The sequence below is a fragment of the Mixta mediterraneensis genome, from assembly GCF_014946725.1.
In the GTDB taxonomy this organism is placed as follows: domain Bacteria; phylum Pseudomonadota; class Gammaproteobacteria; order Enterobacterales; family Enterobacteriaceae; genus Pantoea; species Pantoea mediterraneensis.
The window spans coordinates 1-230,686 of the sequence record NZ_JACFXY010000003.1 but is presented as its reverse complement, the minus strand read 5'-3'; the positions used below and the strand labels follow the sequence as shown (position 1 = coordinate 230,686).

Genomic DNA, 230,686 nt, shown 5'->3' with positions numbered 1-230,686 from the left:
TATCAACGTCCCGCCACGAAGCAACGGACAATGATCGGTTTAGGTGCCTTCCCCGCCCTTACACTTGCCAATGCCCGCAGCTTGAGAGCGGATTAACTTGCCCTGTTAACTAATGGGATCGATCCGCAAGTACAGGCAGAGGTTGCTGAGGAGCAACAACAGATTGCTCTGGAAAGCGTTTTCTCAACTGTGGCTGCTAACTGGTTCAAACTTAAAAGCAAAAGCGTTACACCTGATTACGGCAAAGATATTTGGCGCTCATTAGAGAAAGACGTGTTTCCAGCCGTTGGTGGAATTCCCGTTCAACAAATTAAGGCTAGATCATTAGTCGAGGCCCTTGAGCCGATTAAAGCTCGTGGGGCATTAGAGACTGTCCGCAGATTGGTTCAACGTATTAACGAGATAATGATTTACGCGGTTAACACCGGCTTGATTGATGCAAACCCAGCATCAGGGATTGGCATGGCTTTTGAGAAGCCAAAAAAACAAAATATGCCGACGTTACGACCAGAAGAACTGCCAAATTTAATGCGCTCCTTGGTTATGTCGAATTTGTCTTTAACCACACGTTGCTTAATAGAATGGCAGCTTTTAACTCTAGTACGCCCTGCCGAGGCTTCTGGAACAAAGTGGTCAGAGATAAACCTCGATGAAAAGCTTTGGACGATTCCGGCAGAACGGATGAAGGCAAAAAGAGAGCACATTGTTCCTTTATCGCCTCAAGCTTTAGGCATTCTTGAACTAATGAAATCTATAAGTTCACATCGAGAGCACGTATTCCCAAGTAGAAATGATCCAAAACAATCCATGAATAGTCAGACTGCTAATGCCGCTTTGAAACGAATTGGATATGGCGGAAAACTTGTTGCACATGGGCTGCGTTCCATTGCCAGTACAGCTTTAAATGAAGCTGGTTTCAATCCTGATGTTATTGAAGCAGCTCTTGCACACAGTGATAAAAATGAAGTTCGAAGAGCATATAATCGTTCAACTTATCTTGAACAACGCATAGGATTGATGAAGTGGTGGGGAGAGTTTACGGTTAACGCTGACAAAGTTATTCGCATAGCCTAATAATTTAGCATAATAGTAAGAAGGAGTCTTGAATGCCAAATAATTACCCTCAATATGTTGAAGATGTCAGTGATGACATAAAAACATGCCTTGAAGGAATGGGATGCCAACCTATACTTTTTGTAGGTTCAGGATTAACAAAACGTTATCTTTCAGGTCCAAACTGGGAAGAGTTGCTCCAACAGCTATCTGCTGAGTGCCCAAATATAGATAAGAGATTCGCTTACTACAAACAAAAATACCCTGAGTTAATTGATATTGGAAGTGTTTTTTCTGATTCGTATAATGAATGGGCTTGGGGGGCTGGAGAGAATGAGTTTCCACCTGAATTATTTGAAGCAGGGAACGATCCTAGCATTTATTTCAAACATAAGGTCTCAGCCCTCTTTGACTCGTTACTTAAAGAAAGACCTATTTCAGATAGTGATGAGATTGAACTCTTAAGACAAATACATCCACACTCAATTATCACAACTAACTACGACAAGCTACTGGAATCAATATACACCGATTTCACACCTATTATTGGTCAAAAAATCCTTTATGCTAATCATGGCAGTGTGGGTGAAATACTCAAGATTCATGGTTGTTGTTCCGATCCAGAAAGTATTATTATCAACCGCAACGACTATGATGACTTCATAAAAAAGAAAAAGTATCTAAGCGCGAAGCTTCTCACATTCTTTGCCGAGCACCCTCTATTATTTATTGGTTACAGTGCTGAAGATATAAATATTAAAAACATTGAACCGCCCCGGTTTTCCGGGAGAGTATTTTAGTTGGGAACTCAGGCTGCCAGATCCTTATTCCCGATGGAAGCATAATATGCCCGTTCGGCTTCTGCCGGTGGGATATGCCCCAGCCTTTCCAGCAGCCGGCGATTGTTGTACCAGTCCACCCACGCCAGCGTCGCCAGCTCCACTTCGCCGCGGTTTTTCCAGCTTTGCCTGTGTATCACCTCCGCTTTGTACAGGCCGTTGATGCTTTCGGCCATCGCGTTATCATAAGAGTCACCCGTGCTTCCCGTTGAAGCCAGAAGCTCCGCCTCCTGCAACCGCTGTGTGTAGGCCAGCGACACGTACTGTGAACCTTTGTCGCTGTGATGGATGGTTCCTGATGGCCGACGGGCCCACAGCGCCTGCTCCAGCGCATCCAGCACGAACGTCGTCTCCATCGACGATGACACCCGCCAGCCCACGATGCGACCGGCGAACACGTCGATAATGAACGCTACGTATGCGAAGCCCTGCCAGGTGCTGGCGTACGTGAAGTCTGCCACCCACAGCTGGTCAGGGCGTTCAGCCACGAACTGACGGTTCACCCGGTCATGCGCGGCAGGGGTCTTACGGCTGACGGTGGTTCGCACCTTTTTACCTCGCAGTACGCCGGTTAGGCCCATGGACTTCATCAGCCTCGCGATGGTGCATCGGGCCACGCTGAAGCCCTCCCGTAGCAGCTGGCGCCAGACCTTGCGAACACCATAGACGCCGTAGTTTTCGTCGTACACGCGCTGTATCTCCTGCTTCAGTTTCTCATCACGCTGGTCGCGATGGCTACGTCTGTCAGGATGCAGCTGATATTCACGGTAGCGGTAGTATGACGACGGGGCGATATCCAGCTCATGGCATACCGGTCCGACCCCGTATTCATCGCTCAGGGTATCCACCAGGAGGGCTATTTTTTCCAGAGGCGGTCGAACTCCGCCTTCGCAAAATAAGCTGAGGCCTGCCGCAGGATATCATTGCTGCGCCGCAGCTCGCGGTTCTCACGCTCCAGCTCTTTCAGGCGCTGGCGCTCAGTGGTGGAGAGACCACCATCACCGCCACCGGCATCACGTTCATACTGACGCAGCCAGATACGCAGGGTCTCCGGCGTGCAGCCGATTTTAGGGGCGATGGAACTCAGGGCTGCCCACTGTGAGTCATATCCGTCCTGGCATTCCAGAACCATGCGGACGACGCGCTGCCGTATCTCGGGGGAAAAACGTGTATTTTTAGTCATCCTGTTTACCTCTCTCTCAGGGAGTTTAGTCTCCAGGATTCCCGGGGCGGTTCACATACTATCTGATATTGATGAATTACTATCTGAAAATGGCGACGTGATACCAAATATTTACATATTGGAATGGGTTGAAAAACAAAGCGAAAATGAGTACCCACGCAGAGAAAGGTTAATCCAAGTCTCTACCAACAAAAGCATAAGAATAAAAAGCATTGTTGCGAATGATTTCTCTTGGGTATTTTCTGCTTTTGGTGCTAACAGAGCTCTTGATAATATAAATCCAAAGCTCTTACGTGCATTGTTAGCACTCACTTATGACCTCGTTAGAACTGACATTCCTAGAAACCCTGTTCAGGTTGATTATCGTGTTCTTTCTAACATCAGCGAGTCTGAAGGTGAGCTTGCTAAGCTTTACGGAATTGCGACATCGTCAGACGGAATGGCATTTAACGCGAGCTATCCTTTCACGCTAACAACTCTCGGCCAAGCTCTAGGCTACAAGGGGTGGCACGACGCTAATAAGCTTCTTGAAACAGTAAAAAACATAACTGGAGTAGACATTAAAACCTTCGATAACAAATATCATTACGCAATTATGAATGGTGAGGAAATACAATCCCATAGATATTCAAATTATCTTAGAGAGTTACTTGAAAAAGTGAGAGATGGAGATGAATTTGAATTGGGTATAAAAACACCATAATAACTACTTGCTATCATTTGGCTGCCAAACTGGCGGCCATTTTTTATTATTGATTATGTTTGTTGTATTCATTTTCGCTAAGCACCTTTACCCCGTTGCGCGCGCTCGTACCCCCGCCACGCCTGCCCGCTTTATGTAGTGATTTTCATGCACCTGCATGACTTGTCTCAGAACGCGCCCGGTATGGGCTGCGGATGGATAGTCAGGGTGCAATCATTCATGCGTTTTCATGCAGCATAGACATGCACTCTCGTAAAAGCTGGCTCGCCAGAGAAAGGGCATTAAAAACCCGGCGCTATGGCCGGGTGTCGGGGGGAATATCAGACGGGTGATTGCTGCCGGTTTGAGAGCTTACTCGCCGAACCATAACGGTTAAGGCTTTGTGGCGTTCTCAGTGGCTTATCTTCTGCTACTTCCGGCTCAACGGTAGCTTTCAGCGGCTTCATAATGATCTTCTCGACGCTTTCCAGTGCGGTAAAGGTGCAGGAGCAATCCAGATTCCGACACTGATACCATGTGCGCTTTACGCTCGGTGCTTCATAGGCGCTGGTGCGCGTATGGGCAATGCAGCCACATTCAGGACATTTCAGAGCCATGATGCACCTCCTCGCTGAGCTTCAAACCTGCTCAGGCGCTGCTGGTAGCGCAGATGTTGCGCTGGCGTATAACCTTGCTGACATTCTCTGAGCATTTCCTCTACTGGCGTCAGCCCGGTTTCACTGAGCACGTCGCGATAAGTTTCTCCGACTTCCGGGCGTGCCGCCTGTAACTGATGAGCTAAGGCGCTGCGCATCATGCGGGCCGCAACGTCCATCCCGCCGGTGCCATTCAGGAACGGAGCCAGCGCGGAAGCCAGTGCCGGGCCTTGCGTTGCCATGAAAATATTCAGCGCCTCTCCGGTACACGCCTCAAGCACTATGCGTTGAGCGTAAACACCCTCACGGGCTGCACAGTTAATCTGCCAGTCCAGCACCTCAAGATGCTCGCGCAGCTGCGAAACACGCTCGCTGAAACCAGCAGGTCCTTCACCGGCGGCCAGCAGCCCTTTCAGCTCGCTTTGCGCCTCACTGCGTGAAGTAAGAAGACGCTGCCACTGACTGTGTGCAGCGCGATACTGCTCCAGCGCCTGAGAAGGAGTTGTTGCAATTGTCATTGTGCATCACCCTTTGTAGCCATTTCGCGACGAACAAGCATTTTATGGCGGGCAGCCGGGCTTGATGCCTTACTAAAGTCAACATGGGCGGCATAATCCGGGCTGATACCTGCCAGCTTAAATACCGGGTCTTCTTCTGGCAGCGCATCGCGTGACAGCGCGGGTTGAGTAATCTTTCTGCTGATGAAATCCTTCAGCACCGATTCAGGATCGTTTACGGTGTGCACAACGCCGACTACAGAGCTGGATGCACGTCCGAGCGTTATTTTGAGCAGGCTTAGAGTCTCAATGAGCTGCTTACCATGCCCCTGCATGAACTCCTGCCAGATTTGCATAGCCCGAAGCTCAACAAGTCTGTTATGGGCATGAATGTATTCCTTTGCGCGATCAGCGGTCTCCCACGGAAGAAACTCATTTTCCTTTTTGTGCACTTCCAGCAACGCATCAAACTCTTCCAGCGTTTCACGATCCAGTGCAATTTCAGTACGAAGCTTTTTCATTTCCGGCGTCATAACGCCGTTACTTTCCCTGAATAAGGTGCGCCACTCTTCATTCTGAGCATTGACCGTTTTTTCTGTTTCAGTGCGGCGCTGGCGGATGGTTTCAACCCGGTCTGATGCCTAGCGCTGCTTATGGTGCGCGTCAAGCCACGCTGATTTAGCGGTGTTGAGCGTGTCTAAAGCTGCCTGAGTAGTAGCGGGGAGCGTGGTTGTCACGTCTTCAGTTTTAATGTCGGTCATATCGGTTCCTGTCTGGCTGGTTTGGGTAAGTCAATTGTGCCGGGGCTGGCACAAGGGAACTACCGAAGGGCGTTGTGCCACGAACCAGACAAAAAGACCTTCTTCTGGCCAGCCAGGAAAAGGTCTCGTCAACCTTCACCTAACTTTATATTTCTGCATATATCCTTCACTACTCTTCACCGTTAATAAAAAGATAACAAATACAGTAAATTAAAGCATGAACAATCGTTGAATAATCATTCACCCTCTGTTCACCACTCTTCACCAATCCAAAGTAAGGAACTGTAAATTAACAGTATTGGAAACTTTTAATAATTCAAAATTTATAGATTTAACCTATCGTTATTTCTTACCGAAAAGCAAATAAAGACTAATAAGCACCAATAAGACTGAGAGGTTAAAAAGCAAGCTAAAGGTGTCATCCTCCACACAATTTCACCTTGTTGCTTTGGTGGTAAATATGCTGAAAATAAAGAGCTACCCGACACCGGACGTGCCTGTCCGGCTCATTACGGAAACACAAGAGGTAGCTCATGCACACCACAGTTTCAGCACAACAATCCGCTCCGGCGGCCCCGGTTTTACCTGCACACCCTGCACTAAATGACCGCTTCCTGCGCCTGCCAGAAGTCATTCATATAACCGGCCTGTCGCGTTCCACCATCTATGACCTCATAAGTCGCAGCACCTTCCCGGCGCAGATCACGCTGGGCGGTAAAAACGTCGCGTGGCTCGCCAGTGAAATCAGCGTCTGGATGAATGAACGTATCGCCGCGCGCGGTCAGGAGCGTGCAGCATGATCCTGCTCACCCTTGGCGGTAAATCACACGAACTGTCCGTAGCGGACGCGAAGCAGCTGGCGCTGGCAATCGCCTGTGAGGTTGATAAGCCCGGACAGCCGCAGCGCTTCAACGGTAAAGAGACAAGCTTCAGCGTTCAGAGCACAACGTCGTCAGCCATAGACGCCGATACGCTGACATTTTCCCACGTGGGCATTATCCTCACCGACTGCTGAGGCAAATCAAATAATGCTGCTTAACCTTTTCCCCGGCTTGCGCGCCGGGGCTATTCCCTGGTACAGTATTTTCGCTGTCGCAAAATCGGCAGCCGGGATTGGCGTCCTGAATATCTCAATGGCGACACCAGACGCGCCATGCGTCTTTTTTTGTGTCCATGCCTCAGTGCACCCATTTTTCGGGCTGCGGTTTACTAGCCGTAGTGCCGTCTGCGTAATGGTGGCTCGGGCGGGGGCTTCTCACGAAGCGCCGGTATCCATTGAGGCCGGTTACGCCAACCCCGTTCGGGCTACCACCAGTGAAATTGGCGTTTCCGGTGGTGGCGATAACCGCTACTCGATGGAGACTGCCTCTATGGCTACGGTCCTTATTTCCCCATACCCTCAGTTTGTTTTCGTCTTTGCCGCCGTGCGCCGCTCCGAGCGCCAGCAGCGAATTCACATGCTCCGCACAGTTGCCGCCGATGAACGCGCCGCCCGCCTGACGCTGGCCCGCGACTACGTGCTGTCCTTTGCCGCACGCCTGCCGGTCCGCGAGGTGCTCGCATGAATCACGTCACCATTTCCCACGCCGACCTGGTACGCCTTGAGCACCTGCGCAACGCCGGGCGCTTCGTAAGCGACATGACCGCCTTTCAGGAATGCCACGAACTGCCGCAGCCAGCACAGCGCGCGCAGCTGGCCTCGCTGGTCTTCCTTATCACCGAACAGCTCGACGACGTGGTGACGCGCTGCCAGAACAGCTGGATGAACGCGGAGGTTAAACCATGAAAGAACGCACCCTTACACCGGAGCTGCGCGCGGCGCTGTCCCGTCGCGCCGTCGCCTGCGCCTGGCTGAGCGCCTGCACTGAGCAGCAGCGTTACCCCGGCATGACGCTGGCGCGCCTTGAGCACATTATTGAAACCGAGCTGGAGGGCTTTTATCTGCGCCAGCACGGACGCCAGCGCGGTCAGGAAATTGCCTGCGCGCTGCTGGATGACCTGCTGGCCGTCGGGCCGCTGAAGTCGGCCCCACGCGGCTTTGTTGAATAAATCGAACTTTTGCTGAGTTGAAGGATCAGATCACGCATCCTCCCGACAACACAGACCGTTCCGTGGCAAAGCAAAAGTTCAAAATCACCAACTGGCCCACCTACAACAAAGCCCTCATCAACCGTGGCTCCCTCACTTTCTGGCTGGACGATGAAGCGACTCATGCCTGGTATGAGTCGGCAACGCCTTCATCACGGGGAAGACCTCAGCGCTATTCTGACCTTGCCATCACCACCGTCCTGATGATTAAACGCCTGTTCCGGCTGACCCTGCGGGCTGCGCAGGGTTTTATTGATTCCATTTTTGCCCTGATGAACGTTCCGTTGCGCTGCCCGGATTACAGCAGTGTCAGCAAGCGGGCAAAGTCGGTTAATGTCTGTTTCAAAACACCCACCCGGGGTGAAATCGCACACCTGGTGATTGATTCCACCGGGCTGAAGGTTTTTGGTGAAGGCGAATGGAAAGTCAAAAATCACGGCAAAGAGCGCCGTCGTACCTGGCGGAAGCTGCATCTGGCCGTTGACAGCAGAACACATGAAGTCATCTGCGCGGACCTGTCTCTGAACAACGTCACGGACTCAGAAGCTTTCCCGGGTCTTATCCGGCAGACACACAGAAAAATCAGGGCAGCCGCAGCAGACGGCGCTTACGACACCCGACTCTGTCACGATGAACTGCGGCGCAAGAAAATCAGTGCCCTCATCCCGCCCCGAAAAGGAGCGGGTTACTGGCCCGTAGAGTACGCAGACCGTAACCGTGCAGTAGCGAATCAGCGGCTGACCGGGAGTAATGCCCGGTGGAAATGGACAACAGATTACAACCGTCGCTCGATAGCGGAGACGGCCATGTACAGGGTAAAGCAACTGTTCGGAGGTTCACTGACGCTGCGTGATTACGATGGTCAGGTAGCAGAGGCTTTGGGCATGGTGCGTGCGCTGAATAAAATAACGAAGGCTGGTATGCCAGAAAGCGTGCGTATTGCCTGAAAACCCGGTCAGCTACAGAGTCACTCGTCCTGAAGCTGATTTATTCAACAAAGCCAAAAGGGCAATACGCTCTCCCGTTTAATTACACGCATTTCCCCTCCTTAAAACCATTGACCAAATCGTTTGATATACAACGTTTTCATGCCTTGTGCCAGCACGCCATAACTCAACAACGTCAGCGCTAACCAGGGAAAATATTGCCATGGTAACGGCACCAATCCGACCATCGTGCCCAGCGGCGAAAATGGAATAAAAATACCGACCGCCACAATAAATAAAGTCATAATCAACACGGGCCAGGCCGCACGGCTCTGGATAAAGGGCAATTTCTGCGTCCGCAACATATGCACCACCAACGTCTGCGACAACAACCCTTCGATAAACCAGCCTGACTGAAACAGCGCCTGCACTTCCACATGGTTGGCGGCGAACACAAACCACATCAGCGCAAACGTCGTAATATCGAAAATGGAAGATGTCGGCCCCATCCACAGCATGAAGCGTTTAATATTTTTCGCCTCCCATTTCCGTGGGTTACGCAAGAATTCGCTATCCACTTTGTCCCATGGCAGAGCCAGCTGTGAGATGTCATACATCAGGTTTTGAATCAGCAGATGAATAGACAGCATCGGTAGAAACGGAATAAAAGCGCTGGCGACCAGCAGCGAAAAGACGTTGCCGAAGTTCGAGCTGGCGGTCATGTTGAGATATTTGATGATATTGCCAAACGTCTCGCGCCCTTTCATCACACCGTCGCCGAGTACCCGCAAATCTTTTTCCAGCAAAATAATGTCTGAAGATTCTTTGGCGATGTCCGCCGCGCTGTCCACTGAAATGCCAACATCAGCATCGCGTAGCGCTGGTGCGTCGTTAATGCCGTCGCCAAGAAAGCCCACCGTATGACCATTTTGCTGAAGCAGCCGCAGAATGCGTGCTTTCTGCAACGGCGTCAGTTTGGCAAAAATCGTGCAGCGCTCGGCTTTCTGACGTAGCACATCATCGCTCATTGCTTCAATTTCATCGCCGGTTAGCGTTACTGGCGACGACAAGCCTACTTCCTGACAGACGCGCATCGTGACCAGCGGGTTGTCTCCCGTCAGCACCTTCACCGCTACGCCACTGTCGCGCAGCGCCTGGATGGCTTTTCCCGCACTCTCTTTCGGAGGATCGAGAAAGGTCAGCACACCTTCAAGGGTTAATTCGCGCTCATCACCGCTGCACAGCGGCAGCCGCACGCTATTCTGACGTGTCGCCACCAGCAAAACGCGAAAACCTCGTTGGTTATAGCGTTGCGTCATTGCCAGTAGTTCAGCCCGACGCGCCTCACACAGCGGGATAATCACATTGCCCTGACGCAGCGTCGTCGCGGCAGCCAGCATCTCCTCCACCGCGCCTTTGCAGATCAACAATGGTGAATGGTATTCGAGATCCTCCACCAGCACCGATACCCGACGGCGAACAAAATCGAACGGCAACTCATCCATTTTGTGAAACTGACCTCGCAGTGCAGGCGAAATCGCCGTTTTACCAACTTCCAGCACTGCGCGATCCATCAAATTTTTAGCCCCGCTCTGGCTGTTACTGTTTAACCATGCCAGTAACAGCACTCGCTCATCGTCTTCCCCCGCGCAATTTAGGTATTGTGACAGCAAAATATGGTCCTGAGTCAGCGTGCCGGTTTTGTCGGTACACAGCACATCCATTGCCCCCAGGTTTTGAATGGCGTTGAGACGCTTAACGATCACTTTACGCCGTGACAGGGCAATCGCCCCTTTTGCCAGATTCGAGCTGACAATCATCGGCAGCATTTCAGGCGTCAGACCCACCGCGACAGCTAAGGCAAACAGCGCAGCGTCCATCCAGTTGCCTTTACTGTACCCATTGATCAACAAGACAACCGGGACCATAACCAGCATAAAACGAATCAATAATTTGCTAACGCTGTTCACACCGCGGTCAAAGGCAGTTTGTGGGCGTTTACCAGCCAGTGATTTAACTAACGATCCAAAATAGGTCTGCGCGCCAGTAGCGACGACCATAGCGCTGGCCGTTCCGCTGGCAACATTGGTCCCCATCAGGCAAATATTGTCCCGCTCAAATAAACCTTTCTCCTCGCTTTCAATCTGCTGCACAACCGGTGACCTGCCGCTGGCATCGAGGGACAAATCTCTTTTTTCTACCGGCAGTGATTCACCCGTCAGCGCTGCCTGACTGATAAACAGGTCGCGCGACGTGAGTAACCGCACATCGGCAGGGACTAAATCTCCGGCGCTAAGCCAGATAACATCGCCTGGAACCAGCGTATTTATATCTGTATCCTGGCGTTCTGATCTTCCATTAACACGGCGCAGTACCGTAACCTGGGTAGTCACTATATTTTTAAGTGCCTGCACCGCCCGGTTGGTTCGAAATTCCTGCCAGAAACGCAGCAAACCGCTTAACGTAACCATGGTGAAAATGATGATCACACCCGAAAGTTCGGTTTCCTCTCCGGCACGTAGCGGCAACCAGTAATCGGTAAAGAAACTGATCAGCGCCAGTGCTAACAGAACATAGATAAAAGGGTTATTAAATGCCATCAGCAACTGAATCAGCGCAGGTGGCGCTTTCTCGTGCATCACTTCATTTCGTCCAAAGCGCGCCAACCGCGCATCGGCTTCTTGCTGCGTTAATCCTTCTGGCTGGCTTTGCAAATTAGCGAAGGTGGTATTGAGGTGATTACGCGCTTCGCGTTCAATGGCATAACTATTTTTCGCTTTTTTAACGGTGCGATCTTCGCTGGTTTTACTCACCAGCGTATCTAATTTCATGTCGCTCATTTCGACATCCCTTGTTTTAAGGCAATAACTTTCTTGCACGCGGGGACGCATGCATATTTCACTGGCGTGACTGAATAGGAATAAAATAGCCTCAGCCAAATAACAGATTATTTGCTGCAGAAATTTTAGCGTAAATCCAGTATCACTCAGCCCATCAATGGTCAGGCGTATAATAGCCGGGAAGTGTCGCGTAGCCTGATGCTACGCCTGTCGAGGCGGAGGAAAAAGTGCAAAGATAAACGTCAACATAACGATCACACTTATTGACAGAGAAATAAACTGGGAAAGCAATCGTACTTAAACAAAGGGATTGTTGCCCGCCGAGTGGCAAGCAGCGAAGAGAATTCAGCTTGCCAAATTAGTGCAAATATCTAAGGTAACTGTCCAATTTAATCCTCCAGTAAAATTTCCGCTATTATAGGCAGAGCGTAAAATGGGTAAAGAAAATAAATCGGCTAATAACGTTTCGTTGATGTTCTGTTTCTGAATCGATTGTCTATTCTTTAACAATGCGATTTTTTATCGCCCTATTCCTGTAATTAGATCTTCTTTGCATAGGGGCGTCCGTATTTGACTATTACAATCCTCTCAGAGACGCGCATGACTTTTTAGATAAGGGAACTTCATGAAAAAATACTGCTCTCCCTACAGGCAATAACCCTGGCCGCCGCCTACAGCGTGCAAGCAGCAACGCCAAAAGATGATGCTGGTAGCTTTGACCCGCCAAAAGTTTTGAGCTGACGTCGATCCTGCTGCTGGATGAGCCAACCCCGGCGCTGGATATGTCGGTGCAGGCGGAGATCATCAACCTGTTGAACGAGCTGAAACAGCAGGATGGCTTAAACATGATTTTGGGGAGCCACGATCCTGATCATAGGTGCGATCGTGCCGTACGCAGGGCTTATGGGACGCATCATCAAACAGCGCGATGCTTAACCGCTTGTTTTACTTGATGCGCGCTCCCGTTTTGTCGTAGGGTAAAATACCCTAAACAGAATGCTGAGGACCGCGTGTTTTCGATTCAACAGGAACCTTTCTCGCCTTGTGCTGCGCAGCTCATTGCCGCATTAGACGACTGGCAAAATGCCCTTTATCCTCCCGAAAGCCAACATTGCACCGATCTCACCGCTCTCGCTGATGACGAATTAATTCTGCTGATGGCGCGCAATAAGCAAGGCCATGCTGTGGGATGTGTATCGCTGATGATTCAGCCAAAGGGGTTCGGGGAGCTCAAGCGGCTGTTTGTGGCGCCCGAAATGCGGGGGCAAGGCGTAGCAGAACAATTAATGGTTGAGATTGAAATGCAGGCGCGTAATAACGGTTTGCAGCACATCAGGCTGGAAACGGGTCTTCATCATCACGCCGCGCTGCGATTCTATCAGCGACTGGGCTATCAGCACTGCGAAGCCTTTCCACCCTACGGCGACGATCCCTTTGGCGTTTATCTCAGCAAAACGCTTTAACGCGCCACTGAGTGACGTTTCGCTGACAATTGACGACGCTTGCGGCAGATACGCGACAAAAGGAATAAACAATGACCGTTAAATTACGCCCGCTGGAAAGAGAAGATCTGCATTTTGTCCATCAACTGGATAACAACGCCAGCGTGATGCGTTACTGGTTTGAAGAGCCTTATGAAGCTTTTGTAGAGCTTTCGGACCTGTATAACAAACATATTCACGATCAGACCGAGCGACGCTTTGTCGTCGAGCATAATGGGCAAAAAGCTGGGCTGGTGGAGCTGGTCGAGATTAATCATGTGCATCGCCGCGCGGAGTTTCAGATCATTATTGATCCCACACACCAAGGTAAAGGGCTTGCCAGCCAGGCGGCAAAGTTGGCAATGGATTACGGCTTTTCAGTATTAAATCTCTATAAGCTGTATTTGATTGTCGATCAGGAAAACGAAAAAGCGATCCACATCTACACTAAACTGGGCTTTGAGATCGAAGGCGTGTTAAAGCATGAATTTTTTATCAATGGCGAGTACCGCAACACCATCCGCATGTGTATTTTCCAGCATCAGTATCTGGAAAAACACAAAACTTCTGGCGGCATGGTGAAGCCAACGGCGCAGTAATTAGCCGCGTGCGCCAACCGGATTCATAAACGGCCGTGGATGTTCCGGCTTCAGATTGTACATTCCGCCATAGAATGGATCGACCAGCAGCCAGCCGGGGAATCCGCCCAGCGGAATATTACCCAGCAGATACCAAAGATTAGCGCAGGCTTCGATCGGCATTGTCACCGGTACATAGCCGGGGCTTTGCAGCATCAGCAAATAGCGTTTTTTACCGAAATAATGGCCGGTGGATTTCTCCAGTTCGACAGTTTGCGGCGTGAAACCCTGGGCGACGGCGCGACCATTTTCATCCTGCACGGTAAATTGCGCGCCCTGCGGCAGAGAGTCGATGCGCACCAACTGAGTTTCATTGCCAACAAGGCTGGCACAGCCACTAAGTAGCAGCGCGGCGGCCAGAGCCAGTATTCGCTGTTTCATGAAGGGATCCGCAAAAAGGTCAGAACGCACAGTGTAAACTGCCCGCCCCGCCTTTTCACGCGCCTCAATCAGACTATCATCGCTCGTTTCTGACGCCTTTTTGCCGTTGACAACGTACACGATAGCGTCACAGCTGGCGTACTTTTAGCACATCCTGGCGAGATGTCAGGGCGTTTTTCCTGCCCGCGCGTATGTTTGCCGTACAGACCTCCATGGCGGCTCTGTCGGACCGCGTTATAACCGCCATAGAAGTGGATTGCAGCAGGGTGAGGGGTAAGGATTCGGTGAAAGTTCTTTCAGCGCCCCGTCGCAGCGGGGCCTGATGCGTTAACCAAAAACGCTTTGCAGATAGCGCTCAAGCGCCATACGTGAACTGAAGCCGTGTGGAATACCATAATGTTCCTGTGAGTCACCCGCCAGGTAGAGAGGGAATTGGGTGTAGTGATCGCAGGTTTTCATTTCTGATGCAGGTTCAGCGAACGGTTGGCTTTTCTCTTTTAGCGTCGGATGAATGACCAGCGCCGTGCGCCCCATTCGCGCTTCGCGATTAACATAAACGTAGTTGTCACCACGACGATACCCATAGGCACGTGGCGTAATTTCATCCATTTCAAAACCCGCTTTTTCCAGTACGCGCGCTACCTCATCTGGTCTTAAATACATGCTTGATCCTCTCCTCTTCAAAAGCCTCGCAACCTTACAACAGCATGACAGTATCTGGCGTTCGGAATTTTCCCTAAAGGCCGCGCTCACCGTCTCGTTTGCTGAAAGGCCGTCTACACTTAGTATTACGTTTTAAATTAAAGGGAGCCAAAAAATGTTTAATCGAACTGACAAAAACGATGACATTGATCTTAATCAGGATGTGAACGAACTGGCAGATTCGCTTGAAGCGCTGCTGAAATCTTATGGCAGCGATGCAAAAGAGGAAGTGACGGCTGCACGCAGCCAGGCCGAGACATTACTTAAGCAAACCCGCTCCAGACTCAGCGGCGGAGGGAATCGCGTCACGCAGGCTGCACGTGACGCGGGTTGCCAGGTTGATGCATATGTGCGTGATAAACCGTGGCACGGGGTCGGTATCGGCGCTGCGGTCGGTATTGTCTTAGGTGCGCTGCTGGTTTCACGCCGCTAATCCCCGCTTCACCTAAGCCCTGCTTCCTGCGGGGCTTTTTTACGCCTGTTTTTTAAGCAACTCTCTTTACAAAATTAATTCCTGTTAATTTCCAGCCGGGAAAGCCGCATGTTTACTGACATTTGCCACGTTCTGCAAGTCAACAGCGCAAATCCCTATATATAGTGCGCTTGATCTGATTAACCACTACATCTAGTATTTATCTCATCAACACGACACAAGATGTCAGCAAGGACGACGCCACAGCGAAGGGGATTTACTTCGTATCTGGTGTCCTGAACCGCTCACAAAGAGGAATACGAATCATGCGCATTATTATTTACACCAAAAACAATTGTGTCCAGTGTAACGCGACTAAAAATGCCTTGGATCGTAACGGCATTGATTATCAATTGATCAATCTCGATTCTCAGCCGGAAGCTATCACCAATTTGAAATCCCTCGGCTATCGCCAGGTCCCGGTGGTCATGACTGATGACGATCACTGGAGCGGTTTCCGCCCAGACAAAATCGCCAACCTGCGTCAGCTTGCCGCTGTTGAGGGGTAATCCCATGTTTCCACTGGTCTACTTTTCCAGCCAGTCGGAAAATACCCATCGATTCATCATCCGACTGGGCTTGGCCGCCCGCCGTATACCGCTCGACGCGAAGCAGCAGTTGCACGTCAACCAGCCTTATATTCTGGTCGTGCCGAGCTATGGCGGTGGCAGCAGCCGCGGTGCCGTACCCAGACAGGTGATTCAGTTTCTCAATGATGAAAACAACCGGCGCGGCATTCGCGGCGTAATTGCCGCCGGTAACCGCAACTTCGGTGAAGGTTATTGTCTGGCAGGCAACATTATTGCCAGGAAATGCCAGGTTCCCTGTCTCTACCGCTTTGAATTGATGGGAACCCCTGATGATATTGCTCATGTAAAAGCGGGAGTAACCCAATTTTGGCAACAACAGACACCCTCAATAATCTGACGCTGGATTACCACGCGCTCAACGCCATGCTAAATCTTTACGATGCCGATGGCCGTATCCAGTTTGACAAGGATAGTGAAGCAACGCGTCAGTTTTTCCTTCAACACGTCCAGCCCAATACCGTTGCCTTTGACTCGGCTGCTGAGCGTTTACGCTATCTGGTGGCAGAAGGCTATTACGAAGCGGACGTGCTTAATCAGTACAATTTCAGTTTCCTGTGCAGATTCCACGACGAGGCTGCGGCCTGGGGTTTTGAATTCAAAACTTTTCTGGGTGCATGGAAGTACTACACCAGCTACACGCTGAAAAGCTTTGACGGCAAACGCTATCTGGAAACCTTCGAGCAGCGCGCCTGTATGGTTGCGCTGACGCTGGCACAGGGCGATGAAAAGCAGGCACGTGCGCTGTTAGAAGAGATCCTCAGCGGTCGTTTCCAGCCTGCCACGCCAACTTTTTTAAACTGTGGTAAACAACAGCGCGGTGAACTGGTTTCCTGCTTTCTGCTGCGTATTGAAGACAATATGGAGTCGATTGGTCGTGCGGTGAACTCGGCGCTGCAATTGTCGAAACGCGGCGGCGGCGTGGCATTTCTGCTGTCAAACCTGCGTGAAGCTGGCGCACCGATTAAGCGTATCGAAAATCAGTCTGCCGGCGTCATTCCGGTGATGAAGATGCTGGAAGATGCTTTCTCCTATGCTAACCAGCTTGGCGCACGTCAGGGCGCAGGCGCGGTATGGCTGAATGCGCACCATCCCGACATTCTCCGTTTCCTTGATACTAAACGTGAAAACGCCGACGAAAAAATCCGCATTAAAACCTTATCACTTGGCGTGGTGATCCCAGATATTACTTTCCAGCTGGCAAAAGAGAACCAGCCGATGGCGCTGTTTTCACCGTATGACGTAGAGCGTATATACGGCCAGGCATTTGGCGATACTGCCATCAGCGAGAAGTATCACGAGATGCTGGCAGACGATCGCATCCGCAAAACCTATATTCAGCCACGGGATTTTTTCCAGACGCTGGCGGAAATCCAGTTTGAGTCAGGGTATCCGTACATCATGTACGAAGACAGCGTGAACCGTAGCAATCCCATTGCCGGTCGTATCAATATGAGCAACCTGTGTTCAGAGATTTTACAGGTTAACAGCGCCAGTGAATTTAATGACGATCTCGGCTACCGCCGTGTTGGCAAAGATATCTCCTGTAACCTGGGTTCACTGAATATTGCGCATGCGATGGATTCACGCGATTTGGCGCGTACCGTGGAGGTAGCGGTACGCGCGCTGACATCGGTGTCGGTGATGAGCCAGATCGATTCGGTGCCGTCAGTAGCAGAAGGTAATCGCCGCTCGCACGCCATTGGATTAGGCCAAATGAATCTGCATGGGTATCTGGCGCGTGAAGGAATTGCTTACGGCTCAGCAGAAGCCCTGGATTTCACTAATCTCTACTTTTATTGCGTGACCTATTACGCGCTGCGTACTTCAAATCATTTAGCCAAAGAGCATCAGCAAACTTTTGACGGCTTTGCGCAATCGCAATACGCCAGCGGTGCCTATTTTGACAAATATTTGCAGCGTGAATGGTTGCCGCGCACCGAACGCGTGACACAGCTGTTTGCCGATGCGGGGCTTACGCTGCCGACGCACGCCGACTGGCTGGCGCTGCGTGACGCGGTAATGAAACACGGTTTGTACAATCAGAATTTACAGGCCATTCCCCCCACGGGGTCGATTTCATATATCAACCATGCGACCTCCAGCATTCATCCGATTGTGTCGCGTATTGAGATTCGCAAAGAGGGTAAAACCGGTCGCGTATATTATCCGGCGCCGTTTATGACCAATGACAATCTCGATCTTTATCAGGATGCCTATCAAATCGGTCCGGAAGCGATTATTGATACCTACGCTGAAGCAACGCAACATGTCGATCAGGGACTGTCGCTGACGCTGTTTTTCCGCGATGACGTCACGACACGTGACATCAACAAAGCGCAGATCTATGCATGGAAGAAAGGCATCAAAACGCTTTATTACATTCGACTCCGCCAAATGGCGCTTCAAGGCACAGAGGTTCAGGGCTGCGTATCCTGCGCGCTGTGATGAAAACTATGCAACTAAATCAAATTCAGGCCATCAACTGGAACCGCATTCAGGACGAGAAAGATCTCGAAGTATGGAATCGTCTGACCAGCAACTTCTGGCTGCCGGAAAAAGTGCCGTTGTCCAACGATCTGCCTGCCTGGCAAACGCTGAATAAGCAACAACAGCAGTTAACAATTCGCGTATTTACCGGCCTGACGCTGCTCGACACCATTCAAAATGTGACTGGCGCACCGGGATTAATGGCTGATGCGATTACGCCGCATGAAGAAGCGGTGCTGTCGAATATCAGCTTTATGGAAGCGGTACATGCGCGATCTTACAGCTCCATTTTTTCGACGCTGTGTAATACCAGTGATGTGGATGCGGCTTATGCATGGAGCGAAGAGAATGTACCGCTGCAAAATAAGGCGCGCATCATACTTGAACATTATCACGCCGACGATCCGTTGAAAAAGAAAATCGCCAGCGTGTTTCTGGAATCGTTCCTGTTCTATTCTGGCTTCTGGCTGCCCATGTATTGGTCCAGCCGCGGCAAGCTAACCAATACTGCCGATCTGATTCGTTTAATCATCCGCGACGAAGCCGTACATGGCTATTATATTGGCTATAAATACCAAAAAGCCCTGGAAAAGGTGGATGCAGGCCGCCGCGAAACATTGCAACAGTTCGCTTATGATCTGCTGCTGGCGCTTTATGAAAATGAGCTGGCTTATACTGACGCCTTGTACGCCGATGTTGGCTGGGCAGAAGAGGTAAAAACCTTCCTGCACTATAACGCTAACAAGGCGTTGATGAACCTTGGCTATGAAGCTCTGTTCCCGGCAGAACTAGCCACGGTAAACCCAGCGATTCTCTCTGCCTTGTCACCGAATGCGGACGAAAATCATGACTTTTTCTCCGGCTCAGGGTCATCGTATGTGATGGGAAAAGCCGTGGAAACCCAGGACGAGGACTGGAATTTCTAAATAGGGCGATTCGGGCCATTTTTGGCTCGATTATTTCTCTTTGGTAGCCTGCATTCTGACGCCAGAATTTACTGTTTCTTAATTTTCTGTTTCGCCCTGTTTAACCTTTCGCTTTACGCTAAATATTCGCCTTTTTCAGAGTAATTTTCAGCGGCTTTCGACAAAAAACCTGCTGAAACACGGATAAATCACTTTCAGGATCACAAAAAATTAATCTGGCCGTATCCCTTGTGGACACTAGGAATAATCGCGTTCAACCGCCTGTCAAGGCCCGCCTGTATTCCTCTTCAGGGTTGTCAGATATTCTGAGTATGCTACGGTATGGCCTGCTTAAAATTCATTAGGAAGTAGTTTTATATTAAATATTTTAACCGGGATTTTATTAGTGCATGGCAATTAAACTCGAAGTAAAAAATCTATATAAGATATTTGGCGACAATCCAGATCGCGCTTTTAAATACATTGAAAAAGGGGAAGGAAAAGACGCCATTCTCGAAAAGACAGGTTTGTCTCTCGGCGTCAAAGATGCCAGTCTGGCCATTGAAGAAGGCGAGATATTTGTCATCATGGGATCATCCGGTTCAGGAAAATCGACCATGGTTCGCCTTCTCAATCGTCTGATAGAGCCGACACGCGGCCAGGTCATCATTGATGGTGTCGATATTGCGAAAATATCTGACAGCGAACTGCGTGAAGTGCGCAGAAATAAAATCAGCATGGTATTCCAGTCATTTGCGTTAATGCCGCACATGAATGTACTCAATAATACTGCCTTTGGCATGGAATTAGCCGGTGTTGACGTGGCTGAACGTCAGGAAAAAGCACTGGATGCCCTGCGTCAGGTCGGGCTGGAAAATTATGCCCAGGCTTACCCTGATGAACTCTCTGGGGGGATGCGACAGCGCGTTGGATTAGCCCGCGCATTAGCCATTAATCCAGATATTTTATTAATGGATGAAGCTTTTTCCGCACTTGATCCGCTTATTCGCACCGAGATGCAGGATGAGCTGGTAAAATTACAGGCTAAACATCAGCGTACCATTGTGTTTATTTCTCACGATCTTGACGAAGCGATGCGTATTGGCGATCGCATTGCCATTATGCAAGGTGGTGAAGTCGTACAGGTGGGCACGCCGGATGAAATTCTCAATAATCCAGCCAATGATTATGTTCGTACTTTCTTCCGCGGTGTGGATATAAGCCATGTCTTTAGCGCCAAAGATATTGCCCGTCGCAGCGCGGGGGCATTAATTCGTAAAGCCGCCGGTTTCGGCCCACGTTCTGCGATTAAATTACTGCAAGATGAAGATCGCGAATATGGTTACGTATTGGAAAAACAGAAGTTTATTGGTGTGGTTTCAACGGATTCACTGAAAGCGGCGTTAGCGGCTGGCGAAGGGCTCGACAGCGCCCTGCTGGATATTCCTGCCGCGGTTCCTGCGGATACCTCGTTAAACGATTTGCTCTCCCACGTCGCACAGGCGCCTTGCGCCGTGCCGGTCGTCGGAGAAGAGAATCAGTACGTCGGTATCATTTCAAAGAGCATGTTATTACGCGCTTTAGATCGTGAAGGAGCCCAGCAATGAGTAAAGATGCAAGCAATCCGTGGGACGCCACTAGCGCGCCTGCACCCACTTCCCCTGCCCCAGCCGATCAAAGCAGCGATCCGTGGTCTGGCGCCGGTAATACGCCTACTGACAGCAGCAATGCAGTCCCCTCCAGCGATGGCGGTGGTGCCGATGCGTGGGGTTCTGCAGGCAGCAGCGGTGGTCACGATGCAGCAGCCAGCAGTGCCGGCAGCAGTGACTGGCTGAGCAGCACGCCCGCACCGCAACCTGAACATTTTAATATGATGGATCCGTTCCATAAAACCTGGATACCGCTCGATCATTGGGTCACGGAGGGAATTGACTGGGTCGTCAATCATTTTCGTCCGCTGTTCCAGGGCATTCGCGTGCCGGTGGACTACATCCTTAGCGCCTTCCAGCAGATGCTGATGGGCATGCCTGCGCCCGTCGCGATAGTGCTGTTTGCTTTGATTGCCTGGCAGATTGCCAGCCCGGCAATGGGCGTTGCGACGCTGATTTCACTGATCCTGATTGGCGCGATTGGCGCATGGTCACAGGCGATGGTGACGCTGGCGCTGGTACTTACCGCCCTGCTGTTTTGTATCGTCATCGGCTTGCCGCTGGGAATTTGGCTAGCCCGTAGCGAGCGTGCGGCGCGTATTATACGCCCGCTGCTGGATGCGATGCAGACCACGCCCGCCTTTGTCTATCTGGTGCCGATTGTGATGCTGTTTGGTATCGGTAACGTGCCTGGCGTAGTGGTGACAATAATCTTCGCCCTGCCTCCGATTGTGCGTCTGACTATCCTTGGCATTAAGCAGGTGCCTGCCGATTTGATCGAAGCGAGTGAATCTTTTGGTGCCAGCCCGCGTCAGATGCTGTTCAAGGTGCAACTGCCGTTGGCGATGCCCACCATTATGGCGGGTGTGAACCAAACGCTGATGCTGGCGCTGTCCATGGTCGTGATCGCTTCCATGATCGCGGTGGGCGGCCTTGGTCAAATGGTCCTGCGCGGCATTGGTCGTCTTGATATGGGCCTTGCTACCGTAGGCGGCGTTGGAATCGTGATTCTCGCCATTATCCTTGATCGCCTGACGCAATCCATGGGCCGTGACAGCCGTAGCCGGGGTAATCGCCACTGGTATCACTCTGGCCCTGTAGGCCTGCTGTTATCCCCTTTCCGTAAGAAATAATTTTTCGGGCGGCTTCTACGTGCCGCCCGTCCCGTAGCGACATCTAAAAATAAGGAATGACTATGCGCAAGACAGCTCCTCTGCTCGCCGCCGTGTTAACGACGTTTGCCGTTTCACATGTCTCCGCTGCCGATCTGCCTGGTAAAGGCATTACGGTCAAACCTATTCAAAGCACCATTTCCGAAGAAACCTTTCAGACGCTGCTGGTCAGCCGCGCGCTGGAGAAACTGGGTTATACCGTTGAGAAGCCGAGTGAAGTCGATTACAACGTCGGCTACACCACTATCGCCGCAGGCGATGGCACATTTATAGCAACCAACTGGAAGCCGTTGCATGACGATATGTATACAGCGGCCGGTGGCGACAATAAATTCTATCGTCAGGGTACGTATGTCAGCGGTGCTGCGCAGGGGTATCTGATTGATAAGAAAACGGCTGAGAAATACCACATCACCAATATTGCCCAGCTGAAAGATCCAAAAATCGCCAAACTGTTCGATACCAATGATGACGGTAAAGCAGACCTGACAGGTTGCACCCCAGGCTGGGGCTGTGAAGCGGTGATTAATCATCAGATTAAAGCGTTTGATCTGAGCAATACCGTTGAGCACAACCAGGGGAATTACTCTGCAATGATTGCAGACACCATTACTCGCTTTAAGCAGGGTAAACCCATTCTGTATTACACCTGGACGCCTTATTGGGTAAGCGATACGCTGAAGCCAGGTCGCGATGTCGTCTGGTTGCAGGTTCCGTTCTCATCGCTGCCAGGTGAGCAGAAAGGTGTCGATACCAAACTGCCAAATGGCGCAAACTACGGCTTCCCGGTCAACACCATGCATATCGTGGCCAATAAAGCCTGGGCTGAGAAAAACCCGGCAGCAGCAAAACTGTTTGCTGAAATGAAGCTGCCTCTCTCTGACATCAATGCAGAGAACGCGGCAATGCATAACGGTCAGTCTTCCGAAGACGCGATTAACGCTCACGTTGATGGCTGGATCAAAGGACATCAGGCTGAATTCGACAAATGGGTAAGCGACGCTCAGGCTGCAGCTAAATAATCGTTAACACACCGATCAAGGGCGGAATTATTTCCGCCCTTTTTTATTGTTGTGTGTCACTGGTATGTCCTGTTAATTAACGCAACATTGAAATAGTTTTTTGAGTTACTATTAATCTAATATGATTATTACTTCCCCTCTCACTCAATGAATACATCGCGCCAGGAGTTAACGCCCGCGTTGGTATTGCTGATGTCGATCGCTACCGGTTTGTCGGTCGCCAGTAATTACTATGTGCAGCCTCTGCTTCATACCATTGCTCAACAATTTAGCCTTTCTGTGAATCTGGCTGGATTTATTGTCACCACAGCCCAACTCGGTTATGCCTGCGGCTTACTGCTGCTGGTGCCTTTAGGCGACATGCTGGAACGGCGAGGGCTGATTGTTAGCATGACCTTACTGGCGGCGGGCGGCATGGTCATCACCGCCCTTTCTTCATCTTTTGTCTTTCTGTTACTCGGCACTATCATTACTGGCCTGTTTTCCGTGGTCGCGCAAATACTGGTGCCGCTGGTTGCTACGCTGGCGGCGCCTGAACGGCGCGGCAAAATTGTTGGCACGGTCATGAGCGGCCTGCTGCTGGGCATTTTGCTGGCGCGCACTGTCGCCGGTTTACTGGCTCAGCTCGGCGGCTGGCGTACCGTTTACTGGACGGCCAGCGTTTTAATGGTGCTGATGGCGCTGGCGTTATGGCGTTTCCTGCCGCGCACGAAGCAATCCGTTCCGCTGAATTATCCCCAGTTGCTGGTATCTATTTTCCGCTTATATGCCGGGAAACGGGTGATTCGCACCCGCGCTTACACCGGTTGCCTCTCCTTCGCCAATTTCAGCGTGATGTGGACTTCCATGGCATTTCTTCTTTCTTCGCCGCCTTACCATTTTTCAGAAGGACAGATAGGTTTGCTTGGCTTGGTCGGCGCGGCGGGAGCCTTAGCGGCACGTCAGGCCGGTTCGCTGGCGGATAAGGGCAAAGCGAAACTCACCACCAGCGGCGGTTTGCTGATTATGCTTGTGTCGTGGGCGGCGATTGCGCTGGGAGCACACAATCTTGCGGCCCTGATTATTGGCATTTTGCTGCTCGATCTGGCCGTGCAGGCGGTACACATCACCAATCAAAGCGTGATTTACGCGCAAAAACCGGAGGCACGTAACCGCCTGAATGCCGGTTATATGACCAGCTATTTTATTGGTGGTGCGTTCGGCTCCCTGCTGTCAGCTAATGCTTATCATCTGGCAGGCTGGTACGGCGTATGCGCAGCGGGTGCGATCATGACATTAATTAACTTATTGATTTGGTGGCGAGGCCACCGTTTCGAGCAGAGTCAGAAAATGTAAAGCCACCGCCAGCGTGCTGATTAAGTCTGGTTACGTTTGGTTGAGTTTGTTATGGTTGTCAGCAGACTTATTAACATTAGTTATTTTTTCCGGTGAAATTATTTCCTTTCACACATTTTTGATGCCGCCTGCTGCCTGCGTTTGCCGCAGCAAGCGAGGGTTTCGCGCCCAGGGTTACGGATTGACCTGGAATCGCCTGACGTTGACAGAGTGATAGTGTGAACAGTCACGAGCGGAAAATCTGCCTACGCTTAACCTGTCACAATGGTTATTATACTAGTTGCAATTAGTGAGGTTTTTTAAATGGAAAGTTCGTTTACTCCCATTGAACAGATGTTAAACATCCGTGCTAACCGCCATAAAGATTTCCCGTTGCAGGAGATCATTCTGACGCGCCTGTGCATGCATATGCAGGGCAAATTGTTAGATAACCGCAACAAGATGCTCAAGGCGGAGGGAATTAACGAAACCTTGTTTATGGCTCTGATTACGCTGGATGCACAGGAAAACCAGAGCATTCAACCCTCTGAGTTGAGTGCAGCGCTGGGTTCATCTCGCACCAATGCAACGCGCATTGCCGATGAGCTGGAGAAACGCGGCTGGATTGAACGCCGTGAAAGCGAGCACGATCGCCGCTGTCTGCATCTACACCTGACCGAAAAAGGTAACGATTTTCTGCGTCAGGTGTTGCCGCCCCAGCATCAGAGTCTGCAATATTTATGGTCCTCTTTGTCAGTGGATGAAAAATCGCAGCTGGAAGGAATAACCCGTAAGTTGCTTAACCGCTTAGATAAAATGGACGAAGAACAACTTATCGCCTCGCTGTCGCGTTAATAGCAAGAAGTGCGACACAATCACCTTTCGAAACCGTTACCTTAATTTCCTTTTTGTCCGGCCAGCGCTCAGTCGCTGGCCTTTTTTGACTCGGGCATTTGCGAGAATGGATCTCCGCACCCCGATAAAATGGAAAACGTGGAGAATGACATGAGTGCAACAGCAGAAGCACAAAGTCCGCAACAGACTGGTAATAAAAAGAAAAAGCGCAAAGGGGTGTTAATTGGGCTGATGGTGATATTCGTGCTGCTCGGTATTGCCTGGCTGGTTTATTGGTTCCTGGTGCTGCGTCATTATCAGGAAACGGATGACGCTTACGTTGCGGGTAATCAGGTGCAGGTCATGGCACAGGTTTCAGGTAGCGTAAACAAGGTGTGGTTCGATGACACTGATTTCGTCAAAAAAGGCGATGTGCTGGTTTCACTGGACAAAACCGATGCCGAGCAAGCATTTGAGAAAGCGCAAACCGCATTAGCCACCAGCGTGCGTCAAACACATCAGCTTATGATTAACGGTAAGCAATATCAGGCCAGTATTAAACTGCAGCAAACCGCACTGGAACAGGCAGAGGCCGATCTGAAACGCCGTGAGCCGCTAGGTGCCTCTAACCTGATTGGTCGTGAAGAACTGCAACATTCGCGTGACGCAGTGGCTACGGCCAAAGCTCAGCTTGATGTAGCCGAACAGCAATACAATGCTAATCAGGCAATGATTCTGAAGACCTCGCTGGAAAATCAGCCGGCGGTAAAACAGAGCGCTGCGGAATTGCGTGATGCCTGGCTGGCACTGCAACGCACTGATATTCGTAGCCCAATGGAGGGTTATGTTTCTCGCCGTAGCGTGCAGGTTGGCTCGCAGATCGACACCAGTACGCCGCTGATGGCGATAGTGCCTGCAACTCACTTGTGGGTAGACGCCAATTTTAAAGAAACGCAGCTGGCAGGCGTGCGCATCGGCCAACCCGCAACGGTAGTGGCGGATATTTACGGTGACGATGTGGTTTATCACGGCAAAGTGGTTGGCCTTGATATGAATACCGGCAGCGCCTTCTCTCTGCTGCCTGCGCAAAATGCGACCGGGAACTGGATCAAAGGGGTTCAGCGCCTGCCGGTGCGTATTGAACTGGAGCAGCAAGACATTGCTCAACATCCGCTGCGTATTGGCCTTTCAACCTTAGTGAAAATCGATACCAGCGTCGCAGACGGCAGTGCTCTGGCTACCAGCGTGCGTCAGCAGGCGGCTTATAGCAGCAATGCGCTGGCGATTGATCTTACGCCGGTTAATCAGCTGATCACCGATATTGTCCGCGCCAACGCCGGATAAAGGAGCGAAGGCTGTAATGGCACACAAACCGCTTGAAGGGATGCCGCTGGTCTTAATGACCGTCGCATTATCACTGGCGACGTTCATGCAGGTTCTGGACTCGACCATTGCTAACGTGGCAATTCCCACTATCGCCGGTAATCTCGGCGCATCGAACTCGCAAGGCACCTGGGTTATTACCTCATTCGGGGTGGCGAACGCCATTTCGATTCCGATCACCGGCTGGCTGGCAAAACGCATTGGTGAAGTCAAACTGTTTACCTGGGCGACGATTCTGTTTGCTATCGCCTCTTGGGCGTGCGGCATGTCCAAAAGCCTGGAAATGCTTATTTTCTTTCGCGTTATCCAGGGCATTGTTGCAGGTCCGCTGATCCCGCTGTCACAAAGTTTGCTGCTGAGCAATTATCCTCCGGCAAAGCGTAGCGTTGCCTTGTCGCTGTGGGCGATGACCGTGATCGTTGCGCCTATTTGCGGCCCGATACTCGGTGGCTGGATCAGTGATAACTATCACTGGGGCTGGATTTTCTTCATCAACGTGCCTATTGGCGCCGTGGTCGTGATGCTGACGCTACAAACCTTGCGTGGCCGCGAGACCAAAACAGAAATCCGTCCCATCGACATCGTCGGACTGGTGCTGCTGGTGGTGGGTATCGGCTGTTTGCAGGTCATGCTTGACCGCGGCAAAGAGCTGGACTGGTTTAGCTCGACGGAAATTATCGTCCTGACTATCATCGCGGTGGTTGCGGTGGCGATATTGCTGGTATGGGAGCTAACCGATGACCATCCGATAGTCGATCTGTCGCTGTTTAAATCGCGTAACTTTACGATTGGCTGCCTGTCGATTAGCCTGGCCTATATGCTCTACTTTGGCTCTATTGTCTTATTGCCGCAGCTCTTGCAGGAAGTCTACGGCTACACGGCAACCTGGGCGGGGCTGGCATCGGCGCCGGTCGGGATACTTCCGGTTATTCTGTCGCCCATTATTGGCCGCTTCGCCAATAAGCTGGATATGCGCCATCTGGTCACGTTCAGTTTTATTATGTATGCCGTCTGTTTTTACTGGCGCGCTTACACCTTTGAGCCTGGCATGGATTTCGGCGCGTCGGCATGGCCGCAATTTATTCAGGGCTTCGCGGTGGCATGTTTCTTTATGCCGCTGACTACCATTACCTTGTCAGGTCTGACACCGGACAGGCTGGCGGCGGCATCAAGCTTATCCAATTTTGTGCGAACGCTGGCTGGCTCCATTGGCACCTCGATCACCACTACGATGTGGACCGATCGCGAATCAATGCATCACAGCTATTTGTCGGAATCGGTGACGCCCTATAGTACCAATTCACAGCAAATGTACACTCAGCTGGAAGGGATGGGTATGACGCATCAACAAGCGTCGGCCTATATTGCACAGCAGATTACTAATCAGGGATTGATCATCTCGGCTAATGAGATCTTTTGGGCCTCGGCGGGGGTATTTTTGGTCTTGCTGGTGCTGATCTGGTTCGCCCGCCCGCCATTTGGTGCGGGCGGCGGCGGTGGTGCGCACTAAATATAAAAGCGAAACGGGCCATTCAGGCCCGTTTTTTATGCATTCTGACGCCACCATTCGGCGAGCAATACGCCGGTAGCAACCGAAACATTGAGGCTTTCCACGTTGCCCGTTCCACCAATCGAGACGCTCATATCGCCCTGCTGGAAAGTGCTATCAGACAGACCTTCGCGCTCCTGACCTAACACCAGCACCATTTTGGTGGGCAGTTTTGCTTTCGCCAGTGGCGAACCTTCATGGCTTGAAGTGGTGACAATGGTATAACCGGCTTTGCGGAATGCTTCGAGCCCCTCGTTGAAAGAGTAAGCACTGATAGCCTGCACGTGCTCAGCCCCGCCTTCAGCGGTACGTACAGCAGCACCTGATTCCAGCAGCGACGCGTCATTCACCAGCAACCCTTTTACGCCAAAGTGGGCGCAGCTACGCATAATGCCGCCGAGGTTGTGCGGATTGCTGACATCTTCCAGCGCTAATACACAATCTCTCGCGTCGGCCTGATGTAGCCATTCTGAAACCGCCATACCCATGCGCTTTTTGATCAGGAAACAGACGCCGCCATGATGCTCCGTACCCGAGGCTTTGGTGATCTCTGCATCATCTACCACATGGTAGGCTTTGCGGTTTGCCGCCAGCCAGCGCAGCGCTTCACGGAAGCGCGGCGTTACGCTCTGAATAAACCATGCGCGCACAATCGCATCCGGGCGGCTCTGAAACAGCGCCTGGCAGGCATTTTCACCGTAAACGCGGGTCTCTTCTAAACGCTGGCGGCGAATCTGTGCCGGATCAACGAAGCTTTTGCCGCTGATACCGCCGTGATCGGGCTTGTTATCATCCGCTTCAACTGGCGGACGCGAAACGGTACGCCATGGTGAATCGCTGTTACCGCCTGATTTGCGGCTGTCATCAAAGCGCTCATTACGACGGCCACCTTCGTCATTACGATCGCTGCGACGACCCGCATTGCGAGTTTCTTCATTACGCTCAGTGCGAGGGCCAGAAGTACGACGATTATCTTGCTGGCGGGCAGCGGGACGGCCACCTTTGCCGGTACGAGGGTTTGGCGCACGCGCACTTTTATCATCCTCGCCACGCACATACATCACTTTGACCTTACCGCTTTTGCCTTTAAATTCGTCGTTCATTTCTTCCTCCTGCATTGAGAGCGCGAAGATTACCTGATGTGCAAGCGCTTAGCTATCAACTATTGAACCTATTGGGAAATCCAAATTGAGCGGTATTGCTCCCTCTTTCATAATGGACAATATTTACCAGACTGACATGTTTCAACATCAGAGGTTCCTATGAATACGGTATGCGCTTCCTGTCAGGCAACTAATCGCGTTCCACAAGAACGACTTGCCGACGGAGCAAAATGTGGCCGTTGTGGCAATGAGCTGTTTAACGGCGAAGTGATCAGTGCCACCGCAGCGACCCTGGACAAATATCTGCAGGACGATTTGCCAGTAGTTGTGGATTTTTGGGCGCCGTGGTGCGGTCCTTGCGTAAACTTCGCGCCGGTCTTTAAAGAGATTGCTGGCGAACGCAGCGGCCAGGTACGCTTTATTAAAGTGAATACTGAAGCCGAACCGTCTTTAAGCACACGCTTTCGCATTCGCAGCATTCCAACCATTATGCTGTTCAGGAACGGCGAAATGGTCGATATGCTGAACGGTGCGATGCCGAAAGCACCCTTTAACGAGTGGCTTGACGAGTCGCTCTAATGCTTTAAGGCCAGCCACGCTGGCCTTTTCCTTTTTTCTGCGCTTCGATTACACTGTCGTTTTCCCTGCTCCGAAAAATCATGTCTGAAAATGCCGTCTTGCGTCTGCGCGCGCACCGCCTGGCTCGTGCCACACGCCCTTTTCTTGCCCGCGGTAACCGCGTGTTGCGCTGTCAGGGATGTTTACTGCCTGAAAAGCTTTGCCTGTGCGCCTCCATTGAGCCGCAATCAGCACGTAGCCGTTTTTGCCTGGTGATGTTTGATACAGAACCGATGAAACCCAGTAATACTGGACGCCTGATTGCCGATATTCTGCCGGAAACTCAGGCATTCGGCTGGTCAAGAACCGAACCGGATGCTTTGTTATTGCAGGCCGTCGCCCCCCCTGATTATTAGCCGCTGGTGGTGTTTCCTGCCAGCTACGCCGAGCCGGACCGCGAGGTGATAACTGCGCCGCCACTTAGCGGTAAACCGCCGTTGTTTATTATGCTGGATGGAACCTGGAGCGAGGCTCGTAAGATGTTTCGCAAAAGCCCGTGGCTGGATGCGTTGCCAGTGATGTCGCTGAATGTTAATACGCCCTCGCGCTATAGCCTGCGTGAGGCACATGGCGAAGGTCAGCACTGTACCGCTGAAGTGGCGGCGGCGTTATTAGAGCAAGCTGGCGATCATCAGGCAGCAGAGGCGCTGCTTAATCACTTCGAAAAATTCCGCGCCGCTTACCTGGCGGGCAAACCGCATCATCCCTGCCATCAAACAGAAAGTTGATTGTGTTACGCAGCCTGCGATCTGCCAGGCGGCAAGCTGACTAAAAAGCGTTTACACTCACGCAAAACCTCAGCTCTGGAGAGCACGATGAGCCAACGCGGACTGGAAGCACTGTTACGACCTAAATCGATTGCGGTGATTGGCGCCTCAGTAAAGCCCGGACGTGCCGGGTATATTATGCTGCGCAACTTACTCGCGGGCGGCTTCAGCGGCCCGGTGTTGCCGGTCACACCAAAATACAAAGCGGTCAGCGGCGTTCTCGCCTGGCCCACTATCGCAAGTTTGCCTTTCGCCCCCGATCTTGCGGTAATCTGCACCCATGCCCGGCGCAATCTGGCGCTGCTGCAACAGCTCGGTGAAAAAGGCTGCAAAGCCTGCATTATTCTCTCCGCGCCAGCCAGCCAGCAGGCAGAACTCAAGGCTTGCGCCAGCCGTTGGCAGATCCGTCTGCTGGGTCCAAATAGCTTAGGCCTGCTGGCGCCCTGGCAAGGGCTGAACGCCAGCTTCTCGCCAGTGCCAATCGGGAAAGGCCGCATCGCGTTTATTTCGCAGTCTGCAGCCGTCTCCAATACCATTCTGGACTGGGCGCAACAGCGTAACCTGGGATTCTCATGGTTTATCGCTTTAGGCGACAGCCTGGATACCGACGTTGACGATCTGCTCGATTTTCTTGCGCGCGACGGTAAAACCAGCGCCATTTTGCTTTATCTTGAACATCTCAGCGATGCGCGTCGCTTCGTCTCGGCTTCACGCAGCGCGTCGCGTAACAAACCCATTTTGGTGATCAAAAGCGGTCGCAGCCATCAGGCGCAAGCCTTACTTGGTACGCACAGTGGTCTGGATGCAGCCTGGGATGCAGCGATTCAACGCGCCGGGTTGTTGCGCGTGCAGGACACGCATGAGCTATTTACGGCCGTAGAATCATTGAGCCATATGCGCCCGCTGCGTGGGGAGCGGTTAATGATTGTCAGCAATGGCGCGGCACCGGCTGCGCTGGCGCTTGATGAACTGTATGCGCGCAATGGCAAGCTGGCGACCCTCAGCGTAGAACCCCTGGCGCAGCTGGCAGAAGTGCTGCCAGAAGGCACGGGGCACGGTAATCCGCTCGACTTAAAAGATGATGCGACGCCGGAACGTTACGTAGCCTGCATTAATATTCTGCTGAATAGTCATGAAATGGATGCGTTGATGATTATTCACGCTCCCAGCGCGGTCGCACCCGCCACGGAATCGGCGGAGCGATTGATTAGCGCGATTGCGCAGCATCCCCGTGGTAAGTTGGTTACGCTGTTAACCAACTGGAGCGGCGAGTTTTCATCACTGGCCGCCCGCCGTGCTTTTACGCAGGCAGGCATTCCAACCTGGCGCACCCCGGAAGGTACGGTAACGGCGTTTATGCATCAGGTTGAATATCGTCGTAACCAAAAGCAACTGCGCGAAACGCCTGCCTTGCCCGCCAGCCTGACGCAAGATACTGAGCAAGCGCATCTGCTGTTATCACAGGCGCTGGAAAAGGGCATTACGTCGCTGGATACACATGAAGTGCATCCGATACTGGAAGCCTATGGTTTAGCAACATTGCCAACATGGATTGCCAGCGATAGCGCCGCGGCAGTCGTCATTGCCGAACAAATTGGCTATCCAGTGGCGCTGAAGCTGCGTTCGCCAGACATTACCCATAAATCAGATGTACAAGGCGTAATGCTCTACTTACGTAACGCCACAGAAGTGCAAGCCGCAGCGGATGCTATTTTTGATCGCGTGAAACAAAACGTCCCACAGGCGAGCATCGAAGGTTTACTGGTACAAAGCATGGCGAACCGCGCGGGAGCACAAGAGTTACGTATAGTGGTGGAACATGACCCGCTTTTCGGTCCCGTTATTATGCTGGGAGAAGGTGGCGTTGAATGGCAAGCGGATAAACAAGCCACCGTCGCGCTGCCACCGTTAAATATGACGCTGGCACGTTATCAGGTTATTCAGGCGATTAAAAATGGCAAATTACGCAGCCGTAGCGCCCTGAATCCTCTTGATATTGCGGGCTTGAGCCAGCTACTGGTGCAGGTATCCAACCTGGTGGTGGATTGCCCGGAAATTCAACGGCTCGACATCCATCCGTTACTGGCATCCGGCCATGATTTCACTCTACTCGACGTCACGCTTAATCTTGCGCCTTTCAGCGGCGATAACGAAGCACGACTGGCGATTCGGCCTTATCCACAACATCTCGAGGAACAGGTTGAGCTGAAAGATGGTCAGGCTTGCCTGTTTCGGCCAATTTTGCCTGAAGATGAACCGCTGCTGCGTGAATTTATTAGTCAGGTTACAAAGGAGGATCTTTATTACCGGTATTTCAGCGAGATCAATGAATTCACTCACGAGGATCTCGCCAATATGACTCAAATTGATTATGACCGGGAAATGGCCATTATTGCGTTACGGCAACATCACGGACAGCCTGAAATCATTGGTGTCACGCGGGCTATTTCAGACGCGGATAATATTGATGCGGAGTTTTCGGTGCTGGTTCGTTCCGATCTGAAAGGCCTGGGAATGGGACGACGTTTGCTGGAAAAGATGATTCGCTATACTCGCGATCATGGCCTGCAACAATTGAACGGTATCACTATGCCACATAATCGCGGCATGATTACCCTGGCGAGGAAATTGGGTTTTCATGTTGATATTCAACTGGATGAAGGTATTGTCAGCCTGAAATTGTCGCTACAGGATGGCATCAGCTAACCTTGTAGAGAAAGGTAAAAATCACCCGGATCGGCGTGGTTGATGTTATTATGTATCGTTATGACCATGATTTGATGGCAAAAGGCCATGCAATAAACAGAGAAGAAGTGCACTGCGATGTTGTCTAAATTTAAACGCAATAAACACCAACAACACCTCGCACAGCTGCCGAAACTGTCACAATCCGTTTCGGATATGTCGACCCTTTACTCGCCTGCCGAATTCCGCCAGTCGCTACTGGAAATGATCGCGACAGCACATTCCCGCATTTGTATCGTTGCGCTCTATCTGGAAAATGATGATGGCGGTCGCGCCATTATGGATGCATTGTATGCAGCGAAACAAGCACGCCCACAATTAACTATTAGCATCCTGGTTGACTGGCATCGTGCACAGCGTGGGCGGATTGGTGCAGCGCGTGGACTGACTAATGCTGACTGGTATTGCGAAATGGCTACACAGCATGCGGACATTGCTATTCCGGTTTATGGCATTCCGGTGAATACCCGTGAGGCGCTGGGCGTACTGCATCTGAAAGGCTTTATTATTGATGATACGTTGCTTTATAGCGGTGCCAGCCTGAACGATGTTTATCTGCATCAGCATGATAAATACCGCTACGATCGCTATCAGGTGATTCGTAATCCAGCGCTGGCCGACACCTTGTATGAATGGATAAACGTCCATTTAAAACAGGCGGAAGCAGTAAATCGTCTGGATTATGCCGAACGCCCTTCCAGCCCGGAAATTAAAAATGAAACGCGACAGTTCCGCCAGGATCTGCGGGGTTTTAACTACCAGTTTGAAGGTAACGGTCACAATGAAGAGTTAACTGTGACGCCGCTGGTTGGCCTTGGCAAACGCAGTCTGTTAAACAAAACCATCTTTCATTTAATGCCGTGTGCCGAACAAAAGCTGACTATCTGCACGCCTTACTTTAACCTGCCGGCAATTTTGGTGCGCAATATCATTCATCTGCTGCGTCAGGGAAGGCAGGTTGAGATCATCGTAGGTGATAAAACGGCTAATGATTTTTATATCCCGCAAGATCAGCCATTCAAGATTATCGGCGCTCTGCCCTATCTCTACGAAATTAATCTACGCCGTTTTTTGAGCCGTCTGCAATATTACGTCAGTAATGATCAGTTAGTGGTGCGCTTGTGGAAGGATGGTGAAAACAGTTATCACCTGAAAGGCATATGGGTGGACGATGAATGGCAGCTCATTACCGGCAATAACCTTAACCCACGCGCCTGGCGACTCGATCTCGAAAATGCGGTTCTGATTCATGATCCTTTGCAACAACTTGCAGAGCAACGTGAAAAAGAGCTCGCGCTGATTCGTCAACATACAACCATTGTGAAGCATTTTCGCGAGCTGGAGAGTATTGCTGATTACCCCGCCAAGGTACGTAAACTTATTCGTCGCCTTCGCCGCATTCGTATTGATCGCCTGATTAGTCGTATTCTTTGATTCAAGCCCACTGTGGGCTTTTTCAGGAAAATGTATGCGTATTTTGTTATTAACTGTGTTGCTTTGTAGCGGCTGCGCACATGTCGCTGATGACCGCTGGACAGGTCAGGATAAAGCTGAACACTTTTTTGCTTCCGCCGCTTTAGCAGCGGCTGGCAGTGAATATGGCGATCGTCAGCACCTTTCTGCTCGTCAAAGCAGCAGTGTTGGCATGATGTTTTCTCTGAGTTTCGGCGTCGGCAAAGAGTGGTTTGACAGCCGCGCCAATGGCAGCGGCTGGAGTTGGAAGGACTTAGCCTGGGATGTCGCAGGCGCGACAGGCGGCATCGCCTTATGGAATCTGAGCCAGTAATATCAGAGTTGCATCCCTTTACCGCGTTTGTGAAGCATTAAAGCCACCAAAAACGCCAGCGCGCCCATCGCCGAAACATACCAAAAGAAAGTGGTTTCAATCCCCTGTTGTTTCATCAATAGCGCCACGTATTCTGCTGAGCCACCAAAAATGGCATTCGCAACCGCGTAAGATAGTCCTACGCCTAATGCTCTGACCTGTGAGGGAAACATCTCAGCTTTGAGGATGCCGCTGATAGCGGTATAAAAGCTGGTGATAAATAAGGCCAGCATGATAAGCAGAAAAGCGATCCACGGGCTTTGCACATTTTGCAGTAGCGTCAGGACCGGAACAGTGCAAATCGCCGCGCCCGCGCCAAAAATCATCATTGAGCCACGTCGACCAATTTTGTCCGACAAAGCGCCAATAACGGGCTGTAGCAGCATAAAGACCAGCAAGGCGCCCGTCATTAAACCGCTGGCCGTTTTCGCATCCATACCTGCCGTGTTCACCAGATATTTTTGCATATAGGTAGTGAAAGTATAGAAACTGAGTGAGCCGCCAGCGGTAAAACCTAACACCATCAGAAAGGCTCGGGTGTGATTACGTAGCAAGCCACGAACGCTCCCCGCGTCTCTGTGTTCCCGGCTTTGTTTATCTGAAGTTTCGTCAAGCGATCGACGCAGCCATAACGCAATAATGGCTAATGCAGCCCCAAAGAAGAATGGAATTCGCCACCCCCAGCTGTGTAGTTGCTCATCGCTCAGAACAAACTGCAATACGACTACTGTCAGCACCGCCATCAGTTGCCCCCCGATCAGCGTGACGTACTGAAAGGAGGCGTAAAAGCCTTTACGTCCTTCGAGCGCGACTTCGCTCATATAAGTTGCGCTGGTGCCATATTCTCCACCAACCGATAATCCCTGAAACATACGCGCCAGTAACAAAATGGCTGGGGCAGCAATACCAATGCTTTCGTAACCCGGCAAACATGCAATAACCAGCGAGCCAAAGCACATCATGCATACAGAGGTGAGCATCGATTTTTTCCGTCCATGGCGATCGGCGATATAACCAAATAGCCATCCCCCGATTGGGCGCATCAAAAAACCCGCAGCAAATACGCCCGCCGTTTGCAGCAACTGTGTGGTGGTATCGCCTTTGGGGAAGAAAATGTGCGCGAAATACAAAGAGAAGAAGGAATATACGTAAAAATCAAACCACTCAACTAAGTTGCCTGATGAGGCAGCAACAATGGCCCAAATGCGTTTTTTAGTAGAAGCAGGATGCGGATTTTCGCCGCTTTGGCTTTTAATTGTGTCTGTCATGCTTTGCCTCTTTTCCTTACTGATAAGCAGCGTCAAGGAATTGAGTAGAGCATTTGTTAAGGGTGACCGGAAAGAAAATTAGCTCTCATATTTCAAATTGTGACATGACCGGTTATTTGCTTGTAATACATGCAATTTATAGCAAATTAAAAACCTTACTTTCGCGCAATTGTATTTTGCAGGAAACCGACAGAGCTGGCTTTTATCGCGTTAAAACGGTCCGGGAACCGGACGTAAAAAAGCCCTTTGCATATGCAAAGGGCTTTCTCTTATTTGATGCCTGGCAGTTCCCTACTCTCGCATGGGGAGACCCCACACTACCATCGGCGCTACGGCGTTTCACTTCTGAGTTCGGCATGGGATCAGGTGGGACCACCGCGCTACGGCCGCCAGGCAAATTCTGTTTTATTCACGCCGTCACCCTCAGGCAACCACGTGAACCAGTCCGTGAACCAAGCTGAAAACCGGGTCTCTCTAAAACGCCTCTGGCGTTGTAAGGTTAAGCCTCACGGGTCATTAGTACCGGTCAGCTCAACGCATCGCTGCGCTTACACATCCGGCCTATCAACGTCGTCGTCTTCAACGTCCCTTCAGGACCCTTAAAGGGTCAGGGAAAACTCATCTCGGGGCAAGTTTCGTGCTTAGATGCTTTCAGCACTTATCTTTTCCGCACTTAGCTACCGGGCAGTGCCACTGGCGTGACAACCCGGACACCAGCGGTGCGTTCACTCCGGTCCTCTCGTACTAGGAGCAACCCCCCTCAGTTTTCCAGCGCCCACGGCAGATAGGGACCGAACTGTCTCACGACGTTCTAAACCCAGCTCGCGTACCACTTTAAACGGCGAACAGCCGTACCCTTGGGACCTACTTCAGCCCCAGGATGTGATGAGCCGACATCGAGGTGCCAAACACCGCCGTCGATATGAACTCTTGGGCGGTATCAGCCTGTTATCCCCGGAGTACCTTTTATCCGTTGAGCGATGGCCCTTCCATTCAGAACCACCGGATCACTATGACCTGCTTTCGCACCTGCTCGCGCCGTCACGCTCGCAGTCAAGCCAGCTTATGCCATTGCACTAACCTCACGATGTCCGACCGTGATTAGCTGACCTTCGTGCTCCTCCGTTACGCTTTAGGAGGAGACCGCCCCAGTCAAACTACCCACCAGACACTGTCCGCAGCCCGGATCACGGGCCTACGTTAGAACATCAAACATTAAAGGGTGGTATTTCAAGGATGGCTCCACGCAGACTGGCGTCCACGCTTCAAAGCCTCCCACCTATCCTACACATCAAGGCTCAAGGTTCAGTGTCAAGCTGTAGTAAAGGTTCACGGGGTCTTTCCGTCTTGCCGCGGGTACACTGCATCTTCACAGCGAGTTCAATTTCACTGAGTCCCGGGTGGAGACAGCCTGGCCATCATTACGCCATTCGTGCAGGTCGGAACTTACCCGACAAGGAATTTCGCTACCTTAGGACCGTTATAGTTACGGCCGCCGTTTACCGGGGCTTCAATCAGGAGCTTCTCTTGCGATAACCCCATCAGTTAACCTTCCGGCACCGGGCAGGCGTCACACCGTATACGTCCACTTTCGTGTTTGCACAGTGCTGTGTTTTTAATAAACAGTTGCAGCCAGCTGGTATCTTCGACTGGCTTCAGCTCCGGGAGCATGTCCCTTCACCTACGCGCCAGCGTGCCTTCTCCCGAAGTTACGGCACCATTTTGCCTAGTTCCTTCACCCGGGTTCTCTCAAGCGCCTGGGTATTCTCTACCTGACCACCTGTGTCGGTTTGGGGTACGATTTCGTGTTACCTGGAGCTTAGAGGCTTTTCCTGGAAGCAGGGCATCTGTCACTTCAGCACCGTAGTGCCTCGTCATCACGCCTCAGCGTAGAGTGTGCCGGATTTGCCTGGCACACACGCCTACACGCTTAAACCGGGACAACCGTCGCCCGGCTGACACAGCCTTCTCCGTCCCCCCTTCGCAGTAACACCAAGTACAGGAATATTAACCTGTTTCCCATCGACTACGCCTTTCGGCCTCGCCTTAGGGGTCGACTCACCCTGCTCCGATTAACGTTGAACAGGAACCCTTGGTCTTCCGGCGAGCGGGCTTTTCACCCGCTTTATCGTTACTTATGTCAGCATTCGCACTTCTGATACCTCCAGCAGACCTCACAGTCCGCCTTCGACGGCTTACAGAACGCTCCCCTACCCAGCGGCGCTTACGCGCCGCTGCCGCAGCTTCGGTGCATGGTTTAGCCCCGTTACATCTTCCGCGCAGGCCGACTCGACCAGTGAGCTATTACGCTTTCTTTAAATGATGGCTGCTTCTAAGCCAACATCCTGGCTGTCTGGGCCTTCCCACATCGTTTCCCACTTAACCATGACTTTGGGACCTTAGCTGGCGGTCTGGGTTGTTTCCCTCTTCACGACGGACGTTAGCACCCGCCGTGTGTCTCCCGTGATAACATTCTCCGGTATTCGTAGTTTGCATCGGGTTGGTAAGCCGGGATGGCCCCCTAGCCGAAACAGTGCTCTACCCCCGGAGATGAATTCACGAGGCGCTACCTAAATAGCTTTCGGGGAGAACCAGCTATCTCCCGGTTTGATTGGCCTTTCACCCCCAGCCACAGGTCATCCGCTAATTTTTCAACATTAGTCGGTTCGGTCCTCCAGTTAGTGTTACCCAACCTTCAACCTGCCCATGGCTAGATCACCGGGTTTCGGGTCTATACCCTGCAACTTGTCGCCCGGTTAAGACTCGGTTTCCCTGCGGCTCCCCTATACGGTTAACCTTGCTACAGAATATAAGTCGCTGACCCATTATACAAAAGGTACGCAGTCACACCACGAAGGTGCTCCCACTGCTTGTACGTACACGGTTTCAGGTTCTGTTTCACTCCCCTCGCCGGGGTTCTTTTCGCCTTTCCCTCACGGTACTGGTTCACTATCGGTCAGTCAGGAGTATTTAGCCTTGGAGGATGGTCCCCCCGTCTTCAGACAGGATATCACGTGTCCCGCCTTACTCATCGAGCTCACAGCCTGTGTGTCTTCGTGTACGGGACTGTCACCCTGTACCGTGCGCCTTTCCAGACGCTTCCACTGACACACACGCTGATTCAGACTCTGGGCTCCTCCCCGTTCGCTCGCCGCTACTGGGGGAATCTCGGTTGATTTCTTTTCCTCGGGGTACTTAGATGTTTCAGTTCCCCCGGTTCGCCTCGTAACACTATGTATTCATGTTACGATGATGCACGGAGTGCACCGGGTTTCCCCATTCGGACATCGCCGGCTGTAGCGGTTCATATCACCTTACCGGCGCTTTACGCAGATTAGCACGTCCTTCATCGCCTCTGACTGCCAGGGCATCCACCGTGTACGCTTGGTCGCTTAACCTCACAACCCACAGGCGTTTTACGCATGCAGACTGCAAAGCTGAGACCCGGACACACCGTTAATTTCATTCTTATTACGGAGAATGAACACGGCGTGTCGTTTCAATTTTCAGCTTGTTCCGGATTGTTAAAGAGCAGTAAAACGTCGCAATGCACTCGAAAATGCATTCTGACGTTTTTTCGGGCATCAACGTGCGTTGATGGTGGAGCTAAGCGGGATCGAACCGCTGACCTCCTGCGTGCAAGGCAGGCGCTCTCCCAGCTGAGCTATAGCCCCGAACAGGTAAAACCCGTGACCACAATTCTTTCTCAGGTAAGGCGTGGTTTCACGAAACATACTGACGTATGCGGGCCGGAACCATAACGCAGAATGAGGAAAAATCTGGTAGGCCTGAGTGGACTTGAACCACCGACCTCACCCTTATCAGGGGTGCGCTCTAACCACCTGAGCTACAAGCCTGCCGGGGTTTTACTGCTTCTTTACGTTTTCATCAGACAATCTGTGTGAGCACTTCGCAGGAAGGTATCTTCAGGTAAGGAGGTGATCCAACCGCAGGTTCCCCTACGGTTACCTTGTTACGACTTCACCCCAGTCATGAATCACAAAGTGGTAAGCGCCCTCCCGGAGGTTAAGCTACCTACTTCTTTTGCAACCCACTCCCATGGTGTGACGGGCGGTGTGTACAAGGCCCGGGAACGTATTCACCGTGGCATTCTGATCCACGATTACTAGCGATTCCGACTTCACGGAGTCGGGTTGCAGACTCCGATCCGGACTACGACGCACTTTATGAGGTCCGCTTGCTCTCGCGAGGTCGCTTCTCTTTGTATGCGCCATTGTAGCACGTGCGTAGCCCTGGTCGTAAGGGCCATGATGACTTGACGTCATCCCCACCTTCCTCCGGTTTATCACCGGCAGTCTCCTTTGAGTTCCCGGCCGAACCGCTGGCAACAAAGGATAAGGGTTGCGCTCGTTGCGGGACTTAACCCAACATTTCACAACACGAGCTGACGACAGCCATGCAGCACCTGTCTCACGGCTCCCGAAGGCACTCAGGCATCTCTGCCAGATTCCGTGGATGTCAAGACCAGGTAAGGTTCTTCGCGTTGCATCGAATTAAACCACATGCTCCACCGCTTGTGCGGGCCCCCGTCAATTCATTTGAGTTTTAACCTTGCGGCCGTACTCCCCAGGCGGTCGACTTAACGCGTTAGCTCCGGAAGCCACGCCTCAAGGGCACAGCCTCCAAGTCGACATCGTTTACGGCGTGGACTACCAGGGTATCTAATCCTGTTTGCTCCCCACGCTTTCGCACCTGAGCGTCAGTCTTCGTCCAGGGGGCCGCCTTCGCCACCGGTATTCCTCCAGATCTCTACGCATTTCACCGCTACACCTGGAATTCTACCCCCCTCTACGAGACTCAAGCCTGCCAGTTTCAAATGCAGTTCCCGGGTTGAGCCCGGGGATTTCACATCTGACTTAACAGACCGCCTGCGTGCGCTTTACGCCCAGTAATTCCGATTAACGCTTGCACCCTCCGTATTACCGCGGCTGCTGGCACGGAGTTAGCCGGTGCTTCTTCTGCGGGTAACGTCAATGACGAGGCGTATTAAACCTCATCCCTTCCTCCCCGCTGAAAGTACTTTACAACCCGAAGGCCTTCTTCATACACGCGGCATGGCTGCATCAGGCTTGCGCCCATTGTGCAATATTCCCCACTGCTGCCTCCCGTAGGAGTCTGGACCGTGTCTCAGTTCCAGTGTGGCTGGTCATCCTCTCAGACCAGCTAGGGATCGTCGCCTAGGTGAGCCTTTACCTCACCTACCAGCTAATCCCGTCTGGGCACATCCGATGGTGTGAGGCCCGGAGGTCCCCCACTTTGGTCCGAAGACATTATGCGGTATTAGCCACCGTTTCCAGTGGTTATCCCCCTCCATCGGGCAGTTTCCCAGACATTACTCACCCGTCCGCCACTCGTCGGCAAAGAAGCAAGCTTCTTCCCGTTACCGTCCGACTTGCATGTGTTAGGCCTGCCGCCAGCGTTCAATCTGAGCCATGATCAAACTCTTCAATTAAAAGTCTGATTTGCTGACACCGTTCATTAAAGAACGGCGCAGCGATGCTCTGTGAATTTAACGTCGTAATGAATTACGTGTTCACTCAGCAGAGACTTGATATTTTTTACGTCCGGAGACGCTGATATCAATCCTGCGAGTGCCCACACAGATTGTCTGATAAATTGTTAAAGAGCAGTGCGTACAGCGGCTTAACCGGCTGTCGCGAGGTGGCGTATATTACGCTTTCCTCCTGCAGAGTCAACCTCTTTCTGAGAAGTTTTTCTCCGGCGGCTCAGTCTCCCGAACCTGCCAGCACGTCATACCGTAAGCCGGTGTGCCGTGTCAGTGGAGGCGCATTATAGGGAGTTCTTACGGGCTGACAAGCGCTAATTTCAATAAATCGCTCAAGTGCTCATTTTTTAGACCAATTGTCGCGATCCTAGCCAATTTTGTCTGTTTTACCCATAAAAAACGGGCACAGAGGCCCGTTTTAAAGAAAGAACATTATTGTTGCGCCGTGATCACGCCGTCTTTAACGTCCATTTCGATGGTTTTGCCTGGCACCAGTTCGCCAGAAAGTATCTGCTGAGCCAGCGGGTTTTCAATCTGCTGCTGGATGGCACGTTTGAGTGGACGCGCGCCATAAACGGGATCGTAGCCGTTCTCACCAATCAATTTAATTGCTTCACTGGAGATATGCAGTTTATAGCCGCGTTCTTCCAGGCGTTTATACAACCGCTGCAGCTGAATCTGCGCAATTGAAGCAATATGTTTCTCAGCCAGCGGATGGAACACCACAACTTCATCGATACGGTTAACGAACTCAGGACGGAAGTGCTGTCCAACGACACCCATAACTATATCTTTCATTTCGCCATAGTTGAGATTGCCAAAGCGTTCCTGAATCAAATCTGATCCCAGATTTGAAGTCATAATGACAACCGCATTGCGGAAATCCACGGTTCGCCCCTGGCCATCCGTTAAACGCCCATCATCCAAAACCTGTAGCAGAATGTTAAATACGTCCGGGTGAGCCTTCTCTACTTCATCCAACAGAATGACTGAATAAGGACGACGGCGCACCGCTTCCGTTAAATATCCCCCTTCTTCATAGCCAACGTATCCAGGGGGGGCACCAACCAAACGTGAAACCGAATGTTTTTCCATGAACTCAGACATATCAATACGCACCATCGCGTCGTCACTGTCGAACAGGAAATTTGCCAGTGCCTTACACAGTTCGGTTTTACCAACACCCGTTGGTCCAAGAAACAGGAACGAACCAATAGGCCGGTTTGGATCCGATAAGCCCGCGCGGCTACGACGAATAGCATTAGAGACGGCTTCAACCGCTTCATCCTGACCAATCACTCGCGCATGTAATGCCTGTTCCATGCGCAACAGTTTATCGCGCTCGCCTTCCATCATGCGCGCCACCGGAATGCCGGTCCAGCGTGCCAGCACATCCGCAATTTCCACATCGGTGACACGGTTCCGCAGCAATTTAATCGAACTACCTTCAGCCTGCGTCGCCGCAGCCAGTTGTTTTTCGAGCGCCGGGATCTTGCCATACTGTAATTCAGACATCTGACCCAGATCGCCTAAACGACGCGCTTGCTCCAGCATCAGACGGGCCTGTTCCAGCTCGGCTTTGATATTTTGCGTGCCAGATAAAGAGGCTTTTTCTGCCTTCCATTCTTCTTCAAGCTCAGCGTACTCACGCTCTTTTTGATCCAGCTCGGTCTCTAACATCTCCAGACGTTTAATGCTGGCATCATCCGACTCTTTCTTCAGGGCCTGTTGCTCCAGCTTCAGCTGGATAATACGGCGCTCAAGACGATCAAGCGTTTCTGGCTTGGAATCAATCTGTAAGCGGATACTCGACGCCGCTTCATCAATTAAATCGATCGCTTTATCGGGTAATTGTCGATCGGCAATATAGCGATGCGACAACGTTGCCGCGGCGACAATAGCCGGATCGGTAATCTGCACATGGTGGTGCAATTCATAACGCTCTTTTAAGCCACGCAAGATAGCAATAGTATCTTCAACGCTCGGCTCTGCCACATACACTTTCTGGAAGCGACGTTCCAAAGCGGCATCTTTTTCAATGTATTGGCGATATTCATCAAGTGTCGTGGCGCCCACACAGTGAAGTTCACCGCGCGCCAGCGCAGGCTTAAGCATATTACCGGCATCCATTGCGCCATCAGCTTTACCCGCGCCAACCATGGTATGTAGCTCATCAATAAACAGGATCACATTACCTTCCTGCTTAGAGAGATCATTCAATACGCCTTTTAGGCGCTCTTCAAATTCACCACGGTATTTCGCGCCTGCCACCAGCGCGCCCATATCCAGCGCCAGAACGCGACGCCCTTTCAGGCCTTCGGGCACTTCGCCATTAATGATGCGCTGGGCTAAGCCTTCAACAATGGCTGTTTTACCCACGCCAGGCTCACCGATAAGCACCGGATTGTTTTTGGTACGCCGCTGTAATACCTGAATGGTGCGGCGAATCTCTTCGTCACGGCCAATGACCGGATCAAGCTTGCCTTGTTCGGCCCGCTCGGTCAGATCAATCGTAAATTTTTTTAATGCCTGACGCTGATCTTCAGCCCCTTGATCATTCACGTTTTCTCCTCCACGCATTTGTTCAATGGCCCTGGTAAGCTTTTCGTTGGTTGCGCCAGCAGACTTAAGCAGATCTGCCAACGAACCTCGTGAATCGAGGGCCGCCAGAACAAATAATTCAGATGAAATGAAGTTGTCGTTACGCTTCTGCGCCAGCTTGTCACATATATTAAGCACGCGAACTAAATCAGATGAGGGCTGAACATCGCCTTCGGTCCCTTCAACCTGAGGCAGACGATCAATCGCCTGCTCAACATGCGTGCGTAATGCTGCAGTATCCACGCCTGCAGAGGTTAATAACGGACGAACCGATCCCCCTTCCTGATTGAGCAACGCGCTCATCAGATGTAAAGGTTCGATAAATTGATTATCGTGTCCCAGAGCGAGGGACTGCGCATCGGCGAGAGCCAGTTGGAATTTGTTGGTAAGACGATCCAGACGCATGATTCCTCCCATTGCAGGTCAAAATGCTACTGGAGATTAAATGAGGTCAACCCTCAAAATTTCAAGGTTAATGACCTGAAATAAGAGTAAAAAACATACTAACCGGATCGTCTTATGGCTTAAGGTTATAACAGCCAAATCAAAGTTGCCATACGGCCAGTGACTCCATCGCGACGAAAGGAGAAGAAATTTTCGTGTTCGCTAACGGTACAACGTGTCTCCGTACTGACAGAACGCACGCCTGCCGCTTGCAGACGCTGATGGGCTAATAGCCAGATATTGGCATAGAATTTACTGCCAACAGGACGAAACGCAACAGCAGCCCGTGCGTCTTTCGTCACAAAAGCGCTGCGTACTTCCTCGCCAACTTCGAACGCATCCGGGCCAATGGCTGGGCCAAGCCATACATGAACCTGATCGGGCGAAGCACGAAACTGCGCCAGCGTGTTTTCAAGTACACCATCGCAAAGCCCTCGCCAACCCGCATGTGCAGCCGCAACTTCCGAGCCATCAGCCGAGCAAAACAAGACCGGTAAACAATCCGCCGTCATCACTGCGCACACTACGCCGGTTTCACTGGTAATACAGGCGTCCGCTTGCGGCGTATCCTGACCGCTGTGCGCCAGACGAACAACATCTGTTTTGTGCACCTGTTCCAGCCACTGCGGCATAGCGGGTAAACTTGCCAGTTCGATCAGTCGTTGACGATTGCAGGCGACATCTGCTGGCTTGTCCCCAACATGACTCCCCAGATTCAGCGAGGCCCAGGGAGCGGTGCTAACGCCGCCATGACGGGATGTAGAACAGGCCCGCACGCGAGACGGCGCCGGCCAGTCAGGAATAATTAAACTCATCACCAGTCCAGCTGATCCTTGAACTCCTCGGTATCCGCTTTCAATGCATCTATCAGCGCGATCATATCTTGCGGGATGGGTGCATGAAACTCCATTTCAATACCGCTAATGGGATGATACAGACGCAACATCGTGGCGTGCAGCGCCTGACGGTCAAAGCTGCGCAAGGTAGAAATGAAAGCATCCGATGCTCCTTTTGGTGGGCGCGGGCGGCCACCGTAAAGCGGATCGCCCACCAGCGGATGGTTTATATGCGCCATGTGCACACGAATCTGATGAGTACGTCCGGTTTCCAGACGCAGACGCAGACGCGTGTGGGCACGGAAATGTTCCATTATGCGATAGTGCGTCACCGCTGGCTTACCCATCGGATGCACCGCCATATGCGTGCGTTTGGTTGAATGGCGACTGATTGGCTCATCAACTGTACCACCTGCCGTCATCGTGCCAATCGCCACCGCTTCATATTCACGCGTGATTTCACGCAGTTGCAGCGTTTCAACCAGGTGCGTTTGCGCCGGGATGGTTTTCGCCACCACCATCAAACCGGTTGTATCTTTATCAAGACGATGGACAATTCCCGCGCGTGGAACATCCATAATGGCTGGATAATGATGCAATAGCGCATTTAACACAGTTCCATCAGGATTTCCCGCTCCAGGATGAACCACGAAATCCCGTGGTTTGTTAATCACCAGAATATCATCGTCTTCATAAACAATATCGAGCGGCAGATTCTGAGGTTCCCAGCGTTGCTCTTCTTCGATCTCAGCGTCGATAGCGACCCGTTCGCCGCCTAAGACTTTTTCTTTGGGTTTGTCGACGATCGTGCCGTTGACACTGACGCGACGGTTAAGGATCCATTCTTTTATGCGAGAACGTGAATAATCAGGGAACAATTCTGCCAAAGTCTGATCTAAGCGTTGTCCGAGTTGTGCTTCGGATACCGTTGCGGTGAGTTGAACTTGTTGTGCCATATACAGCTTCTTCGTTAACGTTGGGTTTTCACGGCGATGCCGTTTAATATAATGTGCTATCGTACCTGGTCATTACCGGGAGCTATACGGACAGCTTCCGCCATAACATTTTGAGGATAATCATTTCGTCATGACGCGTATGAAACATCTGGTGGCTGCTGCCACACTGAGCCTGGCCCTTGTAGGCTGTTCCGGCTCTAATGACGCGGTACCGGACAGCCCGCCTTCTGAAATTTACGCCACAGCGCAGCAAAAGCTGCAGGACGGTAACTTTAAAGCGGCGATTAAGCAACTGGAAGCGCTGGATAATCGTTATCCGTTCGGTCCTTATTCACAGCAGGTTCAGCTGGATTTGATCTACGCGTATTACAAAAATGCCGATCTGCCGTTAGCACAGGCGGCAATTGCTCGCTTTACGCGCCTGAATCCTACTCATCCGAACATTGACTATGTCATCTATATGAAAGGCCTGACGGATATGGCGCTGGACGATTCGGCGCTGCAGGGCTTCTTTGGTATTGATCGCTCCGATCGCGATCCAACCCATGCTCGTGATGCATTCCGTGATTTCTCGCAGCTATTACGCAGTTATCCGAACAGCCAGTATGCAGGCGATGCACAAAAACGTCTGGTTTATCTGAAAGACCGTTTAGCAAAATATGAACTGTCCGTGGCGCAATTCTATACTAAGCGCGAGGCGTATGTCGCGGTTGTTAACCGGGTTGAAGGTATGATGCGTGATTATCCCGATACCCAGGCAACACACGATGCGCTACCGCTGATGGAAAATGCCTATCGTCATCTGCAACTTACCACTGAAGCAGATAAAGTCGCGAAAATCATTGCAGCAAACAAAACCAGCTGATTTGCATTTTCATAGTAAAATAAAAAAAGCAGCCGTATCAGACTGCTTTTTTTATGCTCAGCGATCCATTAAAAATAAAGACTTTCCGCTGATCTAACCCATCAACAATGCGCCATTATTCATGATGCTTCAAGCTTTTTGGCCCGCTTTCCCGGCCTTTCTCACAAATAATCGGCCTTGACAAAAAATGACATTTTTTCGTGATAAAGATCAAACATTTTGCATTTGTTCGCGCTATGCTGGTCCTACCATGACGGAAATGACAGAGAGGTAAGAACTATGATTCTCAACATTACCAGCAAACAAATGGAAATCACTGCGGCTATCCGTGACCATGTCGAAGACCGTCTCGCCAAGTTAGAAAGGTGGCAAACTGACCTGATTAATCCCCATATCGTCTTATCTAAAGAACCAAAAGAATTCGTCGCTGACGCTACTATCAATACGCCAAACGGAACTTTAGTCGCCAGCGCAAAGCACGTCGATATGTACACCGCAATAAATGATTTGATTGCTAAGCTCGAACGCCAACTTAACAAAGTGCAGCACAAATCAGAGGCTCGCCGCGCAACAAGCAGTGTTAAAGATTTCATACCGGCCAGCTAAACGCTTAATGAGATTAACGCGCCTGCGGGCGCGTTTTTTATTGACAGCTTTAAATCAGTGCGGTTACTCTCAGGTCACTTTATTTGCGGAAACTTCCATGAAACAACATTCGTTTTTCTTCGCTTTCTTTTTTACCTTCCCCTGACTGGGAGGCAATTCGTCATGTGAAAACGAAAGCGAAGACGAACAACAAAGCCTCCCAAACGGGAGGCTTTTTTATTGGACAGCTTACAGGTGAGCCTTATGAATCCCGATAATCCTTTACTGGCGTTGCGTGACGAAATTAGTGCGGTCGATGAAAAATTACTAACGCTGTTAGCCGAACGCCGTTCGCTTGCGGTTGAAGTCGCTCAGGCCAAGCTGGAAACGCACCGCCCAATCCGTGACGTTGAACGCGAACGCGCCTTGCTGGAGCATTTAATTGTCTTAGGCAAAAAGCATCACTTAGATGCGCATTATATTACGCGCCTGTTTCAACTGGTGATTGAAGATTCAGTCTTAACCCAGCAAGCATTGCTGCAAAAGAATTTAAACCATCCCCATGCTCACGCTGCACGTATTGCCTTCCTGGGTCCGAAGGGATCATATTCTCACCTTGCCGCCCGTAAATACGCTGCGCGTCATTTTGACAATATGGTGGAAAGCGGCTGCCTGAAGTTTCACGATATTATTAAACAGGTTGAAAATGGCCTGGCCGATTACGCTGTATTACCGATTGAAAACACTAGTTCAGGTTCGATCAATGATGTTTACGACTTGCTACAGCAAACAAGCTTATCGATTGTAGGCGAGCTGACTTTGCCTATCGAGCATTGTGTTTTGATCCATGGCTCGACCGATCTGCAACAGATTGAAACGGTTTACAGCCATCCTCAGCCTTTTCAGCAATGCAGTCAGTTCATCAATCGCTTCCCGCACTGGAAAATTGAGTACACCGAAAGTACCGCCGCCGCAATGGAAAAGGTTGCCGCACTGAACTCACCAAAAGCCGCGGCTTTAGGCAGCGAAGCCGGTGGAGAGCTGTACCAACTGCAGGTTCTTGAGCGCAATCTGGCCAATCAGCAACAAAACCATACTCGCTTTATTGTACTGGCACGTAAAGCTATTGAAGTTTCGGATCAGGTTCCAGCAAAAACCACGCTTATTATGGCCACAGGCCAACAAGCTGGCGCTTTAGTAGACGCTCTGCTGGTTCTGCGTCAGCATAATTTGATCATGAGTAAGCTGGAATCACGCCCTATTAATGGGAATCCCTGGGAAGAGATGTTTTATATTGATGTACAAGGGAATCTGCAGTCAGAAAGGATGCAGCAGGCTTTACAAGAATTAAAGGCGATGACGCGTTCAATGAAAGTTTTGGGCTGCTATCCAGGCGAAAATATTATCCCGGTCCAACCGGGCGAATAAAGAAAAGGCATCCGATGGGATGCCTTTTTGCTTTTATTGACGGCTGTCGTTGGCCGAGCGTAACAGACTGCGGCTTTCCACCAGGAAGCGTTTGGCATGATCGCCAAACCAGTTTTCAACCCGCCTGAAGCTGTCAATAAAGGTTTGTTTATCCCCTTGTTCCAGCAAAGCTATCGCTTCACCAAAACGCTGATAGTAACGTTTGATCAATGCCAGGTTACTTTCAGAGGACATAATGATGTCAGCGTATAGCTGAGGATCCTGGGCAAAAAAGCGTCCGACCATTGCCAGTTCCAGCCGATAGATTGGCGACGACAACGCCAGCAACTGGTCGAGATTGACATTTTCTTCGGCTAAATGCAGCCCATACGCGAAAGTCGCAAAATGCCGCAACGCCTGAATAAAGGCCATGTTTTGGTCGTGTTCTACCGCGCTAATGCGATGCATACGCGCGCCCCAAACCTGAATCTGTTCAAGGAACCATTGATATGCTTCTGGCTGGCGACCATCGCACCACACCACAACCTGCTTCGCCAGACTACAACTATCTGGTCCAAACATCGGATGCAGGCCGAGTACCGGGCCATTATGCGCCGCGAGCATTGCCTGTAGCGGACGATTTTTTACCGAAGCTATATCAACTAAAATGCAGTCTTCTGGTAGCGGCGGCAATTGCGCTATTACCTGCTCAGTTAAATGAATAGGCACGCTAACAATCACCATACCGGCGTCGCTCAGCAGTGGCCCGGCTTGCTCCCAGTCATCCTTATCCAACGTTTTAACGGTGTAACCCGACAGGGTCAGCATCTTTTTAAACAGCTTTCCCATCTGCCCATTTCCGCCAATAATTACCACGGGTCGTAACTCAGGGCATAGCGTTTTAAAGCCTTTATCATTTTCGCTGGTATAGGATTCACGCATCACGCGACGCAATATATCCTCGATCAAATCAGGCGGTACACCTAAGGCTTCAGCTTCCTTACGGCGCGATGCCAGCATTGAAGCTTCACGCTCAGGTACATAAATAGGTAAACCATAACGGCTTTTTACTTCACCTACTTCAGCTACCAGCTCAAGCCGCTTCGCCAGCAGATCGAGCAGCGCCTTGTCTACATTGTCTATTTGATCGCGTAACGCAGTCAGTTCAGCCACCATTACTTATTACACCTCGTGTGACAGACGCGCCGACAGCACACCTTGCAGATCCTGATGAATATCGCGCAGCAGTGTTTCAGTCACTTCCCAGTTAATGCAGGCATCCGTGACAGAAACACCGTATTTCATTTCACTGCGTGGTTGCTCAGAGGACTGATTCCCTTCATTGATATGGCTTTCCAGCATCAAACCAATAATTGAATGGTTACCATCTTTTATCTGAGCGATAGCGGATTCAGCTACACCGGGCTGGCGGCGGAAGTCTTTATTAGAATTGCCATGACTGCAATCTATCATTAAGGCTGGACGCAGTCCCGCCTTGCGCATCTCTTTTTCGCATTGCGCGACCTCTTCCGGCCCGTAATTAGGCGCTTTTCCGCCACGTAAAATCACATGCCCATCCGGATTACCCTGAGTTTGCAGTAAGCAGACCTGCCCGGCCTGATTAATACCAACAAAGCGATGCGGCATTGCGGCAGCGCGCATGGCATTAATAGCGGTGCCAAGGCTGCCATCGGTCCCGTTTTTAAAACCAACCGGCATGGAAAGTCCGGACGCCATTTCACGGTGAGTTTGTGATTCCGTGGTACGCGCACCAATCGCTGACCAACTGAACAGATCGCCTAAATATTGTGGGCTGTTAGGATCAAGCGCTTCCGTTGCAAGCGGCAATCCCATCTCCACCAGATTAACCAGCAACTGACGCGCGCTGTGCAAACCCGCTTCCATATCAAATGAGTTGTCCATATAAGGATCGTTGATTAACCCTTTCCAGCCGACAGTGGTCCGTGGTTTTTCAAAGTAGACGCGCATAACGAGATACAGTTGATCCTTCAGCTGTTCAGAAAGGATTTGCAAACGACGAGCGTAATCAAGGGCAGCTTCCGTATCATGAATTGAACAAGGCCCGCACACCACTAACAGGCGCGGATCGCGGCCAGCAATGATGTCAGAAATAGTCTGCCGAGAAGCCGCAACTTGCGCTTCCTGCTGAGCGGTCAGCGGAAATTTAGCTTTCATCTCTTCCGGTGTGATCAACACTTGTTCATCGGCGATATGCACATTGTTCAGCGCGTCTTTTTGCATGATTACGATCCTTTTTACTCGTTAATGCGGTCATAAGATCCTGATGAAGGATGCGCACACTGTATCACATAGCGTACAACTTGCAATTAAACTGTACATATTAATTACCAACAAGAAATAAACACCTCATTATTTTAATTTTTTACCTTTAATATCATTTAAATAAATACAAAAATGAGAATTACACACTCGAACCTAAGTGTACCAATAACTTTACATTAAAGGCATTTACATTTTTAGAGTCGCGCTAATAGAATTTAACTTATTGCTTTAACGGGAAAGATAAAAATGCAGCCGCTCTATTCTGAGATCAATTTGCGTCCCTTTCATGCGGTTGATGTTTCTGCATTTACGGCCGCAGTAAACGATTCACTTGATACTCTGTTACCCTGGATGGTTTGGGCTCACGAGAATTATCAGGAGCATGAAGCGGCCAGCTGGATAAACTTTACCCAGCTACAAAGAGAAAAAGGCGAGGCGGAAGAATTCGCCATTGTCGATGAACACAATAGGTTATTAGGTGCCGCAGGTATTCGGTTCGCGCGTCGTCCCTGTGAATTGAGTGCCTTAGGATATTGGATACGCAGCGATGCTCAACGCAATGGCATAGCCAGTCGCGCAGTGAACCTGCTGCTCAAATCAGGATTTAACCGCCCGGAAATAAACGTTATCGAGATCCTTGCGGCAGAAGAAAACAGAGCAAGCAGAAAAGTAGCAGAGAAGTGTGGCGGACATTTTATTGGTTGTCGCTATGGACTCATCATTTTGGACAGCAGGCCGGTAAATACTGCGATCTACCATTTTTCTCGCCCATGCGAAGGACACGAAGTGTAATCCGCTATTTCAGCGAGTAAAATTGCCTGGCATGTTCTGTGTATCGTCTCAATGGTGTAGGCATTTTTGTCAGAACATGTGTAAAAAAAGGGCTGGCATCACGCCAACCCCTTGTTTGCTATTAACTTTTAGATGTCGCGTTAGCGATACCTTAGTTAAGACGCTCTTTAATACGAGCAGACTTACCAGTACGCTCACGCAGGTAGTACAGTTTGGCTTTACGTACAGCGCCACGACGTTTAACAGTGATACTGTCAATTACCGGTGAGTGAGTCTGGAAAACACGCTCAACGCCTTCGCCGTTAGAAATTTTGCGAACAGTGAATGCAGAGTGCAGACCGCGGTTACGAATAGCGATAACCACGCCCTCGAATGCCTGCAGACGTTTTTTAGAACCTTCAACGACCCATACTTTCACTTCCACGGTATCACCCGGACGGAAGGAAGGTACGTCCTGTTTCATCTGCTCTTGTTCAATTTGCTTAATAATGTTGCTCATAATTAAATCTCTTATCCTGGGTAAACTGATAGTCAGGGAAGATCACTCTTCCACATCATCATTTTGCTGCTGCTGGAACTCCCGTTTGAATTCCTTTAGCAACCTTGCTTGCTCTTCAGTCAGAGCCAGGTTTTCCAGAAGTTCAGGTCTTCTTAGCCAGGTACGGCCTAGCGACTGTTTCAGGCGCCAACGGCGAATATCAGCATGGTTGCCAGACAGTAACACTGCCGGGACCTCCATCCCTTCTAACACTTCAGGTCGGGTGTAATGTGGACAGTCCAGCAAACCTTCTGAGAACGAATCCTCATCGGCTGACGCTTGCTTGCCCAGCACGCCAGGAATAAACCGGGCGACCGAATCAATCAATGTCATTGCTGGTAGTTCCCCACCGCTGAGTACGTAATCGCCGATTGACCACTCTTCATCAATTTCGGTTTGGATTACGCGCTCATCAATCCCTTCATAACGACCGCAGACAAGAATCAACTTGTTCCGTGTCGCCAGTTCGCAAACGCCCTGTTGATCAAGTTTACGACCCTGAGGTGAAAGATAAATCACCCTGGCTCCGTCTCCCGCCGCTGCTTTCGCTGCGGAGATGGCGTCCCGTAAAGGTTGCACCATCATCAGCATTCCCGGTCCGCCGCCGTAAGGACGATCGTCCACGGTACGGTGCCGGTCAAGCGCGAAATCACGTGGACTCCAGCTTTGAATGCTGAGCAGGCCATTTTTTACTGCCCGGCCAGTTACCCCGTAATCGGTAATAGCGCGAAACATTTCTGGAAACAGGCTAATAACACCAATCCACATTGTATTCGCCGTTACGTTACCGTTTGATTCGGAGATCAAAAACCAGGATCCCAGTCTACTTCAATGAGGCCAGTAGTGAGATCGACTTTCTTGATAACCTGTTCATCAAGAAACGGAATTAACCGCTCCTGTACACCGAATGCATCTTTCAGGTTTGCCTTAACGACAAGTACGTCGTTCGAGCCGGTTTCCATCAAATCAACGACTTTTCCCATCTCGTAGCCGTCGAGGTTAACTACCCGGCAATCCATAAGGTCTTTCCAGTAGTAGTCACCGTTCTCTAGCGCTGGCAACTGCGTCGAATCGGCCTGAATTTCGCAATTGGTTAATTGCGCTGCCGCATCCCGATCGTCAATGCCTTTGACTTTGATAATCAGGTCCTGATTGTGGTGCTTCCAACCTTCCAGCTCGACCTGCTGCCATTTACCGGCACGCTGGATAATCCAGGGTTGGTAGTCGAAGATACTTTCGGCGTCTTCAGTGGAGGAAAACACTTTGAGCCAACCGCGGATGCCGTATGCGGCCCCCATTTTACCCAAAACGATGAGATTAACAGGAAGCGTTGCGGCAAGTTGTTTGCTCATGCTCACCACCGTGACAGATTAAGCTGCTTTCTTTGCTTCTTTGATCAGCGCGTTAACGCGATCAGAAAGCGTTGCGCCCTGGCCAACCCAGTGCTCGATGCGATCCAGATCCAGACGCAGACTTTCAGCCTGACCAGAAGCGATCGGGTTGAAGAAACCTACGCGCTCAATGAAACGACCATTGCGTGCATTACGGCTGTCAGTGACGACGACCTGATAGAACGGACGCTTTTTCGCGCCGTGACGTGCCAAACGAATTGTTACCATAACATCCTCTTCAGTTAATAAAACACCCGGCCCCCATCGAGGAACGGGGTCCGGGTGCTGTATAAAAAGCCCGAAAATTTTACACATTTTGGCGCAAAAAGCAACCTAATAGCACTTCTTTCCGGCTTTTTTGTGGAACGGTTAACGTCCCGGGAAACCTGGCGGCATCATACCTTTCATACCGCGCATCATTTTTGCCATGCCGCCCTTCTTCATCTTTTTCATCATGCGCTGCATGTCATCGAACTGTTTAAGTAAACGATTAACGTCCTGTACCTGCATGCCTGACCCCGTCGCAATACGGCGTTTGCGTGAGCCTTTGATGATTTCTGGCTTTTCGCGCTCTTTGCGCGTCATCGAATTAATAATGGCTTCCATGCGCACCAGGACTTTATCATCCATTTGCGATTTAACATTATCCGGCAGTTGGCCCATGCCAGGCAGCTTACCCATCAGGCTCGCCATGCCGCCCATGTTGCGCATCTGCTTTAACTGCTCAAGAAAATCGTTAAGATCGAAACCGTCGCCGGTTTTTAATTTCTTCGCCAGCTTTTCAGCCTGATCGCGATCGACTTTGCTTTCAATATCTTCAATCAGCGACAGCACGTCGCCCATGCCGAGAATGCGTGACGCAATACGTTCCGGATAGAAAGGCTCCAGCGCTTCGGTCTTTTCACCGACCCCCATAAATTTAATGGGTTTGCCCGTAATATGACGAATTGACAGCGCCGCCCCGCCGCGTGCATCACCGTCGACTTTGGTCAGGATCACGCCCGTTAAGGGCAATGCTTCGTTAAAAACTCTCGCGGTATTAGCCGCATCCTGACCGGTCATCGCGTCGACAACAAACAGCGTTTCAACCGGTTTGATCGCGGCATGAACCTGTTTGATTTCGTCCATCATCGCTTCATCAACGTGCAAACGGCCAGCAGTATCGACCAGCAACACATCGTAAAACTTCAGTTGGGCTTCTTTTAGGGCATTATTGACGATGTCTACCGGCTTTTGGCTCAGATCGGACGGACAGAAATCCACCCCCACTTGCTGTGCCAGCGTTTCAAGCTGTTTAATTGCAGCCGGACGATAAACGTCAGCAGAAACAACCAAAACCTTTTTCTTATGCTTTTCACGCAGAAATTTCCCCAGTTTACCGACGCTGGTAGTTTTACCTGCACCTTGTAAACCGGCCATCAGCACGACCGCAGGAGGTTGTGCGGCTAAATCCAGCGCATTGTTTTCCGCCCCCATCGCTGCAACCAGTTCGTTGCGAACGATTTTGATGAATTCCTGGCCCGGCGTCAGGCTTTTATTAACGTCATGGCCAACCGCGCTCTCTTTTACGCGGTTAATGAAGTCGCGCACTACCGGCAGCGCAACGTCAGCTTCGAGCAACGCCATGCGAACTTCACGCAGCGTGTCTTTAATGTTTTCTTCGGTCAGCCTTCCGCGGCCACTGATATTGCGAAGGGTTTGCGACAAACGATCGGTTAAATTATCAAACATTTTCTCTCACTTAAAAAATCGCGAGGCGCCTGATCGGCAGAATGCGGCGGATTATAACACGAAGCATCAGCGATCTCTGCAATTGCCCCTCAGATCGTTTGGAGCCTGCTGTCGCTGGCGTTATACTGCTTTTTTCTTTATATCCGACCGATACCTGAAAGGATCTATGTCCGTTTTCGCGATTGTGGCCCTGTTCGCCTACTCCCTGAGCCTTGCACTGATCATTCCCAGCCTGTTAAAACGTAACAGCGGCTGGCGGCGGATGGCGGTGCTTTCTGCCTGCGTGGCGCTGATTACTCATGCTGTAGCGTTACAGCAACGCATTTTTGCCGTCGACGGCGGACAAAATTTAAGTCTGCTAAACATCGGATCTATGGTCAGTTTATTGATTTGCGCCATTATGACCATTGTCGCATCGCGCAATCGCGGTTGGCTGCTCTTACCCATTGTTTATAGTTTCGCGTTAATCAACCTCGCCTTTGCGACCTTTGTTCCTAACGCGTTTATTACCCATCTTGAAACCACGCCGGGAATGATGATTCACATTGGCCTGTCGTTGTTTGCCTATGCCACGTTGATCATCGCGGCGCTTTATGCGCTACAGTTGGCCTGGATCGATTATCAGTTAAAAAATAAAAAACTGGCTTTTACGCAAGATATGCCGCCACTGCTGACTATTGAGCGCAAGATGTTTCATATTACCCAGGTCGGCGTCGTACTGTTGACGCTGGTGTTGTGCACCGGCCTGTTTTATATGCATGACCTGTTTAGCGCCGAGAATGTAGATAAAGCGGTGCTTTCCATCATTGCCTGGTTCGTCTACATCGTTCTGCTCTGGGGTCATTATCACGAGGGCTGGCGCGGTCGTCGCGTAGTGTGGTTTAACTGTAGCGGTGCGTTACTGCTAACCATGGCTTACTTCGGCAGCCGCGTTTTACAGCATCTGCTCACCCATACCGTTCATTAATTAAGGAAGTTCTGCGTTGGAACATGTTTCAACCACCACGTTGATTATTACGTTGATTATTATGGTGCTGGTTTCGGCTTATTTTTCAGGTTCCGAAACCGGCATGATGACACTTAACCGCTATAAGCTGCGTCATCAGGCAAAAAGCGGTCATCGCGGCGCGCGTCGCGTCGAAAAATTATTGCGCCGCCCTGATCGCCTGATTAGCCTGGTGTTAATAGGCAATAATCTGGTTAATATCCTCGCGTCTGCGCTTGCGACTATTGTGGGGATGCGCCTGTATGGCGATGCCGGTGTGGCCATTGCCACCGGCGTACTGACATTTATCGTATTGGTGTTCTCTGAAGTGCTGCCCAAAACCATTGCCGCGCTGTATCCAGAAAAAGTCGCTTATCCCAGTAGCGTACTACTTGGGCCATTACAATATGTCATGCTGCCACTGGTCTGGTTGTTAAACACCATCACGCATATTCTGATGCGCATAGTGGGTATTAAAACTGAAGGTTCAATCAGCTCAGCATTAAGCAAAGAAGAGCTGCGTACCATCGTTTATGAGTCACGCAGCCTGATGTCACGTCGTAATCAGGATATGCTGCTTTCCGTGCTTGATCTGGAAAAAGTCAGCGTTGACGACATCATGGTGCCGCGCAATGAGATCGTCGGCATCAACATCAACGATGACTGGAAATCGGTGGTGCGTCAGCTTAGCCATTCGCCGCATGGGCGTATCGTGCTATTTCGCGACTCGCTGGATGATTGCGTTGGCATGCTGCGCGTGCGCGAAGCCTGGCGCATGATGACTGAGAAAAAAGAGTTCAATAAAGAGACATTGCTGCGCGCTGCTGATGAAATTTATTATGTGCCTGAAGGCACGCCATTAAATACCCAACTGGTTAAATTTCAGCGCAACAAGAAGAAGGTCGGTTTGGTGGTGGACGAGTATGGCGATATAAAGGGCTTACTCACCATTGAAGACATTCTGGAAGAGATTGTTGGCGATTTCACCACTTCAATGTCGCCTTCGCTGGCAGAAGAAGTCATGCCGCAAAATGATGGTTCAGTGTTAATCGAAGGTAGCGCCAACGTGCGTGAAATAAACAAAGCTTTTAACTGGCATCTTCCTGAAGAAGAAGCGCGCACCATCAATGGCATGCTCCTGGAAGCGCTGGAAGAAATTCCTGAAGTAAACACGTGTATTCAAATTAGCTGTATTAGTCGCGACTTGATCTGACACTGGACCTTGAAAGGTTGAGAGTTACCGGTTTTGATATGGGTGTCTAATCCTTATACAAAACACGAGGTAACTCTCATGCTTCATACTAACAATCCCATCATCAAACACAAAGCCGGCCTGCTCAATCTGGCCGAAGAACTCGGTAACGTATCAAAAGCCTGTAAAATCATGGCGGTGTCACGCGACACATTCTACCGCTACCAGGAGCTAGCTGAAGAAGGCGGCATTGACGCGCTGGTTAATCAAAACCGTCGGGTACCCAACCTGAAGAATCGGGCCGATGAAGCCACTGAACGGGCGGTTGTTGAGTACGCCGTTGAGTTCCCGGCCCACGGTCAGCACCGGACCAGTAATGAGCTGCGTAAAAAAGGCGTGTTTATCTCCGGCAGCGGCGTGCGCTCCATCTGGCAACGACATGACCTGGAGAACTTCCGTAAGCGGCTGAAGGCGCTTACGGAAAAGGTCGCCAGAGAAGGCATTGTGCTTACCGATGCTCAAATCGCCGCACTGGAGAAGAAGGTGCACGATGACGAAGCCTGCGGTGAAATCGAAACGGCTCACCCGGGTTATCTGGGGTCGCAGGACACCTTCTACGTTGGGAATCTGAAAGGCGTTGGCCGCATCTACCAGCAGACGTTCGTGGATACGTACTCGAAAATGGCTCACTGCAAGCTGTATACGAGTAAAACGCCGATCACTGCAGCCGACCTGCTTAATGATCGGGTACTGCCGTTCTATGAGGCTCAGGGGCTGCCGATGCTGAGAATACTGACCGACAGGGGCACAGAGTACTGCGGTAAAGTAGAGCAACATGATTATCAGCTGTATCTGGCCATCAACGATATCGACCATACGAAAACGAAAGCGATGTCCCCGCAGACGAACGGTATCTGCGAGCGCTTCCATAAAACCATTTTGCAGGAGTTTTATCAGGTTACGTTCCGCAAGAAGCTATATGCAGACCTGGAGAGCCTGCAAATGGATCTGGACAACTGGTTGTGGCATTACAATAATGAGCGAACTCATCAGGGGAAAATGTGCTGCGGGCGTACGCCAATGGCCACGTTACTTGATGGAAAACGGGTCTGGGCAGAAAAGAATCTGAACCAGATTTAATCTGACAGACACCTGTATAAATAACCGGTAACTGTCAGATCAGGTCTGAGCTAGTACAAATTAGCCACTACAACATCGATATTCTGGATGTGCAGGACAACATGGTCAAACAGGTAAGAATTACGCCGCAGACGCCGTTACAATCCTCTATTGGCTCCTGATATTTACAAAAAACGCCGCTAAAAAGCGGCGTTTTACTTTGTCGTTAACGGCAAAAACTAGATGTGCAGTTCTTGCAGTTTCTCTTTAGGGAGTTTCAACTCTTCGTTGTGGTTCACACCAATATCATGCGCCAGAACATTGCGGGCAATTTGCTGCGCTTCTTCTAACGAGTGGAGCTTATAGCTACCACATTGATATTCATTCAGTTCTGGGATCTGATTCTGATCTTTAACCTTCAGGACATCTTCCATCGCACCTTTCCAGGCTTTGGCGACACGCTGTTCATCTGGCGTACCGATCAGGCTCATGTAGAAACCGGTGCGGCAACCCATTGGCGAAATGTCGACAATCTCAACGCCTTCGCCATTGAGGTGGTCGCGCATGAATCCCGCAAAAAGATGTTCAAGCGTATGAATACCGCGTTCAGTAAGAATATCAATATTGGGTCGGCAGAAACGCAGGTCAAAAACAGTAATCGTATCGCCATGCGGCGTCTTCATGGTCTTAGCAACACGCACTGCGGGCGCGGCCATGATGGTATGATCAACAGTAAAACTATCCAGTAGTGGCATTACGTTGCCTCCTGTTCTGAGAATTTTTTTAAAACGATGAAACTTTTCTGTTCGCCCAACGTCTGAATATATGAAAGACGCGCATTTGTTATCATCATCCCTGACAACAGAGATGTTAATTTGGCCACATTGATGTGGCCTTTTTCTTTTCTACCCTTCCCGGCTGGCCAGATAAGTTTCGAAATCCAACGCATCACTCGCTTCAAGCTGCTGCTGTGCCGCCACAGATTCCTGCGCCTGACGCGTGAAATCGTCTTCCTTCAGCACTTCTAGCGGCTCTTCACACAGCAAATGGCGATATTGCTCTGCCAGTGCCACGCCGGTTCCGGTTAAACCGTTTTCCTTCATCGCGTGAAGGATGCGCGCCGAATAGGTTAGCTCAGGATCGTCAAACGACGCCACCAGTTGATCGCAAACTTGTTGATATTGCGTGCTGGCCTGGTTGCTGTCTAACGTCTCAGCGACACGGCGCAGATCGGCAAAGAGTGTTTTTCCTACTTCCTGTAGCGAATGTTCTGCTTCACCACATCCCACCGCAATTTTTTGACCGGGCTTACGCCCTTCTAATACGACGCGGTTCCAGTTTTTGCGGGTGCATTGCAACTCTTCAGCGCTCATCTCAGGCGCATCTGCCAATGTACACCAGATTAAAAACAGGTCGAGGAACCGCACCTGGTTTTCATCAACGCCAATTGCGGAGAACGGATTAATATCAAGCGAACGCACTTCAATATATTCAATGCCGCCACGCAATAACGCGTCCGATGGCGCTTCGCCAGAACGCGTAACGCGTTTCGGACGGATCGGTGCGTATAACTCGTTTTCAATTTGCAGCACATTCGTATTGAGCTGAAGCCAGTTGCCGTCGGCATCTTTAATGCCCATGTTCGCAAACTCTTCTGACGGCGTTTTAATCGCCTTTTTAAGAGCGGAAACATAGCCATCCAGAGAGTTGAAGGTAATGCCAAGTGAACTTTGCGATTTATTGGTATAGCCCAGATCGCTCAAGCGTAGCGAGGTCGCATACGGTAGCCATAGCATCCCTTCCCCGTTAGTTTCAAACGGTAGCGCGCTTTCACGACCCTGCAGAAAGCCCGAACAAATAGCTGGCGAGGCACCAAACAGATAAGGAATAACCCAGCCAAAGCGATAATAGTTACGGATTAACCGCAGATAGCCTGCAGAAATTGTTTCTTTACCGCTTTCTATATCCTTCACATCCGCCCATTCTTGCCAGAACGACAGCGGTAACGAAAAGTTGTAGTGAATACCTGAGATGGTTTGCATCAGCGCACCATAACGATTTTTCAGCCCTTCACGATAAAGCGTTTTCATCCGGCCGATATTTGAATTGCCGTATTGCGCCAGTTCAATCTTGTTTGCGTCTTCAATAACGCACGGCATACTGAACGGCCACATACGCTCTTCACCTAGCTCACGCGCAACGTGACGATGGATGTCGCGCAGGAAAGCCAGCATATGGTCGATATTTTTATCAACCGGCGTAATGAATTCAAGCAGCGTTTCAGCGAAATCGGTAGTAATCCAGTCATGCTTTAATGCAGAACCTAATGACAGCGGATGACCACTTTCCGCAAGGTGACCATTGGGTTGTACACGCAATGTTTCACGTTCGATGCCACGTCCAATGCCTTTCAAAGCATTAGGATGCGCCTCCAGCCAGGAGAGCGCTTTAGATACATCCGGGATCACATTAACCTCCCGCTGTGAGAATAATTTATTTTTGTTCAGCATAATGTTAACCGTAGCCTCGAATCTGTGCGAATCAATGCCACCATTGCATGCTCTGTAATGTGGCGGTCGCGATAACGATATAACGCAGCGTTTTACCGACAGCGAGAAACAAAGTTGCCGGGAGCCAGGCGAAGCGTAACCAGCCTGCGAGAACGCAGAGCAGATCCCCTACTACCGGCAACCAACTAAACAACAGCGCTGCAGGCCCCAATCGGTGCAACCACGTTATTGCTGTGTCATGCCATCGCCCCTGACGTTTTAACGGCAGTAAGCGACCAATAAAAATGTTGGTTAAGCCGCCCAGGGTGTTTCCCAACGATGCGGCCACAACCAACCCATAAACTGATATTTTTTGAGCAATCAGTAAAGCAATCAGCAGTGCTTCAGAACTTCCCGGTAAAAGCGTCGCGCTTAAAAAACTGCTGCCAAACATAGAGGCGTAAGCAAGAATTGCACTCACAGTAAGCGAACGTCAACCACGTCCATACCGGCGGCTTTTGCCGCCTGCACGCCAAAATCAGCGTCTTCGAAAACAACGCAACGTTTCGGAGCGACACCCATGAGTTCAGCACAACGTAAAAAAGTATCTGGCTCGGGTTTATGACGCTGCACATCATCAGCACCAACTACCGCCGTAAATAGCTCACGTACGCCCAGTTGATTTAATAGCGCCTCGGCCATGCTGTGCTCACTACCCGTCCCGACGGCCATTGGGCGACGTCCGTTATAGGCTTTAACCACGTCCATTAAAGGAAGCGGGTGCACGTTTTCTAATAACATAGCTTTGACGGCAGCGGTTTTCTCGGCCGCAAGAAGATGAGGGTCGTGAGACGATCGATTCGTTTCAATAATGAACTGCGCAAGTCGCCAGGTCGGCGCACCGTTGAAACCAACCATTCGTGCTTCATCCAGCGTTAATCCATAACGCGCCAGTACCTGATGCCACGCTTTTCGATGTGTCGGCTCGGTATCAAGAATGGTGCCGTCCATATCGAAAATCAGGGCGTCGTATTGATCGTACATTGTCACTCCGGACCTTCAACAAATGAGACATTACTTTAGCCTAATGCGCACAGGTTGTCGCCAGGGGGGATGAACAGCAAATGCTTTGAAAGCATTAGCATTTTTACTTTTCAGAAAAAGGTGATCGGATGAAACCCGGTATAACTGCGTGGAATTACTGCGTTTTTTAACAAGCCGGGAGTGGGGAAAAGAAAAGCTGAAACGATGGGAATGTCAGGGGGGAGATGATGTTGAACAGGGGTTAGGTATGCAAGCGGTAAAAATTTGAAGCGGATTTGCGGGCTTAAAATGGTGCATCCGGGAGGATTCGAACCTCCGACCGCTCGGTTCGTAGCCGAGTACTCTATCCAGCTGAGCTACGGATGCATTTAAAAATTCTTGTACAACACAGGGTGCTAACTACTCACCAAGAAAGGAACTGCTCGTTCACTTTAAATCACGTTCTAACTCATTTTCCGATGGTGCATCCGGGAGGATTCGAACCTCCGACCGCTCGGTTCGTAGCCGAGTACTCTATCCAGCTGAGCTACGGATGCATCGGAAATGGCGGTGAGGGAGGGATTCGAACCCTCGATACAGCTTTTGACCGTATACTCCCTTAGCAGGGGAGCGCCTTCAGCCTCTCGGCCACCTCACCTTACGCGTTCTTACGAACTGTGCTTCTGAACTTTGTTTCCGCTCATCGGCACTGCGTGGCGCACATATTACTTTCCCGCACTTATAAGTCAAACCCTTTTTTTTCACTACGCGCCTGATCGAACAAATGACAGGCAATTGGAACAAAATGACGGCAAAAAGAGTGAAGAATCAACAAAGAAAGAGGCGTGTCGTTTAAAAAAAGGAATGCAGAGAAGGGAAAGAAAAGAAGCTTTAGATAAAAGCGGTAGCGCCTCGCAGAAATGCGAGACGCTGAATCCGTTAAACGCTCGTTTGTTGCGTTTTTTCGGCCTGGATGCGCTGATAAATTTCTTCGCGATGCACAGACACTTCTTTCGGTGCATTTACACCGATACGAACCTGGTTACCTTTAACACCCAGCACCGTTACAGTCACCTCATCGCCAATCATGAGGGTTTCACCAACTCGACGAGTTAGAATAAGCATTCTTTGCTCCTTGAAAGATTAAAAGAGTCGGGCTTGTACGGCTTCCCGGCATTATCCATCATTAAACGCTGAACATAGACTATGTCAAATACACCAATGTACATCCATGCGCCAATACATTCTGCTGATAGTTAGTTTAGCCGAAATACACTGCATCAACCTGACTTTGTCATTAGCTACTGTGCATCGAATGAAAAAGCGCCGGAACAGCAGTTCTGACGCTTGTTACGATACTTTGTTTTATTCATTACAAACGGCTGGAAACCCAGGCTTCAACCCCTGCCAGTGCACTTTTCAGCGCCCCGGCATCAGTACCACCCGCCTGTGCCATATCAGGTCGACCGCCGCCTTTGCCACCCACCTGCTGCGCCAGTTCTGCGATCAGTTCACCCGCCTTAACGCGATCGGTTAAATCTTTAGTTACCCCAGCAATGAGCGAGACTTTACCTTCCGCTACCGTCGCCAATACAATCACTGCTGAACCCAGCTGGTTTTTCAAATCATCAACCATGGTGCGCAGCATTTTAGGCTCGATATTACTCATTTCGCTAATCAGCAGCTTCGCTCCTTTAACATCTCTAGCATTGCTACTGAGTGAAGCACTTTCCTGAGCGGCTTGCTGGTCACGCAGCTGCTGTAACTCTTTTTCTAATGCGCGAACATGGTCAACTAATCCACGTACTTTGTCATTCAGATTACTACTGTTTGCCTTAACCAACTGAGCAAGATCAAGCAGTTGACTGCTCTGCGCATTAACCTGAGCCAAAGCGGCCTCGCCAGTAATAGCTTCGATACGACGGACCCCCGCCGCTGTGCCGGATTCAGCCAGAATACGGAACAGGCCAATGTCGCCGGTACGGGCAGCATGCGTGCCACCACAAAGCTCTACTGAGAAATCACCCATTGTCAATACGCGCACACGCTGATCGTATTTTTCGCCAAACAGCGCACGTGCACCCCTGGATTTTGCGACATCGAGATCCATTACTTCGGTCTCAACAGGCCAGTTGCGACGAATCTGAGCGTTGACGATATTTTCTACCCGACGAATCTCTTCCGGTTTCATTGCTTCAAAATGCGAGAAGTCGAAACGAAGATATTTGTCGTTTACCAGCGAGCCTTTCTGAGCAACGTGTTCACCCAACACCTGACGCAGCGCTTCATGCATTAAATGGGTGGCAGAATGGTTCAGGCGAATACGTTCACGTCGTGCAGCATCAACTTCCGCTTCCAGCCGATCGCCAATACGTATCTGGCCAGTTGTCAGCTTACCGATATGACCAATAGCCTGGCCATATTTTTGTGTATCCTGTACGTTAAATTCAGCATTCTTCCCTTTCAGCAAGCCGGTATCACCCACCTGCCCACCGGATTCACCATAGAACGGTGTGACATCCAGAACCACAACGGCGTCCTGGTCAGCGCTGATTTCGTCAACAGCTTCGCCTGCCACGTACAGCGCTTTTACGGTCGCGTTTAAATCCAGTTGATCGTAACCCTTAAAGGAGGAAGCCGCATCAATGCGAATCACATTGCTGTAATCTGCGCCAAAGCCACTCGCTTCACGTGCACGCTGACGCTGCTGCTCCATTGCTTTTTCGAAACCCGCTTCGTCGATTTTCAAATCACGCTCGCGGCATACATCAGCGGTAAGGTCGGCAGGAAAACCGAAGGTGTCATACAAACGGAAAACCGTTTCGCCATCCAGCGTATCACCCTGCAGTTTTGTCAGCTCTTCGTCTAACAGTGCTAAGCCCCGCTCAAGCGTTTTAGCAAACTGCTCTTCCTCGCTTTTCAGGATATTTTCCACCTGAACCTGCTGACGCGCGAGTTCTTCCCCGGCAGCACCCATCACTTCGATTAACGGCGCCACAAGTTTATAGAAGAAAGCGTCTTTAGCGCCCAGCATGTTGCCATGGCGAATGGCGCGACGAATAATACGACGCAGCACATATCCACGATTTTCATTTGACGGGACCACGCCATCGGCGATCAGAAAAGCGCAAGAACGGATATGGTCGGCAATAACGCGCAACGATTTGTTATTCAGATCGGTTGCGCCAGTGACCTTAGCTACCGCCTGGATCAGTTTCTGAAACAGATCGATTTCATAGTTGGAATTAACATGCTGAAGAACAGCTGAAATACGTTCCAGACCCATGCCGGTATCAACGGAGGGTTTCGGCAGTGGCAGCATGGTGCCATCAGCCTGGCGGTTGAATTGCATAAAGACGATATTCCAGATCTCAATATAGCGATCACCATCTTCTTCCGGGCTTCCCGGCGGTCCGCCCCAAATATGATCACCATGATCGTAGAAAATCTCACTGCATGGGCCGCAAGGGCCGGTATCGCCCATTTGCCAGAAGTTATCAGACGCGTAAGCACTGCCTTTGTTATCGCCAATGCGGATGATACGTTCATGAGGAATACCAATATCTTTGGCCCAAATATCGTAAGCCTCGTCATCGGTTTCATAAACAGTTACCCATAAGCGCTCTTTCGGCAGTTTGAACCACTGCTCGCTCGTTAACAGTTCCCAGGCAAATGCAATAGCTTCTTTCTTGAAATAATCACCGAAACTGAAGTTACCCAGCATTTCAAAAAAGGTGTGATGACGTGCGGTGTAACCCACGTTCTCCAGATCGTTATGTTTACCGCCAGCTCGCACGCAGCGCTGCGAAGTCGTTGCACGTGAATAATCACGTTTCTCCTGGCCGAGGAAAACATCTTTAAACTGGTTCATGCCGGCGTTAGTGAACAGTAACGTCGGATCGTTATTCGGTACGAGGGAGCTGCTGGTTACAACCTTATGTCCCTTGCTATTAAAAAAGTCGAGAAACGCTTGACGGATCTCAGCAGTGCTCTTGCTCATAAATATCCTGAATCACGCTAACGAACGTTCCGCCTCTTCAGGCAAGCCGCAACCGTACGACTTACCTGTTCAGAGGAACAAAAAAGTGGGAATAAGATAAATTTTCTTCAGTTGGAAGTAAAATTACATCGGCTCCTGGTCATCAATATTTCTAAAAATGGCTTGAATATCTTCCGTCAGAAATTCCTTCGACTGCAAAAAGCGCTGTACTTTTGCCTTTTCTTTCCATTCTTTAGGTAACGGAAGCCCAAATTTACGTTCGGCAAGCTGAGCTGCGCATTCAGCCCAGTCGATGCTGGTTTCCTCCATCGCTAAATCGATAGATTCACGGTCAATGCCTTTTTGCGCAAGCTCCATGCGTATACGTTGTGGGCCATACCCTTTACGACTGCGGCTTTGAATGAAGCGCACCATGAAACGTTCATCATTGAGCCAGCCGTTTTCCTGACACCAGTCCAGCACCTTTTCCATTTGCTCTTCGGTAATGGTTTCAGGGGGTTTTTGTTGCATATAGGCTGTTCGCTGCACCGACTGCTGCAATTTATGCTTTAGTTCTTCGCGACTGTGATCGCGTTGAGCCAATAAGCGCATCGCGCGATCAAGTAAACGAGAGAAGGTAATAACTTGCGATTGAGGTTGTTCAGACATACTGCTCACCTTATACAAACGGAGTGGAATTATGGCGGCAGGGCAAAGCAGAGGGAAGGTAAGGAAAGGCAGGAAAACAGACGGGAGCAGATTTCTCCACTCCCGTAAACATACTAGAAGTCTTCGTTCGCTTCGCTCGCAACGTTTTCAGCGTCATCAGCAGGCACAACCGCTGGACTGCTTTCACCGTTGAGAAGCATATCGCGCAGCTTCAGGTCAATTTCATTCGCTATTGCTGCATTTTCTTTCAGGAAGTTGCCCGCATTCGCTTTACCCTGACCAATCTTATCGCCATTGTAGCTGTACCATGCGCCAGCTTTTTCAATCAGCTTATGCTTCACGCCTAAATCGACCAGCTCACCAAACGTATTGATACCTTCACCATACATAATCTGGAATTCAGCTTGTTTAAAGGGTGCCGCGATTTTGTTCTTCACTACTTTAACGCGCGTTTCGCTACCGACTACGTTATCGCCTTCTTTAATCGCACCGATACGGCGAATATCCAGGCGGACGGACGCGTAAAACTTGAGCGCGTTACCACCCGTAGTGGTTTCCGGGTTACCGAACATTACACCAATTTTCATACGGATCTGGTTGATGAAAATCAGCAGCGTATTGGACTGTTTGAGATTACCGGCCAGCTTACGCATCGCCTGGCTCATCATACGTGCCGCGAGGCCCATATGTGAGTCACCAATTTCACCTTCGATTTCTGCCTTCGGCGTCAACGCAGCCACAGAGTCAACAATGATAACGTCAACAGCGCCGGAGCGTGCTAACGCATCACAGATCTCCAGCGCCTGCTCACCGGTGTCTGGCTGAGAACACAGCAGATTATCAATATCAACACCCAGCTTTTTAGCGTAAACCGGATCCAGGGCGTGTTCTGCGTCGATAAAGGCACAGGTTTTGCCTTTACGCTGCGCCGCTGCAATGACCTGCAACGTTAGCGTGGTTTTACCAGAGGCTTCCGGGCCATAAATCTCGACGATACGCCCCATAGGCAGGCCGCCTGCACCCAGTGCGATGTCCAGTGAGAGCGAACCGGTAGAAATAGTCTCTACGTTCATTGAGCGATCTTCACCCAGACGCATGATGGAGCCTTTACCGAATTGCTTCTCAATCTGGCCCAGTGCGGCTGCTAAAGCCTTCTGTTTGTTTTCGTCAATTGCCATTTCAACTCCTAATCATGCCGGGTAACCATGCACACAAGGTGCCTGCTCTCTTTCTGTTGCCGATAATTATACTGTATAGTCATACAGTATCAAGTTTAATTTATCAGAAATTCGCGATACAACGTCTGCAACGCCCAGGCAACAGATTGCCGCCTTACGGCTTCACGATCGCCTGAAAAATGCTGACAATAAGCTTCCACTTTGCCTTGCGGAGCTGCAAAAGCAAACCAGACGGTACCCACCGGTTTATCGTCGCTACCGCCGTCTGGTCCAGCAATACCGCTGACCGAAACCGCAAATTCAGCCTGTGCTTCGCGTTGCGCGCCTACGGCCATTTCACGGACAACGGCTTCGCTTACCGCGCCAAACTGCTCTAATGAAACGGCCTGTACGCCCACAAGCTGCTGTTTCGCATGATTGCTATACGTTACGAAGCCGCGCTCAAACCAGGCTGAACTGCCACTGATGTCAGTAATGACTTTAGCAATCCAGCCGCCTGTACAAGATTCCGCACAGGTTACCGTTGCATCGAGCTGCTTCAGTCGTTCACCAATCTGCGCGCTAAGCCTTTGCAGTTGTTGATCATTCATCTCTGGCCTCCGTTTAGCTGTTAGCAAGGTGGTGGAATACAGCAGCTTTTTCAAGCTTTTTGGCATAAGAGGCGGTTGATTTGCGCACCACTTTCCCGATTTATGTATGCTTTTTCATTGCAACGATAAAAAGACGTGGGAAGGACAGCAAAACCTGGCCGTCTGCACGCGGTGAATAAGCCATGCTTAATTGCTCATGATAAGCCTCGAGAAAGGCATTCTGTTGAGCATCATCCAGCGGAGCTAAAAATGGCCGTAAACCGGTCGCTTTTAGCCAGCTAATAACAGCCGATATGTCTGGCATAACATGGTAGTAGGTGGTGCGCCAAATATTGACTTCACAGCCTGTTTCAGTCAGCAGATCATAATAACGTTCAGCGGTGAGAAGCTTTTTCCGATCTAAAGCTTGCGCCCCAATTAATGCATTCCAGGGGGCCCGCGCGGCTACCTCTCGCATCAAACGGTGAGAGGGTTCGTTGAGGTTGTCCGGCATTTGTATAGCCAGCGTGCCGCCCGCTGTAAGCTGGTTTATCAAATGCGGGAGTAACGTGTCATGTTCGTTTAGCCACTGCAACGATGCGTTAGCATAAATGACGTTTTGCGGCGTATCAGGATGCCAGGACTGAATATCAGCATACAGAAAATCACACTTCGGCAATCGTTCACGAGCCTGAGTCAGCATGGCTTCAGACGTGTCTATACCAGTGACCTGGGCTTGTGGCCATGCTGCGACGAGCAATTCCGTACTGTTACCAGGGCCGCAACCTAAATCCGTTACGTGAAGCACGTCTGTTGTTGTAATTTGCGCCAACAACTCTTTGGCTGGACGAGTTCTCTCTGTTTCGAACTTACGATATAGCTGTGGATCCCAGTCTTTCATGATTTACCTTCGTCGTCGCATTACCTGATTCGATAAAAATAAGACGCACGCAAAACTGAAAAGTGCGATGCATCCTCCATTTTTGCATTATGCGCTGGCGGAATAGCGTTGAGCTCATTAGATTAAAACAGCGTTTCATTTTAATGATAATTGATGCAGGAGCTAATCATGTCGACTACCCATTCCGAATTTGCTGGCGTCTGGTGTCCTTCCGTTACGCCATTTAATGAGCAAGGCGCTATCGACATTGAGGCGCTAGGACGTCATTTTGCGCGTCTGAGTACGTCAGGCATCGACACTTTATTGTTGATGGGTAGTATTGGAGAGTTTGCCTCGTTATCACAGCAAGAACGGCTATTACTCCTGCGAGAAGCCCGCCAGTTATCGCCCTTGAAAATGGTAGCGAATGTATCCAGCACCTGCATCTCGGACATGCTTCAGCTGGCAGAGGCAGCCTGGAAAAGCGGTTTTGATGCTGTGATGGTTTTGCCGCCCTACTATTACGGACAAACGCAAAATCAGCTACTGCGTTATTTTGAAGCGCTGGACCAACAGCTAGGCGGCAAATGGCTTGCCTATAATTTTCCTGCCCGCACCGGCTGCGATCTCTCGCCGTCAATAGTCAGCGAACTGGCAGCAAAATTGCCTGACTTTGTGGGCATTAAAGACACGGTAGATTGTTTGTCGCACAATCGCGCATTAATACAGGAAACCAGGAAAGTACGCAGTGATTTTGCTGTGCTTTCTGGCTATGACGAATATCTGTTACCCAATCTACTCGCGGGCGGGGCGGGGGTTATTTCAGGATTAAATAATATTGTCCCCGAGCTGTTTGCAAATGCAATGCGCGCCTGGCGTAGCGGCGATTTACCTGAGTTAACCCGTATTCAACAACGTATCGGTAAATTAATGGCTATTTATACTATCGGCGATGATTTTGTCACGACGATTAAAACAGCCGTTTCGCGCCGTTTCGATTCAATGACACGTCAATCCCGTAATTATGGCGGCACGCTAACAGTACAGCAGTGCGAAGCAATTGATCGTTTATTCGACTGATCTGTTAAGCTTTTGCACGGGCGCATCATTGCGCCCGTCACATTTAGTTCTTTTTGACGAATTCAGACTTGAGTTTCATTGGTCCAAAACCATCGATTTTACAATCGATATTATGGTCACCTTCAACCAGACGAATTCCCTTCACTTTGGTGCCGATCTTCAGCGGTGCAGAGCTGCCTTTTACCTTAAGATCTTTGATCACGGTTACGCTGTCGCCATCGGCGAGCAGATTCCCGTTAGCGTCCCGCACCACTAATTTATCCTGACTGCTGTCGGTTTCTGCCTGTGTCCAGACATGCCCACATGATGGACAGTTAAGATTATCACCGTCCTGCCAGGTGTAATCGGCATGACAATTCGGGCAAGCGGGTAAGGACATAACAACTCCAAAATTTTACGAAAAGTATGATGGCGACAAAACGGCGCCATCATATAACCTTAACGTTATTAAGGACAGAACTTAAAATATCGTTCCCTGGCGCGCTTTACCTACCGCTTCACCCAACTGCCAGACTGCCATTGCGTAATGCGTGCTGTGGTTATAGCGCGTAATGACATAGAAATTCGGTAAGCCATACCAGTACTGATAGCTGGTACCAAAATCAAGTCGCAGTAAGCTAATCTGATCATGACCATTTAATGAACCTTGCGGAGAGAGGCCAGATGCGGCAAGCATGCCAACGCTGTAGCTGGTTTTGAAGCCATCCTCCAGCAAAGGTGCCTGCCCACTTGCCGGAACGGCTACATTTTCACCGCTGCGCCAACCATGTTGTTGGAAGTAATGCGCTACGCTACCAATTGCATCAACCGGATCCCATAAATTCGCGTGACCATCACCGTTAAAATCCACCGCGTATTGTTTATAAGAGGATGGCATAAATTGTCCATAACCCATTGCCCCGGCAAAAGAGCCACGTAAATCTAACGGATCGTCTTGTTCGTTACGCGCCATCAACAAGAAAGTCTCCAGCTCACTGCTGAAATACGCGGCACGGCGTGGATAACTGAAGGACAATGTAGCCAGAGCATCCAGAATGCGCGTTTTACCCATTATCCGGCCCCAACGCGTTTCCACACCGATAATACCGACGATGATTTCCGGCGGCACCCCGTAAACCTGTTGCGCGCGCTGTAATGCATCCTGATACTGGTTCCAGAAGGCGACGCCGTTTTGCACGTTATTCGGCGTGATAAATTTGTTGCGATAGCGAATCCATGCTCCGTTAGGCCCAGCTGGCGGCGTGTACGACGGCGCCTGACGATCCATTAAACTCAAAACATAATCCAGTCGTTTAGCCTGGCCCAGTACCGCGTGTAACTGTTGGCGGTCAAAGCCATGTTTTTCAACCATTTGATCAATGAACTGCTCCGCTGCAGGATTGCCCGCAAAGTCTCCAGACATAGGTTGAACCGTATGAGAAGGTTCCAGTAAAAATCCCCCTTTCGGCGCAGCCAGCATTTTTTGCTGTGGCGGGACATCAGGTTTGCTGCTGCAGGAGGCCAGAAGCGAAATAAACGCAAGGAGGGCTAACTTGAGACGCATCGGTTATCCATAAACGAAGGGTAAATTCAGATGCGGTAATAGTAGACGTTTAGCGCAGCGACATACAGGTCAAAATCTTAAAAAACGTCAAGGCGCAACCCGATAAAAGGGTCACGGAGCAGCTTCTCCCCGCGGCCTGAACTTCTTTAGCGGCAGTTTCTGACCAGCTGATAACGGCGGGTCAGATACTCAACCGGCGCGCTCCAGATATGAACCAGTCGGCAGAATGGGAACAGCAGGAATAGCGTCATTCCCAGTACCATATGTACACGGTAGATAAAGGCTACACCTTCCAGATGGTGCGACGCGTCACCCTGGAACGTGACCACTGCCTGGGCCCAGCCCACCAGTTTCATCATTTCACTGCCATCCATATGCTGCGCGGAGAACGGGCAACTTATCAGCGCTGGCATGACCAACAAAGCGATTGCCCGAAAACTGACGATCAGCGAAAGCACCGTCAAAGTGCACGTCAAATATCTGCTGAAAAAGATGCATCTGGAGTCCCGGCTGGAAGCGGCTGTCTGGGCACTGCAAAACGGCGTACATTAGGCGTGTCAGCGCCCGGCTTCCCGGCTATGAATGTCATCTTTAACGCAGCAAATCTTACCGCCGCAGAAATCGCGAGCCGCCTCGTATGCCCCACTTAAAAGCAGGAAGACAGCGACTTTTCTGTCGCCAGCCGCCGCCTCATTTGCCAGGATGCCACTCAGGCCACTACCGATTAATACCCTGACACTGCGTCAGGCTGGCATATGCCCTGCGCTATTCGTTATCATCAGCTTATCCTGCGCGCCGACGCTGTTCCCTTTCGGTTTCATAGGCGTTGACCGCCAGAAATTTACCGCATCAGAGATGAGTTAAAACATTATGTTAGAGCCAACCGAAAAGGACTTTTCCACCCACACGCCAATGATGCAGCAGTCTTTTTCCCTCAATCCCTGAACCCCTTGCCACAAGCGGCTTGCGGCTCAGCTCCTAAAGCAGCTATAAAAACCGATTTTCCTATTGTTAAGCTGGATTGCGCTCACTACTGCCCCAAAAATGCCCCAAATTACCGAAGCATCACGATATGAGTTGCCGCCACCAATACAAGCGAAACTCTTATTTAATGCTCGATAACCCCTATAACCCTAATAAGATTTGACAACAGAACCATTTGGGGTTACTATAACCCCACCAAAACAGCACAGAGAGCCGGAGGATGGATAGCAGGAATGCAATAGCAATGATAGAAGCCGATGGGTGGTATCTGGTGAGAGTTAAAGGCAGTCATCACCAGTTCAAACACCCAACGAAAAAAGGGCTGGTAACGGTAAAACATCCACAAAAGGACATACCGCTACCAACACTAAAAAGTATCAAAAAACAGGCGGGGCTTTAAGCCCCACCTACTGGAGGTTTAAATGTTATACCCTGTTGCTATTGATAAAGGCGATTCATCCTTCGGCGTTCGCGTACCCGATATTCCAGGCTGCTTCTCTGGCGGCGACAGCTATCAGGATGCGATTGAGAGCGTGCGTGAGGCTATCGACGCACATATCGAATTACTGGTGGAAGATGGCGATGCGGTGCCGGAAGCCACCAGCGTGGAAAACTGGTTGGCCGATCCCGATTATGCGGGGGTAGTGTGGGCGCTGGTTGATGTTGACGTTACCCGGTTGATGGGAAAAGCGGAAAAAATCAACGTAACGCTTCCTTCTTTGCTGATCCGCCGTATTGATCAGTTTGTCGCTGCACATCCTGAATATGGTAGCCGTTCCGGCTTCCTGTCCCGCGTGGCGGCTGATAAAGTGATAGGACGAGAAAAACGTTAAGCCTCGCAAGAGGCCTTATATTAAGTGCATTTATAAGGTAATTTCATGCGTTACCGTGGCTTTGTTGAATAAATCAGCTTCAGGACGAGTGACTCTGTAGCTGACCGGGTTTTCAGGCAATACGCACGCTTTCTGGCATACCAGCCTTCGTTATTTTATTCAGCGCACGCACCATGCCCAAAGCCTCTGCTACCTGACCATCGTAATCACGCAGCGTCAGTGAACCTCCGAACAGTTGCTTTACCCTGTACATGGCCGTCTCCGCTATCGAGCGACGGTTGTAATCTGTTGTCCATTTCCACCGGGCATTACTCCCGGTCAGCCGCTGATTCGCTACTGCACGGTTACGGTCTGCGTACTCTACGGGCCAGTAACCCGCTCCTTTTCGGGGCGGGATGAGGGCACTGATTTTCTTGCGCCGCAGTTCATCGTGACAGAGTCGGGTGTCGTAAGCGCCGTCTGCTGCGGCTGCCCTGATTTTTCTGTGTGTCTGCCGGATAAGACCCGGGAAAGCTTCTGAGTCCGTGACGTTGTTCAGAGACAGGTCCGCGCAGATGACTTCATGTGTTCTGCTGTCAACGGCCAGATGCAGCTTCCGCCAGGTACGACGGCGCTCTTTGCCGTGATTTTTGACTTTCCATTCGCCTTCACCAAAAACCTTCAGCCCGGTGGAATCAATCACCAGGTGTGCGATTTCACCCCGGGTGGGTGTTTTGAAACAGACATTAACCGACTTTGCCCGCTTGCTGACACTGCTGTAATCCGGGCAGCGCAACGGAACGTTCATCAGGGCAAAAATGGAATCAATAAAACCCTGCGCAGCCTGCAGGGTCAGCCGGAACAGGCGTTTAATCATCAGGACGGTGGTGATGGCAAGGTCAGAATAGCGCTGAGGTCTTCCCCGTGATGAAGGCGTTGCCGACTCATACCAGGCATGAGTCGCTTCATCGTCCAGCCAGAAAGTGAGGGAGCCACGGTTGATGAGGGCTTTGTTGTAGGTGGGCCAGTTGGTGATTTTGAACTTTTGCTTTGCCACGGAACGGTCTGTGTTGTCGGGAGGATGCGTGATCTGATCCTTCAACTCAGCAAAAGTTCGATTTATTCAACAAAGCCCGTTACCGTTCCGATATTGATGGGTTAAGAGCAATAGCTGTTATCCTTGTACTTATATTCCATGCTGGGAGCGATTTATTCCCATCGGGGTTTATTGGTGTTGACATATTTTTTGTTATTTCAGGATTTTTGATTACAGAAATAATTAGTCGTTCGATTGAAAATAGTTCTTTCTCATTATCAGATTTTTATATTCGGAGGCTATGGAGATTACAGCCAGCTCTAATTTCTGTGGTTATTTTTACTTTAATTTTAGCTTCGATATTCTATCTGCCAGATGATTTTATTAACTATGCAAAAAGTTTAAAATATACAACACAACTCACTTCTAATCAGTACTTCGCAAATGCCACGACAGCATATGCAGCACAAGATAATCAATATCTTTTATTATTGCATACTTGGTCACTATCAATTGAATGGCAATGGTACTTATTTTTACCACTTGGTATTTATTTGCTTCGTAAAAATTTATCAGAGAAATCACTAAAAGTAGTAACAAGTGTTATTACTATATGTATGCTTGCCCTGTCGCTTTATCTTTCAAGTAGATATCAAAATAAAAGTTATTATTTTTTGACGTCTCGTATTTTTGAATTTATGTTTGGTAGTTGTCTTGTTATATTTAATTATGAAAAACTTAGGTTAAATGGAAAAATAACCTCTCTTCTTGGAATTATCTCCTTAGTGGCACTTTTTTATGTGGCATCAAAAAGAAACATTGTAGTTGGCCATCCCAATTATCATGCGGTTATAGTTAGTTTAGCTAGCGCTTTTTGATTCTTGCTGGAACTTCAGCAACCAGCATTTCAACTAGGTTACTTTCGCTATCACCAATAGTTTTCATAGGGACGATATCATACTCTTTATATCTTTGGCATTGGCCTATTTTTGTTACCGGCAGATATTTAGGTATTGAAGAAAACACAACATTCACAATCACCTGTTTTTTGTTAACACTTTTTCTATCGTATATTTCTTATGTCTTTGTAGAGAAAAAATTCAGAAAAATAAGACTTTCATTGCGGGTGTCGGTTATTACCTTAGCCATAATACCCCTGACATTTTCCACAACCCTATATTCGATGAGTAAAACATTTAATGGTTTCCCATCTCGTTTCGGTGATGGGTATGCCCGCATAGAATCACTTTTGAATGGGGCAAATTCAAAAAGTCGAGAGAAGTGTTTTAACGGTATTATTGATACAAATAATCCGACTTGTAGCATTGGAAATGCTCAATCAAATCGTAAGGCACTACTGATTGGCGACTCAAATTCAAATCATTTTTGGCAATTTTTCGATGTTCTTGGAAAGGATTCGAATATAAACATTATTGCGATTAGTAGTTCAAGTTGCTTAGCACTACCAAAAATACAACAATATCAGTGGGGAACAGCTAATAAACTGAACACAAGTTGTTACGATAGAACCAATCAATATTTCAACAAAATACAATCAGAAAAATATGATTATGTAATAATTGGTGAGTTATGGTCAAACTACCTTAGTAACATTGCACTATCAGACAATAAACGTGCAACTCAAGCAGAGGCCGAAAATGTCATTTTCCAAGCGTTAGATAATGCGGTTAATTTGATTGAAAAATCAGGTTCAAAAGCGGTTTTAGTAAAAGAAATTGCACACATGCCGAATAGGTATATGGAGTGTTTTTATTCACCTTATAAAAACAGAAAACATAACATTGAAACACCATCCCGCTGTGGCTTTGCTAAAACTACGCCAAATCAATTAATTGAAAATATTTTCGTTAAAATTCGGCAAAGCCATCCTGACATAATATTCATCGGCCCAAGTGAAATACAATGCAATAGTGGATTATGCATTGGGAACATTGATGACGTTCCTATCTATCGAGATCAAGGACATCTAACTGATTATGCTTCGTACAAATTAGGAGAGGAATATCTTAAAAAGTATAAAAACCCTTTCATTAAATAAATACACACGTTGTGTAAGTAGTTGTTATCCGTGTGATACTTCAAAGGGAAAAGTCTCGCGCTTTGAAGTATCACTTATCTACTATGCAGTTCTATACCAACCCATAAGTTTTACAAATGAGTTGGTTATACCTAAAGCCGTCCCAGATCCTGTATTTGACGTGGTTCCTGATACTGAGTGGGAATGGGCACCGATACCAACCCAATGATCGTGCGCACCTATGTATAGATTATGCGCATGGGCACCAATCCCGACTATGTAGGTGTGAGCACCGCTAATACTTGTTGTTATATTTGTCCAAACACCTGCAGAACCACCGGAAAAGTGCCTGCTATTAGATGCATTAGAAGCTATACCATTAACGCTGTGGGTATGTTCACCTGTACTGTTTGTTGTCTTAGTCCCATAATCAAAACTATTGGTAGTCTTCCATCCGTAGTCAAACCCTGTAGTTTGTTTGGAACCATAATCAAACGTACTGGTATTGGCTGAAAACGTATGGCCGTGTGCAGGGATATTCCCTACTGCCAGCGTGACCGAATCGGAACCACCCGTTGTCATCACATCGCTGCCATTAGCACTGGCCAGACGAATTGTGCGGTTCTCCCCAATATATTTCCACGTAGTGCCGGGGAAAAGCGCGTTAGGATCTTTGTTCTGCGCAAACCACGTCACTATCCCGACCGGGTACAGCATATCGACAGGGTTTACATCGGCTTTGAATTCTATCCAGCCGCTACCTTTTCCCGGTTCTTCGTTGTTATTTTTTATTCTGGATTGCCACGTTCTCTCGCTGTAGTAAACCTGTGAGCGTATCGGATAAGGTTTACCATCCTCTGACCAGTTAGCAGAGCCGAACTGCTGCATTTCGCCAGTTGCCTCGGTAACATCGTGGAAAAGCGCATTCATCTTCTCACGTTCAATATCCTTCGCAGCCGGATCTGTCGCCTGGTCGCGCTCATAGTCATAGCCGTAGCCCTGAGTGTAAGATACCGAGCCGTCAGCCTGTGTTTCTACAGGCACAGCAGTTCTGTCACCCTGCGCAGCGAAGGGCGTTTTAAACACTTTAGTCATGGTTTAGTTTCCGAAGTTATTTGTGAAGTTTTTACGGTTTTCGCCAAAGCCGAATGCCTGACGGGTGACAATACGGTATTTAGCCCCTACTCCAGAAGGACGTGGAAGCAGGTCAAAATTATCAAGCAGCAGGCGCAACCTTTCATCCGGGTTAAAATTAAACACGTACCAGATGTAAGACATATCGAGGGAATCGAGGACAAATACTTTGCCGTTCTCATCACTGAAAAAGCGCTGAAGAAAGGCGTTGATATTAGTAATTGTCGGGCTTTCCGTCAGGGCGAAATAGCGCATTCTCACCAGCAGACGCTTTTGCGCTGTGGTCAGCGACAGCGTGTAATCAGCGTTGCGCCTGAAATTGGATTTAAAATTGCGCTTATTAGCGCCGAAACCATAACCGATTTTATTTTTGTCGCTGGGTGGAACATCAATACCCAGCGGCACATCCAGAATGCGCCCCCATACCGCCAGACCAAAATCATTCGCGGTATCGATATTAAACACATCGCGATACCAGTTACGCCAGAACTCCACTGTCGCCCGGTTAAAATACTCAGATTTATAGTGTGCCAGTGCTTTAATATTATCCGAATTTTCATACTGCCACAGAATGGCTTTCAGCAAGTCGGAATGAAAATCAAGGGACTGTATTGTCATAAGATAACCACCTGCACGGCGTTGCGCCTGAGTCTGGCAACGGCGTTTATCTGCACGGGGATCACGTCTGTTGACCAGGTCACGCCATCGGTTGATAGCTCGACCTTCAGCACAAACAATCGCGGTTCAGCCGTATTGACCGCCGCCGCAATTTCAAATGGCGAAACGTCATGCCCGACCGCCAGGCCATCATCAGTATCGGTTTCACCGGCTACCCATTTTTCAACCGCATCGGGAATTAGGGTCTGTGCATCAAAGGGACTTTTGCGCACCGTCACCCGACAAAACACGGTAATTTCCTTTGGCCTGTCAAATTTGACGTTATACACCTGACCGCTGGACGGTTCTGTCACCTCAACCGTTTCACTGCCATTGTACGCGGCCCCCGCTGTTTTAGTGCGTAGCAGGGCAACAGCGATTTCCTCACGCGGCCCGCCATCAACACAAACATAGATACTGTGTTTGACCAGCGGAACGCCATCAATAACCTGATCCGCATCCGTATAGTTTTCACGATACGACAGGGATTCCACACCTTCGATATCGTACAGCGCCGAAGTGATCGCCGTAAGCGTCTCATCCAGACCGTCTTTTATTTTTGCCCGCGTTTCCTACCATGGACACTTTCGCGAACATGGACACTACCGTGGACAAAAATACGCCTTACACCAGAAGACCATGGATCTTCACAGCGCTGAGCCTGCGCTTTAATGAGGCTCTGACTTACCGTGAAATAGCAGAACAACTGAACCTTAGCTCATCTGCCATACATAAAATGTTCACGCGTTTTCGACGAACCGGAATTAACTGGCCATTGTCGGAAGAATACACGCCTGAACGCCTGGAGGAAGAGCTCTATGCCTTCAATCTTGAGACAAATCTTCCTGTAAAAAAACGCCGGCCGGACTGGCCTCTGGAATTCAAAATTCGCATGGCGGAGCTGACCCTGCAGCCGGACGCCTGTGTGGCTCAAATTGCCCGTGAGCATGGCATTAACGATAATCTGCTGTTCAACTGGCGCAATCTGCATCGTCAGGGGCTACTGGATCCGGCCAACAGAGCGACTCTGATTCCGGTTACTATGGAGCCTGTTGTCCCTCCGCCCAGGCAAAACGGCGTCGTATCAGCAGACCTGCCACCGGTCATCAGCTGCAGGCTGACGTTGCCAGGTGGAAGCCTCAACCTGACTGGCCCGCTGACGCCTGAACTTCTGCGCGCACTGGTCAGCGAACTCAGGGAGGGTGAGTCATGATTAGCTTTCCGGCAGGTTCGCGGATCTGGCTGGTTGCTGGCGTGACAGATATGCGCTGTAGCTTCAACGGGCTGGCAGCGAAAGTGCAGAACACGCTTCGCACCGATCCGTTCAGCGGTCATCTGTTTATCTTTCGCGGTCGTCGCGGCGACATGATAAAGGTGCTGTGGGCCGACCGGGACGGCCTGTGCCTGTTCACCAAACGACTGGAGCGGGGGCGCTTCGTCTGGCCGGTGACCCGTGACGGAAAAGTGCATCTGACGCCTGCGCAGCTCTCCATGCTGCTGGAAGGCATTAACTGGAAGCACCCACAGCGGACTGAACGGCCTGGCCTGCGGATATAACCTGCTGTAAAATGGGGTTATGGACGCATCCCTTCCCGATGAAAACGCCCGGCTCAGGGCGCTGCTGCTGGAGCAGCAGACCACCATCCGCAAAATGGCGGAGTATAACCGCCTGCTCTCACAGCGGGTGGCGGCGTACGCCAGCGAAATCAACCGGCTGAAGGCGCTGATCACTAAGCTTCAGCGCATGCAGTTCGGCAAAAGCTCCGAAAAGCTGCGTGAGAAAACGCAGCGCCAGGTGCGCGAGGCTGAAGAGCGCATCGGCGCCCTGCAGGAGGAGATGGCTGAGGCGCTGGGTGAGCAGCATGACCCGGTGGTTCCGCAACCGCTGCGCCAGTCTTCTGCCCGTAAACCATTACCGGCCACACTCCCCCGCGAAACCCGCACGCTGTCGCCGGCAGAAACCGCCTGCCCGTCGTGCGGCGGAGAGCTCAGCGCGCTGGGCTGCGACGTATCGGAGCAGCTGGAGCTCATCAGCAGCGCCTTTAAGGTTATCGAAACGCAGCGGCCAAAACTGGCCTGCTGTGGATGTGACCACATCGTTCAGGCGACCATGCCGGCAAAACCCATAGAGCGCAGCTACGCGGGTCCCGGGCTGCTGGCGCGCATCGTCACGGCAAAGTTCGCAGAGCACACGCCTCACTATCGTCAGTCAGAGATATACCGGCGTCAGTGCGTGGAGCTGAGTCGTGCCACACTGGGGCGCTGGTCCGGTGCGGTCAGCGAACTGCTGGAGCCGCTGTATGACCTGCTGCGCCAGTACGTGCTGATTCCGGGCAAGGTGCATACCGACGATATCCCTGTGCCGGTTCAGGAGCCGGGCAGCGGTAAAACCCGCACGGCCCGGCTGTGGGTCTACGTGCGGGACGACCGTAACGCGGGCTCACCGCTTCCCCCGGCGGTGTGGTTCGCGTACTCGCCGGACCGTAAGGGGATACATCCGCAGCAACACCTTGCCGGATACAGCGGTATCCTGCAGGCCGATGCTTACGGCGGCTACAACGCACTGTACGAAGACGGCCGTATCGCCGAAGCGGCCTGCATGGCGCACGCCCGGCGAAAAATCCATGACGTTCACGTCCGCACACCGACCGACGTCACAACCGAAGCGCTGAAGCGCATCGGTAAACTGTATGCCATCGAGGCGGAGATACGCGGCAGCCCGGCAGAGGAGCGGCTGGCGGTCCGGAAAGAGCAGACGGTCCCGCTGATGCAGTCGCTGTACGACTGGGTACAGGCACAGATGAAGGTGCTGTCGCGCCACTCGGATACGGCGAAGGCGTTCTCGTACCTGCTGAAGCAGTGGGATGCGCTGAACCTGTACTGCAGCAACGGCTGGGCCGAGATAGACAATAACATCGCAGAGAACGCGCTGCGTGGCGTTGCCCTGGGGCGGAAAAACTGGCTGTTCGCGGGTTCAGACGCGGGCGGGGAACGTGCTGCGGTACTGTACTCGCTGATCGGCACCTGCCGGCTTAACGGCGTGGAACCGGAGGCGTGGCTGCGTTACGTCATCGGTCATATCCAGGACTGGCCGGTGAACCGGGTCCGTGATCTGCTGCCCTGGAAGGTCGATCTCACTTTTGTCTGAGCGTCAATACGGTCTGGATGAGACGCTTACAGTCCGGAAAACGGACTCAGTACCCCGTTACCGGATAAAACACTGAGTCCGGAATCAGGACTCAGTATGAAATCAACGAGTTACACCGGAGTCCGAAATCCGGACTGTAACGTACGTTCTTTCACACAGAGTGTGAATAAAAAAACGTACGTACCGGGTGGAGAACATTTTCTGCCTGACGATTTTGTGAACGGGCTGAACAGCGAGGACCGTCAGATGCTGACAACCCAGATGGCCTCACTGCCTGAAACGGTAGCGAAAACGCTGGCTGACATGCTGCGCGAGCAACTGCGGCTTGGCAGGCTGAACAACCCGGTGGGCTGGCTGTTCACGATGCTGCGTCGTGCCCGCAGCGGAGAGCTGAGTCTGCCGGAAGCCACGGTGCCTGCCGGTTCCGGCAGCAACAATCCCCGGTCAACCGGCACGCGTGCTGTGCCGGCAGCAACCCTGCCTGTTCAGCCTGCGAACCGGCCCTCTGCGGAAGAGGTCAGGACGATGATCGAGAGCATTCGACAGAGTGTTGCCAAATAAGTGGGTGGTTGAAATTTGAGCTTTCTGCCATACGGCAGCAGATTAGGCACTGAAAAAGACCAGGGCGCAACAGCGACTAAAAAGTGAGCGGTGTTGCGGGGCGCAACAGCGACTAAAAAGTGAGCAGTGTTGCGGGGCGCAACAAGGTCAGAATCTGACCAGCTGTTAATTTCTTAACCGTAATTATGAGTTTCACATTGTTGGTCATGCGTGTGATTCAGGACTATGCCAGCTCTTCTTAACTGAATACAGGTGACGACAACGATGGCAGAAAAGCAAAAACGGGCCGGTGCGCTCCAGTCCGAACTTCATATTGAACTCCATACCAATTATGCGATCGGTTTATGGGAAGGCAGAAAAGCTGAAAAGCGGGAGGACGGTAAAAAGGGAAAGCAACCCATTATGGGAATGCCCCAGTTCCTTTACCGTGCCACCCTCATTAACAAAGACTCACTTCAGAATGATCCCTGGGCAGATATGGTCATGCTGGCCCTGGAGGAAAAAATTGAGTATGCCGGCAAAGAAATGAATACGCTGATTGAAACGCTGGACAGGCAGATGAACTTCATTCCGGCCGGTGTGACCATCAGCGATGCCCAGGCTGCCGAACCACTGGACCTGACCGTGTTCAGTGGTACTCCGCTGGGGTATCGCTGCGTGTTCCTGCTGATGGGGTTTGATCAGTTTGCTAAAAGAGTTCTTCAGGCTGCGCACTATGGGGTTATTTCCCGTACCCATCGCTATGATCTTCTCAGCGATGGCAGCCGCCTTCTGCGGGAAATTTACGGATGCGTGCTGCGATATCGTAAAACCGGCGCAACCCGTCTGGATGCGGTTGAGAATAATGAAGTCTGGCAGAAAGCCTGTCAGGAGGCGGGTGAGCCCGATCGTGCCGTTCTGCTCGGAGAAAAGCGCTCAGCATTTTCGCCCCCTGTTAATGAAGCGAGCGTGAACCTGCTGCGCCTGCGTTATCAGGCAGTCTGAGTCGCAGGAGGCAGGTATGCGGCTTTATATCTGTGAAAAACCCTCTCAGGGGCGCGACCTTGCCGGGGTTCTCGGTGCCATCCGACGTGGTGACGGCTTTCTGGCGGGCGGTGGCGTCACTGTCACCTGGGCAGTGGGGCACCTGCTGGAAACCGCCCCGCCGGAGGCCTACGGTCAGCAGTACGGTAAACCCTGGTCTCTCTCTGCGCTGCCCATACTGCCGGCACCCTGGCAGGTTGTTGTCAAAAAAGAGACGCAGGATCAGTTTAAAGTCATCGAACGGCTGCTGCGTCAGGTTGACGACGTGGTCATTGCCACTGATGCTGACCGTGAGGGTGAGGTCATTGCGCGCGAGCTGCTGGATTACTGCCGCTGGGAAGGCCCGGTGCAGCGACTCTGGCTGTCTGCGCTGGATGAACTCAGCATCCGCGCGGCGCTTCAGGACCTCCGCCCCGGTCAGGCCACGCTCGGTATGTATCACGCCGGACTGGGGCGCGCCCGGGCCGACTGGCTGATAGGTATGAACCTCTCCCGTCTTTATACCCTGCGTGCCGCCGAGGCCGGCTTCGACGGTGTGGTTTCGGTCGGCCGGGTACAGACGCCGACTCTGGCGCTGGTTGTCCGCCGGGACCGGGAAATCGCCGCTTTCGTGCCGAAGCCTTACTGGCAGGTTAAAGCGCTCATTTCGGCCGGGGGTCTCACCTTTCCGGCGCAGTGGGTGCCGGCGAAGGTGTATACCGATGAAGAAAAGCGCTGTATTCACCAGAACATCGCGCAGCAGGTGGCGCAGCTCTGCCGGCAGACAGGTCAGGCCGTGGTGACTGAATGCGACACAAAACGGGAAAAAGCCGCCGCGCCGCTGGCGTTTTCTCTGGGGTCTCTTCAGCAGGCCTGTGGCAGATTGTGGGATATGTCTCCGCAGCAGGTGCTCGATACCGCGCAGAGCCTGTATGAAAAGCACAAAGCCACCACCTACCCCCGCACCGACTGCGGTTACCTGCCCGAATCCATGCGGGAGGAGATTGCCGGTGTGCTCGATGCCATCGGCCGCACCGACCCGGAATGTGCGCCGGTACTGGCACGCCTCGACAGAGCATTTACTTCGCGCATCTGGAACGACAAAAAAATCACGGCACACCACGGTATCATCCCGACCCGCAACGCGTTTCAGTTGTCCGCGCTGACGGAGACCGAGCGTAACGTCTATCTGCTTATCCGGCGTAACTATCTGGCCCAGTTCCTTCCCCTGCATGAGTCCGATATTACCCGACTGCAGTTCGATATCGGCGGTCAGCTGTTCCGCACTACCGGGCGGACGGAAGTGATAAAGGGCTGGAAGGTCCTGTTTGACAAAGCCAGTGACAATGAGGTCCAGGACGATGACGAGTCTGGCATTGCCCTGCCGCCGCTGGCGCAGAATGACCGCTGCGCGGTAACCGGTGCAGAGGTCACGCAGTTGATGACCCGCCCGCCGGCGCACTATACCTTTGCCACGCTGATAGGTGCCATGATGAACGCCGCTGCATTTGTCACCGACATCGCGCTGCGCAAAGTGCTGAAAGACAATGCCGGGCTGGGCACCGAAGCCACCCGCGCCGGTATCGTTGAACAACTGCTGAACCGTCACTTTATTGTGCGTAAGGGCAGTAAAATCATGGCGACCGAACTGGGTGCCGATGTGATTGACGCCCTGCCGGCGCAACTGACTGAGCCTGGCATGACGGCGCTGTGGGAGCAGGCGCTGGATGAGGTCGCCGCCGGTCGCATGTCACTGGACGACTTCCTGCAGCGGCAGGCTGGCTGGACGCGCAACCTGGTCAGCCAGGGCGCACAGCAGCAGGTCCGTATTCGTGTTCCGCCCACACCCGCCTGCCCGCTCTGCGGCGGTAAGACCCGCCTGCGCAGGGGAGAAAAAGGGGAATTCTGGAGCTGCCAGCGCTATCCGGCGTGCAAAGGCGTCATCAACATCGGGAGCAGCAAAAAGAAACGTCCACGCAGGGCTAAGTCTCCTGAATCAAAGAAGAATTAATCCACCCTGTCCGATTGCGGGGCGTTGTGGCCTCTGTTATTGTGACCCCGGCTCTGAAGCCGCACCCCGTGACTGCGGGTTCAGGCAGCATCTAATGCATGTGCTGCCTGAATACAGTCTGACCGGCCCCGTCCACACCTGAACGGGAGGCGGTAAGGCACATAAACTCCGTGAAACCCGTGCCGGGCCCTTTCAGCCTGCGGAGCCACTGCGAAAGCAGGTTAACCTCAGGTCGATGGTGCAGACCTCAGAAGGCGGTGCCGCAGGGCACCGCTTTTTTATTTTCTGGTGCTGATGAATTTTTGCACGCTGCGGCGTTGACAACCGTGGCGTCTGAATGAATGATAAAGAGGCTAATCGTTGTCGTTCCGACAACTGCCAATGCTCCGGTGATTTGAGAGGAGCGCCTTAGGGTAATCACATGCCAATGCCATCATAACCTGAGAGATGGCGCTTTCGGTCGGTTCAAACCTGTTAACCTTTGCAAACAGGGACCTGATGACCAGGTTAAGGTCCATTTCACCTATTCAGCCAGTCGGCAAACCTTGCTGACCTCCCTGCGGGAAACACTTCCCGTACGGGACAGATGTTTCTCCGCAACCTGTTCAGTTTTACTCCGGAGAAACCATCATGACTGCAACTACGACTCAAACCCCTGCTTCAAACGGCTCTGCTTCTGGTACTCAGAAAAAAGAGTATTTCAACCTCAACGTTAACGGTATCGGCTATCTGAGTTCGATCCGCCGTGTTCAGAGTGGTAATGGTGAGTTCACCTGCGCTGTTATCAATGCCCTGACCGGTCCGACAGATAATGCCAGTTACCAGCGTTTCGACGTCACTGTCGCGGGCGCCGATAACACCAAACTCATCAATCGCTGCCAGAAGGCGGTGGATGAAGAGGAAAAGGTGTTAATCGGTTTCGTTCTCAGTGGGCTTAAAGCTGAAGTGTTCACCCTGCAGTCGGGTGATCATGCCGGTGAAAGCCGTCCTTCCCTGAAGGCTCGCCTGATTAAGGTTGAGTTCATCAAGAAAGGGCAGGACGTTGTCTATACAGCACCTAATGCTTCCCAGACGCCGGAATCCGGTTCATCTGCTCCTAAAGAGTATGATCCGAACTCATTCTAAGCGCCACGGACACACCACCGGAACACATCCCGGTGGATGTGCTCCTCTCAACCCCATTCTTAAGAGGAAATCATTATGTCCGCACGCGGCGTCAACAAAGTCATTCTTGTCGGCAACTTAGGCCAGGACCCCGAAGTACGCTATACGCCAAATGGTAAAGCTGTGACCGGATTAAGTCTGGCCACATCAGAATCATGGCGTGATAAACAAAGCGGTGAAAACCGTGAAAATACCGAATGGCATCGTGTCGTGCTGTTTGGCAAGCTGGCTGAGGTTGCCGGTGAATATCTGCGTAAGGGTTCACAGGTATATATCGAAGGTCAGTTGCGCACCCGCAAGTGGACGGATAACAGTGGTACTGACCGCTGGACAACCGAAATCGTTGTGGGCGTTAACGGAACAATGCAGATGCTGGGCGGTAGCCGTAGCAACAGCACCAACACCAGTGGAAATAATGCGCAGTCAGGTCAGCAGAGTAGCTGGGGCCAGCCTCAGCAACCGCAGCAGACTCAGACCGCGCCACAAAATCCGCAGAATGAGCCACCGATGGATTTTGACGATGACATACCGTTTCTGGGGCACGGGTATGGCATTTGCCGGAAAGCCATTTACGCAATTTCTTAACGGATTCATATAATTATACCCTCTCATGCGCCAGTTCAGTGTGGCGCTTTCTTTTTCAGCTTAAGCTGAAAACTATGTATAGCAATTTGCTACCATTCAGGCTATCATGCGTGTATAGCAATTTGTTACCAACAGGAGTAATTATGCAAACTACTGTCCGTAAGTCCGTTCGAGATAAGCAAATCAATATCCGTGCAACGGATGAAGAACGCGCAGTGATTGATTATGCTGCGAGTCTGGTTAACAAAAACCGTACTGATTTCATCGTTGAAAGGGCTGTGCATGAGGCCCAGAACATTATTCTGGACCAGCGCGTGTTCGTTCTTGATGATGCCCGTTACCAGGAATTCATCAGGCAGCTCGAAGCCCCTGTGCAGAATGTTGAAGGTCGTCAGCGGCTGATGGATGTAAAACCTGAATGGAAATAAATGTCACTGCGCCTGCTTTACTGACAGAAGAGCATGTCCTTCACTCGTTCGATTGCGGGAATGAGGTACTTGATGACTGGCTTCGCCGGCGTGCGATGAAGAATCAGCATCTCAATGCTTCCCGTACATTCGTCATCTGTCCTGAAGGTACTGCGCGTGTGGTGGGGTATTATTCCATTGCGACGGGCTCAGTGAGTCATGTCGATTTGAGCCGTAGCCTGCGACAGAATATGCCCGATCCCGTACCGGTTGTTTTGCTGGGCCGCCTTGCAGTCGATGTATCTACTCAGGGCAATAACTTCGGGAAATGGTTGCTGAATGATGCTGTGATGCGTGTATCGAATCTGGCGGATCAGGTCGGCATCAAGGCTATCATGGTGCATGCAATCAATGAGCAGGCTAAAGCGTTCTATGAATACTTTGGCTTTGTGCAGTCACCGGTCGCAACTAACACGCTATTCTACAAAATATGATGGTTTCATGCTGGTAGTCATCTGTTGAACACCCGGAGCTGAAATCACATTAAACGCCGGTTTTCCGGCGTTTTTCTTATCGTTCTTCTGGCACAACGTATTAATCAGGAATGTCACTGGAGATCAACCATGAACACACGATATGAAGCTGACATTGTTGCCTGGGCTCAGGAGCAGGCGGCTTTACTCCGTGCCGGTCGGTTCTCTGAGATTGATATAGCTAATATCGCCGGGGAGATCGAGGGCGTGGGTAAAAGTGAAAAGCGTGAACTCGCCCGTCGTATGGCCATTCTGCTGGCGCATCTTCTCAAATGGAAGTTTCAGCCGGGCCATCGTGGCTCAGGCTGGAGGCGAACCATCAAAGAACAAAGAAAAGCACTGGCACTCCATATCAAAGGAACACTCAGTCTTAAAACCGCGCTTGCTGATGCTGACTGGATTGCGGCAGTCTGGGCCGATGCGGTGTCTTCTGCAGCACAGGAAACACAGCTGGATGTTTTTCCTGAGGATTGCATCTGGGATATGGGACAGATTTTGTCGCAGGAATTTTACCCGGAATAATCTGTCATCATTTCTGACCACAAAGCGCCTGAGGGCGTTTTTTTTGGCGATTTTAAATACACACCTGTTTTACCGATCCTCCGGTAGGCGGTAAACCCTGCTCTGACAACCTTAACGGGCAGGAGTCCCGGCTTTTTTCTTTATTTGGCAGTCAGAGTTTCACGTTGTCCGTTTTTTCTTCACCGCCAGAATAGCACTCCTGACTAAGACTAATCCTGGGGTGAATCCTGATGGCAGTACCTTCCAGACGTGTGACAACGGGCGCCGCCCTCCTCGCCTGTTCAGTTATCCAGGCTGGCTGCAGCAGCGCGGTTTCTGATCCCGCGCCCTTTGCAACCGGCCGCTATCAGCAGCCCGCCCGCTTCGATGATATTTACCGCAACCGTGCTCCCGACGTGGTGAGGTACGATCGCTATACGCTGGTCAGCACGCGCCCGGACGATGCGCAGCGCGATCCGCTCAATCAGATTGTCGATATCAGCATGCCAGCGCAGCTGGTCAACACGGTCGGTGAAGGCTTTCGCTATCTGCTGCTGGAGTCAGGTTATTCACTGTGCTCAGCCACAACATCCGCATTTTCAGAACTTCTCAGCCGTCCACTGCCGGCCGTTCAGCGGGATATCGGTCCGGTCCGGCTAAGTGAAGCCCTGCAGATTGTGGCCGGACCCGCCTGGCGACTGAAGGTGGATGAAGTTAACCGCGAAATCTGCTTTGAACTGCGGGACCCGTATCGCAGCTTCGCTGCACCGTTAGCGGTTCCGGTCACACTTGCGCCACAGCATGCATCAGTCAGTCTCCCGCCTGTCATACAGCCAGCTCAGACTGCAGGGGCAGTCAGCACAGTCAATGCCGTGCCGCGTAATCCCTTTACCGGTGATACGCGCATCAACAACACCCAGGGCTCCGGGCAAAAACCTGTACTTAAGCCGCAGAGTCTGGCCGTCCCGTCACCAGTACTGACAACGGCGAAGGCGCCGGCAGCTCAGAAATCTGCTGCGTTGCCGCCAGTCGGAAGCCCGCCGGTGCCACCACCTGCAGCTGCACCGAAAGCAGCCTCATCTCAGAAAACCCCTGTGACTGCAGTTCATCCCGTTACTGTACAGCCGACTACAGTGAACACTGCCCGCCAGACTGTGCCCGTCCGTCCCGTCACTTCACTGCCGCCGGCCCCACCTGTCTCCAGTCAGACAGCCACTTCATATATACCGGGTACGCCGGTCACCCCCCTCCCGGTCGGCCAGACGTGGCGGGCCGAGCCGGGGTCCACGCTGAAAGAGACCCTGACCGGTTGGGCATCAAAGGCGACGTGCAGCAATGGCGGGAACTGGGTGGTCATCTGGCCGGTATCACTGGATTACCGCATTGATGCACCTCTGGTGTTTCACGGCAACTTCGAATCCGTCCTGGTACAGGTCTTTGACCTCTACCGAAAAGCGGAAAAACCTCTGTTTGCCGAAGCCAACCGCATTCAGTGCCTGATTTCGGTGAGCGATACCCCCGCGGGCGGAGGACACTGATATGGGCTATGCGCTGCCCATATTTGTTTTCTGTCTGGTTATTGCGCTGATGGCCGGTGATGCGCAGCGTCACTCCTCTGAACACGTCCGGCTGTCGCTGCAGCAGACTCTGCCTGACCAGCTTGCCACCGACATGCTGCGCACCGCAGATGCGGTGAACAACTGGCGCCACGGCCGGACGGTGGCTGACGGCACGGTGTCACCTGCACAGGCCGGCATCATCCCTGTGCCTGACAGCCGTATTCAGACCGTGATTCAGGGGGGACGCCTCTGGGTCTGGGTGCCCGCCACCGATGGCGTGTTTGCGGCACTGCTGACGCAGTCCGTGACCTCGGCGCTGGCGCTGACTGTAAGCGGCGGGCGGCTGCGGATGGCGGATGGCACTGATATGAACCTGCCCCTGCCGTCCGGCGTGACGGAGGGCAGCATTGTTTACCTCAACTAACCTCATCAGGGAGCTGCGGATGCCGCGTTTACCTTTCTGCCTGACAGCGCTGGCCGCCGCGCTTGTGCTGTCATCATGTTCGCTGAATGAAATCAGCAAAATGGATAAGGAGGCCACGGGGCAGGCCGATACCGCTCAGCGGGTGCTGCAGAGTCGCCAGACCCTGACTCAGCCCACCGTTGTCTGGTCCGATAAACCCTGGGTGAACCTGCAGCCTGTCACGCCGGTCATCTCCACGCCGGATGAGAAGAACCTGCCCGCCTGCCAGATAACCATTAACCGTCCGGAGGGTATTTCGCTGCCTGAGCTGGGGCAGCGTATCACTGCACTCTGCGGCGTACGTGTATCCATCACACCGGATGCCTTTGCCGCTCTGAGCAGCGTTTCCACCGGCAGCGTGGTGACTTCACAGATGAGCGGTAATCTGCCGGCACCGGATGATAACGGACGCGTGCCCCTGTCACAGATGGGCACCACAGCTGCGCAGGCGGTCTCGTCTCAGCAGGCCCCATCGCTTATCCGGGGCCTGAAATATCAGGGCGATATCCGCGGGCTGCTGGATATGGCAGCGAGTGGTCTGGGATTGTCATGGCGCAGCGACAGCAGCGGCGTGTATTTCTACCAGCAGGATACGCGTACTTTTCAGCTCGTCATCCTTAATACGAAAGTAAACAGCAGTGCCTCCATCAACTCCGGCTCCGGTAACCAGCTCGGCAGCGGTGGCGGTACGTCCGGGGGGACAACCGGCGACATCAGCTCGAACCAGAAGACCGACTATGGAATGAACAGCGACCTGTACGATGACATCAAAAAAACGGTTGAGCAGATGGTGACGCCAAAATCCGGCCGGTTCTGGCTGTCGTCTGCCACCGGTACGCTCAGCGTAACGGATACACCCGATGTTCTGAATCGTATCGGTCGCTATATCGAATACCAGAACAAGGTTCTGAGCCGACAGGTCCAGCTTAATATCCAGATTGTCAGCGTCAACCAGACGCGTAACGAGCAGATGGGGCTGGACTGGGGGCTGGTCTATAAATCGCTGCAGAACGTGGGTGCCAGCCTGACCGGATCAATGGCGAACGCCTCCTCATCCGCCGCCAGCGCCGGTATCTCCATTCTTGATACGGCCAGCGGCAATGCCGCTAAATTCTCCGGCTCCAGCCTGCTGATTCATGCCCTGTCTGAGCAGGGTAACGTCAGCATGGCGCTGAACCAGACCGACCCGACCGCCAACCTGACGCCGGTGGCCTATCAGCTCTCCAAATCCACTGGAATGCTGACCAGCTCCAGTTCGACGGCCACCGCCAACGTGGGGGTGACGTCAACGATGACCACGACCAACGTCACCACCGGTCTGTTCATGACAATGTTGCCCTTCATTCAGGAAAACGGTGATGTGCAGCTGCAGTTTGCCTTCAGTTATACCAGCCCGCCGGATATCAAAAGCTTTATCAGCCGGGACGGTAATACCCGCAATGATACAGCAGACACCTCTACCGAAGGGCTCGCCCGCAAGGTCAACCTGCGTTCCGGCCAGACGCTGGTGCTGACCGGTTCTGAACAGCAGAACGTCTCGGCGGATAAGCAGGGGACGTTCACGCCGGGCAACTTTATTCTGGGCGGCGGTCAGACAGGCACGCGCGGCCGTACCACGCTCGTCATCATGATCACCCCTGTTCTGCTGAGGTAACTATGTCATCACAGAAAAAAACAGCGCGCCGCACCGGTATTCGTATCACCCACCACCGGCGGGACTGGATGGCCGGTCTTCACTGGGTACCGCAGCGGAGCGTATTCATGGTCCGTCTGCGTAGCAAGGCCTCGCCGGACACCCACTGCGTGATGGCCGGCAGAGGAAACTCATCAATGGCGGGTGTAGTCTCCCCGGGACGTGTGCGCCACCGCCTTTATGCCCTTGCCGTGGCCTTTCAGCTGTCCGAGGGCGGTAATGCCTGGGGCATTTACCGTCTGAGCCGGGATGAAGACCTGTGGGTGTTCTTTGCCGCCAGTGGTGGTCAGCTCTCCGTGATGGGTGATGTGACCGGCTCAAGGGCATTCATTGAGTCTGCAGCACAGAACTTTCTGCGCTTTAACGATGCAGATGCGCCGGGCCTGCGCTGTGCAGCCACGGCAGAGGATGGACTCGATGCCACGTCACTGACGGACCGGCTGAGTGCTGCGCAGCTGAAGCGCTGCCGCCTGCGAAAACGCCGGACACCGCTGTCACTCATCCTGCCGGCCGTCATAGTGACCGTCACCGTCGCCTCCGGCGCTTACTGGTATGACGCCGTACAGCAGAAGGCTGAACAGGCTGCTGCCGCTGCAGCGTTTCGTGCGCGCATGGCGATGACACCGGAAAAACCGGTGGCCCCGGCCCGTGCACCGCACCCGTGGGCCTCCCAGCCTCCGGTGTCAGTGCTGCTCAGCAACTGCTGGCTGACGCGCGAGCCGGTCTTTGCCTCGGTGGCCGGCTGGCGTTTCACCGATGGTGAGTGTGTGCCGGAAGGACTGCGGCTGCGATTTGTCGCCACACCCGGCTCAACAGTTGAAGACTTCTCCCGCCGCGCCCGCGAACTGCTGGGACATGCGGCTGTTTTTAACCTGCAGGAAGGCGGAAAAAATGGCGATGTTTTCATTCCATTCCGTAAATACAACGTCAGTGAGTACACCGATGAAGCACTGCCCGGTGCCGATGCGCAACTGATGCGGTTTATCTCTCACCTGCAGCGCCGCAACCTGGACGTGAAATTCACGGAGGTGAAGCCGCCTGCAGTCGCCCCGGGTCAGGAAAAAAACACGCCCGTACAGGACTGGCGGGAATTTACCTTCTCCGTCAGCTCACGTCTGCAGCCTGAGCGCCTGCTGCAGGATTTTAATGCCACCGGGCTTCGCCTGACCAGCGTGTCCATCACCATGAGCCCGCAGGGGCAGTTCGGATACACCATGAAGGGGAGCATTTATGCGCAGAATTAATCCCGCCCGGACGGGGCTGCTGCTGTCCGTTCTGCTCAGCGGGCCCGCGCTGTCAGCCACCACCGGTGATGTACTGCCACCAAACGTTACCCTCGGGGAGCTGGAAGCCGCTCAGGCCAGCAACCTGATTCTGGAGCAGAAAGTCCAGACAGCCCGTCTGGAACAGCAGCTGCGTGAAAGCCAGTCCGGGCAGAGTACCGACCGTAATTATCTGGCGACATCCCTGCAACCCTCAGCACCGCTCATGACACAACCGGCCCAATCACAACCGGCCGCGACGTCTGTCACGGAGAAGCGTGCCGGCAGTGTACGCCTGCAGGAGATTTACGGTCGCGGCACACAGCTGTGCGCCCGCATTGTGCTGCCGGACGGTGGTGTAACCGAGGTGGTAAAAGGCGACCAGATCCCCGGCACTTCAAAACGGGTCACGGAGGTCACGTCCACGCTCGTGCGCCTCAGTGACGATTCTGAACTCTCCTTCTGAGGCCACGATGACGCCCGATAAAGATATTATGGATTTTGTGTTTGCCGAACAGCATCCGTCCGGTGGCGTGACGCTGCTTATCGACGGTAACCGGCGAAAAGAACCGGCCATACAGCGCTGGGTGATGGATGTCACCCGCGAGTATCCGACGGCAAAAACCGAGTTTGTGGCGCTGAGCGAGCTGAACCGCCGGCGCGAAGTGGCAGAGCGTCAGGGGCTGGCCCTTTCTCAGAGCGTCAATGAGGCTGACCTCAACAGCCGTGATATCAGCGTGTCGCAGGATAAAGTCATCAGCTATATGAGACTGGGGAACGAGTTCAGTGCGTCTGATATCCATATTGAAATCAGCGCCGACCGTAAGCTCAGTATCGTCCAGCTGCGCATTCACGGCGAACTGGAAGTGGTGGATGAAGTGAAAGATGTGGAGGGAATGACGCTGGCCTCCACCTCCTATCTTTCCATGTGCGACGTACGCGAGCAGTCATTTTTTGCTGGCCGCGAGCAGTCAGGACGCATCGATGCGAAGTTTGCCCGCCGTGCCGGTCTGTATGGCGCCCGCTATGAACACCGCCCCACGCCAGACGGGCTTATTGTGGTCATGCGACTCATTCCTGATGACGGCGATAATATTCCCGGGCTGCCGCAGCTGGGTTTTCTGCCGGAGCAGATAAAGCTCATTATGCAGATCCTGCGCCTGCCGGAAGGCATGGTGCTGCTGACCGGGCCTACCGGTTCCGGCAAAAGCGCCACGCTGCGTGTGTTCAGCGATATATGGCTGAAACTGACCGGGGGAAAAAAGCGCCTGCTGACGCTGGAAAACCCGCCGGAGGGACGTATCCCCGGCGCCATCCAGACCCCCGTCATGCCAGCTGACAACTCGCCGGAGGCCATCAGCCGCGCCTGGAGTAACGCCAACGCCTCCGCGCTGCGTCTCGTTCCGGATGCCATCCTGAACGGCGAAATGCGTGACCTGTATTCCCTGATCGCCGCCATTTACGCCAGTGAAACCGGCCATGCGCTGTTCTCGACCCTTCATACCCAGAGCCCCATCGGTTCCCTGCGCCGTATGGAGCACTTCGGCATTGACCGCCACCTTCTGGCGGATGCCGCACTCATTACTGGCCTGATAGGCCAGCGTCTGGTGCCGCTGCTGTGTGAAAAATGCCGTATTCCCTGGCAGGTGAAAGCGCCTGAGCTTGACGGCGAAACCCGCACGCGCCTGGAAAAATACTGCACCGTAGGGGAGGTGTGCGACACAAGCAAACTTTTCTTCCGTAATCACGAGGGCTGCCCTCACTGCCAGAAAACGGTGCCGCTGACCGGCCGCATCGTCAGCCGCGGCGTAACCGGTCGCACGGCCATTGCCGAGGTGGTCCGGACGGATGCCCGACTGATGCAGCTCTGGTTGTCTCACGGCCCGGCCGTTGCCCGTCAGTACTGGGTAAACCAGGGGGGTATCACCCGCCGTATGCATCTGCTGCGTTATCTCGGGGAGGGGCGCGTTGATCCGGTGGAAGGCGATCTTATCTGTCCGCTGGACGAGGACGACATCATGCAGTGTGAGGTGCCCTATGTCGGTTAAGACCCGTTTTTCGCCTGAGCGTGATATGTCGCTGGCGGAAATGCTGCGGTATCGCCTGGTCAGGGCAACGTTTACCGGTCAGTATCGCCAGCCGTTTTACGAAACCCTGCGCTTCCTGCTGGAAAACCGCAAACCGCTGAAAGAGGCGCTGACCATGATAGGCGAGGTGCATACCGACTTTGGTCAGCGATGGCACCCCTATCATGAGCTGGTACAGGACTGCCTGGAAGGGGTTAAGGACAACCGTGAGGGGCGCTCCCTGCAGGATGTGCTTGCTGCCTGGGCACCTTATGAAGAGGCAGCGCTTATCAGCGCGGGGATGGAAACCGGCAATATTCCCGGCGCGCTGATGCAGGCTGACAAGCTGATTGTCGCCCGCCGGCGCATCCTCGGTCAGGTGGTTTTTGCCTCGGTCTTTCCGTCAGCGCTGGCCCTGCTGAGTACGGGGCTGCTGCTGGCCAACAACATGGCACTGGTGCCCACCTTAAGCAAAATGTCTGACCCGGCACGCTGGACCGGTGCACTCGGGCTGATGAACGGCGTGGCACAGTGGACGGATAAGTGGGGGGTGACAACAGCGGGTGCCGCTGTCGGGGGAGTCATTCTGGCGTTCTGGTCGCTACCGCGCTGGCGGGGAAAACTGCGTCGTCTGGCCGACTATCTGCTGCCCTGGTCGGTTTATAAAGATCTGCAGGGGGCGGTGTTCCTGATGAATATCGGGGCCCTGCTGGGTGCCGGCGTGCAGGAGCTCAAGGCGCTGCAGATCCTGAACGAGTTCGCTCCGCCCTGGCTGCAGGAGCGTATCGAAGGGGCAATGGAGTGTATGAGCGACGGTAACTCTCTGGGCATGGCGCTGCGCCAGAGCGGTTACGACTTCCCAAGCCGCGAGGCGGTGAACTACCTCTCTCTGCTGGATAAAGGCAACAGTGCTGCGTCACTCATCACTAACTATGCCGACCGCTGGCTCGAACAGGCGCTGACGCGAGTGGCCCGGCGGGCAAACGTTACCAAACTCTTTTCTCTCGTTCTGATTATGAGTTTCTTCTTACTCATCCTGCTGATGGTGATGCAGATTCAGGACATGAACACCTTCAACATACATTAAGGAACGACTATGTCATCTCAGACATCACATTATTACCAGCGCCAGCCAGACCGGGGCTGGGGCATCCTTGAGCACGGCAGCATTGCCCTGTTTACGGTTATCGTCATCTGCATTGTCGGGGCGCTTGTCTGGAGTCTCTCTGGCAAAAAGTCTGTTGCGGTGGAAACCTCAAATATCCAGACAATTGTGACCAATGCCCAGCAGCTCAAGCAGACCCAGGGGGGGTATAACTTTACCAGTGGCACCACCATGACCGGCACGCTTATCCAGCAGGGGGGCGCGCCGAAGGCCGGCTGGACGATTCAGGGGACGGCCAGTTCCGGCACGGCGACGATGTGGAACAGCTATGGAGGCCAGGTTGTCATGGCACCGGTGGCATCAAACGGATTCAATAATGGTTTCTCCGTCACCACACAGAAAGTGCCGCAGGCCGACTGTATCTCCATTGCTACCCAGCTCGGCTCCGGTGGCGCGTTCAGTGCCATCAGCCTTAACAGCACCGACTACAGTGACGGCCTGGTCAGCGCCGAAGATGCCGGCAAAGCCTGTACCGCTGACACAGGCATGACCGGTAACAACACCCTGGTCTTCACCCACAACGGCTGATGACATGCTGCGCCTGACTGCCCTCCTGCTGTTTATCCTGCTCAGCCCCCGCGCGGGGTCATTCTGCTTCGACGCAGCAGGGACAAAGTACCACATCGATCCGCTGCTGATTCAGGCCATTGCCACCGGCGAAAGCAGTCTGCGTCCGGGGATTACGAATGTTAACCGCGATAAAAAGACCGGGCGTGCGCTCAGCACTGATTACGGGTTGATGCAGGTCAACTCCACACACATCCCGGCGCTGATAGCGCAGGGGGTTATCCGTAGTCCACAGGATCTGCTGACCCGTCCCTGTCTCAATGTGCAGATTGGTACATGGATTCTGGCGAAACATTTTCAGGTATGCGGCATCAGCTGGAATTGTCTGGGTTCTTACAACGCTGGTTTTCGTCAGGATCGCCACGAAACGCGCGAATCTTACGCCAACCGGATTTATGCCATTTACCGGCGCCTTTTACTGAAAGAACGGGGGATCAGACTGTGACACTGCTGACACTGAGTATGCCGTGGCCAACGCTTGGCATCATTTTTCCACTGAGCCTCGGTTTGTTTAATTTTATGGCGAGCCTCGTCAGTATTAACCTGGTGACATCGGGTAACTGGAACGGGCGCAGTTCTCCTGTGCCTCCGGCGATAGTCTGGCTATATGCCGCTGCTGTCAGTGTCATGCTGCTGGCACCCGCACCGGCGATGACGCGCCTGCTGTCATTTTTCATCAGCCTGTTTCTTTTCAGAATGACGCTTACCGATGCGCTGACGGGACTGCTGCCCCGCGAAATGACGGTGAGCTGTCTGACTGCGGGGCTTGCTGCCGCACTTCTGAACCCGGGGTTTACGGAACATCTCCTTTCTGCGGTCATCGCGATGTTGATTTTCGGCGGCTGGCGATATGCCTCAACGAAGATTCATGGTCGCGAGTGTCTGGGACTGGGCGATGTGTGGCTGGCCGGTGCCATTGCCGCATGGCTCGGTGGAACCGTTGGGCTTTATGCCCTGCTGACCGGTGTGATGTTTTTTGTCCTGTGGCAGTTATCCGTCCGTCGCATAAGCGAGGGCGGGCCGATGGGCCCCTGGCTGTGTGCCGGTGCGATGTCAGTGACACTGCCTGAACTTTATCAGCCGCTTATTACATGGTGATGCCAGTGAACTCAATAAAAACAACCGATCGTGGCTGGGCTATTCTCAGTACGGGTGCGGCTTTACTGATTCTGCTGCTGGTCAGCGTATGGGGATATTCGCTCATCAGCGACTGGATGCAGAAACGGACCTGGATGAACACCTCAGCGTAGGTGTCCCGCTTCACGCAGGCCGTAAAAAGTTATACCGGGCGTTATTACGATACGCTGCTCACCAGCGCCACCACCACCGCGCCGGTCATTGTGACACCCGCTATGCTGAAAAATACCGGTTTTCTGGAACAGGGCTTCAGTGAGACCACCATTGACGGCCAGGCTTATTCCGCTGCGGTTATACGCAATGCCACCAACACCGACCAGCTGCAGGCGATGGTCTACACGCATGATGGCTCTGCACTTCCGTTTCTGTCAATACCGATCGAATTCTGACCCACCCTGCCAAAGTAAAACTGACCCACCCCCTTTGAATCATTCGAGCGTTGTTGCTTTCGTTTTCTTCTGGAGTTGACCGCTTTTCAGCTTATCTTTCAGTCGATAGCTTTGGCCGCTGATTTGGGCGATATGCGCATGGTGAAGCAGCCGATCCAGCATCGCTGCCGTCAGTGTCTCGTCATCACCAAACGTTCCGGACCACTGCGTAAACGGCAGGTTGCTGGTCAGGATCACGCTGCCTGACTCATACCGTTTAGCGACTACCTGGAAGAACAGGTTCGCCTCCATTTTACCGAACGGCAGATATCCCACTTCGTCGATGATCAACAGCTTAGGTTTACCTACGACGCGGTTCAGGTAGCCCTTCAGGTCACCCTGACGATGTGACGCCATCAGTTGCAGCATCATGTCGGCGGCGGTAATGAACCGAATGCTTAAACCCGCCATCGCGGCCTTATAGCCAATGGCGGTCGCCAGGTGCGTTTTGCCGACGCCAGAAGGCCCGAGCAGGACAACGTTCTCCTGACGTTCGATAAATGTCAGACCCGCCAACTCCTGGATCTGACTTCGTGGAACGCCACTGGCATAGGCGTAATCGAACTGCTCCAGTGTTTTTATCACCGGCAGGCCTGATAACCGCAAAATGGTCTGGCGACGCCGTTCGTTCTGGCCATCATGCTGGAGCTGCAAAACGGCTTCCAGGAAGTCGGCATGCGTGCCGCTGTTGTCGATGGTCGCCTGTGCCACACCCGGCCACTCTGCCGGCAGGCGGTCGAGCTTGAGTTGCTCGCAGAGCGCGGCAATACGATCATGTTGAAGGTTCATGCTGGCACCTCGAGCAAGGCCTGGTACGTTGCCAGAGGATGTTGCAGGCTCTCGGTCGGCACCGGACGCTGGCTGAGCGCTGGGACAGGTGCAGGCAATGCCAACGTGACCTTCGGTAACGGCAATAGCGCAGCACGCTCGCGCGGCATGCGCTGCTCAGGCGGTACGCCTGTGGTGCCATGCACTCGTGTGTTCGCGACGGTGACCAGCCACTCGCCGATGCGTGTGTTGGCAGCAGGTACATCCAGTACCAGCCCGGCCTGCCGGAAGGTCGCGGTAAGAGGCACGATAAAGCTGTTCTTGAGGTAATGGTTAAACCGCTCAACCTTACCCTTGGTCTTGGCGCGATAGGGTCGGCAGACCTTGGGAGTAAAGGCATACTTCTCGGCGACGTGCATCAACTGCGGGTTCCAGCGATGCTTACCGGGGGCGTAGACATCGCGCTCAATGATGATGGCCTTGGCGTTGTCGAACAGCAGCTGATGCGGCGTCCCGCCGAAGAACCTGAGCGCAGACTCAATGCCGTCACACCAGGCAGCGGAGTCCTGGTTGCTGTAAAACTTGACGAAAGTCGCGCGGCTCCAGCCCAGCGTGGCGACAAAGGCCAGCAATGGGTTATGACCGAGTCTGATGATGGTGAAATCAACTTGCATCTGAAAGCCAGGCTCGGTCTCGAAGCGTGTTACCTCTTCAGTGACGGGCTGCTTAATGGGGTGCAGGAAAGCGGTCAGCATGCTGTAACCACCCTCGTAACCACGCTGACGGATCTCGCGCAGCAGCACACTGGCGGGGATCCCGAGGGGCCTGGCAGCGGCCACGCGCCCAAGGATATAGGTCTTGAACGGGTCAAGCTTGCAGGGTCTGGGTGCGCGAGGCTTGTAGCGCATATCCGCTACGGGCAGCGGGCTACGAATATATCTGCGAACGGTCTCACGAGAGCATGAAAGCTGGCGCGCGATGGCGCGTATCGACATGCCCTGACGGTGTAAAACACTAATCTCCACTCTGGTCTCCAATGTCATCATTGGCAGTGCCTTAAAACTGCCATTTTTACCCTAGGTGGGTCAGATTTACATCGGCAGGTGGGCCAGTTTTACATCGGTAGCGACACGTTTCTTGCGCTGCGCCAGATATCAATGGATATATCCACCGGCATGGGTGGTTATGTCTGGACATCGGGAATTGCGACCGGAGCAATGGGAAGCTGGACCGTTCCTCTCGCACAGTTTGGTGTCAGCAGCACACAGGGGCATATCGCCACTCTGCTGACCGCTGACGAACTGGGCGTCTCACGCGGTGAAAGTGACCGGCTTTACCGATTTTCGGTCACCGGCAAGCCCGATCTCAATACCATGCATACCAGTATCGATATGGGCGGCAATAACCTGAACAATACCGGTACAGTTAATGCCGTAACGGGCGCTTTTAGCGGCAACGTAACGGCCAGTGGAAATATCACCGCAAACGGTACGGTGACGGGGCAGAACGTGACTGCTGGTTCAAATGTCACTGCCGGTAATGCCATTACAGCCAATAACGATATCCGTTCTAATAATGGCTGGTTCATTACGCGGAACGGTAAAGGCTGGCTCGATGAGACCCACGGGGGTGGTTTTTACATGTCAGATAATGACTGGGTCCGGGCCGTCAATAACAAAAATATTTACACCGGCGGTCAGGTACGTGGAGGTAGCGTGCGTGCAGACGGACGCCTGTCCACGGGGGAAGTTCTGCAGCTCGATGGCGTTAACACGGCGGGCGCTGCTTGCTCACCAAACGGGCTGGTAAGCCGTGATGCATCTGGTGCCATACTTTCCTGTCAATCCGGTGTGTGGCGGGGAAATGTCAGCAACGGTAGTTATAGCTATGTAGGTACCTTTGATTCGCAGTACAACGGATACAATTCAGGAACAACAACGATGACTGTTTATGCCCAGGGCGGTAACTCTATTGTTTCACGCTCAGTAAAAGATGGGGCGTGCGTAAATACGTGGAATTTATCAGGAATCGTTAATGGGGTAACAGTGTCTTACGGTAATGATAACAACCCTGAATGGTCAAAATCTGGCTCAATCACTTTTGAAGTTCCTGCGAATACGGCTTACACAATATTATCTACCCCTCTGCCATCAGAGGGGTGCTCTCCAGGCCGTTTTGGTGTTAATCAGTATCAGTAAAGGCCCATTGCCTGTTTTCAGGGCAGGCTGCAGGCAATCACAATGTGCAAAAATGCGTCTCGAAATACGTATCCCAGGGCACAAACATGTACGACTGCCCCGTCATATAGGCATTGTCCGTTGCACCGGCCGGGCAGTTACATCCACCTGTAACGGGGTTTGCCTGACAAAGCACCTGGATATCCGGCACAAGTGAGCCGTCTGACGAGTACCTGCGGAGAACATACTGACCGCCTCCGGGGGCCGGGGTTTTCCACACACCGGATTGACAGTGATGTCTGGCAGCAATGTGATATCTTTCCTGTTTTTTCAGGGGGGTATGATGGCGGTCAGAAACCGAATAAAAAAAATGGCACTTGGAAAAGCACTGGATAAATATTTCAGTGCTGTCTCTGTCCATAAACGTGGTCATCTTCAGGAGTTTTATCGTATCAACGTTATTAAACGTTCAGCGCTGTCGATGAAGTGCATGGATGAGATTAGCTCCGTGGATATCGCTGATTACCGTGATACGAGGCTGAATACGGTAAGCGACCGTACAGGACGTGTGGTGAGTCCCAATACCGTAAGGCTTGAGCTGGCACTGCTTTCATCGCTTTATAATCTCGCACGCATAGAATGGGGGACCTGTTCACACAATCCCGTTGAATACGTCCGCAAACCAACAGCGTCTCCAGGACGCACGCGACGTCTGACCTCCCCGGAAGAGCGCCGGATTACCCGTGCCCTACGCAGCAAAAATCCACAGTTGCTGGCTATTTTTCATTTGGCTCTGGAAACAGCGTAAGCGTCTCATCCAGACCGTCTTTTATTTTTGCCCGCGTTTCCTACCATGGACACTTTCGCGAACATGGACACTACCGTGGACAAAAATACGCCTTACACCAGAAGACCATGGATCTTCACAGCGCTGAGCCTGCGCTTTAATGAGGCTCTGACTTACCGTGAAATAGCAGAACAACTGAACCTTAGCTCATCTGCCATACATAAAATGTTCACGCGTTTTCGACGAACCGGAATTAACTGGCCATTGTCGGAAGAATACACGCCTGAACGCCTGGAGGAAGAGCTCTATGCCTTCAATCTTGAGACAAATCTTCCTGTAAAAAAACGCCGGCCGGACTGGCCTCTGGAATTCAAAATTCGCATGGCGGAGCTGACCCTGCAGCCGGACGCCTGTGTGGCTCAAATTGCCCGTGAGCATGGCATTAACGATAATCTGCTGTTCAACTGGCGCAATCTGCATCGTCAGGGGCTACTGGATCCGGCCAACAGAGCGACTCTGATTCCGGTTACTATGGAGCCTGTTGTCCCTCCGCCCAGGCAAAACGGCGTCGTATCAGCAGACCTGCCACCGGTCATCAGCTGCAGGCTGACGTTGCCAGGTGGAAGCCTCAACCTGACTGGCCCGCTGACGCCTGAACTTCTGCGCGCACTGGTCAGCGAACTCAGGGAGGGTGAGTCATGATTAGCTTTCCGGCAGGTTCGCGGATCTGGCTGGTTGCTGGCGTGACAGATATGCGCTGTAGCTTCAACGGGCTGGCAGCGAAAGTGCAGAACACGCTTCGCACCGATCCGTTCAGCGGTCATCTGTTTATCTTTCGCGGTCGTCGCGGCGACATGATAAAGGTGCTGTGGGCCGACCGGGACGGCCTGTGCCTGTTCACCAAACGACTGGAGCGGGGGCGCTTCGTCTGGCCGGTGACCCGTGACGGAAAAGTGCATCTGACGCCTGCGCAGCTCTCCATGCTGCTGGAAGGCATTAACTGGAAGCACCCACAGCGGACTGAACGGCCTGGCCTGCGGATATAACCTGCTGTAAAATGGGGTTATGGACGCATCCCTTCCCGATGAAAACGCCCGGCTCAGGGCGCTGCTGCTGGAGCAGCAGACCACCATCCGCAAAATGGCGGAGTATAACCGCCTGCTCTCACAGCGGGTGGCGGCGTACGCCAGCGAAATCAACCGGCTGAAGGCGCTGATCACTAAGCTTCAGCGCATGCAGTTCGGCAAAAGCTCCGAAAAGCTGCGTGAGAAAACGCAGCGCCAGGTGCGCGAGGCTGAAGAGCGCATCGGCGCCCTGCAGGAGGAGATGGCTGAGGCGCTGGGTGAGCAGCATGACCCGGTGGTTCCGCAACCGCTGCGCCAGTCTTCTGCCCGTAAACCATTACCGGCCACACTCCCCCGCGAAACCCGCACGCTGTCGCCGGCAGAAACCGCCTGCCCGTCGTGCGGCGGAGAGCTCAGCGCGCTGGGCTGCGACGTATCGGAGCAGCTGGAGCTCATCAGCAGCGCCTTTAAGGTTATCGAAACGCAGCGGCCAAAACTGGCCTGCTGTGGATGTGACCACATCGTTCAGGCGACCATGCCGGCAAAACCCATAGAGCGCAGCTACGCGGGTCCCGGGCTGCTGGCGCGCATCGTCACGGCAAAGTTCGCAGAGCACACGCCTCACTATCGTCAGTCAGAGATATACCGGCGTCAGTGCGTGGAGCTGAGTCGTGCCACACTGGGGCGCTGGTCCGGTGCGGTCAGCGAACTGCTGGAGCCGCTGTATGACCTGCTGCGCCAGTACGTGCTGATTCCGGGCAAGGTGCATACCGACGATATCCCTGTGCCGGTTCAGGAGCCGGGCAGCGGTAAAACCCGCACGGCCCGGCTGTGGGTCTACGTGCGGGACGACCGTAACGCGGGCTCACCGCTTCCCCCGGCGGTGGGGTTCGCGTACTCGCCGGACCGTAAGGGGATCCATCCGCAGCAACACCTTGCCGGATACAGCGGTATCCTGCAGGCCGATGCTTACGGCGGCTACAACGCACTGTACGAAGACGGCCGTATCGCCGAAGCGGCCTGCATGGCGCACGCCCGGCGAAAAATCCATGACGTTCACGTCCGCACACCGACCGACGTCACAACCGAAGCGCTGAAGCGCATCGGTAAACTGTATGCCATCGAGGCGGAGATACGCGGCAGCCCGGCAGAGGAGCGGCTGGCGGTCCGGAAAGAGCAGACGGTCCCGCTGATGCAGTCGCTGTACGACTGGGTACAGGCACAGATGAAGGTGCTGTCGCGCCACTCGGATACGGCGAAGGCGTTCTCGTACCTGCTGAAGCAGTGGGATGCGCTGAACCTGTACTGCAGCAACGGCTGGGCCGAGATAGACAATAACATCGCAGAGAACGCGCTGCGTGGCGTTGCCCTGGGGCGGAAAAACTGGCTGTTCGCGGGTTCAGACGCGGGCGGGGAACGTGCTGCGGTACTGTACTCGCTGATCGGCACCTGCCGGCTTAACGGCGTGGAACCGGAGGCGTGGCTGCGTTACGTCATCGGTCATATCCAGGACTGGCCGGTGAACCGGGTCCGTGATCTGCTGCCCTGGAAGGTCGATCTCACTTTTGTCTGAGCTTCAATACGGTCTGGATGAGACGCTTACGACTGTTCGGCATCAAGTGAATAAATACCTGGGATATTTCTGCGGTTGTCAGACATATGCACCTCCCTTAAGGGAGGGCATTACCGTTCGGCGCTTAATGGCACTTTCCTCACACGATAAATCTTGTCTTTTCAGAGAATTGACACTGACGTAAACATACGTAAAGGGTGCCAGACGAACAGCTGCCGGGAGTAAACTCCCCGAGACTGTCTGCACGTTTTCAGACCGGTAAGTTTGGCGACCCCGGAATGAAGGTGCGGACAGCATATTCATATCTACAATTTTGGGTAATGACTCCAACTTACTGATAGTGTTTTATGTTCAGATAATGTCCGATGACCTTGTCATGCAGCTCCACCGATTTTGAGAACGACAGTGACTTCCGTCCCAGCCTTGCCAGATGTTGTCTCAGATTCAGGTTATGTCGCTCAATGCGCTGAGTGTAACGCTTGCTGATAACGTGCAGCTTTCCCTTCAGGCGTGATTCATACAGCGGCCAGCCATCCGTCATCCATACCACGACCTCAAAGGCCGACAGCAGGCTCAGAAGACGCTCCAGTGTGGCCAGAGTGCGTTCACCGAAGACGTGTGCCACAACCGTCCTCCGTATCCTGTCATACGCGTAAAACAGCCAGCGCTGACGTGATTTAGCACCGACGTAGCCCCACTGTTCGTCCATTTCAGCGCAGACAATCACATCACTGCCCGGTTGTATGCGCGAGGTTACCGACTGCGGCCTGAGTTTTTTAAGTGACGTAAAACCGTGTTGAGGCCAATGCCCATAATGCGTGCACTGGCGCGACATCCGACGCCATTCATGGCCATATCAATGATTGTCTGGTGCGTACCGGGCTGAGAGGCGGTGTAAGTGAACTGTAGTTGCCATGTTTTACGGCAATGAGAGCAGAGATAGCGCTGATGTCCGGCAGTGCTTTTGCCGTTACGCACCACGCCTTCAGTAGCGGAGCAGGAAGGACATCTGATGGAAATGGAAGCCACGCAAGCACCTCAAAATCACCATCATACACTAAATCAGTAAGTTGGGAGCATTACCCAATTTTGAGGACATATCTATGAATACACATGCACACCTGCCGTCCACCGGCGCACATACTCAGCTGCCGTCCGGCATTGATTTGGTTTATAACGATGACGTTTTTGACAATCTGAGCAAACGTTTCTGGGAAGAAGCGAAGAAAGCCCCGAAAGAAGAACGTCAGATGGTCTATCGTCTGTTGTGGTTGGGGGAGTGGCTCAGCAAAAGCAACCAGTGGAAACAGCAATTCCGAAACTGCTCGCCGAAAGATGCCCTGCACTATGCAGTAATCCGTCGCCATCACCTGCTTCCTGCAGATGTGTCCAAAATGTCCTGGGCCGAACTGTCCCTTGCTCTTACAGATGACTGGACCGACTTCGCCGGTCTGAAGCAATTGCAAACCCGCATCGAGAGAAAACTCGACTGCCTGGATACGCCTTTTCGCTTTGAGGCTGCGTGATTGTTTGCCTGCTGGCAGCTCATGCTGCCAGCATGTCAAAACTGATTCAGGGGTTGGTTTAACGTCAGACATTATTCCCCCTCACCAGCGTTTGCTAATGCATCAAACTTCTCTTTCCATTCCGGGAAAAGTTCACAGGCGAGTTTGTGCATAGAATCAAACGCAGAATCACTTTTACGGCTGGTTTTCTTCTCAAGGCGGTGCACGGGCTGACCGGCCGCATGCCCCTGCTTGTAAACATCCAGATCATAAATGCGTGTCTGGAGCATATCGATGACGATCTTATTCGCATGCTGGCTGTAATCACCGCTCAGTATGATGCTCTCAGCTTGTTCAACCGTAGTTTTGGCAAGCAGCGTATAATCCATGCAGTTCACCAGCATACGTATGCGTGGAAGACTGATACCAAAAGCCATGTACGGGAGCAGCTCTTCCATCAGAGCAACGGTGCCGCGCATAAATTCACGTACATCAGGCAGCACCGGCTTGACCATTCCAATCATTTCACCGGTAGCTGCAAGAATAATCAGTTCCGACATCACCGAGCGTGAACCCTGTGAATCAATCAGGATGACGTCATACTGGCTGAAGACCGGGTTTGATAAGGCATTGCGGAGACGCACGCGTCCGTCAGCAACATTGAGCATATAGGTAGGTAAAAGGTTGCGGGGATCATTGGAGACGATGACGTCAAGATTATCGATCTCGGTGCGCGAAATAATGTTTTCGGCCTTTGAGAGGTCTACGGTCTGCATGAGCAGTTCATAGAGGCCACATGGTGCTTCGTATGCTAAGGGATAGATACTGCTGGCAGTAGGCTGGGCGTGGTCGCCGTCAATAATGAGGGTTTTTATGCCTGCATCGGCGAGAAAACCGCCGAGATTAGCGGCCTGGGTTGATTTCCCCTCGCCACCTTTGGTAGAAACTACGGGGACAACTTTCGTTTTTGAATGCATTTCGTCACCTGAATAACATTATTCAGATGAGAACGATTGCTCACTTCACTGCTTTCCAAAAACACGGGGATTGAAAATCCCCGTGTCCCTGGTTCGATTCCGGGTTCGGGCACCACTATTTAAAGAACCCGCCGCAAGGCGGGTTTTTGCGTTCAGGAGGCCGAACCCGTCCCCGAACGTTCGATGCCCTCGCCACCTCCTGTGGCTCGCCCTGGCGTTCCTTTCTCGATAGCTGGCAATAATTCACAGCGAATCCCTCTGAATGTCCGTATTCATAGATGAAGCAAGCCTCTGTTCGAGCGCCTTTCTTTGGTTACTGTATCGGAAAGAGGGTAAGCGCAGCTTGGAGGATAGAGCGGTAGAGGCAATGTAATATTTTGAAGCAGTGCTGGCTTAGCAGCACTGCTTGTGTCATTGGCGGTGCGTATTTACATGCCAACGAGTACTACAATGCATTGATTTGACGTAAGATATTCTGCTTCAGAATTAGCTTTTTCTTCTCGTCCTTCATCAGTTCTGGTTGCTGTTTCAACGCATCGTCCAGCTTATCACCCAGGGTTGGTGTTCCCTCAATCCAGGCATTAGTCGCTTCATCTCCGATGGCTTTCGCCACAATTGAAGCCGCTTTTTCATATGTTTGTATATCAATCCACGGCGTTTCAAAGGAGAAGGCTGGTGTCGATGAGGTGACAGTAAGAGGAACCTCTGTATGGATGTCCCGCGAAGAGCTGCCGATACGCAATGTGAATCGGCCCGGTTCAAGTACCCAGTCATTCCTGTCCTCGTCAAAATATGAGAAGGCACGCTTGTCAAGATTCAGCGTCACCTGCTTCTCTGCTCCCGCAGCCAGGCTGACCTTTTCAAAAGCTTTCAGCTCCTGTTCCGGTCTGTCGAGACGCGAAGCGTTGTCGTGCACATAGAGTGAACCGCCCCGGGAATCCTGGAGACTAAACTCCCTGAGAGAGAGGTAAACAGGATGACTAAAAATACACGTTTTTCCCCCGAGATACGGCAGCGCGTCGTCCGCATGGTTCTGGAATGCCAGGACGGATATGACTCACAGTGGGCAGCCCTGAGTTCCATCGCCCCTAAAATCGGCTGCACGCCGGAGACCCTGCGTATCTGGCTGCGTCAGTATGAACGTGATGCCGGTGGCGGTGATGGTGGTCTCTCCACCACTGAGCGCCAGCGCCTGAAAGAGCTGGAGCGTGAGACCCGCGAGCGGCGGCGCGGCAATGATATCCGGCGGCAGGCCTCAGTTTATTTGGCGAGGGGGGAGTTCGACCGCCTCTGGAAAAAATAGCCCTCCTGGTGGATACCCTGAGCGATGAATACGGGGTCGGACCGGTATGCCATGAGCTGGATATCGCCCCGTCGTCATACTACCGCTACCGTGAATATCAGCTGCATCCTGACAGACGTAGCCATCGCGACCAGCGTGATGAGAAACTGAAGCAGGAGATACAGCGCGTGTACGACGAAAACTACGGCGTCTATGGTGTTCGCAAGGTCTGGCGCCAGCTGCTACGGGAGGGCTTCAGCGTGGCCCGATGCACCATCGCGAGGCTGATGAAGTCCATGGGCCTAACCGGCGTACTGCGAGGTAAAAAGGTGCGAACCACCGTCAGCCGTAAGACCCCTGCCGCGCATGACCGGGTGAACCGTCAGTTCGTGGCTGAACGCCCTGACCAGCTGTGGGTGGCAGACTTCACGTACGCCAGCACCTGGCAGGGCTTCGCATACGTAGCGTTCATTATCGACGTGTTCGCCGGTCGCATCGTGGGCTGGCGGGTGTCATCGTCGATGGAGACGACGTTCGTGCTGGATGCGCTGGAGCAGGCGCTGTGGGCCCGTCGGCCATCAGGAACCATCCATCACAGCGACAAAGGTTCACAGTACGTGTCGCTGGCCTACACACAGCGGTTGCAGGAGGCGGAGCTTCTGGCTTCAACGGGAAGCACGGGTGACTCTTATGATAACGCGATGGCCGAAAGCATCAACGGCCTGTACAAAGCGGAGGTGATACACAGGCAAAGCTGGAAAAACCGCGGCGAAGTGGAGCTGGCGACGCTGGCGTGGGTGGACTGGTACAACAATCGCCGGCTGCTGGAAAGGCTGGGGCATATCCCACCGGCAGAAGCCGAACGGGCATATTATGCTTCCATCGGGAATAAGGATCTGGCAGCCTGAGTTCCCAACTAAAATACTCTCCCGGAAAACCGGGGCGGTTCAGAGCTGAACCACTTCTTTTGTCTCTCTCTGAGAAAGATTGTGCAATTGAACGCTAATCTTAATACTTTCCTGCTTATCGAGATTAAATACCGGTTTTTCAGGACGGGCTTTCCCATACTTTACGCTGGAATACGAAAGCCCATAGCCAAACGGGTACATCGGAGCGATACGTCGGGTGTCAAAATAACGGTAGCCGACATAAATCCCTTCACCATAGATAACCGTTTTGGCGCTGCCTGGATAGTTGCCAAAGCCTGGTGAATCTTCCAGGCGTTTGGGGAAGGTTAACGGCAGTTTGCCCGAAGGATTCACTTTACCGGTAAGAATGTCTGCTACAGCGTTCCCTGCCTGTTCACCAGGCTGCCAGGCAAGAAGAATAGCGTCAGCGTTGCTCTCCCATGACGCCATCTCGATAGGCGAACCTATGTTGAGCACGACCACTACCTTTTTATTTTGCTGATGGAATAGTGCGGATACCCTTTCAATCATTGCTACTTCGTCTGCGTGCATGGTCATCGAATAGCGATCGGCCCCCTCTGTAGAACTGCGTCCCACTGAAATCAGGGCGATATCACTCTGCTGCGCCGCACGGGTGATGGCAGCATCGTTGGCCTGCTCATTGAGCGGTTGTCCCTCAATGGTATCGATAAGAGTTAATCCGGCATTTTTCATTCCCTAAGACAAGGTCACCAGCCGTTTGGGATCAATATTGACTTCCGCGCTACCGCCCCCGATAACAAAAAAGTTGTTAACGTTGTGACCGAAAGCCGCAATGCGAAAGGAAGAGGGCATCGGCAGGGTCGCTGAATCATTTTTCAGCAATACCATGGAATCAGCTGCAACCTGACGCGCCAGTGAAGAGTGATCGATAGGTTCCGATCTTCCGGCAGCGCCTGCATCTTTGAAACGGTGTGTTTTAATCACTCCATTAAGGATATTGCGGATATTTTCGTCGATCTGATGCTGGGTTAACTCACCGGACTTCAATGCCGCGAGAATAACGTCTTTCGGGTCAGTATTACGACGCAGGAAAGGCGTCTCTTTTTCTGACAGGCCGCCGGGCATGTTGAGATCATTACCGTTCTGCAGCGCCCTGACAGGGTCACTGACGCCATACCAGTCAGACATCACAAAGCCATTGAACTTCCACTGATGACGCAACACGTCCTTTAGCAACCACGAGTTTTGTGAGGAGGGGGTTCCGTTAATGGCAGGATAGGAACTCATTACCGCCCAGGGCTGTGCCTTTTCCATTGCATATTCAAAACCGGGGAAATAGATTTCCCGCAAGGCACGGGGAGAAATAATTTCATTAACCGTCTGTCGGCGCGTTTCCTGATTATTAGCGGCAAAGTGTTTGAGTACCGCACCAACCCCCTGAGCCTGCATGCCATTAATATAACCAACGGTAATCATGGCATTTAGCCACGGATCTTCCGAGAAGTACTCGAAGTTTCGGCCATTTAGCACATTGCGCTGTATGTTAATTGCCGGACCAAGCATGAGATCAACGCCATACTGCCTGGCCTCATTACCTATCGCTCCACCCACTTGTTGGATCAACTGCGGGTCCCAGGTCGCGGCCATCGCGACGGAAACCGGAAAGCCGGTAGCAAAACGTTTCTCACCGCCGGTTGGGCCAGCCCCTAACCTGACGCCTACCGGTCCGTCTGCAAAGACAATTTGAGGGATCCCCAGCCTCGGGATGGCCACCGTCGAACCGGCAGCACCCGCCACTTTTTCTGCATTGTTCATGCCGGTGCCAGAGACCAGTGAGGCTTTCTCTTCGGGCGTCATAGCAGCGATAACGGCAGGTATCGAATCAGTTCCCTTTAGCTGCGGAACCGCCCAGGCAGGCATTGAAAGGAAGATAACGGCAGCAGACAGCCCTGCTTTATGTAGTTTCATACTCATCCCTTAGTTTTTTATGAGCGCTTTCGTCCGTTCTGTGCGAAAGCGGTAAGGTACAGATAGCAAGCGCGTCTGGCCTGCTATCTGCACCTTACAGGAGCACAAAGCGAAGCTCTCCTGACTTTCATCAATGAAAACGATAATAGGCAAATATCTTTAAATTTTAGTGGGATGGATAACGATTTTCATTGGCGTAAAATGGCCGGGAGTGATTTAAATAACGCTAATAAACTCGCTGCGCGAAAGGGGGATCTGCTTTTGGCTAGCCCTTTCAGGACAGGGGGAAGGATTTTCGTAGCCGGACGACGCTGTATCATGTTCAGTCATTACGGATAGCTTTTCGCCAGAAAGTGAAATCAATCAGGTACGACTGCCAGCCCGCCGAGGGTAGGTCACCGTCAGCGTGCGGAAATTTTCCGGGTTCGATGTCCTCGCCATCTTCTGTGCTCACTCTGTCGGACCGGTTTTTCCTGGAGAATTTGCAACTCCACACCCTTAGTGATTACGCATCCGAAAAATAAAGTCATACGGTGAACAAGACATTTGACACAATTATGCTTTGTTGCGACGAACCCTCGGACAAAGGAAACGGCGATGATTGCGCTGTGCTGGTTTAAACGTTTCATGCCACTTAATATCCTGTGCCGGACACAATTATCCGTTGCTAATCGCGTTTTATAGTGCTCTATTTACAGATAAAAACTGGCAGGCAAAATACCCTTTTTATACTTATACATAATTGCCATGTCTGACGAAGCGCTGCATCAGCAGATACAAAATCTGAAAAAGCATAATGCGCGGCTCAAGCGTATAGCGCACGACGCACGTAACAAATTAAATGCAGCGCTGGATGGCACAGGTTTATGCTTATGGCAGCTAGAAATTCCCAGCGGTAAGCTGGTGATTTTTAATCGTCGCTGGGGAGCCATGCTCGGTTTCCAGCCCAGGGAAACCGCCGCCAATTTTGAATCGTGGAAAGAATGTTTACATCCTGACGATGCAGACGAGGTATTAAAAGCTTTTTACGATCATATTGAAGGCGTTGCGCCCTATTACGAAGCCTTGCACCGCATGATCGGTAAAAATGGCAAAATCACCTGGGTATTGGATCGTGGCCGGATCAGCGAATGGGATGAAGCAGGACGCCCTCTCAAGGTAACTGGCACCCATATCGACATGACCAAAGAGAAGCAGTACGAAGAGCAACTGGCGGTACTGGCGCTGCACGATCCCCTTACGCTGTTAACCAACCGGTATGCTTTGCACAATCACTTCCGCGAACTGAAAGCACAAGGCGCGCTATGTGTGGCTTTCATCGATTTAGATGATTTTAAACACGTCAATGACACGTTAGGGCATCGCAGCGGCGATGCCGTGTTGATTCAGTTAAGTCAGCGCCTGATTGAAGCATGTCCATCAGAGGTGGTGATTGGACGCTTAGGTGGAGATGAGTTTGTTTTATTGATGCCATATGCGCTGGATAATCCGTTGATAACCCATACGGCGTATGCCTGCCTTGATGCCGCGTTGACGATGTTTGAAATGGACAATGGCAACGCCAGTATTGGTGCGTCTGTGGGTGTCGCGCAGGTTGAGGCACAAGACAGCTTCGACGCGGCGTTGGCACGTGCCGATGAAGCTATGTATTACATTAAGAAAAACGGCAAGCGTGGCGTAGCGCTTGGAAAAGTCACCACGCTGTGACCTCGTCAGAAAGCGCAACAGTTAAAGCCGGGCCATTTAAACATAGGGTTGCCGGATACCCATACTGACGGCAGGCGAATGACGTCACACGCTTAGCACAGCACAGCACATCGCGAATCAATCTTTACCCTCCAGCCCCTGCTATTAACGAAACAGCGGACACAGGCCGCTGGTGGTCGATAACACGATCCCTCGATTCAATTTTTACAGGTGACGAAAGAGCCAGATCAACATGGCATTGCTTTGCACATCAGACGTAGCTGTATTAATCAACGGGGAGCTGGTCACCGTAGATGACTTAGGTTTAGCGTTCGATGGATATAACCATGTAGTGGAGAACACTCCTGGTAAGTATTGGTGATCATGTGCTTTCCTTAATAAACATAAAGCCATGATTTGGTCGTGAGCGGGTTCACGGCAGGCTTTTTGCCCAACGAATAGCGAACCGAGCTACCTCGGGTCACCGCTTTTTATGGTGCGTTTGTTTGAAAAAACCGTAACGATAAAACCCGATGACTTCTCTCAAAACCTTTGTCCGGCGCTCCGGCCCATTTCGGATTCTGAAAATGGATATTTCGACTGTTTACTTCTGAGCAGAATAATCGGGAGTAAAAACAGGAAAACCACCGCGCCGAGCGTAGCGAAGATGCCAGGCACGAAGTCTCCCGGGCTTGCGATATGGTTTGTCGTTACGTACCAAATGTAATCAATACCAATGGGCAAGAAAAGGAATAGGGCCGTTGCGAGTCCAGGATTGTACAGACGCTTTATACGTACAGGGACGGCAATGCCGTGTGCGAGTACCTGAAACAAGCCCAATCCGACCTGCGCAAGGCCGAGCCAGATGAGGTCGGGAAAGGATATGGCCGCGATATAAAAGAGATAGGTTAATAGCGTATTGCTGATCATGCACTGATTGGCGTTTAAGGGATAGCGGTCAGGAATATCTTTCTCTCCCATCACCATTAAATTAGTTACCGTTGGAAATCCGCTGGGTTAGCCATATTCCTCAACTTGGTGAGCGAGCATCGCCATGAAGCTGAATATCAAAATCACCTGAATGGGGCTAAATAAACTGCCCCAGAAGCCCATAAAAAACGAGAGGACGACAAAAATTATGCCTCTCACGAAGTGCCAGTTGTGACGGTAGAAATTCAAAACTCGTCTTTTCATACCGGGAAAACTCCTCGTATCAGGCATCAGGATTAAGCCATAAGCTTCGTTGCAGCTGTTGCCATGGCTCCCTACGGCAAGCCAACAACATCGCCTGGGGGCAACCGCCGTTCCTGTGTGCGGCACCTGCCAAAAAAGGTGTTATCGCCATCAGTTTGGCTGAAAAATAACCTTGCTGTGGTTTGTTTTCTTTTTTTCCTAAAATTCCCCTATCCATACCAAGGTAGAATCTATGAAAGGGGCAGACCGGGTTCCTGTACCCATAAGCCTCCTCATAACCAATCCCATTTACCATAATGGCTCCAGTTAGCTACGCCAGCTTTTGGCACAGGCTGTGTGAAAACGTACTTAGCTGAAAGGATTCCCTCAAACAGAGCTGAAAAATGCGCATTTACGTTAAATCTGCATCAGCTTACCAGTCAAAATATCTCAGATTTTGTGTAGACGCGCGGCCTTCAGTTTGTAGTCAGGGATTTCACACAGTCTGGGCACACAGCAGACAGCAGTCGTTCAGATGAAGGTTCTCCACCTTCGAATGTGTGCGGTCAGATTTTGCTGGCGATGGTCGAGTAATTTGCAAATGGTCGCCAGGTAAAATGCAAAGGGGGGCAAGTCAGATGTAATTACGCAACACGTCCTCTCAGACAATTATTATTTCGCATCCCCGCTTCGTTTATATCACACGATTTTTGACCAGGCTTTTCTTACCTGGACAGGCTTAATTAATATCGGTTGAGGCATAATTGATCATTTATTGATCTTATTTCGCGCTAATTATTTGTCCGTACAGAATCTGGCCGCTTCGTTTAGTTAAAAAGAACACTTGTTGATCAAATTAATCAATTTTTATACTGCATATACGGCTTTTCCGCTTCGCTTAAAAGGTTTGCAGTGAGGGTTTCGTCGAAAATGATCGAAAAATGTTGTCGGAATCGACAAATAACGGGCTATACGCCTTTTTAGCTATATTTCACCATGGTGAAATAAGATGATTTCACCGGTAAACTATTGATCAATAGATTAAGACAGTAATTTAAGCGAAATTTTGCAGAGCAATGTTTGTTGAGGCACTTGATTATAGGGAAGGGGCAGCTACATTTACTCTGTATCAACAGTCTGACGACGTCGTGTCTGTGATAATTTAATTATTAAATTGCATGAGGAAAACAGGATGACTCAATATCGTGGTGGAGCGGGAAACTTTGCTGCAGACAAAGAGCGAGCAGCCGAAGCTGGTCGTAAAGGCGGACAAAATAGCGGCGGTAATTTTAAAAACAACCCCGAGCGTGCCATTGAAGCGGGCCGCAAAGGGGGAAAAATCAGTCGCCGTAGCTGAGAAAATATATCACCGATTTAACAGTAGGTTATAGCAGGCAGCAGGAGAGATAGACGCGTAGTACGGTACTCCCTGATGAAAGATATTAGCTATTTATGTCTCGCCTTTTTATTGATGCAGGCATATAAATTAAAACCGGAACAGGCTTCCTTTCCGGTTTTATTTTTTATGGCGTATAAGCTGCCTGAAAAGATAAGCATTGGTACAGGTAAAATCTGGTAGAAGCGATTTATTAATTCGCCAGGTTTACCCTCTTTTTCTCATATTCCCTCCTGTTACACCGTTTATGCTGGTTCATCATTATGATTTATTACCAATGGGTAACTCTATGGTGATAAAAGGGAAAAATATTTATGTGCCGCGCCTGTCAGCGCTGTTTTCTGCCAGAAGACATCTGACGGTCTCTATTAAATGGTGGACCTTTTTTACCAGGCTGGTAAACAGTATTGAAATTTTTACGCCTGTTATCGGCATCATGAGCGTATTCAAGGCGATCTATTAACAGAAGAAACTATTTAGCGTCACCTGGCGCCTTACGCTTTTGGAAATGCTACTGCAGAGCAAATGCAAAATGCCGGAACAGCGAACGCAACAGCCAGCAATGTTTCCTGCGTATAGGGGAAATTAAAAAAATCTTTATGTCGTCATAGCGAAAGCGGATCTTAGAATGCTCCTCGTATAAATTTCACATTCGAGCAATTTAAGTCTATGGATTTTAAAAATAACGATATTTTTTTCAATGAAATCAATGATGAAAATATTGGCACGTTGCTCAGCGATATTCTGACAAACGGGACATCACGTAAACAGTTGTATGGGCTGCCTGACAATATGTTTGATGCGCTCTATACCTGTGCTTATGAAATGTATCAGCAAGGAAAAATCGACGAGGCGGAGCAGTTTTTTAAATTTCTTTTTATCTATGACATTTACAATGCTGACTACGCTTTCGGTCTGGCAGCCGTTTATCAGTTCAAGCAGGAGTATAAAAAAGCGCTTGATGTGTATGCTGTTGCTTTCGCCTTAAGCAAAGATAATTACCGGGCCATGTTCGAAGCAGGTCAATGCAATTTACAACTGCATTTTATTGGCAAAGCGAAAAAATGCTTCGAACTGGTTATGGAATATGAAAAAGATCAGCATCTGGTCAGCCAGGCTGCTTTATATCTCGATGCTATCCGTAGCATAAGAGAGCTTGAGAAAAGTAAGGAAGAAATGGATGAACGGTATAACTAATACTTCATCATTATCGGTAAATAAGTCGCTTGCCTATGAGGATCCTACCTCATCTAGAGCTGGGAATAATGGTATTTTTAAATTAGATTCCAGCCAGTCCGATGCAGCAAGAAAAATCATTGAACAAAAACTTATTACCGAAATGGATCGAAGTCAAAATGGCACAATAAAGCCTTATCTGCCACCGCCCACACTTCACAGGACGACGGCCGATGCCACGAACTCAACGAAAAATTACTATGAATTAATGGCAACCCTGGTCGTTTTGCTGGGGGAAAAGGCGATGGACGAATTAAAACTTCGGGCAGATATGTATTTACGTTTCAGCCAGAGTATGAGTAGTGCCAGCAAGGAAACGTTGCACCTGGTTGAGACTGAGCGCCAGAAATATGATGAAGCGAAGGAAACGCTGAAAAATGCGCAAGATGACCTGGCTGAGAGTAAGCAAAATCTTAGTACGCTACAGCAGAAAAAGGCAGCTTGTGAAGAGAGCCTGGCGCTGCTTAAGCAGCAACACCAGCAGGCTGTACTAAACGGTGCCGAACAGAGCACTGTCGAAAAACTCGCCGCGTCTATTGAAGAGAAAAAACAGCAGATAAATACGACCGCACAGCAAATTAAAAAGGAAATAACAGTACAGGCTGGCTATCAGCAAACCATTACGCAGGCGCAGGGGGTGCTGGAAAAAACCGCCAGTGCGATGGAAAATTCACTGAATTACCTGGACGATTTGAATAAAAAAGCGGCTGCCGCCCAGGATATTATCGCTAAAGGCGAAAATAGTACCCGGACGGCGGCTTTATTAATGGCGCAAATTATTGCCATTATTGGTGAATCGAGCGAAGAAACACTGCGGACAAATATTGAGTTCTCCCGCAAGGTGCAAGCGGCACAGCAGGCAAAATTACGTAGTGATGCAGAAGAAGTCGAAGCACAGCAGCGTAAAGCTCAACAAATGCAGGAAACAATGGGTTGTATCGGTAAAGTGCTGGGTGCCGTCATTACTGTCGTTTCCTGCGTCGCCGCCGTGTTTACCGGCGGTGCCAGCCTGGCGATTGCAGCGGTAGGGTTAGCAATGATGGTTGGTGATGAAATCTATCAGAAGGCCACTGGCAACGAATCCTTTATCAGTGCGGCGCTTAAACCATTAATGGATAGCGTTTTTATGCCGATAATCCAGGCCATTTCGAATATGATCAGCGATCTCCTTATTAAGCTGGGTCTGGATCCTGAAAAAGCACAAATAGTTTCGACCATTATGGCTATAGCGATATTTGTGGTGGTGGTTATTTTGGGGGCCGTATTATTAAAAAAACTTCCCGTCGATAAATTAATGTCAGCAGTTGGAAAAATGTTGGGCCAGGCATTAAAAGGTCTCACCAGCGCAATGAAAAGTGCCGTATCCACTATTGATGATGTTATTACGCGAATGACTCAGCCATTAACCAGGTTGTTAAATCAGCTAATGGGAAGTGAAGTTAAAATGAGGCAGGTCGCTAATATGCTCAGCCTGAGTAGTGATGTGCTTGAAGGCGTTAACGCGGGTGTCAATACATCAGGTTCTGTTGCCGTCGGTGCCTTTGAGAAAAAAGCGAACGATGTCCTGGCTGAGATTACGCTCTTACTGAGCGCCTCAAAAATTATGCAGCGTTTTGATAAACAGATTACCGAAGCATTTGCTGCAATTATTGAAAAAACCAATCAAATGTTAATTACGTCATCGGATATGGCAAATGCCGATCTTGTAACAGGTAGAGCTATTCTGGCTCAGGCGCGTGTGTAAAAAATAATAATCTAGACTTTGAAAAGGAATGTTTATGTCCGGAATTAACCTGAATATCAGTCCCGCTATTATCGGGACCCAGCGACAGACATCGGTATCTACGGAAAACACGAAAGCAGCTGTGGAAAGCCGGGGTACGCCATTAGACGAAAGCGGATTACTCGTTGATATCACGTCCCAGATAGATCGCCAATATCTTCGTCAGGAGCTGACGCCGGAGCAGGCAAAAATTCAGCTAAAGTCGGCACTGGAGTCTGATAAAACATTGGGTGAAGAAATACAACATGGACTGGAACAGGCAATTCGGGAGACAAAAAACGACAGTATTGTCATCTCTGGGCCACAAGCTTCCCGATGGAATAGTATTCTGGAGCTGTTAATTAAGGCAGCTAATGATTCAGCGATCGCGAATAATACCCTGAGTGCACGCTTTGGCACCATGAGTGAAACCAGCAGTAAGGCCGCAGCAAGCGCTCAGGTTGAGCAGGGATTAACTATTCTGACCAAAAGCATTGTCTCTTCAGGAATCAATATAGGCGCACAGGGGGTTGCATTACATAGTTCGATCAATAACTATCGGGGGCAGAAAGTTAATATCAAAGAAAATATGCGAGGAATGCATAATAAAGATTTAACCCTTCGGAAAATGGAAAATATTCCGAATTCGATGAGCAGCGATGACCTGGTAAAAGCAAATGCTAATACTTCAGTCAAAAAAGTGACAGCCAGCAATGGTCAGCAGCCGGAGTTGGAATCTCACCGCGATAGCCTTAGCGCGGCAGATAAGGCAGCAAACAGAGCTGATATGGAGTCAGGAAATATTCCGAATTCGATGAGCAGCGATGACCCGGCAAAAGCAAATGCTAATACTCCAGTCAAAGAAGTGACAGCCAGCAATGGTCAGCAGCTGGAGTTTGAGTCTCACCGCGATAGCCTTAGCGCGGCAGATAAGGCAGCAAACAGACGTAATATGGAGCAAGTTATTGCTGAACGCGATGCTTTTAACGCAGCCTATATCCAGGGGGATTCCAGATACACTCTGCAAAGAGCAAAAATTGAGACACAACGTGGCATCGGGGGCGCCAGCGCCAATATTGCCGATGGTGCGGGTAGTTCGACGGTGAGCATGTTCCAGAAAGAAGAAACAGAAGAGAGAGCCGAAGCCAAAGTGCTGGACGGCGCTGTTGAAATGACGCGTCAGTCTGCAGAGAAATCGGCAAAAATGCTGGCAGATATGATGGCAATGATGTCAGAAAATCGCCGTGCAATTCAGGAGCTGGGAACAGCAGTGGGCAATAATATTAAAGCCTGAGAATGCTTATTAAACGGGGCCCACCTGAGTGGGCCTGTTAGGAATATACCGGCGAGAAATGTTTTTAGTTAAGGGAGCGACTACATGCCCTATTTTCGGAACGCCGATTTATGTCGGCCTCTCATTCGCTCTGACCTGACAGGAGGGGACTTACAGACAACACCCCACGCCGGTGCGTTACCCTTAACCTGGACGCTGGAACCCATAGTTGATCATTCTTTGCAGGCGACGTTAGCCGGGGTGAATAACGTCGCGGCAAATTTTTATAATCAACCCTTTTTTTCATCTGATGAACTGTCATGCCTGCCCGAAACTGAAAGTTCAATGACAGAAAGACAGGTATGGCGTGACAGGGATAATTATCGTCTCTTATATGCGCAACAGCAGATCCTTGCCAGGCTCTCGCTGGAAAACCAGCGGTTGGCAACGCGACTCATCGAAAATAATCATTTCCAGCCAGAACTGACATGTGGGCTGGCATTTCTCGCTGCCTGGCGACACTGCCAGCCCGAACTTCTGGAGCAATCAACGAAACAATATTTACTGGCGTACACTTCTGATAACGTAAAAAAAATGACGTTGAAAATAGGGAATGTATGGTTATGCCTTTTGTCAAAGAAAATGGCAGATAAAACGACCTCAGCATTGCTAAAGCAAGTAGTAGAAATTGGTGAGCGTATCCGGAATGTAGTGAAGTTTGCTCATTTTCAGGGTGTTAAGGAAGATCCAAAGCTTGTACTGGAATATAGCTGTTATTATTCCGAATATCAAAAAAAGCGGTTTCAGCTTGAGGCTGAAACGATACCGCCTCCGCAACATTGCCTTTCATGGGATATGAAAGGGAAAATAAAATACGATGCAAAATCCATTGAAAGAATCGGAAATTTTCTTTTAGCAGCATATTCCTGTCCATTTACCAGATTAGAATTAAAGTAGGGAGTTAATAATATGCAGGTGCGCAGTGTTTCCGTTGGTGAAATGCAACCCAGTATCGAACAACAACCGTCCGCTGATCTTATGGATAGTTTACCATTAACGGGTATGACAAACAGTTCTGAAAATTTTTGCGATCTTAGCGTATTAATATCGCGTGCGGCGAGTAAAGGGGATATGGCCTTCCGTTCTGAATTTGGAAAGCAGGCTTCTGAGAAATTACTAGGCGATCTGGTAGATGTGTATAAAGCAACATTACCCGTATACGAGCAGGCACTGGCGGGCTGTCAGTTAACCGGAGAGGCTACTGCAATTTATCTTGTCGGAACGTATCTGACTAAAAATAATATGCCCGGAAGTGTGTTGGACGAATTTACTACATTAAAAGAAGCATGGCTTAGTGTTGTTAAAAAAGGAATCGATAAAAAGGTGAATTTCACCACGAAAACATACACGCCAGGAAAACATAATAAAATTATTGATGAGTATAAAAAGACACTGAACGATATAGGGGAGTTCTTAATAAGATTAGACAAAACCCAGCATATATTGTCTGAGGTAAGCAATCAAATTAAGGATGAAGTTTATGAATTATATAGAGATAAATTTAAATCACAGGGGATTAACCAAATCCCGGATGATTTTTTGCATAATAAACCGTTAAATGCTGCTAATCAGATGCGCGATATTGTCAAGAGTGGAGCGTCTAATCGCGGCTACGAATTTATGCAAACTCTGGTACATTCGAACCAAACTAAACTCGATTACCCGGTATACACCCGAAAAGCCCAGCAGAAGACTGCTACACCTGAGCAACCAGCTACACCGATTCCCCATTCATCAGGTCCAGGCACAAAAGATAATGACAATGTAGTTGTTAAGGTTAACGGTCAGCCTGTCTCAAAACTTCCCGGTAATATTGAAATCACTGTGAGTCCGCATATAGAAAATCACGTTATAGTTCCAGAACTGCAAAAGCTGTTAAGCGATTGTCTGCGAAGTATTCAGGGACAAAACAGGCCAGTCGGGGGGGCGGGTTATTTCTCAGCGGCTAATGTCGCAACAACCACGCCGTCCGGGCAATATTTTTCAGATAGTGCCACTAATAATCAACCTGAGCCGTTTAACGGCAAGAGCTCTACCGGGATCGAGATGAAGTCGGTGTCTACTCAAACGATAGACAGCACAATAAATGGGCCAGAAGCCAGCCAGTTTGAAACCAGTCAGTTAAACACGCTAGCTAACCAGTTAAAGGATCGCGGGGTTGATCACACCTCGGTTAGCAGTTCGGGGAGCGTGACAGTATTCAGTCATAGTGCTGCTCCTGATGCGAATCAAGACGGAGATCCAGCGGTTAATGACGCAGCAACCACACCGTCCGGGCAATATTTTTCAGAGAGTGCCACTAATAAACAAGCTGAGTTGTTTAACGGCGAAAGCTCTACCAAGATCGAGATGAAGTCGGTGTCTACTGAAACGATACACAGCACAATAAATGAGCCAGAAGCCAGCCAGTTTGAAACCAGTCAGTTAAACACGCTAGCTAGCCAGATAAAGGATCGCGGGTTTGATCACACAAGAAGGAGCTCGGTTAGCAGTTCGCTGAGCGGAACAGGATCCAGTCATAGTGCTGCTCCTGATGTGAATGAAATGGCCACACTGTTTGCTAAGCATTCTGTCATAATCGATTTTGAATCGATTGTCAGACAATTTAACCAGAACATGCACACTTATACCCGGGGAAATTATACACCTGAAGAATCCTCGAACGTCTTGATAAAAGGCATTATTAGCCATCTCTACCTGGTTTCGGATAGTATCCTCCCGTCTGATACCCTGTCTGATATCCAACAGTTCAGCGAAATACGGAGGCAGCTCTGTGATATGTATGAAGAACTGGAAAACGCTGGTGAGGAGCAAAGATACGTCAGAGAGGTGGTGTTAGATATACTGGATGCGTTAAAAAACCAGCCTTGCTATGAGAATGGAATTACAAGATTTGCGCAATTGTTAACTCCCAGTAAACATCTTGACGGAGAGATTATACAGCGATTGCAGGCATTGATTTCAGGTAAAGAGAATATCCCACAGCAAAATAATATAATTGCACAGCAAAAGAACACCACGCCCCAGCCGGTAATAAAATCAGACAATGATGAGCTTTCAGATGAACTTATTCGCAGCATAGCTAACCGGATGATTCGGGCTGATGGTGCTTATAATTCGGATGTCGGTGATATTTTTGTATATATACTGCCCAAGTCCAGAGTATGGCCAAAAAATATAAATATCGGCATAGTGGATGAATATAATAATATGTCAATTTTCCCACCGGAAACTGCTGGGGATAAAGATAAAAAAACCATTAAGTTACAGCACAGCGGAAATGGACAGAATCCACATTATAACCTCTATGGACCGATGGATGAAATCATTGCTATCCCTGGTGACGGAAACTGCTTTTTCCATGCTTTTGTCGAAGGGTTAGCATTATATGGTTATAAAATTGATATGCAGACGCTACGTAACAGCGCGGCAGATGAATTTATTGAGCATCCAGAGGAATATAAAAATTGGCTAGACATAAAGAAACTCACAGAAAAACTGAATACGCACGATACCGTTGAATACGGTGCCGCAGGCAAGGTTTCGCCGCAACCCATTTTTGCGAAAAAACAGCCAGCTAATGAGTTGGCAACTTTGTCTGCATTGAATGCTAAAAGGGGAGTAGAAAAGGAAGAGAAAGAACAAGTTACTGAAAATAACATGCAGACTATCGCTCAGCCAAATATTTCGCCGTCTAACGGGCAGGCTGAAAATAGCATGAAAACAGTTGTAGACGAATTCGTCAAAAGTAATGTCAGACTCAATTTTATTCCTGCAGCAGAATCCTGGCGTCAGGCCCATGATCTTTATGGCAAAAAAAATAAAGAAACTGCCTATGCTGATCTATTAACAACCCTTGTTAAAACCTTTAACGCGCCAACTTTTTATAATCCTTCTGTACGCCAGACCCTCAAAGAATTATATATAGCTGCGGATAGTCACAGTACGGGCCAACGGAGGGCGGAAGAAAAGGTTCTAAATTTGCTAAGTGAGTTTCATGCTCATCAAAAATACAAAGAAGTAGTTGAACGTTTTGCTGTACGGGTTATTGCGGCAAATAATTTGCCGGAAGATAAAGCTCAAGCCTTTAAGAATCTACCACCCGCCTATGCCACTGAAGGCATGACAAAAACGAAAGCGGCCACCGATCACGTGATTCTGTCTCAGCAAGGGCTGAGAATATCCAGGCATGCACTGCTGGAAAAGGCATTAAGAACCTATCCCAAAAGGAATTGTCAGATCGTAAATAATGGCAATTTTTGAGGGCGAAGTATGGCGGGCAACAAGTGGCAGATCAGCGATGAACTCTGGGAGAAAATGGCTCCACTTCTCCCGGAACATAAAACCCACCATCCGCTGGGCACGCATCGTAGACGTGTTGATAATCGTGCCGCAATGAACGCCATTTTCTTTGTGCTCAGAACCGGTTGCCAATGGAATGCCCTGAATGCCACGGATATTTGCTCATCCAGCTCAGCCCACCGCCGCTTTCAGGAATGGCGGGATGCTGGAGTATTTGAACGCTTCTGGCAAAACGGGCTGCTTGCCTGCGAGAAGCGGGATGCCATTGACTGGTCATGGTTGTCGATGGATGGCTGCATGACAAAATCGCCCCTTGCAGGCTCAAAAAAACAGGTCGCAACCCGACTGACAGGGGGAAGCAGGGAGTAAAGCGGAGCCTGATGACCGACGGGAACGGGCTTCCGCTCTCGCTGGCTGTCGCAGGGGCAAATACCCACGACATAAAACTGGTTGAAGATACGCTGGACGCGCTACAGACCGGCAGGCCGGGTCGCAGGCTGCATCTGTGTATGGACAAAGGCTATGAGGCTGAATGGGTGGAAATTTGTTTGAAAGCTCGTCGTTATGAACCTCATATCCAGTCGGGGAAAGAGGAGTCTGAGGCAATTAAAAACAGCGAGTTCAGGGCTCATCGTTGGGTTGTGGAAAGAACGCATAGCTGAATGAATCGCTTTCGCCGCATACTGACGCGATGGGAGAAGAAAGTCGAAAACTACGAGGCGATGCTGCATTTTGCTTGCAGCATCATTGTCTGGAATAAAATCCTTTTGGGATAGGTTCTAAGCGATGGCAAATAGCAGCAGAGGAAAATCATAAACATGACATGTGATAGTCGACACGACTTGCAAAACTGTCTTATTGCAGCGATTGGTAAAGTAAAGTCAATACCAACCGTTAAAATAAATGCAGGAAGCGACTTGGTGTATGACCTTAATATGGACTCTCTTGAGATGCAGGAGATGATTATTATACTGGAAGAAGATTATGCAATATTCATTCAGGAAAATGATCTGTCAGGTGTACGTACAATTCACCATTTGGTCGAACGCTGGCACCAGCGTCATGGTATTTTGTCATCTTTAGCTGCCAGGTAGTTTTAACGCCCCTCTGTCAGGAAAGCAGAGGGACCTCGTTTAGACGCATATTATTAGTTCATCATATACCTGGGAAGCCAGCTTGTTCATGCCTGAGCACTGAGCCTCATCACAGCTTGTGTTATAGGGAGCAGGCGGTATTTATGATGGTTAAATGCCGGGATCGTAGAAAGGTTATGGACAATTTTTATTAAGAAATTTATAGCAGTCCATCATCCTGCCGATGAGAAGTGATTTTTATTGACGTGTTATTCTCTCAACTTACGCCTCTTTGCACTCATCATTATTATCAGCAGACTGGCAGTAGCGTTCGAGGGTTTCTTTAAGCTGATTGAGAGAATGGATACTGTTGATATGGCAGGCCTCATAAATATCGTGCTGGTTTAAAATTTCTTCCAGTGCATTTTTGCTAAGCGTAGTGGAGAGGGCAGATATATCGCAGCTCCAGATAACGTTAAAATGCTCAAGGGTGATGAGTGATGTCTGAATAAATCTGATTTCAACGTTTAATCCCGCTTCGGCAAAAAGGCGCTGTAAACGAGCAGTAGCAGCTCGATGCTGAGCGGGCAGTGTGAGAATAAGTTTATCGCTTTCCGGTGAAATAGTATGTAATTCACCCAGCCATTTTTCCAGTAAGCAACAAATTACCTCATCCTCAGAAAAGAAGTCCTTCAGTTGTTGCTCCAGATAACGGGTTGCTTGCGAGATAATCGTTTCCGCTAACATTTCACTCGCACTGAGATAACACATAAGGTCCTGGATACTGCACATTATCCCCTGTTCGAAGCCGCTAAGGTAGGCGCGAGAATAAATGGCATCGCTTTCATGATTGGCCTTACGCACAATATCACGAGCGCAGGCTTTAGCCTGTTCGTTCAATGAATGGTAACGTTTAGCCGTTGCAACAACCTCATGTGGGATCCGTGGAGATGGTGTTTTAACACCGGGTATTAACGTGATTTTTTTATACATACAGCATCGCCTGTTGAACTGCAGCAAAAGCCAGTGGAAATGCCCGTTCATCGGCCTGTGTTTCGCAGTTAAAATGTTTAGGGAAAATGAAACGCAGCCGAAGGAGGTAATCTGCTGCGAGTATCTGGCTGGCGGCGCTAAACAGTATCTGCGCGCCATATTCAAGTATCTGCTCCTGACTTGTTGCCTCTAATGTCATGCGGGAGGGTAAACAGAGCGGACTGGAAAAAAAGGAACGTTGACGCGGACTGAGGCGCTGTATAAAAACAGGCGACTGCATAAGGCTGGCCGCAGTGCATTTTAAACCCAGCAGCCAGGCTACTTCATGTAACTGATGCCAGTTCTTAAGCAATAGCCAGCCGGCAGAAGAAATACTCTCTGTTCGCGGGGCGAATACAGTGGAGCAGTAATGATTAATCAGCAAATAATTAATTACATTGTCAGGCAATCGATCGCGACAGTTTGCTGTTGATGTTAGCCGCAGTAGCCATGATGAATCGTAATAACTGGCCGGATTATAGAGTATGTTCATCACTATTAAAGTATTATTCACATCTGTCTTCTGTTGCTTTTTTGTATGAAAAAATGCTGTCAGTTTATCCTCTGATTAGAAATAAACTGACAGGCTGTTATAGTTAACTTAGAACCTATCCCAAAAGGATTTTATTCCAGACAATGATGCTGCAAGCAAAATGCAGCATCGCCTCGTAGTTTTCGACTTTCTTCTCCCATCGCGTCAGTATGCGGCGAAAGCGATTCATCCAGCTATGCGTTCTTTCCACAACCCAACGATGAGCCCTGAACTCGCTGTTTTTAATTGCCTCAGACTCCTCTTTCCCCGACTGGATATGAGGTTCATAACGACGAGCTTTCAAACAAATTTCCACCCATTCAGCCTCATAGCCTTTGTCCATACACAGATGCAGCCTGCGACCCGGCCTGCCGGTCTGTAGCGCGTCCAGCGTATCTTCAACCAGTTTTATGTCGTGGGTATTTGCCCCTGCGACAGCCAGCGAGAGCGGAAGCCCGTTCCCGTCGGTCATCAGGCTCCGCTTTACTCCCTGCTTCCCCCTGTCAGTCGGGTTGCGACCTGTTTTTTTGAGCCTGCAAGGGGCGATTTTGTCATGCAGCCATCCATCGACAACCATGACCAGTCAATGGCATCCCGCTTCTCGCAGGCAAGCAGCCCGTTTTGCCAGAAGCGTTCAAATACTCCAGCATCCCGCCATTCCTGAAAGCGGCGGTGGGCTGAGCTGGATGAGCAAATATCCGTGGCATTCAGGGCATTCCATTGGCAACCGGTTCTGAGCACAAAGAAAATGGCGTTCATTGCGGCACGATTATCAACACGTCTACGATGCGTGCCCAGCGGATGGTGGGTTTTATGTTCCGGGAGAAGTGGAGCCATTTTCTCCCAGAGTTCATCGCTGATCTGCCACTTGTTGCCCGCCATACTTCGCCCTCAAAAATTGCCATTATTTACGATCTGACAATTCCTTTTGGGATAGGTTCTTAAGTCCATAATAAACTAAAGCGATTATGTTATTTACTTTCTGTAGAGGTTTTTTTATTAAAGAAACGCACCGAATAATGTTTTTTCTTTATCTGAATTAGCAGCAATCCTACCAGTAGCACCAGAATACCACCAAGCAGACAGCCGATTACGCCATATACATCCGATAAGAAGCCATTGTCCGAACGCGTGATTCTGACGGGCTCACTTTGTTCAAACATGATGACAGAAATATCTTCATAACTGATGTCAGGAACACTGTTTTTAATGAGTCTTTTTATTTTTGATGTATATTCATCTTCATTTAATTTTCCGCGAAAAATAATAAAAACGGAAGCGGAGTTAATATTATTTTCCTTTTCCAAAGGATAGCTAAGATGAACCCGGGCCGAACTTACTTGCTCAAGTTGTCTGAGCGTTTGTCCTAAGCGTTGCTCTATTGCTGAAATTAATCGCGCTTTTTCCCCCAGCGGGGTGGTGATCATCGCATCTGCAGGAAACTGTTGCGCAATTTCAATATTATCGGCTGAGGGGAGATTATAGCTAATCAATAGTTCTGTTGCTTCACTAAGAAACTCCGGCTTTACCTGTACAGAGAAACTCTTTTTATCTGATTTTTTTATAGCATCAATATTATGTTTTTCCAGCATGGCGATGATTTCATTCGCCTGACGCTCAGATAGCTGACTAATAAGTTCATTATTACAACCTGACAGTAAAAAAACCATCATCACCAGTAATAAGGCGGAGCCAAGTTTTCTGATCATGTTTTTATTAATGTTTCAATAGCAGAGACGCCTTTGCGTACCAGGGTACTGCACAGGTTGGTCTCCAGTGTATAAACAGCCAGTTTTTTTTGCCACTCTACCAGCTGTGCAGGATCAGACGCCACGCCAGGGTCGTTGAGCGCAGCATAAATTTGATCGCGCATCTGCTGACTTTCAACGGCTTTGCTGGCAATAGCATTACCGAGACGTTCGTCCAGCGAAACCAGAGAAGATTCAGTAGAAAGCTCTCGCAAGCTGCCTGAACGGTTAACTGCATTAACCGCCTGAATAAGCGATATTGTACCATTACTCATATTACCCCCCGATTAAACGTATTATTTGAAATTAGCAACAATTGACTGATCAATATCACGGAACGCTTTTACTACGTTGGATTGCGCATTGCGATACATCGTATAAGAAGCAAGTGCAGCCTGATAGTTGGCCAGTAATTCAGGTTTAGTGGGGTTCTCTTGTAATTCTTGAAGTGCCGTTGCCATTTTCTCATTCAATGACTCCACTCCCTTGTTAAAAGAACCTGAGAGTTGTTCCAGATAGCGGTCATCACCTATATCCGCTGGGGATAAAATTTCATCACGACTGAGATTCATAGTGTATTCCTTTGATTAGCGTTTATGGTTATATCTGAATATAACCAGTGATTTCCGGGGGTAAGAATATATCCATTCTGCCCAGTTTTGAGCGATTGATCGCGCAGAGGATCTTCATTCAATACCATGATGAATTTAATGTATTCATCTCCATCTTGTTGATAAAATTCATTTATCTGACGCCGAAATGCCAGCATATGACTGTCATCAATGTCGCCGCGAATAATGTAATTAATGTACTGGCCGCCATTGTCACGCTGGCTAATTAAGCCAGACGATGTAATGATCTCTTCAGCTTTTGTTTGTAATTCTTTATCTGATTTTCTACGGATATTTATGCTGTTAGCCCAGCCAGCTTCTTGATGCAATATTGTATTAAGAATATTATTGCTGGATTGATTATCAGGCCAGCGCTCACGGCTGATCGTAATCGTTATATTCGCATCATCAGTTAGCTGAACGTTAAAAAATGGCACGCTTTTTTGCCGTAATGCAGACTTAATATTCTCAACTATCTTATCTGTGTAAACAATCTCCACCTTTTCATCAAGCAGGTGCTGTTTACGTAGCGCATTATATACCCAGCTTTTCTTCTGAGCGTTATCAACGATAATGTAATAACGGTTATTTGACATTTTAACAATCGTAGGTGCCACTTCCTTCAGTACTTCATACAGTGATGTTGTACGATCACGGTGACTGACGGGATAACCAATAGATGCACCTATTATTGCCAGTACAACTATTGCTGCTATAGCAACTAACATCCAGCGCTTGCATCCCGAAAGCAGCGATGAACGTTTAGCTTCGTTTTCTTCCATATTCTGTTGTTCGGCAGCAATATTATTGGATGCGTAATTAAGTACCCTGTCGCTCCAGGTGGTTGAGACGTTTTTAATCGCCAGCGTCATACAACCAATAGTAACCGGCTCATTAAAGGCAACGGGAATGTCTTCACTTTCACATGCACCGCTATTTTCTGTTGTTATCGTTGCCAGCCGTTGTGCAAGGATCGAGCTGTTATTCTCACTTAATGGATTTTCTTCGATAAATTCCAGAGCGTCGCCACCAGTCCGGGTTGAGCTGTTAGAAAAACGCAAGATAAAACGTTCTTCCATATTGCGTGGTGCGGGAATAAAAATACTGTTGTCTGCATGCAAATACGCATCAGTAAAGTTATTTTTCTGTGACTGTGTAGGAAATTTATCCGTATCAGCAAAACAGATATAGAGCAACTCTGCTTCCGGTAACGTCAGATCAACTCCATACATAGGCCCGGAGAGAATCCTTAAGGTGTATCTTTCAGCAGCAATATACATATAAGGTAAAAATAAAAGTTATCTGTCTGATATGAATGAACCGCAATGGTAAATAAGGTGTATCTGAGAAAATATAAAATTTCATTTATTTAGTAACGCAAAGGAAATAAACATTTATTTATAGGTCTGTAAGTTAACCTGTCTTTATGATGGAGCATATTAGGTGAAGGATTAATGAAATGATTCCGGTTGGCAAAATGGTTAGCAAGAAAGTGGGGAAGTCAATCCCTACGGCTATTTTATTGCTTATGGTTTTTATGCAATATGGATGTGTTAACCATCATAATGTTGAGAATAAGGAAGCATCCTATACGCTTGCAGAATATCAGGACATGCGTGGTTTAAAAAGAAGAATGGTACTTTGTGCTACGCAATATATGTTGATGCAGCAGCAAAGTGAAATGACATTAGGTTACAGGATTTATGATCAACGCATTCGTTATGAAACGACTGATAATGGGTTAAGTGATTATATGCTCGCTTGTTCCGGCATCATCACTTTTCTACCGCAGAATGATAGCGGAGTAATTGAAATAGCAGGCAGATAAGTTCATTCAGGAGTAGCGATATGTCTGAAGAAAACAATGAATGGACAGCGTGCGATAATGAGGTTGTGTCTTTAACACCTGACACATGTTGCTTGCTGGATTACCAGGGAAAGCGGGAATATCCGCCAGATACTCATATCATCGTAATGAACATCTGGCATTGTGCACAAACAGAACAGTCGATAGATATACTTTATACCACGCACAATAGTCATTTTTGTTTGCCATCAGCAGGCCGGTATCGCATACAAACTATTTATTCTTTAAGCGAAATGCTGGCATTTTTCGATGAAAGTCGCAGCCAGTTGCCTGATCTACCCGCAAAAGCAGGAAATTACTATAATTTACTTTTAGCAGAACAGGGCACAAGATGTTGGTTTACGTTAATGTACCTCTCTCATCGCTCTAATAGCGATTTTGTCAGATTTTGCGAATTTCTCCGAAAAAACGAGGCTTACTGGCTGGTGCGCTATTTATTACCGCATCGTTGCTCTCCTGAGAAAATCATTAAATTAAGTAAAGAATATGGTTTTTCTTATTCTTATTTTCGCCGCGTAGTACACCAGTTTTTTGGCATGACAGCCAAGCAGAAATTGCTGTCATGGCGTATATCTCAAACTGTGTTAGATATTATCGACGGAAAAGGAAAAATCACTGACATTGCGTTACAAAATGGTTTTTCATCTTCATCCCATGCTTCTACAACCATAAAAAAACAGCTGGGGTTAAAACCGCTGGCTATAAGAAACATCAGAAATTCTATTCGATGATAACATGAGATTAGATAATGCTGATGATTTTTTTGATTATAACGTTTTCAGTTTTTACGATGATGTTTTTATTGAGAAATATGCGTTGCTCTCAGCTATGTGGACAAAATTAGCGCATATAGGGCAATGTAAAATCCATATTTCACAAGGTGAAGTTTTTTTTAGAGTATTTAGTGATGAAAAAGGGCGTTGCCATGCGATCCGCTCATATATGGAATCAAACCTACATGTTTTTACATTTGAAAAATAAATCAGTTCTTTTGCTGATTATTATGTTGTTGTCTTCTGGTAAGTTGCAGGCAGAGGCAACCATCACCACATCAGGACAAACGAGTTTACCTGTTGACCGTCCCTCGTCAGCAGTAGAACCTGTCACCAATGGGTTTATCGCCAGGAATAAAAGTGTTGAATATGTATTTAAAGCGCTGTCTGCTGAGATGAAAAAACCTGTTGTTGTCAGCACAAAAGCGAAAAAATACAGCGTAACAGGCAATTTTAATCTGAATCACCCTGCTGAAATTCTTAGCAGAATAGCTAATGACCTCGGTTTAATATGGTATTACGATGGATCGATTTATTATGTTTATGAAGCAGCTGAAGTAAAAACAGCGATCGTTCACTTTCCTCGCTATAGCTACAATGATTTGATGCTTTTTCTGAAAGAAAATCATCTTTACGATAGCCGTTATCCGGTCAAAATGAATTATCCAGCCAGTACTCTGTACGTGTCTGGACCGCCTAAATATGTTGATATTATCAGTGCTATTGCCAATTTCATGGGTGAAACGCCACATGATGAGCTGAGTAAACAGGTCATTGAAACGATTAAATTACGTCATGCGTTTGTTGATGATCGCTTTTACGACTACCGCGACCGTCAGATAACCGTTAAAGGCATTGCCTCAACCATTAGCGAACTGCTAAATGACAGCACCCTTGCCAGTCGCTCACAGTCGGTTTCAGTTATCAAAGGTGATACGGAAGACAGTAAAAAAAATATTACTGAAACGGGTAGCGTAAGCCACTCAGCATTGGTAAGTACTGGCAGCGCTGATAAAGAGAGTATCAAAATTTTACCTTTTACCACGCGCAACAGTCTGGTGATTAAAGGCACGCGTGCTCAGGTCAATATGATAAAAGATCTGATTGCCAGCCTTGATATACCACGTAAGCAAATCGAACTGTCGTTGTGGATTATTGACATCAATAAATCTGATATCGACGAACTGGGCGTTGACTGGAAAGGGCAGATAGAACTTGGCAGCAATGCGCTGGGCTTGCTGAATACCGGCAGTATTCTTAGCGGACCACAGCAAACCTGGTTTCTGGCCACCATTATGGCGCTGAGTAAGCAGCAAAAAGCAAACGTTGTCTCGCGTCCGGTCCTGTTGGTGCAAGAAAATATGCCTGCGCTGTTTGATAACGCCCGAAGTTTTTATGTCAAGCTGACCGGGGAGCGTGAAGTCGCGTTACAGACCGTAAGTTACGGTACAACTATTAATGTCACTCCGATGATTTCAGATGACAATCGAATTGTCGAAATGAGTCTGAATATTATGGATGGCAGCACATTAAATGATGGCAAAGGTAATGTCGAACAGGTTGATAATTTACCCGTAGTCGGCAATACCACCATAAGTACTGTTGCGCGTGTTAATGAAGGGCAGAGTTTGCTGATTGGGGGTTATACCCGTGATCAGCTTCAGGTCGGTAATAGCAAAATACCTTTCCTGGGAGATATACCTGTGCTTGGCTACCTGTTTAAAGGAAAAAGCAGCGGCGTTCATAAGTCAGTGCGACTTTTTTTGATTCAGCCTCGCGTATTATCTGATAATAATCAGTCAGATACGTCTACAGATGGTTATATCAATGAAGGGTGGGATGCGGTAAAGCATTACGCTGAAACAAATAGCCGCATTAATCGTGATGCGTTAATTAACCGCTAATGGGGACGATATGAAACCGGACATTACTATTCGTCAATCGTTACCGGTTAATAACGATCTTATTGAGAATCTGCAAGCCATGCAGGATAAGGCAGAGGTGAAGATCACTTATTCCACCGCCTCGTCCGTTGCTATGTCGATGGCAGATGATATGGCGGCTCTGCTTAGCGCCTTTTTGCAAAATCGTGTTCCGGGGAAAAAAGATTCCGAGCTTCCTCCATCGGTTAATAAAGCTTGTGAAGCGATCCTGGCGCCTGAGCGACAGTCTGCGATAAGTAAAATTCGTGCTTTTGCTCTTTCAGCGGGAATGAATAGCAGAACTTTCCTGGCATTCCTTAAGCAGCAGTTTCCCGATGCGATGCAGATTGCTCTGCTGCTACAGGCAATGATTCGGCAAAAGAGGCTGAAAAATCATGATGAAGATGAGATGCCTGATGTACCGCTATCATTGCTTGAAGATACGCTCAAACTTCTGCTGCAGGGGCCTGAAAAAAAAGGATTACGTGCAGGACTCAACACGGAAGTGCAAACGCGTCAATATTCTTCGTTGCTGCAACAGGACGAGAAAAAGCTGCGTAAAATGTATTATGAATTTATATCCCTGAACCAGACGCCGATTATTATTTATCAGGAAATGTATAACACCTTTGGTGCGGATAAAATTAAATTGGGACTTGAGTATTTTACGTTAGCATTACATTCCGATATTAACAGCCATGATCCTTCCTGTTCGAAGGATGAGTTTGGACGCCTGCTTGAAGCTAATTATCGATTAAGTATTCTCAAATCATCCAGTGAAACATTCATTAACCGGATGAGATCTTGTGAATTTTTGAGCCACTTGGGGAATGGCTACAAGAAAATACTGAGTGAGTTATTTATTAATCTGGTTTATGAGCCAGAAAAGATTGCGCAACATACGCAGGAGTTTATAAAAAAATATCTCAGGTTTCAGATTAATGCTGACAAGGTGGCTTTTATTCAGCTCCTCAAGTCAATTATTTCTCACTTTCCTTCCCAGGTGTTTGCTGATGAATTAACAGAAGGTGAGAGATTAAAAAATGACCTTGATCGGTGTTTGCTGGACATGCTGGATCAATTGATTCGTATTAGTGAAGGCTGGAAAGATTATGATTAAGGATAATATTAAAGAATATTTTTCTGACCAGCTCGAAGCGCTCGCTGATGGCGGAGAAATTATTATTGAACAGGAGGGAATTTGTACACGTGTGGTAAAGATGGCTGATTATACCGTCTCACTGACCAGGCTAAATATTTATCCCTCGCGTCTGGCCAGCCTTTTGTACGCCTTGCAGGATAGTATTCAGGATGATGAGCATTTCATTCTTAACGCTAATGAAATTATGTATGTGCTTTATCTTGAAGAAGTATGCCTGGATAACCTAACCACCAGAATTAAAAGTATATACAAATATTGTGCAGCACACTAAATCAGGAAAAACTATTATGCTACAGCGCATCTCTCAGCGCCCTGAACTTTTTATCGTCGTACTGATGGTAACAATTCTTGCTATGTTGATTATTCCTTTACCAACATGGCTGATTGATTTTCTTCTGGCAGTCAATATTATTTTTTCAGTGCTTATATTTATCGGAACCTTTTATATCCAGAAGATTCTTGATTTTTCATCGCTCCCATCCTTATTATTGATCACTACGCTTTTCCGACTGGCTTTATCAATCAGCACCAGCAGAATGATTCTGATACAAGCGGATGCGGGACATATTATCACCACCTTTGGTAATTTTGTTATTTCTGGCGACATTATTATCGGCTTGATTATTTTTGCAATCATTACGCTTTTTCAGTTCATTGTTATCACTAAAGGTTCTGAGCGGGTAGCGGAAGTTTGCGCACGATTCTCACTGGATGCTATGCCGGGCAAACAGATGAGTATTGATGCCGACCTGAAAGCGGGCTCGCTTGATGCTGAGACAGCGAAAAAAAATCGCTTATCACTTGAAAAAGAGAGTCAGCTATACGGTGCGCTTGATGGGACAATGAAGTTTATTAAAGGAGATGCAATTGCCAGTATTGTCATTATCTTTGTTAACTTTATTGGAGGAATATCAATCGGCATGGGCCGTCATAATATGGACTTTTCCCATGCCACCGAAGTTTATACCATCCTTACTATCGGCGATGCTCTGGTGGCGCAGATACCAGCCTTGTTGATCTCTATTGGTACAGGTTTTGTTGTTACCCGAGTAAGTGAAGACGGAAAAAATTTGGGTGAAAATATTATTGAACAAATTTTTCGTCGTGATTTTGTTTTGCTGGTAACGGCACTGATCTCTTTGCTTATTGGACTATTACCGGGTTTCCCTACCGTTGTTTTTGCCGGGATCTCACTGCTGATTTTTGCGCTATGTTTTTCGCGCAGACTGAAAGCAGACAAAGCAGAAAAGGCGACTGGGGATGAAGACAGTAAGGAATATGGTGGTTTTTATCAGCAAAGTGAAACTGATGAAGCCAGCCTGCATGATGTCATTCCTGAAACCATTCCATTAATGCTGCTGGTTCCACAACAGAGCGAAGCCGGGCCAGCGCTGAAAAATTTATCTTTACGACTAAAAAAAGATTTCTTCATTAATTTTGGTATTCATCTTCCTGAAATTCGTATTCTGACCAAACCAAATATGTCTCCGGATACCGCGTTGCTTCTGATTAACGAAGTCGCTGCTGGCGAGCTTCCTGTTGTATTTGATCACTGTAAAGTCTTGTACTGGAATGAAGCATTGTCCCTCTGTGATATTAATATTAAAGTGCTTAATGAAGGGAATAAATCTTTTCAATGGATTTCTAAACGGGACAGTCAGCAAGTAAACCTGCCAAATGTCATCTTGCGTGACTGGGAGCACGAACTCAGTCTGTCATTCCAGTCAGCAGTTGCCTTTAATATCGCTGAGTTTTTTGGTATCCAGGAAATGAAGCATATCCTGGATAAAATGGAAGCTAATTACCCTGAATTATTAAAAGAAGTTTACCGTCATATGACGGTTCAAAGAATCACGGAAGTATTGCACAGGCTGATTAAAGAAAAAATTTCCGTGCGCAATATGAAGGTGGTTATGGAGGCCCTTGCTTTTTGGGGCGGTAAAGAGCGCGATACCATTATGCTGGTTGAACATGTTCGTGCTGCTATGGCGCGCTATATTTCTGATAAATTCGCGGTGAATAATAAAATATCAGCCTTTGTTTTGTCACCAGAAGTTGAGAAGCGTATTCGTAGAGGAATCCGTAACACCTCAACCGGTAGCTTCATCAACCTTGAACCGGAAGACAGTGAATTTATCCATCAGGCATTCCAGGAAAATCTGGCTTCGAGTTTGTGGTCACTGAAAGATATTGTCTTGCTGACAGCCGTAGATATTCGGCGTTATACCAAACGACTTATCGAAAATGACTTTACAGAACTTGAAGTGCTTTCCTTCGGAGAAATTTCTAATACTGTAAAAGTTAACGTTATACATACCGTATAAACAAGATGGTGAAAATCAATGAACATTGAGCTGGTGCCACTTTTAAAAGAAGCTTTAGACATTCTTGCCTGTGATTCCTCTATCATTGGAAATATAGATCACCACTCAACCATCGAGTTGGGGTTAGAAGGCTTTCCTAATCTGCTCATAACGCAGCTTGATGACGACGTCGTACTATGGAGCAAATTAGTCGATTATCATCAACAAAAGTTACTGGCTGGTGCAGAGCAGCTTATTGAGCCATTAACCAGAATTTATGAATGGACTAAATATGGTCAGATCCAGCTAATAGAGAATGACCATCTCTTTGAACTCAGGGCACCGTTACATGAGCGGGTGCTACAGGATAGCCAGGAATTCGCCGTTGCGCTGGTCGATTTTTTCCGCTTGCTGCAGCTTTTTTATCAGACTTTACAATGATGAATGTACTCAGTTTAACGGACTTTTTCCGAAACAGTGCCAAAATTACTGGCGTGAAAGGATCGATTATTACAGCACCGCTCAGACACTCTTTTATTGGCGAGCAGTGCCATCTTTACCCCTGTTTACAGGGAGGTGAGGTGATTGCCAGCGCAGAAACCATCGCCTTTGATCATCGCGGTGCAGTGCTTTGTCTGCTCGGCGAAACGAGTGGCATTTCAACTTCTGACATTGTTGTCCCACAAGGGAGCACCTTCTCTGTGGCTTTATCACCGGCGTTACTGGGTACGGTCATAAACGCACAGGGAGAGGTGCGGCAATATATTAGTAAAGACAGACCGGTGGAGAAGATGACTGGCTCGCAGTCATGGTCTATCAATCGAACGCCCCCGGATATTGATCAGCGGGCACCGGTGCGAGACATCTTTGTCACCGGTATCCGGGCTATTGATGGACTGCTGAGTTGTGGGATAGGGCAACGCACAGGAATATTCGCAGCGGCTGGCGCAGGTAAAACAACGCTGATGAGTATGATACTGAAGTATTCTCAGGCCGATGTGTATGTCATCGGCCTGGTCGGCGAAAGGGGCCGGGAAGTCACGGAATTTTTGCTAACCGGTATTCCGCAGGAGAAACGTGACAAAACGATTGTGGTGTATTCCACTTCAGACAGTCCGGCTGTTGAACGACGCAATGCTGCGTTGCTGGCGACGACCATTGCGGAATACTTTCGTGATGCTGGTCACCATGTAGTGTTAATGATCGATTCAATGACACGTTATGCCCGCGCGTTGCGTGATGTGGCACTTTCTGCCGGGGAAGTTCCGGCCAGAAGAGGCTTCCCCGCGTCGGTATTCGATGATCTACCGCGCATTCTTGAAAGAAGCGGAAATACCCAACACGGCTGCATTACGGCGTTTTATACCGTACTGCTGGAAGAGGAAGATGATGTTGATCCAATTGGCGATGAAATACGCTCGATTATCGATGGACATATCTGCCTTTCACGAAAGCTGGCTGACAAGGGGCATTATCCGGCGATTGATGTGTTGCGAAGCGTCAGTCGTCTGGCAACAGCGGTGGCAGATAGCGAAACGCTGCGGGCGGCAGCCAGTGTCAGGGAGGCATTGGCTCGTCTGGAAGAACTACAGCTCATGATTGAACTGGGTGAGTATCAGGCTGGAGAAAACGCTGCTACTGATGTAGTGATTGGTAAAAAAGAGAAGATAATGGCTTTTTTACGCCAGTCAGAACAGTACGGTTCATCTTTGCATGAAACAAAGGATATGCTCCGTGCCATACAATAAAATTCATAATTTATATCATCTTTACCATGACCAGGTGCAGTTAAAGAAAAATGCCTGTGACCAAAAAATAAATCAGCTGAAAAGTGAGATCGCTGAATATAAAGAGCGGCAATCCACTTTGTCCCTGTCAATATCCAGTCAATGGCAAAAGGTAGCCGGTCAGTCCTTATCGCGAGAAGCTATTTTCGTGATGAAAAGAAAAGAGTCTTTATTAATGGCGCGCTATAACCGTATCGAATTGATACTTGAGGAGTTAACTGAAGCGATAAAGTCTGTTGAAGACCAGAGGCAACAACTTAATTATCAGAAAATCAGTTATGCGAAGAAAAAAGAAAAATGGGCACTGCTGAATAAGCGTGTGAGGAAAATCCGGAAGAGTAAGAATATCAACCGGGAAGAACAGCAAGCTAATGAGAACATAATATGCAAAGTGGAATTATTCTCGCAGCGTTCAAAAGCCCAGCCTTAAACGTTAATGATAATACCGGGAATGAAAAATTATCGCTTGATCAGCGAATGAAGCTGGCAGAAAAAGAGCAACACGAAAAGTGGAACCGCACTGATATCGCGATTTTACCCCACTTATTATCGTCGCAGGATGCTCCGCAGCTCCAGCTAACATTACATTCTGGACGCATAAATACAGCCTGCAGTGAGCAGCCCAAAAACAACTGCTTAGCGACTCCAGCGTCTGGTAGCGAAAAAAATATAGCGGCATCCCATCGGCAGGCCCAGAGTTTGCCTTCTCAGCAGCGGCAAATGGCCAAAGACGCAATAGCCAAAAGCGCAGTAACCGGGCAGCGCCTGGCACCAGCGGGATCCCGAGAAAATATCGACAGAATATCACTATCTGGTGTCGGCAAAAGCACAGTTTCCCGCGAAATAAAAGTAGGAGAAGGGCATCCGATGAGCTGCGGGAAACAGACTTTAACTCCTGCTGGTACCGGTAATTACGCTGATATTTCCGGTAAAAAGAAGTCAGCCGAAACGGCCCTGTACGAAACCGCGCGCCCCTCAGCAGTTATTTCCCGCGAAGCAACGCCGGGAGAAGGACATCCAGCGGACATCGGGAAACAGACTTTAACTCCTGCTGGTACCGGTAATTACGCTGATATTTCCGGTAAAAAGAAGTCAGCCGAAACGGCCCTGTACGAAACCGCGCGCACCTCGGCAGCTATTTCCCGCGAAGCAACGCCGGGAGAAGGACATCCAGCGGACATCGGGAAACAGACTTTAACTCCTGCTGGTACCGGTAATTACGCTGATATTTCCGGTAAAAAGAAGTCAGCCGAAACGGCCCTGTACGAAACCGCGCGCACCTCGGCAGCTATTTCCCGCGAAGCAACGCCGGGAGAAGGACATCCAGCGAGCGTCGGGAAACAGACTTTAATTCCTGCTGGTAACGGTAATTACGCTGATATTTCCGGTAAAAAGAAGTCAGCCGAAACGGCCCTGTACGAAACCGCGCGCACTTCGGCAGTTATTTCCCGCGAAGCAACGCCGGGAGAAGGACATCCAGCGGGCATCGGGAAACAGACCTTAACTCCTGCTGGTACCGGTAATTACGCCGATATGTCCGATAAAAAGAGAGTTGTCGAAGCGGATCTGCACGAAACTACGCGAACCAAGGCAAAGGAAAAGCAGGAAGAGAAAGCGGTTTATCACGCTATGCGCCCTGCCGCTCCGGAATGGCACAGTACCGATTCAGCGGAAGAAACCCTTTCTGAAATGCAAAAGCCATCAGAAACGGTTAAAGCAATCAGAGACGCTTACCTTCAAATCAGGTCAACTGCCGTGCAGTCGTCGGCGAATAAACACCAGAGCACCGAGATTTTATGGCGATTTAATATAAAGAACAGCAACGCCGATCACTCTGCCCGGGTGGTGATTACTCATGGAAATTACGGTAACAATGCGGTTTATGCCATTACGCCTTCTAACAGGCAGGTTCAGCGCATGCTGGAACAGCACAAATCACAGAAAGAGGTTGTTATCACGCCTGCAGATAAGCGGCTATGTCAGGAACGAAGCCGCGATGATTATTTCGATGAAACAGAGGACAGGTAATGCAATCATTGCAGCTGCCAGTTAGAAACGCCAGAAAACAGGCGATTATTCAGTATGGTGGCCTGACTGATACGCCGGTCATTTTTAAGCAGCCAGATCCAACACAGCGTTATATTCGACTGACCGCTACGGTTGATGAACGCGTCGTGACGTTTTATTGCACTAAGATGGCGTTATTTGACGCCAGCCAGCTTTCTGCCGCTATTTTTCCGCGCGATCTTGTCGATGAAGGGCTGTTGGCAGAACTTGCTGTTGGTTATTTTACGTTGCATAACCATGCCGGACCTTTCTTTACTGCGGCACTGAAGCATATTCAGTGCACGGCAATTGTTACGGGGAAAGAAATAGAGGGCGAACTGGTGAGTTTTGCTGAAGGGCTACATCTGGCATGGTTTCATATATCAGCCCTCGCTTTACCCGCTTACCGCAAAACCGCCGCACCAGTGAACTGGCAGGCATTGAGACTAAAGCTGGATTTACAGTTGGGTTACACCATGCTGCCAGCAGATGAATTATCACAATTAAAACCTGGCGACATCGTATTGATGCAAAACAGCCGGGGAGTCGCCCGAATTGGCCAGAATGAAATTTGTACACTCAGATTAGAAGAGGAAGGTATGTATATCGAACAGTCAGAGGATAATACTAACCAAAGCGATGAGCAGAGCGAAGAGCTGTTTTTGACGGCTGGTTTTACTCTGGACGGGGTGCAGGTAAAAGTCGATTTTATGGTGGGCGAAGAGATAATGACGTTGCAGCAATTACAGCAGTTAACCGCTGGCGACGTTTTATCACTGCGAAAAGATCATCAGGGAACGAGACAGGTTTACCTGAAAGTGCAAAATCAACGCGTTGCTGAAGGCGAACTGGTGCTACTGGACGGGCAGCTGGCGGTCGAAATTACGCAAGTACAAGGCGCGCCAGCGAGCGAATAATTTCAAATGTGGCAGATGAATGATATTTCCCTGATAGGAATATTGGGGCTTGCAACGTTATTGCCATTTATTATTGCGGGTGGAACCTGCTTTATTAAATTCTCAATCGTTTTTTCGCTTATTCGGAACGCTATCGGTTTACAACAGGTGCCCTCAACGATGACGCTTAACGGAATAGCGTTATTACTGACGGCTTTTATTATGATGCCGGTTGCGAATAAGGGATATGACTATTATCGCGAGGAAGGTGTCAGGTTTGATAGCGTGGAGTCGGTTGAAAGTTTCATTAACAATGGGCTAGTGGACTATAAAAAATATCTTTATCAGTTCTCAGATAAAGAATTGCTGTCATTTTTCAATAATATTTACAATCAACGCAGTGACAGTAAAAACAATGATCTTATCGAACAGGAAATACAGTCTGTTGAAAACACATCCATTTTCTCTTTACTGGTAAGTTATGCACTCAGTGAAATAAAAAGCGCTTTCATACTGGGTTTTTATATCTATCTGCCTTTTATCGTTATCGACCTGTTGGTTTCTAATATTCTGCTGGCATTGGGAATGATGATGATGAGCCCGGTAACTATTTCCTTACCAATTAAATTGATACTGTTTGTGGCGATTGATGGCTGGACAAAAGTCGCCACTGGCATAGTGATGCAATACTCATCTTTGTGGAATACGGCAGGGTAATGACATGGAAAATATTTTTTACCTCGGGAACAAAGCATTGTATTTGATACTTCAGCTTTCAGCCGTACCGGTTATGGTTGCCACTGTTGTCGGCTTAGTTATAGCGCTTATTCAGGGCGTAACGCATATTCAGGAGCAAACATTACCATTTGGTATTAAATTATTGGCTGTTTGCAGCTGCCTGTTTTTCACTTCTTCCTGGTTTATCTCGACTTTGAAGGGCTTTTCGCTGGAGGTTCTGAATATGGCGTTCAGAACACCCTGACAGGATTTGACCGATGGGTATTTATAGCGAATTTAATCATAGCATTCTGTTGATTATTATTGGTCTGGCCAGAATATTACCTGCTTTCGTGTTTCTCCCGTGGTTTAACAGTCAATTAATGGGAGGAATGATTGTCAAAAATGTTATCGTCTGCTTGATTGTGCTGGGGCTCTACCCGTTGCTTAATCAGCAATTTGTTGATTTAACGTCACAGCCGGTCATTCCTGTCATCCTTAAAGAACTGGTTATTGGATTGCTTTGTGGCTGCTGCCTTGCCTTGCCATTCTGGGCCGCTCTGGCTATTGGTGAAATTATTGATAACCAACGAGGCGCAACCATCAGTAGCACGATGAATCCAGGCGTTGGGGTCGAAACCTCAGTAATGGCTAATTTTATGAATATTTTTTACAGCGCCATTTTTATGCTCAGCGGTGGCATGATCGATTTAGTTAAATTTCTGTACCAGAGCTATATTCTGTATCCGCTTAATATTCCCTTAACCACCAATAAAGAGACGCTTATCAAACTGTCATCGCTGATCGGTGAAATGCTGTTAAAAGCGGTTATTCTCGTAGGTCCGGTATTACTGGCTTTATTTTTGGTTGAGACGGCAACCGGTATATTATCAAGGTTTGCGCCACAGCTTAATGCTTTTTCTGTTGCACTGAGTATAAAAAGTTTTATCGCTTTTACGGTATTACTTATCTATCTTACCCAGATTATGGCACCTCAGCTGGCAGGGCAAGATATTCTTTTTTTGCTGCCCGATAGAGCCCGACCATAATGCAGCAAAAAACAGAGAAACCCACGACAAAGAAAAAGAAAGATTCTGCCAAAAAAGGGCAGATATTCTTCAGCCGTGAACTGGTTAACTGGATTATCCTTATCGGCGTCTCTGGCTTTGTTTTTTTGACTATAGACCGCACCGATCTGATGTTTAGCTTTGATTTTTTTAATGCAGATGGGTTTTCCATGCCACTCGGCGATTATATTCGGCTAATATGCTTGAGTTTTTTTAAGCTAATTGCTGGCATCATTGGCGTATCATTAGCACTTACGATTTTGCCGACATTGATTCAAACCCGGTTCCATCTGGCAACAGAGGCAATACGCATCGATTTTAATAAACTTAATCCTGTTGCTGGTTTCAAGAAAATATTCAGCATGCGCACCTTAAAGGAAGCGATAAAAGTTATCTTATATCTGCTTGGATCGTTGTCTGGTGTGGTGCTTTTTACTTATATACATAAGGCTGAAATTTTCAATCTTCCAAACTATGAGCTGGAAAAGTATATTGAAAAATGGCGGGAGCTTATCCCAGTCTTGTTTTTTTATATGTTATTACCCGTATTGTTTGTGGTCGCAATTGATGCCCTGGTTGAATTCTTCATGTATATCAAAGAGCTTATGATGAGCCAACATGAAGTCAAACAGGAACACAAGAATATGGAAGGTAATCCTGAAATAAAGCGCAACCGAAGAAGGGTTCATCAGGAATTGCTTTCGGAGCAGACGAAGGCCGATATAAAAAGCTCAAAATTTATTCTGGCAAACCCAACGCATATAGCTATTGGTATCTATTTTAATGATGAAATCTGCCATTTACCCTTTGTTTCTCTTGTTGAGCAAAATGCAAAAGCAGTGGTAGTGATTCGGTATGCTGAAAAGCATGGGGTACCTGTGATAAGAAACATTCCACTGGCACGCCGAATTTTTAAAACAGCAAAACAATACCAGTTTGTTGAGCAAGACAACATTCTGGAAATCATGCAAATCCTTACCTGGCTGGAGCAGGTTGAACAGCAATGGCAACAGCATGATGTTGACGTTGAAGAAACTGAGCAACCAGGAAATCCAGGCAGTGAGACACAAAAAGATAATAAGGATGAGCATGCTTAAATTAAGAATAAAGCATCCGTGGCAGTGCGGGTATGATAAATTTAAGCTGTTGATCTATGTAATGACAATTCTTACAGGAATGTCTGTTATTCCTGCGGCGCAGGCTAAAAAATGGTGTTTTACTGATACAAACGGTATTACTCAGGTTGCTGATAGTCCACGGCATCGTGGATATAAGAATTGCTCTGCGCAACCTGAATTACCGCAGGCCATCAGAATGCAATTACAACACTATCAGCAGGGGAATCGTATCGTTGTTCCCACCACGAGAAGGCCGAACAGCGCGCTTTCCCGGCCAGTCAGGCAGCCTAACCACAAGGATCGCTGGGATAGCATTATCCATAGTTATGCGAAGAAATACCGGGTGGATCCCTTACTTGTGAAAGCAGTTATTGCGGTTGAATCTGATTTTAATCCGCAGGCAAAATCACCCGTTGGCGCGATTGGTCTGATGCAAATCATGCCTGAAACGGGAAGGTGGCTGGTTAAGATAATGGGCTTGCCAGAAGAATTCTACGATTTGCACGACCCGGAAAAAAATATTAACCTGGGTGTCTATTTTATCGCCTGGCTGACTGAGCGCTATAATAATGACCTGGAGTTAATTCTGGCTGCTTATAACGCCGGGCCAGGAGGCGTTGCCCGTTATCATAATCATGTTCCTCCTTATAAAGAAACTCAGAAATATATCAGGAAAATAATTAAGCACTGGCAACACTATCAGTATAAAAGTTAGTGCTTCACTGAAAAGCAGAAGAGCCACGCAGAGGCAATTTTTGCAAGTTATGTAAAAAAGCTTATCGCATAATAAATTGATACAACATCATGACATTACACTTAAGCAATAACGCATAAAAAGGACGGGCGTATGGCTGTGGTCATCTCTTCTTCTGTTAATCCCTTGCCCCATACATCTTCTGTGCCGGAGGGTGAATTATTTAATCAACAGCAGCGCGAAACGGAATATACAAATAGAATAAAATCATTTAGCCATGACCTGTTCGATTATTTTTCCGATGTGGATGCTCTGCAACGTAGTGAAGCCGGATTGCAAATCGATGCCTCTCCCGCCCAGGATATGTTAGAGGACGCGCTGAATAATATTCAGGATATGAAAGAGGCGAAAGACAGCCTCAGCAGCTGGGAAATTTATGCTGATGTCGTAAAAAAACTGAATACATTGCAAAGTGACTATATGGATATTTACAGTGAAGTTACTGAGAAATACCAGCAGTTTATGAGTGAATTTAACCAACTAAAAACGCAAATGGCTAAATATGCCGAGGCCGGCAAAGATGAAGCTACTATAAACCAGGGGGAACTTTCGATTTTGCTGACTGCTTTTATAAATAAGTGGAGGGATAATACTATCCTACTTAAGGTTGATAATGAGGATATTGCAAAATACTGGAAAGAACAACTGGGTTTTGATTACAAAATACAGAATGATGGAAGCTATGTTTTTTTTGCTAATACCAGCCCGGTAATCGATATGAGAGATGCGGTATATAACCTGCCTGATACTATTTCTATGGCCAGATTTAATGAATGGCAAAATGCTATTAACAGCGCAAACAGTACGGTAGAAAGTGATACGCAAATCGTCAGCCAAAAATATTCTCAGGCGAACACTCTCTTTAATAATCTGGCAAAAATCCTGTCGTCAACAATGGATGCGCTCTATCAGGCAGATAAAGAGTTTCTAAGGAATTGATAAGGGAAACGATAATGACCACGGTTAAGCCAGCAGATTTAAATGCACAGGTTACAGCATATCGTGACGGGGTCGGAGTAGTAACGCCGCTTGAACAGCGTTATGCGGAACGTGCAGCCAGTACAGATAGCGGGCCAGATGCTCTCGCTCCGGACACGTTAATAACAGAACTGATGATGCAAATAGTACGGGATGATTTTATGAACAGTATCTTCAACCCGGGTGATGAAAATGAAATGTTAAAAGATAGTGAATGGTAAACATAAGCGCCATACCAGAGGAAACCCGGTATGGCGCTTTACTTCAGATGTCAAACCTGTGAACCCGTCTCGTATTTTGATAAAAATATTCACTCCCATCAGGCATTCTATAAACGGTAAATACCCGCCTGACGTGCGAAATCAATAAGCTGAGCATTATTGTCAAAATTCATTTTTTTCATGGCATTATATTTATGTACCGCAATGGTTCCCACTGAACGCTTCAGGCGAGAAGCGATCTCTTTCAGACGCATGCCTTCAGCATAAAGCTTGACGACTTCAAACTCACGCGGCGTCAGAATGGGCGAGAAAGCACGCTGCTCCAGATTTCCTAAAATATGCCGAATAGCAGGGGAGAAGTAACATTTCTTTTTATCATGTACTGAAGCACATTGTTTGATAATACGTTGCAGTTCGATATTAAAATCGTCGCGTTTACTGATAATACCGGCAAGCGGTTGCTCAAGTAACTGGCTGAGCGTTAACGTATCTTTCATATCGCTAAAAATAAAAATTTTTTTTACTTTTCCTGAGTTGTGAATTTTTTTTATCAGACGAAACCCATCATCATTTCCGCCATGAGAAAAGTTTAAATCAGTTAACAGAACATCTAGCTGACTCACCTCAGCATTGATTTTACGTACGAGTTCCTCACCTGTACCGGCATAAAATACGGTAAAAAATTCATCAAACTTATCGATTTTTTCAATTAAAGCACTGGTGATTATGGGATAAGGATCAGCGACAGCTATACGTATTTTTTTATCTATTATCATTTATTTAATCCCTCAAATTTATATATTTTCATTTTAGCTTCATTGTGCTGACAGTTAAGGCTCACATATGGTACGGAAAACAGACCTGATGCTCTATAGGTTTTTCTGGATAAATATCTTACTTTTTTGTGATTTTTGAAATTGAAGGCAGCTTTGAAAAAAAACGAGGCAGTGCGGGCTAATCAGCAAAGGAGGCGCTACAAAAATGGAACTGTTGTCTCAGACTCGGCATTACCGTCTAAAATCAGATATTTTTCAGGAAATTATCTCATGTAACATGCTGTCTGTTTTTGCGTTTCCCTTCGGCCAGCGTAGGGCTCTCTTCTTTTGTAAATGACTGAGTTATCAATGGACCCTGTTAATTTCAGTTCGTAGACAGGTTGCTTTCAGCTTTTTCAGCAGACAGATAAACGAGAATTTTTTATTGCGGCTATGAGTCGTATCGCTTAGTCAGGCTGACGATAATAATTTTTTTGACGATGCGGCAGATCACCTATTTTGATCTTTTTTCTTTAAGGCGATCGACTGTTATGCGCAGCTATTTAGCAAGCTGACATTAATAAGCTAAAGTTTTAAAGGGGTTTAACTGACGACCGCCAAACGGTACCAATGCTTAATGTAATGAAACAAAAAATGAGGCGAGAGTGATGACGGTTAAGACATTGAACGATCTCTTTATCCATGATCTGTCGGATATTTACAGTGCTGAGAAACAAATAACCCGTGCGTTGCCAAAAATGGCGCGAGCGGCTAGCGATGAAAAACTGATCGCCGCCTTTAAGCAGCACCTTGAGGAAACACAAGGGCAAATAGAGCGGCTGGATGAAATTGTCGAAGCGACGCCAGAAATTAAAATGAAACGCATGAAATGCCATGCGCTGGAAGGACTGGTAGAAGAAGCGCAAGAAATTATCGATTCGGTTGAAAAAGGCGAAATTCGCGATCAGGGACTCATCGGCGCTGCCCAAAAAGTTGAGCATTATGAAATAGCCACCTACGGCACGCTTTATGCGCTGGCGACAAAACTCGGCTATACCAGGGCTGCGGAGCTGCTGGCGGAGACGCTAAGCGAAGAGAAACAAACGGATGAAAAGCTGACTGATGTCGCTGAATCCATCACTGTTACTTCCTGAGAAGGAGAAACCTTATGTCCCCAGAAGAAAACTATCATGACTGGTTGCGTGATGCGCATGCCATGGAACAGCAGGCTGAAAGTATGCTGAATAAAATGGCCGACCGCCTTGAGCACTATCCGGCGCTAAAACAGCGTATTACTCAACATATTGAAGAAACTAAGCAGCAGCAGGCCATGCTGAAGCAGTTACTTGAACGCCACGACATACACAAGTCAGCGCTAAAAGATGCGATGGGAAAAATGTCTGCATTTGGACAGGCAATTGGCGGTATGACCACACCGGACGAAGTCGTCAAAGGCGGTATTAGCGGCTATGTATTCGAAAACTTCGAAATTGCCAGCTATACAAGCCTGATTGCTGCTGCGGAGCAGGTGGGTGATGCTGAAGGCGTTTCCATTCTGACCCAAATCCGCGAGCAGGAGATTGCGATGGCTGAATGGCTTTATACGCATTTGCCAGAAGTCACGCAGCAGTTCTTACAGCGTTCATCGCAGCCGGGTGTAGAAGCGAAGAAATAGGGCATAACGGCCAGGAATGTTTTTAAACCCCATTCCTGGCAAGGCAGTGCGTTTATGGCGAAGCAGGTTGCCAGGTGTTAACCGCTTGCGCGTTGATCGGTTTAGGTAATAGCTTCGCCTGATAAAAAGCATCAGCAATTTTTTGCTGTTCAGCCAGAACCGTCGGTTTAACCGGTTTGATTTGATAACTGCGTTGAACGTTGGCTTGCTCAACCGTTGAAGCTGGCAGCTTTCCCCATAATGGCGAAAGTATTTTCGCAGCATCAGCAGGATGTGTTTTTAGCCACGCGGCTTGCGATTCCAGCGATTTATAGACAGCATTCAGTACGTCAGGATGCGCTTTAGCATAATCTGTTGAGGCCAGATAATAGCGCTGGTAACTTGCCAGGCCTTTGCCGCTCGTCAGGACGCGTGCATGCTCTTCCACTTTCGCACTGGTTACGTATGGCTCCCAGGTAACCCAGGCGGCAACGCTGCCGTTTTCCAGCGCAGCGCGACCATCAGCAGGCGTCAGCCAGGCGGGGGAAATATCGCTAAATTTCAAACCCGCCTTATTTAGCGCCGCAATCAGTAAATAATGGCTGCCCACCGCTTTAGTCACGGCAATCTTTTTTCCTTTTAAGTCCTGCAGGCGATTAATCGGCGAATCAGCCGGGACCAGAATCGCCTGCGCATTCGGTGACGGCGTTTCGCGGGCATAATAAGTCAGATTTGCGCCCGCCGCCTGAGCAAAAATCGGCACCGTATCAGCGACATCGGCCGATAAATCAACGTTATTCAAATTAAGTGCTTCGAGTAATGGCAAGCCGCTGGAGAACTCATGCCAACTGACTTTTACGCCCTGACTGGCGAGGGTTTTATCCAGCTCGCCGCGCTGTTTAATCAGGGTCAGCAAGGTCGATGATTTTTGATAACCGATACGTAAAGTTTGTTCTGCGGCGTGAAGCGGAAGCGAAAACAAAGCGGCGGCCAACAGGGCGCCGCTAACAGTTTTAAGGCGTGTCATGATGCATCCTTATGAGTTAAACGATGAAGCCTTTGGCGATAATAGGGGAGCACCTGTCGCCGGCTAAACGCCGTTTTCTCATAAGCTTTGCCACGCAGCGCATATTCGCTGCGTGGTAGGTAGTTAATCAGCCATTAAATGGCCGTACATCGCCATCAGGCGGCGCGTGACACCATTCGTCCAGCCAAATCCATCCTGCAATGGATATTCACCGCCGCCACCAGGACGGGCACGATCGCCGCTGATGTCATACTTCTCAACCAGCTTGTGGTGCAGTTGATAGAAGTTATTAACCGTATTCAGCCAGTTAACGGCAATTTCACTGGCCAGCGTCTCTTCGCCGTAATTATTCAGGCCGACAACGGCCATCCACTGCATAGGCGCCCAACCGTTTGGTGCATCCCATTGTTCGCCGCTATCTACCATGGAGGTAACCAGCCCGCCATTGCTCAGCAGCAGCTGACGCAGCGCGATAGCTTGCAGATGTGCCTGATGTGGCGTAGCCAGACCGACAAACAGCGGCACCACCGCCGCCGCAGTAAAGGCGCCAAAACGCTCACGACGCCAGTCGTAATCGCGGAAAACACCTGCGGTGCTGTCCCACAAATAACGCGTAATGGCACGCTTACGCGCCTCGGCCTTCTTTTGCCAGGCCAGGGCGGTTAACTCTTCGCCTTTGGCATGCGACAGCGTAGCAATCATCAACTCAAGCTTATAAAGAAACGCATTGAGATCGATGGGAATAAATTGTGTGGTACGAATGCTTGCCAGACGTTTTGGATTACGCAGCCAGCGTGATGAATAATCCCAACCAGAAGCCGCACCCGCGCGCAGGTCACGGTACACCTCGCTGGCGGGGCGTTTTGACTGACGCGCGGTTTCCACATCTTCGATCCATGACTCATCGCGCGGTGTATCGCGATCATCCCAGTAACGGTTCAACAGGGAACCATTCGGCATACGCACCACGTGGCGATAGGCTTGATTTGGCATCAGTTCACCTGCACCATCCATCCAGAACTGATATTCCTTCATCAGCTGTTCCAGATACCGTTTTGCACCCCGTGCACCATCTTCTTCAAACAGCTCAACCATTAGCGCAAATACGGGCGGCTGCGAGCGGCTGAGGTAATAGGTGCGGTTGCCGTTGGGAATATGACCATAATTATCGATAAGCCAGGCAAAGTTATCTGCCATATGGCGCAGCAAATCGTCGCGGCCGGATTCCGCCAGGCCGAGCATGGTGAAATAAGAATCCCAGTAATAGGTCTCACCAAAGCGCCCACCCGGCACTACATACGGTTTTGGTAGCGGCAACAGTGATGAATGCGGCATATGTTGCTGCGGCATTTTGGTCAGTACGGGCCATAATTCATCAATGTGCTCGTTCAGCGTTTTGTCAGGATTCGAGACGTAAAAACTCTCGTTCACGCCAGGTAAATAGAAGTGATCGGCGACGAAACGCGACAGATCGAAATCTTTGCTGCGTTTTTGCCGACGATAACGCATCAGCACGTCGAGTGGATCGTATTTTGGCGAACAGTCAGGAAAGGTTTTGCTATCCTCAAAGATGTGCGACATCTGAACCTGTTCAAACAGTTCAAGGTAGCGATCTGCAGGCGTCAGCGCGTCCGGAGCCGGTAAGCCTTCAATATGCTCTGGTTCCGGTTCAGAATCTTGCATGCCATCCAGTTTTAGTTCATGGGGATCGTATAGATACTCAACTTCCGCCCCTGCACGAACCTCTTCGAATGCATTAAGTTGCTGGCGTGTAGTATTAATAGCGGCCTCCTGAACAGTCCGGGTTGCACAAAGACAAAATTATAACCCCCTCCATCTGGCAGACAACAATGCAGATTGCCTATGGACGTGATAAAAATTGCCTATTAATCGCTTATTGCGCAGAATTTATAGCCATATCAACTAAATATGCGGCTTTCCATAAAAAACGCATTTCAGATGAATCCTTTAGGTAACTAAATAAATCGTTTTAGACTGACAAAAAGTGGCTTTTATTAACATTTTGATAAGTTTTGCGGTGCAAAACCTGGTGCATATCGTGGCATACGCAACGGTGATTTCCCTCTGGTGGTTCACGCGTTAAAAATAAGTCGCTGCCCGTCGCTGTAAAGTATGGAACAAGGACAATCACTTACTCCTGACGGAAAACGCAGCCGCCCGCTTATTTGACACAAAAGATTTGTTATCCCTGCCAAAAATCAGCTTCATCTTCCGCTTACGTTAAAGCATTCTTCTTAAGATCGTGATCACATATTTAACATCCTTTCAACGTGTTACGCGTAACCCTGATTGCATCACGCTGGGGCTGTATCTAAGTTGTATACAATCCGAATGCAAACGGCATCCCACGTTTTGTGGGGAGTTTAACGGCACCACAAAGCATACAGAGACGTGTTTGCTGCCCGTTAACCCGGCGCAGCGTCTGCCCGACTGGCTTCAACCCGAGAGGTTACTTATGTCGCAGGGAAATGAAAAAACACTGGCAATTGATCACGCCACGACAGCGAAAAAAACCAACATCCGCTGGATGGTGGTGGCAGCCTTATTCTTTGTCACCCTGATTAACTACGCGGACCGCGCCTCAATCTCCCTTGCCGGGCCTGGCATGGCAAAAGATCTGGGACTGAATGCGGTGGATATGGGGATCATCTTCTCCGCATTTGGCTGGGCGTATGTGCTGTTTCAGCTACCCGGCGGCTGGTTGCTGGATCGCTACGGCTCAAAATTGATTTACAGCCTGAGTATTTTCTTCTGGTCGCTGTTTACCCTAATGACGGGCCTGGCAGGCTTTGTTACCGGCGGCGCGGCGTTAATTGTGGTGTTCTGCCTGCGCTTTATGGTCGGCGCTTCAGAAGCGCCCTCGTTCCCCGCTAACAGCCGCATCGTTGCAGCGTGGTTCCCGGCAACGGAGCGTGGCACGGCGGCGGCCATTTTTGCGTCGGCGCAATATGGCGCAACGGTATTTTTCGCGCCGCTAATGGGCTGGCTGGCCCATACTTTTGGCTGGCACTCGGTATTTACCGTGCTTGGACTGATCGGTATCGCCTTTCTGCCCGTGTTTCGCAAACTGGTACACGATCCGCTTAAACATCCGCAGGCGAATCAGGCCGAGATCGAACATATCGAAGCGGGCGGTGCGCTGGTGAATATGGATCGCGCGGATAATCAGCGTCCACGTCTTTCATACCTTAAGCAGCTGCTTACCAGCCGTATGATGCTCGGTATCTACCTGGCACAATATTGCCTGAACGCTATCGGCTTCTTCTTTATTACCTGGTTCCCGGTGTACCTGGTGCAGGAAAAGCAGATGACCATTATGAAGGCGGGATTTGTGGCGGCGATCCCGGCGGTATGTGGCTTTCTGGGCGGGATTCTGGGCGGCTTTTGCTCCGACTTACTGATTCGGCGCGGCATGTCGCTGTCGCTGGCGCGTAAGCTACCGATCGTCTGCGGCATGCTGTTATGCAGCGTAATGGTGGCTTGTAACTACACGGATTCTGAAACCGCGGTTATCGCTATTATGGCCGCTTCATTCCTTGGCAAAGGCATCGGTGGCATGGGCTGGACGGTGAACGCCGATACCGCACCGAAAGAGATTGCCGGGCTTTCCGGTAGCGTGCTGAACACCTTTAGTAACGCCTCCAGCATTACCACGCCAATTATTATCGGTTTCATTTTGCAGATAACCGGGTCATTTAACGGTATGCTGTGGTTCGTGATTGCTCACGCACTGGTGGTGGCGATTTGCTATCTGTTTGTTGTGGGCCGCATTCAGCGCTTCACGCTACGCCATGACGAGCAGACAGGAGGATGAGGAATGGAAACACCACACTTTAAAGCCTCACTCAGCGACATTGCCTATCACAAGATCAAACGAATGATCCTGGGAATGGAGCTCGCGCCCGGCAGTTCGCTGACTGAAATGGGGTTAATTGAAACGCTGGAAATGAGCCGTACGCCTATCCGTGAGGCACTTTACCGGCTACAGCAGGAAAAGTTTGTTGAGCTGACCCCGCGTAAAGGCTGGTTTGTCAGCGAGATCAAACTGCAGGACATTCAGCAGCTATTTGTGATTCGTGAAGCGCTGGAAGGCATTGCGACACATCAGGCGGCGTCCTGTATCCCGGACGAAAAGCTGTATCAGATGGAGCTGGCGCTGGCAGCGCTGGAAGATTCATTGGTTAATGATGAAGCCAACGCCACCGACGCGGGTGATGCCCTGCATGTTTTGATCCTTGAATATGCCGGTAATCCCTACCTCAACAGCATCATGACGCTCTATCTCGATCGGCTGGAGATGTTCCATGTTATCGCCATGAAATTGCCGGGACGCAAGATGCAATCCTGGCATGAACATCGGGCGATTCTGGCAGCGCTGATGGCGCGCGATGCTGAACAGGCAGAGCAGCGTATGCGTGAACATATCCGCAGCAGCCTCGACAGTATTCTTCTGGGGTTAATGCATAGCCCTAATTTTCCTTCACCTGGCGTCAGGCTCTCTCCGCTGTAAGCGCGCTGAGTGTTGGCGGAAAAACACAGGAGTTGTTATGCGTAAAGTCATTGTTTTTGGCGTTGATGGTTTAACGATGCCGCTGTTAAAGCGCTACGTCGGGCAGGGCGCATTACCTAACATTGCGCGGATGTTTCAACAAGGCGCAGCGGCAGAACTGCTGCCGTTTATCTCAGCATGGGGCGACGTAAACTGGGTGACTTTTCTCGCCGGTCAAAGCCCTGGCACCTCATGGCGTGGGCAATCTCTGCCACCCGATAATCAGGCTACCCATAATCTGTTGGCTGCCATGCAGCAGGCCGGAAAAAAGGCCGCGCTGGTGCATTTTCCTGAATCGATCAAAGCCGATGGCGATCACTTTAGCTTCGCGCCCTATTGGGGACGCGGCAAACCCTGGCCGGGTGAAATCTTCAAACCAATGGGCCACACCACGCGGTTACCTGCTCAGGGTGAAGCCAGGCCGCAATCGCTGGGTTGGCCACCCAGGGGATCGCTGGCCTACCACAATAAAGGGGCCTGGCAGGCGCTGGTGAAAACCGCCGAAGGTTATCAGCTCACGCTAAATGGCGGGCACGGCGACAGCCGCACGCTGCTGCTGCGTATTGAAGCCGGTCAGGCGCAGCTGCGTTTAGGCAGCGAAACCGTGACATTACCGCGACAGGCCTGGTCGCCATGGCTATCCCTGGCCGCGCTGGATATTGCGGGCAGCGTGCGTTTTTATCTGGGCCGCTGCGACGCAGAAAACGAGGATGTTGAGTTGCTGCAAAGTCAGGTAACGCGCGCCTATGCCCTGTCGGAGCAACCGCATCTGGCACGTCAGCTGCTGGAGAAAGGGCCGTTTTTCAGCAAATGGGTAGCAAAGGCTGCGGCAAACGGGGATTACCTGTCGGCAACCTGGCAAGAGGGCGACGAGCAGTCGCAATGGCTGGTGGACAGCGCATTGACGCTGACTCAGCGTGAAAATTACGCCTTATGGGCGACGGTCCATCGGCTGGTGGATGAATCACATCATAATTGCCTCGGCCAGTGCGATCCTGATTCGCCATTTTACCAAGCGCAGGACGCAGAACAGCATGACGCGGTGATGCGCAAATGCTATCAGATCCTTGATACCAGCATTGGACGACTGATGAATGAGATGGATGATGAAACGGTGCTGATGCTGGCCTCCGATCACGGGGCTGTCCCGAACCGCTATATGTGTGACATCTATCGCTATCTGGAAAAGCAGCAGCTGGCAGTGCTGGATGAACAAGGCTTACCTGACATGGCGCGCACGCCGTTGTACTTAAAGGATGAGCGCGGCGGGCTGGAAATTTTCGTCAACCTGAAAGGACGTGAAGCCAGCGGCGTGGTTGAGGTAGCGGATATTGATGATGTTTGCGCACGCGCATTGCAGGCGCTGGCGAACTGGCAAGTAAACGATCAGGGGCAGGTGCGGAACGCGGTAAGTATCGCGCTGCGCAAAGAGGATGCAGCAGGGATCGGTTTTTGGGGCGAGTGCGCGGGCGACATCATTTTCGCCTACAACACCGGTTTTGTCTGGGGCGTCAGTCAGAGCGGGGAGGATATTTGTCCGGTGTCCGAGCCTGGCGCTAATCACGGTCCGCAAAAACCCACAGCAGAAACCGCAATGGGATCTAACTACGGCGTGCTGCTGGCTTTTGGGCGCGGTATCCGCCAGGGCTATTATCACGATCGCCAGCAACGCGGCCCCTATCGTATGGTCGATCCGGCCGCCACCATCGCACATTTACTGGGGATTTCGGGCAGCGACCTTGATGGTCGCGTTATGCGTGAAATGCTGGATGCATCCTGCTAACAGGAAAAAAGCATGAAAATTACCGAAGTTAATACCCATTTATTATCAGCAAAGCTGAGTACACCGTTTTCTTATTCACGCGCCCGCTACGATACCCGCACGGCGATGCTGGTTGAGATCGTCACCGACCAAGGCATTATCGGCTGGGGCGAATGTTATGGTCCGGCGCGCCTGACGCGAGCAGTGGTAAAGGAACTCGGTGCGATGCTGACTGGCAACGATCCGTTACGCAGTGAGTTTCTCTGGCAGGAATTGTACGCACGGCTGCGCGATCATGGTCAGAAAGGGGTGCTGGTTCAGGGCCTGAGTGGCATTGATATTGCATTATGGGATATTCGCGGCAAATATTTTAATGTTCCGGCTTATCAACTGCTGGGCGGGGCAATGCGTACGGAAGTACAGGCTTATACCACGGGATTGTATCGTCGTGACAGCGGCGATCCGCTGAGTTACCTGTGCGAAGAAGCGGCGGAATATGTAGCGCAGGGCTTCAGGGCGATGAAGCTCAAAGTCGGCTTTGGCGTGGCGCAGGATGTGGCGGTGACACGTGCGATTCGCGAAACCATCGGGCCGGAAGTGGCGCTGATGATTGATGCTAACCATGCCTATGATACGGTTGCCGCGATTCAGCTGGGCCGTAAAGTTGAAGAACTGGATATTGGCTGGTTCGAAGAGCCGGTGCCACCAGAAGATTTGGCTGGTTATCGTGCGGTAAAAGCGGCGCTGAGCATTCCCGTTGCGGGCGGGGAATGCGAGTTCACCCGCCTGGGATTTCGTGATGTGCTGGCAACGCATGCGATGGATATTATCCAGCCAGATATTTGTGCAGCCGGCGGTTTATCAGAATGCAAAAAGATCTCGGATATGGCGCTGGCATTTGGCGTACGTACCAATCCACACGTCTGGGGCAGCGGCATTGGTATCGCCGCATCGCTACAATGGATGGCGATGGTGCCAACGCATACGCCCACCTCGCTTTCGCCAACGCAGCCGTTGCTGGAGTTTGATCAGACCGAGCATCCGATTCGCCAGGCGATCCTGCAGGCTCCGATTACTCATCAGCAAGGCTGGGTACAAATCCCAGAAAGGCCGGGACTGGGGATAGAAATTAATCGCGATGCACTGAATTTTTATCGGGCTTAAAGGCGATGTGCGCTGTCTTCGCAGCGCACATCTACCCCCGTTTAATGTAAATATTTTTCAAACCACGCCAGCGTCCGGCGCCAGGCTAATTCCGCAGCCGCTTTGTCGTAGCGCGGCGTTGAATCATTATGAAAACCGTGGTTCACGCCCGGATAAATATACGCTTCATAGATCTTATTATTCTGCTTCAGTGCCGCTTCATACGTCGGCCAACCGGCATTAATATTTTTATCCAGCCCGGCATAATGCAGCAGCAGGGGCGCCTTAATCGAGGGAACGTCCCCGGCGCTGGGCTGGCGTCCGTAAAAAGGTACGGCGCAGGCTAAATCCGGGAAGGCAACCGCTGCGGCATTCGCTACCCCGCCACCGTAGCAAAATCCGGTGATGCCGACTTTTCCGCTTCCTGCTTTATGGTGCATTAAGAAATCAACTGCAGCGAAAAAGTCATTCATCAGCCTGATGGGATCAACGCGCGCCTGCATCTCCCGGCCTTCATCGTCATTGCCGGGATACCCTCCCATTGAACTCAATCCATCTGGGGCCAGCGCGATATAACCCGCTTTCGCCACCCGGCGCGCCACGTCTTCTATATATGGATTCAGACCACGGTTCTCATGCACTACGACCACCGCAGGTATGTTGCCTCTGGCAACAGTCGGTTTCACCAGATAGCCGCGCACCTCGCCATGGCCCTGCGGCGAAGGGTAGTGAATATATTCCGCTTTGATAGCGGGATCCGTGAATTCAACCTGCGTAGCCAGGGCGTAATTTGGGCTCATCATACCGAGCAGCGTAGCGCCGGTCATGCCACCTATCGCCAGCTTGCTCGCCATAGAAATGAATTCGCGTTTACTGATGTTGCCGTGGGCGTAGTAATCGTAGAGTTCAAGCAGTTCCTGCGGAAAATCTTTTGCTGTCAGACGTGCCATAAAGACTCCTTAACCCGCGTTGATGGAAATTAAGTGAACCAGTAATACGCTGTCAGATTTACTCGTTTGTATGAATTTCTGGCTCTGGCTAACAAATTTGATGCGACATGGGCAGTTCAGGCATTGACCCAGGCCCCAACCATCTTGTTAACCGATTCACGCAGTGGGAGCAATTATTGTAGTTCGAGCCCCGAAAAATCAGACGGCTACTGGCTGGAGAGTACGAAGTTCGCTATAAAATTCAGCAGTCAACCATTCAGGGGAGGGGCGACGCCGGGACCACCGAGCCCTTCTGTTCAAGCTGTTGTGCGATGGTCATCAGTTCGTCCTCATGTTGTGGCACCCGTTGTGCCAGTTTACGTACAAAGGCCTCTGCGTCTGAAGTTTCGCCTGCCTGTACGAGGTAGTTTGTCAGTGAAACCAGTTGCTGTCCTGTCATGCATTCTGTCAGTAGCAGGGTGTCTGACCCCGGTTATTTACTGATATTTGGACAAATTTCTCCTGTCTTGACGTATAAACTCCTGGTTTCGGCCGCCCGGCAAATTTTTTCTCCCATCAGCATCCTGAAACTGATGTTATTTTTCAGCACCAGCACCAGCACCAGCATCAGCACCAGCACCAGCACAAGGACATAGTTGCTGACTCAGATAATCCGGATTAACAGGAGGCAGTGCTGCTTAAACAAAGCACAGCGTGCCAGGCGAGGCAACCAGAGGCGTAGCGCGATAACGTAACGGTACGTGAAAATAACGTGATTGTCCGGATAAATTATTCACCGGCTATTTTTCTGGCGAGGAAGTCTCTGAGACCTAATAAATTTCTTTACAAACAAAACTGTTAATTGGTGCGCAAAATAGCACTCAATTTATTAACAATATTTGCCAGCGCGGGCGTTATGAACTAAGGGGGTTCGCACATATTTATAAAGCCAGTAAATTAACCTTAAGGCTGAAAAAATAGCTTAAATGTCAGGTTGAAATAAAAATAGGCCTAACGCATTAAAAAATAAGATTATTGTATGAGTGATGAGCTCTTTAAAGTGCTTATGAAGGTAAGGTTTTAACCATAAAAGCATGTAAAAACAGCGCATTGATACGGATTTTACTGCCGGGCTTCGCTTAGCGGAGAGTGGTTTTTATTACCACAAAATATAACCTGCGTGTCACATAAAGGCTTTGAAGTTAACGTTTAAATCGTCTTTTTAAATAGATTTTTCCTGTTAAAAACAATGACCGAAATCAAAAAAGACTGTTATAGTTTTTACTCACCCGATTGTTTCTGTTTCCCTGCTGCGAAATGTTTTAAATTCGCGGCGGAAATTTAATTAAGCGCAACGTAAATATTAACGTTGTACTTAATTTGTTAACTATAAGTAAATATATGGTTTTCTATGTGGCAAAGAGGTAAGCAATGTTTGGATTAGATGCCTTTCATCTGGCCAGGATACAGTTCGCATTTACTGTTTCCTTTCATATTATCTTTCCCGCCATCACCATCGGCCTGGCCAGCTTCCTGGCGGTGCTCGAAGGTATGTGGCTGAAATCCCGTAATCAGACCTATCGCGATCTCTATCATTTCTGGTCCAAAGTCTTTGCCGTGAATTTCGGCATGGGCGTGGTATCCGGTTTGGTGATGGCGTATCAGTTCGGAACTAACTGGAGTGGTTTCTCGCAGTTTGCAGGCAGTATTACCGGTCCATTATTAACCTATGAGGTATTAACGGCATTCTTCCTTGAAGCGGGCTTCCTCGGGGTGATGTTGTTTGGCTGGAACCGCGTCGGTTCGGGCCTGCACTTTTTTGCCACTTGCATGGTTGCGCTGGGAACCATCATTTCCACGTTCTGGATTCTGGCCTCAAACAGCTGGATGCACACGCCACAGGGCTACATCATTCAGAACGGTATTGTCGTGCCGCAGGACTGGCTAAAAATTATTTTTAACCCGTCTTTCCCATACCGACTGCTACATATGTCAACCGCCGCATTCCTTGCCAGCGCCTTCTTTGTCGGCTCTTCGGCAGCCTGGCATTTGCTGAAAGGCAATGACAATCCGGCGATTCGTAAAATGTTCTCAATGGCGCTGTGGATGGCGCTGATTGTCTCGCCGATTCAGGCGATGATTGGCGATGCGCACGGTTTGAACACGCTTGAGCATCAACCAGCAAAAATTGCTGCGATTGAAGGCCACTGGGAAAACCCTCCGGGCGAAGCGACACCGCTGATCCTGTTTGGTATTCCTGATATGAAAGAAGAACGCACTAAATACGCGCTGGAAGTTCCCTATCTCGGTAGCCTGATTTTGACGCACAGCCTGGATAAACAGGTTCCGGCGCTGAAGTGGTTCCCAAAAGAGGATCGTCCAAACTCCACGGTCATTTTCTGGTCGTTCCGCGTGATGGTGGCGCTGGGCATGTTGATGATTACGCTTGGCGTGGTCAGCCTGTGGCTGCGTTTTAAAGGCCGCCTGTATGAATCTCGTCCGTTCCTGTGGTTTGCGCTGTTGATGGGACCGGCGGGCCTGTTGGCGATTCTGGCGGGTTGGTTTACCACGGAAATTGGCCGTCAACCCTGGGTAGTTTACGGCGTGCAGCGCACCATTGATGCGGTCTCCGCGCATGGCGATCTGCATATGAGCATCAGCCTGCTGGCGTTTATCGTGGTGTACTGCTCGGTGTTTGGCGTTGGTTATCACTATATGATGCGCTTGATCAAGCAGGGTCCGGTTACCGGCGAAGGTCATGTTGTTGAGCACGGTGGTCCTGGCCAGAAGAAAACGCCAGCGCGTCCATTGTCAGCGGCAACGCATAAGGAAGGAGACCGCTAAGATGATCGATTTCTCTATTATCTGGTTCACGATTATCGTCTTTTCCACCCTGATGTATATCGTAATGGATGGATTCGACCTGGGTATTGGCATTCTGTTCCCGTTCAACAAAGATCCGGTTGAGCGCGACATGATGGTTAACACCGTTGCACCCGTCTGGGATGGTAACGAAACCTGGCTGGTGCTGGGCGGTGCGGGCCTGTATGGTGCGTTTCCGTTGGCGTATTCAGTGATTGCTGATGCGCTGTCGATCCCCTTGACGGCGATGTTAATCGGTCTGATTTTCCGTGGCGTCGCGTTTGAGTTTCGCTTCAAGGCAACAGAAGAGCACCGTCCGTTCTGGGATAAATCTTTTCTCGCCGGTTCGCTGCTGGCAACGTTCAGTCAGGGTGTCGCAGTGGGTGCCATGCTGAACGGCATTCCGGTTGAAGGTCGTGCTTTTGCGGGCTCGGCGCTGGACTGGCTGGCACCGTTCCCACTGTTCTGCGGCGTGGGTCTGGTGGTAGCCTATGCGCTGCTGGGCTGTACCTGGCTGATTATGAAAACCGAGAACGAACTGCATCGTAAGATGTCTGCGCTGGCAACGCCGTTGCTGATTGCGCTTTTAGCGATCGTGGGCATCATCAGTTTGTGGACACCATTCTCACACGCCGACATTGCTCATCGCTGGTTCAGCCGGCCAAACCTGTTCTGGTTCCTGCCGGTTCCGGTACTGGTGCTGGTATGTTCATGGGGCATTGTGCGTGCCATCAGGCGTGAAGCGCACTACTCACCGTTCCTGTTAACGCTGGCGCTGGTATTCCTCGGCTTTTCTGGCCTGGGCATCAGCATCTGGCCAAACATTATTCCGCCATCGATCTCCATTTGGGCGGCTGCCGCGCCACCGCAAAGTCAGGCATTTATGCTGGTAGGTAGCCTGCTGATCATTCCGATGATCCTCGGTTACACCTTCTGGAGTTATTACGTGTTCCGCGGAAAAATCAAAGCAGACGAAGGATACCATTGATATGCAAACCGAGGTCAGCAGCATGAAAACCCATAATGAAACGAAAGCGCCATGGTGGAAACGCATCATGTGGCTGGTGATCATCTACGGCGCAAGCGTGCTGGCACTTGGTGTGGTGGCATCACTCTTTCGTATGATGATGACGGCGGCCGGTATGCGGAGTCATTAAACAAAGTGTTCTGCTGAAAGGCTGGCTGTGCCAGCCTTTTAATTAGTACCCTAAGCAATTAATGCGGTTTTCTTCTCCATTTCCCTACCGTTTCTTTACCCTTCCTTACGTTCGTTATAAGTTTTTGTTATGCTTTTGTGACGAATTTCTCAATTCAACTCATTTCGACATAAACTACCATGCTTAGCCTGACTCTTAAGAAACAGTACATCAACGATTTGGTGGACTGGATAGAGGCGAATCTGACCGACGAGCTCAACATCGATCTGATTACCCTGAAATCCGGCTACTCCAAATGGCATATGCAGCGCATGTTCAAAGAGATGACCGGACAAACACTGGCGGCGTATACCCGCAAACGGCGTCTGACAATGTCAGCCATGGCGCTGCGTCTCACGCGCATGCCGCTGATCGATATTGCGGTGCGTTTTGGATTTGATAATCAGCAGAACTTCACCCGCGTTTTTAAAAGCCATTTCGCGGTAACGCCTGGCGTGTTTCGTCGTATCCCCGAGCTGCCGGTGAAATATTTTCACGGCCGCATCCCGGCGTGCTCACCGCTTGAACGCGCAGAGCTGATCGAACGCAAGGACGATCTGCAGATGTGTGGAGAAGTAGCGGAGTGGGAGTGTAAGTTTGGTGATTACGTTCACGACAGCGAGCATCGTGTCGCCGATCAGGCCCGGCAATTTGTTCGCTTTGTCGGGCAACATGTCGAACGCGGATGGCTGGGTTTTCACTACAGCCCCGGTAACTCTTCCGCCGAACAGCAGCATGTTAGCCTGTTCCAGGCGCTGGAAAGTCAATACGCGGAAAAGCTGAGTTCGCAGCAGTTAAACTGGACCGCAACGCGCGGCCTGTACGCCATGATTCACTGGAGCGGCACACCGGAACAGCTGACGCGTTTTATCGCGGATATTTATTATCTGCACCTGCCGGCGCTCGGCGTGGCCCGTCGTTCGGGGAAAGATCTGCTGCGTTTAGATTTCAAAGCCTCAACACCTGACTGGTTAGTCGGCGTTTTCTCCGTCCCGGTAACCAAAGACTGACCGCACTATTTGTGCGGTAAACCGTGACTAACCGCACGATTTTATAAAAAAATAGCCCTGTCCGGCGTAAAATCCTCTTCCGAAACCCTGACGTTGCGCATTGATCGGGCAATTTCCCGTCAGGGCTGGATATTTATCTGCACTTCAGGCCGTTTCTGGCTAAAAATGACAAAGACGAAATGATGCGACTCCCAATGTTGTTCCTTATTACAGCGCTGTCTGCTATTCCGGCTCTTACTGCGGCACAGATGGCAGAGCCATTCAGTCCGCCAGCCGGGCTGCATCCACACTCTCAGGCAACGCAGCATGAAATTTTGGGCGATGGTCAGTTACCTCAGCACAGCCAGGACAATCCGGCTACGCCAGGTTTTCGTGGCAATAACTTCTGAATCAAAAAGTTAACGCCACGGATAACCTTTTAAATTTTCTTTTTCTCCTGTTGCTACTGGCTTAACGTTGCGCGATCGGAAACGCCAGGTCGGTTTTACCGTTACTGGCGATCTCTCATTCCATAGCATGCCTCACTGCCTGCATCTCATTTAATTTTCGTACTCTATGCCTGTGTCTGGCGTTTTACTGCAGCCTGCTGACGGTTAAAATATATCTTAATCCGCAACGATCGCATTTTTTGTCATTGTGGTTAAGATATATCATAGCTATCTTGAACGCCTTTAGATGAGAATGGTTTTTATTTGTTAAATAGCGGGTGAAACCTCTTGGTATCACCAGTCGCAGCGGCATGCGGATGCGTGTGCCTCGCATGACAGGAGAATATTTTTGCGAAACAACAAAAGTCTAAGCCGTGCGCCGCAGCGTGTACGCAACGAATTGCGTTTTCGTCATATTACGGTGGCGAGCAAAACCAAAGTCGCCGACCATTTCTGGCGCATCGTTTTTAGCGGTAGCGATCTGGCCGGTTTCAGTTCGCCGGGATTTGACGATCACATCAAAGTATTTTTCCCGGAAGCAGGCAGCGGGGCTTTAGCGCTGCCACAGATGACCGATGACGGGGTTGTATGGAAAGAGGGCGTACGTCCACCGGCGCGTGATTACACGCCGCTGCAATTTGATGGTGAGTCCTCACTCACGCTCGACTTCTATATCCACGAAAGCGGTGTCGCCAGCGACTGGGCGACCCAGGCAAAAATTGGCGATACTCTGATTATGGGCGGGCCGCGCGGCTCACTGGTTGTACCAGCCGACTACGCTTTCCAGCTTTATGTTTGTGATGAAACGGGTTTACCGGCATTTAAACGCCGCAAAGAAGCTGTTCAGGCTGAAGAGTTACATCTGTTTGCCTACACCAGTGAAGAAACGGGGCGCGATTATCTACCGGATCTGATGGGCGTGAACGTCAACTGGCTTGGCAATGGCACCATGCAAAGCGACAATCTGGGCACGCTGATTGCCGCGCTCGACAAAATTTCGATTCCGCAGGATGAGTATTTTATCTGGCTGACCGGTGAAGGCGAGTTCGTAAAAACCCTGAGCGACTATTTCACTGTGCGTCGCGGTATCGACCCGGCTTATGTGCGGGCGGTCGCCTACTGGCATCAGAAGTAAGTTACCCGCGCCGCCTGTGTTGAATTTTGCCAGGCGGTAGACTACTATCAACGTCCACTTTTTCCATCCCCAGGCAGGCAATGAAACAGGATTCGGCATTTTCATGTCACAACGACCCTTCATCTCGTTCAGGTGCTTGTGGCGGACGTCGCAAACGTCGGGAAAAAATGCTGGATGCCAGTGATATTCGTTTGTTAATGCTGCACTTTCTTGCGCAGAATACTGCGCATGGCTATGAACTGATCAAATCGGTTGAAGAGCTGTCGAAAGGGGAGTATTCGCCCAGTCCTGGCATTATTTACCCCAATTTAACGCTGCTGGAAGAGATGGATGCCATTCGCGTGATCGATGCGCAGGCGTCACGTAAAGCCTATTCGCTGAACGATGCCGGGCGCGACCTGCTGGTAAAGAACCGCGAACATGTGGCTAACCTGATCGATCGATTATCGTCGCTGGCTATTTTGGTGAATAATCGCAGCATTCCAGATGTGGAACAGGCGATACATAACATGAAACTCGCGTTAAATGGTCGCCTGTCGCAGGAAAGGATCTCTGATCATACCTTGCAGGTGATTATCGCTGCACTTAATGAAGCCGCAGAGAAAATCGCCAAAAGCTGATTATTTTTCTGGAGTTTATTGCGTGTCGGATTTTTTCTTATCGACATGCCCCAGTGAACGTTCAGGGAAACAATAATCACGTACCCGCTGTTTCAACGCTGACGCATCGGGGAATCCTCCATCGCGTTTGCGTTCCCACAACAAAAAACCATCCACCTTAATTTCAAATATCCCGCCAGTGCCGGGCTTAAGCGTGACTGCGGCGAGATCCCCGGCAAAGGTATGTAACAGTTCCTGCGCCATCCATGCTGAGCGCAGCAGCCAGTTACATTGCGTGCAATAGTGAATTTCAATAGCGGGTTTAGGCGTCATGTCAGTTACCTCCTCAAATGGATGGGTTATTCGTAGATGACAAAGTTTAACAAAATGTGCTGCCTAAGATACATCTTAATGCAAATACTATTGATAATGATTACCAATTGCATTAGATTCCCGGCAAACAATTCAGACCTAAAATAAGTTCAATATTTTTATGGCGTTATTGTACAAAGCCATAGTTTCATACTGTCAGCAAGGAAGTGAGCGGATACTAACTATTAATCAGGTAATTCGCACTCATGTCATCACTCTTTCAGGGATCAACACAACAGCGTCTGTACAAAATAGCGCTGATCGCTTCTGCTATACATACCGCCTGTGGATATGCCGCCAGCACTGATAATACGGTATTGGCGCTCTCCAGCAGCAAAAGCGCTACCAGCGAACCGGTGATGACCGTCACCGCGCCGGCAACCGAAAAACAGGCGGGCAGTAAAACCACGATTAGCGCGGCAGAACTGCAACGGCGCGGTGCTAACGACTTTGGTTCAATTATGCGTTATGAGCCGCTAATCAGCGCTACCGGTGCCAGCGGGGGATCGTCGGCTGGCAAAAGTGGCTTTGACCGCGCCGGTTATACCGGATACAACATTCGTGGTCTGGAAAGCAACCGTGTTGGGTTTGATGTAGATGGCATTCCGCTGCCAGAAGCTACCGGACGAAGTTATGTTAGCCGTGCGGGTTTAAATACCTTTGGTATCGGACGTGATTATATTGATCCTTACCTGTTTGGGCGCGTTGATATTGAGAAGGGCGCAACGTCTGTTGAGCAGCCAAACACTTCCATTGGCGGTAATGTCTCTTTCCGCAATAAAACGCCTGATGACTATCTCAATCCGGGCAAAGAAACCTACTTTGGTTACCAGAGCGATTACGACTCCTCCAGTCGCAGCTGGCACAACGGCATTACCGCCGCAGCGGGCAATGAAGAACTGCGAGGTATTTTTGTTTACAGCCGTCGCGATGGCCAGGAAACCAGGAACAACAGCGGCGTGCTGGATGCTTATCCGGCTAACTGGCATTCCGATGCCTTTATGACTTCTGGCATCTGGCAACCTAATGATGAGCACAAGCTCAGCGCAACCTTCGATTACTACCACAAAACTAATCACACCCATTACGACAGTTGGGACAGCACCGGTAATACGCTTTACGGCACCGCACAGCAGCAGAGCGATACCCGTCGCTGGGGTATCAGTCTGGCCGATGAATACACGCCGTATAATGATTTTATCGACAGTTTGCAGACCCGCGTTTACTGGCAACAAACCCAGGCGCATGACAACACTTACATGCCATCAAGCGCTAGCGCATATAAAACGGTCTACTCTGATTACAACGTTGATACTTACGGCTTCGATACCCGAGCGGCAAAAAGCCTGGGACGCCATGAAGTTAGCGCTGGCCTGAATGCACGCCTGGAAGAGACTGAACGTCCGTTCCGTGAAACGCCGACCCAAAGCGTTTACAGCGCCACCATGAAGCCGGAAGCTGACAGCCGTAGCTATGTCGTGGCGGGTTATCTGCAAGATAAGATCAATTTCGACCTGGATAGCCACAATTTCGCGGTAATTCCTGGCGTGCGCGTGATGTATCAAAATACCAGGCCACGCAATCTCTCCAGCCTGACCACCGGTAGCAGCGTGATAACCGAATCTGAAATGGACACGTTGTACGGCTCCGGCAATGCCGATACGCAGGTCCTGCCGTCCCTGACCTTTCAGTACGACCTGACGCCAGCATTAATGACCTATTTGCAGTACAAGCGCGGCGCGCAGTTTGCTAACGCCAGCCAGCTATACGGTTCATGGAATCTGGGGTCCAGCTACGCAGGCACGCAGCAATATGCGTTGATCGGCAATGCGGATTTGGATACTGAGACCAGTAATAACGTTGAATGGGGCCTGAAGGGTCAGGTCACTGAAGGTGTCACCGTCAACACCTCGGTATTCTATAACGATTACAAAAATTTCATTGCCTACACGCGCTATACCCGTTCCGGCAGTCCGGCGAAATTCGCCAACGTGCCGAGCAACATCTACACCATTTATGAAGCTGAAAACCGCGACAGAGCTTACATTTACGGCGCTGAACTCAGCACGAAGGTAAACTTTGGCACCTGGTTCGAAGAGGTTAATGGATTGAGCGCCACGCTGGCGTTTGGTTATAGCGAAGGGAAATCGAAGTCGAGCTACCTCGGCGACAAGTACATTGATATTGACAGCGTTGCGCCAATGAAAGCCGTGGTTGGCTTAGCCTGGGATGATGTGGAGCGCGGATACGGCGCAGCCGTTATCGCCACCTTCGTCAAAGGCAAAAAAGCCGAGGCCACTAACCGGGAAAGCTATACCAATAGTGGCAGCGCGATTACCGATTCCAGCACTGATTATATGCGCGTACCGGGATATGGCATGGTGGATATGACCGCGTACTGGAAAGTGACGAAAAATGTCAAGCTGAGCGGCGGCATTTATAACCTCACCGATCGTAAATACCGGGATTACCTCAGCAGCCGTGAGCTGAGTGGCAGCTCACAACAGGATGTTAACGATCAGGCGCTGGCGGTAATGCCGGGCCGTACTTTCCAGCTGGGTGTAAACGTTGATTTCTGATAATAGCAAGCCCTGCGGCAGTGCAGGGCATCTTCATGGGAGCAAAGCGTAATGAATGCGATCTACCAACATTATTTGGCATTGAAGGGCGAACAACCGAAAAAGTATGCGCGCGATCTGGCGGCGCTGATGGGTATGAGCGAAGCACAGCTGTGCGAAGCGCGTATCGGGCAGGATGCGCAGGCCCTGAAAACCGATTTTCCAGCGCTACTGGCGGCGCTGGAAGCGGTCGGCGAAACCATGAGCATCACCCGCAACGCCTATGCGATACATGAACAGCATGGCGAATATAAAAACCTGCGTTTAGGCGGTCATGGTGGGCTGGTGCTGAATCCACGCGCGCTCGATTTGCGTCTGTTTCTATCGCAATGGCACAGCGCCTTTGCTCTGCATGAACAAACCACGCGCGGCAAGCGCCAGAGTATACAAATCTTTGATCGCCATGGTGATGCGGTGCTGAAAATCTATCTCACCGAAACCACCGATAAAGCGTCCTGGCAGGCACTGATTGCCGAATTTACTCAGGCTAATGCCGCGCCGATCAGCGTACAGCCTGTTACTGCGGCTGAGTTGAGCAACAATATCGACGCAGCCGCGGTTGTCAGCGAATGGCGAGCAATGACCGATGTACATCAGTTTTTTGGCTTATTAAAGCGCCACAACATTTCTCGCCAGCAGGCTTTTCGCGTGGCGGATGCCGATCTGGCCTGGCAGGTCAGTAATGATGCGCTGGCAAAAGTGCTGAACCTGGCACTGCAAGATGGCAACGAAATCATGACTTTTGTCGGCAACCGCGGCTGTACCCAAATTTTTACTGGCACGGTGCAGAAACTTATGCCGATGGAAAACTGGATCAACATCTTCAATCCGCAATTCACCCTGCATTTAATGGAAAATCACATCAGCGAAAGCTGGGTAACGCGTAAACCCAGCGGCGATGGCTTCGTTACCAGCCTGGAACTGTTTGCTGCCGATGGCACGCAAATCGCGCAGCTTTATGGTCAACGCAGCGAAGGAACGCCAGAGCAAGCACGCTGGCGCGAGCAGCTAATGACGCTCAACACGGCAGGAGCAGCGGCATGAAATCGCTGTTATTGATGATGCTGATGGCGCTGCCAGCCTTTGCGACTGAACGTGTGGTATCGATTGGTGGCGATGTTACGCAAATCATTTATGCGCTGGATGCCCAGCAAAATCTGGTGGCGCGCGACAGCACCAGCCAACATCCGGCGCAAGCCAACGCCTTGCCGGATATTGGCTATATGCGTCAGCTTAACGCTGAAGGCATTCTGGCGCTCAAACCGACGCTGGTGATAAGCAGCGAGCTGGCGAAACCTTCGCTGGTGTTGCAGCAGATCGAGCAGGCGGGGGTAAAAGTGGTGGAGGTGACGGGCGAAAATAGTCTACAGGCTATCCCGAAAAAGATCGCTACCATCGGCAAGGCGCTGAACCGTGAAGCGCAGGCGAAAACGTTAGACGCGCAGATTGAAAAGCAGCTGGCGCAACTGCCACAGCAAAAATTGCCGGTTAACGTGCTGTTTATTATGGCGAATAGCGGCATGAAGTCACTGGCGGCGGGCAGGCAAACAGCCGCTGACGGCGCAATTCGCAGCGCTGGACTGGTGAATGCCATGGCATCCATACCGCATTATCAGGCGCTGTCCCAGGAAGGAGTGGTTGCTGCGGCGCCTGATTTAGTGGTGATCGGTGATGACGGCCTGAAGGCGCTCGGCAGTAAAGACAAGCTGTGGCAGTTGCCAGGGCTGGCATTGACACCCGCCGGTCAGCATCACAATCTGCTGGTGATTGATACTATAGCGCTGCTGGGTTTTGGCCTGGATACGCCGCAGGCTATCGTTAAACTTCGACAGGCGGCGGAATCCCTCCAGCATGATTAATCTTCGTTGGCTGCTGGTCATGCTGATCGGCATGTTCGTGGCGATGGGGCTGGCGGCGAATCTCGGCGCCATGTCACTGTCGCTGCGTGCCCTGTGGCAGATGCCGCTAAGCGATATGAGTTGGCAAATCTGGCTGAATATCCGCCTGCCTCGCGTGCTGCTGGCAGTGCTGCTGGGTATGGCGCTGGCGGTATCGGGCGCGGTGATGCAGGGGCTGTTTCGTAATCCGTTGGCCGACCCTGGGCTGCTTGGCATTAGTAGCGGTGCAGGTTTAGCGGTAGCCATTGCCATCGTGATGCCGCTGGCGCTGCCAGCGGTACTGGCGCTGTGGTTGCCGATGATCGCAGCTTTTACTGGCAGCCTGATAGTGACGCTGTTGATCTTCAGCTTTAGCCGCCTGGCACGCGGTAACTTGCCGCGACTACTGCTGGTTGGTATTGCGATAAATGCCTTATGTGGCGCGGCGGTTGGTGTGCTGTCGTGGCTGAGTAACGATCAGCAGCTGCGCCAGCTGTCACTGTGGGGCATGGGCAGTTTAAGTCAGGCGCAATGGCCATCGTTACTGGTTTGTGCATTGCTGATCGTGCCGACGTTGCTGCTGTTGCAGACCCGCGTGCGTCATCTCAATCTGCTGCAGCTGGGTGAGGAGGATGCGCATTATATGGGTATTGACGTTAAACGCACGCAACGTCAGCTGCTGGTGCTCAGCGCCTTGCTGGTGGGTGCCGCCGTATCGGTGAGCGGCATTATTGGTTTCGTTGGCTTAGTGGTGCCCCATGTGATGCGTTTCTGCCTTGGCAGCGATCATCGCTGGTTGCTGCCGGGGTCGGCGCTGGCGGGAGCCATTTTATTGCTGCTGGCGGACACGCTGGCGCGAACGGTAGTGATTCCGGCAGAAATGCCGGTGGGATTGCTGACCAGCCTGATTGGCGGTCCGTGGTTTCTCTGGCTGATCCTGCGTCAGCAGCGAGGAATGGAATAATGGAACAGTTACAGGCGCACGGACTGCATTTTGCACGTGGCACGCGAACGCTGATTGATCACCTTGATCTGTCACTCGAAGCGGGCGAGATGGTGGCGTTGATTGGGCCTAACGGCGCGGGAAAATCCACCTTGCTACGCATGTTGACCGGTTTTCTGACGCCGGATCGCGGTGAGTGCCGGCTTGGTGATCGTCCTCTCCATAACTGGCCGCGTGAGCAGCTGGCACGGCGGCGTGCGGTAATGCGCCAGCAAAATACCATAACTTTTCCACAGTCTGCACAATCTGTCGTGGCGATGGGCCGCGCGCCCTGGCCGTCCATGCAATCGGCTGCGATTGTTGATGAGGTAATGACGTTAACCGGTTGTGCCGCGTTGGCTCAGCGCGACTATCGGCAACTTTCTGGCGGAGAGCAGCAGCGGGTACAGTTGGCGCGCGTACTCGCCCAGCTATGGCAGGATGGCGCACCGCATGGCTGGCTGTTTCTGGATGAACCAACCTCGGCGTTAGATCTGTTCTGGCAACAGCAAACGCTACGATTACTGCACAAGCTAACGCGCAAAGGAGATTTCAGCGTCTGTACCGTGCTGCACGATCTTAATCTGGCCTCGCTGTGGGCTGATCGCATTCTGTTGTTGCATCAGGGTAAACTGGTTGCCAAGGGTACGCCGCAGCAGGTCATGACCGAAGCGACGCTCACGCGCTGGTATCAGGCCGAGCTACAGGTAACGCCGCATATTGAAAGTGGGCGTCCCTCTATCCAGCTACGGGTATAATTTTTAAAACATCGCTTCAGCGTATGCCTTAACCGATTATTTTCAACTATACTTCATTCTCTGGGTGTACAAACAGGGAGAAAAAGATGGCGAATACGCTACATCAAGCGGCAGAAGCGCTGGGCAAACGTCTGTTATCTTTGGGGCTCCGACTCTCTACCGCTGAATCCTGTACTGCTGGTTTAATCAGCATGACGCTGGCGGCGGTTGAAAGTAGCGGTGATTTCTATACCAGCGGTTTTGTAACCTACAGTGACAGGGCAAAAATACATCTGTTGGGCGTGAATGCTGAGACGATTGAACAGCATACCGCCGTCAGCGAACAAACGGTTCGCGAGATGGCGCAGGGTGCCTGTCAGCGCTCTGCGGAGCCGGTTAGTCTGGCAATTAGCGGCTATGCAGGCCCGGATGGCGGTGCAGATGGCACGCCAGCCGGGACGATTTGGGTTGGCTGGACGCTGGCGAATGGTGAAACCCATGCCAAATGCCGCCAGTTCAATGGCGAACCAAAACAGGTCATGGAGCAAGGCGCACTGTTTGCGTTAACAGAGTTAACCAGACTTCTTCAAACAGCATGATGATAAAAATGCGCTGTATTTTAAGGCGCATTCTATTCCAGATAAATAAAAATCATGACTCAATAAATATTAATGATTATCTTTATTTTTTAATTTATTTAGATATGAAGATGCCATGTTTGTCATACTATTTCAGCGCGACAGCGATCACAAAAGACCATGATATTTCTGTCATCCAACCTGTTTTTACTTTAATTATTTAAAGCGTTTCCCATAAATAATTGACGTTACCTGAAAAGGGTGGCGCGTTTTTTCTTTTTTTAGATAACGGCAGGTGAAAAATGAAAACAGGATGGTACGGTGAGCTTAACGGGGATGAAAAAAAACCTGGTGGGCTTGTCTGGGAGGATATACCCTCGATTCGATGGATAGCACCATCTATTCATTAGTGATGCCAATATTATTAAGCCTGGCGATTCTCACTAAATCAGAAGCGGGTATCCTGGGGTCGGCATCCTTAATTGGCAGCGCTTTAGGTGGCTGGAGTGCAGGTATGCTGGCCGATCGCCTGGGCCGCATCCGCGTGATGCAGCTAACGGTGCTGTGGGTAGCATGTTTTACCGCGCTCACGGCGGTATGCGGCGAATTCTGGCAGTTCCTGATTGTTCGTTTTCTACAAGGGCTGGGCTACGGCGGAGAAGTGGTCGTCGGTGGCGTATTAATCAGTGAAGTGATCCGCGCCAGTTATCGGGGCCGCGTTGGCGCATCAATTCAAAGTGGTTATGCGCTGGGTTACGCAATTTCATTAGCCGTTCTGCCGGTACTGCTTAATTTTTTCCCACAGCAAATCGCCTGGAAGCTTTTTTTCCTCATCGGCATTATTCCGGCTATTCTGGTGTGGTTCATCCGTCGTTTAGTTCCTGAGTCCGCCGTTTTTTCTCAGCTAAAGCAAAATAAACAGCCTAAGAAAGTGACGGAGATATTTCAGGCTAAGCACAGGCGGATTACCGTGACGGCGACTTTATTAGCCAGCGGCATATTTGGTGGGGCGTATATTATGATTACCTGGCTGCCCACTTATCTGCGTATGGAATTAGGTTTGCCAGTAGTGTCGATGTCTGGATATTTAGCCATCAATATTTTAGGTTCGCTGGTGGGGCCGTTTCTTTATGGCAGATTGAGCGATAAGTTTGGCCGCTGGAAAACAATTATTTTGTTCCTGCTGTGTCAAATGGCGGTTGTTAGTGTCTATATGTTTGCTAACGTCAGCCTGAACATGACGCTGGGGTTAGGCTTTTTCCTCGGCGCATTACAAGGTGGCCTGGCTTCGGGTTTGACACCGGCTTTTTCTGAACTTTATCCAACGCGTATTCGCGGCAACGGGGCAGGATTTTGTGCCAGCTTCGGGCGTGGCTTTGGCTCGCTCATGCCTGCGCTGGTGGGGATAATTTCAAGTCAGGTTCATCTGGGCTATGCGATGGGAAGTCTGGCGATTGCCTCTTACTGCGTGGGGATTATTGCCGTGCTGTGTCTGCCAAATGCGACTGGCGTTAACCTCGAAGAGGTGAACTAACCGCTGCCTGGTCAGGGCAGCAGAAAAGTATTAACGGCAATCGACGGTTAACCGGCCGCGAACATGGCCATCCAGTAGATCCTGAGCGCCTTGTCTGGCCTCACTCAGCGGGATGATCTGAGTGAGTTTGCTAAGCAGCGTGGTGTCCAGTAATTCGCCAAGACGTTGCCATGCCTGCTGGCGCAGCGGTTTTGGACACATTGCGCTATCGACGCCGGTTAACGTCACGCCCCGCAAAATAAACGGCGCCACGCTGGTCGGCAGATCCAGCCCTTGTGCCATGCCGCAGGCGGCGACCACACCGTCGTGCTGAGTCGCGGCCAGCACGTTGCTTAACGTGTGGCTGCCAACGCTATCAATCGCCGCCGCCCAACGCTCTTTAGCCAGCGGTTTGCCCGGTTCCGCTAAACCGGCGCGGTCGATAACTGACGATGCGCCGAGTGTAGTGATCAAATAGTCTTTATCACTGGCGCGACTGCTGGAAGCGATAACATCAAAGCCAAGGCGAGCCAGTAAGCTCACACTAAAACTGCCGACGCCGCCGCTGGCCCCGGTGACCAGTACCGGGCCGCGCTCTGGCGTTACCCCCTGTTTTTCCAGCGCCAGCACGCACAACATGGCGGTAAAACCAGCGGTGCCGATCGCCATCGTTTGCAGCGGACTCAGCGTGGCAGGGACTTTAATCAGCCAGTCGCCGGATACGCTGGCTTTTTGCGCCAGACCGCCCCAGTGTTTTTCACCCACCCCCCAGCCGGTAAGCAGCGCCACATCACCTTGCTGCCAGTCAGGATGGCGGCTTGATGCCACGCGGCCGACAAAGTCAATGCCAGGCACCATCGGGAATTGACGTACGATAGGCCCTTTGTTGCAGATCGCCAGGGCGTCTTTGTAATTGAGGGTGGAATAGCTGACGTCGAGCGTGACGTTCTGATCGGGCAGTTGTGATTCGGGGAGATCTTTCAGCAGCGAGCGGTAACCCTGTTCGTCATTTTCAATGACCAGCGCCTTAAACATGCAACCTCCGGCAGGTTGGGAAAGAAAGAATTAAGTCTACGCTTCTGTTGGGCGATGCGGTAGATGTCGTATCCGTCGGTGGCCTTTTCGCTTTTCCTGACGTGCTCTGACGAACGGAGCCGGGAGTAATACCGGTTGTAAGGCATCTTTGTCAGTTGCATAAAACCGCATAAGACACGGATAGTTAAGCAATGTTTAGGTTGTAATTATTATTAATTATTTATTTATCAGTAAGTTATGATTATTGTGGTTTGCCTGATTAATTACCGGCGCTGGGTTGTCGCTAGCGAAAAAAGATGCCATCATAACCGCCAGTTTTTTGACGCCCGTCACCCTATGACAAAGGACACCGCCATGGCTGGTACAATGCTGATTCGCACTTGTTCCCGTTCGCTACGGCGCAAGTTTTCCTCGATTATTCCAGTGACATACTCCTCGCTCACCATGCGGTGAGGCCAGCCTGACGCTCGCTGTTGGACATGCGTAAAGACAGATGTCATCTGACTTTACTGATGTCTATCAGTCTGTAACCGCATACGTTGCGTTGCAGGTGCGTTGGCTACGCTGCTTATCCTGGTCACTGACTCAGGTAAGTTTTCAGGCATTTATCCGCCTGCCATCCCTTGCAATTTGATTACAGCATATCGAGATGACGTTATTCGCCGGGGTATTTTCCCCAGTGCTGTGCCTCTGGCACCCACTCCCTGACTGCTAGGGATTTGTGTTATGACACCACTAAAAATTGCTGCCAGCGCCGCTGTGGCGCCGAACCTGACCCTGAACACCGCGCGCGACGTGGTGACGCTGGATAATACTGATTTTACCGACGTGGCGGCTGTGGTCGTCTCGTTGGCCGATACGCGTAGTGGCGTGCTGGCGTTGTTGCGACACACTGGCTTCGGTTTGCCGGTCTTTGTCGCCAATGCTTTCGAAGAAGAGGTGCTGCATCTGCCAGGCGTAACCGGCGAGTTAAACGGCGAGCCAGAAGGCTGGGCCGCGCTGGAGACTGCTGCGCAGGCGTATGAGTCGGCGCTGTTGCCGCCATTTTTCGAGACCCTGACTAAATATGTCGATATGCAGAACAGCACTTTTGCTTGTCCGGGACATCAGGGCGGTGCGTTCTTCAAAAAACATCCGGCAGGACGGCAGTTTTATGATTTTTATGGCGAAAACGTTTTTCGTTCGGACATGTGTAACGCCGATGTAAAGCTTGGCGATTTGCTGATTCACGAAGGTTCGGCGAAGGATGCACAAAAATATGCAGCCAAAGTATTCAACGCCGACAAAACCTACTTTGTGCTGAATGGCACGTCCAGCGCCAATAAAGTGGTAACCAACGCGCTGTTGACGCGCGGCGATTTAGTACTGTTTGATCGCAATAATCACAAATCCAACCATCATGGTGCGCTGATTCAGGCTGGTGCGACCCCGGTTTATCTGGAAGCAGCACGCAATCCGTTTGGCTTTATTGGCGGCATTGATGCGCACTGTTTTGATGAGAGTTACTTACGCGAACAAATTCAAAAAGTGGCACCCCAGCGTGCCACCGACGCGCGCCCGTTTCGACTGGCGATTATCCAGCTCGGCACCTATGACGGCACGGTATATAACGCGCGTCAGGTGGTGGATCGTATCGGTCAACTTTGCGACTACATCCTGTTTGACTCGGCATGGCTGGGCTACGAGCAGTTTATTCCGCTAATGGAAGGCTGCTCGCCATTGACGCTGGATCTGAATGAAAACGATCCCGGCATTTTTGTTACTCAGTCAGTGCATAAGCAACTGGCGGGTTTTTCTCAGACCTCACAAATTCACAAAAAAGATAATCATATTCGCGGCCAGAAGCGTTTTTGTCCTCATAAGCGCCTGAATAACGCTTTTATGTTGCATGCTTCGACCAGCCCGTTTTATCCGCTGTTTGCCGCGCTGGATATTAACGCCAGGATGCATCAGGGCGAAGCGGGGCGTCGTATGTGGGAAGCATGCGTGACCACAGGAATTGAGGCACGTAAAGCGATTTTTGAACGCTGCGAAATGATCCTGCCTTTCGTGCCAGCAACAGTAGCAGGTAAGGCGTGGCAGGACGCGCCGACCGAAGAAATTGCCCGCGATCTGCGCTATTTCAGCTTCGAACCAGGCGCAAAGTGGCATGGTTTTGCCGGTTACGATCGCGATCAATATCGGGTCGATCCCTGTAAGCTGCTACTGACTACGCCGGGTATTAATGCAGCGAGCGGGGAATATGCTGATTTCGGTATTCCTGCGACTATTCTGGCTAACTACCTGCGAGAAAACGGCATTGTGCCGGAAAAATGCGATCACAATTCCATCCTGTTTCTGCTGACGCCAGCGGAAAGCCCAGAGAAGATGGCTCATCTGGTGACGATGCTTGCGCAGTTTGAGCAACACGTTAAAGAGGATGCACCGCTGGCTGAAGTACTGCCGACTATCTATCGCAAGAACAGTAAACGCTATGCCGGATATACACTGCGCCGTCTGTGTCAGGAGATGCATGATCTGTATGTGGGTCATGACGTAAAAGGCTTGCAGCGCATGATGTTCCGCGAGGAAGGCTTGCCGCAGGTGAACGTTAATCCGCAGGATGCGCATCAGGCTTATATTCGTGGCGACGTCGAGCTGGTGCCAATTGCCAACGCTGAAGGACGCATTGCTGCCGAAGGCGCGCTGCCTTATCCACCAGGCGTGCTGTGTGTTGTGCCCGGCGAAGTATGGGGCGGGGCGGTGCAACGGTATTTCCTTGCGCTGGAAGAGGGTGTCAATTTGTTGCCAGGTTTCTCACCGGAATTGCAGGGTGTTTATACCGAAGAGGGTGAGGACGGGAAGAAGTATCTGGTGGCGAATATGCTTTTAGGGGCGTCAGGCTGATCGAGCGGAGGTGGGGGGCGGGCACGAACGGGCGCTGAAAATGTTTGTTCGGGGCGCGAACTGGCGCGGTGAGGGGGTTGTCTGATGCCGCAGACCAGCGGTGAGGTTTCGTTCGCCCGGGCAGACGGGCAGTTTCATTACTGCCGCTGCGGGCGACCGACAAGGGTTGCAGAGCGGCAACCCTTGACCCGCGCTTCCGGCCAGCCCGCCCGCCGCTGCGCGGTGCCTTCGCTTCTTCGCGATTTCTTTACGGACCGGACGGATTCGCCGTCCTGGCTCATGCCGTCCTCTTCGCGGCTTCCCTGCCGCTCGTCCTGAAATCCCTCATCCGCTCAGCGGACGGGATGGCCTCTGGTAACCCCCCCGCTGCAACAGCGGTATCTTTCTGTCGCTGTTTTACTGCGTTGTGCAGGCCGGGAGGTAACCCGGCTGGTTTGGTTCGGACGCGAACCGGCGCTGAAGAGGGTATTCGGGGCACGAACCAGCGTGGTGAGAGATTTGTTCGGGGCGCGATCTGGCGCGGTGAGGATTTGTCTGGTGCTGCGGATCAGCGCGGTGAGGTTTCGTTCGCCCGGGCAGACGGGCAGTTTCATTACTGCCGCTGCGGGCGACCGACAAGGGTTGCAGAGCGGCAACCCTTGACCCGCGCTTCCGGCCAGCCCGCCCGCCGCTACGCGGTGCCTTCGCTTCTTCGCGATTTCTTTACGGACCGGACGGATTCGCCGTCCTGGCTCATGCCGTCCTCTTCGCGGCCTCCCTGCCGCTCGTCCTGAAATCCCTCATCCGCTCAGCGGACGGGATGGCCTCTGGTAACCCCCCCGCTGCAACAGCGGTATCTTTCTGTCGCTGTTTTACTGCGTTGTGCAGGCCGGGAGGTAACCCGGCTGGTTTGGTTCGGACGCGAACCGGCGCTGAAGAGGGTATTCGTGGCACGAACCAGCGTGGTGAGAGATTTGTTCGGGGCGCGATCTGGCGCGGTGAGGATTTGTCTGGTGCTGCGGATCAGCGCGGTGAGGTTTCGTTCGCCCGGGCAGACGGGCAGTTTCATTACTGCCGCTGCGGGCGACCGACAAGGGTTGCAGAGCGGCAACCCTTGACCCGCGCTTCCGGCCAGCCCGCCCGCCGCTACGCGGTGCCTTCGCTTCTTCGGGATTTCTTTACGGACCGGACGGATTCCCTGCCGCTCGTCCTGAAATCCCTCATCCGCTCAGCGGACGGGATGGCCTCTGTTAATCCCCCGCTGCAACAGCGGTATCTTTCTGTCGCTGTTTTACTGCGTTGTGCAGGCCGGGAGGTAATTTGGTTCGGACGCGAACTGACGTTGAAGAAGGTATTCGTGGCGCGAACCGGCGCGGTGAGGAGTTGCCTGGTGCTGCGGATCAGCGCGGCGAGGTTTCGTTCGCCCAGGCAGACGGGCAGTTTCATTGCTGCCGCTGCGGGCGACCGACAAGGGTTGCAAAGCGGCAACCCTTGACCCGCGCTTCCGGCCAGCCCGCCCGCCGCTGCGCGGTGCCTTCGCTTCTTCGCGATTTCTTTACGGACCGGATGGATTCGCCGTCCTGGCTCATGCCGTCCTCTTCGCGGCTTCCCTGCCGCTCGTACTGAAATCCCTCATCCGCTCAGCGGGCAGGATGGCCTCTGTTAATCCCCCGCTGCAACAGCGGTATCTTTCTGTCGCTGTTTTACTGCGTTGTGCAGGCCGGGAGGTAATTTGGTTCGGACGCCAACTGACGTTGAAGAAGGTATTCGTGGCGCGAACCGGCATGGTGAGGGGCTGTCTGGTGCTGCGGATCAGCGCGGTGAGGTTTCGTTCGCCCGGGCAGACGGGCAGTTTCATTACTGCCGCTGCGGGCGACCGACAAGGTTTGCAGAGCGGCAACCCTTGACCCGCGCTTCCGGCCAGCCCGCCCGCCGCTGCGCGGTGCCTTCGCTTCTTCGCGATTTCTTTACGGACCGGATAGATTCGCCGTCCTGGCTCATGCCGTCCTCTTCGCGGCCTCCCTGCCGCTCGTCCTGAAATCCCTCATCCGCTCAGCGGACGGGATGGCCTCTGGTAATCCCCCGCTGCAACAGCGGCTTTTTCCTTTTATGAATTCATCGCGATAATTTTGTAGTTTTTGCATTCCTGACCAACAGACAATGCCTGGCCGAGAAAAAACTTATCACTCACAGAAGGCGGTCTGAGAAGGCATCCGGCGCGCTGAGGAGAGAGCGGAGGCCAGGACGAGCCGACAGGACGTCGGCGAGAGGCCGGAACGAGCCAGGACGGCGAGTCCGGACGGTCCGTCAGGCCGCAGTGAGTGACGAAGGGACAGCGAAGGCTGCCGGACGCCGGGATTGTTAAGGGGCGGGCGTAAGCCCCTTAACACGTCCGCCTGCACAGGCCATGCTGAAACTTCCCCACGCCTGGCGGGCGGAACTTTCACGGAGTGAGCCACTACGTGCCTGACCGGCCCGTCAGGCCATGCTGACTCCCCCGCCTGGCGGGCGGAATCCTCACGGAGTGAACCACTACGTGCCTGACCGGCCCGTCAGACCGTGCTAACTCCCCCGCCTGGCGGGCGGAACGCTTCACAGCGTGATCTCCCACGCCAGGCGTAACCTTCACTACAATCGCACTGGCGAAATATGCCAGATCTCATCCGCATATTCCTGAATCGTCCTGTCTGACGAGAAATAACCCATCCCTGCGATATTCAGCGCGGCGCGGCGTTGCCACTCTTCAGGTCGGCGATAAAGCGCATCCACTTTATCCTGCGTATCCACATAGCTGCGGTAGTCGGCTAACAGCTGATAGTGATCGCCGAAATTCACCAGCGAATCGAACAAATTACGGTAGCGTTCCGGTTCTTGTGGACTAAATACGCCGGATGCAATCTGCGTCAGTACCTGGTGCAGCTCTGCATCCTCTTCATAATATTTACGCGGATTGTAACCGTCGCGTCGTAATGCTTCGACCTGAGGCGTGGTATTGCCAAAAATAAAGATATTCTCTTCCCCGACATGCTCAAGCATTTCAACGTTAGCGCCATCCAGCGTACCGATAGTTAATGCGCCGTTCAGCGCAAACTTCATGTTACTGGTACCAGAGGCTTATGTGCCCGCGGTTGAAATCTGCTCAGAAAGATCGGCAGCCGGGATGATGATCTGCGCCAGGCTGACACTGTAATTCGGGATAAAGACCACTTTCAGCTTGTTTTTCACCTGCGGATCATTATTGATCACCTTCGCAACGTCGTTGATCAGATGAATGATATGCTTTGCCACGTAATAAGCGGATGCCGCTTTACCCGCAAAAATATTCACACGCGGTGTCCAGTCGCCATCCGGATCGGCTTTAATGCGATTGTAGCGAGTAATCACATGTAACACGTTGAGAAGCTGGCGTTTATACTCGTGAATGCGCTTAATCTGCACGTCAAATAACGCGTTCGGATCAAGCACGACATCCAGATTTTTCGCCACCCACTCCGCCAGACGACGTTTATTCTGATGCTTCGCCACCGCCACTTTTTCAATAAAGGCCGGGTAATCAATCTGCGTTTTCAGCTCATTAAGCTGGCTCAGCTCGGTGCGCCAGTTACGACCAATTTCTTCATCCAGGACGTCAGACAACGCCGGGTTTGCCAGCGCCAGCCAGCGACGCGGTGTTACACCGTTGGTTTTGTTGCAGAAACGGCCCGGAAACAGCCGGGAGAAGTCGGCAAAGAGCGACTGCACCATCAGGTTGGAATGCAGCTCAGAAACGCCATTAACTTTATGACTGATCACTACCGCCAGCCATGCCATACGAATCTGGCGACCATTTTTTTCGTCGATAATGGAAATGCGCGACAGCAGATCCCAGTCATCTGGGTAGTAATCCTGGATAGTTTTCAGGAAATAATCGTTAATTTCAAAAATGATACTGAGATGACGCGGCAGGATCCGACCAATCATATCCACAGGCCAGGTTTCCAGCGCTTCGGTCATCAATGTATGGTTGGTATAAGAGAATACCTGGCAGATCACTTCAAAAGCGTTGTCCCAGCTAAACTTCTGTTCATCGATCAGCAAGCGCATCAGTTCAGGAATTGCCAAAACCGGATGCGTATCGTTGAGGTGAATCGCAATTTTATCTGCCAGATTGTCCCAGGTTTGATGCATACGCCAGTGACGGTTCAGGATGTCCTGTACGGTGGCCGAGACCAGAAAGTATTCCTGCCGCAAGCGCAGCTCGCGACCTGAATAGGTTGAATCATCAGGATAAAGCACCCGCGAAACGTTTTCCGAGTGGTTTTTATCTTCCACCGCAGCGAAGTAATCGCCCTGATTAAATTTACCGAGGTTGATCTCATTACTGGCCTGGGAGCCCCATAACCGCAATGTGTTGGTGGCGTCGGTATCAAAGCCCGGAATGATTTGATCGTAAGCCATCGCCAGGATTTCTTCGGTTTCCAGCCAGCGCACCTTAGCGCCCTCATGCTGAATACGTCCGCCAAACCGCACCTTATAACGGGTATTGAAACGCTGGAATTCCCACGGATTTCCATATTCCAGCCAGTAATCCGGCGATTCCTTCTGCTGACCATCAACGATATTTTGTTTGAACATGCCGTAATCGTAGCGAATGCCATAACCCCGTCCCGGCATGCCCAGTGTGGCAAGAGAATCAAGAAAGCAGGCGGCCAGACGGCCTAAGCCGCCGTTACCGAGGCCGGGATCGTTCTCCTCTTCCATCAATTCAGCCAGATCAAGCCCCATTTCATCCAGCGCCTGGTTGAGATCGTCATAAATGCCCATCGCTAACAGCGCATTTCCTAATGTGCGGCCCATCAGGAACTCCATCGACAGGTAATAAACCTGACGCACATCCTGCGACAGCTGGGCACGGCTGGAGCGCAGCCAACGTTCCACCATGCGATCGCGCACCGCCAGCAGAGCGGCGTTCAGCCATTCGTGCTTATTGGCAATCGAGGGATCTTTACCAATGGTGAACATCAGTTTGTAAGCAATCGAGTGCTTTAGGGCATCAACTGTCAGTGTCGGTGAGGCGTAAGTGAAAGGTGCATTCATATCCAGTATCTCATCAGTTACAGCAAACGTTGGTAGAGATCGCGATAAGCTTGTGCTGCCACCTGCCAGCTAAAATCCATTCCCATCGCCTGACGCTGGACGTAACGCCATAGCGAGGGCCGGGACCACAATACAAAAGCGCGCCGAATCGCCCGAAGAAGTGACCAGGCGTTACTGTCCTCAAAACTAAAACCACTGGCGATACCATCCGCCAGATTCTCTAACGAACTGTCGTTAACCGTATCGGCCAGGCCACCGGTTCTTCGCACCAGCGGCAAGGTGCCATATTTCAAGCCGTATAACTGCGTTAAGCCGCAAGGCTCAAAGCGGCTTGGCACCATAATGACATCAGCGCCACCAACAATGCGGTGTGAGAATGCTTCGTGATAGCCAATCTGCACCCCCACGCTGCCGGGATGCTCTGCCGCAGCCGCTAAAAAGCCCTGCTGCAACTCCGCATCGCCCTGCCCAAGCAGCACTAGTTGCCCCCCTTGCGCCAGCAGGCCAGGTAACGCTTCGAGCACTAAATCCAGCCCTTTCTGACGCGTCAGACGACTGATAACCGCGAATACCGGCGCTTTTTCATCCACTTTCAGCCCCATGGCGATCTGGAGCTGACGCTTGTTTTCTGCCTTAGCTTCCAGCGTGTCACGGTTGTAACGCGCACTGAGTAGCAAATCATGCGCTGGGTCCCAAATGGAGGGATCAACCCCGTTGAGCACGCCGCTTAGGCGCCCTTCAAGCATGCGCTGCGCCAGTAGTGTTTCCATGCCATAACCAAACTCCGCCGAGGTGATCTCATGAGCATAAGTTGGGCTAACTGCCGTGACATGATCGGCATAAAACAGACCGGCTTTCAGATAAGAAATTTGTCCAAAAAACTCTAAGCCGTGCATATTGAAGAACGACCAGGGTAGCTGAATCTGATCCAGATGATGGGCAGAAAAGAGCCCCTGATAGGCCAGATTATGCACTGTAAATACTGATTTTGCCGGGCGACCCCGTGCTTCCATATAGGCGCAGGTAAGGCCCGCATGCCAGTCATGCGCATGTACGATGTCAGGACGCCAGTAGGTATCGAGCCCACACGCCAGCTCACATCCCATCCAGCCGAGCAGCGCAAAACGCAGATAATTATCAACGTAAGCGAACTGAGATTCGTCGTGGTAGGGGCTTCCCGGTCGCTCATACAGTCCTGGGGCATCGATCATATAAATGCCCACACCATTGAAATGTCCAAAAAGTAAGCGCACATCACCGGCAAAGGTGTTTAGCTCCGCGACGACTTGCGTCTCCGTTATGCCTTTGCGCAATGCTGGAAACGCGGGAATCAGCACCCGCGTATCCGTTCCACCCGCAATTTGTGCCTGAGGTAATGCCCCGACTACATCAGCCAGCCCGCCAGTTTTGAGCAGCGGAAAAAGTTCTGAACAGACATGTAAAACCTGCATCCTCGACCTCATTAAGTTTATCAGGCACGATCCGCGTGCCGATTGCGTGTGCCGCTTATCGCTTACTGTCCCGCATTAGCCAGTTTGGCCAACATGGCACGGGTGACCAGTACGATGCCCTCTTCCGAACGGTGAAACCGCCGGCTGTCTTCATCAGGATTTTCGCCAACCACCATGCCTTCTGGCAGCACGCAGGCACGATCAATCACACAGCGGCGTAGACGACAGGATCGGCCCACGACCACATCAGGCAGCAGCACGGTGGAATCAATATTGCAAAATGAATTAATGCGTACGCGCGGGAATAAAACCGAATTCACCACCACTGAACCAGAAATGATGCAGCCGCCGGAGACTAAGGAGTTCATCGTCATGCCATGACTACCGGAGCGGTCCTGTACAAACTTCGCAGGTGGCAGCGGCTCCATGTGCGTACGAATGGGCCAGGTATGGTCATACATATCCAGCTCCGGCGTGACCGAAGCCAGGTCAAGGTTGGCACGCCAGTAGGCTTCCAGGGTCCCGACATCGCGCCAGTAAGGCGGTGCTTCGTCGTCCATTTGCACGCAGGAAAGGGCAAACGAATGGGCGTAACCTTCACCACTCGCTACAATTTTTGGCAGGATGTCCTTACCAAAATCGTGATTCGAGTTAGGCGCTTGTTGATCTTCTTCGAGCAGCTGATAGAGGTAATCTGCGTTAAAAACATAAATCCCCATGCTGGCCAGCGCTTTGGTATCGTCTCCCGGCATGGTTGGCGGTTTTGGTGGTTTCTCAACAAAATCGACTACTATGTTCTCTTCGTTCACCGCCATGACGCCAAACGCCGTGGCTTCATGTACCGGCACCGGTAAGCAGGCAATGGTGCATTTCGCGTTTTTGCCAACGTGATCCAGCAACATGCGCGAGTAGTCCATTTTATAGATGTGGTCCCCGGCCAGAATCACGATATATTGCGCCTGATAGCGGCGAATAATATCGAGGTTTTGCGTTACGGCATCCGCGGTGCCGCGATACCAGTGCTCGGTAGAGAAGCGCTGCTGTGCGGGCAGCAGATCGACAAACTCGTTCATCTCTTCGTTGAGAATCGACCAGCCCCGCTGAATATGCTGCGTCAGCGTATGCGACTGATATTGCGTAATCACGCCAATACGGCGGATCCCCGAGTTGATACAGTTGGAGAGCGCAAAGTCGATGATGCGAAACTTGCCGCCGAAGTGTACCGCAGGTTTGGCGCGGTTTGCCGTCAGGTCAACCAGGCGCGTGCCACGTCCTCCTGCGAGGATCAGGGCAACCGTTTGTGTAGGGAGCTGGCGGGCCAGCATCAGGTGTTCTGTTCTGTCTAATTTAACCATGCCTGACTCCTTATGATTGCTTTTGGAACACGCACACACCGTGTGCGGGACCATGCCAGACAGTTAACAGGATGGGATTATCATCCCCGGCGAAAGGAGGAAGGGCATACCATTCTCCGTCTGGTAAGACGATATTACTCACCGAGTCCGTGGCGTTTATTGTTATTAACCAGCGGCCGGAGAGCAGGATCTGCAATCTATGCGCCCCCTGCGTCCATTCTTCGTGCTGCAATGGCTTGCCGCTGGCATTGAGCCACTGCACATTACCGTCATCTTCCTGCCACCAGCGATCTCCGGTCAGCGCAGGAATACGCTGGCGTAGGTGGATCAAGGCAGCGGTGAAATCAACCAGACCTTTATCATCCGCCTGCCAGTCGAGCCAGCTCAGTACGTTATCCTGACAGTAGGCATTGTTATTGCCGTACTGGCTATTGCCGCGCTCATCGCCCGCCAGCAGCATGGGCGTTCCTTGCGCCAGCAGCAGCGTGGTAAGCAAACCGTGCAGGCTGCGGCGGCGGCGTTCAAACACATCGAAGCTAACGTTCAGCCCCTCTTTGCCATGATTGTGGCTGTAATTGCTGTCGTGGCCGTCGCGGTTATCTTCACCGTTGGCTTCGTTGTGCTTTTTATTGAAACTCACCAGATCACATAGCGTGAAGCCATCATGAGCGGTAATCAGATTGATCGTGGCATGCGGACAACGTGTCTCATGCTGAAAGAGATCGCTGGAAGCGGCAAAACGCCGGGCAAACTCACCGTTGCTTATTTCGCCTTGCAGCCAGTAGCGCCGCGCGGTATCACGAAACCGATCGTTCCATTCAACAAATGGCGGCGGAAAGTTGCCAACCTGATACCCTTCGGGACCGGTATCCCAAGGCTCGGCGATAAGCTTGACCTTCGACAGCAACGGACAGGCCCGTATCGCTGCGAACAGCGGCGCATCACGCTGGTAATCCGGCGTGCGGCCCAGCACCGTGGCAAGATCAAAGCGAAAGCCATCAACATGGCCAACGCGTACCCAATAACGCAACGCTTCCAGCATCCACTCCATCACGCGTGGATGATGGAGATTGAGCGTGTTACCACAGCCGGTCCAGTTTTGGTACTCGCCCTGCTCGTTCAGCCAGTAATAGCTGGCATTATCAACGCCGCGCATAGAGAGCGTCGGGCCGATCTCCTCTAGCTCGGCGGTGTGGTTAAACACCACGTCCAGCAAGACCTCGATGCCTGCGGCGTGCAGGTTTTTTACCGCCTGCTGAAACTCCTGTAAGGGCGTTAAACCTTCCTGACCGGAGGCATAACGCGGATCGATCGCCCACAGGGCAAACGGGTTGTAGCCCCAGTAATTGCTCAAGCCCAGATGCAAGAGCCGTGGCTCGCTGGCGAAATGGGCAACCGGCAGCAGTTCAAGCGCAGTAATACCAAGATGGCGCAGATAATCCACCATAACAGGATGGCCCAGCGCCGCGTAAGTCCCGCGCAGCGTTTCCGGAATTTCCGGATGCTGTTTAGTGAATCCCCGCACATGGGCTTCGTAAATAACCGTTTTACCCCAGGGCGTGTTAGGTGCGACGTCATCTTCCCAGTCGAAATCTTCCGCAATCACCAGCGACTTTGGCGCTAACGCCGCATTGTCCAGCAGATCAGGTGCGGTCTCGCCACCGTTGAAGCGCGAATCATCCGGCACATCATCCACGACTGCGCGAGCGCAGGGATCGACTAACAGCTTTGCTGGGTTAAAGCGATGCCCATGTTCCGGCGCCCAGGGACCGTGTACGCGGTACCCATAACGCTGCCCCGGCTTGAGCGCGGAAAAATAGCCGTGCCAGATCCCGTCGTGGCAGCCCGGTAAATCAAAACGTTGCTCAAGGCCGAAATCGTCGAAAAGGCAAAGTTCAACACGCTCAGCATGTTGCGAGAACAGCGTAAAATTGACGCCTTTGCCATCGTAACTGGCGCCTAACGGCGCAATACGGCCAGGTTTCAACGTCATTCACCCTCCCGCACCAGCCACACGGTTGAAAGCGGTGGCAGGTTCAGGCTGAGCGATTGTGGTCGACCGTGACTGTCAATCTGATCGGTCCATACCTGATGATTGCGTACATCGCTGCCGTGATATTCATGCTGATCGGTGTTCAACACCTCGCGCCAGCCACCTGCCTGATTAACGCCAAAGCGATATGCCGGACGGGGCACCGGCGTGAAATTGCTGACGACAATCATTTCGTTGCCTTCACGATCGCGGCGCACAAAGGCAAACACCGAGTTTTCAAAGTCATCGACGACTAACCATTCAAAGCCTTCAGGTTCGAAGTCGAGCTGATAAAGCTGGGTATAATGGCGATAGGTAAAGTTAAGATCGCGCACCAGGCGCTGCACGCCGTTGTGCCAGTTGTCACCGCCTTCCAGCAGATGACAGTCAAGGCTGACGTCGTGATTCCATTCTTTGCCCTGAGCAAATTCATTCCCCATAAACAGCAGTTTTTTGCCGGGGAAGGCCCACATCCAGCCATAATAAGCACGCAGGTTGGCAAATTTTTGCCATGCATCGCCCGGCATACGGTCGAGAATGGAACCCTTACCATGCACCACTTCATCATGCGACAGCGGCAGCACGAAGTTCTCGGTATAGTTGTACATCATGCCAAAGCTCATCAGGTTGTGATGATACCGACGATGTACCGGATCAAGTTTCATATAGTCGAGCGTGTCGTGCATCCAGCCGAGGTTCCATTTGAACCAGAAACCCAGCCCGCCGCTTTCCGGTGGACGTGATACGCCAGGGTAATCGGTAGACTCTTCCGCCACGGTAATTGAACCTGGTGCAGCGTGGCCCAGCGTGCGATTGGTATAACGCAGGAAGGTAATCGCTTCGAGATTTTCCCGACCACCGTAATGGTTGGGGATCCACTGCCCTTCGGCACGGCTGTAATCGCGGTATATCATTGATGCCACCGCATCAACGCGCAGGCCGTCAATGCCGAAGCGTTCCATCCAGTACAGCGCGTTACCCGATAAATAGTTGCTGACTTCGCGGCGTCCAAAGTTGTAAATCAGCGTGTTCCAGTCTTGATGGTAGCCTTCACGCGGATCGCTGTGCTCGTAGAGTTCAGTGCCATCGAACTTCGCCAGGCCAAAATCATCCCTGGGGAAATGACCAGGAACCCAATCCAGCAGCACGTTCAGACCCGCAGCGTGGGCGCTGGCAATAAATTGTCGGAATTCATCCCGCGTACCAAAGCGGCGCGTCGGCGCGTACATGCCCAGCGGCTGATACCCCCAGCTGCCGTCAAACGGATGCTCGTTAATCGGCAGCAGTTCAATGTGGGTGAATCCCATCTCTTTAACGTAAGGGACCAGTTGCTCAGCCAGCTCTTTGTAGCTCAGCCAGAAATTGTTGTCGGTGTGGCGACGCCAGGAACCGAGATGGACCTCATAGATGGAGATGGGCGCATCAAACGCGTTCGCCGCTTTGCGCTCGGCTTTTATCTCCAGTTTGTTCGGCAGGCCACAAATCATTGAAGCCGTTTCTGGACGCATCTGCGCTTCAAAAGCAAAGGGATCGGCTTTAATGCGTAGCTTGTCGTTAACATCAATAATTTCAAATTTGTATAGCTGGCCGTTAAAAGCCCCCGGCACAAACAGTTCCCAGATGCCCATTTCGCGACGCAGCCGCATGGGATGATGGCGGCCATCCCAGAAATTGAAATCACCGACCACGGAAACACGGCGCGCATTTGGCGCCCATACGCAGAAACGTGTCCCGCTGACGCCATCGATGACCGTGCCATGGGCGCCCAGCGTTTCATAAGGCCGCAGATGTGTGCCTTCCGCCAGTAACCACGCATCCATCTCTTCCAGCAGGGGGCCAAAGCGGTAAGCATCATCCAGCAGGTTTTGTTGCCCATGCCAGTTCACCGCCAACTGATAGCGGAAAGGATTTTTGCGGCGCGGGATGACGCCGCTGAAAAAACCACGTGAATCGACACACTTGAGTTAGGCGAGTTTTCGTCCGGTATTCGTTTCAATGACCCAGACTTCCGAGGCTTCGGGTAACAAAGCCCGCACTTCAAGGCCATGTTCAGTCTGGTGCATCCCCAGTAACGAAAAGGGATCGGCATAATTACCCGCAAACAGGGCGTTGATCGTCTGGCGAACGGGAAGCTCTGACATGACTTTCTTCCTGTGATATTTGGCAGGCGAAATGGGCGCGATCTTTCGCGCGCATCAGATGCGCTGCTCTTCATTGAGCCATGCGTACAACGACAAGGGAGAGAGCCAGTCCATGGGGAAGATTCTTTGCCGTGTACAACAACCATTCAGTTCGGAAATCAAAACAGTCAACTAGCGGCACATCATTGCTAAATCATAGCTTGGCGTTGGAATTTTCCAGGTCAGAAAGCAAAAAATTATTTACTAACAATCAAAAAGGGGAAGCTGATCACTTAGCAAGCGAAACGATTTGACTTATTACAGTATAAAATGCAAAAAAGCCGGACATTTCCGGCTTTGATGAAGAGAGAAGAAGTTTAGTCTACCAACAGACGCAACATGCGACGCAGCGGTTCAGCCGCGCCCCACAGTAGCTGATCGCCCACTGTGAAAGCGGAGAAATATTCCGGCCCCATGTTGAGCTTGCGCAGGCGGCCAACTGGCGTGTTCAGCGTGCCGGTAACAGCAGCGGGTGTCAGTTCACGCATCGTCAGCTCGCGATCGTTCGGCACCACTTTCACCCATTCATTATGCGATGCCAGTAGCTGTTCAATCTCAGCCAGCGGCAGATCTTTTTTCAGTTTTAGCGTGAATGCCTGACTGTGGCAGCGCAGTGCCCCCACACGTACACACAAACCATCCACCGGAATGGTGTGTTGAGTGCGCAGAATCTTGTTAGTTTCCGCCTGGCCTTTCCACTCTTCACGGCTCTGACCATTTTCAAGCTGCTTATCGATCCACGGAATCAGGCTACCGGCGAGCGGCACGCCGAAGTTATCGGTTGGTAAAGTGCCGGAACGGGTAAAGTCGGTGACGTTGCGCTCAATATCCAGAATCGCCGAGGCGGGATCCTGCAACGATTTCGCTACGTGATCGTGCAGCATACCCATTTGCGTCAGCAGTTCACGCATGTGACGTGCGCCACCACCCGACGCAGCCTGATAGGTGGCAACCGATGCCCACTCAACCAGATCCTGAGCAAACAGGCCGCCGAGCGACATTAGCATCAAGCTTACGGTGCAGTTACCGCCAACAAAGGTATTGATACCGCTGTCGATGCCCTGACGAATAACCTGATGGTTGACCGGATCGAGAATAATAATGGCATCATTCTGCATACGCAGCGTGGAGGCCGCATCAATCCAGTACCCTTTCCAGCCGCTGGCGCGCAGCTTCGGATAAACGTCACTGGTGTAGTCGCCACCCTGGCAGGTGATAATAATGTCCAGCGCTTTCAGCGCATCGATATTAAACGCATCCTGCAACACGCCGCGTTTACCGCTAAATTCCGGCGCCGCCTGGCCATATTGTGAGGTGGAGAAAAAGACCGGATTGATAACATCAAAATCACGCTCTTCGATCATGCGCGACATTAGCACTGAGCCGACCATACCGCGCCAACCAACTAAACCTACATTCTTCATGTTGTGCCCGTTTCAGGTTGTATGCATCACCTGACTTTCTATCAATGGGAAGAGCAGAATGTCACTTTCACGCCACTCTGCGTAATAATCAGATTTACCTGTGACCATCAACTCTACAAAATGCAGCATTTCTGGCAAGTGAATTAATGCGATAGCGCTAACTTTTTCAGCAGCGTTCCTAATAACGCCGGTTTTTCGGCAACAAGACGACGTAAAACAAATGACTGAAATGATTTCTGCAACAATATTATTGTTGTTAATTATGGATCCACTGGGCAATTTGCCGATTTTTATGTCGGTTTTAAAGCATCTGGAACCCAGACGGCGACGTGTGGTGTTAATCCGCGAAATGCTGATTGCGCTGACAATTATGTTGCTGTTTTTGTTTGCCGGTGAACGCATCCTGGCGTTTTTGAATCTGCGCACTGAAACCGTTTCTATTTCTGGCGGCGTGATCCTGTTCCTGATCGCCATTAAAATGATTTTTCCTTCGCCGGAGAGCAGCAGCACCGGTTTGCCTGCTGGCGAAGAGCCTTTCCTCGTGCCGCTGGCGATCCCTTTAGTCGCCGGGCCATCGCTGCTGGCAACCCTGATGCTACTGTCGCATCAATATCCCCATCAAATGTCGCATCTGGTCGGTGCGCTGCTACTCGCCTGGGGCATCACCGTAGTGATTCTGTTGCTGTCAGGTTTGTTTCTGAAATTGCTTGGTGATAAAGGCGTGAACGCGCTGGAACGTCTGATGGGGCTGATTTTGATTATGCTGGCAACGCAGATGTTTTTGGATGGAATCCGGGTGTATTTAAAGCCTTAAACGATCAGGCTGAGGCGGGCTTTAAACCCGCCTCACTGCATTAAGAGAGCAACTCAAATGCAATCATGCCGACAACAGCCCCAACCGTGCCGAGAAGGGTTTCCATCAGCGTCCAGGTTTTCAGCGTTTCCGCTTCACTGGCGCCGGTAAAGCGGCCAAACAGCCAAAAACCGGCATCGTTAACGTGACTAATAATAATCGAACCGCCACCAATGCAAATCGACAGCGCCGCCAGTTGCGCACCGCTGTAATGCAGCGGCTCAATCACCGGCATAATCAAGCCAACGGTTGTTAAACACGCAACGGTTGCAGACCCCTGAATAACGCGCACCGCGCCAGACAGAATAAAGCAGGCCAGCGCAACCGGCAGACCTGCGCCCGTCAGCGCATTACCGAGTACCGGTCCCACGCCCGAATCCACCAGCACCTGCTTAAACACGCCGCCCGCGCCAATCACCAGCAGGATGATACCGGCCGGTTGCAGCGCGCTACCGCAAACCTGCATCACCTTCTCTTTATCCATGCCCTGACGGTAAGCCAGACCATAGATCGCCACCAGGCACGCCAGCAGAATCGCGGTAAAGGGATGACCAATAAATTGCAGCCATTCATACAGCGAAGTCCCTTCGGTGGTGAAACGCGCGCCAATGGTTTTCAGGCCAACTAGCACCAGCGGGAATAAAATCAGCGCCAGGCTAAAGCTAAACGACGGCAGCTTGCTTTCATCAACATCAGGCTGATGATCCTCCGGCGGTGCGCTGAAGGTAACATGATTACCAATGAAGTTGCCAAACAGCGGACCCGCAATCAGCATGCCGGGAATGGCAGCGCACAAGCCCAGCAGGATCATCCAGCCAAAATCGGCATGCATCTGCGAGGCCAGTAGCATCGGCGCTGGCCCCGGCAGTAGAAAGGCAGCCGAAGCGGCAACGCCCGCGAACAGTGGGATCACCAGTTTCACTAAATTACCCTGGGTGCGACGCGCCACGGCAAACGCAATGCTGATTAGCAACACCACCGCCACTTCAAAAAACAGCGGCAGCGCACAAATCAAGCCAGCAATCCCCATCGCGTAGTGCGCCCGGCTTTCGCCAAAGGTACTCAGCATCCGTTTCGCTATTTGATCCACTGCACCAGTTTCATGCAGTATTTTGCCGAACATCGCTCCCAGCGCCACGACAATGGCAAGGAAACCGAGCGTTCCGCCCATCCCTTTCTGCATGGTGTCTGCGATTTTATCGAGCGGCATACCGGAAAACAGACCGGCACCAATTGAGACGAGCATCAGCGCAACAAAGGCGTGCAGGCGGGCTTTCATTACCAAAAAAAGCAGCAGCAGGACTGAGCCTGCTGCGGTCAAAACGAGTGTTGCGGTATTCATTGACTAGCCTTGATTGATTGCTTCCTTGATGGTCGCAACCGTAGCCGCTACAACCTCGTCCAGTGAATGATCAATATCCACCATTAATACGTCCGGCTCATCGTTGCCAGGTTCTTCCAGCGTGGCGAACTGCGTCACCAACATTTGCGGCTTAAAGAAGTGTCCCTTACGCGCTTTCAACCGGGATTCGATGGTGTCGAAATCACCTTTCAGATAAATGAAACGCAGATTGTCATTACCCTGACGCAGGATGTCGCGGTAACGCTTTTTCAGTGCCGAGCAGACAATAATTGAAATCGCCTGCGTGCGCTGCATTGCAAACGCGGCGTCATTCAACGCCTGCAACCACGGCTGGCGATCGTTGTCATCCAGCGGATGGCCCTTGGCCATTTTCATGATGTTGGCGCGTGGATGGAGAAAATCACCGTCGAGGAAGGCGGTATTCAGTTGTTGCGAAACCTGGTTGGCGACGGCAGATTTACCGCTGCCTGAAACGCCCATCAGGATAAAGACATGATGCGACGGGGAATGCGTTGTCATTTTTCTGCTCCGGCAGATGAACTTGCCAATGTTACCGATAACAATACCGATCCTTATTGTCTTGACCGCTTCGCGGCCTGGCAACCTTTTTACCCGGAAAAGCATAAAAGTGTGAGCTGATTCAAATATTTGTCAGAATCAGATGCTGCCGCCTTCCGTTATTTCAAATCCTACATCAAGGGGCTGGCTAACGTTGTGGTCGCCCGCGATACGGGCCAGCAACAGTGCGGCCGCTTCACGCCCCATGCGATCGCGTGGCGTCAATACGGTTGCCAGACGCGGCGTCACAACCTGTGCGATGTCATGGCCGTGAAATCCGGCAATTGCCATTTGCATTGGGACCTGTAATCCCTGACGCTGGCACTCAAACATCGCGCCCACTGCCAGATCATCATTGGTACAAAACAGGCTGTCAGTTTCAGGGTAAAGACGCTGTGCTTCACGTAACAATTCACCCCCTGCGCTGAACGAGGAGGCATCTTCCATCATCACGCTATGCGGCGTAAGCCCTGCCTCCTGCATCGCTTTTTCATAACCGCGCTGCTTTTGCAGAGTGCGTTCATCAAAGCGCGCCCCTAAATATACCGTGTGGCGATGGCCCTTCTTCAGAATAGCCGGGGTCATCTGACGTGCCGCTTCAACGTTGTCGAACCCCACCGCCATATCCAGGCACGGCGTTACGCAGTCCATCACTTCAATTACCGGAATACCTGCCACTTCCAGCATACGCAACGTACCCGGCGTATGGCCGCGTTCCGTCAGGATAACGCCGTCAATGTTCCATCCCAGCAGTGAACGTAATTGCAGCTCTTCTTTTTGCGGATTGTAACCAAAGTGCGCCACCAGCGTCTGGTAGCCCGCCTCATCAGTGATGGCTTCAATGCCGCGCAGCACGTCGGCAAAAACCTGATTGGTAAGCGAAGGCAGCAGCACACCAATAGCGCGACTGGTGGCGTTAGAAAGCATATCGGGAGCGCGATTAGGAATGTAACCAAGCTCATCCAGCGCGACGGCAATTTTCTCGCCTAGCGCCGCAGAGACCTGCTCAGGATTGCGCAGGTAACGGCTAACGGTCATTTTTGTTATGCCGACGCGATCGGCAACGTCCTGTAATACCGGTCTTTTTTTCTTCATCGTAAGCGCCTGAAGTCGGATTTACGATGAGTCTAACACTAAATTGTCACTGGGGCGTGACGAGGCGCGCCCCTTAAGGCTTTAAGCGGGGGGAAGATCAAACAGCAAAACTTCGGCAGCGCTGTTAGCTTCAATAGTCAGGGCAGATTCATCCCAGATGGCCAACGCATCACTGTTTTCGGCAACCTCACCGTTCACGTTGATCTCACCTTTTACTACCTGCACCCAGATGCGGCGACCGGCTTCAATCGCGATGCTGTCACTATCGCCTGCGGCAAATACCCAGCGCGATAATGTCATATCCTGATAAACCTTAAGCGAACCGTCGCGCGCATCTGGCGTCAGGATAAACTGGCGACCTTCCACGTCAGAGAAACGGCGTTGATCGTAACGTGGCTCAATACCGGTACGTTCTGGAATAATCCAGATTTGGTACAGATGCAGCGCCTCAGTGCTGCTGGCGTTATATTCAGAATGCCGCACGCCAGTGCCCGCACTCATGATCTGAAACTCGCCCGCTGGAATCTGCTCTTTGTTGCCCATGCTATCCTGGTGCTCAACGGTGCCAGACAGCACATATGTCAGAATTTCCATGTCTTTATGGGGATGTGTACCAAAACCCTGGCCCGGATCGATCACATCCTCATTGATCACACGCAGCGCCGAAAACCCCATAAAATTGGCATCGTAATAGTTAGCAAATGAAAAAGTGTGCCAGCTATCCAGCCAGCCGTGGCTGGCATGTCCGCGCGCTTCCGCTTTACGTAAATAAATCATATTCAATTCTCCTCAAGATTTTTTCTAGTCTGGCCCTGAGAGCACGGGATTGATAGCTGAAAAACTTCACGCCTCTGTTCAAAAAAAATGAATCAGTTATCACGCATCGATAAGCAGAGCTTTTTACAGCATATGATGCTGTAAAAAGAAGGCAGGCAGAGTCGGTAACGCTCTGTCTTTGAGTGCAGAAGTGGAGGATTGTCAGGCAAAAAAAAGCCAGCACCCGGCTGGCTAAGAAACACTGGAAGCAATGTGAGCAATGTCGTGCTTTCTAAGGATGTCAGAGACGTCCCGAGAATGCATGACAATAATAATCATTATCATTCTCGTTTGTAAAGTCATTTTCCGATTAATTTTGATTTAATTCAAAAATCAATCCCTTGATGTTAAAAGGGATTTTATTCGTCTGCCTGAAAATCTGCTGTATTTTATCTCGCTAAAAAGCATCGGCAAGGCGTTCTGGGAGCTTAATAGCCCGCGCTCAGGTCGTCGATACTGCGTGGATCGGAAGCGCCATAGAGCGTGCCATCTGGTCCGATCATGATGCTCTGCGTGCTGCCCATGGCTGGCTGAACGTTTACATGCTGACCTTTATTTTCCAGTAAGCGCAACGTATCGGGACTGAAACCTTTCTCAACGCGCAGCTGATCCGGCAACCACTGATGATGGAAACGCGGCGCATTGGTGGCTTCTGCTACGTTCATACCGTAGTCGATGCTGTTTACCACCATCTGCAGCACGGTAGTAATAATGCGGCTGCCGCCAGGGCTGCCTGTTACCAGCCAGGTTTTGCCCGCTTTCGCCACAATAGTCGGTGACATTGAAGAGAGCGGACGTTTCGCCGGTTGCACCGCATTAGCTTCACCGCCCACTAATCCGTAGACATTTGGCGTACCGGGCCTGGCAGAAAAATCATCCATTTCATTGTTCATCAGGATACCGCTATTGCCTGCCACGATGCCGCTCCCGAAATAGGTATTAAGGGTATAAGTCACCGCCACCGCGTTGCCGTTCTTGTCTACCACCGAGAAATGGGTGGTTTGATTGCTTTCGTAAGGCGCAAGCTTGCCCGGTTTGATGTCGCTGGAAGGACGCGCTTTCGCCACATCTATCTGCTGGGCCAGCGACTTCGCATAGGCTTTGCTGGTCAATGCCTGCCACGGAACCTTGACGAAATCGGGATCGCCAAGATATTCAGAGCGGTCGGCATAGGCATATTTCTCTGCTTCTGCTATTACCTGCATCGCATCAGCACTGCCAAAGCCCATTTTCGTCAAATCGAAATTTTCAAGAATGTTGAGAATTTGTACGATGTGAATCCCACCCGAAGAGGGCGGCGGCATAGAAAATATTTCATAGCCGCGATAGGTGCCGCTGATCGGTTTACGCTCAACTGCACGATAAGCGGCGAGATCTGCTTTGTTGATCAGGCCGCCATGCTGCGCCATTTCACCGGCAATTTCATCAGCAATGTCTCCTTTGTAGAAGGCGTCTGGCCCCTGCTGGGCGATGAGTTGCAGACTATGCGGGTAATGACTCCAACTTACTGATAGTGTTTTATGTTCAGATAATGTCCGATGACCTTGTCATGCAGCTCCACCGATTTTGAGAACGACAGTGACTTCCGTCCCAGCCTTGCCAGATGTTGTCTCAGATTCAGGTTATGTCGCTCAATGCGCTGAGTGTAACGCTTGCTGATAACGTGCAGCTTTCCCTTCAGGCGTGATTCATACAGCGGCCAGCCATCCGTCATCCATACCACGACCTCAAAGGCCGACAGCAGGCTCAGAAGACGCTCCAGTGTGGCCAGAGTGCGTTCACCGAAGACGTGTGCCACAACCGTCCTCCGTATCCTGTCATACGCGTAAAACAGCCAGCGCTGACGTGATTTAGCACCGACGTAGCCCCACTGTTCGTCCATTTCAGCGCAGACAATCACATCACTGCCCGGTTGTATGCGCGAGGTTACCGACTGCGGCCTGAGTTTTTTAAGTGACGTAAAACCGTGTTGAGGCCAATGCCCATAATGCGTGCACTGGCGCGACATCCGACGCCATTCATGGCCATATCAATGATTGTCTGGTGCGTACCGGGCTGAGAGGCGGTGTAAGTGAACTGTAGTTGCCATGTTTTACGGCAATGAGAGCAGAGATAGCGCTGATGTCCGGCAGTGCTTTTGCCGTTACGCACCACGCCTTCAGTAGCGGAGCAGGAAGGACATCTGATGGAAATGGAAGCCACGCAAGCACCTCAAAATCACCATCATACACTAAATCAGTAAGTTGGGAGCATTACCGACTATGCGCCAGATTCTTCTGCACCAGACGATCGCCCTTCTGCCAGGGCGTGCCGTCCGGTTTGTAGAAGATGGCTTTACTGGTGGCGTGATTAATCAGCACTTCCTTACCGTAGGTTTTTAAATCGTCAGCCAGCGCATCGTTCACCACAATGCCGTCACGCGTTAGCTTGATTGCCGGTGCCAGCAGTTTGCTGAGTGGAAGCGTGCCGTATTTCTGCGCGGCTAATGCAAAACCGGCAACGGTGCCTGGCGTGCCGGACGCGAGATGCGAAGTCAGTGAGAGCTTGCTGTCGGCGTTGCCCTGCTTATCAAGGAACATATCGCGGGATGCATGGCCTGGCGCCATTTCACGAAAGTCTATCGCGGTAGTATGGCCTGACGCGGTGCGCATCAACATGAAGCCACCGCCGCCAAGATTACCCGCCTGGGGATGCGTCACAGCAAGGGCAAAGCCCACCGCGATCGCCGCATCAACAGCATTACCGCCCTGACGCAGTATGTCGACACCCACCCGGGTCGCCGTCGCATCCACTGATGCCACCATACCGTGTTGCGCCCTCACCGGATGGAACGTATCGCTATCGACACCATAAGAAACGGGCGGTGTCTGCGAGGGAATCGCGCTGGCCCCGCTGACGACGGTAAAACAGATCAACAACGACCAGCCGAGCTGGCGAACTTTGCCTTGTTTTGTCATTCTGCCGCATCCTCAGTTATTTACATTTATTATCATTTCCGCAACTGTTTACAAATACAGCAAAATAGTAAGGATTAAGTCAAATACGGCGCACTTTTAAAGGCAAAAGCTGTGATAACGCATACACTTAGAGCTGCGACCTGTAGGCCTTTTTAAGGGTGATTTACACAACAGCGATCGTATTTACGGAGGACGTAACATGAAGAAGTGGACGATCATATTCGCAGTATTGTTGCCGTTAACCAGTATGGCGAACATGCTGAATAACACTAACGAGCCAAACAGACCGGGTTATAACCCAAGTCAGCAGCGAATGCAGACACAGATGCAGACTCAACAGCAGCAGCAAAAAATGAAGTTGCAGCAGGACCAGCAGCGGCAGAACCAGGATATGCAGCGCAAAATGCAGGAGCAGCGTGACAGTGCCCAGCAGCGCGTGATTAGAACGCAGCCGGGCCAGCAGCAAAATCAGAACTAAATAAAATCGGGGCCGATGATGTCGATGCGATCGGTGCAGATAGCATCAATGCCCCACTTCAGCAATTCCCGCGCCCGTTCCGGGCTGTTTACGGTATAAACCAAAACGCGTAAGCCAGCGTCTCTGAGTTCAGCGATGCGCGTCTGATCCACGACTTTGTGATTAATATGGATCGATACACAATCCAGCGCGGCGGTTTTTTCTTTCCACTGCTCATCCCAACTGTGCAGCAGCAATCCGCGCGGTAGCTCCGGTTGCGCCTGCATCGCGGCGTTTAGCGCTTCCCATGAGAAGGAGGAAAGCAGCGGCGCGGTTTGACCTTGCCACAGCTGCGCTGTCGCCTGCGCCACGGCGCGGCCCGTTGCAATTTCACTGCCGGTGGTCGGTTTAATTTCGATGTTAGCCATCATTTGATGCTGACGACAACGCGCGGCGACGTCTTCCAGACGCGCCAGCGGTTCGCCAGTGAAATCGTTACCGAACCAGCCGCCTGCATCCAGTTGCGCCAGCTTTTCCCACGGCAGTTCCCCCGCGACGCCCCAGCCGTTACTGGTGCGATCGAGCGTATCGTCATGCAACAGAAAAATTTGCATATCGCTCGATAATTTGGCATCAAATTCAATCATTTGATGACCATATTCAGCGCCAACATCAATCGCCGCCAGGGTATTTTCCGGTGCCAGTTTGCCACCGCCGCGATGCGCAACGATATGCGGGTAAGGCCAGTTATATTGACTCATTCCAGACGTTTTCCATGAGTTGAATCGAAGAAGTGTAACGCATCTGCTGGCAGATGCAGCCACAGCGTGCTGCCTGCCTGCGGTCGTTCACTGTGGGGTAAACGCACCACCAAACGCGTTTCGCCAATACGTCCGTGCGCAAGGTTATCCGCGCCCAGCATCTCCAGCGTTTCAACCCGCATTGGAATGCCATGCTGCTCGCGGCTGCTGATTCGGACATGTTCAGGACGAATGCCGAGCGTCACCGGACGATTCGCCCATTCTGCCTTATGCTCACTTAGCGGTAACGCATAAGAAGAATTAAGACTGAAGCGCGTGCCGTCGCTGTTGATCTGTCCAGCCAGCAGATTCATCGCTGGCGAACCGATAAATGAGGCAACAAACTGGCTGGCGGGTCGTTCATAGACTTCTACCGGCGTACCAGTCTGCTCGACTCTGCCTTTATTCCTTACCATCACCCGCTGCGCCAGCGTCATGGCTTCAACCTGATCGTGAGTAACGTACAAGCTGGTTGTTTGCAGGCGACGATGCAGCTGTTGCAGCTCCAGCCGCATCTGCACACGCAGCCGGGCATCAAGGTTAGAAAGCGGTTCATCAAACAGAAAGACGGCGGGTTCACGCACGATGGCGCGCCCCATCGCCACGCGCTGACGCTGACCGCCAGAAAGCTCGCGCGGTCGTCGGCTCAGCAAATGCTCCAGCTCAAGACTACGCGCTGCCTCTGCGACGCGCTGACGGATCTGCGCTTTGCCCATGCCGCGAATTTTCAGGCCATATGCCATGTTCTCTTCCACCGACATGTGAGGATAGAGCGCATAATTTTGAAACACCATTGCAATACCACGATCTTTCGGTTCTTCATGGGTGACACGTCTGTCGCCGATATAAATATCGCCAGTCGTGACGCGCTCCAGCCCGGCCACCATACGCAGTAGCGTAGATTTACCGCAGCCGGACGGGCCAACCATCACCATAAACTCACCCTCATTCACCGTGATATTCAGCGGTTGGATGATCTGATTTTTCCCATCGTAGGATTTTGTGACCGCCTGAAGCGTTACGCCTGCCATATTTTATTTCTCACTCTCAACCAGGCCACGCACAAAAGCACGCTGCATGACGAATACCACCAATACCGGTGGAATCAGGGTTAATAACATTGCTGTCATCACTTCGTTCCACTGAGTCGGCGAGCCGCTGGTTGAGATCATGCTTTTGATCCCCGCCACCGCCGTGCCTAAGCTGGCGTCATTGATGATCAGCAGCGGCCAGAGATATTGATTCCAGCCGTAGATAAACGTGATGACGAACAACGCCGCGAGATTGGTTTTGGACAGCGGCAGCACAATGTCCCAGAAAAAACGCATCGGACTGGCGCCGTCAATACGCGCCGCTTCGACCAGTTCATCGGGTAATGACAGAAAGAACTGACGAAACAGAAAGGTCGCGGTAGCCGACGCCATTAAGGGCAAGGTTAAGCCGCTGTAGCTGTCGAGCATGTTCAGGTCAGCAATGACCTGCACCGTGGGGAAAATGCGTACTTCAACCGGTAACATCAGAGTAATGAAAATCAGCCAGAAGAACAGCGAACGCAGCGGGAAGCGAAACCACACCAGAGCAAATGCCGAAAGCATCGACACCACGATTTTTCCACAGGTAATTCCCAGCGCCATGACCATGCTGTTAAGCAACATGATGCCGAAGGCCGGGCCACTGCCATTTACGCCCTGCGTCCAGATGCGCGTCAGGTTTTCCCATAAATGCGTACCGGGAATCAACGTCATTGGCACCTGATATACCGCATCGGTATCCAGCGTGGCGGCCACAAGCGCCACATACAGCGGAAACAGAATGATCAGCACACCGAGCACTAAAACAAGGTGGCTGACGATTCCAGCCCGCGCCGGTTCTCAATCATTGATATTGCACCTTACGTTCTACAAAACGGAACTGAACCACCGTCAGGCCGATCACCAGCAGCATCAGTACCACCGATTGCGCCGCCGAAGAGGAAAGATCCAGACCGGTAAAACCTTCCCGGTAAATTTTATAGATCAGGGTGGTGGTGGCCTGAACCGGACCGCCGCCTGTCGCCGCATCGATCACCGGGAAGGTGTCAAAGAAGGCGTAGATGAGATTCACCACCAGCAGAAAGAAGCTCACCGGGGTAATCAGCGGTAGCGATAAATTGAAGAAGCGGCGCACCGGACCGGCGCCATCAATCGCTGCGGCTTCTGTCAGCGATTTAGGAATGGATTGCAGCGCGGCAAAAAAGAACAAAAAGTTGTAGCTCATTTGCTGCCAGATTGAGGCCAGCACAATCAGAAACATCGCCTGACCGCTGTTTTGCGCGTAGTTCCAGTTATAACCAAGCTGGTTCAGCAAATAACTAAACAGGCCGAGGCCGGGGTTAAACAAAAACATCCATAACACCGCCGCCACCACAGGCGCTACCGCATACGGCAGCAACAGTAGCGTTTGATACAGCTTGCGTAAGCGAACCACATAATCGACAAGCGCCGCCAGCAGCAGTGAAAACGCCATGCCACATACCGTGACTAACCCGCTGAATTTTAACGTCGTCCAGAACGACGCCAGATAATATTCTTCGTCCAACAAGCGTCTGAAATTATCCAGCCCGACAAACGTGCTGGAAATACCAAATGGATCAAGGGATTGCAGTGAATACCACAGCGCTTCTCCGGCAGGCCAGAGAAAGAAAACAGCGGTGATCAACAGTTGCGGTAGCACCAAAAGATAGGGCAACAGGCTGGTGCGAAAGACCGGACGAGATGAGGACATAGCGTACTCTGCGTAAGGGGAATAAGGGCCGGGCGATACCGGCCTGAAAGTAATTACTTAACCTGTTGCTCAAAGCGACGCAGCAACGCATTACCGCGCTGCACGGCATTATCCAGTGCGCTTTGCGGCGACTGTTTGCCGGTCCAGACCCCTTCCAGTTCTTCGTCAATGAGGGTGCGAATTTGCGGCATATTGCCCAGACGCATACCTCTGGTGAACGGCAACGGTGGCTTGTTCAGCATCTGGCGGGTAGCAATATCCGCGCCGGGATTTTTATCATAGAAGCCCTGCTTCTTGCTCAGCTCATACGCGGCGGTAGTCACGGGCAGATAACCGGTTTTTTGATGCCATTCTGCGGCGATTTCCGGCTGCGCCAGGAACTTCATGAACTCCGCGACCCCTTTGTAGGTATTGGCATCTTTACCCTTCATCACCCACAGACTGGCCCCCCCGATGATGGCGTTTTGCGGCGCGTCAGGTACGGTGTCGTCATACGGCATCATCCCCACGCCGAAGTTGAATTTTGCGTAGTGACGAATATCGGCAAGTGAACCGGATGACGCCGTGGTGATAGCGCAATCGCCATTATAGAATTTGGCGGTAGATTCATCTTTTCGTCCAAAATAGGTGAAATCACCTTTTTTGTTCATCGCTTCCAGCATCTGAATGTGGCGAACCTGAACCGGCTTATTGAATTCCAGTACCGCATCGGTGCCATCGAATCCATTGTTTTTGGTGGCGACGGGCAGTGCGTGCCACGCACTAAAGTTTTCAATTTGAATCCAGCCCTGCCATCCACTGGCGTAGCCGCAACTGATGCCCGCCTGATGCAAAGCATCGGCATCTTTCGCCAGTTCCTGCCAGGTTTTTGGCGGGTGGTCAGGGTCCAGTCCCGCTTTTTTGAAGGCGTCTTTGTTGTAGTACAGCACTGGCGTAGAGCTGTTAAACGGTTGTGAAATCAGATGGCCGTTTGCGTCACTGTAATAACCGGAAACGGTGGGAACAAACTGCTTTTCATCAAACGCGATTCCCGCGTCCTGAAAAATCTGATGCACTGGCACAATGGCTTTCGATGCCATCATGGTCGCAGTACCCACTTCGTACACCTGCAAAATGGCCGGTGCTTTACCGGTACGTACCGCTGCAATACCTGCGGCCAGGCTCTGCTCGTAGTTACCTTTGTAGGTTGGCACAATTTTATAATCGGGGTGAGTCTGGTTAAAACGTTGCGCCAGAGAGTCAACTTCTTTGCCTAATTCACCTTCCATTGAATGCCAGAAAGGAATTTCAGTGGCGGCGAGCGCATGACCACTGAGCATCAGGCCCAGCACCGCACTCATCAGTGCTACGACGAAAAGTAAACACGGACATATTATTTTCCTGTGCAGGTAGGTACGCATGAAATCACGCCTTTCTGTTCGCGAAGTAACATGACACGGGAAAATGACGGATAAATAACAGATGAATGACAGGAAAGTTACAGCAGGATTTCAGCACTTAAACAGAAGATGACGGATAGCCATCGCAGCGACCTGCGGCGGCACAAGCAGATTGCAGATGGACAGCGCACAGCCACCGAAGCGTACATGCGTACGAGAGGATGGCGAACCCTGGCCAACCGCAATCTGACCAGCCAGATCAGGTGCCGAGATAAGCGCTGCGCACGGCCTCATTAGCCAGCAACGCATCGCCGCTATCTTCCAGCACTACGCGGCCATTTTCCAGTACGTAGCCGCGATCGGCCAGTTTCAGCGCCTGGTTAGCATTCTGCTCAACAAGGAAAATCGTCATCCCTTCGCTGCGTAGCTGCTCAATGGTGTCGAAAATTTGCTGAATAATAATGGGGGCCAGACCCAGCGATGGCTCATCCAGCAATAACAGGCGCGGCTGACTCATCAAGGCGCGCCCAATCGCCAGCATCTGCTGCTCACCCCCGGACATGGTGCCTGCGCGCTGTGCCTTGCGCTCATCCAGACGCGGGAACAGCTCACAGACGCGTCTGATGCGTTCCTGATATTGCTGGCGGCTGGCAAAGAATCCTCCCATTGCCAGGTTCTCTTCTACCGTCATGCGTGTAAAGACGCGGCGGCCTTCCGGCACAATCGCTATCGCTTCACGCATAATACGTGCGGTTTGCCAGTCAGTGATGGTTTTGCCGTCAAAGGTTATTGCCCCCTGGGTAGCGCGCGGTTCGCCGCAAAGCGTTCCCAGCAAGGTGGTTTTACCCGCGCCGTTCGCCCCAATGAGCGTGACGATTTCACCCTGATGAATATAAAGGCTGACGTTATGCAGCGCCTGGATTTTGCCATAATGTGCGCTGACATTTTCAATGGTTAACATCGGGTTGGCCATCTTACGCCTCTCCTAAATAGGCTCGGATCACGTCCGGGTTATGTCGAATTTCTTCCGGCGTGCCGTTAGCTAAAGGCGTCCCCTGGTTCACCACATAAATACGGTCGGAGATCCCCATGACCAACTTCATATCGTGCTCAATCAACAATACTGTCACCTTATGTTCGCCACGCAATTCGGCAATTAATTCGTCCAGCTCATGGGTTTCTTTTGGATTCAGGCCCGCCGCCGGTTCGTCCAGCATTAAAATCTCCGGGCGCGTCACCATGCAGCGTGCGATTTCCAGACGACGCTGCTGACCATACGCAAGATTTCCTGCCTGGCGGTTCGCCAGTTCAAGCAGCCCCACGCGCTCCAGCCAGATGGCCGCGCGATCCAGTGCTTCACTTTCGCTGCGGCGAAAGGCCGGCGTTTTTAACAGCCCGGAAAACACGCCGCTTTTCAGATGCTGATGCTGCGCCACCAGCAGGTTTTCAATCACCGTCATTTCCCGAAACAGCCGCACATGCTGGAAAGTGCGCACAATGCCCATGCGCGCAATCTTCTGGCCCGACAACCCCTCCAGATGCTGATCGCGCAGCCTGATACTACCACCGGTCGGTTTGTAAAAGCCGGTCAGGCAGTTGAACACTGTGGTTTTGCCCGCACCATTCGGTCCAATCAGTGAAACAATTTCTTGCGGATGCAGCGCCAGCGCTACGTTATTTACGGCTAACAAGCCGCCGAAGCGCATCATCAGGCCCTCAACCGCTAATAAAGGCTGACTCATGCCTGCTCTCCTTGTTTACCTGGTTTTAGCTTCAGGTGAGGGCGTTTCATCGGCAGCAAACCTTGTGGACGCCAAACCATCATCAGCACCATCAATCCACCCAGTACCAGCATGCTGTATTCATTGAGATCGCGCATGAGTTCACGCGAGACCACCAGCAGGATGGCGGCAAGAATGACCGCAAACTGTGATCCCATTCCGCCCAATACCACAATCGCCAGCACAAAGGCCGATTCGACGAAAGTAAAAGATTCCGGGCTGACAAAGCCCTGACGCGCGGCAAACAGGCTACCCGCGAAACCGGCAAAGGCAGCGCTGATAGTAAAAGCGGTCAGTTTGATGCGCGTGGGGCTTAAGCCCAGCGAGCGGCAGGCAATTTCATCTTCGCGCAGCGCTTCCCAGGCCCGACCCAGTGGCATACGCAGCAGACGATTGATGACGAAGAGCGTCAGCACTACCAGCAACAGCGCCACCAGATAAAGGAAAATAATCCGGTCACTGGGATCGTATTTAAGGCCAAAGAAATGGTGGAAAGTATCCCAGCCGCCATCGTGTGGGCTGCGGTTGAATTCCAGGCCGAAAAGCGTCGGTTTCGGGATTTGGCTGATGCCATTCGGGCCGCCGGTTATCTCCGTATTATTGAGTAGCAGGATGCGGACAATTTCACCAAAACCAAGCGTCACAATCGCCAGATAATCTCCACGCAGACGCAGCACCGGAAAGCCGAGCAGCAAACCAAACAGCGCGGCAACCATGCCTGCCAGCGGCAGACACTGCCAAAAACCGAGACCATAATAGTGATTAAGCAGCGCAAAGGTATAAGCGCCAATGGCATAAAAACCACCATAACCCAGCACCAGCAGGCCAGAAAGGCCAACCACCACGTTCAGACCCAGGCCGAGCATCACATAGATTAGTGTCATGGTGGCAATATCGACAGTGCCGCGCGAGACCAAAAACGGCCAGGCAACCGCAGCCAGAATGATCGCCGCCATCACCAGTTTTTGCTTCAGTGTGGAACCGTCAATACCCGGCAACACCAGCGCAGGCAACGACACTTTTTTCATACCGCTTTGCCACACCGGACGCAGCAGCTGGAATATAAACACCACCACGCAGGCAACGACAATCCATTCCCAACGCACGCTTCCGGCGTTCTGTACCACCAGGCGGGTGCCGTCCAGATTCAGGCGCAGCCCCATAAAAAAGGTTGCCAGAACCAGCATCATCAGCGCAGAGATAAGCGCATTAACCAGGGCGTTCTTCATACTTTTTCAACCTCCGGGCGGCCCAGAATCCCGGTTGGCATAACCAGCAGCACCACAATCAATAGCGCAAAGGAGACCACGTCTTTATATTCCGTGCTGAGATAAGCGGAGGTCAGCGCTTCGGCGATGCCGAGCCCCAGCCCACCAATCATCGCGCCGGGAATGCTGCCAATGCCGCCTAACACCGCGGCGGTAAAGGCTTTCATTCCGGCCATAAATCCGATAAATGGATTAATCACGCCATAAAACTGACCGAGCAGCACGCCCGCTACCGCCGCCATCGCCGCCCCAATAATGAATGTCAGCGAAATCACACGGTCGGTATTAATTCCCAGCAGGCTGGCCATTTTCAGGTCTTCAGCACAGGCGCGACAGGCGCGCCCCATGCGCGAATAACGGATGAACAGCGTTAACGCCAGCATCGCGAGGAAGGTGACCAACCAGATCACAATCTGCATTGCGGAGAGCGTGGCAGCAAAGCCGTTGCCTTCACCCAGCGTCCACTGTCCGGTTACCAGGCCTGGCAGCGCGAGGTCGCGCGACCCCTGGGTCAGACTGACGTAGTTTTGCAGGAAGATCGACATGCCGATGGCAGAGATCAGCGCAATCAGTCGCTTTGAGGAACGCACCGGCTTATACGCCACGCGCTCAATGCTCCAGCCATAAGCGCTGGAAATAATCACCGCCATCACAAAACCGACGGCGATCATCAGCCATGTGGTATCAATGCCCATCATCATCAGGGCAGCAATAGCGATAAAGGAGACATAGCTACCGATCATATAAACCTCGCCGTGAGCGAAGTTAATCATGCCAATGATGCCGTAAACCATGGTGTAGCCGATAGCAATCAGCGCGTAAGTGCTACCGAGGGTAACACCGTTAAATAGCTGCTGAAGGAAATAGAGGAACTGCTCGGACATAGAATGTACCTTAAAAAAACGTCCGTGAACTGAATCCGTTACCGCGAATCCTGGAAAGCTTCACCAAAAGAAAAGCCGGTTTGATAAGGGCGGCCGTACAGCCGCCCTCTGAACTTATTTTACTGCGGTCGAAGTCCCGTCAGCATGCCACTTGAATACGCCAAATTCGAAGCCTTTCAGATCACCTTTCTCGTCCCAGCTCAGGTTGCCCATTACCGTTGGCACAGCAGCGCCCTCTTTCAGATTCTTCACGATGTCTTCAGGTTCGGCGCTCTTGCTGCGTTCCATACCGGTCGCCAGCGATTGCAGCGCCGCATAGGTAGTCCAGACAAAGGGGCCGGTTGGGTCCAGTTTCTTCGCTTTCAATGCATCAACGACAGGCTTGTTGGTTGGAACCTGGTCGTAGCGCTTCGGCAGGGTTACCAGCATACCTTCGGAGGCTGCGCCGGCAATATTAGACAGTGAGGCGTTGCCCACACCTTCTGGCCCCATAAACTGCGTTTTCAGCCCTGCTGCACGCGCCTGTCGTACGATCTGGCCCATCTCTGGGTAATAACCGCCGAAGTAGACGAAATCGACGGTATCTTTTTTCAGGCGAGCCACCAGCGTAGAAAAATCTTTATCGCCCGCAGTGATGCCTTCAAACATCACGATATTGGCTCCGGCTTTCTTCAGGCTGTCCTGGACAGAACGCGCCAACCCTTCACCATATTGCTGCTTGTCATGCACGATAGCGATGCGCTGAGGTTTGATTTCGCTCAACACGTATTTAGCGGCGGTGGGACCCTGATCTGAATCGAGGCCGGTAGTGCGCATAATCAGTTGGTAGCCACGCGAGGTTAAGTCTGGCGCCGTTGCGGCTGGGGTGATCATCAGTACGCCTTCGTCCTCATAAATATCAGACGCAGGCTGGGTGGAAGAGGAGCAAAGATGACCGATTACGTAGCGGATACCGTCGTTTATCACTTTGTTGGCAACGGCGACCGCTTGCTTCGGGTCACAGGCATCGTCATATTTTACGGCGACCAGTTTGTCGCCGTTAATGCCGCCTTTGGCGTTGATGTCCTCAATCGCCTGCGTTGCGCCGGCAAACTGCATGTCGCCATATTGTGCAACCGGGCCCGACATCGCACCCACAATGGCCACTTTAATATCTTTTGCCAGCGCCGCGTGGCTCATTGCCAACGCAACACATCCCGCTAATAATGCGCGACCTTTCATTTTCATCCGAACTTCCCCATCTGTTGTGTCGTGTTTGTTGTGACTGGCTTTATTTTCTGCCAGATAAGCGTGAAAACTGATTTAGTAATAATGAGTTAGCAGCGCTTTTTGGCATTTATAATTAATAAGGCTTTATTTTTCAGCTTATTAAACAGGAATTTTCTTCTTTAAATCAACTGACACATTCAGAAAAGGGAGGGTTAAGCAGCATAATAAACTGGATGCAATGGCCAGTTTTCCACCGTTTTTCCAGCGCGTTATGCTGGTTTATTTATCAGCCATGCCTGTTTATAACTATCATTCTGGCGTTAAGGCCAGTTATTGACCTGTTTTATGCAGAAAAAACTGTCATCGCCCTGACGGTATAATTTCGCTACACTTTCCTCTTTTAACGAGTACAGGTGTTGGTTATGAAACTCACCATCCTGCGTTTAACGGCGTTCACGCCGCAGGACCGCATTGATTTAGCCAAAATCTGGCCGAATCAAAATATCGAACAATTAGAGCAGGCGCTGAGCGAAACCTTGCGTCTTTATGCGGCACGCTTTAATGATCGATTGCTGGCGGCGCTGCAACTTGAAATTTCTGGAACTCATGGAAAAGTGCATCACCTTGAAGTGCGGGAGGCAACACGGCGACGTGGGGTAGGCAAATATTTACTGGAAGAAACCATGTCGCAGAACGGGTCGCTGGCAGACTGGTGGATAGTGGATGACGGCAGCGACGATCAGTCGGTGCGGGCAGCGTTTATGCAGGCATGTGGATTCAGGGCACAATCCGACGGTTGGATAAAGTAAATCACAGGCAACAAAAAGGGCGACATTTTGTCGCCCTTCATCTTTATGCTTCGATCGCCATACGCAGTTTTTTCATGGCGTTCTTTTCAAGCTGTCGGACACGTTCTGCCGACACGCCGTATTGATCGGCTAATTCCTGCAGGGTGGTTTTGTTGTCTTCGTCCAGCCAACGCGCACGGATAATATGCTGGCTGCGCTCATCAAGACCTTCCATCGCGTAGCTCAGCTTATCGGCTGCATGCGAATCCCAGTTGTCCTCTTCAATGCCATCAGCAAAGTCAGAGGTTTTATCTTGCAGATACAGCACCGGTGCCATGGATTTGCCTTCACCGCTTTCATCATCGGCAGACATATCAAAGGTCATATCCTGTGCAGCCATACGCGATTCCATTTCACGCACATCTTTACTGCTCACGCCCAGTTCACGCGCGACCATTTCAACTTCATCCTGGTTAAACCAGCCCAGATGCTGCTTGGTTTTACGCAGATTAAAGAACAGCTTGCGCTGTGCTTTAGTGGTAGCGACTTTCACGATACGCCAGTTACGCAGCACGTATTCATGAATCTCGGCTTTAATCCAGTGCACAGCAAACGACACCAAACGTACACCTACTTCAGGATTGAAGCGACGCACCGCTTTCATCAAGCCGATGTTACCTTCCTGAATCAGGTCAGCCTGCGGTAAGCCGTAACCGGAGTAATTACGAGCGATATGAACTACAAAGCGTAGGTGAGACAGGATCAGCGTCTTAGCTGCATCCAGATCGCCCTGGTAATGCAGCCGTTCAGCCAACGCTTTTTCCTCTTCTGCCGACAGCATCGGCCAGACATTGGCAGCCCGAATGTATGACTCCAGGTTACCAAGAGGAGCAATAGCTAAAGTTTGCATTTCTTTGGTCATTCAAACCCTCACAAAATAAGTGGAATTGCTGCACAGTTTCTTGCGCAGACGTTACAGTATGTCAACGTCGTCGGAAATCCGAAAGCAATCTGTGCTACTTATTGGACGTCAAAGTTATCCACAAGTTCAATATTATCGGTGCATATTTTACACACAGATAATCAGAAAGGAAGCGGCAGAAGGATCCTCTGCTTTCCGCTTTCGACAGCAGAGGATCATTATAACAAAAAAATGTTGCAGGCGTTTACTGGGGCGTAAAACGACGTAAATGTTGTACTGTTGCCAGCCAGGCCGCGATCCAGCCAATAATGGTGGCAATCAGCAATAACAGTAGCGCTTCATCCCATGAAAAGCCTTTCAATGAGAAAGTCGTACCAAATACGGCAGCAACGTGGGCGACGACCGTTTGCAGCCGCAATACCAACACTTCCGACAAAATCAGTGACAATACCGCCCCGCTAAAACCCAATAACGCGCCGCCATATAAGAAAGGTCGCAGGATAAAGCCGTCGGTTGCGCCAATCAGTTTCTGCACATTAATGGTGTCGCGCCGGGCAAAAATGCTGAGACGCACGCTGTTACCAATTACAAGAAACACCGCGATGATCATCAGGATACCAATCATTGAGGCGATCTGGCCGACTAATCCGGTTAATGCCGCGAGCCGGGCAAACCAGCTATCATCCATGCGAACTTCATCAATCCCCTGCACTTTTGACATGCTATCACGCAGATTTTGCATGGTGTCTGAATTTTGGAAGTTAAGCTTCGGGGTGATAATAGCCACCGCAGGCAGCGGATTTTGCTCCAGCATGTCCATTGCGCCGCCAAAACCAGACCAGTTACGGAATTCGTTCAGCGCTTCTTCACGGGTCAGATAATTAACGTTATCTACGCCATCAAGCTGTTTGAGCTGGGCCACGACGTTTTCCGCCGCGCTATCGTCCAGCGTCTTAGAAAAATAAACCGTCAGTTGCGGCGCGGGATACCACTGCGTTGCCGCCTGGTTTACGTTTTTCCAGACCATATAACAGACGCTTGGCAAAGTCAGGGAAATCGCAATCACCATGACTGTTAACAGCGTTGCCAGGGGCTGACGCCACATATCCGACAGCGTGCCGCGCAAAGCATAACGCCATTGTTCCTGCCAGCCGCCTTTCAGCGCTTTGCTTTTAGAAGGCTGCTTCGCTTTTGGCGCCGCTGGGCGTTTATTGCGTTTATTGACCATCGTGGCCTCCGTGCAGGCGTCCCTGATTCAGCGTCATTACGCGATACTGACGACGCGCGATCAGGCCGCTGTCGTGCGTTGCCATCAACACCGTTACGCCTACGCGATTAAACTCTTCGAACAGTCGCAGAATATCTTCCGACAGCGCATCGTCAAGGTTACCGGTTGGCTCATCCGCCAGTAATACCGCAGGCTTGTTGACAACTGCACGCGCAATGCCAACGCGCTGTTGTTCACCACCGGAAAGCTGGATAGGAAAGCTTTTTGCTTTATCAAGTAAGCCCACTTTATCCAGCGCTGCTGATACGCGACGCCGAATATCCTCGCCGCTGGCGCCTGAAATGATGAGCGGAATCGCGACGTTTTCATAAACTGACCGATCCATCAGCAGATGGTGATCCTGGAAGATCATCCCGATCTGACGACGCAGAAAGGGAACTTCGCTGTTGCGCAGACGGGAAATGTCATGACCGCTAAACCAAATTTGTCCCGCGCTCGGACGCTCAATGCCGCATATCAGCTTCAATAACGTACTTTTACCGGCGCCAGAATGGCCGGTCAGGAACGACATTTCGCCAGGGCGCAGATGGAAATCCACGCCCTGCAACGCCTGACGTCCACCGAGATATGCCTTACTGACCTCTTCAAAGCGAATCATCCCAATTAGTCCTCTCGGGCAAACAGTGCCTCAATAAAATCGTCAGCCTTGAATGGCCGTAAATCTTCGATGCCTTCCCCGACACCGATATAGCGTATCGGAATACCGAACTGATCGGCTACCGAGAAAATAACGCCGCCTTTGGCAGTGCCATCCAGCTTGGTAAGCGCAATGCCGGTTAAACCTACCGCTTCATTAAACAGTCTGGCCTGACTTACGGCGTTCTGTCCGGTACTGGCATCCAGCGTCAGCATCACCTCGTGGGGCGCTGAATCATCCAGTTTTTTCATCACACGAGTAATTTTCTTCAGCTCTTCCATCAGGTGCGATTTGTTTTGCAGGCGGCCTGCGGTATCAGCGATTAATACATCAAAGCCGCGCGATTTAGCCGCCTGAATAGCGTCAAAAATTACCGAGGCGGAATCTGCGCCAGTGTGCTGTGCAATAACCGGAATATTGTTGCACTGGCCCCAAACCTGCAACTGCTCTACGGCAGCAGCGCGGAAAGTATCGCCCGCCGCCAGCATCACTGATTTGCCTTCGGCCTGATATTGACGAGCCAGTTTACCGATGGTGGTGGTTTTACCTACGCCGTTTACGCCAACCATCAGGATAACGAAAGGAGTCTTATCGGTGACGTCCAGCGGCGCATCCACTTTTTCCAGAATATTAGCCATTTCCGTTTTCAGCAGACCATACAGAGTCTCAGCATCGCGCAACTGTTTGCGGTTCGCCTGCTGAGTCAAATTAGTGATGATGCGACGCGTGGTTTCCACACCGACATCCGCAATGAGCAGCTGCTCTTCAAGCTCTTCGAACAGATCATCATCAATTTTCTTGCCGCGGAATAAGCTGACAAAACCAGACCCCAGGTTTTGACGGGTTTTAACCAGGCTGCGCTTCAATCGCGCAAAAAAGCCCTCTTTGGTCGGTCGTTCCTGTTCGTGCGTGATTATCGGTGCCGCTGCTAGCGGCAGATCGCTCACCGTATCTTCCGGCTCAGCGATGTCTGCTTCTTCGATAATTTCCGCCTCTGCCAGCACCAGCGCTTTCTGCTCTTTATCGCTGAACGGCACGTCGACGTTGGCTTCTTCAGCGTCAACCCCGCTCGTCGGAGCGATTTCAGGCTCAGGTTCGACTTCAGGCTCGGCTTTAACCGCTTCAGGGACCGCCAGAATATCAGGTTCAGCCGTAACTGACGCAGGCTCGCCTTCCGCTTCACGTTGCTGTCCGGCCACCGCTTCGGTAATGACGACAGTCTCTTCCGCTTCCGCTTCGGCCTTGTTGATTGCCGGGGATAAATGTTCCGGCTGCTGTACTTCCGGCTCGGCAGGCTGCTCTTGCGTCTCCGCCGAGGGTTGCTTTTCTTCCTCTTTGCCAAATCCTAGCCAGGAAAAAAAGCCACGTTTTTTCTCTTTTGCCATTGTGTGACGACACTCCTCGATGGCTTTATCCTGGTCGCGTGTTGTTCCCAGGGGTAAAATCAGTTGTGGTATTAAGCGCCAGACGGGCGTAAAACCGCAGAATTATGCATGACATCAGCAACTCCGTAGTCTAACACTTTCCAGCCAGCTCACCACAGCACCCTTTTTTAACGTTTCTTCTCATCGTTTCGCCCGTTAAACTACGCAACAAATTATGACGAGTTGTGAGCAAAATGATTAAAAACTCCCGCAATACGGGCGGCGCCGGACAAATCCGCATTATTGGTGGCCAATGGCGCGGACGTAAATTGCCGGTGCCGGACAGCACCGGTCTGCGCCCCACCACCGATCGCGTGCGCGAAACGCTGTTTAACTGGCTGGCCCCCATGATTCAGCAAGCCAACTGTCTGGACTGTTTTGCTGGCAGTGGTGCGTTGGGTCTGGAAGCGCTATCGCGCTATGCTGGCTCGGCAACCTTGCTGGAGCTGGAACGGCCAGTGGCGCAGCAGCTGGAAAAAAATCTGCAAACCCTGCGTGCCGACAATGGCAAAGTGATTCACACTAACGCGCTTAGCTGGCTGGCACAGCCGGGTAAACCGTTCGATGTCGTATTTATTGATCCACCGTTTCGCCAGGGCTTGCTAGCGCAAACGCTACAGTTGCTGGAGCAGAACAACTGGCTGACCGATGAAGCCTTGATTTACGTTGAAAGTGAAGTGGAAAATGGCACACCGCCAGTACCCGCTAACTGGAATGTATATCGCGAGAAAATCGCAGGCCAGGTGGCTTACCGTTTGTATCAACGTCAACAGGGAGACGTATAATGTTACTGAATTTGGGACGCCTGTTGATGCTGTGCGTTTGGGGATTTTTACTGTTCAACGTGGTACACCCGTATCCGAAACCGCTGACCTATTTTATTAATGTCGCCCTGTTTTTCATGATCATGATGCACGGCCTGCAACTGGTGCTGCTGCGCGCGACACAAACCAAAGATGCACCACCCATTGATCGGGTAACCCAGGCGAAAGTTTTCCTGTTTGGGGTGTTCGAACTGGTGGCCTGGCAAAAGAAAAATTTTCCGGGAAAATAATCAGTGGCGGGCGGAAGGCCCGCTTTTTATGGTACGGGTGTAAAACTCACAAAACGTGAACCCTGCATTTTTAGCTCGCCTTTCGATCCCTTATCCATTTGATGGTAATCATTTTCCTTCACCTGCACTTTAATATCGCTTGCCCCATTTAGTGGGTGAAACCAGGCTTCGTAACGCATCTCTTCACCGGCGATGACTTCACGCTGGCGTGAACGACGATTCGGTGCCGGAAACTCGCGTTTGGTTTTCACTTCTACCGTTAAACTACGGATCGGCGAGGCATCATTCACGGCGGCTTCACGCCGTTGCTTAATAAACTGACGGGTCGCCAGTATGGCGATAATGGCCAGGACGATAAAAAAGAGTAGCGGTGGTTTGCTCATATTTTCGCTCGTTCTTCAGGGAGTAAGGGATGCATTGCGCGGGCAAGCATACAACCAGAGTTGCCTGATTGTCACATCGTCGAGGCATAACCTAAACTGGGATCGACATTTTGGGAACATTCACCATTTTTGGTTAAAAGGGAGAAACAATGCTCTGGTCTTTCCTCGCGGTACTTTTCTCCGGCTGGCTGTATGTGGATGCTTCATATCGTGGTCCACAATGGCAACGCTGGCTGTTTAAACCGGTTACGCTACTGCTGTTGGTTGGCCTGGCATGGCAAACACCAACGCTTCACACAACCGACTATCTGATCCTCGCCGGTCTGGTTGCTACATTGGTTGGCGACGCTCTGACGCTGCTGCCGCGCCAGCAGATGTTATATGCGCTGGGGGCCTTTTTTCTTTCACATCTGCTTTATACCTTAAGCTTTGCCGCTAACATGACGATGAGCTTCTTTTGGCCGATCCCGCTGGCCTTGCTGATTATTGGCGTGGTGGTGATCGCGGTTATCTGGAGCAAACTGGCCGAGTTGCGCTGGCCGATATGTACGTTTATTGGCATGACGCTGGTAATGACCTGGATGGCAGCCGAGCAATATTTCTTCCGTCCAACCGATTACAGCTTCTCCATCGTAGTCGGTGCCAACCTGCTCCTGCTGGCGAATATTATCTGGTTTATTACTCATTATCGCCGCCGTTTCAGCGCCGATAGCGCCATTATCGCGGCCTGCTATTTTGCCGGTCATTTTATGATCGTTCGTTCATTGTGGCTTTTCTGAAGAAAAATGCGCAGCGCGGCGTCATCAGCCTGAAGGTATTCCAGCGCGAAGCTGCGATATATCTTCAGGACGTTCCGCGCGCGCAGATGCAGCTGCAAATGCGATAGCCCAGCGATAGATGAAGTTGACAGGTTCGGGCACCACTACGCTGGTGACGACGAATGCGCTGCTGTGTTCGCGCTTTTGAACCCATTCATCGCGGCAGGTTGTCCGTTAATCACCCAGCCCTTTCTGAATCAGATATTGATAGGGCAGCGTTTCGATTTGCTGCGCCAACAGGCGATGCTCCATAAAACGGCAAAAGCCGGGTATATCCCGCGTTGTTGCGGGATCGTCGGCGATAATCAGCAACGTTTCGCCCTCCTGCAAATTTCGCACGGTTTTACGCACCATCATCACCGGCTCTGGACAGCGCAGGCCGCAAGCATCAAGCTGATGATCGGCAGAGTTAAAAACATCGCTCATAGTGGACTCGTTTCCGGTTTGGGGCACTTATTCTAGCGTGTCAGTAAGCCGACGCAAGGCGATAACGATTGCGTTAAAATTAACCATTGCATAAATAGTACAACACGGTAAGATGCCGCCGTTTTTTCAATCTGTTTAACGGCAAGATAGTGCTAATCACTGTCCTGCAATGGGTTCCCTCACCCCAACACTAAAAAGGCTTACTATGCTCGCATTCTCTTCGCGTCAGCGTATGCACGCGCTGTTTTGGCTGTCACTGTTTCATCTGCTGGTGATCACCTCCAGTAATTACCTGGTACAGCTACCGGTTTCCATTTTTGGTTTTAACACCACATGGGGCGCCTTTAGCTTTCCGTTTATCTTTCTCGCTACCGATTTAACCGTACGCATTTTTGGCGCTCCCCTGGCACGCCGTATTATTCTGGCGGTCATGATCCCATCGCTATTTATCTCTTATGCGGTTTCCTGCCTGTTCTACCAGGGTGAATGGCAAGGCTGGGCCTCACTGGAAGCAATGAATCTGTTCGTGGCACGCATCGCCTGTGCCAGCTTTATGGCTTACGCGCTCGGTCAGATCCTGGATGTTCACGTATTTAATCGTCTGCGCCGCCTGCCGCAGTGGTGGATTGCCCCCGGTTGCGCGATGTTCCTCGGTAATATCAGCGATACGCTGGCCTTCTTTTTCATCGCTTTTTATAAAAGCCCCGACCCGTTTATGGCGCAGCATTGGGTTGAGATCGCCCTGGTGGATTACAGCTTCAAGGTGCTGATCTGCATGGTGTTCTTCCTCCCTGCTTATGGCGTGCTGCTGAATGCCGCCCTTAAGCGCCTGACTATGCGCATGAATAGCAGCCAGGTTAGTTTCGGCTAAACGGAAATAGAGCCTTTTGCCACAACACGCTAAGATCTTCTGACAATCATCAGGTTGCGTTTGCAGCCTGATTCCTGTTGTATAAACGCCTGTCTGGGAATTTAAAAAGGGATTCTGATGCGTAACGTAGTGAAATATGCGGGGATTGGTTTACTGGTTTTAGGCTTAGCCGCCTGCGATCAGAAAAAAGACGAAGCGGCGAATGACAATGGTGTGAGCGCCAGTCAATCCAGTCAAACCGTCACGCTGATGGACGGTAAGCTGAGCTTCTCGCTGCCGCCAGGCATGTCTGATAAGAGTGGTAAGTTGGGCAATCAGACCACTAACATGCATGTCTATGCCGATGAAAGCGGCGCGCGTGCGATTATCGTGATTGCGGGTGACACAACCACTGACGGGCTGGATGTGCTTTCGCAGCGCATGGAGCAGCAGCAACGCAACCGCGATCCACAATTGCAGGTGGTATCAAACAAATCCGTTACGCTGAACGATCAGACAGCGCAGCAACTAGATACGGTGATTTCTGCAAACAACCAGACCTCCTGGTCGTCAGTGATTCTGGCGAAAGTGGACGGCAAACTGGTGACGATGCAGATTACGCTGCCGGGTGAGAATCAGCAGCAGGCACAGAGCGATGCCGATACCATCGTAAAAAGTATTACGTTGAAATGAGGTAAGGCGGGTTACGGCCCGCCCGAACGGCTTTGTGATTCGGACGCGCAACGGCGCCCGAATCACGCTTTATCCGCGCGCAGCACGCCAGTATTCAATGAGACGCAGGTAGTTGCCTTTCACCACATCAATGAGCGCCTGATCATCCAGCTCGCCTTGCAACCACTGACGTGACGGCTGACCAAAAATGGTGCGGCCCACTGCGAAACCTTTCACCCACGGCGCTTGTGCGGCGGCGGCAAAACCGGTTTTAAGTTTCTCTTCCGGCGCATCCAGACCCAGCAGCAGAATGCCACGGCAATGCGGATCTTGCTGTTCAATCAGGCCGCTGATTGCCTGCCAGGTTTCTGCTGACATCGGAGGCAGTTTCCACCAGTCTGGCTGGATCCCCATGCTATAGAAATGGCTGAGCATATCCAGATAGTAAGACTCTTTGTGGTCCGGGTTACTCTCGGGCAGAATCACTTCCAGTAACAGTTCATGTCCGCTCTTATTACAGCCTCTCCACACGTCAAGGAGCAGATCATCCTGTTCTTTACGCAGTTCAGCGCTGTCGTGCGGATGATAAAACGCCAGGCATTTCACTACGTGTTCAGCCGGCCAGTCGATCAGTTGCGAACCGATGTTACCGTGCTCCAGACGCAGTGGTCGCGAGCTGGGTAACTCAATCGGGCGACCAATCCACCAGTTTTTACCGGTGATAGCATTCAGCGCTTTCTGACCATAAGTGGTGTCTGCCAGAATGCCGCTTTTGTTCTCCAGACCCGCTTCCTGTGCCGCCTCTTCTGCCGCTCGCAGCAACAGCACTTTCAGCTGTGGAATTTTGCTCTCATCCACGCCAGCCTCACGCGCCATATCGGCCAGCTGCTTCCGGTGATCAAAAGCAAAAACATTCAGTTCTGGCCATTGCTGTTTACGCGTAGTGACGCGATGTAGGTGATTCAGACGGCTGTCAAGATCGGGCCGTTTCACATCGTTATCACGGCTGAGAAAGTCATCCAGCTCGGCTTTGGTCGGCATGGCTGGCGCGCAACCGTGGCGAGAAACAACTAACGCGCCGCAGGCATTGGCATAACGACAAGCCTGCTCCCAGCCTTCATCGTTCAGCCAGCCGCGCAGCAGACCCGACATAAAGGCATCGCCTGCTCCCAGCACATTCAAGACTTCTACCCGCACGCCCGTATGCAGTCTGGTCTCTTTCCAGCTATCCGGGATGTTTCCTTCAAAAACAACACAACCCATCGGGCCACGCTTACAGACCAGAGTGGCCTGGCTGGCCTGCCGTACATTTTTCAAGGCGGTCAGCGTGTCAGTGCTGCCACCGGCGATATGAAACTCTTCTTCAGTGCCGACGATCAGATCAAAATAGTGCACCACTTCCTGTAACTGCTGGGTGACCTGAGCCGACTCAATAAAACGCGTTTCACCGTCACCCAGTGAAGTTAGCCCCCATAGAACCGGGCGATAATCGATGTCCAGCGCGGTACGCAGGCCGTTGCGCTTTGCAATATCCAGCGCTTTCAGCACCGCTTCACGGGTTTGCGGATGCGACAGATGCGTTCCGGTCACCGCCACGGCACGAGAAGAAGTAATAAACGCTTCGTTGATGTCTTCCGGCACCAGCCCCATATCGGCGCAATTATCACGGTAGAAAATCAGCGGAAAGGTCTCTTCATCTTTAATCCCCAGGATCACCATACCGGTGAGACGTTTCTCATCCGTGATCAATCCGTCGGTATTACAGCCCACGCGCTGCAGTTCCTCACGCAAGAAGCGACCGTTATGCTCATCACCCACGCGTGCCAGCATGGCGGATTTCAGCCCCTGAATCGCGGTGCCATACGCCACGTTCCCCGAAGAACCGCCGAGATATTTGGCGAAAGAGGTGGTATCCTCCAGCCGTGCGCCAATTTGTTGGCCATAAAAATCAACGGCGATGCGTCCAATACAAATCACATCAAGCCGCTTCTGCTGTGTACTCATACCTGTGGTTTCCTTCTGTGATAAGCAAACACTGTCGGCGAAAAGCCCGGTGACGCGCGCTTTGCTTCGGGATCTCAAGTTGTCTGACTGGTTATAACTGAAGTATGGGGAATGAAAATTTCAATTTCAATATGAAATGAAATATCCATCGCATTTTTGTGAACCAGGTAAAACTCTGGAAGCTATCAACCGGATAAACCGTCAACAACGCTATAGCTTGCTACTACAGGGTTGTGAGACAGATCGCAGGAAAAGTCCTTTAAATAACGGAAGCGGATAAAGTGAAATGGATTTTTTCATATAACTGACAAGCCTTCCGCACGTTCCACTTTACACTAGTGAGAAATCCGCCAACGTCCTGCCAGCCCGGTAAATTTGATCTCACTCGCAAAATGAAATGTTTCTTCTGTAGTCGTATTTTATGAAAAATATATTTGTTTATAATCGGCTCACGTTTCAATTATTCCGGTCACCTTCTCCAAAGTATGCCTTCGCTTATCGCGGCGTACCGGAAGACAGATACCACCAGCATGTAAAGGAAGAGCATATGGGCACGATCAGACTGACCACTGCACAGGCGCTGGTTAAATTTCTTGATAATCAGTTTATTAGCGTTGATGGCGTTGAAACAAAATTCGTAAAAGGCATTTTCGCGATTTTTGGACATGGCAACGTTCTCGGCCTGGGACAGGCGCTGGAGCAGGACAGTGGCGATCTGGTGGTGCATCAGGGCCGTAACGAACAGGGCATGGCGCATGCCGCAACCGGCTTTGCCAAACAATCCCTGCGTCGACAGATTATTGCCTGTACGTCTTCTGTCGGACCCGGTGCGGCTAATATGATCACCGCCGCTGCCACCGCCACCGCAAACCGCATTCCACTGTTGCTGCTGCCGGGCGACGTGTTCGCTACCCGTCAGCCGGATCCAGAGCTGCAGCAGATCGAGCAATCTCACGATCTCAGCATTAGCACCAACGATGCCTTCCATGCTGTCAGCAAATACTGGGATCGTGTCAGCCGTCCTGAACAGCTTATGACCGCCTGCATCAATGCGATGCGCGTATTGACCGACCCTGCTGAAACCGGTGCGGTAACGATTTCGCTGCCGCAGGATGTGCAGGGCGAAGCCTGGGATTACCCCGAATATTTCTTTCAGAAACGCGTTCACCGTCTGGATCGTCGTTTACCAACCGCAGCGCAGTTGGAAGATGCGCTGGCGCTGATTGTGCGTAAACGCAAACCGATGATTATTTGCGGCGGAGGCGTGAAATACTCCGAAGCAGGTGAAGCGTTGCGCCAGTTTGCTGAACGTTATCAGATTCCGTTCGCTGAAACTCAGGCCGGTAAAGGCACCCTTATATCCGATCATCCGCTTAACGTGGGTGGTGTCGGCGAAACCGGTTGTCTGGCCGCCAACCTGCTGGCAAAAGAAGCTGATTTAGTGATTGGCATTGGCACGCGCTATACCGATTTCACCACAGCGTCGAAATGGATTTTCCAGAATCCGGACGTCACTTTTCTTAACGTCAATGTCAGCAGTTTTGACAGCTACAAGCTGGATGGCGTGCAGCTGTTAGCCGATGCGCGTGAAGGCTTAACCGCCTTAGACGCCGCACTGGCTTCACAAATCTACAGCAATGACTGGGGCAGTCAGGTTGAGCAAGCGCAAAGCAAGCTGTTGAAAGAGACACAGCGTGTTTATCAGGTGGAATACAGCGAAGGCTTTATCCCGGAAATAGCCGACCATATCGATCGCGAAGCCGTATTTGCGGAATTTAATCGTTTGACGCAATCCCTGCTGACGCAAAGCAGCGTGCTAGGCACCTTAAACGAGCAGCTCCCAAAGGATGCGGTGATAGTCGCAGCAGCGGGTAGCTTGCCAGGCGATCTGCAACGTGTGTGGCGCACCAAAGACTACAACGCGTACCACGTCGAATATGGCTATTCCTGCATGGGGTATGAAGTCAACGCGGCTCTGGGCGTCAAGCTGGCGCAGCCGCAGCGTGAGGTTTATGCGCTGGTTGGCGATGGCTCCTTCATGATGCTGCATTCCGAGCTGGTTACCTCCATTCAGGAGGGAGCCAAGATCAATGTGGTGCTGCTGGATAATATGACGAATGGCTGTATCAACAACCTGCAAATGGAACACGGCATGGACAGCTTTACCTCCGAATTCCGTTTTCGTAACCCGGAAGGCGGCAAGCTGGATGGCGGCTTTGTACCGGTAGATTTCGCCGCCATTGCCGCTGGTTACGGCTGCAAAACCTATCGCGTTACGACGCTGGATCAGCTGAAAGCAGCCCTGGAAGATGCAAAGGAACAAACCGTTTCAACGCTCATCGACATTAAAGTCTTGCCAAAAACCATGATTCATAAATATTTCAGTTGGTGGCACGTAGGCGTAGCACAAACCTCAGATTCAGAACGGACTCAAAGCGTCGCTGACGACCTCAACGCGCATCTGGAACAGGCTCGTAAGTATTAATTTCAGGGCTGGCTTCCGGCCCCCTTTTTTCTTATCCGAATGAACCCTACAGGTGTAATTATGACTTTGAAACTTGGCGTAATCGGTACAGGTGCAATTGGTCAGGAACACATTCGTCGCTGCAACAATGTGTTGCAGGGAGCTAAGGTTGTCGCCGTTTCTGACATCAATGTCGAGGGAGCGCGCGCGGCGCTGCAACGTTTGAACATTGAAGCGGAAGTTTATCAGGATGGCTATCAGGTGATTCAGTCGCCGGAAGTCGAGGCGGTGCTGGTGACCTCCTGGGATCCCACCCATGAACAATTTACGCTTGCTGCGATTGCTGCCGGCAAACCGGTTTTCTGCGAAAAGCCGCTGGCGATGAGTGCGGAAGGCTGCCGTAGCGTGGTGGATGCCGAAATCAAACATGGTAAACGTCTGGTGCAGGTTGGCTTTATGCGCCCTTACGATTCAGGCTATCGCGCACTGAAAAAAGTCATTACTGACGGCGAAATTGGCGAGCCGCTGATGCTGCACTGCGCGCACCGCAATATGGCAGTGCCAGAAAGCTACACCACCGATATGGCCATCACCAACACGCTGATCCACGAGCTGGATGTGCTGCGTTGGTTGACCGATGACGACTATAAAAGCGTACAGGTCGTGTTTCCACGTGTGACGTCAAAGTCACACGCCAGACTAAAAGATCCACAAGTCGTGCTGTTTGAAACGCAAAAAGGCGTGCGCATTGATGTAGAGATTTTTGTTAACTGTAGTTATGGCTACGACATTCAATGTGAAGTGGTAGGTGAAACCGGGATCGCTAAGCTGCCAGAGCCGTCATCGGTGCAGATGCGCAAAGAGGCCAAATTATCGAACGCGATTCTGGTCGACTGGAAAGATCGTTTCATTGATGCCTACGACGTTGAGTTACAGGCATTTATCAATGATGTAAAAGCAGGTGAATTAACCGGGCCTTCAGCCTGGGATGGTTTTGCCGCTTCCGTTGCCGCCGATGCCTGTCTGAAAGCGCAGAACAGTGGCGCGATCGAACCGGTAGAAATGCCGCCGCGCCCAACGTTCTATAACAAATAATCTGATCGTTTCATTGTGGGCGGCCTGGCCGCCCTTATCACAGGAAGTAAAAAAATGAACAAAGATAACGTGAAGCTGGCAATTGCCCCTATTGGCTGGACCAACGACGACATGCCGGATCTGGGCAGCGAAAACACCTTTCAGCAAACGGTCAGTGAGATGGCGCTGGCCGGTTTTACCGGTAGCGAAGTTGGCAGCAAATATCCGCGCGATCCGGCAATTTTAAAGCCGATGCTGGATATTCGCGGCGTTGAGATTTGCAACGCCTGGTTCAGCACCTTTTTTGCTAACGGTGATAAAGCCAAAACCATCGACGAATTCGTGAACCACATGAACTTTCTGCATGCGATGGGCGCTCGTGTGATTGGCTGTTCTGAACAGAGCAAGAGTATTCAAGGCACCACGCTGGCAGTACTGGAACAAAAACCGATCTTCACCGATGAAGAGTGGCACCTGACAGCGGAAGGCTACAACGAACTGGCGCAGATTGCTGCTGAAAAAGGCATGCGCGTTACGCTGCATCATCACATGGGCACCGGTATTCAGACCATTGAAGAGATTGATCGCTTCATGGCGCTGACTGATGAACGTGTCGGTCTGCTGTACGACACCGGGCACATTTACTACTCGGAAGGTTCGCAGGAAAAAATGCTGGCGGTACTGGAAAAATATCTGCCGCGTATTTTCCACGTTCACCTGAAAGATGTGCGTGATGAAGTGGTTGCAGAGGTGCGCCAAAACAAACTTTCATTCCTGGATGGCGTGAAAAAAGGCACTTTTACCGTGCCGGGCGACGGTGTGATTGATTTCAAACCGGTATTTAAAATCCTTGATGATTACGGCTATAAAGGCTGGATGGTGGTTGAGGCCGAGCAAGATCCGGCACTGGCTAATCCGTTCGAGTATGCAGTTAAGGCGCGAAAATATATTCGCGATAACGCCGGAATTTAACGGCTACGCGCCGTGCTTACACCTGCATTTCTCTTGCAGAACGGGTACAGAAGAGGTGGCCAGCTACAGTAGCTGAATGATTTCCCCTCGCTGTTTTTCACAGCCGAAAGCTGACAGACTGGAGATGCCTTTTCTGGCTGGGCATCTCCCCTGCATTCTGTGAGGCATTTCATAATCCCATGAAATAAAGCTCTCATTCAGCGCAAACAAATGAAATTTTCCATCCATCTGGTACTATAACGCTCATTATCCAGCCATTATTCTTATTAGACGAGCAGAAATAATGACCAATAACCCAACCCAACTTTCCTTGCTACAGGACGATATTCGTCGCCGCTATGAAACGCTGAGCAAGCGTCTAAAACAGGTCGCTCGTTATATTCTTGATAACAGTAACAGCATTGCTTTCGATACTGTGGCCTCTATTGCACAACAGGCCGATGTCCCGCCATCAACGCTTATTCGCTTTGCCAACGCGTTTGGCTTTAGCGGTTTCAATGAAATGAAACAGGTTTTCCGTCAGCACCTGATGGAGGAAACGGTTAACTATACGGAGCGGGCGCGTCTGTTTCGTCAGACCTCGACCGATGATAACGCCAACGCCCCGGAAAGCCCGGCAGAAATCCTTAATGTGTTCACCATGGTGAACAGCCAGGCATTACAACAGCTGGCAATGCAGGTGAACCCGGAGCAGTTAAATAAAGCGGTAAAGCTGCTTAACGAAGCAGAAAATATCTATGTGATTGGACTGCGCCGCTCGTTCAGCGTTGCCTCATATCTGGTTTATGCCCTGCGTCATCTGGAGCGCCGCGCCTTCCTGATTGATGGCCTTGGTGGAATGTTCACCGAGCAGCTAAGTCTGGTGAATCCGAAAGATGTGGTCATTGCGATTAGTTATTCGCCCTACGCCCGTGAAGCCGTCGAGGTGGTCGAATTAGGGGCCAAACGTGGTGCGCAACAGATCGCCATTACAGATAGCCAGGTCAGTCCACTGGCAGCCTTCAGCGATGTCTGCTTCGTGGTACGTGAAGCACAGGTAGACGGCTTCCGTTCTCAGGTTGCCTCTTTGTGTCTGGCGCAGACGCTGGCCGTCTCGCTTGCCCTGAATAATGCGGAAACCCAGTAATTCCCAGCGATTAACCAGATGATTCACCCGAAGAGCAGCCATTTTGCTGTCTTTCTGACTGTGGGCAAACCTGAAGTTCGGGGGACACAAACATACAGCGTCCCGCACCACAAGCGGCGCAAAGCGAGCTGCCGGGAATAGCGTTTTTGCGTCTTTACGATCGCCTGTCTAATCCGAACTAATCCTTTAAACAGCAATAAGGGCAGCCATTGTGGCTGCCCTTACTGTTTTACGCGCTTCCTGCTTTGCGCACTTATTGACTGCGCGGATAATTATCGCTATTGACCCAGGCGTGATCTTTTTCCCAGGTAAATTTCCACAAACGTACCGGACCAGCCATCACATTCAGGTAATAGTTGTTATAACCGGCAATGGTCGCCACCGGATGATAGCCACGCGGCACCGTCACCACATCACGATTGTACGGCGCCATGCATTCATCAAACGTGCGATCGTCAGTATAAACACGCTGCATGGCGAAACCCGGCTCCGGATCGAAACGGTGGTAATAAGTCTCTTCCAGATAGGTTTCGTTTTCGCTGTTTTCCTGATCGTGCTTATGGCTGGGATAAGAGCTGGTATCACCCTCATCGGTATACACTTCTACCACCAGTAAGCTGTCCGCCGGTTTGTCATCCGGCAGGATGTTATGCACCAAACGCTTATTGCGGCCTTTACCACGCTTCTCAACACCAACATCCTCTGGCGCAATCAGACGAGCGGGTAGATTTCCCTGACCCGGCGCAATACAGACGGCCAGCTCCAAATCGCTGTCAGCCTTTATTTCAACGTCGTCGTCATGAGGCACATAGACTGAATAGGGCGGAACGCGCTCAAACGGTGACATGCGTTTGCCGATGCCGGGAAATTCAGCATGGCGGGTTTTCACCGATGCCAGTCCCGCAATTAATACCAGGCAAAGTTCTTTATCACCGCTGCTCAGACGCAGGGTTTCTCCCTTTTTCAGCAGATAGGCGTCAAAGCCTGCATAACGCCAGCCTGCACTTTCCGGGGTAATATTTTGAATACGCCCCTGGCTGTCCGGCTGTTGTGCTTTCGAAAGTAAAGACATCCCAAATCTCCTGTTTTGGTGAATTAACCCAGCGTCGGCATGCTGAATTCAGACACCGTTTGCTGACCACTCAGCCAACGGGCGGTAGCAGTTTTCATACGGGTATAGAAGCGTACACCGTCTGGTCCATGCACATTCAACGCACCGAACACTGAACGCTTCCAGCCGCCGAAGCTGTGGAAGGCCATGGGCACCGGAACCGGTACGTTAACGCCAACCATACCGGCTTCAACGTTCTGTACAAATTCACGCGCGGTGTTACCGTTGCTGGTAAAGATGGCGCTACCATTGCCAAATTCGTGGCTGTTAACCAGCTTTAAAGCGCTGTCGTAGTCCGGTGCACGCATAATGCTCAGCACCGGTCCAAAGATTTCTTCACGCCAGATCACCATGTCGGACGTCACGTTATCAAAGAGTGTACCGCCAACGTAGTATCCTTCTGCATGGCCTGCGACCTGGAAATTTCGGCCATCAACCACCAGCTTCGCCCCTTCCTGCTCGCCTTTATCAATGTAGCCAAGCACTTTTTTCTGATGCGCCGCAGAAACTACCGGCCCCATCTCATTTTCTTCCGCGCCTTTGTTGATGCCAGGGCCAACGCGCAGCGCTTTCACCAGCGGCGTCAGACGTGCAATCAGCTTGTCTGCCGTATCATCGCCAACCGCGACGACCACTGGCAGCGCCATACAACGCTCGCCCGCTGAACCAAATGCGCCGCCCATAATTGTCGCTACCGATGTAAAACTGGCCCACCTGCCGATGTAAATCTGACCCACCTAGGGTAAAAATGGCAGTTTTAAGGCACTGCCAATGATGACATTGGAGACCAGAGTGGAGATTAGTGTTTTACAC

General features: G+C 50.9%; 205 protein-coding genes, 5 tRNA genes, 3 rRNA genes, 22 pseudogenes and 3 other annotated features (1 of these 238 cut by a window edge). Of the genes and pseudogenes, 136 read left to right on the top strand and 99 right to left on the bottom strand.

Annotated elements, in window-relative coordinates:
* Together H2P46_RS07690 and H2P46_RS07685 are read left to right on the top strand one after the other, a co-directional pair.
* Positions 1-1,074, top strand: a pseudogene (locus H2P46_RS07690) (integrase domain-containing protein) (it extends 138 nt beyond the left edge of the window).
* Between the two features lie 32 nt (positions 1,075-1,106).
* A complete protein-coding gene (locus H2P46_RS07685; RefSeq protein ID WP_238938957.1) occupies positions 1,107-1,853 on the top strand; it encodes an SIR2 family protein in 747 nt (248 codons plus the stop codon).
* Between the two features lie 8 nt (positions 1,854-1,861).
* Here H2P46_RS07685 and H2P46_RS07680 read toward each other — a convergent pair.
* A protein-coding gene (locus H2P46_RS07680; protein ID WP_420846534.1) for an IS3 family transposase occupies positions 1,862-3,075 on the bottom strand; the annotation gives its coding sequence in 2 pieces (ribosomal slippage) (positions 1,862-2,787 and positions 2,787-3,075; 1,215 coding nt in all).
* Positions 2,678-2,794, bottom strand: a sequence feature (AL1L pseudoknot). It overlaps the preceding gene by 117 nt.
* A gap of 118 nt (positions 3,076-3,193) precedes the next feature.
* Between H2P46_RS07680 and H2P46_RS07675 the strand changes: the two genes are divergently transcribed.
* Positions 3,194-3,778 (top strand): hypothetical protein, encoded by a 585-nt coding sequence (locus H2P46_RS07675; protein ID WP_238938956.1) that lies wholly within the window; start codon positions 3,194-3,196, stop codon positions 3,776-3,778.
* Positions 3,779-4,098: 320 nt separating this feature from the next.
* Here H2P46_RS07675 and H2P46_RS07670 read toward each other — a convergent pair whose 3' ends face one another.
* The 3 genes and pseudogenes from H2P46_RS07670 to H2P46_RS07660 form a co-directional block, all read right to left on the bottom strand.
* Positions 4,099-4,374 (bottom strand): ogr/Delta-like zinc finger family protein, encoded by a 276-nt coding sequence (locus H2P46_RS07670; RefSeq protein ID WP_193404554.1) that lies wholly within the window; start codon positions 4,372-4,374, stop codon positions 4,099-4,101.
* Positions 4,365-4,931 carry a phage polarity suppression protein gene (locus tag H2P46_RS07665; RefSeq protein WP_193404553.1) on the bottom strand — a complete coding sequence of 189 codons (567 nt, stop codon included), beginning with the start codon at positions 4,929-4,931 and terminating at the stop codon, positions 4,365-4,367. The genes H2P46_RS07670 and H2P46_RS07665 overlap by 10 nt, the downstream gene beginning before the upstream one ends.
* A pseudogene (locus H2P46_RS07660) lies at positions 4,928-5,671 on the bottom strand (septation initiation protein). The gene H2P46_RS07665 and the pseudogene H2P46_RS07660 overlap by 4 nt, the downstream one beginning before the upstream one ends.
* A 533-nt stretch (positions 5,672-6,204) precedes the next feature.
* Between H2P46_RS07660 and H2P46_RS07655 the strand changes: the two are divergent.
* The 6 genes and pseudogenes from H2P46_RS07655 (at position 6,205) to H2P46_RS07630 (ending at position 8,706) form a co-directional block, all read left to right on the top strand.
* Positions 6,205-6,471, top strand: coding sequence for a helix-turn-helix transcriptional regulator (locus H2P46_RS07655; RefSeq protein WP_193404552.1), 267 nt, complete (start codon positions 6,205-6,207; stop codon positions 6,469-6,471).
* Positions 6,468-6,686 carry a hypothetical protein gene (locus H2P46_RS07650; RefSeq protein WP_193404551.1) on the top strand — a complete coding sequence of 73 codons (219 nt, stop codon included), beginning with the start codon at positions 6,468-6,470 and terminating at the stop codon, positions 6,684-6,686. Before H2P46_RS07655 ends, H2P46_RS07650 begins: the two co-directional genes overlap by 4 nt.
* Positions 6,687-6,699: 13 nt before the next feature.
* The gene (locus tag H2P46_RS07645) at positions 6,700-7,236 is read left to right on the top strand and encodes a host cell division inhibitor Icd-like protein (protein WP_193404550.1); all 537 of its coding nucleotides are present in this window, start codon (positions 6,700-6,702) and stop codon (positions 7,234-7,236) included.
* Complete coding sequence (locus H2P46_RS07640) at positions 7,233-7,457, top strand: hypothetical protein (RefSeq protein ID WP_193404549.1); 225 nt, start codon at positions 7,233-7,235, stop codon at positions 7,455-7,457. The genes H2P46_RS07645 and H2P46_RS07640 overlap by 4 nt, the downstream gene beginning before the upstream one ends.
* Positions 7,454-7,702: pseudogene (locus H2P46_RS07635) on the top strand (DUF5375 family protein); the annotation flags it as partial. The gene H2P46_RS07640 and the pseudogene H2P46_RS07635, both read left to right, overlap by 4 nt.
* A gap of 35 nt (positions 7,703-7,737) precedes the next feature.
* Positions 7,738-8,706, top strand: a complete 969-nt coding sequence (locus tag H2P46_RS07630; protein ID WP_193403199.1) for an IS5 family transposase — start codon at positions 7,738-7,740, stop codon at positions 8,704-8,706.
* Between the two features lie 101 nt (positions 8,707-8,807).
* Here H2P46_RS07630 and mgtA read toward each other — a convergent pair whose 3' ends face one another.
* Positions 8,808-11,525 carry a magnesium-translocating P-type ATPase gene (mgtA, locus tag H2P46_RS07625; protein ID WP_193404547.1) on the bottom strand — a complete coding sequence of 906 codons (2,718 nt, stop codon included), beginning with the start codon at positions 11,523-11,525 and terminating at the stop codon, positions 8,808-8,810.
* Positions 11,526-12,271: 746 nt separating this feature from the next.
* On the opposite strand from mgtA, the pseudogene H2P46_RS22930 reads away from it, so the two are divergent.
* From H2P46_RS22930 to speG, 3 genes and pseudogenes are all read left to right on the top strand, one after another.
* Positions 12,272-12,478, top strand: a pseudogene (locus tag H2P46_RS22930) (hypothetical protein); the annotation flags it as partial.
* Between the two features lie 57 nt (positions 12,479-12,535).
* A complete protein-coding gene (locus H2P46_RS07620; protein WP_193404546.1) occupies positions 12,536-12,988 on the top strand; it encodes a GNAT family N-acetyltransferase in 453 nt (150 codons plus the stop codon).
* Positions 12,989-13,059: 71 nt separating this feature from the next.
* Positions 13,060-13,605, top strand: coding sequence for a spermidine N1-acetyltransferase (gene speG / locus H2P46_RS07615; protein WP_193404545.1), 546 nt, complete (start codon positions 13,060-13,062; stop codon positions 13,603-13,605).
* On the opposite strand, the gene H2P46_RS07610 is transcribed toward speG, so the two are convergent.
* On the bottom strand, positions 13,606-14,025 hold the full coding sequence (locus H2P46_RS07610; RefSeq protein WP_193404544.1) for a hypothetical protein: 420 nt from the start codon (positions 14,023-14,025) through the stop codon (positions 13,606-13,608).
* A gap of 327 nt (positions 14,026-14,352) precedes the next feature.
* The gene (locus H2P46_RS07605; RefSeq protein WP_193404543.1) at positions 14,353-14,688 is read right to left on the bottom strand and encodes a DUF2002 family protein; all 336 of its coding nucleotides are present in this window, start codon (positions 14,686-14,688) and stop codon (positions 14,353-14,355) included.
* Positions 14,689-14,842: 154 nt separating this feature from the next.
* Here H2P46_RS07605 and H2P46_RS07600 point away from each other — a divergent pair, with 154 nt between their 5' ends.
* The 12 genes from H2P46_RS07600 to emrB all read left to right on the top strand — a co-directional run bounded on the left by H2P46_RS07600 (position 14,843) and on the right by emrB (position 28,065).
* Complete coding sequence (locus H2P46_RS07600; RefSeq protein ID WP_193404542.1) at positions 14,843-15,160, top strand: DUF883 family protein; 318 nt, start codon at positions 14,843-14,845, stop codon at positions 15,158-15,160.
* Positions 15,161-15,465: 305 nt separating this feature from the next.
* Entirely contained in the window at positions 15,466-15,708 is a 243-nt protein-coding gene (gene nrdH / locus H2P46_RS07595; RefSeq protein ID WP_193404541.1) for a glutaredoxin-like protein NrdH, read from the top strand.
* A gap of 4 nt (positions 15,709-15,712) precedes the next feature.
* On the top strand, positions 15,713-16,126 hold the full coding sequence (gene nrdI, locus H2P46_RS07590) for a class Ib ribonucleoside-diphosphate reductase assembly flavoprotein NrdI (protein ID WP_193404540.1): 414 nt from the start codon (positions 15,713-15,715) through the stop codon (positions 16,124-16,126).
* A complete protein-coding gene (gene nrdE, locus H2P46_RS07585) occupies positions 16,096-18,234 on the top strand; it encodes a class 1b ribonucleoside-diphosphate reductase subunit alpha (protein ID WP_193404539.1) in 2,139 nt (712 codons plus the stop codon). Before nrdI ends, nrdE begins: the two co-directional genes overlap by 31 nt.
* 8 nt (positions 18,235-18,242) lie before the next feature.
* On the top strand, positions 18,243-19,202 hold the full coding sequence (nrdF, locus tag H2P46_RS07580; RefSeq protein WP_193404538.1) for a class 1b ribonucleoside-diphosphate reductase subunit beta: 960 nt from the start codon (positions 18,243-18,245) through the stop codon (positions 19,200-19,202).
* Positions 19,203-19,591: 389 nt separating this feature from the next.
* On the top strand, positions 19,592-20,788 hold the full coding sequence (proV, locus tag H2P46_RS07575; protein WP_193404537.1) for a glycine betaine/L-proline ABC transporter ATP-binding protein ProV: 1,197 nt from the start codon (positions 19,592-19,594) through the stop codon (positions 20,786-20,788).
* A complete protein-coding gene (gene proW / locus H2P46_RS07570; RefSeq protein WP_193404536.1) occupies positions 20,785-21,963 on the top strand; it encodes a glycine betaine/L-proline ABC transporter permease ProW in 1,179 nt (392 codons plus the stop codon). Before proV ends, proW begins: the two co-directional genes overlap by 4 nt.
* A gap of 62 nt (positions 21,964-22,025) precedes the next feature.
* Positions 22,026-23,024 carry a glycine betaine/L-proline ABC transporter substrate-binding protein ProX gene (proX, locus tag H2P46_RS07565; protein WP_193404535.1) on the top strand — a complete coding sequence of 333 codons (999 nt, stop codon included), beginning with the start codon at positions 22,026-22,028 and terminating at the stop codon, positions 23,022-23,024.
* A gap of 147 nt (positions 23,025-23,171) precedes the next feature.
* Positions 23,172-24,359, top strand: a complete 1,188-nt coding sequence (locus H2P46_RS07560) for an MFS transporter (RefSeq protein WP_193404534.1) — start codon at positions 23,172-23,174, stop codon at positions 24,357-24,359.
* A 303-nt stretch (positions 24,360-24,662) separates the two neighbouring features.
* Positions 24,663-25,193 carry a transcriptional repressor MprA gene (mprA, locus tag H2P46_RS07555; RefSeq protein WP_193404533.1) on the top strand — a complete coding sequence of 177 codons (531 nt, stop codon included), beginning with the start codon at positions 24,663-24,665 and terminating at the stop codon, positions 25,191-25,193.
* A 150-nt stretch (positions 25,194-25,343) separates the two neighbouring features.
* Positions 25,344-26,516, top strand: coding sequence for a multidrug efflux MFS transporter periplasmic adaptor subunit EmrA (gene emrA / locus H2P46_RS07550; RefSeq protein WP_193404532.1), 1,173 nt, complete (start codon positions 25,344-25,346; stop codon positions 26,514-26,516).
* A gap of 16 nt (positions 26,517-26,532) precedes the next feature.
* Positions 26,533-28,065 (top strand): multidrug efflux MFS transporter permease subunit EmrB, encoded by a 1,533-nt coding sequence (emrB, locus tag H2P46_RS07545; protein WP_193404531.1) that lies wholly within the window; start codon positions 26,533-26,535, stop codon positions 28,063-28,065.
* Positions 28,066-28,100: 35 nt separating this feature from the next.
* On the opposite strand, the gene H2P46_RS07540 is transcribed toward emrB, so the two are convergent.
* Positions 28,101-29,207, bottom strand: a complete 1,107-nt coding sequence (locus tag H2P46_RS07540; protein ID WP_193404530.1) for a tRNA/rRNA methyltransferase — start codon at positions 29,205-29,207, stop codon at positions 28,101-28,103.
* A gap of 159 nt (positions 29,208-29,366) precedes the next feature.
* On the opposite strand from H2P46_RS07540, the gene trxC reads away from it, so the two are divergent.
* The 5 genes and pseudogenes from trxC to H2P46_RS07515 all read left to right on the top strand — a co-directional run bounded on the left by trxC (position 29,367) and on the right by H2P46_RS07515 (position 35,123).
* The gene (trxC, locus tag H2P46_RS07535) at positions 29,367-29,786 is read left to right on the top strand and encodes a thioredoxin TrxC (RefSeq protein WP_193404529.1); all 420 of its coding nucleotides are present in this window, start codon (positions 29,367-29,369) and stop codon (positions 29,784-29,786) included.
* A gap of 80 nt (positions 29,787-29,866) precedes the next feature.
* A pseudogene (locus H2P46_RS07530) lies at positions 29,867-30,553 on the top strand (tRNA-uridine aminocarboxypropyltransferase).
* An 87-nt stretch (positions 30,554-30,640) separates the two neighbouring features.
* The gene (locus H2P46_RS07525; protein ID WP_193404528.1) at positions 30,641-33,298 is read left to right on the top strand and encodes a bifunctional acetate--CoA ligase family protein/GNAT family N-acetyltransferase; all 2,658 of its coding nucleotides are present in this window, start codon (positions 30,641-30,643) and stop codon (positions 33,296-33,298) included.
* 117 nt (positions 33,299-33,415) lie between these two features.
* Positions 33,416-34,771 (top strand): CDP-diacylglycerol--serine O-phosphatidyltransferase, encoded by a 1,356-nt coding sequence (gene pssA, locus H2P46_RS07520; protein ID WP_193404527.1) that lies wholly within the window; start codon positions 33,416-33,418, stop codon positions 34,769-34,771.
* 34 nt (positions 34,772-34,805) lie between these two features.
* Complete coding sequence (locus tag H2P46_RS07515) at positions 34,806-35,123, top strand: YfiM family lipoprotein (protein ID WP_193404526.1); 318 nt, start codon at positions 34,806-34,808, stop codon at positions 35,121-35,123.
* A 2-nt stretch (positions 35,124-35,125) separates the two neighbouring features.
* On the opposite strand, the gene H2P46_RS07510 is transcribed toward H2P46_RS07515, so the two are convergent.
* From H2P46_RS07510 to rluD, 9 genes are all read right to left on the bottom strand, one after another.
* Positions 35,126-36,430, bottom strand: a complete 1,305-nt coding sequence (locus H2P46_RS07510; protein ID WP_193404525.1) for an MFS family transporter — start codon at positions 36,428-36,430, stop codon at positions 35,126-35,128.
* Between the two features lie 278 nt (positions 36,431-36,708).
* Positions 36,709-36,824, bottom strand: a 5S ribosomal RNA gene (gene rrf, locus H2P46_RS07505).
* Between the two features lie 101 nt (positions 36,825-36,925).
* Positions 36,926-39,828: ribosomal RNA gene (locus H2P46_RS07500) — 23S ribosomal RNA — on the bottom strand.
* 200 nt (positions 39,829-40,028) lie between these two features.
* Positions 40,029-40,104: transfer RNA gene (locus tag H2P46_RS07495), tRNA-Ala, on the bottom strand.
* 106 nt (positions 40,105-40,210) lie between these two features.
* A tRNA-Ile gene (locus tag H2P46_RS07490) sits at positions 40,211-40,287 on the bottom strand.
* Between the two features lie 74 nt (positions 40,288-40,361).
* Positions 40,362-41,903 (bottom strand): 16S ribosomal RNA (locus H2P46_RS07485).
* Together the 16S, 23S and 5S rRNA genes with 2 tRNA genes alongside form the textbook arrangement of a ribosomal RNA operon.
* Positions 41,904-42,389: 486 nt before the next feature.
* Positions 42,390-44,975: an ATP-dependent chaperone ClpB gene (gene clpB, locus H2P46_RS07480; protein ID WP_193404524.1), complete on the bottom strand. Its 2,586-nt coding sequence runs from the start codon at positions 44,973-44,975 to the stop codon at positions 42,390-42,392.
* A gap of 113 nt (positions 44,976-45,088) precedes the next feature.
* Positions 45,089-45,817, bottom strand: coding sequence for a purine nucleoside phosphorylase YfiH (gene yfiH, locus H2P46_RS07475; RefSeq protein ID WP_193404523.1), 729 nt, complete (start codon positions 45,815-45,817; stop codon positions 45,089-45,091).
* Positions 45,817-46,794 carry a 23S rRNA pseudouridine(1911/1915/1917) synthase RluD gene (gene rluD, locus H2P46_RS07470; RefSeq protein WP_193404522.1) on the bottom strand — a complete coding sequence of 326 codons (978 nt, stop codon included), beginning with the start codon at positions 46,792-46,794 and terminating at the stop codon, positions 45,817-45,819. Before rluD ends, yfiH begins: the two co-directional genes overlap by 1 nt.
* A 130-nt stretch (positions 46,795-46,924) precedes the next feature.
* Between rluD and bamD the strand changes: the two genes are divergently transcribed.
* The 4 genes from bamD (at position 46,925) to pheA (ending at position 49,672) form a co-directional block, all read left to right on the top strand.
* A complete protein-coding gene (gene bamD, locus H2P46_RS07465; protein WP_193404521.1) occupies positions 46,925-47,659 on the top strand; it encodes an outer membrane protein assembly factor BamD in 735 nt (244 codons plus the stop codon).
* Between the two features lie 279 nt (positions 47,660-47,938).
* On the top strand, positions 47,939-48,265 hold the full coding sequence (gene raiA / locus H2P46_RS07460) for a ribosome-associated translation inhibitor RaiA (RefSeq protein ID WP_193404520.1): 327 nt from the start codon (positions 47,939-47,941) through the stop codon (positions 48,263-48,265).
* A gap of 96 nt (positions 48,266-48,361) precedes the next feature.
* Positions 48,362-48,486: a sequence feature (Phe leader region), on the top strand.
* Positions 48,363-48,410 (top strand): pheA operon leader peptide PheL, encoded by a 48-nt coding sequence (gene pheL / locus H2P46_RS07455; protein ID WP_193404700.1) that lies wholly within the window; start codon positions 48,363-48,365, stop codon positions 48,408-48,410. Its footprint overlaps the feature before it by 48 nt.
* A 22-nt stretch (positions 48,487-48,508) precedes the next feature.
* Entirely contained in the window at positions 48,509-49,672 is a 1,164-nt protein-coding gene (pheA, locus tag H2P46_RS07450; protein WP_193404519.1) for a bifunctional chorismate mutase/prephenate dehydratase, read from the top strand.
* Positions 49,673-49,705: 33 nt separating this feature from the next.
* Here pheA and tyrA read toward each other — a convergent pair whose 3' ends face one another.
* Positions 49,706-50,827, bottom strand: coding sequence for a bifunctional chorismate mutase/prephenate dehydrogenase (tyrA, locus tag H2P46_RS07445; RefSeq protein ID WP_193404518.1), 1,122 nt, complete (start codon positions 50,825-50,827; stop codon positions 49,706-49,708).
* Positions 50,828-50,833: 6 nt separating this feature from the next.
* Positions 50,834-51,913, bottom strand: coding sequence for a 3-deoxy-7-phosphoheptulonate synthase (locus H2P46_RS07440; protein ID WP_193404517.1), 1,080 nt, complete (start codon positions 51,911-51,913; stop codon positions 50,834-50,836).
* A 288-nt stretch (positions 51,914-52,201) separates the two neighbouring features.
* On the opposite strand from H2P46_RS07440, the gene H2P46_RS07435 reads away from it, so the two are divergent.
* Positions 52,202-52,747 (top strand): GNAT family N-acetyltransferase, encoded by a 546-nt coding sequence (locus H2P46_RS07435; RefSeq protein ID WP_193404516.1) that lies wholly within the window; start codon positions 52,202-52,204, stop codon positions 52,745-52,747.
* Between the two features lie 151 nt (positions 52,748-52,898).
* On the opposite strand, the gene rplS is transcribed toward H2P46_RS07435, so the two are convergent.
* From rplS to ffh, 5 genes are all read right to left on the bottom strand, one after another.
* Positions 52,899-53,246, bottom strand: a complete 348-nt coding sequence (gene rplS / locus H2P46_RS07430; RefSeq protein ID WP_193404515.1) for a 50S ribosomal protein L19 — start codon at positions 53,244-53,246, stop codon at positions 52,899-52,901.
* Between the two features lie 42 nt (positions 53,247-53,288).
* A complete protein-coding gene (gene trmD, locus H2P46_RS07425; RefSeq protein ID WP_193404514.1) occupies positions 53,289-54,053 on the bottom strand; it encodes a tRNA (guanosine(37)-N1)-methyltransferase TrmD in 765 nt (254 codons plus the stop codon).
* A 35-nt stretch (positions 54,054-54,088) separates the two neighbouring features.
* A complete protein-coding gene (gene rimM, locus H2P46_RS07420; protein ID WP_193404513.1) occupies positions 54,089-54,637 on the bottom strand; it encodes a ribosome maturation factor RimM in 549 nt (182 codons plus the stop codon).
* 18 nt (positions 54,638-54,655) lie between these two features.
* Positions 54,656-54,904: a 30S ribosomal protein S16 gene (gene rpsP / locus H2P46_RS07415; protein WP_033791972.1), complete on the bottom strand. Its 249-nt coding sequence runs from the start codon at positions 54,902-54,904 to the stop codon at positions 54,656-54,658.
* A 141-nt stretch (positions 54,905-55,045) separates the two neighbouring features.
* A complete protein-coding gene (ffh, locus tag H2P46_RS07410) occupies positions 55,046-56,407 on the bottom strand; it encodes a signal recognition particle protein (protein ID WP_193404512.1) in 1,362 nt (453 codons plus the stop codon).
* A 166-nt stretch (positions 56,408-56,573) separates the two neighbouring features.
* Here ffh and H2P46_RS07405 point away from each other — a divergent pair, with 166 nt between their 5' ends.
* The 3 genes and pseudogenes from H2P46_RS07405 (at position 56,574) to H2P46_RS07395 (ending at position 59,724) form a co-directional block, all read left to right on the top strand.
* Positions 56,574-57,374: a cytochrome C assembly family protein gene (locus tag H2P46_RS07405; RefSeq protein WP_193404511.1), complete on the top strand. Its 801-nt coding sequence runs from the start codon at positions 56,574-56,576 to the stop codon at positions 57,372-57,374.
* A 16-nt stretch (positions 57,375-57,390) separates the two neighbouring features.
* A pseudogene (locus H2P46_RS07400) lies at positions 57,391-58,602 on the top strand (HlyC/CorC family transporter); the annotation flags it as partial.
* Positions 58,603-58,683: 81 nt separating this feature from the next.
* Complete coding sequence (locus H2P46_RS07395; RefSeq protein WP_193404510.1) at positions 58,684-59,724, top strand: IS481 family transposase; 1,041 nt, start codon at positions 58,684-58,686, stop codon at positions 59,722-59,724.
* Between the two features lie 218 nt (positions 59,725-59,942).
* Here the strand turns inward: H2P46_RS07395 and luxS are convergent, their stop codons facing one another.
* The 13 genes from luxS to tam form a co-directional block, all read right to left on the bottom strand.
* A complete protein-coding gene (gene luxS, locus H2P46_RS07390; RefSeq protein ID WP_193404509.1) occupies positions 59,943-60,458 on the bottom strand; it encodes an S-ribosylhomocysteine lyase in 516 nt (171 codons plus the stop codon).
* Between the two features lie 150 nt (positions 60,459-60,608).
* Positions 60,609-62,213, bottom strand: coding sequence for a glutamate--cysteine ligase (gene gshA / locus H2P46_RS07385; protein ID WP_193404508.1), 1,605 nt, complete (start codon positions 62,211-62,213; stop codon positions 60,609-60,611).
* A gap of 31 nt (positions 62,214-62,244) precedes the next feature.
* The gene (locus H2P46_RS07380; RefSeq protein ID WP_193404507.1) at positions 62,245-62,673 is read right to left on the bottom strand and encodes a YqaA family protein; all 429 of its coding nucleotides are present in this window, start codon (positions 62,671-62,673) and stop codon (positions 62,245-62,247) included.
* Positions 62,670-63,236, bottom strand: a complete 567-nt coding sequence (yqaB, locus tag H2P46_RS07375; protein WP_193404506.1) for a fructose-1-phosphate/6-phosphogluconate phosphatase — start codon at positions 63,234-63,236, stop codon at positions 62,670-62,672. The genes H2P46_RS07380 and yqaB overlap by 4 nt, the downstream gene beginning before the upstream one ends.
* 289 nt (positions 63,237-63,525) lie before the next feature.
* Positions 63,526-63,602 (bottom strand) — tRNA-Arg (locus tag H2P46_RS07370).
* 93 nt (positions 63,603-63,695) lie between these two features.
* Positions 63,696-63,772, bottom strand: a tRNA-Arg gene (locus H2P46_RS07365).
* Positions 63,773-63,780: 8 nt separating this feature from the next.
* Positions 63,781-63,873, bottom strand: a tRNA-Ser gene (locus tag H2P46_RS07360).
* A gap of 281 nt (positions 63,874-64,154) precedes the next feature.
* On the bottom strand, positions 64,155-64,340 hold the full coding sequence (csrA, locus tag H2P46_RS07355; protein ID WP_008927091.1) for a carbon storage regulator CsrA: 186 nt from the start codon (positions 64,338-64,340) through the stop codon (positions 64,155-64,157).
* A gap of 247 nt (positions 64,341-64,587) precedes the next feature.
* Positions 64,588-67,215 carry an alanine--tRNA ligase gene (alaS, locus tag H2P46_RS07350; RefSeq protein ID WP_193404505.1) on the bottom strand — a complete coding sequence of 876 codons (2,628 nt, stop codon included), beginning with the start codon at positions 67,213-67,215 and terminating at the stop codon, positions 64,588-64,590.
* A gap of 123 nt (positions 67,216-67,338) precedes the next feature.
* Positions 67,339-67,863 carry a regulatory protein RecX gene (locus H2P46_RS07345; RefSeq protein ID WP_193404504.1) on the bottom strand — a complete coding sequence of 175 codons (525 nt, stop codon included), beginning with the start codon at positions 67,861-67,863 and terminating at the stop codon, positions 67,339-67,341.
* Positions 67,864-67,976: 113 nt separating this feature from the next.
* Positions 67,977-69,041 (bottom strand): recombinase RecA, encoded by a 1,065-nt coding sequence (recA, locus tag H2P46_RS07340; RefSeq protein ID WP_193404503.1) that lies wholly within the window; start codon positions 69,039-69,041, stop codon positions 67,977-67,979.
* A gap of 95 nt (positions 69,042-69,136) precedes the next feature.
* The gene (gene pncC / locus H2P46_RS07335) at positions 69,137-69,631 is read right to left on the bottom strand and encodes a nicotinamide-nucleotide amidase (protein ID WP_193404502.1); all 495 of its coding nucleotides are present in this window, start codon (positions 69,629-69,631) and stop codon (positions 69,137-69,139) included.
* Positions 69,632-69,731: 100 nt separating this feature from the next.
* On the bottom strand, positions 69,732-70,511 hold the full coding sequence (gene tam, locus H2P46_RS07330; RefSeq protein ID WP_193404501.1) for a trans-aconitate 2-methyltransferase: 780 nt from the start codon (positions 70,509-70,511) through the stop codon (positions 69,732-69,734).
* 168 nt (positions 70,512-70,679) lie between these two features.
* Here tam and H2P46_RS07325 point away from each other — a divergent pair, with 168 nt between their 5' ends.
* Positions 70,680-71,570 carry a dihydrodipicolinate synthase family protein gene (locus tag H2P46_RS07325; protein WP_193404500.1) on the top strand — a complete coding sequence of 297 codons (891 nt, stop codon included), beginning with the start codon at positions 70,680-70,682 and terminating at the stop codon, positions 71,568-71,570.
* Between the two features lie 43 nt (positions 71,571-71,613).
* Here H2P46_RS07325 and H2P46_RS07320 read toward each other — a convergent pair whose 3' ends face one another.
* The 3 genes and pseudogenes from H2P46_RS07320 to narI form a co-directional block, all read right to left on the bottom strand.
* Entirely contained in the window at positions 71,614-71,949 is a 336-nt protein-coding gene (locus H2P46_RS07320) for a zinc ribbon domain-containing protein YjdM (RefSeq protein ID WP_193404499.1), read from the bottom strand.
* A gap of 81 nt (positions 71,950-72,030) precedes the next feature.
* Positions 72,031-73,113, bottom strand: a complete 1,083-nt coding sequence (gene mltB / locus H2P46_RS07315) for a lytic murein transglycosylase B (protein ID WP_193404498.1) — start codon at positions 73,111-73,113, stop codon at positions 72,031-72,033.
* 146 nt (positions 73,114-73,259) lie between these two features.
* Positions 73,260-73,577: pseudogene (gene narI, locus H2P46_RS07310) on the bottom strand (respiratory nitrate reductase subunit gamma); the annotation flags it as partial.
* Between narI and H2P46_RS07305 the strand changes: the two are divergent.
* From H2P46_RS07305 to H2P46_RS07295, 3 genes and pseudogenes are all read left to right on the top strand, one after another.
* A pseudogene (locus tag H2P46_RS07305) lies at positions 73,507-73,665 on the top strand (LuxR C-terminal-related transcriptional regulator); the annotation flags it as partial. The pseudogenes narI and H2P46_RS07305 overlap by 71 nt on opposite strands.
* 652 nt (positions 73,666-74,317) lie before the next feature.
* Positions 74,318-74,497, top strand: coding sequence for a type II toxin-antitoxin system HicA family toxin (locus H2P46_RS07300; RefSeq protein ID WP_012906750.1), 180 nt, complete (start codon positions 74,318-74,320; stop codon positions 74,495-74,497).
* A 22-nt stretch (positions 74,498-74,519) separates the two neighbouring features.
* Positions 74,520-74,930: a type II toxin-antitoxin system HicB family antitoxin gene (locus H2P46_RS07295; protein WP_193404497.1), complete on the top strand. Its 411-nt coding sequence runs from the start codon at positions 74,520-74,522 to the stop codon at positions 74,928-74,930.
* Positions 74,931-75,042: 112 nt separating this feature from the next.
* Here H2P46_RS07295 and H2P46_RS07290 read toward each other — a convergent pair whose 3' ends face one another.
* Positions 75,043-76,011, bottom strand: coding sequence for an IS5 family transposase (locus tag H2P46_RS07290; protein WP_193404496.1), 969 nt, complete (start codon positions 76,009-76,011; stop codon positions 75,043-75,045).
* A 47-nt stretch (positions 76,012-76,058) separates the two neighbouring features.
* Between H2P46_RS07290 and H2P46_RS07285 the strand changes: the two genes are divergently transcribed.
* Both H2P46_RS07285 and H2P46_RS07280 read left to right on the top strand, forming a co-directional pair.
* The gene (locus tag H2P46_RS07285) at positions 76,059-76,823 is read left to right on the top strand and encodes an acyltransferase family protein (protein ID WP_193404699.1); all 765 of its coding nucleotides are present in this window, start codon (positions 76,059-76,061) and stop codon (positions 76,821-76,823) included.
* 305 nt (positions 76,824-77,128) lie between these two features.
* Positions 77,129-78,004, top strand: a complete 876-nt coding sequence (locus H2P46_RS07280) for an SGNH hydrolase domain-containing protein (protein ID WP_193404495.1) — start codon at positions 77,129-77,131, stop codon at positions 78,002-78,004.
* Positions 78,005-78,085: 81 nt separating this feature from the next.
* Here the strand turns inward: H2P46_RS07280 and H2P46_RS07275 are convergent, their stop codons facing one another.
* The 3 genes and pseudogenes from H2P46_RS07275 to H2P46_RS07265 form a co-directional block, all read right to left on the bottom strand.
* Entirely contained in the window at positions 78,086-79,078 is a 993-nt protein-coding gene (locus H2P46_RS07275; protein WP_193404494.1) for a phage baseplate protein, read from the bottom strand.
* 3 nt (positions 79,079-79,081) lie between these two features.
* Entirely contained in the window at positions 79,082-79,735 is a 654-nt protein-coding gene (locus H2P46_RS07270; RefSeq protein WP_193404493.1) for a DUF2612 domain-containing protein, read from the bottom strand.
* Positions 79,732-80,301, bottom strand: a pseudogene (locus H2P46_RS07265) (baseplate J/gp47 family protein); the annotation flags it as partial. The pseudogene H2P46_RS07265 and the gene H2P46_RS07270, both read right to left, overlap by 4 nt.
* Positions 80,302-80,351: 50 nt before the next feature.
* On the opposite strand from H2P46_RS07265, the gene tnpA (H2P46_RS07260) reads away from it, so the two are divergent.
* The 23 genes from tnpA (H2P46_RS07260) to pilV (H2P46_RS22920) all read left to right on the top strand — a co-directional run bounded on the left by tnpA (H2P46_RS07260) (position 80,352) and on the right by pilV (H2P46_RS22920) (position 99,987).
* Positions 80,352-80,987, top strand: a complete 636-nt coding sequence (gene tnpA / locus H2P46_RS07260; protein WP_193403483.1) for an IS66-like element accessory protein TnpA — start codon at positions 80,352-80,354, stop codon at positions 80,985-80,987.
* Positions 80,984-81,331, top strand: a complete 348-nt coding sequence (gene tnpB, locus H2P46_RS07255; RefSeq protein ID WP_193403484.1) for an IS66 family insertion sequence element accessory protein TnpB — start codon at positions 80,984-80,986, stop codon at positions 81,329-81,331. Before tnpA (H2P46_RS07260) ends, tnpB (H2P46_RS07255) begins: the two co-directional genes overlap by 4 nt.
* A gap of 19 nt (positions 81,332-81,350) precedes the next feature.
* On the top strand, positions 81,351-82,922 hold the full coding sequence (gene tnpC / locus H2P46_RS07250; RefSeq protein ID WP_193404199.1) for an IS66 family transposase: 1,572 nt from the start codon (positions 81,351-81,353) through the stop codon (positions 82,920-82,922).
* A gap of 162 nt (positions 82,923-83,084) precedes the next feature.
* Positions 83,085-83,483, top strand: coding sequence for a hypothetical protein (locus tag H2P46_RS07245; protein WP_238938955.1), 399 nt, complete (start codon positions 83,085-83,087; stop codon positions 83,481-83,483).
* A gap of 264 nt (positions 83,484-83,747) precedes the next feature.
* Positions 83,748-84,467, top strand: coding sequence for a PFL_4669 family integrating conjugative element protein (locus H2P46_RS07240; RefSeq protein WP_193404492.1), 720 nt, complete (start codon positions 83,748-83,750; stop codon positions 84,465-84,467).
* Positions 84,468-84,483: 16 nt separating this feature from the next.
* Positions 84,484-86,496: a DNA topoisomerase III gene (locus H2P46_RS07235; protein WP_193404491.1), complete on the top strand. Its 2,013-nt coding sequence runs from the start codon at positions 84,484-84,486 to the stop codon at positions 86,494-86,496.
* A 630-nt stretch (positions 86,497-87,126) separates the two neighbouring features.
* The gene (locus H2P46_RS07230) at positions 87,127-87,621 is read left to right on the top strand and encodes an STY4534 family ICE replication protein (RefSeq protein WP_059011811.1); all 495 of its coding nucleotides are present in this window, start codon (positions 87,127-87,129) and stop codon (positions 87,619-87,621) included.
* Positions 87,622-87,696: 75 nt separating this feature from the next.
* Entirely contained in the window at positions 87,697-88,245 is a 549-nt protein-coding gene (locus H2P46_RS07225; protein WP_193404490.1) for a single-stranded DNA-binding protein, read from the top strand.
* A 143-nt stretch (positions 88,246-88,388) separates the two neighbouring features.
* Entirely contained in the window at positions 88,389-88,673 is a 285-nt protein-coding gene (locus H2P46_RS07220) for a type II toxin-antitoxin system TacA family antitoxin (protein WP_193404489.1), read from the top strand.
* Positions 88,664-89,146 (top strand): GNAT family N-acetyltransferase, encoded by a 483-nt coding sequence (locus H2P46_RS07215; protein WP_193404488.1) that lies wholly within the window; start codon positions 88,664-88,666, stop codon positions 89,144-89,146. Before H2P46_RS07220 ends, H2P46_RS07215 begins: the two co-directional genes overlap by 10 nt.
* A gap of 129 nt (positions 89,147-89,275) precedes the next feature.
* A complete protein-coding gene (locus H2P46_RS07210; RefSeq protein WP_193404487.1) occupies positions 89,276-89,707 on the top strand; it encodes a DUF29 domain-containing protein in 432 nt (143 codons plus the stop codon).
* 230 nt (positions 89,708-89,937) lie between these two features.
* Positions 89,938-91,224, top strand: coding sequence for a PFGI-1 class ICE element type IV pilus protein PilL2 (gene pilL2 / locus H2P46_RS07205; protein ID WP_193404486.1), 1,287 nt, complete (start codon positions 89,938-89,940; stop codon positions 91,222-91,224).
* A 1-nt stretch (position 91,225) separates the two neighbouring features.
* Positions 91,226-91,669, top strand: coding sequence for a type IV pilus biogenesis protein PilM (gene pilM / locus H2P46_RS07200; protein ID WP_193404485.1), 444 nt, complete (start codon positions 91,226-91,228; stop codon positions 91,667-91,669).
* Positions 91,670-91,688: 19 nt separating this feature from the next.
* On the top strand, positions 91,689-93,362 hold the full coding sequence (pilN, locus tag H2P46_RS07195) for a PilN family type IVB pilus formation outer membrane protein (protein ID WP_193404484.1): 1,674 nt from the start codon (positions 91,689-91,691) through the stop codon (positions 93,360-93,362).
* 2 nt (positions 93,363-93,364) lie between these two features.
* Positions 93,365-94,645, top strand: coding sequence for a type 4b pilus protein PilO2 (gene pilO2, locus H2P46_RS07190; RefSeq protein WP_193404483.1), 1,281 nt, complete (start codon positions 93,365-93,367; stop codon positions 94,643-94,645).
* The gene (gene pilP / locus H2P46_RS07185; RefSeq protein ID WP_193404482.1) at positions 94,632-95,129 is read left to right on the top strand and encodes a type IV pilus biogenesis protein PilP; all 498 of its coding nucleotides are present in this window, start codon (positions 94,632-94,634) and stop codon (positions 95,127-95,129) included. Before pilO2 ends, pilP begins: the two co-directional genes overlap by 14 nt.
* A gap of 7 nt (positions 95,130-95,136) precedes the next feature.
* Positions 95,137-96,711 (top strand): GspE/PulE family protein, encoded by a 1,575-nt coding sequence (locus H2P46_RS07180; protein WP_193404481.1) that lies wholly within the window; start codon positions 95,137-95,139, stop codon positions 96,709-96,711.
* Positions 96,701-97,816 carry a type II secretion system F family protein gene (locus H2P46_RS07175; protein WP_084876710.1) on the top strand — a complete coding sequence of 372 codons (1,116 nt, stop codon included), beginning with the start codon at positions 96,701-96,703 and terminating at the stop codon, positions 97,814-97,816. Before H2P46_RS07180 ends, H2P46_RS07175 begins: the two co-directional genes overlap by 11 nt.
* A gap of 9 nt (positions 97,817-97,825) precedes the next feature.
* The gene (locus tag H2P46_RS07170; protein WP_193404480.1) at positions 97,826-98,422 is read left to right on the top strand and encodes a type 4 pilus major pilin; all 597 of its coding nucleotides are present in this window, start codon (positions 97,826-97,828) and stop codon (positions 98,420-98,422) included.
* A 4-nt stretch (positions 98,423-98,426) separates the two neighbouring features.
* Positions 98,427-98,906, top strand: a complete 480-nt coding sequence (locus H2P46_RS07165) for a lytic transglycosylase domain-containing protein (protein WP_193404479.1) — start codon at positions 98,427-98,429, stop codon at positions 98,904-98,906.
* Positions 98,903-99,559, top strand: coding sequence for a prepilin peptidase (locus H2P46_RS07160; RefSeq protein ID WP_193404478.1), 657 nt, complete (start codon positions 98,903-98,905; stop codon positions 99,557-99,559). The genes H2P46_RS07165 and H2P46_RS07160 overlap by 4 nt, the downstream gene beginning before the upstream one ends.
* A 5-nt stretch (positions 99,560-99,564) precedes the next feature.
* A complete protein-coding gene (locus H2P46_RS22925) occupies positions 99,565-99,711 on the top strand; it encodes a hypothetical protein (protein WP_238938954.1) in 147 nt (48 codons plus the stop codon).
* A complete protein-coding gene (pilV, locus tag H2P46_RS22920; RefSeq protein ID WP_338103634.1) occupies positions 99,712-99,987 on the top strand; it encodes a shufflon system plasmid conjugative transfer pilus tip adhesin PilV in 276 nt (91 codons plus the stop codon). It abuts the gene before it with no gap.
* 39 nt (positions 99,988-100,026) lie between these two features.
* Here pilV (H2P46_RS22920) and istB read toward each other — a convergent pair whose 3' ends face one another.
* Together istB and istA are read right to left on the bottom strand one after the other, a co-directional pair.
* Complete coding sequence (istB, locus tag H2P46_RS07150; protein WP_193403211.1) at positions 100,027-100,815, bottom strand: IS21-like element helper ATPase IstB; 789 nt, start codon at positions 100,813-100,815, stop codon at positions 100,027-100,029.
* Positions 100,812-101,840, bottom strand: a complete 1,029-nt coding sequence (gene istA / locus H2P46_RS07145; protein ID WP_193404477.1) for an IS21 family transposase — start codon at positions 101,838-101,840, stop codon at positions 100,812-100,814. Before istA ends, istB begins: the two co-directional genes overlap by 4 nt.
* 87 nt (positions 101,841-101,927) lie before the next feature.
* Here istA and pilV (H2P46_RS07140) point away from each other — a divergent pair.
* The 5 genes and pseudogenes from pilV (H2P46_RS07140) to tnpC (H2P46_RS07120) all read left to right on the top strand — a co-directional run.
* A pseudogene (gene pilV / locus H2P46_RS07140) lies at positions 101,928-102,992 on the top strand (shufflon system plasmid conjugative transfer pilus tip adhesin PilV); the annotation flags it as partial.
* Between the two features lie 322 nt (positions 102,993-103,314).
* Positions 103,315-103,776 (top strand): annotated as a pseudogene (locus H2P46_RS07135) (integrase); the annotation flags it as partial.
* Positions 103,777-103,824: 48 nt separating this feature from the next.
* A complete protein-coding gene (tnpA, locus tag H2P46_RS07130) occupies positions 103,825-104,460 on the top strand; it encodes an IS66-like element accessory protein TnpA (RefSeq protein WP_193403483.1) in 636 nt (211 codons plus the stop codon).
* Entirely contained in the window at positions 104,457-104,804 is a 348-nt protein-coding gene (gene tnpB, locus H2P46_RS07125; protein ID WP_193403484.1) for an IS66 family insertion sequence element accessory protein TnpB, read from the top strand. The genes tnpA (H2P46_RS07130) and tnpB (H2P46_RS07125) overlap by 4 nt, the downstream gene beginning before the upstream one ends.
* A gap of 19 nt (positions 104,805-104,823) precedes the next feature.
* Positions 104,824-106,395, top strand: coding sequence for an IS66 family transposase (gene tnpC / locus H2P46_RS07120; protein ID WP_193404476.1), 1,572 nt, complete (start codon positions 104,824-104,826; stop codon positions 106,393-106,395).
* A 331-nt stretch (positions 106,396-106,726) separates the two neighbouring features.
* Here tnpC (H2P46_RS07120) and H2P46_RS07115 read toward each other — a convergent pair.
* Positions 106,727-107,424, bottom strand: a protein-coding gene (locus H2P46_RS07115; RefSeq protein ID WP_239952247.1) for an IS1 family transposase whose coding sequence is annotated in 2 segments (ribosomal slippage) — positions 106,727-107,175 and positions 107,175-107,424 — 699 coding nt in all. Because the reading frame shifts where the segments join, the coding sequence is not laid out codon by codon here.
* A gap of 74 nt (positions 107,425-107,498) precedes the next feature.
* On the opposite strand from H2P46_RS07115, the gene H2P46_RS07110 reads away from it, so the two are divergent.
* Positions 107,499-107,921, top strand: a complete 423-nt coding sequence (locus tag H2P46_RS07110) for a hypothetical protein (protein ID WP_193404475.1) — start codon at positions 107,499-107,501, stop codon at positions 107,919-107,921.
* Positions 107,922-107,992: 71 nt separating this feature from the next.
* Here H2P46_RS07110 and H2P46_RS07105 read toward each other — a convergent pair whose 3' ends face one another.
* Positions 107,993-108,877: a ParA family protein gene (locus H2P46_RS07105; protein WP_059011833.1), complete on the bottom strand. Its 885-nt coding sequence runs from the start codon at positions 108,875-108,877 to the stop codon at positions 107,993-107,995.
* 445 nt (positions 108,878-109,322) lie between these two features.
* Positions 109,323-109,799 (bottom strand): annotated as a pseudogene (locus H2P46_RS07100) (fibronectin type III-like domain-contianing protein); the annotation flags it as partial.
* Positions 109,800-109,853: 54 nt separating this feature from the next.
* Between H2P46_RS07100 and H2P46_RS07095 the strand changes: the two are divergent.
* A protein-coding gene (locus H2P46_RS07095; RefSeq protein WP_420846532.1) for an IS3 family transposase occupies positions 109,854-111,067 on the top strand; the annotation gives its coding sequence in 2 pieces (ribosomal slippage) (positions 109,854-110,148 and positions 110,148-111,067; 1,215 coding nt in all).
* Positions 110,135-110,251: a sequence feature (AL1L pseudoknot), on the top strand. It overlaps the preceding gene by 117 nt.
* Positions 111,068-111,109: 42 nt before the next feature.
* Here H2P46_RS07095 and H2P46_RS07090 read toward each other — a convergent pair.
* A pseudogene (locus H2P46_RS07090) lies at positions 111,110-113,017 on the bottom strand (glycoside hydrolase family 3 protein); the annotation flags it as partial.
* 747 nt (positions 113,018-113,764) lie between these two features.
* Here H2P46_RS07090 and H2P46_RS07085 point away from each other — a divergent pair.
* Positions 113,765-114,724, top strand: coding sequence for a GGDEF domain-containing protein (locus tag H2P46_RS07085; RefSeq protein WP_193404473.1), 960 nt, complete (start codon positions 113,765-113,767; stop codon positions 114,722-114,724).
* A 522-nt stretch (positions 114,725-115,246) separates the two neighbouring features.
* Here the strand turns inward: H2P46_RS07085 and H2P46_RS07080 are convergent.
* Together H2P46_RS07080 and H2P46_RS07075 are read right to left on the bottom strand one after the other, a co-directional pair.
* Positions 115,247-115,690 (bottom strand): HXXEE domain-containing protein, encoded by a 444-nt coding sequence (locus H2P46_RS07080; protein ID WP_202987373.1) that lies wholly within the window; start codon positions 115,688-115,690, stop codon positions 115,247-115,249.
* 226 nt (positions 115,691-115,916) lie between these two features.
* Positions 115,917-116,192, bottom strand: coding sequence for a hypothetical protein (locus H2P46_RS07075; protein WP_193404472.1), 276 nt, complete (start codon positions 116,190-116,192; stop codon positions 115,917-115,919).
* Positions 116,193-117,068: 876 nt separating this feature from the next.
* On the opposite strand from H2P46_RS07075, the gene H2P46_RS07070 reads away from it, so the two are divergent.
* The 9 genes and pseudogenes from H2P46_RS07070 to H2P46_RS07030 all read left to right on the top strand — a co-directional run bounded on the left by H2P46_RS07070 (position 117,069) and on the right by H2P46_RS07030 (position 126,999).
* Positions 117,069-117,233: a con-10 family general stress protein gene (locus H2P46_RS07070; protein WP_193404471.1), complete on the top strand. Its 165-nt coding sequence runs from the start codon at positions 117,069-117,071 to the stop codon at positions 117,231-117,233.
* A 199-nt stretch (positions 117,234-117,432) separates the two neighbouring features.
* Positions 117,433-117,735 carry a hypothetical protein gene (locus H2P46_RS07065; RefSeq protein ID WP_193404470.1) on the top strand — a complete coding sequence of 101 codons (303 nt, stop codon included), beginning with the start codon at positions 117,433-117,435 and terminating at the stop codon, positions 117,733-117,735.
* 206 nt (positions 117,736-117,941) lie between these two features.
* The gene (locus H2P46_RS07060) at positions 117,942-118,469 is read left to right on the top strand and encodes a SycD/LcrH family type III secretion system chaperone (protein WP_193404469.1); all 528 of its coding nucleotides are present in this window, start codon (positions 117,942-117,944) and stop codon (positions 118,467-118,469) included.
* Entirely contained in the window at positions 118,453-120,252 is a 1,800-nt protein-coding gene (gene sctE / locus H2P46_RS07055; protein WP_193404468.1) for a type III secretion system translocon subunit SseC family protein, read from the top strand. Before H2P46_RS07060 ends, sctE begins: the two co-directional genes overlap by 17 nt.
* A 34-nt stretch (positions 120,253-120,286) precedes the next feature.
* Positions 120,287-121,564, top strand: a complete 1,278-nt coding sequence (locus H2P46_RS07050; RefSeq protein WP_193404467.1) for a hypothetical protein — start codon at positions 120,287-120,289, stop codon at positions 121,562-121,564.
* A gap of 84 nt (positions 121,565-121,648) precedes the next feature.
* A complete protein-coding gene (locus H2P46_RS07045; RefSeq protein WP_193404466.1) occupies positions 121,649-122,500 on the top strand; it encodes a hypothetical protein in 852 nt (283 codons plus the stop codon).
* 12 nt (positions 122,501-122,512) lie between these two features.
* On the top strand, positions 122,513-125,866 hold the full coding sequence (locus H2P46_RS07040; RefSeq protein WP_193404465.1) for an OTU domain-containing protein: 3,354 nt from the start codon (positions 122,513-122,515) through the stop codon (positions 125,864-125,866).
* A 9-nt stretch (positions 125,867-125,875) separates the two neighbouring features.
* A pseudogene (locus tag H2P46_RS07035) lies at positions 125,876-126,681 on the top strand (IS5 family transposase).
* A gap of 42 nt (positions 126,682-126,723) precedes the next feature.
* Positions 126,724-126,999, top strand: coding sequence for an acyl carrier protein (locus H2P46_RS07030; RefSeq protein ID WP_193404464.1), 276 nt, complete (start codon positions 126,724-126,726; stop codon positions 126,997-126,999).
* Between the two features lie 261 nt (positions 127,000-127,260).
* Here H2P46_RS07030 and H2P46_RS07025 read toward each other — a convergent pair whose 3' ends face one another.
* From H2P46_RS07025 to H2P46_RS06995, 7 genes are all read right to left on the bottom strand, one after another.
* A complete protein-coding gene (locus H2P46_RS07025; protein WP_193404463.1) occupies positions 127,261-127,971 on the bottom strand; it encodes a hypothetical protein in 711 nt (236 codons plus the stop codon).
* On the bottom strand, positions 127,964-128,524 hold the full coding sequence (locus H2P46_RS07020; RefSeq protein WP_193404462.1) for a hypothetical protein: 561 nt from the start codon (positions 128,522-128,524) through the stop codon (positions 127,964-127,966). The genes H2P46_RS07025 and H2P46_RS07020 overlap by 8 nt, the downstream gene beginning before the upstream one ends.
* 94 nt (positions 128,525-128,618) lie before the next feature.
* A protein-coding gene (locus H2P46_RS07015) for an IS5 family transposase (protein ID WP_193403474.1) occupies positions 128,619-129,424 on the bottom strand; the annotation gives its coding sequence in 2 pieces (ribosomal slippage) (positions 128,619-129,071 and positions 129,074-129,424; 804 coding nt in all).
* Between the two features lie 89 nt (positions 129,425-129,513).
* Positions 129,514-130,251 (bottom strand): type III secretion system inner membrane ring lipoprotein SctJ, encoded by a 738-nt coding sequence (sctJ, locus tag H2P46_RS07010; RefSeq protein ID WP_193404461.1) that lies wholly within the window; start codon positions 130,249-130,251, stop codon positions 129,514-129,516.
* Positions 130,248-130,565, bottom strand: a complete 318-nt coding sequence (gene sctI / locus H2P46_RS07005; RefSeq protein WP_193404460.1) for a type III secretion system inner rod subunit SctI — start codon at positions 130,563-130,565, stop codon at positions 130,248-130,250. The genes sctJ and sctI overlap by 4 nt, the downstream gene beginning before the upstream one ends.
* A 21-nt stretch (positions 130,566-130,586) precedes the next feature.
* Complete coding sequence (sctF, locus tag H2P46_RS07000; protein WP_202987372.1) at positions 130,587-130,862, bottom strand: type III secretion system needle filament subunit SctF; 276 nt, start codon at positions 130,860-130,862, stop codon at positions 130,587-130,589.
* Positions 130,859-132,181, bottom strand: coding sequence for a PrgH/EprH family type III secretion apparatus protein (locus tag H2P46_RS06995; protein WP_193404459.1), 1,323 nt, complete (start codon positions 132,179-132,181; stop codon positions 130,859-130,861). Before H2P46_RS06995 ends, sctF begins: the two co-directional genes overlap by 4 nt.
* 179 nt (positions 132,182-132,360) lie before the next feature.
* Between H2P46_RS06995 and H2P46_RS06990 the strand changes: the two genes are divergently transcribed.
* From H2P46_RS06990 to H2P46_RS06900, 19 genes are all read left to right on the top strand, one after another.
* The gene (locus H2P46_RS06990; protein ID WP_193404458.1) at positions 132,361-132,729 is read left to right on the top strand and encodes a hypothetical protein; all 369 of its coding nucleotides are present in this window, start codon (positions 132,361-132,363) and stop codon (positions 132,727-132,729) included.
* A 20-nt stretch (positions 132,730-132,749) separates the two neighbouring features.
* Positions 132,750-133,499 carry a helix-turn-helix domain-containing protein gene (locus tag H2P46_RS06985; RefSeq protein ID WP_193404457.1) on the top strand — a complete coding sequence of 250 codons (750 nt, stop codon included), beginning with the start codon at positions 132,750-132,752 and terminating at the stop codon, positions 133,497-133,499.
* Between the two features lie 4 nt (positions 133,500-133,503).
* Positions 133,504-133,749, top strand: coding sequence for a hypothetical protein (locus H2P46_RS06980; protein ID WP_193404456.1), 246 nt, complete (start codon positions 133,504-133,506; stop codon positions 133,747-133,749).
* A gap of 22 nt (positions 133,750-133,771) precedes the next feature.
* Positions 133,772-135,445, top strand: coding sequence for a type III secretion system outer membrane ring subunit SctC (gene sctC / locus H2P46_RS06975; protein WP_238938953.1), 1,674 nt, complete (start codon positions 133,772-133,774; stop codon positions 135,443-135,445).
* Positions 135,446-135,455: 10 nt separating this feature from the next.
* On the top strand, positions 135,456-136,583 hold the full coding sequence (locus H2P46_RS06970; RefSeq protein ID WP_193404454.1) for an HrpJ domain-containing protein: 1,128 nt from the start codon (positions 135,456-135,458) through the stop codon (positions 136,581-136,583).
* On the top strand, positions 136,576-136,896 hold the full coding sequence (locus H2P46_RS06965; protein ID WP_193404453.1) for a hypothetical protein: 321 nt from the start codon (positions 136,576-136,578) through the stop codon (positions 136,894-136,896). Before H2P46_RS06970 ends, H2P46_RS06965 begins: the two co-directional genes overlap by 8 nt.
* 16 nt (positions 136,897-136,912) lie before the next feature.
* A complete protein-coding gene (locus H2P46_RS06960) occupies positions 136,913-138,949 on the top strand; it encodes an EscV/YscV/HrcV family type III secretion system export apparatus protein (protein WP_193404452.1) in 2,037 nt (678 codons plus the stop codon).
* An 18-nt stretch (positions 138,950-138,967) separates the two neighbouring features.
* The gene (locus tag H2P46_RS06955) at positions 138,968-139,369 is read left to right on the top strand and encodes an InvB/SpaK family type III secretion system chaperone (protein ID WP_193404451.1); all 402 of its coding nucleotides are present in this window, start codon (positions 138,968-138,970) and stop codon (positions 139,367-139,369) included.
* A complete protein-coding gene (locus H2P46_RS06950; RefSeq protein ID WP_193404696.1) occupies positions 139,369-140,676 on the top strand; it encodes a FliI/YscN family ATPase in 1,308 nt (435 codons plus the stop codon). Before H2P46_RS06955 ends, H2P46_RS06950 begins: the two co-directional genes overlap by 1 nt.
* Positions 140,663-141,145 (top strand): hypothetical protein, encoded by a 483-nt coding sequence (locus tag H2P46_RS06945; RefSeq protein ID WP_193404450.1) that lies wholly within the window; start codon positions 140,663-140,665, stop codon positions 141,143-141,145. Before H2P46_RS06950 ends, H2P46_RS06945 begins: the two co-directional genes overlap by 14 nt.
* On the top strand, positions 141,100-142,743 hold the full coding sequence (locus H2P46_RS06940; RefSeq protein ID WP_193404449.1) for a hypothetical protein: 1,644 nt from the start codon (positions 141,100-141,102) through the stop codon (positions 142,741-142,743). The genes H2P46_RS06945 and H2P46_RS06940 overlap by 46 nt, the downstream gene beginning before the upstream one ends.
* On the top strand, positions 142,743-143,678 hold the full coding sequence (locus tag H2P46_RS06935; RefSeq protein WP_193404448.1) for a FliM/FliN family flagellar motor switch protein: 936 nt from the start codon (positions 142,743-142,745) through the stop codon (positions 143,676-143,678). The genes H2P46_RS06940 and H2P46_RS06935 overlap by 1 nt, the downstream gene beginning before the upstream one ends.
* 6 nt (positions 143,679-143,684) lie before the next feature.
* Positions 143,685-144,374 carry an EscR/YscR/HrcR family type III secretion system export apparatus protein gene (locus H2P46_RS06930; protein ID WP_419776135.1) on the top strand — a complete coding sequence of 230 codons (690 nt, stop codon included), beginning with the start codon at positions 143,685-143,687 and terminating at the stop codon, positions 144,372-144,374.
* A 4-nt stretch (positions 144,375-144,378) separates the two neighbouring features.
* Entirely contained in the window at positions 144,379-144,639 is a 261-nt protein-coding gene (gene sctS, locus H2P46_RS06925) for a type III secretion system export apparatus subunit SctS (protein WP_193404446.1), read from the top strand.
* A 13-nt stretch (positions 144,640-144,652) separates the two neighbouring features.
* Positions 144,653-145,423, top strand: a complete 771-nt coding sequence (sctT, locus tag H2P46_RS06920) for a type III secretion system export apparatus subunit SctT (RefSeq protein ID WP_193404445.1) — start codon at positions 144,653-144,655, stop codon at positions 145,421-145,423.
* On the top strand, positions 145,423-146,538 hold the full coding sequence (locus H2P46_RS06915; protein ID WP_193404444.1) for an EscU/YscU/HrcU family type III secretion system export apparatus switch protein: 1,116 nt from the start codon (positions 145,423-145,425) through the stop codon (positions 146,536-146,538). Before sctT ends, H2P46_RS06915 begins: the two co-directional genes overlap by 1 nt.
* Positions 146,531-147,274 carry a lytic transglycosylase domain-containing protein gene (locus H2P46_RS06910; RefSeq protein ID WP_193404443.1) on the top strand — a complete coding sequence of 248 codons (744 nt, stop codon included), beginning with the start codon at positions 146,531-146,533 and terminating at the stop codon, positions 147,272-147,274. The genes H2P46_RS06915 and H2P46_RS06910 overlap by 8 nt, the downstream gene beginning before the upstream one ends.
* A 132-nt stretch (positions 147,275-147,406) precedes the next feature.
* Positions 147,407-148,252 (top strand): IpaD/SipD/SspD family type III secretion system needle tip protein, encoded by an 846-nt coding sequence (locus H2P46_RS06905; RefSeq protein ID WP_193404442.1) that lies wholly within the window; start codon positions 147,407-147,409, stop codon positions 148,250-148,252.
* 14 nt (positions 148,253-148,266) lie between these two features.
* Positions 148,267-148,512, top strand: coding sequence for a hypothetical protein (locus H2P46_RS06900; RefSeq protein ID WP_193404441.1), 246 nt, complete (start codon positions 148,267-148,269; stop codon positions 148,510-148,512).
* A 107-nt stretch (positions 148,513-148,619) separates the two neighbouring features.
* On the opposite strand, the gene H2P46_RS06895 is transcribed toward H2P46_RS06900, so the two are convergent.
* Positions 148,620-149,288: a response regulator transcription factor gene (locus H2P46_RS06895; protein WP_193404440.1), complete on the bottom strand. Its 669-nt coding sequence runs from the start codon at positions 149,286-149,288 to the stop codon at positions 148,620-148,622.
* Positions 149,289-149,935: 647 nt separating this feature from the next.
* On the opposite strand from H2P46_RS06895, the gene H2P46_RS06890 reads away from it, so the two are divergent.
* Both H2P46_RS06890 and H2P46_RS06885 read left to right on the top strand, forming a co-directional pair.
* Complete coding sequence (locus H2P46_RS06890) at positions 149,936-150,421, top strand: YciE/YciF ferroxidase family protein (protein WP_193404439.1); 486 nt, start codon at positions 149,936-149,938, stop codon at positions 150,419-150,421.
* 14 nt (positions 150,422-150,435) lie between these two features.
* Positions 150,436-150,942 carry a ferritin-like domain-containing protein gene (locus H2P46_RS06885; RefSeq protein ID WP_193404438.1) on the top strand — a complete coding sequence of 169 codons (507 nt, stop codon included), beginning with the start codon at positions 150,436-150,438 and terminating at the stop codon, positions 150,940-150,942.
* Positions 150,943-150,994: 52 nt separating this feature from the next.
* Here H2P46_RS06885 and H2P46_RS06880 read toward each other — a convergent pair whose 3' ends face one another.
* Both H2P46_RS06880 and H2P46_RS06875 read right to left on the bottom strand, forming a co-directional pair.
* A complete protein-coding gene (locus H2P46_RS06880; protein ID WP_193404437.1) occupies positions 150,995-151,948 on the bottom strand; it encodes an aliphatic sulfonate ABC transporter substrate-binding protein in 954 nt (317 codons plus the stop codon).
* A gap of 123 nt (positions 151,949-152,071) precedes the next feature.
* The gene (locus H2P46_RS06875; protein WP_193404695.1) at positions 152,072-153,730 is read right to left on the bottom strand and encodes an alpha,alpha-trehalase TreF; all 1,659 of its coding nucleotides are present in this window, start codon (positions 153,728-153,730) and stop codon (positions 152,072-152,074) included.
* 694 nt (positions 153,731-154,424) lie between these two features.
* Between H2P46_RS06875 and H2P46_RS06870 the strand changes: the two genes are divergently transcribed.
* The 4 genes from H2P46_RS06870 to H2P46_RS06855 are packed head-to-tail and all read left to right on the top strand — an operon-like array spanning position 154,425 to position 159,444.
* Positions 154,425-155,783, top strand: a complete 1,359-nt coding sequence (locus H2P46_RS06870) for an MFS transporter (RefSeq protein WP_193404436.1) — start codon at positions 154,425-154,427, stop codon at positions 155,781-155,783.
* Between the two features lie 3 nt (positions 155,784-155,786).
* Positions 155,787-156,479, top strand: a complete 693-nt coding sequence (locus tag H2P46_RS06865) for a GntR family transcriptional regulator (RefSeq protein ID WP_193404435.1) — start codon at positions 155,787-155,789, stop codon at positions 156,477-156,479.
* 37 nt (positions 156,480-156,516) lie between these two features.
* The gene (locus H2P46_RS06860) at positions 156,517-158,301 is read left to right on the top strand and encodes an alkaline phosphatase family protein (RefSeq protein WP_193404434.1); all 1,785 of its coding nucleotides are present in this window, start codon (positions 156,517-156,519) and stop codon (positions 158,299-158,301) included.
* Between the two features lie 12 nt (positions 158,302-158,313).
* Complete coding sequence (locus H2P46_RS06855) at positions 158,314-159,444, top strand: mandelate racemase/muconate lactonizing enzyme family protein (RefSeq protein WP_193404433.1); 1,131 nt, start codon at positions 158,314-158,316, stop codon at positions 159,442-159,444.
* A gap of 41 nt (positions 159,445-159,485) precedes the next feature.
* On the opposite strand, the gene yghX is transcribed toward H2P46_RS06855, so the two are convergent.
* From yghX to H2P46_RS06840, 3 genes and pseudogenes are all read right to left on the bottom strand, one after another.
* The gene (gene yghX / locus H2P46_RS06850; RefSeq protein ID WP_193404432.1) at positions 159,486-160,373 is read right to left on the bottom strand and encodes a YghX family hydrolase; all 888 of its coding nucleotides are present in this window, start codon (positions 160,371-160,373) and stop codon (positions 159,486-159,488) included.
* 286 nt (positions 160,374-160,659) lie between these two features.
* Positions 160,660-160,800 (bottom strand): annotated as a pseudogene (locus tag H2P46_RS06845) (ISNCY family transposase); the annotation flags it as partial.
* A gap of 45 nt (positions 160,801-160,845) precedes the next feature.
* Entirely contained in the window at positions 160,846-160,998 is a 153-nt protein-coding gene (locus H2P46_RS06840) for a hypothetical protein (protein ID WP_193404709.1), read from the bottom strand.
* A gap of 785 nt (positions 160,999-161,783) precedes the next feature.
* Between H2P46_RS06840 and H2P46_RS06835 the strand changes: the two genes are divergently transcribed.
* The 7 genes from H2P46_RS06835 (at position 161,784) to H2P46_RS06805 (ending at position 167,603) form a co-directional block, all read left to right on the top strand.
* On the top strand, positions 161,784-163,196 hold the full coding sequence (locus H2P46_RS06835; protein ID WP_193404431.1) for a cytochrome ubiquinol oxidase subunit I: 1,413 nt from the start codon (positions 161,784-161,786) through the stop codon (positions 163,194-163,196).
* 1 nt (position 163,197) lies between these two features.
* A complete protein-coding gene (cydB, locus tag H2P46_RS06830; protein WP_193404430.1) occupies positions 163,198-164,202 on the top strand; it encodes a cytochrome d ubiquinol oxidase subunit II in 1,005 nt (334 codons plus the stop codon).
* A 1-nt stretch (position 164,203) separates the two neighbouring features.
* The gene (locus H2P46_RS06825; RefSeq protein ID WP_193404429.1) at positions 164,204-164,371 is read left to right on the top strand and encodes a DUF2474 domain-containing protein; all 168 of its coding nucleotides are present in this window, start codon (positions 164,204-164,206) and stop codon (positions 164,369-164,371) included.
* A gap of 179 nt (positions 164,372-164,550) precedes the next feature.
* Entirely contained in the window at positions 164,551-165,420 is an 870-nt protein-coding gene (locus H2P46_RS06820; RefSeq protein ID WP_193404428.1) for a helix-turn-helix domain-containing protein, read from the top strand.
* Between the two features lie 179 nt (positions 165,421-165,599).
* On the top strand, positions 165,600-165,809 hold the full coding sequence (locus tag H2P46_RS06815) for a hypothetical protein (RefSeq protein ID WP_238938951.1): 210 nt from the start codon (positions 165,600-165,602) through the stop codon (positions 165,807-165,809).
* 388 nt (positions 165,810-166,197) lie between these two features.
* The gene (locus tag H2P46_RS06810; protein ID WP_202987370.1) at positions 166,198-166,983 is read left to right on the top strand and encodes a siderophore-interacting protein; all 786 of its coding nucleotides are present in this window, start codon (positions 166,198-166,200) and stop codon (positions 166,981-166,983) included.
* An 80-nt stretch (positions 166,984-167,063) separates the two neighbouring features.
* Positions 167,064-167,603: a PadR family transcriptional regulator gene (locus H2P46_RS06805; RefSeq protein ID WP_193404427.1), complete on the top strand. Its 540-nt coding sequence runs from the start codon at positions 167,064-167,066 to the stop codon at positions 167,601-167,603.
* Positions 167,604-167,618: 15 nt separating this feature from the next.
* On the opposite strand, the gene H2P46_RS06800 is transcribed toward H2P46_RS06805, so the two are convergent.
* Positions 167,619-167,915, bottom strand: coding sequence for an Rdx family protein (locus H2P46_RS06800; RefSeq protein ID WP_193404426.1), 297 nt, complete (start codon positions 167,913-167,915; stop codon positions 167,619-167,621).
* Between the two features lie 245 nt (positions 167,916-168,160).
* On the opposite strand from H2P46_RS06800, the gene H2P46_RS06795 reads away from it, so the two are divergent.
* The 7 genes from H2P46_RS06795 (at position 168,161) to H2P46_RS06765 (ending at position 176,280) form a co-directional block, all read left to right on the top strand.
* On the top strand, positions 168,161-170,533 hold the full coding sequence (locus H2P46_RS06795; RefSeq protein ID WP_193404425.1) for a TonB-dependent receptor domain-containing protein: 2,373 nt from the start codon (positions 168,161-168,163) through the stop codon (positions 170,531-170,533).
* A 51-nt stretch (positions 170,534-170,584) separates the two neighbouring features.
* Positions 170,585-171,616, top strand: a complete 1,032-nt coding sequence (locus tag H2P46_RS06790; RefSeq protein WP_193404424.1) for a hemin-degrading factor — start codon at positions 170,585-170,587, stop codon at positions 171,614-171,616.
* Entirely contained in the window at positions 171,613-172,431 is an 819-nt protein-coding gene (locus tag H2P46_RS06785; RefSeq protein ID WP_193404423.1) for a heme/hemin ABC transporter substrate-binding protein, read from the top strand. The genes H2P46_RS06790 and H2P46_RS06785 overlap by 4 nt, the downstream gene beginning before the upstream one ends.
* Positions 172,424-173,413, top strand: coding sequence for a FecCD family ABC transporter permease (locus H2P46_RS06780; RefSeq protein ID WP_193404422.1), 990 nt, complete (start codon positions 172,424-172,426; stop codon positions 173,411-173,413). The genes H2P46_RS06785 and H2P46_RS06780 overlap by 8 nt, the downstream gene beginning before the upstream one ends.
* Positions 173,413-174,189, top strand: a complete 777-nt coding sequence (locus H2P46_RS06775) for a heme ABC transporter ATP-binding protein (protein WP_193404421.1) — start codon at positions 173,413-173,415, stop codon at positions 174,187-174,189. The genes H2P46_RS06780 and H2P46_RS06775 overlap by 1 nt, the downstream gene beginning before the upstream one ends.
* An 86-nt stretch (positions 174,190-174,275) precedes the next feature.
* Positions 174,276-174,767 (top strand): CinA family protein, encoded by a 492-nt coding sequence (locus tag H2P46_RS06770; RefSeq protein WP_193404420.1) that lies wholly within the window; start codon positions 174,276-174,278, stop codon positions 174,765-174,767.
* Positions 174,768-175,107: 340 nt separating this feature from the next.
* Positions 175,108-176,280, top strand: coding sequence for an MFS transporter (locus tag H2P46_RS06765; RefSeq protein ID WP_275092421.1), 1,173 nt, complete (start codon positions 175,108-175,110; stop codon positions 176,278-176,280).
* A 30-nt stretch (positions 176,281-176,310) separates the two neighbouring features.
* Here the strand turns inward: H2P46_RS06765 and acuI are convergent, their stop codons facing one another.
* On the bottom strand, positions 176,311-177,294 hold the full coding sequence (acuI, locus tag H2P46_RS06760; protein ID WP_193404418.1) for an acrylyl-CoA reductase (NADPH): 984 nt from the start codon (positions 177,292-177,294) through the stop codon (positions 176,311-176,313).
* A gap of 726 nt (positions 177,295-178,020) precedes the next feature.
* Here acuI and H2P46_RS06755 point away from each other — a divergent pair.
* Positions 178,021-180,180, top strand: a complete 2,160-nt coding sequence (locus H2P46_RS06755) for an ornithine decarboxylase (protein ID WP_193404417.1) — start codon at positions 178,021-178,023, stop codon at positions 180,178-180,180.
* 1,093 nt (positions 180,181-181,273) lie between these two features.
* Entirely contained in the window at positions 181,274-181,654 is a 381-nt protein-coding gene (locus H2P46_RS06750; protein WP_193404416.1) for a hypothetical protein, read from the top strand.
* A gap of 1,133 nt (positions 181,655-182,787) precedes the next feature.
* Here H2P46_RS06750 and glgP read toward each other — a convergent pair.
* The 6 genes and pseudogenes from glgP to asd all read right to left on the bottom strand — a co-directional run bounded on the left by glgP (position 182,788) and on the right by asd (position 193,677).
* Positions 182,788-185,235 (bottom strand): annotated as a pseudogene (glgP, locus tag H2P46_RS06745) (glycogen phosphorylase).
* Between the two features lie 17 nt (positions 185,236-185,252).
* On the bottom strand, positions 185,253-186,686 hold the full coding sequence (gene glgA, locus H2P46_RS06740; protein ID WP_193404415.1) for a glycogen synthase GlgA: 1,434 nt from the start codon (positions 186,684-186,686) through the stop codon (positions 185,253-185,255).
* A 62-nt stretch (positions 186,687-186,748) separates the two neighbouring features.
* Positions 186,749-188,041, bottom strand: a complete 1,293-nt coding sequence (glgC, locus tag H2P46_RS06735) for a glucose-1-phosphate adenylyltransferase (protein WP_193404414.1) — start codon at positions 188,039-188,041, stop codon at positions 186,749-186,751.
* Positions 188,042-188,051: 10 nt separating this feature from the next.
* Positions 188,052-190,034: a glycogen debranching protein GlgX gene (gene glgX, locus H2P46_RS06730; RefSeq protein ID WP_193404413.1), complete on the bottom strand. Its 1,983-nt coding sequence runs from the start codon at positions 190,032-190,034 to the stop codon at positions 188,052-188,054.
* Positions 190,031-192,214 (bottom strand): annotated as a pseudogene (glgB, locus tag H2P46_RS06725) (1,4-alpha-glucan branching enzyme). Before glgB ends, glgX begins: the two are co-directional and overlap by 4 nt.
* Before the next feature lie 356 nt (positions 192,215-192,570).
* Entirely contained in the window at positions 192,571-193,677 is a 1,107-nt protein-coding gene (asd, locus tag H2P46_RS06720; RefSeq protein WP_193404412.1) for an aspartate-semialdehyde dehydrogenase, read from the bottom strand.
* A 220-nt stretch (positions 193,678-193,897) separates the two neighbouring features.
* Between asd and H2P46_RS06715 the strand changes: the two genes are divergently transcribed.
* A complete protein-coding gene (locus H2P46_RS06715; protein ID WP_193404411.1) occupies positions 193,898-194,491 on the top strand; it encodes a YhgN family NAAT transporter in 594 nt (197 codons plus the stop codon).
* A gap of 40 nt (positions 194,492-194,531) precedes the next feature.
* Here the strand turns inward: H2P46_RS06715 and gntU are convergent, their stop codons facing one another.
* From gntU to H2P46_RS06680, 7 genes and pseudogenes are all read right to left on the bottom strand, one after another.
* Positions 194,532-195,872, bottom strand: a complete 1,341-nt coding sequence (gene gntU / locus H2P46_RS06710) for a gluconate transporter (protein ID WP_193404410.1) — start codon at positions 195,870-195,872, stop codon at positions 194,532-194,534.
* 3 nt (positions 195,873-195,875) lie between these two features.
* Positions 195,876-196,412, bottom strand: coding sequence for a gluconokinase (gene gntK / locus H2P46_RS06705; RefSeq protein ID WP_193404409.1), 537 nt, complete (start codon positions 196,410-196,412; stop codon positions 195,876-195,878).
* A 138-nt stretch (positions 196,413-196,550) separates the two neighbouring features.
* Entirely contained in the window at positions 196,551-197,546 is a 996-nt protein-coding gene (gntR, locus tag H2P46_RS06700; RefSeq protein ID WP_193404408.1) for a gluconate operon transcriptional repressor GntR, read from the bottom strand.
* A gap of 81 nt (positions 197,547-197,627) precedes the next feature.
* Positions 197,628-198,323, bottom strand: coding sequence for a pirin family protein (locus H2P46_RS06695; RefSeq protein ID WP_193404407.1), 696 nt, complete (start codon positions 198,321-198,323; stop codon positions 197,628-197,630).
* Positions 198,324-198,790: 467 nt separating this feature from the next.
* A pseudogene (ggt, locus tag H2P46_RS06690) lies at positions 198,791-199,849 on the bottom strand (gamma-glutamyltransferase); the annotation flags it as partial.
* 17 nt (positions 199,850-199,866) lie between these two features.
* Positions 199,867-200,564 (bottom strand): IS1 family transposase gene (locus tag H2P46_RS06685; protein ID WP_239952247.1). Its coding sequence is split into 2 segments (ribosomal slippage): positions 199,867-200,315 and positions 200,315-200,564, totalling 699 coding nucleotides; the frame shifts between segments, so codons are not numbered across the junction.
* 56 nt (positions 200,565-200,620) lie between these two features.
* Positions 200,621-201,319: pseudogene (locus H2P46_RS06680) on the bottom strand (gamma-glutamyltransferase); the annotation flags it as partial.
* Positions 201,320-201,518: 199 nt separating this feature from the next.
* On the opposite strand from H2P46_RS06680, the gene H2P46_RS06675 reads away from it, so the two are divergent.
* A complete protein-coding gene (locus H2P46_RS06675) occupies positions 201,519-201,797 on the top strand; it encodes a DUF2756 domain-containing protein (protein ID WP_193404406.1) in 279 nt (92 codons plus the stop codon).
* On the opposite strand, the gene ugpQ is transcribed toward H2P46_RS06675, so the two are convergent.
* The 10 genes and pseudogenes from ugpQ to H2P46_RS06625 all read right to left on the bottom strand — a co-directional run bounded on the left by ugpQ (position 201,794) and on the right by H2P46_RS06625 (position 211,878).
* Positions 201,794-202,537, bottom strand: coding sequence for a glycerophosphodiester phosphodiesterase (gene ugpQ / locus H2P46_RS06670; RefSeq protein WP_193404405.1), 744 nt, complete (start codon positions 202,535-202,537; stop codon positions 201,794-201,796). The two genes, H2P46_RS06675 and ugpQ, sit on opposite strands and share 4 nt — an antisense overlap.
* The gene (locus H2P46_RS06665; protein WP_193404404.1) at positions 202,534-203,607 is read right to left on the bottom strand and encodes a sn-glycerol-3-phosphate import ATP-binding protein UgpC; all 1,074 of its coding nucleotides are present in this window, start codon (positions 203,605-203,607) and stop codon (positions 202,534-202,536) included. The genes ugpQ and H2P46_RS06665 overlap by 4 nt, the downstream gene beginning before the upstream one ends.
* A gap of 3 nt (positions 203,608-203,610) precedes the next feature.
* Positions 203,611-204,455, bottom strand: a pseudogene (gene ugpE / locus H2P46_RS06660) (sn-glycerol-3-phosphate ABC transporter permease UgpE).
* A complete protein-coding gene (gene ugpA, locus H2P46_RS06655) occupies positions 204,452-205,339 on the bottom strand; it encodes a sn-glycerol-3-phosphate ABC transporter permease UgpA (protein WP_193404403.1) in 888 nt (295 codons plus the stop codon). Before ugpA ends, ugpE begins: the two are co-directional and overlap by 4 nt.
* Before the next feature lie 53 nt (positions 205,340-205,392).
* Positions 205,393-206,710, bottom strand: a pseudogene (ugpB, locus tag H2P46_RS06650) (sn-glycerol-3-phosphate ABC transporter substrate-binding protein UgpB).
* Between the two features lie 267 nt (positions 206,711-206,977).
* Positions 206,978-207,691, bottom strand: a complete 714-nt coding sequence (gene livF, locus H2P46_RS06645) for a high-affinity branched-chain amino acid ABC transporter ATP-binding protein LivF (RefSeq protein WP_193404401.1) — start codon at positions 207,689-207,691, stop codon at positions 206,978-206,980.
* 1 nt (position 207,692) lies between these two features.
* Positions 207,693-208,460: a high-affinity branched-chain amino acid ABC transporter ATP-binding protein LivG gene (gene livG / locus H2P46_RS06640; RefSeq protein WP_193404400.1), complete on the bottom strand. Its 768-nt coding sequence runs from the start codon at positions 208,458-208,460 to the stop codon at positions 207,693-207,695.
* A complete protein-coding gene (locus H2P46_RS06635; protein WP_193404399.1) occupies positions 208,457-209,728 on the bottom strand; it encodes a high-affinity branched-chain amino acid ABC transporter permease LivM in 1,272 nt (423 codons plus the stop codon). The genes livG and H2P46_RS06635 overlap by 4 nt, the downstream gene beginning before the upstream one ends.
* Entirely contained in the window at positions 209,725-210,651 is a 927-nt protein-coding gene (livH, locus tag H2P46_RS06630; RefSeq protein WP_193404398.1) for a high-affinity branched-chain amino acid ABC transporter permease LivH, read from the bottom strand. The genes H2P46_RS06635 and livH overlap by 4 nt, the downstream gene beginning before the upstream one ends.
* A gap of 114 nt (positions 210,652-210,765) precedes the next feature.
* On the bottom strand, positions 210,766-211,878 hold the full coding sequence (locus H2P46_RS06625; RefSeq protein ID WP_193404397.1) for a branched-chain amino acid ABC transporter substrate-binding protein: 1,113 nt from the start codon (positions 211,876-211,878) through the stop codon (positions 210,766-210,768).
* 404 nt (positions 211,879-212,282) lie between these two features.
* On the opposite strand from H2P46_RS06625, the gene panM reads away from it, so the two are divergent.
* Positions 212,283-212,669, top strand: coding sequence for an aspartate 1-decarboxylase autocleavage activator PanM (gene panM / locus H2P46_RS06620; RefSeq protein ID WP_193404396.1), 387 nt, complete (start codon positions 212,283-212,285; stop codon positions 212,667-212,669).
* 43 nt (positions 212,670-212,712) lie between these two features.
* Here the strand turns inward: panM and rpoH are convergent, their stop codons facing one another.
* The 4 genes from rpoH to ftsY all read right to left on the bottom strand — a co-directional run bounded on the left by rpoH (position 212,713) and on the right by ftsY (position 216,880).
* Complete coding sequence (rpoH, locus tag H2P46_RS06615; RefSeq protein ID WP_193404395.1) at positions 212,713-213,570, bottom strand: RNA polymerase sigma factor RpoH; 858 nt, start codon at positions 213,568-213,570, stop codon at positions 212,713-212,715.
* Positions 213,571-213,814: 244 nt separating this feature from the next.
* Positions 213,815-214,798, bottom strand: coding sequence for a permease-like cell division protein FtsX (gene ftsX / locus H2P46_RS06610; RefSeq protein ID WP_193404394.1), 984 nt, complete (start codon positions 214,796-214,798; stop codon positions 213,815-213,817).
* Positions 214,788-215,456 (bottom strand): cell division ATP-binding protein FtsE, encoded by a 669-nt coding sequence (ftsE, locus tag H2P46_RS06605; RefSeq protein ID WP_193404393.1) that lies wholly within the window; start codon positions 215,454-215,456, stop codon positions 214,788-214,790. The genes ftsX and ftsE overlap by 11 nt, the downstream gene beginning before the upstream one ends.
* A 5-nt stretch (positions 215,457-215,461) precedes the next feature.
* A complete protein-coding gene (gene ftsY, locus H2P46_RS06600) occupies positions 215,462-216,880 on the bottom strand; it encodes a signal recognition particle-docking protein FtsY (protein ID WP_193404392.1) in 1,419 nt (472 codons plus the stop codon).
* A gap of 233 nt (positions 216,881-217,113) precedes the next feature.
* Here ftsY and rsmD point away from each other — a divergent pair, with 233 nt between their 5' ends.
* A complete protein-coding gene (gene rsmD, locus H2P46_RS06595; RefSeq protein ID WP_193404391.1) occupies positions 217,114-217,704 on the top strand; it encodes a 16S rRNA (guanine(966)-N(2))-methyltransferase in 591 nt (196 codons plus the stop codon).
* Positions 217,704-217,973: a DUF1145 family protein gene (locus H2P46_RS06590; RefSeq protein ID WP_193404390.1), complete on the top strand. Its 270-nt coding sequence runs from the start codon at positions 217,704-217,706 to the stop codon at positions 217,971-217,973. Before rsmD ends, H2P46_RS06590 begins: the two co-directional genes overlap by 1 nt.
* A 26-nt stretch (positions 217,974-217,999) precedes the next feature.
* On the opposite strand, the gene H2P46_RS06585 is transcribed toward H2P46_RS06590, so the two are convergent.
* Positions 218,000-218,356: a DUF2500 domain-containing protein gene (locus tag H2P46_RS06585; RefSeq protein WP_193404389.1), complete on the bottom strand. Its 357-nt coding sequence runs from the start codon at positions 218,354-218,356 to the stop codon at positions 218,000-218,002.
* 149 nt (positions 218,357-218,505) lie between these two features.
* Here H2P46_RS06585 and H2P46_RS06580 point away from each other — a divergent pair, with 149 nt between their 5' ends.
* On the top strand, positions 218,506-219,135 hold the full coding sequence (locus tag H2P46_RS06580) for a lysoplasmalogenase (RefSeq protein WP_193404388.1): 630 nt from the start codon (positions 218,506-218,508) through the stop codon (positions 219,133-219,135).
* Between the two features lie 213 nt (positions 219,136-219,348).
* Here the strand turns inward: H2P46_RS06580 and tusA are convergent, their stop codons facing one another.
* Complete coding sequence (tusA, locus tag H2P46_RS06575) at positions 219,349-219,600, bottom strand: sulfurtransferase TusA (protein WP_193404387.1); 252 nt, start codon at positions 219,598-219,600, stop codon at positions 219,349-219,351.
* Between the two features lie 205 nt (positions 219,601-219,805).
* Here tusA and H2P46_RS06570 point away from each other — a divergent pair, with 205 nt between their 5' ends.
* Complete coding sequence (locus H2P46_RS06570) at positions 219,806-220,471, top strand: 7-cyano-7-deazaguanine/7-aminomethyl-7-deazaguanine transporter (RefSeq protein ID WP_193404386.1); 666 nt, start codon at positions 219,806-219,808, stop codon at positions 220,469-220,471.
* Between the two features lie 117 nt (positions 220,472-220,588).
* The gene (locus tag H2P46_RS06565; RefSeq protein WP_193404385.1) at positions 220,589-221,143 is read left to right on the top strand and encodes a DcrB family lipoprotein; all 555 of its coding nucleotides are present in this window, start codon (positions 220,589-220,591) and stop codon (positions 221,141-221,143) included.
* 69 nt (positions 221,144-221,212) lie between these two features.
* On the opposite strand, the gene H2P46_RS06560 is transcribed toward H2P46_RS06565, so the two are convergent.
* Positions 221,213-223,126: a bifunctional 5-dehydro-2-deoxygluconokinase/5-dehydro-2-deoxyphosphogluconate aldolase gene (locus tag H2P46_RS06560; protein WP_193404384.1), complete on the bottom strand. Its 1,914-nt coding sequence runs from the start codon at positions 223,124-223,126 to the stop codon at positions 221,213-221,215.
* A 547-nt stretch (positions 223,127-223,673) separates the two neighbouring features.
* On the opposite strand from H2P46_RS06560, the gene iolD reads away from it, so the two are divergent.
* The 4 genes from iolD (at position 223,674) to H2P46_RS06540 (ending at position 228,762) form a co-directional block, all read left to right on the top strand.
* Positions 223,674-225,611, top strand: coding sequence for a 3D-(3,5/4)-trihydroxycyclohexane-1,2-dione acylhydrolase (decyclizing) (gene iolD, locus H2P46_RS06555; protein ID WP_193404383.1), 1,938 nt, complete (start codon positions 223,674-223,676; stop codon positions 225,609-225,611).
* A gap of 60 nt (positions 225,612-225,671) precedes the next feature.
* A complete protein-coding gene (iolG, locus tag H2P46_RS06550; RefSeq protein ID WP_193404382.1) occupies positions 225,672-226,685 on the top strand; it encodes a bifunctional inositol 2-dehydrogenase/D-chiro-inositol 1-dehydrogenase in 1,014 nt (337 codons plus the stop codon).
* A gap of 54 nt (positions 226,686-226,739) precedes the next feature.
* Positions 226,740-227,636 (top strand): myo-inosose-2 dehydratase, encoded by an 897-nt coding sequence (gene iolE, locus H2P46_RS06545; protein ID WP_193404381.1) that lies wholly within the window; start codon positions 226,740-226,742, stop codon positions 227,634-227,636.
* A 283-nt stretch (positions 227,637-227,919) separates the two neighbouring features.
* Positions 227,920-228,762 carry a MurR/RpiR family transcriptional regulator gene (locus H2P46_RS06540; protein WP_193404380.1) on the top strand — a complete coding sequence of 281 codons (843 nt, stop codon included), beginning with the start codon at positions 227,920-227,922 and terminating at the stop codon, positions 228,760-228,762.
* A gap of 253 nt (positions 228,763-229,015) precedes the next feature.
* Here H2P46_RS06540 and iolB read toward each other — a convergent pair whose 3' ends face one another.
* Positions 229,016-229,834, bottom strand: coding sequence for a 5-deoxy-glucuronate isomerase (iolB, locus tag H2P46_RS06535; protein WP_193404379.1), 819 nt, complete (start codon positions 229,832-229,834; stop codon positions 229,016-229,018).
* Positions 229,835-229,857: 23 nt separating this feature from the next.
* A pseudogene (locus H2P46_RS06530) lies at positions 229,858-230,571 on the bottom strand (aldehyde dehydrogenase family protein); the annotation flags it as partial.
* Positions 230,572-230,686: the final 115 nt, after the last annotated feature.

Excerpts from the sequence above, each read along its gene's own strand:
- H2P46_RS07300 (WP_012906750.1), top strand. The coding sequence starts at position 74,318 with ATGGATAGCAGGAATGCAATAGCAATGATAGAAGCCGATGGGTGGTAT.
- H2P46_RS07180 (WP_193404481.1), top strand. The coding sequence starts at position 95,137 with ATGACGCCCGATAAAGATATTATGGATTTTGTGTTTGCCGAACAGCAT.
- H2P46_RS06835 (WP_193404431.1), top strand. The coding sequence starts at position 161,784 with ATGTTTGGATTAGATGCCTTTCATCTGGCCAGGATACAGTTCGCATTT.
- H2P46_RS07040 (WP_193404465.1), top strand. The coding sequence starts at position 122,513 with ATGCAGGTGCGCAGTGTTTCCGTTGGTGAAATGCAACCCAGTATCGAA.
- H2P46_RS06955 (WP_193404451.1), top strand. The coding sequence starts at position 138,968 with ATGAACATTGAGCTGGTGCCACTTTTAAAAGAAGCTTTAGACATTCTT.
- pssA (WP_193404527.1), top strand. The coding sequence starts at position 33,416 with ATGTTGTCTAAATTTAAACGCAATAAACACCAACAACACCTCGCACAG.
- mprA (WP_193404533.1), top strand. The coding sequence starts at position 24,663 with ATGGAAAGTTCGTTTACTCCCATTGAACAGATGTTAAACATCCGTGCT.
- H2P46_RS07025 (WP_193404463.1), bottom strand. The coding sequence starts at position 127,971 with ATGTATAAAAAAATCACGTTAATACCCGGTGTTAAAACACCATCTCCA.
- H2P46_RS07165 (WP_193404479.1), top strand. The coding sequence starts at position 98,427 with ATGCTGCGCCTGACTGCCCTCCTGCTGTTTATCCTGCTCAGCCCCCGC.
- H2P46_RS07070 (WP_193404471.1), top strand. The coding sequence starts at position 117,069 with ATGACTCAATATCGTGGTGGAGCGGGAAACTTTGCTGCAGACAAAGAG.
- glgA (WP_193404415.1), bottom strand. The coding sequence starts at position 186,686 with ATGCAGGTTTTACATGTCTGTTCAGAACTTTTTCCGCTGCTCAAAACT.
- H2P46_RS06565 (WP_193404385.1), top strand. The coding sequence starts at position 220,589 with ATGCGTAACGTAGTGAAATATGCGGGGATTGGTTTACTGGTTTTAGGC.
- rplS (WP_193404515.1), bottom strand. The coding sequence starts at position 53,246 with ATGAGCAACATTATTAAGCAAATTGAACAAGAGCAGATGAAACAGGAC.
- H2P46_RS06935 (WP_193404448.1), top strand. The coding sequence starts at position 142,743 with ATGCAATCATTGCAGCTGCCAGTTAGAAACGCCAGAAAACAGGCGATT.
- tyrA (WP_193404518.1), bottom strand. The coding sequence starts at position 50,827 with ATGGTGGCTGAACTGACTGCGTTACGCGATCAAATAGACAATGTAGAC.
- sctF (WP_202987372.1), bottom strand. The coding sequence starts at position 130,862 with ATGAATCTCAGTCGTGATGAAATTTTATCCCCAGCGGATATAGGTGAT.
- H2P46_RS06795 (WP_193404425.1), top strand. The coding sequence starts at position 168,161 with ATGTCATCACTCTTTCAGGGATCAACACAACAGCGTCTGTACAAAATA.
- nrdH (WP_193404541.1), top strand. The coding sequence starts at position 15,466 with ATGCGCATTATTATTTACACCAAAAACAATTGTGTCCAGTGTAACGCG.
- H2P46_RS07175 (WP_084876710.1), top strand. The coding sequence starts at position 96,701 with ATGTCGGTTAAGACCCGTTTTTCGCCTGAGCGTGATATGTCGCTGGCG.
- tnpB (WP_193403484.1), top strand. The coding sequence starts at position 80,984 with ATGATTAGCTTTCCGGCAGGTTCGCGGATCTGGCTGGTTGCTGGCGTG.
- trmD (WP_193404514.1), bottom strand. The coding sequence starts at position 54,053 with ATGTGGATTGGTGTTATTAGCCTGTTTCCAGAAATGTTTCGCGCTATT.
- H2P46_RS06800 (WP_193404426.1), bottom strand. The coding sequence starts at position 167,915 with ATGACGCCTAAACCCGCTATTGAAATTCACTATTGCACGCAATGTAAC.
- proV (WP_193404537.1), top strand. The coding sequence starts at position 19,592 with ATGGCAATTAAACTCGAAGTAAAAAATCTATATAAGATATTTGGCGAC.
- H2P46_RS07405 (WP_193404511.1), top strand. The coding sequence starts at position 56,574 with ATGTCCGTTTTCGCGATTGTGGCCCTGTTCGCCTACTCCCTGAGCCTT.
- H2P46_RS07395 (WP_193404510.1), top strand. The coding sequence starts at position 58,684 with ATGCTTCATACTAACAATCCCATCATCAAACACAAAGCCGGCCTGCTC.
- H2P46_RS07060 (WP_193404469.1), top strand. The coding sequence starts at position 117,942 with ATGGATTTTAAAAATAACGATATTTTTTTCAATGAAATCAATGATGAA.
- H2P46_RS06890 (WP_193404439.1), top strand. The coding sequence starts at position 149,936 with ATGACGGTTAAGACATTGAACGATCTCTTTATCCATGATCTGTCGGAT.
- H2P46_RS06855 (WP_193404433.1), top strand. The coding sequence starts at position 158,314 with ATGAAAATTACCGAAGTTAATACCCATTTATTATCAGCAAAGCTGAGT.
- H2P46_RS07540 (WP_193404530.1), bottom strand. The coding sequence starts at position 29,207 with ATGAACGACGAATTTAAAGGCAAAAGCGGTAAGGTCAAAGTGATGTAT.
- gntK (WP_193404409.1), bottom strand. The coding sequence starts at position 196,412 with ATGACAACGCATTCCCCGTCGCATCATGTCTTTATCCTGATGGGCGTT.
- H2P46_RS07610 (WP_193404544.1), bottom strand. The coding sequence starts at position 14,025 with ATGAAACAGCGAATACTGGCTCTGGCCGCCGCGCTGCTACTTAGTGGC.
- H2P46_RS07240 (WP_193404492.1), top strand. The coding sequence starts at position 83,748 with ATGGCAGAAAAGCAAAAACGGGCCGGTGCGCTCCAGTCCGAACTTCAT.
- ftsX (WP_193404394.1), bottom strand. The coding sequence starts at position 214,798 with ATGGTCAATAAACGCAATAAACGCCCAGCGGCGCCAAAAGCGAAGCAG.
- H2P46_RS06815 (WP_238938951.1), top strand. The coding sequence starts at position 165,600 with ATGATGCGACTCCCAATGTTGTTCCTTATTACAGCGCTGTCTGCTATT.
- cydB (WP_193404430.1), top strand. The coding sequence starts at position 163,198 with ATGATCGATTTCTCTATTATCTGGTTCACGATTATCGTCTTTTCCACC.
- H2P46_RS07215 (WP_193404488.1), top strand. The coding sequence starts at position 88,664 with ATGGAAATAAATGTCACTGCGCCTGCTTTACTGACAGAAGAGCATGTC.
- proW (WP_193404536.1), top strand. The coding sequence starts at position 20,785 with ATGAGTAAAGATGCAAGCAATCCGTGGGACGCCACTAGCGCGCCTGCA.
- H2P46_RS07170 (WP_193404480.1), top strand. The coding sequence starts at position 97,826 with ATGTCATCTCAGACATCACATTATTACCAGCGCCAGCCAGACCGGGGC.
- H2P46_RS07665 (WP_193404553.1), bottom strand. The coding sequence starts at position 4,931 with ATGACAATTGCAACAACTCCTTCTCAGGCGCTGGAGCAGTATCGCGCT.
- H2P46_RS07080 (WP_202987373.1), bottom strand. The coding sequence starts at position 115,690 with ATGGTGATGGGAGAGAAAGATATTCCTGACCGCTATCCCTTAAACGCC.
- pilL2 (WP_193404486.1), top strand. The coding sequence starts at position 89,938 with ATGGCAGTACCTTCCAGACGTGTGACAACGGGCGCCGCCCTCCTCGCC.
- nrdI (WP_193404540.1), top strand. The coding sequence starts at position 15,713 with ATGTTTCCACTGGTCTACTTTTCCAGCCAGTCGGAAAATACCCATCGA.
- tam (WP_193404501.1), bottom strand. The coding sequence starts at position 70,511 with ATGAAAGACTGGGATCCACAGCTATATCGTAAGTTCGAAACAGAGAGA.
- H2P46_RS06910 (WP_193404443.1), top strand. The coding sequence starts at position 146,531 with ATGCTTAAATTAAGAATAAAGCATCCGTGGCAGTGCGGGTATGATAAA.
- H2P46_RS06865 (WP_193404435.1), top strand. The coding sequence starts at position 155,787 with ATGGAAACACCACACTTTAAAGCCTCACTCAGCGACATTGCCTATCAC.
- iolE (WP_193404381.1), top strand. The coding sequence starts at position 226,740 with ATGAACAAAGATAACGTGAAGCTGGCAATTGCCCCTATTGGCTGGACC.
- H2P46_RS06625 (WP_193404397.1), bottom strand. The coding sequence starts at position 211,878 with ATGAAAATGAAAGGTCGCGCATTATTAGCGGGATGTGTTGCGTTGGCA.
- H2P46_RS07435 (WP_193404516.1), top strand. The coding sequence starts at position 52,202 with ATGCAGCCGCTCTATTCTGAGATCAATTTGCGTCCCTTTCATGCGGTT.
- proX (WP_193404535.1), top strand. The coding sequence starts at position 22,026 with ATGCGCAAGACAGCTCCTCTGCTCGCCGCCGTGTTAACGACGTTTGCC.
- H2P46_RS07085 (WP_193404473.1), top strand. The coding sequence starts at position 113,765 with ATGTCTGACGAAGCGCTGCATCAGCAGATACAAAATCTGAAAAAGCAT.
- H2P46_RS06990 (WP_193404458.1), top strand. The coding sequence starts at position 132,361 with ATGATTCCGGTTGGCAAAATGGTTAGCAAGAAAGTGGGGAAGTCAATC.
- H2P46_RS06940 (WP_193404449.1), top strand. The coding sequence starts at position 141,100 with ATGCAAAGTGGAATTATTCTCGCAGCGTTCAAAAGCCCAGCCTTAAAC.
- H2P46_RS07510 (WP_193404525.1), bottom strand. The coding sequence starts at position 36,430 with ATGACAGACACAATTAAAAGCCAAAGCGGCGAAAATCCGCATCCTGCT.
- H2P46_RS06540 (WP_193404380.1), top strand. The coding sequence starts at position 227,920 with ATGACCAATAACCCAACCCAACTTTCCTTGCTACAGGACGATATTCGT.
- H2P46_RS06900 (WP_193404441.1), top strand. The coding sequence starts at position 148,267 with ATGACCACGGTTAAGCCAGCAGATTTAAATGCACAGGTTACAGCATAT.
- H2P46_RS06880 (WP_193404437.1), bottom strand. The coding sequence starts at position 151,948 with ATGACACGCCTTAAAACTGTTAGCGGCGCCCTGTTGGCCGCCGCTTTG.
- H2P46_RS06930 (WP_419776135.1), top strand. The coding sequence starts at position 143,685 with ATGTGGCAGATGAATGATATTTCCCTGATAGGAATATTGGGGCTTGCA.
- H2P46_RS07275 (WP_193404494.1), bottom strand. The coding sequence starts at position 79,078 with ATGACTAAAGTGTTTAAAACGCCCTTCGCTGCGCAGGGTGACAGAACT.
- H2P46_RS07515 (WP_193404526.1), top strand. The coding sequence starts at position 34,806 with ATGCGTATTTTGTTATTAACTGTGTTGCTTTGTAGCGGCTGCGCACAT.
- H2P46_RS06860 (WP_193404434.1), top strand. The coding sequence starts at position 156,517 with ATGCGTAAAGTCATTGTTTTTGGCGTTGATGGTTTAACGATGCCGCTG.
- H2P46_RS06635 (WP_193404399.1), bottom strand. The coding sequence starts at position 209,728 with ATGAAGAACGCCCTGGTTAATGCGCTTATCTCTGCGCTGATGATGCTG.
- livF (WP_193404401.1), bottom strand. The coding sequence starts at position 207,691 with ATGGCCAACCCGATGTTAACCATTGAAAATGTCAGCGCACATTATGGC.
- H2P46_RS07605 (WP_193404543.1), bottom strand. The coding sequence starts at position 14,688 with ATGTATTTAAGACCAGATGAGGTAGCGCGCGTACTGGAAAAAGCGGGT.
- tnpB (WP_193403484.1), top strand. The coding sequence starts at position 104,457 with ATGATTAGCTTTCCGGCAGGTTCGCGGATCTGGCTGGTTGCTGGCGTG.
- acuI (WP_193404418.1), bottom strand. The coding sequence starts at position 177,294 with ATGTTTAAGGCGCTGGTCATTGAAAATGACGAACAGGGTTACCGCTCG.
- pheA (WP_193404519.1), top strand. The coding sequence starts at position 48,509 with ATGAATCCCGATAATCCTTTACTGGCGTTGCGTGACGAAATTAGTGCG.
- tnpC (WP_193404199.1), top strand. The coding sequence starts at position 81,351 with ATGGACGCATCCCTTCCCGATGAAAACGCCCGGCTCAGGGCGCTGCTG.
- H2P46_RS07650 (WP_193404551.1), top strand. The coding sequence starts at position 6,468 with ATGATCCTGCTCACCCTTGGCGGTAAATCACACGAACTGTCCGTAGCG.
- yqaB (WP_193404506.1), bottom strand. The coding sequence starts at position 63,236 with ATGTACGATCAATACGACGCCCTGATTTTCGATATGGACGGCACCATT.
- H2P46_RS06570 (WP_193404386.1), top strand. The coding sequence starts at position 219,806 with ATGCTCGCATTCTCTTCGCGTCAGCGTATGCACGCGCTGTTTTGGCTG.
- iolG (WP_193404382.1), top strand. The coding sequence starts at position 225,672 with ATGACTTTGAAACTTGGCGTAATCGGTACAGGTGCAATTGGTCAGGAA.
- H2P46_RS06820 (WP_193404428.1), top strand. The coding sequence starts at position 164,551 with ATGCTTAGCCTGACTCTTAAGAAACAGTACATCAACGATTTGGTGGAC.
- pilP (WP_193404482.1), top strand. The coding sequence starts at position 94,632 with ATGCGCAGAATTAATCCCGCCCGGACGGGGCTGCTGCTGTCCGTTCTG.
- H2P46_RS06915 (WP_193404444.1), top strand. The coding sequence starts at position 145,423 with ATGCAGCAAAAAACAGAGAAACCCACGACAAAGAAAAAGAAAGATTCT.
- H2P46_RS06665 (WP_193404404.1), bottom strand. The coding sequence starts at position 203,607 with ATGGCAGGCGTAACGCTTCAGGCGGTCACAAAATCCTACGATGGGAAA.
- istA (WP_193404477.1), bottom strand. The coding sequence starts at position 101,840 with ATGATGACATTGGAGACCAGAGTGGAGATTAGTGTTTTACACCGTCAG.
- trxC (WP_193404529.1), top strand. The coding sequence starts at position 29,367 with ATGAATACGGTATGCGCTTCCTGTCAGGCAACTAATCGCGTTCCACAA.
- H2P46_RS06790 (WP_193404424.1), top strand. The coding sequence starts at position 170,585 with ATGAATGCGATCTACCAACATTATTTGGCATTGAAGGGCGAACAACCG.
- sctS (WP_193404446.1), top strand. The coding sequence starts at position 144,379 with ATGGAAAATATTTTTTACCTCGGGAACAAAGCATTGTATTTGATACTT.
- emrA (WP_193404532.1), top strand. The coding sequence starts at position 25,344 with ATGAGTGCAACAGCAGAAGCACAAAGTCCGCAACAGACTGGTAATAAA.
- iolB (WP_193404379.1), bottom strand. The coding sequence starts at position 229,834 with ATGTCTTTACTTTCGAAAGCACAACAGCCGGACAGCCAGGGGCGTATT.
- asd (WP_193404412.1), bottom strand. The coding sequence starts at position 193,677 with ATGAAGAATGTAGGTTTAGTTGGTTGGCGCGGTATGGTCGGCTCAGTG.
- pilO2 (WP_193404483.1), top strand. The coding sequence starts at position 93,365 with ATGTCATCACAGAAAAAAACAGCGCGCCGCACCGGTATTCGTATCACC.
- H2P46_RS07230 (WP_059011811.1), top strand. The coding sequence starts at position 87,127 with ATGACTGCAACTACGACTCAAACCCCTGCTTCAAACGGCTCTGCTTCT.
- H2P46_RS07655 (WP_193404552.1), top strand. The coding sequence starts at position 6,205 with ATGCACACCACAGTTTCAGCACAACAATCCGCTCCGGCGGCCCCGGTT.
- luxS (WP_193404509.1), bottom strand. The coding sequence starts at position 60,458 with ATGCCACTACTGGATAGTTTTACTGTTGATCATACCATCATGGCCGCG.
- ugpA (WP_193404403.1), bottom strand. The coding sequence starts at position 205,339 with ATGTCCTCATCTCGTCCGGTCTTTCGCACCAGCCTGTTGCCCTATCTT.
- alaS (WP_193404505.1), bottom strand. The coding sequence starts at position 67,215 with ATGAGCAAGAGCACTGCTGAGATCCGTCAAGCGTTTCTCGACTTTTTT.
- H2P46_RS06580 (WP_193404388.1), top strand. The coding sequence starts at position 218,506 with ATGCTCTGGTCTTTCCTCGCGGTACTTTTCTCCGGCTGGCTGTATGTG.
- H2P46_RS06965 (WP_193404453.1), top strand. The coding sequence starts at position 136,576 with ATGATTAAGGATAATATTAAAGAATATTTTTCTGACCAGCTCGAAGCG.
- H2P46_RS06785 (WP_193404423.1), top strand. The coding sequence starts at position 171,613 with ATGAAATCGCTGTTATTGATGATGCTGATGGCGCTGCCAGCCTTTGCG.
- H2P46_RS06870 (WP_193404436.1), top strand. The coding sequence starts at position 154,425 with ATGTCGCAGGGAAATGAAAAAACACTGGCAATTGATCACGCCACGACA.
- tnpA (WP_193403483.1), top strand. The coding sequence starts at position 103,825 with ATGGACACTTTCGCGAACATGGACACTACCGTGGACAAAAATACGCCT.
- H2P46_RS07685 (WP_238938957.1), top strand. The coding sequence starts at position 1,107 with ATGCCAAATAATTACCCTCAATATGTTGAAGATGTCAGTGATGACATA.
- H2P46_RS06950 (WP_193404696.1), top strand. The coding sequence starts at position 139,369 with ATGAATGTACTCAGTTTAACGGACTTTTTCCGAAACAGTGCCAAAATT.
- H2P46_RS06755 (WP_193404417.1), top strand. The coding sequence starts at position 178,021 with ATGACACCACTAAAAATTGCTGCCAGCGCCGCTGTGGCGCCGAACCTG.
- tnpC (WP_193404476.1), top strand. The coding sequence starts at position 104,824 with ATGGACGCATCCCTTCCCGATGAAAACGCCCGGCTCAGGGCGCTGCTG.
- livG (WP_193404400.1), bottom strand. The coding sequence starts at position 208,460 with ATGAGTCAGCCTTTATTAGCGGTTGAGGGCCTGATGATGCGCTTCGGC.
- H2P46_RS07320 (WP_193404499.1), bottom strand. The coding sequence starts at position 71,949 with ATGTCCTTACCCGCTTGCCCGAATTGTCATGCCGATTACACCTGGCAG.
- H2P46_RS07220 (WP_193404489.1), top strand. The coding sequence starts at position 88,389 with ATGCAAACTACTGTCCGTAAGTCCGTTCGAGATAAGCAAATCAATATC.
- sctT (WP_193404445.1), top strand. The coding sequence starts at position 144,653 with ATGGGTATTTATAGCGAATTTAATCATAGCATTCTGTTGATTATTATT.
- ugpQ (WP_193404405.1), bottom strand. The coding sequence starts at position 202,537 with ATGAGTCAATATAACTGGCCTTACCCGCATATCGTTGCGCATCGCGGC.
- H2P46_RS06560 (WP_193404384.1), bottom strand. The coding sequence starts at position 223,126 with ATGAGTACACAGCAGAAGCGGCTTGATGTGATTTGTATTGGACGCATC.
- nrdF (WP_193404538.1), top strand. The coding sequence starts at position 18,243 with ATGCAACTAAATCAAATTCAGGCCATCAACTGGAACCGCATTCAGGAC.
- rpsP (WP_033791972.1), bottom strand. The coding sequence starts at position 54,904 with ATGGTAACAATTCGTTTGGCACGTCACGGCGCGAAAAAGCGTCCGTTC.
- glgX (WP_193404413.1), bottom strand. The coding sequence starts at position 190,034 with ATGACGTTGAAACCTGGCCGTATTGCGCCGTTAGGCGCCAGTTACGAT.
- raiA (WP_193404520.1), top strand. The coding sequence starts at position 47,939 with ATGATTCTCAACATTACCAGCAAACAAATGGAAATCACTGCGGCTATC.
- yfiH (WP_193404523.1), bottom strand. The coding sequence starts at position 45,817 with ATGAGTTTAATTATTCCTGACTGGCCGGCGCCGTCTCGCGTGCGGGCC.
- H2P46_RS07600 (WP_193404542.1), top strand. The coding sequence starts at position 14,843 with ATGTTTAATCGAACTGACAAAAACGATGACATTGATCTTAATCAGGAT.
- H2P46_RS06985 (WP_193404457.1), top strand. The coding sequence starts at position 132,750 with ATGTCTGAAGAAAACAATGAATGGACAGCGTGCGATAATGAGGTTGTG.
- H2P46_RS06825 (WP_193404429.1), top strand. The coding sequence starts at position 164,204 with ATGCAAACCGAGGTCAGCAGCATGAAAACCCATAATGAAACGAAAGCG.
- H2P46_RS07525 (WP_193404528.1), top strand. The coding sequence starts at position 30,641 with ATGAGCCAACGCGGACTGGAAGCACTGTTACGACCTAAATCGATTGCG.
- yghX (WP_193404432.1), bottom strand. The coding sequence starts at position 160,373 with ATGGCACGTCTGACAGCAAAAGATTTTCCGCAGGAACTGCTTGAACTC.
- tusA (WP_193404387.1), bottom strand. The coding sequence starts at position 219,600 with ATGAGCGATGTTTTTAACTCTGCCGATCATCAGCTTGATGCTTGCGGC.
- H2P46_RS06895 (WP_193404440.1), bottom strand. The coding sequence starts at position 149,288 with ATGATAATAGATAAAAAAATACGTATAGCTGTCGCTGATCCTTATCCC.
- gshA (WP_193404508.1), bottom strand. The coding sequence starts at position 62,213 with ATGCTGAACAAAAATAAATTATTCTCACAGCGGGAGGTTAATGTGATC.
- H2P46_RS06885 (WP_193404438.1), top strand. The coding sequence starts at position 150,436 with ATGTCCCCAGAAGAAAACTATCATGACTGGTTGCGTGATGCGCATGCC.
- livH (WP_193404398.1), bottom strand. The coding sequence starts at position 210,651 with ATGTCCGAGCAGTTCCTCTATTTCCTTCAGCAGCTATTTAACGGTGTT.
- sctI (WP_193404460.1), bottom strand. The coding sequence starts at position 130,565 with ATGAGTAATGGTACAATATCGCTTATTCAGGCGGTTAATGCAGTTAAC.
- H2P46_RS06715 (WP_193404411.1), top strand. The coding sequence starts at position 193,898 with ATGACTGAAATGATTTCTGCAACAATATTATTGTTGTTAATTATGGAT.
- H2P46_RS06590 (WP_193404390.1), top strand. The coding sequence starts at position 217,704 with ATGTTACTGAATTTGGGACGCCTGTTGATGCTGTGCGTTTGGGGATTT.
- panM (WP_193404396.1), top strand. The coding sequence starts at position 212,283 with ATGAAACTCACCATCCTGCGTTTAACGGCGTTCACGCCGCAGGACCGC.
- H2P46_RS07105 (WP_059011833.1), bottom strand. The coding sequence starts at position 108,877 with ATGCATTCAAAAACGAAAGTTGTCCCCGTAGTTTCTACCAAAGGTGGC.
- rluD (WP_193404522.1), bottom strand. The coding sequence starts at position 46,794 with ATGGCACAACAAGTTCAACTCACCGCAACGGTATCCGAAGCACAACTC.
- H2P46_RS06675 (WP_193404406.1), top strand. The coding sequence starts at position 201,519 with ATGAAGAAGTGGACGATCATATTCGCAGTATTGTTGCCGTTAACCAGT.
- H2P46_RS06775 (WP_193404421.1), top strand. The coding sequence starts at position 173,413 with ATGGAACAGTTACAGGCGCACGGACTGCATTTTGCACGTGGCACGCGA.
- H2P46_RS07235 (WP_193404491.1), top strand. The coding sequence starts at position 84,484 with ATGCGGCTTTATATCTGTGAAAAACCCTCTCAGGGGCGCGACCTTGCC.
- clpB (WP_193404524.1), bottom strand. The coding sequence starts at position 44,975 with ATGGGAGGAATCATGCGTCTGGATCGTCTTACCAACAAATTCCAACTG.
- iolD (WP_193404383.1), top strand. The coding sequence starts at position 223,674 with ATGGGCACGATCAGACTGACCACTGCACAGGCGCTGGTTAAATTTCTT.
- recA (WP_193404503.1), bottom strand. The coding sequence starts at position 69,041 with ATGGCAATTGACGAAAACAAACAGAAGGCTTTAGCAGCCGCACTGGGC.
- pncC (WP_193404502.1), bottom strand. The coding sequence starts at position 69,631 with ATGAATGATCAACAACTGCAAAGGCTTAGCGCGCAGATTGGTGAACGA.
- H2P46_RS07640 (WP_193404549.1), top strand. The coding sequence starts at position 7,233 with ATGAATCACGTCACCATTTCCCACGCCGACCTGGTACGCCTTGAGCAC.
- H2P46_RS06980 (WP_193404456.1), top strand. The coding sequence starts at position 133,504 with ATGAGATTAGATAATGCTGATGATTTTTTTGATTATAACGTTTTCAGT.
- H2P46_RS06995 (WP_193404459.1), bottom strand. The coding sequence starts at position 132,181 with ATGTATATTGCTGCTGAAAGATACACCTTAAGGATTCTCTCCGGGCCT.
- H2P46_RS07440 (WP_193404517.1), bottom strand. The coding sequence starts at position 51,913 with ATGCAAAAAGACGCGCTGAACAATGTGCATATCGCCGATGAACAAGTG.
- H2P46_RS07270 (WP_193404493.1), bottom strand. The coding sequence starts at position 79,735 with ATGACAATACAGTCCCTTGATTTTCATTCCGACTTGCTGAAAGCCATT.
- pilN (WP_193404484.1), top strand. The coding sequence starts at position 91,689 with ATGCCGCGTTTACCTTTCTGCCTGACAGCGCTGGCCGCCGCGCTTGTG.
- mltB (WP_193404498.1), bottom strand. The coding sequence starts at position 73,113 with ATGCGTCTCAAGTTAGCCCTCCTTGCGTTTATTTCGCTTCTGGCCTCC.
- tnpA (WP_193403483.1), top strand. The coding sequence starts at position 80,352 with ATGGACACTTTCGCGAACATGGACACTACCGTGGACAAAAATACGCCT.
- emrB (WP_193404531.1), top strand. The coding sequence starts at position 26,533 with ATGGCACACAAACCGCTTGAAGGGATGCCGCTGGTCTTAATGACCGTC.
- H2P46_RS07210 (WP_193404487.1), top strand. The coding sequence starts at position 89,276 with ATGAACACACGATATGAAGCTGACATTGTTGCCTGGGCTCAGGAGCAG.
- speG (WP_193404545.1), top strand. The coding sequence starts at position 13,060 with ATGACCGTTAAATTACGCCCGCTGGAAAGAGAAGATCTGCATTTTGTC.
- H2P46_RS07075 (WP_193404472.1), bottom strand. The coding sequence starts at position 116,192 with ATGGTAAATGGGATTGGTTATGAGGAGGCTTATGGGTACAGGAACCCG.
- H2P46_RS07670 (WP_193404554.1), bottom strand. The coding sequence starts at position 4,374 with ATGGCTCTGAAATGTCCTGAATGTGGCTGCATTGCCCATACGCGCACC.
- H2P46_RS06905 (WP_193404442.1), top strand. The coding sequence starts at position 147,407 with ATGGCTGTGGTCATCTCTTCTTCTGTTAATCCCTTGCCCCATACATCT.
- gntU (WP_193404410.1), bottom strand. The coding sequence starts at position 195,872 with ATGAATACCGCAACACTCGTTTTGACCGCAGCAGGCTCAGTCCTGCTG.
- H2P46_RS06780 (WP_193404422.1), top strand. The coding sequence starts at position 172,424 with ATGATTAATCTTCGTTGGCTGCTGGTCATGCTGATCGGCATGTTCGTG.
- csrA (WP_008927091.1), bottom strand. The coding sequence starts at position 64,340 with ATGCTTATTCTAACTCGTCGAGTTGGTGAAACCCTCATGATTGGCGAT.
- rsmD (WP_193404391.1), top strand. The coding sequence starts at position 217,114 with ATGATTAAAAACTCCCGCAATACGGGCGGCGCCGGACAAATCCGCATT.
- H2P46_RS07560 (WP_193404534.1), top strand. The coding sequence starts at position 23,172 with ATGAATACATCGCGCCAGGAGTTAACGCCCGCGTTGGTATTGCTGATG.
- H2P46_RS06770 (WP_193404420.1), top strand. The coding sequence starts at position 174,276 with ATGGCGAATACGCTACATCAAGCGGCAGAAGCGCTGGGCAAACGTCTG.
- H2P46_RS06805 (WP_193404427.1), top strand. The coding sequence starts at position 167,064 with ATGAAACAGGATTCGGCATTTTCATGTCACAACGACCCTTCATCTCGT.
- rpoH (WP_193404395.1), bottom strand. The coding sequence starts at position 213,570 with ATGACCAAAGAAATGCAAACTTTAGCTATTGCTCCTCTTGGTAACCTG.
- H2P46_RS06960 (WP_193404452.1), top strand. The coding sequence starts at position 136,913 with ATGCTACAGCGCATCTCTCAGCGCCCTGAACTTTTTATCGTCGTACTG.
- H2P46_RS06695 (WP_193404407.1), bottom strand. The coding sequence starts at position 198,323 with ATGATTTATTTACGTAAAGCGGAAGCGCGCGGACATGCCAGCCACGGC.
- H2P46_RS07280 (WP_193404495.1), top strand. The coding sequence starts at position 77,129 with ATGAGTAAAACATTTAATGGTTTCCCATCTCGTTTCGGTGATGGGTAT.
- sctJ (WP_193404461.1), bottom strand. The coding sequence starts at position 130,251 with ATGATCAGAAAACTTGGCTCCGCCTTATTACTGGTGATGATGGTTTTT.
- H2P46_RS07325 (WP_193404500.1), top strand. The coding sequence starts at position 70,680 with ATGTCGACTACCCATTCCGAATTTGCTGGCGTCTGGTGTCCTTCCGTT.
- bamD (WP_193404521.1), top strand. The coding sequence starts at position 46,925 with ATGACGCGTATGAAACATCTGGTGGCTGCTGCCACACTGAGCCTGGCC.
- sctE (WP_193404468.1), top strand. The coding sequence starts at position 118,453 with ATGAACGGTATAACTAATACTTCATCATTATCGGTAAATAAGTCGCTT.
- H2P46_RS07045 (WP_193404466.1), top strand. The coding sequence starts at position 121,649 with ATGCCCTATTTTCGGAACGCCGATTTATGTCGGCCTCTCATTCGCTCT.
- H2P46_RS07225 (WP_193404490.1), top strand. The coding sequence starts at position 87,697 with ATGTCCGCACGCGGCGTCAACAAAGTCATTCTTGTCGGCAACTTAGGC.
- glgC (WP_193404414.1), bottom strand. The coding sequence starts at position 188,041 with ATGGTTAAATTAGACAGAACAGAACACCTGATGCTGGCCCGCCAGCTC.
- sctC (WP_238938953.1), top strand. The coding sequence starts at position 133,772 with ATGTTGTTGTCTTCTGGTAAGTTGCAGGCAGAGGCAACCATCACCACA.
- ftsE (WP_193404393.1), bottom strand. The coding sequence starts at position 215,456 with ATGATTCGCTTTGAAGAGGTCAGTAAGGCATATCTCGGTGGACGTCAG.
- H2P46_RS07110 (WP_193404475.1), top strand. The coding sequence starts at position 107,499 with ATGAATACACATGCACACCTGCCGTCCACCGGCGCACATACTCAGCTG.
- rimM (WP_193404513.1), bottom strand. The coding sequence starts at position 54,637 with ATGAGCAAACAACTTGCCGCAACGCTTCCTGTTAATCTCATCGTTTTG.
- H2P46_RS06970 (WP_193404454.1), top strand. The coding sequence starts at position 135,456 with ATGAAACCGGACATTACTATTCGTCAATCGTTACCGGTTAATAACGAT.
- ffh (WP_193404512.1), bottom strand. The coding sequence starts at position 56,407 with ATGTTTGATAATTTAACCGATCGTTTGTCGCAAACCCTTCGCAATATC.
- mgtA (WP_193404547.1), bottom strand. The coding sequence starts at position 11,525 with ATGAGCGACATGAAATTAGATACGCTGGTGAGTAAAACCAGCGAAGAT.
- istB (WP_193403211.1), bottom strand. The coding sequence starts at position 100,815 with ATGAACCTTCAACATGATCGTATTGCCGCGCTCTGCGAGCAACTCAAG.
- H2P46_RS07030 (WP_193404464.1), top strand. The coding sequence starts at position 126,724 with ATGACATGTGATAGTCGACACGACTTGCAAAACTGTCTTATTGCAGCG.
- H2P46_RS06585 (WP_193404389.1), bottom strand. The coding sequence starts at position 218,356 with ATGAGCAAACCACCGCTACTCTTTTTTATCGTCCTGGCCATTATCGCC.
- H2P46_RS07345 (WP_193404504.1), bottom strand. The coding sequence starts at position 67,863 with ATGTCTGAACAACCTCAATCGCAAGTTATTACCTTCTCTCGTTTACTT.
- ftsY (WP_193404392.1), bottom strand. The coding sequence starts at position 216,880 with ATGGCAAAAGAGAAAAAACGTGGCTTTTTTTCCTGGCTAGGATTTGGC.
- H2P46_RS07295 (WP_193404497.1), top strand. The coding sequence starts at position 74,520 with ATGTTATACCCTGTTGCTATTGATAAAGGCGATTCATCCTTCGGCGTT.
- H2P46_RS07645 (WP_193404550.1), top strand. The coding sequence starts at position 6,700 with ATGCTGCTTAACCTTTTCCCCGGCTTGCGCGCCGGGGCTATTCCCTGG.
- H2P46_RS07050 (WP_193404467.1), top strand. The coding sequence starts at position 120,287 with ATGTCCGGAATTAACCTGAATATCAGTCCCGCTATTATCGGGACCCAG.
- pilM (WP_193404485.1), top strand. The coding sequence starts at position 91,226 with ATGGGCTATGCGCTGCCCATATTTGTTTTCTGTCTGGTTATTGCGCTG.
- gntR (WP_193404408.1), bottom strand. The coding sequence starts at position 197,546 with ATGAAGAAAAAAAGACCGGTATTACAGGACGTTGCCGATCGCGTCGGC.